Here is a 230686-nt window from a genome sequence, read left to right on the forward strand (position 1 = left end):
TCTGTACGCTGGGTACAACTCCTGAAAAGAGAAGTCTATCTGAGAAAACGTTTGCTGTAAATTAACTACAATTTTATTTATAATTTCCTCTATATCAAAACTCTTACCTGTTTCATTTTTCAATGAACTAGCTTTCGGAAGTCCTTCAAAATTAGTTTGGTTCACATTCAATCCAATACCTATGATACTTTTTTCTATTTTACCACCACGTATGATGTTTTCAATGAGTACGCCTCCAATTTTGTATTTATTCGATAAAATATCATTCGGCCATTTGATGTGTAAATTCGGAACACCTAAAGATTTTAGTGTAGTTACAATGGCAATTGACGTAAGCATGTTCAAAACAAAATATCGTTCCAAATCGAAATTTTCATGTATGTATAACACGCTAAAAGTCAAATTCTTGTAGGGTTCAGCCATCCATTTGGCTCCATACTGCCCGACTCCCTGCGTTTGATTCGGAGTCCAAACAGTCAAAAAATTAGACAATCCCTCTCCCGAATTGACCATTTTTTTCAAGAAAACATTTGTCGAATCTACGGAAGCTAACTTGATAATCTTCATAGTAATACAACCAAAAAAAATCTTTGTAAGGAACTCTTACAAAGATTTTTAAGTAACTTAAAATTTAATTATTATGAGAAAAAGTTTTATTTATACATTACTTTATGTACTGCCTTCACCACATCGTTTGCATTCGGCAACCATTCTTTCAACAAAGCAGGTGAATAAGGGGCGGGAGCATCAGCCGTTGTAATTCTCTGAATAGGAGCGTCTAAGAAATCAAACACATTTTCTTGCACTTGGTAAGTAATTTCTGAAGCCACACTCGCGAAAGGCCAAGCTTCTTCCAAAATCACCAAGCGATTGGTTTTTTTCACAGAATTAAAGATAGCCTCTTTATCCATTGGACGTACGGTACGCAAATCAATAATTTCACATTCAATGCCTTCTTTTGCCAAAATATCGGCTGCAACAAACGCCTCTTTAATAATTTTCCCGAAAGAAACGATAGTTACATCTTTCCCTTCTCGTTTTACATCAGCAACACCTAATGGCAATACATACTCACCTTCAGGAACTTCACCTTTATCGCCATACATTTGCTCTGACTCCATAAAAATCACTGGGTCGTTATCACGGATAGCAGCTTTCAACAAACCTTTGGCATCATAGGGCGTTGAAGGCACAACTACTTTCAGTCCTGGAGTGTTTGCAAACCAATTTTCAAACGCCTGTGAGTGCGTTGCTCCTAATTGTCCTGCAGAAGCCGTTGGCCCACGAAAAACAATCGGGATATTGAATTGACCGCCCGACATCTGGCGCATTTTAGCAGCGTTATTGATAATTTGGTCTATAGCCACCAACGAGAAGTTAAAAGTCATAAACTCCACTATGGGTCTATTTCCATTCATGGCCGCTCCCACGGAAATCCCAGCAAAACCAGCCTCCGCAATTGGAGTATCAATAACACGCTTGGGGCCAAACTCATCTAACATTCCTTTTGATGCTTTATAAGCTCCATTATATTCGGCAACCTCTTCCCCCATTAAGTAAATTGATTCATCGCGACGCATTTCCTCGCTCATCGCCTCACAAATAGCTTCTCTGAATTGTATTGTTCTCATTTTTATATGAATATTTAACCATAGTTGTGAAAGGCACAAAAATACACATATTTATTGAATTTTACATCGATGTTTATTTTTTTTTCGAATTTATATTTTTAATAAAAACGCCAATAATTGACTATCAACGATTTAAATATTTATTCATAATATTACTTTTGACGCTTAAGTCTTCTTTTTTTGAGCACAAAGTTTTCAAGCAGACAAACCTTATTTTCATGTAAAGAGGCACTCTATCAAAATGTGATGATTATCCCAAAAGTTTTATTATTTTTGTCAGCAAAATTAGAACCATTGTAATGAGCAAAAAAATACGGATAGGGAGTCGAGACAGCGAACTTGCTCTGTGGCAAGCACGTTTAGTAGAAAACAAACTAAACGCCTTAAACTATGAAACTGAGATTGTTGCTGTAAAATCAGAGGGAGATTTAATATTAGACAAACCTCTGTATGAAATGGGAATCACAGGTATTTTTACGAAAACCTTAGATATAGCCATGTTAAAAAAGCAGGTCGACATTGCAGTACATAGCATGAAAGATGTGCCGACCGCACTCCCCAAAGGAATTGTACAAAAAGCAGTATTGAAACGTGCTAATGTACATGATATTTTGGTTTTTAAAGAAAATACATTGTTTTTAGAAAATCCCGAAGCTACAATTGCCACGGGCAGTTTACGCCGTAAGGCACAGTGGTTACATCGCTTCCCTACACATGAAGTAGTAAACCTACGCGGAAATGTAAACACTCGATTACAAAAATTGAATGACAACAATTGGAACGGAGCTATTTTTGCTTCTGCAGGATTGGAACGTATTGACAAAAAACCTGAAAATCACGTCGTTTTGGATTGGATGATTCCCGCCCCTGCACAAGGAGCTATGGTGGTAGTTGTCAACGAAGACGATTCTTTTTCATGCGAAGCAGTTGCCAAATTAAATGATCGAGAAACCGATATTTGCACCCACATCGAACGACAATTTTTACGTGTTTTAGAAGGCGGATGTACCGCTCCCATAGGAGCTTTTGCTCATTTTGAAGGAAACAAAATCATGTTTCAAGGAGCGTTGTTTTCATTGGACGGCAAACAAAAAATCAGCGTTTCAAAAGCCATATCAGAAACTGATTTCCACGAATTTGGAAAACAATGCGCTGAAGAAATACTCAGTAAAGGCGGAGCTGAGATAATAAAAACATTACGCTAAAGAACAAGTAGAGCATTACAATCACGGAATATTAAACCTTACAAATGAAAAGATTTTTATATGCTATATGTTGTATGATTTTGATAAGTTGTCAAAATCAAAACAATGACTTACAAGGAATTGAAATCAAAGAAAGACACACGTTTTCTTTGGAGGGAAAAAGTGTCCGAGCTATGGTTCTCTTGGATAAAAATATTGGGTTTGCAGGTTCAGAGGGTGTGTTGGGTTTCATAAACACCCAAAACCTCACGATGGAAAAAACGGATTTTTTAGATGTAGAGTATCGTTCGGTAGCAGCTACAACAAATGATTTTTATATGCTTTCGGTAGGCAGCCCTGCAATGCTTTTCAGCACACAATCGGATGGCTTCAAAAAAATGTATGAAGAAACTCATGAGAAAGCTTTCTACGACAGTATGTTATTCCTTGACAATCAGTTTGGAATTGCGGTTGGTGACCCCACTGATGATTGCATGTCTGTACTCACAACCCACGATGGAGGAAAAACATGGCAAAAAAAATCATGTGATCAAGCTCCAAAATTAGCAGTAGGTGAGGCTTTATTTGCCGCAAGTAATTCCAATATTGCCAATGTGGAGAACCTGCTTTGGGTGATTACCGGAGGGTCAAAGAGTCGTATATTTTCATCGGAAGACAAGGGAGTCACTTGGAAATCAACAAACCTGCCGATTGTACAGGGAACCCCCTCACAGGGAGCCTTTTCGGTAAGTTTTTACGACAAAAATAATGGAATTGTAATGGGAGGAGATTATAAAAATCCAACATTAAAAGCAAAAAGTGGAGCTATTACCACGGACGGCGGAAAAACGTGGCAAGTAATTGACGAAACTTCCTCTCCTGGGTACATAAGTTGTGTGCGATATATCCCAAACAGTGAAGGTAAGGGACTTGTAGCTACTTCATCCAGCAACGGAATTTGGTCGTCAGTCGATAGCGGGAAAACTTGGAAAAAAATATCAGAAAAAGGATATCACAGTCTGTTATTCGTTGATGAAAACACTTTGGTGGCTTCAGGGAATGAAGAAATCACCCTATTCAAGTACAAAAAATATTGAAAATAATTTGGCAGATTAAAAAAAAGTCCGTTAATTTGCACCCTGATTTTAATAGTAAGGACAATACAATAATAATAGAGAAAAATGGCAAGAGTTTGTGAACTAACAGGAAAAAAAGCATTGGTGGGGAATAATGTATCTCACGCAATGAACAAAACAAAACGTAAATTCAACGTAAATTTAAGAACAAAACGTTTTTACATTCCTGAAGAGGATCGTTGGATTACATTGAAAGTGTCAACATCTGCTATCAAAACCATCAACAAAAAAGGGATTTCAGCAGTTTTAAGAGAAGTAGAACGTAACGGATACATTTAATAGTGTGTCGTTTTAACATATAAAACATACAGTACAATGGCTAAAAAAGGTAATAGAATACAGGTAATTATGGAATGTACAGAGCATAAAGAGTCAGGTATGCCAGGTACGTCTCGTTACATTACAACAAAGAATAAGAAAAACACACCTGATAGATTAGAACTTAAAAAATTCAATCCTATCTTGAAAAGGGTAACTGTTCATAAAGAAATTAAATAATAAGGGGTTATGGCAAAGAAAACAGTAGCAACATTACAGGGAAAATCAAAAAAATTAACTAAAGCCATTAAAATGGTAAAATCTCCTAAGACAGGTGCTTACACTTTCGTTGAAAGCGTTATGGCTCCTGAGTTGGTTGACGATTTTTTAAAGAAAAAATAATTATTTTCTCTATTTATCATAATGAAAGCTGTCGTGAGACGGCTTTTTTTATTTTATATATTTGGTCATAATATAATACAGCAAACAAAACAACAGTAGTTCACAAAATTTGAAAACTGTAGGATTTGTAGAAAAAGTAAGTTATCAAGAATATATGTAAAACTAAAATATAATCCTTATTTTTGTCAGCAAAAAATACAGTAAGTAGATTAAAAATGAATGGAGTTGTTTATAAATCAACAGGTAGTTGGTATTCAGTGAAAGCAGAGGACGGTGTATTTTACCAATGTCGTATCAAAGGAAGATTCCGTATTAAAGATATCAAAAACACAAATCCCATCGCGGTTGGCGATAGCGTTAGTTTTGAACTTGAAAAATCGGGTAACGGCGTTATTTTCGACATCCATGAACGAAAAAACTACATCATCCGTAAATCTGTAAACCTGTCTAAACAAACACATATCATCGCATCCAATATTGACATTGCTTTTTTGGTGGTAACCCTAAATAATCCTCCTACTCTCACCGCTTTTATTGACCGATTTTTGGTTACAGCAGAAGCATATAGCATACGTACAATATTGCTATTCAATAAGATAGACACTTACACCCCAGAAGAACTTGACGAAGTAAAATATTTAGCAGCCACTTACCGACAAATAGGCTATGAATGCCTTGGAATTTCGGCAATTACTCATAAAAACATCGACAAACTCAAGGAATTAATGCAAAATAATACCTGTGTGATTTCAGGGCATTCAGGGGTAGGAAAAAGTACACTCATCAATGCCATTGCACCCGAACTAAATTTGAAAACGGCAGCTCTTTCGGTACAATTTCAGCAAGGACAACATACTACCACATTTGCTCAAATGTACGATTTGGATTTTGGAGGAAGAATCATTGACACTCCTGGCATCAAGGGATTTGGAATGGTTGACATTGAAAAAGAAGAACTTACAGATTATTTTCCTGAGTTTTTCAGATTAAAATCGGAATGCAAATTCAATAACTGTTTACATATTGATGAACCTAAATGTGCTGTGAAAACTGCTCTGGAAAAAGACCTAATCTCATGGTCTCGCTACAAAAATTATCTACAGATACTCAAAGGAGAAGAAGAACACTATCGCACTGATGAGGGAGAGGAGGAGTCTTAACACTACCCTTTCTCCTACTCTTCTCTACTAAAAACCTTTTTATATCATACAGCACAACTATCCGAAACTTTTAAAATAAAAGTTGCCTGAGAATGTTGTATATTTGAAAAATTCCCATTTTTTTTCAATTATGACACTCTTCAGGCGAAGCAAAAATACAAATAAACCCGTAATCAGACAAATTTTAGATCTCATTCCTGCGCATATTTTAAGAGCGGAAATCGCTAAACATCAGTCCGATAAGGGAAAGTCTACCTATAAAACTCGCGACCAATTGGTGGCACTAACTTTCGGACAGCTGAATAAATGCTATACGCTATCCGACATAAGTTGCGGATTATCAGTAAGTAGCACTTTCCTAAGCGATCTCCAACTCAAACAAAGTCCCGCAAAATCAACAATGAGTGATGGAAACAAAGTAAGACATTATGCAGTATTTAAAGATTTGTATTCTAGTCTTTTAAAGTATTACAAACACTCTTTAAAAGCCAAACATCAAAGTCATATCATCGATGAAATCCAAAACCACAAAATAAAAATCATTGACAGTACTACCATTAGCCTGTGTTTAAGTCTTTTCAACTGGGCAAAATTTCGGACAGCTAAAGGCGGACTCAAAATTCACACCGTTTGGGACGATCAACTTGGATTGCCTGAAATGGTCAATATCACCGAAGCTAAAACACACGATAGCAAAGGATTACAACAAAATATCTATCCGAAAAACACCATCATTGTTGAGGATAGAGGCTATTTTGATTTTAGTTTGATGCTCGGCAGAATCCATTGCCAAAATACTTTTGTTACGCGAATTAAGTCCAACACGCTCTACCAAAGTTTTGAAGAACGAGACCTGCCTGATGAAAAAGACCACGACATCCTCAAAGATGAAATCATCGTTTTGACCTCAAAAAAGGCGGTAGAAAGTGGTATTGATCAAGAGAAATTACGTTTGGTAACGGTTTATAAGCAAGACGGCAACAAAACCATAGAAATCATCACCAATAATATGGATTGGACGGCGAGAACCATTGCGGATTTGTACAAAAAACGATGGGATATTGAGTTGTTTTTCAAGGCGATGAAGCAAAATTTACAGATAAAAACTTTTCTTGGCACGAGTGAAAATGCGGTGAAATCACAGATTTATGTATCTTTGATTTGCTATCTTCTGTTGGAGTTGATAAAGCGATTTTATAGCGATAAAAAGACGGCATTTAGTAATTTTTGCGAGAAAATAAGGGTGTGTCTTATGCACTATCTGACGCTGAATTATGTTTGCAACGAACTGAAACCTATCGTAAAAAAAGTGAAAAAACCACCTGAAAACACACTCTTTGACAGAGATAATTCCGCACAACAAACAAGTCTGCCCTTATAAATAAAGGGTTGACAAGGAATTTTATGAGTTTTCAAAAAACTTTCGGACGGCTGTGATCATACAGCTATTATTTTGCTTAATTTTCCTAAAAAAAGTTGTGAAGCTTCATTATTTTTGGTAATTTCGGGCAAGATATTCTATCTTTTTAAACGAAAAATATTATTATTTTCACTCATAACAGTGATAATCAGTATAGTAAAATTAGAAAATTATCAAAATACTTGCTACTTTGTTTTCAAAAAGTCAAGACAATTCAATATATAAAAGTTATGGTTTTAAAACGTATCCTATTTTCTGCAACATTTCTTTCAATATTTACATTGACATTTTTATATCTTAGTGACATTTTTTATAGTAGAACGTTAATTAGCCTGTTTATTATTGTTTATCTTGGGATATATTTGTATTTATGGTGGTTTAATAAGAGAAAAGAAATGTATATATCTCTAATAGCAATATTCTATCTATCTTGGTTGGCAACCAGATGAATGTTTCTCTGACTGTCTATTTTCTTATATCATCATACTTTTTACAGCACAGCCAAATTTTCTTATATGTTGGAGTAGACTTATCATAAAAAACTGAAAATAAGTCAGTTATATTTCCAAAAGTCATATCGCAATACCATATTTTAACAATTTATAACACACAGTTCTTCATGTCATTGTGACTATTTGTTTCTATTTTTTAAATAATTCACTATTACTCCTATGCCTTTTTTCTTCCATTTTCCTCATCCTTTCGAACAAGGATGGAAACATTCACTTTAAATTGGTCACACAAAATTATCATATCTCTGTGAGCATCTAATATTGTGGTCTTAAATGAGTAAAAACTATTGAAAATCAAATATTTTTTGATTTCTCAGATACTAACGAGGTAATTTCACTTTGTATAAGGTATTTACATCTGTTTCTTTTAGCGATGTTGCAACCATCATTTTTTCATCGGGGGTTACAGCAAATGAAATAACGGGTATATTGAACTTAAATTGTTCCAATAAATTCCCTTCCCAATCAAACACCATTAGCTCGGGGCGAAACTTATCCATGTGCTTCATCACATTTTCCTTAGTGCTATTCACCCAAAGCACGTAAATAAATGATTCTGTGCTATATACTTCTGCAAAATAAAGCCGTTTATCGTCAGTTTGTTCTATACTAACAGCCCCTTTATGAAGTACTTTCCCTTGAAAATCGTAGATTTTAAACTCTGGTTTATGTTGATAAAATTGTGCTACACGCTGGTTATTTTTATTCACACTCAAAATGGAGGATAGCAAATACGGCTCCTGAATTTCCTCTGGTTTAGGACTTATTTTTTCGCCAAAATCGGTTATTTTTCGATCTTTAAAGTCATATTTATGAATATCTGATTGATTTTCTTTGTATGAATAGGGTAAGAAAATGAAACTATCATTGGAAAGTTTCTTGGCTTTATTGAAAACAGATTCTTCGGAAATTATGTGTTGCTTATCCTTTCCGACTGCGGTAGTATCACCCAACTGATAGGTTACAAAACTTCTCATGTCCAACATAGAAAGCTCATTACCTTCAAGTTCAAAAGATTCTTGAATGACCATGTTCAAATCGTTAGGTCCTTGTCCTATATTTCCAAAAGAATAAAGATATTTTAATTCAGGTGAGAAAACATTAAACATTTGCTCATGAACATTATTGAAAACAATCACATACTTCTCATTGGCAATTACTTTGGAAGGTCGAAACAACTCTTTGGGCGTTTCGACAGATTCCATAATAAGAGGAGACGGAGATTTTGGTTCAATTTCGTTTTTTTGATTACTTGAGCAAGAAAAAAGAGCAAGTGTTACAAAGAGAATAGTATAAAATTTCATATTTAGTATATTTATGGGATACTCCCCGTTTAACCTATATTTTGTACAAATTATTTCGATATTTTATTTTATTGATTCTGTCAAACTCAATAATTATTATTTTAAGTGAAATCCATTAGAATTGTACATATCTAAAAAAGAGTGAATCAACTCTATTACCAAAGATAAAACAAGTCGATTCACCTTTGATGTACCTTACTTTACTTTAATATTATTAAAATGACTTTTGATCAAACCTCTAAGTTAGCCAATGTCAAATCACTAAGCGCTGCGTTACTATTATTCACACTTCTGCCTATTCCGTAGCACACAACCAAAGCTACAACTGCTGTGGCAATTACGCTTAAAAATTTAATTTATAAACTTTCATTCGTGCTTGTTCATCTTCGTTTGAATTATCTACTTCTAAAAGATATGTATCACTTCCAAACAGAGCATACCTATGCGTACCTCTATTTTTACTTTCTTTAATAGCCTTTATGTTTTCAACATTTGGACGTCTAAAATCACACAAATAGTATTTATCAAATCGTTGATCGGCTTCCATTTTCCTTTTTTGAAAATCGATAACATATTTACCTATTTCAGATTTGATATAAAAGTTATCACCCACTTTTAAGAGATTGTCTACAATACTATTCTCAGCCATGTAGGTTAAAACACCTTGTGGGTCTGAGTTAAACATGGAATGTGCATCTTGAACTTTTTTTACAATAAATTCATCATCTTCAAAAAAAGCATCTTTACTTAGAGAAAATGTTTTTAAATCTACATGATAAAGAGATAATTCACTTGGTTTTGTAAAATAAAGATTTCCCCTCTCTACAATCATGTTAGGTTTAGAAGCTACTGATAAAAGGAGTAAATCCTCATCAGTTAGCTCTCCTTGAATAGATTTTATAATTTTATCTTCTTTTAGTGAATAAATTTCAATTATTGCATCTTTCTGTCCATCACTTTTATAAAAACACACACTATTTTCATCTAAAAGTTTAAAGTTTTTTATAGCTTTTCTATAATTAAAATTTTCTCTAACAAACCTTCCTTTTCTGTCATATTCAATTAGTTTAAGAGTACTTGAGCACCAAATATAAATAGACTCATTGTAAATATTTATTAATGTAGGGGTTACATATTCTCCAGGTCCTTGTCCCATTCTATTGAAAACATTTAGCTGTTCCCCCATCACGGTGTACTCTATGATATTATTATCGGCAAGTACAAAAAAAGAAGAGTTGTCATAAAAGCTAAAATCCTTAATGTTACCTACCAAATTAATATTTTCTTGTAGGTTGCATACATGTTCTCTCGTATCCTTTTTTTCTTGTGTAATAACCGTGATTTTCTTATTTTTTTCTTGGCAAGATAGAAGAAGTAGGAGAAATAATGGAATTATGTGTCTCATAAAGTTTTTTTTATGTAATTAATTTCACTTAGCTGTTCGTAACTATTTTATGTTTATCTTTTGCAATCGAAATCTATATGTGAATCAGATTAAAACGCACAATATATTGTTGATTTACACGCTATTGTGCTTTATTAAATTTATTTACTACTACATTTATAGCATCCTCCTGTCGTACAAGTCATTTTTGGAAAAGCAACATTCCCTATTTCTACAGTTACATGCCAAATAGGATCACTAAGTTTTGCTAATCCTCCACAACCCTCTTCATCAGCCAACGCTTCCAAATTAGCTAATGTCAAATCACTAAGTGCTGCGTTACTATTATTCACACCTCTGCTTATTCCGTAGCCCGCAACCAAAGCTACAACTGCTGTGGCAATTACGCCTTTTAAGAATTTGTTTAAGCAAAAGTAAACAACAAAACGAAATAAAACAAAAAAAATGTAAATTTGTTTTGTTATTTTTTTAAGAATACGCTCCATCTTTAGTTTTGCCCGTGCAAGAGTAATTAGATACCCAAATGAACCACGCTTTTCACGCTATATACTATTCGGGTACTACCCCCCAATAACGCGAATCTCCAGAGTTTTCCAAATGGTCTACTCCCATAAATTCACTCCCGTCCGAAGGTTTCTAATTTTCAGATGAGAGTGAATTTACTTTTTAGGTTAAATCTAAGACATAAGTATATAGTTTTTTTTCAAAAATTCTACGCTTTCCATTATCCACATCTCTAAAAAGCATCAATAATTACACGAAATCCATAGTTTATATTGGTATTAAATCATCATATTCAAAACAAAAATGACTGAAAATAAACAAATTAAGTATTTTAATATACTTTTATATTTCAGAATAATTATTAAATCAAAAAAAAACATTAAATTGCAACCCTTTTACGGTGCTTCCTATTTTTTAGGGATATATTTATGAAGATAAAAAAATACATATGGCTGTTTTTGGGTATTTTTATAGTTGTTTCCTGCGATTATTTCGTAAAGGAAAAACCCAAACACGCTATTGCTCGTGTAGGAGATGTATATCTCTATAAAGATGAGATAAAATCCATCATGCCAATAGATTATACTAAGGAAGACAGTATAAACATCGTCCAAAAATACATCAATAGTTGGGCAATAAAGGAATTGATGCTTTCCAATGCTGAACGTAATATTTCTGATGATGAAAAAGCAGATTTTGAACGTTTGGTAAATGATTATAGAGCGGATCTATATCTGAATTCATACAAACAAGGATTGATTAACAGCAGCATCGACACTTTAATCAAGGAGGAAGATTTACAATTTTTCTACGAGGCTAACAAGGAAACTTTTTTACTCAATGAATCTCTGATCAAGTTGCGTTATATACATTTATCATCGGCCGAAAAACAAAAAAGAATATCTGCTTTAGAAGAAAAATTAAAGCGTTTTAACGCCGAAGACCGTCACGAACTGGATTCTATAGGTTTACAATTCAATTCAATATATTTAGGGGATTCGATCTGGGTAAAAACGGAAAGTGTAGTAAAAAAACTTCCTTTTTTAGAGGAAAAATTAAAAGAAAATAGAATTTTCTTCACCAACCATAAAGATTCTACGGGAGTATATCTGGTACAGGTACGCAATGTGCTACGAAAAAACGAACAGGCTCCAATGGAATATGTAAAACCAACATTACGCCAAATCATATTGAATCAGAGAAAATTAGAGTTCGTAAAAGAACTTGAAGCAGACATAATAAATAGAGGAATTAAGAAAAAACAATTTGAAATTATTTATGAATAGAAAAATCATAACCGCTATCGGAATGCTATTTTTTGCATGTGGACTTTTTGCTCAAAATGAAGAAATTACATCTTCTCAAAAGCGAATCAAGGTAGAAGGCGTTGCAGCTGTTGTGGGTGATTATTTGATTTTAGAATCGGACATAGACAAAGCTTTTGCTGAACTACAACAGCAGGAGGTGGACATCAAAAACATCACGCGTTGCGAATTGCTTGGCAAATTAATGGAGGATCGTTTGTTCGCTCACCAAGCTGTACAAGATAGTATTCCTATGACAGATTCCGAGGTTCGTGAATCTGTAAACAAACGTGTTGCCTTTTTGGTAGAACGTATCGGAAGTATGAAAAAACTATTGGAATTTTACAATAAGGACAATGAACAGGATATGCGTGAGGAGTTGTTCAATCTTTTTAAATTGAATATGTTGAGCCAACGCATGAAAGGTGAAGTCGTCAAAAATGTAGAGGTTACGCCAGAAGAAGTGCGTTTGTTTTTTAACGCCATTCCCGAAGAAGAACGTCCTATTTTCGGAACCGAATTGGAAATCGCTCAGATAGTCATCGACCCAGTGGCACCCAAATCCGAAGTGCAAAAAGTGATTGACCGATTGAACGAAATCAAAGCGGATGTGGAGCAAACAGGAAGTAGTTTTTCTATGAAAGCCATTCTCTACTCTCAAGACCGTGGAACAGGAGGAGAAATGCTGACTTTCAACCGAAATTCACCTTATGATAAAACTTTTAAAGATGTAGCATTTACACTGCAAGAAGGAGAAATTTCTAAACCTTTTGAATCAAGCTTTGGATGGCACATCATTGAAATGGTTCGGATTAGAGGGAAAGAAGTGAGCGTTCGCCACATTCTGTTAGTTCCTGATGTCCCAAGAACTGCCTTGGTAGAAGCGAAAGAAAAAATCGAAAAAATTAAAGAACGTATTGACAATAAAGAATTTACGTTTTCCGATGCTGCACGTAACTTTTCCGATGAAAAAGAGACCAAAGGCAATGGTGGACAATTAGTCAATCCTGATGACCTTTCTTCTCGTTTTGAGCTAACCCGTATGGAACCAGTACTTTACAATCGAGTTTCTAAATTAGGCGACAACGAGGTCTCCATCGCTTATTTGGACGAAGATGCCAATGGTAAAAAACGCTACAAAATATACCAAGTAACCAATCGCCATGAGGAGCATAAGGCTGATTTTGTGAAAGATTATGTAAAAATTCAAGACCTCACACTGAAAGAAAAACAGTTGAAAACCATCGCAAAATGGATAAATGAAAAAGTTGAAAAAACACATATCGTTGTAAAGGGAACATATAAGGATTGTAATTTTTCGAACAATTGGTTGAAGAAATAAAACAAAATTTCTGATATGTAACCTTGTTCCGTGATACTAAAATCGTACAGCAAAACCTACAAAATACTAAAAATGCAACTTTTTTATAATGCCAACATTGACGAAGATGACCATAACTTCTATTTTGACAAAGAAGAAAGTCAGCATATTGTCAAAGTATTACGTAAAAAAGAAGGCGATCAACTGTACATTACCAATGGAAAAGGATATTTATTTAAAGGAAAAATAACCCTTGCGACTACCAAACGTTGTGAGGGTAACATTTTGAATGTCAAATATAAAGAAAAACATTTCTACAATCTTCATTTAGTGGTTGCCCCCACAAAAATGAATGAACGCTATGAATGGTTTTTAGAAAAGGCCGTAGAAATTGGCGTAGATGAAATTACACCCGTCATCTGTCAGCATTCCGAACGAACTGTTGTAAAAACAGAACGCCTTGAAAAGATCATTCTCTCGGCAATGAAACAATCATTGCAATTTCACCTACCGAAGCTCAATGAACCAATCAATGCATTGGATTTTTTTCATAGATACAAAGATGAGAAAAGTTCTAAATATATTGCCCATTGTCAAGAAGAGAAAAAAGTATTATTCTCGAAAATACTCCATCCTTTTCCGCAAAAATTAATCGTGCTGATAGGCCCTGAAGGCGATTTTTCTAACGAAGAAATTAAAACAGCATTCAGCACTGGTTTTCAGGCTATTTCATTGGGTGAAAACCGATTACGAACTGAAACAGCAGCTATTGTAGCGTGTAATGTCGTTGCTACAATGGCAACACTTTAAAATAGAAAATCACTAAATAAAAAATAATATGAACTCAAAAATGATTGCTAACGGAATATTAAGAGCTGTGGGAATAATGGTCTTAGTAGTTTTATCTCTTTATGCTCTTTCCCTTTTGAAATCAATTCTGATTTACATAGTCTTAGCATTGATAATCACACTTTTAGGAAAACCATTCGTTTTCTTTTTTCACAGACGACTAAAAATCAGAAGCAAAAGCGTTTGTGTAATCCTAACGATGACCATATTCATCATCTTAAGTTTGGGGGTTTTCAGTTTGTTCATTCCTTTGCTAATTTCACAAGGTAAAAATCTTTCGGGACTTAACATTGACCTACTCCGTACAAATTTGGATAATCTTTTACTGCATTTTTTTAAATTGACAGGAGTGAGCAAGGACGAAGAAGAAACTCTACTCAGCGTATCAGATGCTTTAAATTTCATTGACATTCCAAACCTTATAAACTCGTTTATCTCATTCATAGGAAGTTTTGGCGCAGGACTATTTTCTGTACTTTTTATTACGTTTTTCTTCATGAAAGACAACACTTCACTAATGAAGTCAACGCTGTCGTTATTACCGAATTCGCAAGTAAAAAGAACACGCACATCAATTGTAAAAATCAACAGCTTACTTTCACGCTACTTTGCAGGGCTGATTCTACAACTGACTATTTTGTTTGTTATTTACACCATCGTATTACTTATTTTCGGAGTACAAAACCCTTTCATCATCGCGTTTTTATGTGCTTTATTAAATTTGATACCCTACATCGGGCCTATTATAGCCTTTGTACTAATGGCTTTACTGACGATGAGTAGCAATATCGACAATGATTTTATGTCGGTTACCTTGCCAACTACGATTTATGTTCTGATAGGTTTCCTCATTGGACAGTTCATCGATAATGTGTTCTCACAACCGCTTATTTTTTCTAACTCTGTAAAATCAAGTCCATTAGAAATTTTCTTAATAATTTTGATATGCGGTACACTTTTCGGGGTTATAGGCATGGTAATTGCCATTCCTGCCTACACTGTATTGAAAGTTATCCTGAAAGAATTCTTACCTAACAACAAAATAGTCAAAATTCTTACGAAAAATTTTTAAAGAAAGATACACACGTTTTAATTGGAGAAATAAATCAATTTTCGGCGATATATCGTCAATAGTTTTGATTTGGATACAAAACCAATATAGGCACCTTCTTTCACCACGGGTAAATTCCACGCTCCTGTGTCTTGGAATTTCTGCATGATGTCAGGCATTTTATCTACTCCTAAACAGATGATTGCCGGAGGTTGATGCATGAGATCACCCACTTTTATTTGATCATATAACGCTTGGTTAAACATCATCTGACGTATATCGTCTAAAAGGATAATACCTTCAAAACTCTGATTTTGAGCATTTACCACAGGAAATATATTCCGATTAGATTTTGTAATAGCCTTTTCAATCAATTCTCCCAAGTTCATCTGTGCGGTTACGGGAATAAAGTTTTTCTCAATCACTGCATCAATATCCATCAGAGTGAGTACCTTATGATCCTTATCATGGGTGATTAGGTTTCCTTCTTGTGCCAAACGTTTTGTATAAAGTGAATGCTTTAAATAGTATTTCGACAAGGCAAAGGATACGGAAGCTACAATCATCAATGGTACAAAAAGCGTATGTCCTCCTGTAAGTTCTGCAATGAGAAAAATGGCTGTAAGCGGTGCGTGTAACACCCCTGCCACCAAACCTGCCATCGCTACGAGCGTAAAACTGGCTAACGGAACGGAATGCCCTAAAAACGGTAATTGATTAATGGTTCGTGCTACTAAATTACCCAATATTCCTCCTGTGAAAAGAGCTGGAGCGAACACTCCTCCCACCCCTCCTGCTCCAACGGTAGTTGCCATAGCAACCACTTTGAAGAGAACAAGCCCTAACATTAAAGCAATAATAGACCAAGGATTATCTACCTCCCAATTAAATGCATTTTGCAACACCTCTTTCGGGTTGCCACTAATGAGTTTATTCATAACCTCAAACCCTTCTCCGTAAAGGGGCGGAATGAAAAAAACTACCAATCCTATCATCAACCCACCAAAAAACAAACGTTTGATTAGACTATCAATTTCTTCAAAATAAGCGGTTATTCGTTGAAAAATTGTACAGAAATAAATAGACACTGCTCCAGTCAAAATCCCCAAAACAATGTAATAAGGGACATCTGCCAGAGTAAATTCTCCATCTAAATTAATAGGCATCAGAATTTCATTTCCAAGAAAAAAATAAGATGTAAGCACCGCTAACAATGAAGATGCCATCAGAGGCAAGAGTGACATCAAAGTCAATTCTAAACTAAATACTTCAATAGCAAATACGATAGCTGCCACTGGAGCCTTGAACATTGCAGCCATGGTAGCTGAACAGGCACAGGCTATAAGCAAAGTTCTATCAGATTGGTTTACGTGAAACAATCTGCTCAAATAGGAACTAAATCCAGCTCCTGAAATGACCATAGGGCCTTCCAATCCCACCGAACCTCCGAAACCCACTGTAAAAGGGGCTGTAACGAGACTTCCATATGTATGATAGGTAGGAATAATGCCTTTGAGTTTAGACATGGCGTAAAGGGTATAAGGAATGCCTGGCTCTAAACGTTTTCTAATGACGTACCTCAGTATAAAATACACGATTAAAAAACCTATGGTGGGAAAAACGAAATAAAAAGCTCGGTGATAAGAAGCTACCAATCCATTTTGCAACACAAATTGAATTAAAAGAGTTACTTTTTTTATGAATACAGCAAAAACCCCCGAAACAACACCAATAACAGCACACAAAATGAGAATAAATTGACGATTGGTAAGATTTTTTGCCTTCCAAAATAAAAATCTAACAAATAAACTTCTCTTTTTTAATCCCATTGGTCAGTTAATTAAGTTTCGGTTGCTTAAATCAAAAAACACAAAATACTCATCATCAATAACATAAAGCTCATTTTTTCGATAAGGTAAAGTATTTTTCTGATTGTATAATTTATTATATATTCATTACCTGGTTGACTCTCTTATTTGTAGTGATGTTTTTATAATTTCTGTTCTAAAATTACGGTCTTGATTAGTATTTTCGATACTTTCAACGAGTAATTCCATTGCTTTTTTACCAATTTCGGCTCCATGTTGATCAATAGCAGTAAGTTTCGGATACGAATACTTCGCCAAAGAACCATCGGCAAAAGTAATAATTCCTAATTCTTGCGGAATTTTAATATTTCGATCGTGAGCTTCACGTACTGCCCTAACTGCCAAAAACTCATTATTACACAACAATGCATCAAATTTACATTTGTCAAAAAATTCAGAAATGATTGTATCGGAATGTACATCTTCAACCGCTAAGATTAAACTTTCATCTATCGGAATTTGAGCATCTGAGAGCGCGTTTTTATATCCTTGTGTACGTAAATTTGCTACGCTGATGTAATTAGGAACAGTCAGTAGCCCTATACGATGGTATCCCGCCTGAATTAAATGATTCACAGCCCTGTATGAGGCCATTGCATCATCTACAATTACCTTGTCGCAATAAATATCTTGAGCCACTCGATCAATAAGCACCAAGGAAAGTTCTTGATTTAAAATTTCACGCAAATGATGATAATCCTTTTTAGCTTCACTGCCTTTGGAAAGAGCCACTATAAATCCATCAATACCCGTTTGCATTAATGTTTCGATATTTTTAACCTCTTGCTCAAACAATTCATTTGAAAAACATGTTACAATATTGTAACCTTTCTCTTCAGCTACACTAGCTATACCACTCACAACAGTTGAAAAAAAATCATGTGCAATCTCAGGAATGATTACACCTACCGTTTTAGATTTTTTATTTTTTAAACTCAAAGCTATCGAATTAGGTCGGTAGTTATGTAACTTTGCAAAAGCCTTGATTCTTTCAGTAATCTCTTTACTAATCTCTCCACTGTTGTTAAGAGCCTTAGAAACTGTTGAAATACTAACATTCAATTCTCTGGCGATATCCTTTATACTTATTTTCTTTTTCATTATTCTTTCTATCCAATTTTCCGAGTAAAAATAGGCATATTTTCTCAAAAACCAAAACTTTTATAAAATTTAAAATCCTCGCCGTCCAATGACAGCGAGGATTTATTATTTTGAAAAAAATCAAATCGTGAAAGACCTATCCACCGAAGTCGTCGAAGCGGATATTTTCATCAGGCAGACCGAAGTCTTGTCCCATTTTTTGTACCGCTTTGTTCATCATTGGAGGTCCACAGAAATACAATTCGATGTCTTCTGGTGCATCGTGCTTGCTCAAATATTGGTCGATAACCGCATTGTGAACAAATCCTGTAAATCCGTCTCCTTCAGTATCGTTAATGTCTTTCTTAACTTTCCAATTATCCTCTGGAAGTGGCTCAGACAACACGATGAAGAACTTAAAATTCGGGAACTCACGCTCCAATTCCCAGAAATGCTCCAAGTAGAACAACTCTCGTTTAGAACGTCCTCCGTACCAATACGTTACTTTACGTCCTGTTTTCAACGTTTTGAACAAGTGATATAGGTGCGAACGCATCGGTGCCATACCTGCACCACCTCCTACGTACAACATTTCGGCATTCGATTCGTTGATGAAGAATTCCCCGTAAGGACCAGAAATAACCACTTTATCACCTTTCTTACGAGAGAAAATGTATGATGAAGCCACCCCGGGGTTTACGTTCATCCAGCCGTTTTTAGCTCTGTCCCAAGGTGGAGTCGCAATACGAACGTTCAACATAATTTCACGTCCTTCAGCAGGATACGAAGCCATTGAGTAAGCACGTTCTACGGTTTCGCCATTTTTCATAACCAAAGGCCAAAGGTTGAATTTGTCCCATTCCATTTTGAATTTTTCAGGTTCTCCTGGGTGTTCTGCAGGGTGAGCCGTGATGTCAATATCAGAATATTTAATCTCACAAGGTGGAATTTCAATCTGAATGTATCCCCCCGGTTTGTAGTCCATATCCTCAGGAATTTCAACCACAAATTCTTTGATGAACGAAGCTACGTTGTAGTTACGAACCACGACAGCTTCCCATTTTTTGATACCAAAGATTTCCTCAGGAATTGAAATTTCCATATCTTGTTTTACCTTCACCTGACAAGCCAAACGAGCTCCTTCTTTTAGTTCTTTTTTGGTAAAGTGAGGCGTTTCTGTTGGAAGAGCCTCACCTCCACCCGAAAGCACGTGGCATTCGCATTGGATACAAGACCCTCCGCCCCCACAAGCCGAAGGCAAAAATATTTTCTGATTTCCTAATGTAGAAAGTAACGACCCTCCCGAAGGCACTTCAATCACTTTCTCGCCGTTAATCTTGATTTTTACAGGTCCTGACGGAGCTAACTTCTGCTTTACAACCAGCAAAAGTGCCACCAACAGCAAGGTTATCACCAGCAAGGCGATTACTGTTACTGCTACCGTTACAAATATACTACTTGACAATACCATTACTTAATTTCTTTTGTGTTATTGGCTAATTTTTCAGTTTTATCAACTTTTTGCTCCATCATCGTTTGGGTTTTCTCTTCTTCGGCTTTTTTAGTGCCACCGGTAAGCATACCTCCGAAACTCATAAAGCCGATAGCCATAAGCCCCGTGATGATGAATGTAATTCCCAATCCGCGAAGAGCAGGCGGTACGTTCGAGTAACGGATTTTCTCACGAATGGCAGCAATGGCAACAATCGCCAAAAACCAACCAATTCCCGAAGCCAAACCGTAAGTAGCCGCCAAACCGATAGACGGAATTTCACGAGATTGCATAAAAAGCGAACCTCCCAAAATCGCACAGTTTACAGCAATAAGCGGTAAGAAAATCCCCAAAGAGTTGTACAATGCAGGAGCAAATTTTTCAACAATGATTTCTACTAACTGAACCATTGTAGCCACCGTTGCGATGAACAAAATGTAGGTCAAAAAGCTCAAATCATAGCTTGCATACTCTTCGCCCAACCAAGCCAAAGCTCCTTCTTTGAGCAAATATTCGTTCAGTAGCCAGTTCATCGGAACAGTTACAGCCAATACAAAAATAACCGCCGCTCCTAAACCAACTGCCGTAGATACTTTTTTGGATACCGCAAGGTACGAACACATACCCAAGAAGGTTGCGAACACCATATTATCTACGAATATCGATTTAAAAATCAGTTCAATATATTCCATTTTATAATCTTTATAAAGTTAACCAATTATTCCTCAATTAAGGATTTGTTACGTGTACGCTGAATCCAAATCACGATTCCGTAAGTGATAAGTGCCATTGGAGCAAGTAGCATAAATCCGTTATTTTCGTATCCTAATGCGTACAAACCTGTCTTTTTGATAGGGTCGCCCAACACTTGGATTCCGAAAAGCGTTCCCGAACCTAAAAGTTCACGGAAGAAAGCCACAATCACAAGGGCAATGGCGTAACCTCCTGCGTTTCCGATACCGTCCAAGAATGATTTCCAAGGCGTGTTCCCCAAAGCGAAAGCCTCAAAACGTCCCATAATGATACAGTTCGTGATGATAAGCCCCACGAATACAGAAAGTTGCTTACTTAACTCATACGAAAAGGCTTTCAGCACTTGGTCAACAATGATTACCAACGCCGCAACCACCAACAATTGCACGATAATACGAATTTTACCAGGAATAACGTTTCTGATTAAAGAAATTACCACGTTCCCCACACTGAGTACAAATATTACGGACAATCCCATAACGATAGCCGCTTTAAGCTGTGCCGTGATTGCCAATGCGGAACAAATTCCCAACACTTGCACGGTAATCGGGTTGTTATCCCATAGCGGGTCTGTAACCAATTTTACGTCTTTTTTTGATAGTCCCATAATATTAGTTTTTTAAGTTTTTAATATAATCAACGTACGCACCAACGCCCGTTTTTACCATCTCGTTTACTCCGTTTACGGTAAGCGTTGCCCCTGCAATGGCATCTACCTTGCCGTCTTCTTTGCGTTTGTTCTCAGGGTCGCCATTTGATTTTGAACCCTCTACGCTTTGGAAGTTGCCCGAAGCGTCCAACAAATGCTCTCCGATGAAGTCGTCCATAAAGAAACGCTCTTTGATGTTTGACCCCAACCCGGCAGTTTCTCCTTTGTGGTCGAAGAAAACACCTTGTACGATAAGATTCTTATCCACAGCCACATAGCCCCAGATAGCGTCCCAAAGTCCTTTTCCAAAAACGGGAATGATGTAAAACGTTTTGCCTTCTTTCTCACCTACAAAAAGCGGTAAGCCTTTTTCGGCAGTCCATTTCGGGTCTTCAATCAAATCGGCCTCAACGGCTTGATTTCCTTTTATAAAGTATTGCCCTTTGATGTACTTTTTAAACTCGGCAGTAACCTCGTTGGTCGGAACAAAAGTTACATCACCTTCGCCCAAATTGGTATTCTGATTGCGGTTTACGCCCATTGCGTAAAGTACGTTTTGTTGCTTTTCGAACTTCTTATTCTCGCTGATTCTATCGCTCAACGCCGAAGAAACCCCCGCAAGCAACGCTCCTACGATAATTACCATTATGATGGCAAAAATCACTGTATATGAATTACTTTCAGTTCTGTTTGACATATCTATGCAGTTTTAGCTTTTAGACGTTTTTTTCTTCTTGCCACATTTGCCTGAACCACGTAATGGTCAATGGTTGGAGCAAATACGTTCATTAGCAGGATTGCCAACATCACTCCCTCAGGGTAAGCAGGATTGAAGCAACGAATCATTATCGAGATGAAACCTGCCAAAAATCCGTAAATGTATTTCCCCGTATTAGTTTGCGATGCCGTAACAGGGTCGGTTGCCATAAACACCGTACCGAAAGCAAAACCTCCAACAAGTAAATGTTGCCAAGCCGGTAAGCTCCACAAAGTGAAGAATTTAGTTCCTTCCATTGCAGGTGCAAAAGCATTGAAAATGTATCCCATTGCCAAACCTCCAAGAACCATACTTAACATTATTCTCCAACTTCCTATTTTAGTGAAGATTAAGAACAATCCTGCCAAAATAATCAATAAAGTTGATGTCTCACCGATAGAGCCCGGCGTAAATCCGAAGAACATATCCGATACAGAGAATTTATCTGCAATGTTATGTTGTTGAGCCAAATGCCCAAGAATAGTTTCTCCGGAAATAGCGTCTAAATTTGCTCCGGAAGCGATTTCCTGAGCGCGTTTAGTAGCCCCTTCTACCCAAATTTTGTCGCCACTCATCGAAGTCGGATAAGCGAAGAACAAAAACGCACGGATAGTAAGTGCCGGATTTAGGATATTCATTCCCGTTCCTCCGAAAACTTCTTTCCCGATAATTACCCCGAAAGCCACCGCAACGGCAAGCATCCAAAGTGGTAAATCTACCGGAACGATAAGCGGCACGAGCATTCCCGTTACCAAGTATCCTTCCTCTACTTCGTGTCCGCGAAGGGTGGCGAACACAAATTCAATTCCCAAACCAACGGCGTAGGAAACCGCTACCAACGGAAGCACTTTTATAGCTCCGAAAGAGAAGTTTTGCCACGACCAAAATTCGGGACTAAAAAAAGGTAGCCCTACGGCGTGCGAAAACTCGCCCGTGGCTACATAATGCTGATACCCCACGTTAAAAATCCCGAAAATAAGACACGGAACCAGTGCCATAATCACGGTATTCATCGTACGTTTGAGGTCGTCAGCTGCCTTAATGTGCGTACCGCCGTGGGTCGTTTCATTAGGCAAATAAAGGAACGTATGCAAAGCATTGAACGTCGTTTCCAGCTTCGTTCCTTTATACTTTTCTTTTAACGTATGTAATTTACTTTTTAAGCTCATTTTTAAAAAGAATGATTGTTATATTTTATTATTTTCTGCAAGAGGTAAATCAAAAAAAATTTACGCTCTAACTCTTAATTTCAGTGCATCGTACGCTGTTTTGTCGATACGCATATACTGAATAAGGTTTTTGGTTTCAAATTTGATTTTGCCTTTATCGTCTTGTTGTGCCTTATTATTAATTACCGACACGTAATAAACACCTTCCAAGGCATATAAAACAAAAAAACTATGACTTTGCTTTTTATCAGACAAGGTTAATTCGGAGATTCGCTCATAATCACCTGATTCTAAATCACTTTTAAACGATTCTTGATCTTCAATGTAAGATAACAACGGAAGTTTTTCTTCCTTAAACCATTTGTCAGCAACTTCGCTAAAAGGTCGTTTCGCTTGGTTTTTAGTTCCCAAGAAAGCTGCGTAGAAAATCACTATAATCTCGGCTACCCATACTATCGAAAGAAAAATACCATTAACTGTCGAACCTTTCACTCCCCAAGTTCCTACGGAATTGATTTCGGCTATCAATGAAAACAAATCAGAAGGATTCAGTAACAAATGAAATAATTCTCCAAAATTGACGTTGCTGATTGCCACCCCAATACGATTATTCCCAATAGTATCGGTCGTATTCAATGCCAAATCTGCCCAAACTATCCATTGAGCATAATAAGCTACCAAAGCACCCAATAGAGTAAAGATAACCCCTAAGGCATAGTTACGAACCTTCCCTAATTTGATAACTAAATTTGCAATCACCCCAGCAATAGCAAATCCGAACATAATGGTAATCAACACATTAATATAAACCAACGGAATATACCAAGTTGCGTAAGCGTAGATACCTCCCAACAACGGAAGTACGAACAACGATACCAATAAAAAATAAACAAACGCAACGGGAGAATACTTCCCAGAAGGCTGATAATACTTTGTCATAATGTTTTTCAAATTAAAAATCAAACACCTATCCCAACTCCTGCATCATTAAATCCAAACCTTCACGGATAATCTTCTGATGGGGTTGTTTTGAAACACAAACAAATTCAGTAAGTGCAAAATCTTCAGGAGCAACTTCATACGCACCCAAGTTTTCCAACTCATCTAAATCTTTGTACAAACACGCTTTTAAAAGTTGCATCGGATAGATGTCCAACGGAAAAACTTCTTCGTACATACCCGTCATCACAAAGGCACGATGTTCGCCATTGGTGTTGGTGTTTAGGTTGTATTTTTTCTTCGGATTGAGCCAAGAGAAAGTCATTGCCCTCGTGGTTGAAACTTTATTAAAAATAGGTTTGTTCCAACCAAAGAACTCATAATCATCACCTTCTGGAATTGCCGTAATTTGGTCATCGTAATATCCTAAAAATCCGTCTTCTGACACCTTTTTACCTGTCAATACGTCACCACTGATTACACGCGTCCCACTTGATTTAACATTTCCATTCACTACGCTACTTACCTGAGCTCCTGCCACTACGGAAACGTACTGTGGTTTTTCAACACAAGACCCCGTTAGAGCTAAAGTACGTGTAACGTTGAAATGCCCCGATAAGAAAAGTTCGCCAATAACTACCAAATCTTGCGGAGTCACTACCCAAACCACTTCCCCTTTGTTAATTGGGTCAATTTTAGCAATTTGCGTACTGACATTTCCAGCTGGATGTGGCCCTGATACGTTGTGAAGCACAATGTCTTTGAAGTTACGGAAAGGAGACAAAGAACTGTCTTTAAACACCGAAACGTGTACTTTTCCAGTGGTCAGTTTCGCCAATGCAGAAAGAGCTACTTGCAACTGAACCTCTTTTCCTTTCAAGGCGTAGTCATAGTCGGGAGCAAGCGGATTAGTTTTACAAGCTGAAACAAAGATAGCCTTTGGTTTGTCATCAGGATTGGCAATGACGTCGTAAGGACGCTGTTTGATAAACGGCCAACACCCCGAAGCTAACAAATGCTCTTTGATTTGTTCTGCTGACAACTCTTGTACGTTCTTTTTTCCAAAATCTTTGAACTCTTGTCCGTTGGCCTTGATACGAATTTCCAAAATCCGACGTCTTTCCCCACGAACAATTTCTGTCACCTTACCACTGACTGGCGAAGGGAACAAAATACGCTCATCACTTTTCGAATGAAAAAGAGCCTCGCCTGCTTTCACTTCACTACCCTCTCTTACAATAAGTTTAGGGATGATTCTATGAAAATCATCGGGTTTTATACCATACGTTTTAGCCAGCGGAAGTTGCTTTATTGCCTTATCAGCCTCCCCTTCTAAGCGAATGTCTAACCCTTTTCGAATGCGGATGTCGTTTGACATATCTGTAATAATTGTTAGTTAGTTTTATTAAAATTCGGGTACAAATATACTACTTTATATTTATTTATGTAGTAAAATAGATAGTTTTTTCAGTGTTTTATGCTTCTTATATTTGATTCGTGGATAAACACATGTGGTCATGCTATCCTAAAAAGTTAAATATAACAAAATGTTACTATTTAACTTGTATCTGGGATTTGCCGAACCCTATGTTCCATATCAAGAAGAGACCGTTCAATACATTGAACAGCCTCTCTTACTACCTATTCCACAATAGTCATTTCATCAACAATATGTTTTGCTCCTGCATATTTGTCAATTATCCAAAGTACATAACGAATATCCACATTAATGGTTCGTTGCAATTTAGAATCAAAGATTACATCTCCCGCCATAGCTTCGATATTTCCGTCGAAAGCAAGACCGATAAGCTCCCCTTTCCCGTTCATAACAGGTGAACCTGAGTTACCTCCGGTAATATCATTATCAGTCAAGAAATTAACATGCATTGTTCCATCTTTATCCAAATAGCGACCAAAATCATTTTTATCATACATTTCCACCAATCGTTTTGGCATATCAAATTCTGGATCGTTTGGTTTATATTTTGCTACCATTGACTTAAATGTTGTGTAGTTATTCAACGAAGCATCTGCGTTGCGAGGATCGGCAGGTAGCGATTTAACAGTTCCGTAAGTAAGTCGCAACGTTGAGTTTGCATCTGGATATTGAATACGACTGATACCTGATTTACGCAAACCATCTACATATTTTCTGTATGCCTTACTGTAAGCATCTTCCAACGCGTTTAATTCTTCTGAACTTTCTCGCAACTTGGCTATTAATGATTTAGACAACAAAATCAACGGATCATTTTTAAGTCTTTCTGCATTTGGATTGTCCATAAACTCTTGTACACGTTCTTTACTTGCTACCACACTCACTGAAAAAGCTTCTTCAACAAAGCGGTCGAAATCACCTCGATATTCTCTATTAATTTTTTCAACTTCATCTGCTAAATTTTTGCCTTTCATCGCGTACAACTTCAAGGTTTTTGCTAAAATAGCTTTTTCCGCAGGAATATGCATATTATCATAAACAGCTGAAAGCCTTTCATCTATAGATGCAGCCATTGTAATTCTCGCCATGTGTGGAGCTTCAACTAATTTCCCTAATTGGTTGTTCAACTCGAATGGAAGAACACTAAAGTTAGTGGCACGGAACAGTGTTTGTAAATAATTTCTATCAGCTGAACGCTCATTGGTACGCTCAAAATAGGTTGCAATGGTTTGTAGCACATCTCCGTAAGTGGCTCTATTAGCTTTTTTTCTTGCCCATTTTGCAAATTTTGCTTCGTAAGAACGTTTCACATCAGCAGTCTTGTGGAGAGTTAAAGCCTCAATCATTCCCTGTCTGTTTTTCCAGTAGTTCGCAATTTGAGCATATTTTGAAGCATACATCAAACGAACTGCAGGATCAGCATCCATAAACGGTTTCATACCGTCCATAGCCGCTTTTGAAGATTCAACCCATGCAGGGTAGGCATATTTCACATTTTGATCTACCCAATGCGATGGCACCCAACGGTTAGTACGTCCTGGATAACCTAAAATCATTGCAAAATCATTTTCTTTAACCCCTTTGATACTCACTGCCAAATGTCTTTTGGATTTCATTGGAATGTTATCAGCTGCGTATTCGGCTGCATTTCCATTTTTATCGGTATAGACACGGAATAAAGAAAAATCTCCTGTTTGACGAGGCCATTCCCAGTTATCGGTATCACCCCCAAATTTACCAATACTTTCCTCTGGCGTACCTACCAAACGTACATCTTTAAAATCTTGGTAAACAAAGTAATAGTACTCATTTCCTTGAAAAAACGGACGCACTGAAACCACATATTTTCCATTTTCACTATTTTCTTTAATAATCTTTGCAGTTTCGCGATTCAAAGCTGCTTCTCGATCTTTTTCCGACATTTGATCATTCACCACTGCCAACATACGTTCAGTTACGTTATCCATACGCACAAAAAAACGTACGTAGAGCGAGGAAGGTTTTATGTCGTCTTGGTCACTCTTTGACCAAAAACCATCACGCAAATAGTTGTTTTCGGGAGTAGAAACTTCAGCAATTTGACGATAACCACAGTGGTGATTTGTCAACACCAACCCTCTGGGAGAAATAATACTCGCTGTACACCCTCCGTTAAACTGCACAATAGCATCTTTCAAACTATTGTTATTGATGTCATAAATCTCTTTTGCCGTGAGCTGCAAACCTTTTTTCTGCATATCACGTTGGTTCAAACGTTCAATAAACATCAAAAACCACATCCCTTCATCGGCACGAATCACACTCGGAACGAATGTAAAAGCCGCAACAATTGCTACAATTATTTTCTTCATTTTACTGATAAATTTATATTAAAGGCTTAAAGGTAAATATTATCTGCAAATTAAATCATACTTTAAGATTATTTAACTTTTATCGGAGAGAATTCTTTACAAAATAAACTAATTACTATACAACTTATTGCGTTCCTCCTGAGGCATTTTTTTGTAGGAATACCACGCAAAAACACTTATGACCACTAACAACGCTACTACAAAATAAACCCATTTGGGAATAGGAATAGGATCCCCTGTAGCATAAGAATGAAGCCCTACTAAATAGTAATTCACCCCAAAGGAGGTCATTACGATAGTGGAAAATGCCCACATAGTCACAAGATAATAAACTAACGCATTTCTAAATTTTGGAATGAGTCGCAAATGTACCACCACACTGTACACAATAATCGAAATCAATGCCCAAGTTTCCTTAGGATCCCAAGCCCAATAACGTCCCCAGCTTTCATTTGCCCAGATTCCTCCCAAAAACGTCCCTGCAGTAAGCAAAAATAAACCAATAGTAACTGCCATTTCTTGTACAACAATCATTTCCTGCATGCCTCGCCACCACGTTTTTTTTGGTTGTAACGGCTTGAATATTAACAAAATCATGGACAATAAAGCAATAACAAAGGACAAGCCTAAAGGTGCATAGCTTCCAACAATCACAGTCACATGAATTTTCAGCCAATAGGAATAGAGTACTGGTTTCAATGTGGTAATTTCAGGATTAAGCCAGTCCAAAAAGCTCACTAAAAGCAACGTCCCCGAAAAAAGCAAACCTAAAGGCAAGGTAAACGAGGATTTTCGAACAAAGAGCAATCCAAAAAGCAAAATCCCCCATGAAACAAATAACAACATTTCAAATCCATCGCTCCACGGCGGATGTTTAGCGATATACCAACGTAACCCTAAATCAAAAGTAAATACCACCCAAATAATACAAGCCAAAATAGACCCTACTGTCAGTGTCTTTTGCAACCATTTAGCCGACAGAAATAAACTTAAAATATTAAAAATAAGAAGAACTCCTCCTAATAAAATACATATTCCAAAGAGATAATTCCCTATACGAGTACGAGTGTAAAAAATCTCAGCTTCTACTTCGTTCTTGGTGGGATATACATTTTTTCCTGCTTCTTTTTGATATGTTGCCAAATAAGAAAGAGCCTGATCGGCTTCGGAAAAATCGTTGGTTTGCATTCCTTTTTCTAATCCTGCAATGTAGAAATTATGTATGTTTTTCACAAAATCAGCATCTTGCTCTTCAAATTCTGAAAACTGGTCAGCTGTTAACCATTTATTGTTTTGAGATTTCGTATTAGGATATAGTCGTAAAAAATTACCCGTAAATACATTGTAGAGAATATTAAAACGTTCGTCTACTTTGAGTAATTCCTTCTGACTTTCAGAACGCTGGGCAGGTTTCAACCGATTGGTTTCTTCTACCACATCCTTGAGCAGATACGCACCACTGGCATCTAAGAAATCCGTAAACTGGAGCATTCTTTTTTGATTCACATTCAGAATATTAAATACAATCGCTCCTTTATCAGTATTTATGTTTATAAGTGGCTTTTCAGCAAAAGTTTCCGGACTTTTCTGTAAGGCTATCAAAAATTGTTCTGGCGATATTTCAATTTTTTTACCCTCATGTGTATTGAGGTTCACACTAGTTTTTCCTGTTAACTTTCTGGTAATTTCATAGGCTAAGGTAGTTAACGGCTTCATTCGTCCGTCAAAATCTTGAACAATCAAACGTCCATACTCTTGAGCTTTTTCTTGCGGGATAATATGTTCCTCTAAATAACCTCCGGACTGAGCAAACGAAGGCAACACAAAAAACATGAACAATACAGAATGCAACTTACCTATATCCAATGTTTTTATTTTTTTTAAATTACGATTTAAAAAACTAAAACGACTTCCATAGGCGAATAGTAACCAAAACATTGCAAAGAATAACACCCCGTAGCCTAAATAAGTGATTATAGTTCCTTCACGGTCTTTATTGAGTGACAATAATGTACCTTTTTCATCCTTGTCATAGGACGATTGATAAAATCTATACGACTGATAATCAAGAACATTATTCATAAAAATATTATACGAAAATGACTTATCTCCGTCAATGACCTCAACATAACTCGTATAGCTTTCGGCACTTTCACTTCCTGGATAACGTTTCAAATGAAACTTATTAAGTTTCAAAGCAAAAGGAAGATCTATTTGCTTGGAAGCGTATGTATAAGCGTATCTTTCACCTTGATAATCAAACCATTGCCATTCGGGAATATTTCTAGTAGCTGAAAAATAGCTCTCCGTGATTAATTTTCCTTCATTTCTGACTTCTAACTTAACGACACTTACCTCTTTTTCCGCTTTATCATCCTTACTTAAAGGTTCATAAACCAACTTTTTATTATCATGGATAGCTTCAATCATGAAAGAACCTCCCGACCAACGATAGACCGTATGTGGCATAACATTAGTCCATTGTTGTGGTGAGAAACTGGACATCTGCTGGGATTCCAAATGAATTGTATGCAGTGGAATAGCACTCCACAATTGCCAATTATTTTCGTTCTTTTGTATTTTAAACACATGCTCTTCATCAGATTGAAAAGCTAAAGAATAATTGTCAACCTTCTGGCTCTGTCCAGATTTCATTAAATGATAGCTACTTTCTTCATCTTTGTCCAACATGACAATTTCGAGAAATGACTCCTCCCCATCAACAAATTTTTGGACAGCTTTCGGTAAATACTCCGTAAGAACACATTCGAAGTGGTTATCATTGTCAGCAATTTGCATGGTTTCTTCCGAAAAAAAATATGGAATAGGTTGTGATTTTTTGTAGAAATAGGCATTTTCGGTTTGAAACTGAATATACTTTTCATTGGTAGTATAGGAAGTTACAGTTTGATTTTCACGGATATGCACCATCCCTTCTTTACTAAAATAACGGGTTACACCTGCTCCTATAATGATAAGAATAAACGCCAAATGTAGTAATCCTACAGGAAGTTTACTTTTTGAAAACAGCCTATACCTTTTGATATGAAAAAGAAAATTAATGGATAACCAAATCATTATAAGTTCAAACCACCATGCCTCATAAACGAAAGCTCGAGCTACAAGAGTACCGAAATCATTTTCAACAAAAGTAGCTACTGCCATCGACAACGCTAATAGCAGTAGCAATATAACAGACATCTTTATGGAAACCACGCGTTTCATAAGCTAAAGTTTAAATGACCACAGCAGTACCACTGGCAGTAACCATCAACATTCCTCCGTTATTTCCTAAGGTTTCATAATCCAAGTCTATACCTACAACGGCATTTGCTCCCATAGCCATGGCACGTTGTTGTAATTCAACAAGTGCAGTATTCTTAGCCTCTACGAGTACTTTTTCATAGGTTCTTGAGCGTCCTCCAAAGAAATCAGTCAACCCAGCCATAAAATCCTTTATAGCATTCGCCCCAATTATGGTTTCCCCTGTAACAATACCTTTGTATTCCTTAATAGGCTTACCTTCTAAAGTTGGTGTAGTTGTTAAAATCATTTATGTATATTTTTATGTATAGGCAAATTTAATGATTTTCTTTTTACTTTTCAAATTTTTCAAAAGAGAAAAGCTCCTAGGTTACCAATTCAAGGCCTTTTATCGTACTTACGGTTATCTGCTTTTGTCAACAACATTAGAAGATTGCTTGTAGTCTGAAATAATAAAGGCTGACCTAAAAAGATCAGCCTTTACTATTCTCTAAATTTTACTACCTATAAATGGTGAAGTTTCCTTTAAACTTACGTGGATCTATATCGCTATTAAGCTCTAATAGATACCAGTAATCTCCACTTGGAAGAGGTTTCCCGTTATAGATTCCATCCCATGACTCACCTACTTTAAGGGTTTTTATTTTGCGACCATATCTGTCGAAAATATGCGTTCGAGCATACGGATATTCATCAATATATTTCGGAGTCCATGTATCATTATTTCCATCTCCATCGGGAGTGAAATAATTTGGAATTGTAATGTCATGGAACAACTCTTTGATAGTAGCTGTAACGGTACAACCTACTGCATCATAGATAATCACATCAATCACTTTGTAACGTTTTCCATCTTCGCCAATCTCTTCAGGATCAGTTATTTTTAATTTATACACTCCGTTACCTCCTTGATTTTGTCCGTTGAAGACATAGGTGTACGGATATTGACCATCTTTTCCTGCTACTTGGATAGTGTTGATTTCATCATTTGCTACTCTTTTGACTTCGTCCAACTGCATTAAATTCTCTATCTTCACTGGGTCGCCCAAGGTGTAAGAACACAGTACAACCTGTCCTGTTGCTGCGATCTCATCTCTATGGAAAATAGTCAACACTTGCAAAGGTTGTGTTTGGTCAATTCCATTAGCATTGATTATTGCAACATTTCGTTTTGTGTCAAACCTTGCAAATACACGTTCTGATTTACTTCCTAACTTGTAGCTCAACTTCATTGGATCAACGGTATGCTTGAATTTCACCTCAATCCAAGTTGTGTACTTATTGTCTTGACAGTCGTGTACCTGAGTTGCAGTTGCTTCTAAATTCGGAGTTTCTTCCACTTCAAACTCATAAACTGGTGACATCGTACAGCCTTGTGCATCGGTAATATGTACCTCATATTTACCTTTTGATAAACCTCGAGCTACATTTCCAAGAAATGCCGTATCGGTGCTTATTACTGCCCCTGTAACTGCTTTTACAATACTTACTTCATAAGGAGCTGTTCCTCCATGTACCTCATAATTGATCCAAGCAGTAGCTTCACCATGGCACACCACTAGCTCAGCACTTACCACTTTGAGCGATAGCTCTTCAGGTTCAGTTACATTCAATTCGCCTATTTTCTGATCACAGTTCCAAGCATCCATGACCCATACTTCATACTCACCTGGAGCTAAGTTTTCAAATCGTGGAGATTCTTGAGTAATCACGGTGGCTGTTCCCTGACGTAATTCAAAGAAATAAGTAGGTGAACCTGAACCTCCTGCTACATTTGCGATTTCAATGATTCCGTTGGATGCATCTTTACATGTTACATTCTGAATCACAGTTGCTGTTGCCGTAATAGGTGTTGGATGTACCAAAGTAATGGTTACCGAGTTATCCTGACAACCGCTTCCATTTTTATCTATAACCTGAACAGTGTAGACTTGTGACGAGCCATTTGAAGTTAATCCTGTGAATAAGAATTCTCCTTCATTTGTGATAATATTTCCTCCTATTTGTGGCGACGAAACGTATCCACTCGAACCATGCAAAATCACCTGATATGGAGCTTCACCTCCAGTAACTTTGACTAAAATCTCTCCTTTATTATCCAAGCAAGTTACTCCATATGTTTGAGTAGCTGTAGCCGCTAACGGACGTTCGCTCTGTAAGATTTCAAAAGCTACAGGTTCTGTTGAACATTGATTGCTCAATGCTTTTGCAATCATTTGATAATTTCCTGCTAACAAGTTTGTCACTGTAGTAACAGTTCCTCCTGTGACAGTTCCTGTTACCGTTGAACCTGCTGAACCTGTCACTGGACTGATGACAAATTCAAATCCTGCTGCGGCATGATTTCCATCACCTAAACGCATATCTGAGAAATTCAAAGTTACTGCTCCCGTCGCTTCTCCATAACATTTCACATTGACAATATTTGAAGCAGTAAATAAGAATGAATTCGGTTCATGAACGTCATAAGCTGTTGTAACAAAACAATTGGTTGCTGGATTTGTGACCCTGATAGTGTAATTACCTATTGGCAAACTAAACACCTGTGTTGTAGTTGCTACACTTCGTGTAAACTCCGTAGTTTCTGTTCCATTGGCATTTCGTTTGATTACCTCATAAAGAAGTGTTTCTCCGTTATATACACTTGTTGTTACAGTTACGCTTACTACCTCTTGATTGGTTGTACAATCTATTTCAACAGAACGGGTAGCCGTTACACTCGACAATACCAAAGTTGGTGTTACGGTTACTGCTGGTGTGATTACCTCACAACCATTAGCATCGAATACTTTAACAGTGTAGGTTTGCGTAGCTGCAACATGGTCAGTAAGAGTATAGGTGTACGATGTTGTTCCTTGACTGATAACCTTTATATTGACAGGTGTAATAAAACTTTGCTCATAGAACTCTACTCGTGTGTAGCTCTGTGTTCCTCCACTCACTTTTGACAAATCAAAAGTCAAGGTCGGTAACGATGTTGTATTTCCTACACATTGGTAGCTTTCCATTGTCAAAGCATTTGATGCTAAGACAAGTGGTGCTGGAGTTGTAACTACAACCGTTTTTGTTACCACACATCCATTAGTTGCTACTGCACTAACGATGTATGTCTCTCCTGTTAAAGAACCTGATAAGCCGTCAAACACAGCATAATCAACACCTGAACTTGTAGCTGGTAACACCGTACCTGTCGTTGGATTTTCAATAGTAAATGTATAAGGAGCTAATACACTCGGACTTACTTTCACTCGTGCGGAACCTGTTCCTGTGCTACAAGTTGGGTTAGTTAAGCTCAACACCTCCATCTCTGGAATTTCAGGAAGGTCAATCGAAAAGTTTCTTACCTCCGGACATACCGATGTCTGGCTACGGGTTGCCTCGTCATACAGACGAATAGCATATGAACCTACAAGAACTGCTGGTGAAATAGTCACCGTTACGGTACCTGCCGTTGTTGTTTTCACTCCTGTTATCGGCACAAAAATCTCCGAAGTGGTGTGATTGATAGGATCCAAAACAGTTTCCACCTTATTGATCGTATAAGCATATTTACCTGAACCTCCTGTCAGATTTTTGATAACAATATCAGCCGACACAGCTCCACAGTGAATCAACGGTGTTACCACTTCATATTTCACCTGCGAATACAATTTAATATCCTCTGAGGTTGCACAATCATTAGCATCTTTCAACTCAATGGTATATGTTTGTGTAGAAGGCTGTAAACGTACTGGCAATGATACAGATGTAGCATAAGGAGACACACTCATAGGCATCCAATCTGCAGTAGGCGTTCCTCCAAGTTTCACTCGGTAGTAGTGTTGTCCTGTTCCTACTTTTGTTAGATTTAAACGCACTGAATATGCTGTTTTATCGCTTGTACATGGATTATCCAGAACCACAGACGAAATCTCTGGAGCTTTATCTTCATCTACCGTAACAGAGCGAGTCTTGATACATCCATTATTATCACGTACAAACACATGCCACGTTCCTCTATCTAAACCTGAAACTGTATGTCCATCAGTTGAGTTATTTATAAGCGTTGTCAATGCTGGCGACCCAATTGCTGGTGGAATTCCTAAGGTAGATTCTTTATGATAATAATACTTGTAAGGAGCTACTCCATGACGCGCATCAACCGAGATACTACCTTGCCCTCCTGCCTGACAGTTATCATTGATAATGGACAAATCTTGAATTACTAATTCCGTTGGAGCCTGTGGCACTATGACAGGTTCAGATGCTTTTCTACAATAAGTTCCTCCTCCACCTGTATTTTCTGTGAATACAATATATAACTTACCTGCAGGTAATCCTGTGATAGTTCCTGTCTGAGTGGTTGCTGGTGTTACAGGTCCAGTGATTGTTACTGATCCTACTGCACCAAGCACAAGCTCGTGAGTTGCATAATAATAAACTTGATACTCCAAACTCTTAATCGCAGAATTCATACCTTTGACCTCAAAATCAATTTTTCCATCGTTTGAACCTCTACATGTAGTGGTTGTTGGAGTCAATGTAATACTCAAAGTAGATGATGCTGTTGGCACTTGAGTCACTTCTTCTATCACATAACATTTTGTTGATGAGTCATATACGATAAATCGATATTTAGCCCCTGGTGTCAAACCTGGAATGGTAGCTGTTGTTCCTGAAACAGTTGTTCCCGACACAGTTGTTACATCAGTCACTGTTCCTGCATACCACGTGTTCCCTCCGTCTATCCAAGTTGGCGATGATGGAGGCGTTCCTGAAGGAATTGTCATACCTTGTTTATAGATAGCTACCCAATGAGAACCTGCAGCAATGGAACTTCCTGCCGCACTACTGTAAGCAGACACCTCTAATGATGCCGTATCACACCCTGGTATAGTGGTTGCTTTTGCAACAATTCTATCTGATGTACCAAAAATCTCAAAGGTTTTTGTTGTTACACATCCATTAGCATCGGTAATCGTACCCACATATTCATGTGGAATTAAATTTGGTACAACAATTATGTCTCCTAAGTTCACATTCGACTGATTGTACAATGCTGTACCATGTGGCACATCTTTGTAATGCAATTCGATAGAGAACGGAGCTGTTCCTCCACTCACAAAATTAAATCTAGCCTCTCCATTATTCATTCCTCCTCCTAAAACTCTGTCACAACTAACATCTACTGTTGTTACTGCAACATTTAACTGAGGAGATTGTCCTATAGTAATATTCTGTGAGTCTGAAATACAGCCATTTGCGTCACGCACCGTCAATTGATAGGTAGCTGCTTTCAAATTGATGATGTTACCCACTGCTTGCGTTGTCGTGTTAGTTCCATCGAACAATATCAAATCGTACGGAGCTGTTCCTCCTTGAATGTCGGTCAATGACACGTTAATTCGACCTGTTGCCGAACCATAGCAGGCTGCATCCTCTTTGGTTAAAGTTGTTTTGAACTGAGGACGTGATATTTTCACTTCTTGTTTTGATGCTTTTCTTTCACAAGAACCTACTACCACTTTAAAGTAGTAAATTCCTTCAACATTGGTTGTAAATGTAGCCGTATTTCCTGAAGCTGTTAGAGTGATGCCCGTAGCATTCGTGCTTTGGTAACTTACTCCATCGTTGCTCCACAAGAACTGTTTTGGCTGAGTTGGATTACCTCCTGTAGCGTTCAACACAAAAACAGCATTCGATCCTGTGGCACAAGTCAAGGCTCTTGTTGGTTGTACGTTCAAGGTCAATGGCTCTGGAATATTTACCGTAATGGTTGCTGAACAATTTGCTCCATCAACAACCGTAAAGACATGCACCCCTGGATTCACCTCAACCGTGTAATCCGGTATCGATGATGGAGGAGTGAAATTCACGCCATCTTGACTGTATCGATAGTTTCCATTTCCATCAAGCACTTGAATCGTAACCTCTGCTTTTTCTCCTGGCGACAAGCAAGCATTTGTAGTGCTGGCATCTAAGGTTAATGTTTTTGGAGCATCTACTTTCAAAGTTGAAGTAGTGACACAACCATTTGCATCGGTCAAACGCAACTCGTACGTTCCTGGTGCTAATGCTCTTGCTCCGTCAAACACAGCTACGTTGTTTACCATATTTGCCATGGTTGTAGCTCCTACCGAAGGCACTGCTGCCACAGATTGGTACGGTCTTGCACCTCCCGTAGCCGTAACTTGAATATCCGCATTCATCGGATTACAACTTGCCACTCGAAGCAATTGTGTAGTTATTGAAACGGTTTCTAATGCATTGATGGTATAAGTTAATTCCACCAAACAACTTGGTTCATTCTGTTTTCTGACATACACAGTACCGCTGGTTACTGCTGCTAAATTAGGAATCACAGCCGTATCAACATTGGACACGCTGGTTGCCGTCGGCGTTATTGTTGTCCAATTAGCATTATCAAGCGAATAAACAATATCACTTCCGTTTCTATTTTCAATTCTTAATTTCAGTTTGCCTAGTCCATCACAAGCAGCATCTTCTGCCGAACCTGTAACAGTGAATGCTTTTGCTGCCTCTATCACTACTGATTTTGCATCTGTTCGTGGGTTGCAAACCTTGGTTTCCTGCCAAATCAAAATATCATCAACTGCCACATCACTTCCAACACTGGTTGAAACAGGTTCTTTACTCACAATTTGGAAAATGACCTCAGTGTTTGTTCCTATGTCCGCACTGCTGAATGTAACAGCTCTTGAATGCCATTTCTCATCTGCTAATATCTGTCCTAAACTTATTCGTTTAAGTTCAACTCCTCCTGAGGTCAGTAGAACAAAATCTAAGTTTGGATTAACACCTCCTATATAAGTAGATTTCAGTAAATTATATAATTTCACACTTACCTTAACATCTTGTCCAGCAACAATATCTTTGATGTTTTTAGTATATATAACCCCTAAATTACCTTGGTTAGAGTTAGCATTTACTGCTAAATAGCGACCATTTACAACTCCTGAAGCATCGGTTGGAGTTGTCCACTCGGCTCTTGGCGTCACTTGTTTTGTAATAACATACTGACTATTTTGCAACTCCTCATTAGGTTTGCAAGTCATGTATATAATGGAGTTATTACAAGTATCATTTCCTGTTCCAAAATCTTCTTGGAACAAAACATTAGGGGTGGTCGCAGATGATGATCCCGATTGGTGGTACACATAAACAGAATAGTTTCCTGCATCCAATGTGAACACTCCTGAAGTATTTCGTTCTGTAATTCCTCCGCCTACCACTTCGTACTCATACGTACCCGCAGGAGAGGCAGTCACAGTGAATGTACCTTTACCTAAACAACTGTACATCACGGTGCTAACATTAACTTCTGGAGATGGAATATCTGTTATCGTAACAGGAATTGCAATTTCACATTTAGCACTATCTCTCACATACACATTTCCTGAACCGGATAAATATACAACATTTGAAGTTGTATAGCTACCACCTTCTGACTTATACATATAGCCCGTACCAGTTCCTCCGCTGACGTTATTAATATGAACTTTATATCGTTTTGGTGAATTGGTAGTGTCGCACGATTTGTCTTCCACCACTCCAGCAAAAGCTTTTAACGTATTTTCATCTTCTCCTATTTCAATTGGATTGACATATGTACAAACTCTTGAACCTTGTGTGATAATAACTTCTAGTTCATATTTACCTTGTACAATTCCCTGAGCATAGATTCCAGAAGCGTTCTCAAATGTTTGCACCCGAGTTCCACTTTGTAAACGATGTAATCGTGTGATTATGTCTTGAGGATGTGCTGTTGTAAACGTTACGGAAACAACTCCTGAAGTGTCTCCACAAGCTACGTTTTTCACATTAATAGTATAGTCCGTAATCCCCTCTGGTCTAATCATTTCCCCTGGAGAAACCGTCTCGGCATAGGCTCCATTTGCGTCTTTTACAACGAAAATATATCTTCCCAGCTGAGTAACATGTACATCTTGATCCACTTGCACACTTCCCTCTGGAATGGTAGCGATGAATGCTGTATCAGGAATAGAAGTGTAATCAGGATAACGTTGTACCCCATCTATTTTCCATATAGCGAAGCGATACGGTGCTTTTCCTCCTTGTGCCCCGAAGCGAACTTTTACATTATTACAGTCACTCCATGAAAGCACCGTTGCTGTAGTTGTCAGATTTTTTCGTTCTTCAACTGTTGCTCTCAATGTTGTTGAGCAATTAGCTATACTTCCTGATTTCACTTCAATAGTATAAGTTCCAGGAACTGAAATTCCTCTTACTGTAATGTCATGACCTCCGTTATATTGGTCGTAAGTTATAATATTAGCAGCATTACTACTATCCAGATACGTCTGCCCATTCGGGTCTTTTATCGTATATTGATAAATTACGCCCTCCGTAGCCATCTTCACATTGAAATGTCCAGGCTGATAGTTGGTAATATGCCCCACGGGCTGTACGACCTGTCCCGACAATCCGTTCATGAACACCTCAAAATAATAGTGAGCCTCACAACCATTAGCTGAGGACACCTTCAATCGGTAACGTCCAACAGCATTAATGGTAAATGAACTACCTGTAGCTCCTGAAATAGTTTCCCAACAACTGTCATTATAGTTCTGACATCTGCCATCGTTGGGTGGTGAACAGGTTGCTTTAAAACGTTGCCACTCAAGACTCGAATCACGGAAAGTTACAGTAATAATTTTCGATGACTCATTACACAAAATGAAGTGACTCGTCCAACGTCCATCAGCTCCACAAGTAGCCCCTCCGTTTGCCAATGCTCTGATAGGGTCTGCTGCTGCACTTGAGCTAAACGACTCAAAACGAATGATTTCTTGGCTTGTTACGGTAACAGTTCCAAAAGTAGTATCTGAACATACGGCTGTTTTTTGCACCATATATTCAGCTGCTTCCGTAGCCATGTAAGAATTTCCTGTTACCGAAGGAATTTCTGTACCGTTTTTAAACCATTTATAGGAAATAAACCCTGGTGTTGCTTTCAACATCAATGAGGACCCGACACAGAACAATTCCGAACGAATGTCATTTTGTGTTGAAATTTCAATGGAGTTCATTCCTGTTTTGGTTTGCGTTCCCGTAGGACACGTTTGATTATCTCTTTGATATTCAATTTCATACTTCACACCAAAGATATTCATACAAGGCGTTCCTATTTCCGCATACGTTGCATTCATCGTCAAAGGAATATAGATAGCTCTTTCCCCACTACTGCCTTTTAGTATCTCCTTCGGCAACACAAACGTATACACCCTACCAACATGGGTGTACGTTGGCATTTGGGTTAAAGTGGTCGGTTGATAGGTTGGAACACCTATATTAATATATGGGTTGGCTGAAAAGTCTACCGTCAAAGTGGCAGTAGCCAAATCATCTAAACCTGTATTGTTGTACACTATTTTATATTGGAAACCTTCATTCAATGCTAATTTGCGGTTCAATACATTTCCATTGCCATCAATATAATTGGCTTGGATGTCTAATGCTAAGACATTTGACTTGACCTCCACATTAAAAGTACAAGTACTTGTATTTCCTGAGGTGTCCGTAAACAGATAGGTCACGGTGTGAATTCCTATTGGGAATCTGTCTCCGCTTTGGTGGGTTTGCGTATGCGTAAATCCACAATTATCTGTAGCAGTTACCGTTCCCCAAGTAACGACGGCATCACAAGCATTGGCTGGTGCGTTCACCACAATGGCTGATGCAGGACATCCTGAAATCACGGGTGGCGTGGTGTCAGGAATGAACGCTACCGTTACAGGAGACGTTACGCCCACAGCAACACCACAGATTGAGGTGTCTTTCAAGGTGTACTCTGCCTGAAACTGTGTGTTTGTCATCACCGTTTGCGTGATAGTAGCTCCCGTTCCTATGCTTTCAAGCGAACCATCGGTTTTAATTTTAAACCATTCAACATTGAACAGCACCTCTGAGCCACTAAAAGCGAGCCTCACTACATCTCCGTTACAAGGATTTTGACTCTCTGGAGAGGCTGTGATTCTCGGAGGAGCATATGTATCCGCTTTCACACGAACGTCATAAATACCCTCCGTACACTGATGGCTTACTTTTACGGTATAGTCTCCGTCAGACAAATTTCTAAATATATGACTATCCGCCTCTGAATCAGCGTCATACGTAACAGATGCCACTTCTGTACCATCTTGTTTGTAAAGTGTGAAGGTCAAAGGATAACGAACATCTTCTCTGTTTTGAACATACATAATCGCCATACCCGTACCCGCTGCCGTTCCGCAAGAAGTTCCTATGGCACTCACTTGCAGAGGTTTCGTTCGGGGAAGTTCTAACTCTTTTTCAAGTTCTATTTGTAACACAGAACCTCGGTGAATCTCTTGACCACCAGGGCGTAACGCATTGAGGTATTCAGGAATCAACGTATATCCTGCCACTCCCATAACATTGGTAAGGTTTTCCAGCACGTAGCCTGAACCACTTCTTTTCCACACGGCATGTTTGTCATACGAGAAACTATAGGCTCGCACACGATATTCACCCGCTTCCAATCCTACAAACGTTCCTCTTGGGTCATTCATATCTAAACGTTGAGATGTAATCGGTCCATAAGTTCCATCAGGTCTTTTCTTCTCCAAGACTATCGAAGCCCAAAGCACCGTTCCTCTACGTACGTTACTTCCTATAGCATAATGAATTTCTGAGGCCTCGCAACCCAATACGGGTTTTACGTAATTTTCGCCCAACGTCATTCCTTCCTCAAAATCAATCTCTCTACTATCTGTATTTCCACATTTATCTTTTACTGTGATTCTATACTTCCCCTTAGGGAAATCACCATACATAACGTTGGAGTTTACAACCTCTGCATTAGGAACTATCTTTTTCACAGGAAAAACAATGCTTCGCTGATGTTGCACACCATTGTCAAGAGGTAAAGAAGTATTGAAAGTCATGGTAAACGTAGCTGTACCTGCGGGAGGAACTGAAGGAGTTGCTCCTGGAACAGAAATAGGCTCAATAGTTACCTCCAAAGGATAATTAAAACTTACCGCTGAAATCCATTTTCTGAATGAAACCGTGTTTTCAAACAGCCCCTTACCGACGTAGAGTCCATCGAAAAATTGGCTTATTTGATTGGCTACCGGTTGAAAATTATACATCCTTTTTGGCTCATAACAAGATTGTAAACCTGTTTTTTTATACACGACTTTATAGTGACCATATCCTGTATCTGTCACGTCAACAATGTCGTGACGGTCATTCCATTGAAGAGAAGGTATCACATCATGAGGCATATACAGAGGATGTCCTGCAGGAATCGGGACTTGTGTTTTGCGTTTCCATCCTACTGTAGCATTAAGATTGGGTGTTCCCGTACCTTCCCATTTATAAATCTCAAAGTAGTATCCGTCCTTACCTTGATTGTACAACTCGTCATCTGTCAAAAACAGTGAAAAGTCTTGATACCATTCATACTTGTGATACCCCGCTGGATCGGATGGGTTCGCTGTGTTCGGAAACTCTACTTTTTGGTAGTAAGGTGCTGCGTATAACAATTTGCGACCTTGACATAAGTCATCCAAATGAGAATAGTTAGCAATACCAATAGGTGTTTGATTGGGTGCTGCCGCTACTATCTGCATAGGATCCATTGGGGTCAAGGTAAATTTCTCTCGAATAGGTGTCATACCAATATTGATAGTTACCTCTACCTCATCGCCATCTTCAAACACATAATCTGACACAAAAGAATTATACTCTGCAACAATATTGTAATTAGCACTAAATGAAGAAGTAATGTCGTACTCAGCTTCTTCAATAATATTACCGAGTGCATCTCTTTTGGTACGCTTTACAATAGCTATCCCTGAATTATTTTCACTTATATAGCTATGTATGGGTGCCATATCATTCCTACCGTCTTTTCTCTGTATACGGAAAGAGATTCGGCGTTTACAATCCATATTGGTTTGGATACGGGATTGTCCGTCCATTTTCTCAATTTCAATACAATCCACAGAGGGGTTTATAGGAGGGATACTCACGCGTTCCTTACGAAGTTCACAATTGGGAGTTATTCCTGTCATATCTTGTACATTGACAAACACGTACTGATTTGCTGTCAATGGATGTGTTGCATTTCCTTGTACAGTGACATCTAAGTCTGTATTAGCGTTGGGACGCGTAAACGTCTGTGCAGGCACAAGCACATTTCCTGCATCGTCAGTAATTGACACCTCAAAGTTAGGCCCTTTCCCTGTGTTCCTTACTATGGTAAAAGATACCTTAGCGTCATTAGTATTATTACAAGACGAAGCCGTTACTTTCCATTTTGTCAACTGGGTACTGACGTAGGTCGTAGGTATCGTTACAACTTTAGGTTGGGAACGCACCCAACCATTTTCATTGATAACCGTGATGGTGTACGTTCCTGGTTGCAACGAACCAAAGATATACTCAGAAGTGTCAAACTCTTGCACTCGAGTAGATGGCAACCCTGGAGTGGGTGGCAACTGAATCTCTGCGGTCAGCTGTGCTGGGGCGTAATTCCCCGCCCCCAAATTCACCTTTATCTTGGAATTGGAATAGCAATCACCAGGTTCGGGCGTAACCGTAAAGTCATCTAAATTCTGCGACTTAGCGATACATACTGTGAATAATAAAACAATTGTTAGTAAAAATCTATTCATAAATATGATATAATATTGAAACAATTAAGCACACAAAGTTATATGTAAAATTCAGAATTACAAAAAAAATATTTCTACCAACTGACAATCTTACAAGAAAAAAATTCATAAATTGGACCACAAAACACATTAAATTCACACCTATTTCTGATTTTCATTGAATTAAAAACAATTTTGACACCACAAAAACTGATATTCATCAACAGAAAGCCCTTTCTATTTTTAACGTAGCTGACCTTTTTTTTAACATTCAATCTTTCCTTTTTAACGAAACAGAAAATAGTTTTTTGCTTATTCTAAATTATTTGTATATCTTTGCTGGGAGTCTGCTACATTTCATTAAATTACACCATATTAATATTATATATACATAAAAATATGCCGCAAGAAAATTACCGAGTTTTTAACTCCATCTTAGATAACGATTTCTACAAATTCACGATGCAGTGTGCTGTCGTTAAGCTATTTCCTAACACTAAAGGACGATACAAATTCATCAATCGTGGCAAACATGAATTTCCAGAGGGTTTTGCTCAAGCGATGCAACAATCTGTAAATCAAATGTCTCAATTGAAACTTACCAAAGAAGAAAAGGCTTTTTTGAAAGCATCATGCCCATACCTCAACCCTGCGTACATTGACTTTTTAGAGGGATATAGGTATGACCCTTCAGAAGTAAAAATCACCCAAAACGGTAGCGATTTTCAAATGGAAGTGGAAGGACTTTGGTATCGTACCATTCTTTGGGAAGTGCCTTTGTTGGCAATGGTTAGCGAACTGTACTACAAATTGACGAATGCCACACAATGGAGCGATGGTCAAATCATCGAAAACACCATCGAAAAGGTAAAATTCTACGAGAATTTAGGCGTTGTTTTTGCAGAATTTGGAACACGTCGGCGCCATTCGTACTATGTACATAACTTGGTTATGCAAACGCTTACTAAATCACAAAAATACAACTTTTCAGGTTCAAGTAACGTACATTTGGCTATGAAATACCAAGTGAAACCTATTGGCACACACGCTCATGAATGGTTTATGTTCCATGCCGCTGAATATGGTTACAAAATGTCCAACGCCCTTTCTTTGGAGCATTGGGTAGACGTTTTCCGAGGCGACTTAGGTATTGCTCTTTCAGACACTTACACTACGGATGTATTTTTCAAACAATTCGACAAAAAATTCAGCAAACTCTTTGACGGTGTACGACACGACAGTGGTGACCCTATTGTTTTTGCTGAAAAAACCATTGAACACTACAAAAAATTCGGCATTAATCCTCTGTCGAAATACATTATTTTTTCCGACGGACTCAATCCAGAGAAAGTAAAATCAATCGCTGAAGCATGTAAAGGAAAAATCGGAATTTCATTTGGAATTGGAACAAACTTAACCAATGACGTAGGACTTCGACCGATGAACATCGTAATGAAACTTACGGAAGTATTGACACGTGATAACGAATGGGTATCGACTGTAAAACTATCTGATGAACCTAACAAACATACGGGCGACCCGAGAATGATTGAATTAGCTAAAGAGCTACTTCAAATTAAATAATTAAAAATGAAATCACTATGAAAAATAAGTGGATTTATTTACTGATGGTGCTCGGTGCTACGATGGCATTTACACGTTCATTTTTTAAGGGTTACGAACAGCTTCTGCTCATCGGAGGGATGGCTTTACTGATGTTTGGAATTTACAATATTTCAAGAAAATTGAATTCAAAAACGTCTGATCCCTACCCTATGCCTCAGAAAGAAAAAACCATACCCTACCCTCACTCTAAAATAGAGAGTGAGGTAAAGACCGAAACACAGCAACAACAAGAAAAGAAATAAACGAACAGAATAAGATTAGCTAAAAATTGAATATAGGTGACCACATAGAAGTTTTAGACGATACTATTCGGGGAAAAATCGTTAAAATTAAAGATCAAGAAGCTACAATTTTAACTACTGATGGCTTTGAATTGATATTTCTACTTTCGGAATTGGTAAAAATCAATGAAAACAATATGATTCGCGTACCTATTTCAGATATGAATCATGATTTTCTAGCTAAGAATATCGAAAAAAAGAAAAAAATCATTCCACGGAAAGATAAAAAAATCCCACCAATGGAAGTAGATTTGCACATTCACCAACTCACCAATTCCACCAAAAATATGACTAACCACGACATGCTTACCCTACAACTAGAAACGGCTCGTCGGCAACTGGAATTTGCTATTGAAAAACGTATTCAGAGAGTAGTTTTCATCCATGGTGTGGGCGAAGGTGTTCTACGTACAGAATTGGAATATTTATTAGGAAGATACCCCGTAAAATTCTACGATGCAGAGTATGCAAAATACGGCATTGGAGCTACGGAAGTGTATATTTTTCAAAACGCTAATTAACAATAGCTTAAAACCAAAAACAGATGCTAAATTCATATGACGATATTTTCAAAAACAACAAAAAATGGGTAGAGAAAAAACTGAAGGAAAACCCGAGCTTTTTTAAAGAATTAGCAGAAACTCAAAACCCTGATTATCTGTACATTGGCTGTTCCGACAGTCGTGTTACGGCAGAAGAACTTATGGGGATGAAGCCAGGCGAAGTTTTTGTACATCGAAACGTAGGAAATATCGTTAACAATATTGACATGAATGTAGCTGCTGTAATTCAGTACGCGGTTGAGCATCTGAGAGTTAAACATATTATTGTCTGTGGGCATTATGAATGTGGCGGAGTGAAAGCTGCAATGATTCCACAAAACATGGGATTGCTAAACCCTTGGCTAAGAAACATTCGTGATGTTTATCGTTTACATCAAGTTGAACTGGATCGCATTGATGATGAACAACTTCGCTACGATCGTTTGGTGGAACTCAACGTACAAGAACAGTGCATAAATGTCATCAAAATGGCGTGTGTGCAAGAGCGATATATCATTGAAGAGTATCCAATTGTTCATGGATGGGTTTTTGATCTGAAAAATGGCAATCTAATCGACCTTCAAATTGACTACAAACGGATTATGAAAGACATCCAAAAAATCTATGATTTGACCAATTGCAAATGGATGATGCAACACAAAAAATAATTAAAATACAATATATCAACTAATTAACTCTAATATTTTCCGAGGAACTCCACTATCATTGTTATCATAGTCGGTAATGAAAGAAGCTATTTTCTTTACTTCTTCATGTGCATTTTTCATCGCATAACTGAATTTAGCTTGTGCCATCATTTCAATATCGTTCATCTGATCGCCAAAAACCAAGGTTTCTTCCGGAAGAATTCCCCACATTTTTTGTAAAATAGACACAGCAACCCCTTTATTTACCTCCTTGGCTGTAATGTCAAGCCACATATCTCCTGATATAACTACCTTAAAATCAGATTCATAAATTTTCAATTTAGGATACGAATTTTGTTGTGAACCTTTTTCATCACAAACAGTCACTTTCAATATGTCATCATCTACCATATTAAAATCTGTAACATATTCAATAGCAGGATAGTGAAGGTTAATTTCCTCATAAAGTCGGATATTTTCTGTTTTCACATAAGCCTTTCTTTTACCACAAAGAGCCACCGCAATCCCCTCTAAGGATTCACAAGTTTCTAAAATTGGCTTCAACAAAGTTTTTTCAATTGAATTTTCGTGCAACACTTTATCTTGATATTTAACCAAAGCACCGTTGTCAGAAGCAAAAGCTATCTGTTGTTGAATCGGTGCAAACAACTGCTCTAAACTCTGTATTTGTCGCCCACTTGCCGCACAAAATCGTATATCTTTTTGTTGAATCAATTTAAAAACTTCCCAAAAAAGAGGTGGAATTTCTTTGAATTTATTGACCAAAGTTCCGTCAATGTCAGATACAATTAATTTTATCATCATTTATTTTTTTTTGCAAATATACTATACAAAAGAGATTATTACCAACACTTCGTTAAGAACGAACACAAATTATTGATTTTCAGAAAAATAATGACAATAAAATATTAAAGAAAGGCTTTGTTTTTTTACCCAAGTATATACCTAAGTCAAGAAAGTAGCTCCAAGGATTGACTATTTTTGGTCGGGATACGAAAGGGGGATTGGGACAGAAAAAGAGCATTTCATTTGGACACTTTTCAAACTATCAATAATAAAGAAGGAAAACCATTGTTGATGATAAATGAACAAACGAATCACTCTTTCGTTTTCTTTCTTAAAAACAAAAAAAACGTAAAAAATATTTTCTCCATTAACTCTTTATGAATTCGACATTTTTTCTCATAAAAAAAATAGACATTTCTTTTTTATTTAACACACACTCCGTAAAAACAACAACATAACTAATTGAAATTTAGGAAAACATTTCACTGTTTATTTGTTTTTATAAAAAATATTCTATACGTTTGTAACTGAAAAATCACAACATTAGTCAAGAAACGGACTTACCCTCCAAAAATCGGAAATGTGAAAGTCGAAACCGAATTAAAATAAAAAGTAAACCGAGTTACGAAAATCGAAAGAGTAGAAAAATATTATTAATCAGAAAAATCTGCAAAAACAAAAGGTTTTTCTAAAAACATTTTTTTTAATTTATATTATGCCAATCGTTATACTAACTATATGTGTTGTTTTTATCGTATATACATTATTTGATTTAATCAAGAATGTGCAATTGGATAAAAGACAGAAAGTGACTTTTGCTTTTTTGATTTGTGCGTTTCCTCTATTAGGTTCGTTCATCTATGTATATTCAAAATTTTTATTCATTAAGACGTAAATCAAAAAAGAGAATGGCAGATGCCTTGCTTCCTTATAAAAATTTTGACGCTTGGTAGCTTAACACGCAATTTAGAATTGAAATAAATTACTTTTGGGTATATCAAAAAAAATCATTACCTTTGTACCTAAATTTTAACGTTAAATTCTATCTCAAATGAAAAAAGTATTATTGGTAGCTCTTATGGGGGCATTGGCAGTTTCTTGCGGAAACACAGAAACAAAGAAAAAAGAGGAGTCTTCTGTAACTCACAATCATGAGCATGTAGCTCCTGAAACACCTTCAAATTCTACAGCTAAACATGTTGAAAATGGTACAATTGTTTTGGAAGGTACGGATCAAATGACGTTCAACCTTTCTGAAATTAAGGCAAAAGCAGGAGAAAAGGTTACATTAACCTTAAAACACGTTGGTAAAATGCCTGTAACGGTTATGGGACACAATTTTGTATTGCTAAAACAAGGCACTGACGTGGCGGCTTTTGCAGCTGAAGCATTGAAAGCAAAGGATAGTGACTATGTTCCTGCGGGAAGTGATGCTGTAATTGCACACACAAAAGTAATTGGCGGTGGAGAAGAAACTACTATCACTTTTGACGCTCCTGAAGCTGGAACGTATGATTTCATCTGCTCGTTCCCTGCTCACGCAGCTATGATGAAAGGTAAATTCATTGTTGAATAATTTACTTATTAAATAACACACATTTAGGACGCTGTCCGAAAAGTAAACAATTGCAAGATTCAGCCATTTGATCTGGCTGACCAGGCAAGGTTTTCTTGTTACATTCAAGATACGTTTATATGTTTTTTTAACTTATAAATTCTTCTTTCATGCAAAACAGTAAGGAGTTATTCGTTAAGTGCATATACAGGTATACTGAAAATATCACAACAAGATTATAACTTTTCGGACAGTTTCTTTTATTTGTAAATAACCGATACTATTTTGTCAATTTCCAAAAAAAGTGTACTTTTGGGCATTATTTCCATAAGAGAATAACTTTATGAGTGCCGAAACAATGACAGTAGAAAACAATGTACTTCCGCCAAAAGGCAAACCGAAATGGATTCGTGTGAAACTTCCCACAGGAAAAAAATATACTGAACTTCGAGGGTTAGTTGATAAATACAGTCTTAATACCATCTGTACCTCAGGAAGTTGCCCAAACATGGGAGAATGTTGGGGTGAAGGAACGGCTACGTTTATGATTTTAGGAAATATATGTACACGTTCTTGCGGGTTTTGTGGCGTAAAAACAGGACGTCCTGATTCTTTGGATTGGGAAGAACCAGAAAAAGTGGCACGTTCAATCAAATTGATGAACATAACACATGCCGTTATTACCTCCGTGGATAGAGACGATTTGAAAGATATGGGTAGCATCCTATGGGCAGAGACCGTAAAAGCCATCCGAAGAATGAGTCCAAAAACTACTTTAGAAACCTTAATCCCTGATTTCCAAGGCGTAGAAAAGAATATTGATCGTATCGTAGCCGTAGCTCCCGAAGTAATTTCACACAACATGGAAACAGTTCGACGATTAACACGTGAGGTACGTATTCAAGCAAAATATGACCGCAGTTTGGAGGTACTTAAATATCTTAAAAGCAGTGGAGCTCATCGCACAAAATCTGGAATTATGTTGGGATTAGGCGAAACGGAAGAAGAAGTAATCGAAACGTTACACGATTTGAAAGCAGCAAATGTGGATATAGTTACAATTGGACAATACTTACAACCTTCAAAAAAACATTTACCTGTAAAACAATTTATTACACCTGACCAGTTTGCGAAATTTAAACAAATAGGCGAATCATTAGGTTTCCGTCATGTGGAAAGTGGTGCTTTAGTACGCTCTTCGTACAGAGCTCATAAACATGTTTTATAAGAATCATATAATTAAACTAAGCAGGAAAGAGCTACTGACATCCCTTCAAAAAAATACAAGATATTGTATTTCAAATAATTGAAAAGTTATAAAGAATAGTTTCTTTTTCATCTGGCTATTCTTTTTACACTTACCACACTAGTTAGAAGAGAGAGTAAGCAATACTGAGGAGTAATTCGTTAGAAATATAATCAATGTTCAAAACAATGGTTTTAAGAGTGTTTTTTAAACATACTTTTTTATTAAATCTACGGAAGAACACTATGAATAAACGGTATTACACCCTTGACTTTTGTATTTTTAAAAGAACCTCTTTACAAACTTCTTTTAATCTCAGAACGAAGCTATCTGTATAGAACTAACTTTTCTTTTAAATACGTAAAACAGCTTCTAAGTGATTGATGCATAATAGTTTCCATTGTCTTGAAAATAGGTAAATGTATTAAGTAAAAAACTGATGATATAGCAAGTAGCTAAGCGTAACATGTTATAACAAAAAACTTTGAAATGGCGTTCGTTTGTTGAGTCTAACGATACATCGAAAGCATTGCTCAGCATTTCTTATCTCATTTTTTACAATATGGTTAGATTATATGCTTGGCATTTTTTATTCGTTTTGGATATAAAACAAGGGTTATAGCGAAACTAATACCACTACAACCCTTAGTAAGTTCATAACTCACAATATTTTACACAGTTTTTAAACACAATTCCACCCATTGCGTGAATTATAATCAAGTCTTTATTTGAATAAAATCATTTAAACTTTCGGTAGCCTTGACAGTTGTTTCCGAACTGACAGTAGCTGAAAAATTATCAATGTCAAGATGTTTGACCATTAAGAGCGATTTTCCGGATAATGTAATGTGCATATTTTCAACTTTTGTTGGAGTATCTACTAAGATAGTACTTTTCGTACCTTCAATAGTTATATTTTTATAATCTCTTGTTTTTCGTTCTTGTTGTAATGTGATATGAGATTCGTTCATACATATGTCCAACAAAGCGTTTTCTACGGAAGGGTAGGCATCCAGCGTAAAGTTGCTTTTATCTAATGTTAATGACTGTAAATCAGGGGTGTGAACTTGAAAGAAATAAGTGTATTCCAAGTTTTCTTCTGTTTTTATATTCTCATAAGAAACTATAAGTGTATCCTGATTATGGATAAATTTAGGTCGGGGAGCTGATTTGTCCTGAGGAACGAACGCAAAGGCAGAATCCGAGGATGCGAATGCTAATTGCATGTTGTGATAACTTCCTACAACTTTCAGATGTTTGAAAGGTAGTAACTTTTCAGGAACATAGTCATAAGTGTATTTATTGAATACTTTCGGAGCTTTTTTATTTTCTACATTTTTGAGCAGTGTCAAAAAAATAGGAAATAGCAATAGCGTTACTCCAAGTCCCATAAGAATTTTATTACTGGTTTTCATCTTGTTTAGCTTTTAATTGTTGTTTAAATACTTGAAATTTAGGTTCTAAATCATTTAGTTCTATTCCCAAAGTGTGCAATGTGTTGAAAAAAGTAGGTAATTCATTCTCAAGAAAATCCGCTTGTCGGAAGTTTTTAGCTTGTTGCTTTCCTTCTTTTTCAACGAAGTAGCCAATCCCTCGCTTATCGATGATAATTCCGTTAGTTTTTAGCACTTCGTAACTTCGAGCTACTGTATTGGGGTTTACAGTCAATTGTACTGCTAACTCTCTAACACTCGGTATTTTAGTTTCAGGGAGCCATTCGTCTAACAGAATTTTCTTGCAGACAAACTCTGCTATTTGTAAATAAATGGCTCGTCCAGTATCTCTAATTTCCATAGGCTATCGTATTTCTTTTTCCTTAAATTTAAAATAAGATAATGTGTACAACATAAAAATTCCGATATAGAATAACAAGGTTAATAACAATTTTATATTTTCTGAATTTTTGTGAATAGCATAATAGCCCATTCCTTCATCTGCTTCCACCCCCAATACAGTATCAAAAAAAATACTGCCATATTCTCCTAAAATTGAATTCAAAGCTATCATAAAACAAATCCATAAAAAGAAAGAAAAAGTAGTGAAAAACATGGAAAATTTATTAAAAAACAGTACTCCTGCAAAGAAAATAGACTGTGCCATCAGACAAATAACTGTTCCTATTCCAATAAAATGGCTAAATGAAGGTAGTCCAAAATCTTCTGGAGCATACGTATTTACAAAGTCCAATTTATCCACTATTTGAGCTGAAATATAATACAAAAATCCATACAGGATTGTGAAAAAGATAAAGAACAAAACACAATAGATAAACCATTTAACCAACCATTTCTGAGTTGGAGTAGCAGGAATTAACCATTCGTAAATAGCTGATTTTCTTTTCTTAAAATCCCTAAAAGCGATGTAGGGAGAGATGATAGCCCACACAAATATTGTGACTATATAGGGCATCATAAAAGCCTCTGTAGAGAAAAAGAAATATCCTGTATCTACTGAATTTATCCAACTGACATAACAATAGTAGGATATCACACCTATACTTATGAGTAATGCTACTATTGTAAAAAATATAAAAAACGTACGTTTTTCCGTCCATTCCTTGCGGAGTAATAGTCCAATTTGTTTCATGGGATGTTGTTATTTTGAGTTAAACCATTGATTTATTTGTTCAGAATTAGTAGTTACGGCTTTGTAAAGCAATTCCAAATCCACCCGATTTTCGGTATTCTCATGATTGGGAAGTACCATTACATTGCCAAAGAAATTGGTTTCAGCATAAAAAGCCTTGCTCAGCTCAGCTTTATTTTCTGAAATTTTAAAATTTAGTTTCTCAGAAATCGTTCGTACAGATTGATTGAATAATATTTTTTCATTATCCAATACTATCACGCGGTCGATAAGATTTTCTAAATCTTTAGCTTGATGTGTACTGATGATAAAATAGCGGTCATCATTCATCTGTTCAGCAAGTATTTTTTGAAATTGAGTTTTACCCATAATGTCGAGTCCGTTTGTAGGTTCATCCATCAGTACAATAGCAGTATTCGTTGCTAAGGCAAAGCTAATCAGGACTTTTTTGCGCTGTCCGAGGCTCAGTTTATTAATCTGACTTTCTGAGGGAATTTCAAATCGATTTAAAAATTCAAGGAATTGTACCGTATCAAACTTTGGATAAAAAGGAGCGATGGTTTTTTCATATTGCCGAATCGACATATCAGGCAGATATACTTCATCGGTAATTAGAAAAATTTCCTGTAGGAATTCCGTCTGTCGCTTCTTAGGTTCAAACCCCAACACCTCCACTTTTCCTTTGTGAGGAAACAATAACCCTGTGAGGTTGTACAACAACGTGGTTTTCCCGACCCCATTTTTTCCAAATAATCCACAAATTTGTCCTGCTTCAATCTGCAAGTTCAAATTTTGGAATACAACTTTCTTGTGGAAAGAAAAATCTAAATTTTGAATTCGTATCATACATAAACTGATTTAGTGTTCTACTTAACTAATACACTGCAAAAGTATATTGAAAAAATGAAACCTCCAAATATTTTGAGATTTATTTTAAAATATTTTCAAAACACCTCACCATTGTACCATTCGATAAATAATTGTTTAATTCATTTAAAATATGTATTTTTGTGGGGTTAACTATAAAAAACAGTAATACAATGGCAAACGTAGAAAAAGTAAAATGCCTAATAATTGGCTCAGGTCCAGCGGGATACACTGCGGCAATCTATGCCTCACGTGCCAATATGTCTCCTGTTTTATACCAAGGAGAACAACCTGGAGGACAGCTGACCACTACCAATGAAGTTGAAAATTTTCCTGGATATCCAAAGGGAATTACAGGTCCTGAAATGATGATTGAACTTCAACAACAAGCAGAGCGTTTTGGTGCTGAAATAAGAAACGGATGGGTGACAAAAGTCGATTTTTCGCAAACACCTCATAAAGTTTGGGTAAACGAAACACACGAAATCCACGCTAAGACTGTTATCATCGCTACAGGAGCTTCTGCAAAATATTTAGGTCTGCCTTCCGAACAACATTACTTAAAGATGGGAGGTGGCGTTTCTGCTTGTGCCGTTTGCGATGGATTTTTTTACCGAAAACAACAGGTTGCTATCGTAGGAGCTGGGGATTCGGCATGTGAGGAAGCTTTGTATCTATCTAACATATGTGAAAAAGTAACCATGTTAGTGCGTCGTGATGAGTTTCGTGCGTCGAGAATCATGAAAGAACGTGTGCTAAAAACGCAAAACATAGAAGTGCTTTTCAATACCGAAACAGAAGAAGTTTTAGGTGACGGTCAGGTAGTTACGGGGATTAAAGTTCGTAATAATCAAACGAATGAAATCTCTGAAATACCCGTAACAGGATTTTTCGTTGCAATTGGACATAAGCCAAACACCGATGTTTTCAAGGAGTTTATCACTTTAGATGAAGTGGGTTACATTAAAAATGTGCCAGGAACTTCTGAAACCAACGTAAAAGGAGTTTTCGTAGCAGGAGATGCCGCTGATAGTCGCTATCGTCAAGCTATCACAGCTGCTGGTTCAGGGTGTATGGCAGCTTTAGATGCCGAACGCTACTTAATGACCTTAGAATAAAAATCTCTTCGGATTATTTTCCTGAGACATGGATTTACTTCGGTAAGAGAGTGCAAATTAATTCTTTGATACGAAGTAGGTTATGTAAAAAAAAGCAATACTTAATTGAAATAGAAACTTTGTCAAATTCTTTTTCGTTTTTCAAAATTGAGAAAAAATTGACAAAGTTTTTTAGTGCTTTAATCAGCCTCACCACAGATTTAAAAACCAAAACATGTTTAGCAGAGCAGAAGCAAAAAAACTACGCGAAGAATTTTGGATTTCTTTTGGCAAGTCATTTCCTCGAAAATGGGTGCTTTATGACACTAAAATTAAAGATTTCAGTTTTAAATTCTATTTTGACCAAAAAAAAGCAATGGTAACACTTGATATCGAAGATAACAATTTAGAAAACAGGTGTTTATACTACAATAAAATGCTTTCCCTGAAACAGATTCTTTTAACAGAATATCTGCCTGATGCTATTTTCGAAGAAACTCATATACTTCCTAATCAGAAAGGAATCAGTCGAGTTTACGTCCAAAAATACGGTGTGAATATCCATAACAAGGAAAGTTGGCGTGAGACTATGGAATTTTTGTATCGTACAATGAGTAAATTTGAATCCTTTTGGTTTGAATATGAAGATGTTATTAAAGAGTGATATTGTTTACTTAAAGTATTATAAAACTCGTAACACATTTTCCTTCACCCATCCTATTTTTCCATCTGCCAAACGGATTTTTATCCATTCGTTAAGGGTTTCGATAATTTCTACCTTTGTACCTTCATGCAGAATAAATACTTCTGAGCTATACGCATTGGGTTCAGCAAAAACACGGATGGTTTTCTCGAATAGAATTGCATATTTCTCATTCACATAGTTTTTATAGTGGAAATTTGCTATGAAATAGGTGCCTACAGCAGTTACTATGCAAACAAGAGTAAGTGTGAAAAATATGCGTTTCAAGATTGTTGAAGGGGTGAAAAAGTAAATCAAAAAGCATATTACAAAAGCAAAAACACTCAAAATAGGAAAAATAGCCCATGTACTGAGTGAAAATAATGAAGTAATACGGTTTGATAACTGTGTGTACCACGTTTTGGGTAATGGAGTGATAACATCAACCGTCATTTGGTTGGCGAATACTAGATTGTTACGAGCATCCTCGTTGTCAGGATTGAGCTTAAGAGCTTTTTCGTAGTAGTAAATACTTTTTCCTACTTGATTCAGCTTGTAATGAGCATTTCCTAAGTTGTAGTATAGTTCTGAGGATTCATATCCCGAATCTAAGATACTCATGTACGATTCTATAGCTCCTTTAAAATCGTTCGTGTTGTAACTTTCTGTAGCCTTAGAAAATAACTTTTCATTGTCCTGTGCAAGGCTCGTTCCCAGTCCTAAAATAAAGAAACTAATGTTCAATATATATCGTAATTTCATAGTATTTTTTATGTTATTTCTTTAATATTTTTGTTTTATTCGAACACAATATCTTACTTTATCTGCTTATCAAGCTCAGAGAGTACCTGTACTGATAGCTCATAATCTTTCTCCAATGAAGCGACAGAATGAGCCTGTGAGTAACGGGCTAATTCGCAGTTTTTTAATAAGCTAATAAATGTTTCCAGCGTAGAGGCTTTCACTTGTTTTTCTTGTAGCAGTGAGCTGATTTTTTCCTTACTCATTTCGTAGGTTTCAATTTTCAGTTTAGCTTTCAAATAGTTGTGAAAAGCTCGTTCTAGTGCTTCATAGAACGTATCTTTGTCCGTTATTCTCTGTTTTGCTTCACTTAAATACTTCTTGGCTAAACGGTTTGCTTTACGGATTTTGTTTCCTTCCACATCGCCTTGTCTTTTTTGCTGGAATCGTTGCCAGAATAAAGCTATTGGTATAGCGAGTAGTGGTAAAAACAACCACCAATAATAAGCCGATGTACTGAAAAAAAGAGGCTGATCTATTGGTTGTAAATTTGGATTGAGTTGTAAAAATCGGAACTGATTTCCTAAATTTTGTACGCTTTGTTTTACTATTTCTCCCGTGCTTTGAATTTCTTTGGCAGGAGTTCCTGCAATATCAAGGAGAATATCTTCTGTTTTAACGGTATGATACTTCTGTGTACTTGGGTTAAAGTAGGAAAACGAAGTAGCTCCTACGGGATATTTTCCTCCATATTGAGGCACAATTGTATAAGTTTGCTCTACTGTTCCTCGCATTCCCGAAAGGGTGGTGTTGACGTTGTCCTTTTGCTCAGGGTTGTAGACCTCCAAAGATGAAGGGAAAGTAAGTTTAGGTAAATCAAATAGTTTCAAGTTCCCATTCCCCGAAACTTGTACTTTAATTTGAGTCGATTCTGATGCATTCAGCTCTTTGCGGGTTGCGTTTACCTCAAAAGTAAAATCACCCACAGCTCCTGAAAAATCATCGGGTTTTCCTTCTTCGGGAAGCTCACGAACGTTAAGTACTCTATTCCCAGAGCTAACTCGCTGTACGGATTGTTGCATAATGTTTCTGCCGAAAAAATCGCGTTGTTGCGTAGGTACAGCCAAAACTGCATCCACTGATAGTGGTTCCAAGGTAATTTTTCCTGTTTTTTGTGGATATAGCACCATCTTTTTTATGGTCACACAACGGAAATTTTTCCCTTGGTAGGTGCAATTATCTACCTCATACTGCGACATAGCCATCCGTATTTCTTGACTCCAAAAGTTAGGAAATTTTGGAACATCCACAACTCTTAAATCATTCAATGCAACTTGTCCACCCACATAAAGTTTATAGATTACGCTGATTCCTTCGTTCAGATATGGATTTCCTTTTGAAACTTCTGCTACCAAAAACAAATTGTCTTTAATAAGGTCAGTGGTCGGTTTATCCAACGAAGGTGTTTCTACTGCTTTCGTAACACTTATTTCAACTGGCTTTGTGGTATAGGTCTTTCCTCCAATATCAATACTCGCCCCTTGAATAGTGAATTTTCCCTCAGCAGTAGGTTGCAAGGTATAACTAAATGATTTTGAGAAAGTTCTCACCCCATTCATCCACATATCTGAAACCGATTGCGAAGGCCCCATAACTACTGTGAACCCTTTAAAGTCAGGAGGAGTAAAATTATCTCCATTTTTGTTCATTGTGAAGTCGATACGCAAACGTTCATTTACTCCCAATTTGTCTTTGCTGACCTTGGCAATAAATTCCACTTCTTGAGAGTGTAACACACTGAAAAATAAGCTAATAATAAATAATATGCGATGTTTCATATTTTTTCTTTATTTCTAATTGTATAGATGACAGAACCTTAAATCCAATCAATTCCAACTTATTGATTAGTAGTAAATAGAAGCTATTACCAATCTTTTTCTGATTTGATACGCTCACCTTTTACCTTTTTAGCGTTAATTTTCTCCTGAACTTTCCGATCTTCGTTATTCATAGCCTCTAAAATACGCTCCATCTGCTGAGGTGATAGTGACGCAGGAGTGTTTTTGCCTTCACCCTTATCTTTGTCATTCTTGCCATCTTCAGGATTATTGGGTCTATCTTGGTTGTTGCCTTTATCTTGATTTTTATCTTCTTTATTGTCGTCCTTCTCTTTGTCCTTATTGTTTTTGTTATCTTGATTATCTTTATTCTCCTCCTTTTCGTTTTCTTTGTTATCTTGTTTATTATCCTTATTCTGGTCTTTGTTTTCCTCTTTATTTTGACTGTCTTTGTTCTCGTCGTTTTTGTTTTCGTTGTTATCTTGTTTATTGTCTTTATTATCTTGACTTTGAGGAGGATTTTTCTTCAACATCTCTTTAGCAACAGCTAAGTTATAGCGAGTTTCTTCGTCGTTAGGATTATTTCGTAATGCTTCTTGATATGCCTGTACAGCTTTTTCATATGCCTTTTCTTTCATAAATGTATTCCCTAAGTTGTGGAAGATTTGATGTTTTTCGGCATGACTTACCTCTGCTGAAGTGGACGCATTTTTCAATCGGTAGAAAGCTTCGTCGTAGCTTTTTTGTTTATAGTACATCGTCCCTAAATTGTACTGAGCAATGCCGTTTTCTTTGTTTTCAGCAATTGCATTTCGATATTCAACCTCTGCTTGAATAGGTTTATCGCTGTTGAAAGCCTTGTTTCCCTTTTGAGTATATTTTTCAGACCTATTTTTTGCTTCTTCAAGAGTTTTCTTAGTTTGTTCTTCTCTGTTTTGAGCAAAAGTTATGAAGCCTGTTAATAAAAATACAAATAATAAAATCCGCATCATTCTATTTCTTTTCGTTAAACAAATTGAGTTTTTTTACCCACAGGGTTTTACGTTCAAAAATAAATAAATCGAAGACCAATAGTAACAGAGCTACCGCCAAAAACCATTGGAATTGATCTTGATAATCAACAAATTTTTGAGTTTCAAATTCGGTTTTTTGAGTGCCATCTAAAATGGTTATAAGTTCATCAATCGTTTCTTTTGTATTTTCGCCGTTTATGTATTTTCCGTTGGCATTTTCTGCGATTTCTTTTAGTAGATTCTCGTTCAGTCGAGAGATGACTACCTCGCCATTCTTGTCACGTTTGTAGGACTGAGTTACGTTGCCTTGCTTGATTGGGATAGGGCCTCCTTTTTCAGTTCCTATACCGATGGTGTAGATGCTTACTCCTTGATTAACAGCTTCTTCCGAGACTTCCAAAGCTCCCATTTCATGATCTTCACCATCAGAGACGATTATCAAGATTCGTGCCGTTTCCTGCGTATTGTCGAAATAACTGCATGTCATTCGTATCGCCTCTTGGATTGCCGTCCCTTGTGAGGAAAGCATATCGGTGTCCATACTTTGCAAAAACATTTTGGCAGCGGAATGGTCAGTTGTCAAGGGTAACACCGGATAAGCACTGGCCGCATACGCTACAATTCCTACTCGGTCGCCTTTCAGTTGATTTAGAGTTTCGGACACTAATCGCTTAGCCTTTTCCAATCGATTGGGAGCCACGTCTTCCACTAGCATACTCTTAGAAACATCAATAACAAAAAACACGTCCACACCTTCTCGTTTAACAGTTTCGAGTTTCGTTCCTACTTTTGGATTTGCTAATGCTACCGATAGAGCCACGATTACAACAGAAAGTATTCCTAACTTTAACAACGGTTTAAAGCGTGAACGATCGGGTGCTAAACGTTTTAGTAGATTCTCATCGGAAAATTGTTTTTGTTGTCGTCTCATCCGGATGCGGGAGATAGAAAACAATAAAAATAGTACCCCTACCGATAAAATGAGCCACAAATATATTTTTTCGTCTATGTGTATCATGACACGATTTATTTCTTATCTAATTATTTTACTTTTTAAGTGTTTCGTAACTATTTGGTTTACATGTTTTTTTTCTACGAATAGATATCAAAACCTTATATTTCGTTCCTGAAAATGGAGTGCTTCAATAAAAATTCTAATAGCAATAAAAAGACTCCAATTAGAGCTAAAATTCGAAATTTTTCTTCCACCTTTGTGTATTTGAATTCTTCAATTTCAGTAGTTTCCATTTTATTAATTTCTTCGTAAATCTCTTCCAATTTTTTGTTATTGGTAGCTCTAAAGTATTTCCCCTCAGTAGTTTGAGCTATTTTTTTCATCAGTGGTTCATCAATGTTTACTTGAGTCATTCGGTAAACGAAACTTCCGTCAGCATTTAAAGCATAAGGAGATAGAGCCATTCCATTAGTTCCGATACCAATTGTGTACACCTTTATGCCAAACTCAGCAGCCATTTCAGCAGCGGTTTGTGGGTCTATAAACCCTGTGTTGTTCACTCCATCGGTAAGTAGAATGATGACACGGCTCTTTGCTTTGCTGTCTTTCAACCGGTTTACGGCAGTAGCGAGTCCCATACCAATGGCAGTTCCATCTTCTATTTGTCCGTAAGTAAGAGCATTTATTGCGTTGATTATTACTGATTTATCACTTGTTACAGGTGTCTGAGTGTAACTTTCTCCTGCGTAAACAACCAAACCAATTCTGTCCGAAACTCTATCGCGTACGAACTGCGATGCTACTTTTTTCAATGCTTCAAACCGATTTGGCTTTAAATCTTGTGAAAGCATACTGGACGACACATCAATTGCCATCACGATGTCGATTCCTTCAGTAATCTTGGTTTTAGCAGATTCTGAGCGAGTTTGTGGACGAGCTAATGCTATTATAATCAACGTTATAGCTAATATTCGCAACGCAAATAATAAATGATACCCAAAGGTTGTCCATCCGCTTTTTTGCTTAAAAATGGCGGCTGATGAAAGGGTTAGCGTTGGTCTTGATTTTTTGTATGTATAAACATACCATAAGACTAACAAAGGAATGATTGCCAATAACCAAAAGAAGATTGGATTTGCAAAAGTTATATCTTTAAACATACGTTAATTCTTAAAATCATTTTTCTTACATATTTTTTTGATGATATAAATCAACATTCCATGAGGATTATACCATGTTCTTTTCGAATAAGAGCTATTCCCGTTTGAAATGAATTGAATTTACAATTTTTTCGGCGATTTTATAAGCATTAGGGTCGTCAATATGAGTGATTAATAGTTGCTGTAAAGCTCCATTTTCTGTGAAACTATATAGTTCATAATGAGCCTGAAAAGGCGATTTTGTTTTTTCATTTACTAAAACCATTTTTCCGTAAACTTTCATACCCTTCGCACCTGAGGTTGAAGTATATTCTTCGGTGAATGTCGTAATATTGGTTGCTTTAGCAGCTTCTATTTGCGATAGTATCAAATTGTTGACTAATTCGGGATTTAACTCAGCTTGTTGTCCGTTCGTTTGAGGGTGAAATGTAATAATACTAGTCATTACGTACAATTCTGAATGAATACTTCCAAATTCAAAAAAATGTTGTTTCTTCACAGGCATTCCAACCTCTTGTAAATTAACAATTTGTTTACGTTTTAGAATTTCAGGAGTTGATAGTTCTGTAATCGGCACACCATAGTCACTTGTTACCCATTTTTTTTCATATAATTCTTTGATGTATTGACTGTTATAAAAAAGTTGAGTAATGCTATCGGCATAGAAATAGACTAAACTCCCGATAAGCAATGCCACCGTACAGGCAATCCCTGAAATGACAACAAGTTTCCGTTTTTTGTTTTTGTTCTGAATTTCCGCAACTTTTTCGGACAAGTCTTCTGTCGTTTCTATTACTTCGGGTATGGCTTGTTTAGTTTTAATGATGACCTCTTCAATCATTTTCCGATCGTATTCGGCGGTACTGTCAGCTGGTTTGCTTTTGGCAAATTTTACTAAATCAGCAGTTTGTAGTACTGATTTTAGGTTTTTTACTGTGTCTTCCGAAAGATTCAGACTGCCATTTTCTTGCATTAATTTTATTTTAGAAAGTAACTCATCCGTAGTACTTTCTTTAGCTAAAATATGTACATCGTCTTCCAAATATTCGCGGACAATATCTGTCAATTTTGAGTAATACGCCTTGTGATTCGATTCGATTAGATATTTGGAATTTTGCAATTTTTTCAGATCTTCAATTGCCCTTTCGAAAGGAGGTAACCTCCTTCGCAATTCCTCTTCGGACAATTTTTTCTTATGGAAAAAGAAGTAATATGCTAAAAATCCGATTGTTATAATGATGATGATTCCAAGTAAAACCCACAGATAAACCCTTGATTTTGAAGTTGAATTCACGCCTATGATTGGTTTCACATCAAAAAGAGGTTGTTTGAGCGTGTCTATTGGTATCGAACGTACCTCTACGAGTAAAGAATCAGTGTAAAAATCTTTGGAATTGATAATTATTTTTTGACGTGGAATGGTGTAACTTCCTGAGTCGAATTGCGTTAGAAAATATTCTTTTATGAAGCGATATTTTTCTTGCTTTCGCATTGTGTCAATGGCAGACGAACGCACCATCTCCAGAGGCATAAATGTCTGTCCTTCAGGGAATGAAATAGGTTCTTCAGTTGTAGTTTCTACCGAAATTTTATATCGTATCTGTTCACCTATTTTGATGTTTTTAGTGTCGGTTTCTACCTTAATTTCCTGTGAATTAGCTGAAAATATACTCCAAAACAATCCACAAAAAATGATAAATTTATCTTTCATTTTATCCTCTTCGTTTAAAATAACCTAATAACTTTTGAGTGTAACTCTCATCACATCGGCAACTTACAGTTCCAGCTCCTGACTTTTGTAACAAATTTTCGTAATAAGCAACATTTTCTCTGTAATACTTTTCATACTGCATCCGAGCCGATTTTGAAGCCGTGTTCACCAGTATCAGTTCGCCTGTTTCTGCATCTTTCACAGTGATGTATCCCAAGTTTGGTAAAGTAGTTTCCTTTTGGTCATAAATGCGGATGCCTGTTACATCGTGCTTTTTAGCCGCAATCTGAATAGGTTTTTCGTACCCTTTATCCATAAAGTCAGAAAGTATAAATACGATTGCTTTCTTTTTCAGTACCTGACTTAGAAATTCCAAGGCTTTGGAAATGTTTGTTTTCTTGCTTTTTGGCTGAAATTCAATCAGTTCGCGTATTATTCTCAGTACGTGTGATTTTCCTTTTTTCGGAGGAATGTAAAGTTCTACTGTGTCAGAAAAAAGAATTAATCCTGTTTTATCATTGTTTTGCAAGGCCGAAAACGCTAAAGTTGCAGCTATTTCAGTGATGATTTCGCTTTTGAATTGGTTCATCGTCCCGAAGAGTTCACTACCACTAACATCAACCATTAGCATTAGTGTCAGTTCACGCTCCTCTTCAAAAACTTTTACGAAAGGTTCGTTATAACGAGCAGTTACGTTCCAGTCGATATTGCGGATATCATCACCATATTGGTATGGACGCACCTCCGAGAAAGTCATCCCACGTCCTTTAAACGTAGAATGATATTCCCCTCCGAAGATGTTATCACTCAATCGGCGGGTTTTAATTTCTACTTTTCGTACCTTTTTTAATATTTCTTTTGTGTCCATTTTTTTAGTTAAATACTTTCAAACCAGGCGTTAAACATAGGTTTTATCTGTAAAAATCGCCTAATCAGGTAACTTCCCTTTTAGTATCATTTATAAATCTGAATTTAGAAAATCAGTAAAAACAGTGTTAAAATCTTGTTTTTTAACCAGTTATTTCGTCTATCATTTTGCTACCCTTTGTGTATTTCTGAACTACATAATCCTCACGTAGATTCTTCTTATAAGATATTGCAAAAACTAAAAAAAGACATAAAATATCCTACAGCTACCATTTGCATCTGTTAAAACGTTGATATATTGCATTGATGCTAATCGGTTTTGAATTGATTTTATATCCTTGTATTTCTATTTTTTTCATTTCCCATCTAATAATAAATGAATTCAGGTTCACAAATACGGGTGTAAAATATCTCTCCATTGAAAATACCCCTCTGCCATTAAGTGCAAACCATCATTGGTGTATTTGGCTGCCAATTTATCGGTTCCTTTTTCCACAAAATATGGGTATAGGTCAATGTACATAGCTCCATATTCTTCAGCAATAAGTTTATACCTTTGGTTGATATGCTTTATTACTTCTGGTCTCATATGATTTTTGAATGTGCCGAAATCAGGATTTACAGGCAATAAACTCTGAATATGAATCTTTGTTGTGGGAGATTCTTGTTGTATTTTTTGTACAATTTTCTTCATATTATCGACGATGGTTTTTACCTCAAAACCTCGGGCGATGTCATTCACTCCTATCATCAAAAATATTTTAGCAGGTTTAGCCTTTACGATATAATCTAAACGCTCATAAACTCCTTCGGTCGTATCTGCACTGATACCTCTGTTTTTTACTTTTTTCTCAGGGAATAACTCGCTCCATTCACCTCCGTTAGTTATGCTATTTCCTATGAAAACAATATCTTCTGAGGTTACAGGTAGCTTTTCAAACAAATCTGACCGTTGCTCGTAAAAATGCGAGTGTTTTCGTTCTTGTGTATATCCATTGAGAATAAAAACAGCAAAAAAGGACAAGACGACAAATCGTTTCATAATCAAAAAAGTAATATTTTTAAATGTAAAAACAATAGCTCTAAGGAACTTCTACTGTGTTTACGATTTTGTTGATAATCTCAACGGAAGTAACATTTTCTGCTTCTGCTTCATATGTAATTCCAATACGATGACGCAACACGTCATAAATAACAGCACGTACGTCCTCAGGAATCACATAACCACGTCGTTTGATAAAAGCATGACACTTGGCAGCAGTTGCTAAATTGATACTTCCACGAGGCGAAGCTCCAAATTTTATAAGAGGTTTTAAATCAGCTAAATTATATTTTTCAGGATAGCGTGTGGCAAAAATAATATCCAAAATATATTTTTCAATTTTTTCATCCATATACACTTCACGAACCACTTGCTGAGCTCTGCGAATTTGATCTAAGCTAACTACTTGATTTACTACCTCTTGTTGGCCTGATAAGTTGTTACGCATAATGAATTGCTCTTCATCCAGTTTTGGGTAGTCAATCACAGCTTTGAGCATGAAACGATCCACTTGAGCCTCTGGTAAAGGATATGTACCTTCTTGTTCTACAGGGTTCTGTGTAGCCATTACCATGAAAGGTTTGTCGAGGACAAAAGTATTATCGCCGATAGTAACTTGTTTTTCCTGCATCGCTTCCAGTAGTGCAGATTGCACTTTGGCAGGAGCTCTGTTTATTTCATCCGCAAGAATAAAGTTAGCAAATATAGGCCCCTTTTTGATAGAAAATTCATTTTGCTTGATGTTGTAGGTCATCGTTCCTACCACGTCAGCAGGGAGTAAATCAGGGGTAAACTGAATGCGACTGAAGGATCCATGTACAGCCTTAGCTAAAGTGTTTATTGATAGTGTTTTCGCCAAGCCTGGAACTCCTTCCAAAAGGATATGTCCTTGTCCTAACAATCCGATGAGCAAAGCATCAACCATATGTCGCTGCCCAACGATTACTTTATTCATCTCTCGCGTGAGTGAATCTACAAAAAGGCTTTCATTCTCAATTCGCTCATTAATTTGTCGTATGTCGACAGTAGTATTATTTTCCATATGTTATACCTCGTATTTTGTGCCTCGCAAGGTAGTAAAAATATTTGTCTTAAGTGTTAAAAATCTTATAAAATAATTAGATTTGTAATGATTTAAGAAATTCGTTTCAGTTTTTCTAAGACAAAGAGGTTTTATTTAACATTTTTTATATCTTGTTATCTGCTATGACAGCACTAAATAACGTCTTCTGTATTAACAAGCAGCTGTGTATCAAAACTCACAAAAGTTGATGAAAATCGATTCTCACTAATAGAATATGCGTTAATTTTTTCATTTTTCGTTTTATTTTTTTACATTTGTCGCTTTAAATATGTAAATTATATGATCAAAGTTACACTACCCGACGGTTCAGTTAAAGAGTTTAACAAGGGCATAACGCCTTATGAAGTGGCTCTCAGCATTAGCGAGGGCTTGGCAAGAAACGTGTTGTCAGCAAGTTACGACGGAAAAGTGGTTGAGACTACCACGCCTTTGACCACCGACGGAAGTCTAATTTTATATACCTGGAATGATACTGAAGGAAAGAAAACTTTCTGGCATTCCTCAGCCCACATTTTAGCACAGGCTTTGGAAGAAACATACTCAGATATTAAACTAACGATAGGCCCTGCTATTGATAATGGATTCTATTATGATGTAGACTTCGGACAACATAGTTTTTCTGAAAAAGATATTCCAGAAATTGAGAAAAAAATGCTCGAAATCGCCAAAGGAAAGCATTTATTTTCAATGCGTTCCGTAAGTAAAAAGGAGGCATTGGATTTTTACAAAAACAATCCGTACAAAACAGAATTGATAGAAAATTTAGAGGATGGTTCGATCACTTTCTGTGATCACAGTACCTTTACCGATCTTTGTCGTGGAGGGCATTTGCCTAATACAGGTTTTGTGAAAGCGGTAAAAATATTGAGTATCGCAGGAGCATATTGGCGAGGTGATGAAAAAAACAAACAGCTAACACGTGTTTACGGAATTTCGTTCCCAAAACAGAAAGATTTGACGGAATATTTAGCCCTTTTGGAAGAAGCTAAAAAGCGAGACCACAGAAAGTTAGGTAAAGAATTAGAATTGTTTACCTTTTCAAATAAGGTTGGGCAAGGGCTTCCGTTGTGGTTACCCAAAGGAGCAGCACTTCGTGAGCGTTTAGAACAATTCTTGCGGAAAGCACAAAAACAAGCTGGATACGAGCAGGTTGTGTCTCCACATATCGGACATAAAGATTTGTATGTAACTTCAGGACATTGGGAAAAATATGGCAAAGATAGTTTCCAACCCATTGCAACACCTAACGAAGGTGAAGAGTACCTACTAAAACCGATGAACTGTCCGCATCACTGCGAAATTTATAACTCAAAACCTTGGAGTTATCGTGATTTGCCGAAGCGTTTTGCCGAATTTGGAACGGTGTATCGCTACGAGCAAAGTGGTGAACTTCACGGACTTACTCGTGTGCGTTGCTTCACTCAAGACGATGCTCACATATTCTGTACTCCTGAGCAGTTAGATCAAGAGTTTAAAAACGTGATTGATTTGGTGTTGTATGTATTTGGTTCGCTTGGTTTTGAGAATTTTACAGCGCAAGTTTCGTTGCGTGACCCTGAAAATCCGACTAAATATATAGGTTCCGATGAAAATTGGCAAAAAGCAGAACAGGCTATTATCAACGCTGCCAAAGAAAAAGGATTGAATTATGTGATTGAAACGGGCGAAGCAGCTTTCTACGGCCCTAAGTTGGACTTTATGGTGAAAGATGCTTTGGGAAGAAGTTGGCAGCTCGGGACAATCCAAGTAGATTATAACTTGCCAGAGCGTTTCGATTTGTGGTATAAAGGTTCTGACAATGAATTGCATAGACCTGTTATGATACACCGAGCTCCTTTCGGAAGTATGGAGCGTTTTGTGGCGATTTTGTTGGAGCATACGGCAGGTAATTTCCCACTTTGGTTGATGCCGAATCAAGCTATTATACTTTCCCTTAGCGAGAAATATGAAAATTATGCTCAAAAAGTTTTGAAATTATTAGAAAATTTCGATATTCGCACTTTGGTAGACAATCGTAATGAAACGATTGGTAAAAAAATCCGCGAAGCAGAGACGCAAAAGATACCTTATATGTTAATTGTAGGGGAAAATGAGGAAAAAGAAGCCACAGTTTCTGTAAGAAAACATGGAGGCGAAAGTTTAGGAACACTTTCTGTAGATGCTTTCGTTAAGATTGTTGAAACTGAAATTGGAAAAAGTATAAAGTCGTTTAAATAAGAGAATAGCTTATAGCGAAATAGAAGTAAAACTATTGATATACAGTTGATTATCTGATTTATTTTAGAAACTACACTATCAATACTAGTACATAATCACTTCTGTAGGTGCTAATTTATTATTCTTTGAGTTAAAAATAGTATTAATTAAAAATCAGGAAGATTATTAACAAGAAGGTAAACACTCCAGGTAGAGATGACAAACAACCACACCGAATTAATAACGAGATTCGTGTGCCTGAGGTTCGTTTGGTCGGGGAAAATGTCGAAGTAGGCATATATCCCACTCGCAAAGCATTAGAAATTGCAGATGAATTAGAGTTGGATTTGGTAGAAATCTCGCCAAATGCAACACCTCCTGTTTGTAAAGTAATCGATTACAAAAAATTCCTTTACGAACAGAAAAAACGTGAAAAAGAAATTAAGGCAAAGGCCACAAAAGTAGTTATCAAGGAAATTCGTTTTGGACCTCAAACGGATGAGCACGATTATGAGTTTAAGAAAAAACACGGCGAAAAATTCTTGAAAGAAGGTGCTAAAGTGAAAGCGTATGTTTTCTTCAAAGGACGTTCAATAATTTACAAAGACCAAGGTGAAATTTTGCTATTGCGTCTTGCAACCGACTTGGAAGAGTTCGGAAAAGTGGAACAAATGCCAAAGTTGGAAGGAAAACGCATGACAATGTTCCTTGCACCCTTGCCTAAGAAAAAATAATGTTGTAGTTTTGCACCCGTTTTGCAGAAAACATCAAACAATAAAAACGAAATAATATCGCAAAAATCAAAAGCAAGATGCCAAAAATTAAAACTAAATCAGGGGCTAAAAAACGCTTTCAAGTAACAGGCTCTGGTAAAATTAAAAGAAAGCACGCTTACAAAAGTCACATTTTGACTAAAAAATCGACTAAACGTAAGTTGAAATTAACACACACAACATTGGTTCATCCAAATGATGAAGCAAGTGTGAAAAGACAATTAGGTTTGAAATAATTGTTCTTTTAACATCTGAGTAATTCAAAGGGAAAGACTTTTAGCTCAAAAAGGGAATTAATAACCATGGAGTTAGGTAAAACGAAGTGTCTGAAAATGACCACCTACTACAAAAAATAATTAACATTTATGCCAAGATCAGTAAACGCAGTAGCTCGTAGAGCTCGCAGAAAAAAAATAATGAAGCAAGCCAAAGGTTTCTTTGGTCGTAGAAAAAACGTTTGGACGGTAGCTAAGAATGCTGTTGAGAAAGCAATGCAGTACGCTTACAGAGACCGCCGTAATAAAAAGAGAACATTCCGTGCTTTGTGGATTGTACGTATCAACGCAGGAGCAAGACTTCACGGATTGTCGTACTCTCAATTTATGGGGAAATTGAAAGCAAACAGCATTGAGTTGAATCGTAAAGTTCTTGCCGATTTGGCAATGAACCATCCAGAGGCTTTCAAAGCTATTGTTGAAAAAGTAAAATAAAAAACGTTTAACAAAAGATATTATTTCGTTTTAAAAAGCTGTCCTTAAAGGATGGCTTTTTATTTTGTTTTAACTTTTGAGCATTCAAATGTGAAAATGCTGTTTATGGTCATTTAATCCAAATTCCTATCGCGTAATTTGGGCTAAAAATAGTCAAAAAGTTATTCTGATTTTTTAAAGTGCTTATAAAAGCTCCAAAAAAAATCAGAATAACTTTTTCTTACACAGATTATAGGACATTCCCTTTTTCAAGTTTCTTTGAAAAACAGAAGCAAAAGCTCCTAATTATCGGTGCAGATTTACCCAAAACTAACAACACTTTTTCAATAATAACTTATTATATTTCAGCAATATACCGTATATACAATCCTCTTTCAAAAAGAATCAAAATCTTTTGAATTATGTCTTAAATGTTGATATAAATTACCTCCTTTTTCTTTATCTAATAAATTCGCTCTACACTTACCACAGAGATGTTGTAAGAGTCACAATATCTTACAATCTGTTGTAGAAACCATTGATCTTATCGATACAAGGTAAAGTGTCCCATAAATCGACGGTTATCATCTTGGCGATTTATTTCGATGATGTACCAGTAGTCCCCCGAAGGTACTGGTTTATGGTTATAGTTTCCGTCCCATTCATCAAGAACTCCATTTACAAATTGTAACGTTTTGATTCTTCGTCCGTATCGGTCGTATATATGTACATTTGAATTTGCAAAATTTTCCATATTTCGAGGTTTCCAAGAATCGTTTATTCCATCTCCATCGGGGGTGAAATAGTTCGGAATGGTGATGTCGAAATATTCTTGCTCTATGGTCATCGTTCTAGTACATCCAGCGGAATCTTGAACCATTACTTCAATAATTTTGATTATTTTACCATCTTCAATGCGTTGAGGGTCGTTTATATTCATCACATACACGGAATTTTCCCCTTGTTCTTTTCCATTGAAATAGAAAGTGTACTGAGGAGTTCCTTGTTCTGCAATAACCTCAATGGTATTCAGCCTCATGTCCGTTACTCTTTCCAATGTTAAAGGCAGCACGTTGTAAACCGTAAAAGGATCAGCTGTAATGCTACAACTTTCAGTGAGTCCTATAACAGTATCTTCATAGTACACTGTAATCTGTTGCTTTTTAATGGTTCTGTCAAAGTCATAGATACGTCCAGCAAAACGTGTGGTGTTTGAGAACGTATTTTTTGTAGAAGAACCATTCAGAGTGTAGTACAACTTAGAGAAATCCAGCTCAATAGCAAATCCTACTTCGATATAATCGGAATATTGATTGTCAACACACGTACCCTGTTGTTCAATGTGTCGTATGGTCAAATCGGGAAACTCCACCACCGTGAAAGACACCGTATTTTGCATCAAACATTCGTTGGCATCGGTCATTCGAATCTCGTAGTTTCCTGGACCTATGTTGTTATTTTTAAATTCCAATTCTGTACCAGGACTCACGTTGGAATAGCTTCCCACTTCAACAAAACTGCCTTTGTGGACTACCGAAACTCGATATGGAGCTGTTCCTCCTCCGATAACTTTGACTCTCACATACGCATTTTCTTCTCCGTAGCATACCGAGAATCGAGAACTTCCACGCACAATTTCCACGTTCATTGGAGCTGGCTCATGGATATTTATAGCAGACGTTCTCATGCCACAATTCCACGCATCGATGATTTCAACGAAGTAAGTAGCTTCACCTAAATCTGTGAAAACATTCGAAGTCTGAGGTTCTCGATAAAGTGTATTATCCTTGTAAAGAGCATAATAGTATGTTCCTACTCCAGAACCGCCACTTGCATCAACCGTAATGGTTCCATCATTGCTTCCGATACACGTGATTTGCGTTGCGGACACCGTAGCTGTAACACTACTTGGTAGTAATAACGTCAGGGAAGTTGTTCCAGTAAATACGTTACATCCAACAGCATCTGTCACAGATATAACATAATTATCGGCACTCAATCCTGTGAATAGGGCATACTGAACCACACCCGTTTTAGTGATTGGAGCTCCACCACCAGTTAATGTTACCTCAAACGGAGCTTCTCCTCCTTTGATAGTTACCAACACTTCACCTTTGTTATTGTCGCAGGTAACTCCATAGGTTTCATTGGCTTGAACTTCTATTTTTGGAGGGCTTTGTGGAATTACGATACGAATTGGCAACGTCTCACAATCATTTAGTAATGATTTGGCAGTCACTTCGTACATGCCAGCTTTTAGGTTGATAGCTCCTGTCACGTCTGTGGTTGTTGTGCCTGTGTATACTTCAGTTGAATTTATAACCGAAGTGATGGTATATGTAAATCCATGAACAGCTTGATTACCATTTCCTAAGGCAACATCCACGAAACGTAGAGAGGCACTACCCCAATCGCCGTAACATGTTGGACGTACGATGTTTTCGGCTACTACCTCAAAGGTGTTAGGGTCGTCCACTCGGTGGGTAGATACCAATTCACAACCCGTGGTTAGGTTGATGACCTGAATTTCATAGTTACCCATACCTAAACCTACGAATGTATGCGAAGTTGAAGTGATTGTAGTTTGTGTTACAACCGTTTCTGTATCTATGTTTCTTAAGATATAGTTTAAGTTAGTTCCCAAATAGCTTGGTAACACGGACACTTCAACACCAATCTGTTCATCACGACTACAAGTAATGCTTTGTGTGATAGTTACGGTAATAGCTTCTAAGCTAAATGTAGGAGTCACAGTCACAGGAGTTGTGCTTGACACTGTACATCCGTTTTGATCGGTTATCATCATATAGAATGTCCCTCCGTTCAAATCAGGTAGAGTGTAAGAGTTTCCGTTACCTAAGGCAACGTTAGTTGTAGCGTCGTAGAAAGTTGCCTGATATGGAGGTGTTCCTCCTTTCACTTTTGTCATATCAAAAGTGAGCGTTGCAGGATTCATTCGACCATTACCTGCACAGGCGTATGCACTTGCTGTTAAAGCCTCGTTTTGTAATGATAACGGTTCAGGAGCAGTCAGCGTAATGTATCTTTCTGCATAACAATCGTTGTCATTTGACACTACTCGGATAGTGTAGCGCACCCCTGCTACCGTACCTCTCAAATCTTTGAAATTAGCGGTGTAGTTATCTGCTGTGGTTGGAGCAGTGACCGTAGTAGTTACCATTCCACCTGAGGTCAAATCCTCCATACGGACAATGGCAAAAGTAAACCCTGCGGGATCCGAGTTTGGCATACTCACGATAATTTCGCCTACGTTTGGATCGCAAGTGAGCGGAGTGGCTACCAGAGTTGCATCAGCAATATTTGGTTTTACAGGTTCTTGAATTTGTAAATCCTTGTAAATAGGACATGCAACAGTATTGTTGTCATATACCGCTATGCGATAGTTTCCATATGCAGGATTCAATATGGTGATTGTAGGTGTGTAAGTTCCTGTTAATACTACGGTAGCTGTTTCACTGGCAGTTCCTTTTTCTTCGATTCTTTCCAAGATGTAGAAATAGTTACCAGTACCACCTGTTGGGGTACTCACACCAATTTCTACCGATGGAACGGTTGTTCTACAAGTGGCTACACTGCTTATATTGGCTGTGTACTGAATCAATTCATTTACCACGAAGGTAGTCGTTGAGCTACAGCTATTACCATCGCGTATGGTGATGGTGTAAGAACCAGCCTCTAAGTTCAATGAGAACGCTTTTCCTGAGGCATCCCAAGTGATGTTTTCTGCTGGTTTTACGCCAGAACTTGTCTGAAGTGTATAGAAATGATTTCCAATCCCTAATTGGTTCATGGAGATACGCACAGGAGTTTCTAACGTATTCGGGTCTGTACTACAGAACATTACGTCAGCAGTTCCAATTCGAGGTTCTTCATCTTTCGGTACGAATACGGTGGTACTTTTCGTACAGTCGTAAGCGTCACGCACATAGACCGTCCATGTGGCAGTTCCCTGAGGAATAACTACCGTAGTTGCGTGAGTGTTCAACGGATAGGTAGGTGTCGAACTTCCTGTCACAAAATCATAGTGGTATGGAGCTTTTCCTCCGTTGAAGTTCAAACGAACTAAACCATTGTTGCTACAAGTAGCATTTACCATTGGAGTGGCGGATACTGATAGTTCTATTGTGGCTTTCTCTATAATAAAATCTTTAGAAGCATTTACGCAAGTATCATTTCCTGAACCATCTTTCTCTGTAAATACAATATAATATCTTCCAGCAGGTAAATTATTTATTGTAAAAGGAGTAGTCGCAGGAGCAAATGCCCGTGTAGCTAAAGGTACTATCGTATTACCAATGTAGTTGTATACTTGAGCGTTAATGGAAATTGTTCCTGCCTGCCATCCTGCTACAGAGAACGTTACACTTCCATCGTTAGCACTACTACAAGTTGTAGGCTTGGCAACTCCAATTGTAGAAGTCAAAGTTGAAGCAGTCGGCACAGGGATGGTTGCCCGTTGCGTATAGTAACAGTTTGTACCGCTGTTGTACATTGTAAATGTGTACTCAACCCCCGGAAGCAATCCTGTGAAAGCTCTTTCTACAGACGTAGTGGTTGTTCCGCTAACTGTTTGATTTGTATGTTTATACCATACTATCTGTTGTGTTCCGTAGGTTACGGTTTCAGTAGTTCCTGTAAATAAACGTGGTAGCATATTTTCAATACCAGGTTGGTAAATGGCAAACCAATAACCGTTTGTAGCAGGTTCCAAACCTTCCATAGTATTGAATGCGGTAACATTCACCGTCCCCGTAGTTGCACATGCGGTAGGTGTTGCAACTGCAGTGGTGATAATGAAATTCGCATTTGCAAGTACATCAAAAGGTATGGTAACTTCACAGCCATTATGATCGGTAATAATGGCATTATATTGTCCGAAATCCAATCCATTGAACGTACCTATCGCCGAATGAGAAGCTAAACTTTGTGTGCGAGAGTAACCATTTGAGGTACTTTCAACTTTCACAGTAAACGGAGGCGTTCCTCCTCTGTTGACAGAAACTTGCCATTCCGCTAATTTCAATCCTCCTGTTTTTCTACAACTGATTGGGGTAATTTGAGTCGCTGTTGCTGTCATGGCTTCCACTCCTGGGACGGTTACTGTGGTGGTTACCACACAGCCTCTATCATCAGTAATTTCTACTAGATAACTTCCAATGGCCAAAGCTGTTGGGGTTACCGCTGGTAATATCCGATTTCCTGTGGCATCCAATTTAAACACATTTACAGTATTGGAAGCTGTAGACGAGTAAAAATCACTTGGTTTAACGATGATTGCTCCATTGTTTTGTCCACAGAACGCCTCTTGAGTTAAGATGCTTGGATTCACAAATCGCGGAGGATCATAAATAACCTTTCTTTCTGTTAAAGCATCACAGGCTTCACCATTCGGGAAATAAATTACCATAAAGCGATAGTCTCCTGGTGTAGAAGTGCTGTATGTAGCATTAGAGGTTGCAGAGGCAAAATTTGTATATGTAGCTCCCCCATCATTGCTAACTCTAAATTCTTTCGTAGCTAAAGGATCACCTCCCATAGCAGTCAGCGTAAAGGTTACGGTAGCTCCTGTAGTACAACCTATATATTGATTGTTTTCAGTCACTTGCAAACGCATAGGTGGATAAACGGTAGCTATCACAGTAGCTGAACATCCTGCATTGTCTGTGACGGTAAAGGTATGGTTTCCAACACTTAGTCCTGTAAATAGATACGAATCATCAACAGATGTGTACATATTAGCATCTCCCACACGCTGGAAGCGATAACCTTCATTTCCTTCGGTTACGGAGATATGTACACTTCCGTTTCCGATTCCATCATAACAATAGATGGTTTCAGCAGTAATGGTTAAAGTTTTTTTGTCTTCGATTATCAAAGAAATAGACTCCTCACAGCCATTACCATCACGAACTGTTACAGTGTAAGTTCCTGCTGATATGTTCACAAATTGATTGTTAGAAGTGAAAGCCGTTGGGCCTAATTGATAGTTATACGATGAAGGATTTCCTCCCGTTGCTGTAACAAGGACGGTAGCCCCTGGAATAGCTCCACAAGTGACTTTTTTAACGACTTCAGCCTTTACTACAATAGGAATTGCATCGCCAATAGTGTATGGAGTGAAATCTACCATACAAGAAGGCTGATTGGCGTCTCTAACGAAAATCACACCGTTGGTTGTCACAGGTAAACCTGTAGCTACGAAAGTGTTGTTAGTTGTCGTTAAAGTTACCGTTGTCCAAGAAACTTGACTGCCGATAGCATATTCAATCACGCGTGATGCAGGAGGATTATTGACCTTAATGGTCAAAGTTCCGTCCGAACTTCCTTTACATCTTACGTTAGTTTCAGCTATTTTTTCAATATATAACTGTTTATTCTTTTCGATAGTTATCGGCTTAGAAACCATAGCTTCACAGTGTTGAGTATCTTGCCACACCTCAATATTGTCAATAGCAACATCATTCCCCAAGTTTCCTACCGAGCTATTTGCTTTATTGATGATTACCACTTCTAAGGTATTTTCTTTAATTGTGTTTTTTGGAAAAGTTACCTTATGTGTTTCCCAATTGCCTCCGTGAGGAATGTTTCCATTTCCAACATGCTGACTGCTGAGAACGACCCCTGCGGTGGTTCGTAATTCAGCGTATAGATTTGCGTTTGTTCCTGCATTTAACAGTAGGCTACGTGCGTCAAACTGTATGTGAGCATCGGACACGTTTGGCACAAATCCAGATATACGTTTTTTGTAAATTATCTCGTTGTTTCCGTTACCCATCACTGCCAAATATCTACCACCTGTTGGGTCGGTAGGCGTTGGAGTTACCCAATTGGCATTAGCAGCCACTTGTTGGGTGATGGCATACTCTCCATCGAACAGTGCTTGATTCTCACGGCATGTCAAACTGTTAATATTTGACATACAAACATCATCAGCTCCTGAACCAAAATCTTCTCGGAATAATAGGTTTTTGGAAGCAAAATTGGATAGGGTAACATAACGAACCTCAACCACATGCGTTTTCGGCTCTAATGTTAGCATAAAGGAAGTGCCACTTACGGTTTGATAGTTTTCCGTTGGATTTAAGCGATATTCATAGGAGTTAGTAACAGTAGCACTCATCGTTACTGTAACCACTCCATAGCCATTGTCACAACGGTAGGATATTGGGCTAAACTCAATAGTAGGCACCTCCGCAGGGGCAACTACCACATCAAACCATTGTCTACAACCTTTATTGTCTTTCACATAGACTCGCATTGAGTTACTGATGTAACCAATATTGTCAATGGAATAATTCGCCTCTCCATCGAAACTGTAATAGAACGGAGCTTCCCCGCCACTTACGTTGTTCACAGCGATTTTGTACTGTTTGCTTGTAATTCCTGTTCGGCTATCACAATCTTTGTCGGCAACGATACCGATGAACGCCGTGATAGTAGTTTCAGACGGTTTGATTTCGATAGGCTTGTTGATATACGTACAAGTAGTTCCCGAAATGGTTGCGATAACCTCCGTTTCGTACAAGCCTACAGGTAAATTCAAGAAAGAACCCGTGCTGTTTTGTTGAATAGCTCCACCGTTGCGAGTGTAGTCAGCATTCAAACGATACAATCGGACGGTTCTATTTTGCGGAGAAGGGAAATTTAATAAAATAGACCCTTCATTCGGAGCTGATGCACATTGAATGTGGTTTACATTTAGCTTAAAATTATGTGGAACAGGAGGTTCTATAAGTAAAGGAGGTGTTGAAAGAGCAAAAGCTCCATTACGCTGGTCACCTGCGATAAAAACATACTCTCCTACATGCGTAATATTTGGAATTTCCGCTTCAATAAAAGTTTGATTTTCAGGTAAGGTAGCGATTACCGCATTTTGGAGGGCTAATTCCTCCGAGGCATGTTGCTCAATTCCGTTAATACTCCAAATAGCGAAACGATATGGAGGTTTCCCTCCTTCGGCAGAAAATCGCACACGAGCAGTATTACACTGTGTCCACCCCAAAAAGGATGCTGTCATGGTCATCTCTGTACGCTTATCAATTTTGATGATATCTTCATATTTACATCCCTGAATTTGAGGAGAGGTTACCACTATGCGGTAATTCCCTGCTGTTAAATTCGTGAATTGATAGCTATTTGAGCCTGTGGTTATGTCTCTTTCTAAAGCGTTATCTTTGTAGAGTTTCATATTGTAATTAACACCCGTTGCACTCATTACAACAGAAAAATAACCTTGTGAATAATCCGATTGATGTCCTACTAAATTCGAAGGAATATCTCCTGATAATCCATTGGTTATCACATCAAAATAGTAACTCGTGTTACAGTTAGCATCTTTGATTTTCAATCGATATTTTCCTGCGGAACTGATTGTGAATGAATTATTGCTACTCACATCCTCCCAGCACGATTCATCGGAGTACGGACATCCTTGGAATGGAGCTGGGCAGGAGCCATTGGCTCGTTGCCATATAAAGTTAGTGTTTTGGAAACTCACCGTCAATACTCGTGAATTCGATTCACACAAGAAAAATAAACTCGTCCAAAGTCCGTTGTTCGAACACACCATACCGATATTGTTTGCCAATGCTCTTATTGGGTCAATGGCTACAGCAGGAGCTACTAAATTGACAGTTTCTGAGTTAGTTACCGTTATTCCGCTACAAGTGTTGGTTTTGATAACTTTGTAGATTCCCGCTCCGCTACTTGTTAAAGAGGCGGTGTTAGCTCCAGGAATTGCAACACCATTTTTGTACCACTGATAACTGTCAAAGCCTTCCGTTGAAGTAAGAACAACCTCTTCACCACAGAATAATTCCTGACGCTGACAACTGTCGGTGTTAATTTTGATAGTAGCTGTGTGTGTGCGCATTTGCGGAGCCAAACTACAACCCGCAGGGCCACCTCCAAAAACTACAGAAGTATTTGCTAACAGATGATCCAAGCATGGTTTAATAGCTTGTTCACAACCTCCAGTGATTCTTAATGGAATACGGATTATTCGTTCAGCAGATGCTTGTCGTAAGGTTTCGCCAGGAATGACAAATTGGTAGGTACGACTCGCCGTGTCATAGGTGTATGTAGGCACAAAACTTCCCATTGAGGCTGCTGTTAGCATCGGGCTTCCGTCTAAAGTAACATTGCTGTTTGATGGTAACACTACAGTCATCGTAGCAGTAGTGATGTGCTCACCACCACTGTTTCTGTAGCGAATCTCATATAAGAACGCATCAGAAGTCGGAGATAATTCGGATAAAGGCGTATTACTACCATTCACATAACGAGATGTCAAACTAAGATCCAAAGCGTTCGAAAGTACTGTTACCAAGAAAGTACGGGTGGTTGTGTTTCCTGATAAATCTGTAAAAGTATAGGTAACGGTAGTTACACCCAAAGGAAACTCATCTCCTGGAGTATGCGTACTACTTACTGTTACAGGCGGACAGTTATCCGTGGCCGATACCGTCCATGAAACAGGAGCTAAACATCGTCCCAAAGGTAGCCTTTGTGTGATGTCAGGCATTGGTGCCACAACAGGAGCCTCATCATCATGAGGAATGGTGATTGTACGTCTCAAGGATTTGATTTCTCCTTGATTACAAATTATGGATTGTTTTAAGTTATATTCCACTTCAAAGGTGGTCGTTTTAGTTACAGTAGTTAGGAACACACGTCCGGTATGTAATGCTCCACCCACTCGATTGTCTTGTTCATCTAGCTCGAACCAACGAATATCGTACAGAGATTCAATCCCCGTGAAGTTCAAAATAACATTTGCAGGGGAACAAACATCGGGGCGGTTTACCAGTGGAATCATCCGAGGAGGATAGAAGTTATTTGCTAACACTTCTACATCTTTCGGCACTGAACCACAACGATGTGCCGTAATCACTTTGTATTTCCCTGTTGGAATGTTAGAGAACACATGGGATGTTCCTCCTGACGAATATGTTTGTGACGCTACTACAGCATTCGTTATAGGGTTTATCAACGAATAGGTCAATGGATAGGAAATAACATGAGGATTATTGATGTTTACAGCCACGTATGCTGGTGTGGAAGCATCGCAAGATGAGCTAATAATATCTGGATCAATAATTTCTTGTTCTTTAATTTCAAAATATGCGTAATCTCTAAAATTTTGTGCATACGTGCTACCATGGAAATACGGATTTCCGTTCAACGCCTCTTCTAAGAAAGAATAACCTGAATGAGAACTTTTTGAACCATTGGGAGCTATATAGGTGTAATAATAATTATAAAACTCCACTCGATATTCTCCTGTAGGGATGTTTACAAACGTGTTGGTGTATCCAGAAATACGAGGATGAGTTGTTGTCATAGAAACCCAAGTGACAACTCCTGATGCATTGACTGTTTTTCGCTGTAGTGTTGCTTGCATGTTTCTTGTCAGAGGGTCATTTCGATCAAAGTTATAGGTATAAGTCCCTAATTGACAATCCTTAGTGATTGTTTCCTGATACTTTATTGGAAGACGCCCTGTAACGGTTAATGTTTTCGAAGCTATATTTCCACAAGCATCTGTCACGGTTACTATGTATTCCCCAGGAGGTAGATCACCGATGCTGCGTGTCCCTCCATTGTTTGTAAATTCGATAGGGAATTTTACCGTGCGAGTGTAGGTGTCTGTTTCTAATGGTAATTTAGTTTGGAAAGATACAGAAGTTTGACCATCTGTACGTGCCAAACGCAGTTTCATATTGTTACCATAAAAGTGATTGTAGATATAACCTGTACCCTCATAAATACCAAGACCAGGCTGCAAAACATTTATCGTATTCTCTAATGGAGGTTTAGGAAGGGGAGGGACTTTAATCTCAACTTCTTTTTCTGCGTCAGGGTAACAACCTTCGTGAGCATTCAACCTATACTTCACCTTGTATTTCCCAGCTCCATGGGCTGTTACGTCAATGTGATTATTAGATTTTATGATACCTGTAGTCAAAGGGCCTGTCCAAGTGTTAGTGCCTTCGTCGAATTTATATACATCTACATGGTTCATCAAATCGGTATTATTTTTTACCGCCCATCTTATGTGGAAAGACATTCGTTTATTATTGTCTGTTGGGAACATTAGGTGGTTGTATGTTCTGAATCCATTGTATTTGTTAACATAAATATATAATTTCTCTACAGGTATACAATCTGCAGTTCGAGAGATACTATAAGAAAGATGCGGAACCGCTTGTTGGGTCACTTCTTCAAACTTGAAATGGTCGTCTCGTTCAAAAATAGGCGGTACGGTGGGTATGTTAACTCGTACTCTCACTTTAATTTCATCATTTTCTTCAAAGGTATAATCTGTGTAGTACCACCCCCCTGAAAAGCTGGATGAAAAATCCTTGATAGTTCCTTTGGTCACGTTCTCCACCACAAAAGTACCCGACTGTTTCATCAGGTTGTCAAGTACAGTTCTTTCCGCACCGCTTAAGTTCGAGTAGATGTATCCACCTCCCGTAAGCAAATGAGAACTGTACGTCATTCTGTACTTACAGACTCCAGAAGGGTCTCTCTCAAAACTCTGAGGCTTTACTCCTACCCCTAAGCATTCATAGTTTTGTACTATTGTCCCCGTCATAACCATCGGAATTCGGCGTGTTTCCCCACATTGTACAACATCTCCTGCCAAATCCTCTATTACCAATACTACATTTCCTAACGGGATGGAATTAGAGCCTGACCCTTCGATGCTTATTACATTGCTTCCCGTAGGTCGTGTAAAATCTTCGGGAGCATATAAAACATTTCCGTTAGGATCTTCAACACTCACTCTAAAAGGGCCTGTCCCTCCTGTAGGTATTCTAAATGTGATTTTACCGTTTCTCTGAGTTAAACATGTAGGAGGGGATTGTTTAATCTCCTGAATGTTCATTATCACGTAGGAGCTGGTTACGTTAACTATCTTAGGAGCAGTTTGTGTACCAGAATCCTGATCCATAACTGTTACGGTGTACGTTCCAGCGCGTAAAGCATTAAAGGTGTAGGAAGCAGGAGTTCCGGTCAATTGTTGATATTCAACGTTTCCCGTTCCTTCTGGTGGTGTCAGAACCGCCAAATAGTTTCCTGTACAACCCGCAGGTAATTCTACCTTTAAAGTTGCATCAGAAAAACACGATCCGGGAGTAGGTGTTGCCGTGAAACTATCAATACATGGGGTCTGAGCCTGTGTTACCCAAACAGTGCATAAAAAAACAAATGTTAGCAAAAGATTTTTCATATAGGTTGAATCTTATTAGTTCATGTTTCTATCATCGCTATGCGTAATACAAAAAAATCGAAACATAGCTATGTAGAAAATATTCGATATGCAAATATATATTTTTTAATGGATTTTCTCATAAAAAAACTGCTTTTTAGCGAAAATTTAATGCGTTTATAAATAAACAGTTAAAATTTTCATCTTATTTTTCAATACTTTTGTTTGTTTTCTTTTTTTTTGTAATTTTATGGCTTCAATTTTAATATGTATTTATTATGATAATAGGAATTCCAAAAGAGATTAAAAACAACGAAAATCGTGTTGGAGCCACTCCAAGTGGCGTGAATGAACTTGTAAAATTCGGACATACGGTTTATGTCCAGAAAACGGCGGGTGAAGGCAGTGGATTTTCTGATGAGGAATATGTGGAAGCTGGAGCTAAGTTGTTGCCAACTATAGAGGAGATTTATGCTCAATCGGAAATGATTTACAAAGTGAAAGAACCTATTGCGGTTGAATATGATTTAATACGTGAAAACCAATTGATTTTCACCTATTTCCATTTTGCAGCAGAAGAAGCTCTCACCCATGCTATGATAAAACAAAAAGCTGTATGTTTGGCATACGAAACGGTCACTGAAAACAATACGTTGCCACTACTAACTCCCATGTCCGAAGTGGCAGGACGTATGGCAGCTCAGCAAGGAGCTCGTTTTTTAGAAAAACCTCAAGGAGGACGAGGGGTGCTTATGGGCGGAGTGCCAGGAGTTCATCCAGCTCGTGTACTGGTATTAGGCGGTGGAGTGGTAGGTTATAATGCCGCTATCATAGCCGCAGGATTAGGTGCTAATGTGCTGATAGCGGATATTTCGCTTCCAAGGTTACGTTTGTTGGATTCAATTTTGCCTAAAAATATAAAAACTTTGTTTGCTTCGCAGTATAATATCAAGCAAGAACTGGCTCATTCCGATTTAGTTATTGGAGCAGTGTTGGTTCCTGGAGCAAAAGCACCTTATTTAATAACTCGTGATATGCTCAAATTGATGAAAAAAGGTTCTGTATTGGTGGATGTTGCTATTGACCAAGGTGGATGTTTTGAAACTTCACGAGTAACAACCCACAGCAACCCTGTATATGAAGTTGATGGTATCGTTCACTATTGTGTAGCCAACATACCTGGAGCTGTTCCTTACACTTCTACGTTGGCTCTAACAAACGCTACACTTCCGTATGCTATTGATTTGGCAAACAAAGGATGGAAACGAGCTTGTCAAGACAACCGAGGTTTAGCTGAAGGATTGAATATTATCCAAGGAAAAGTGGTCTATCAAGCAGTAGCAAATACCTTTGGATTAGAGTATACACCAGTAAGTGAATTTCTAAAATAATGCGAGGAGTATAGTGATTGCGTAGCAAGAAACTATCCTCTTGTAAAAATATAGAAGAAAATAGGCTTAAAAAAATAGATCTTTGCAACTTTTAAAAAGTTAATTTATTTTAATTCAGGTTGTTACAGATTAAATTTAACTCGAACGATTTTTTTTGGATAGCCTTAAATAAAAAAGTGAAAAATGAGTTTGAAATTCATTTTTCACTTTTACATATTCACTAATTCGATTAGCGAACTTCTTTAATACGAGCTTTTTTACCTGTAAGTCCTCTGAAGTAGTAGATTCTTGCACGTCTAACTTTACCTCTTTTGTTCACTTCGATTTTTTGAAGAGCAGGTAAATTGAAAGGGAAAATACGCTCTACACCTACTGTTCCAGACATTTTTCTGATAGTAAATGTTTCAGTAGCTCCGCTTCCTTTACGTTGAATCACTACGCCTTTGAAAAACTGTGTACGTTTTTTATCTCCCTCTTTAATTTCATAGTACACTGTGATAGTGTCACCTGATGAAAATTCAGGAAAATCCTTTCTTTCTACAAAATTGTCTTGTACGTACTTTAATAAAGGTTCCATAAAAATTTAAAATATAATTTAGTTATCATTGGGCAACATTCACGTCTTTCGCCAGAGGTTGACCAAATCGGGTGCAAATTTAGATATTATTTTTGAAAATACAAGTTTATTTTACTTCTTTTACTTCCATATTTTCGTATTTAACGATGAAAACACCTTGGTTTTCGTAACCTCCACCTTTGTAAGGGTTGCGTTGATAGGCAAATTTATTTTCTAAGTAGGAAGTTTCGCCCACATGTGATGTTGATTGTTCAAAGTTTCCAGTAACTCCTAATCGCAGTACGGCGTCCATTGTAATGTCAAATCCTCTAATAGCATATCGGTTAGGCAAAACACCATATGTTTTCACATAGCGTTGCGAAAAACTGTCATCTCCGTTGGAGTATTTATTGAAAGTAGGATAGGTGAACTGCAAATCCGACAACTGATTGTTAGAAATGTTATTAGAGTCAAAAACACTTCCTCTATCAATAGTAGCCAAGATAATTTTTGGAGAAATATCGTTCTTTTTAAGAGATAAAGTTCCGTGTAGCACACGCACCGCGTTGGACACATAGCCAATATCATTGGATTGAATCAAAACAAAATTCAGACGGTTGTAATCAATGGCATTAGGAATTGATTTTGCAGTAACTTCAGTAACGATTTTTGCGTTCGGAAAACTACTTGCTAATCGTTCACGAACCGCAGTGTTCTTAGAGTCTGCCAAAATTAAAATGTTTGCATCTGAGTGATTTTCAGAAATGTAAGTAATCATTTTGTTTTGTTGTACCTCATCAGTTGGAAGTGTTTGAAATACGTTTGGATTTAAATCAATATTTCGGTTTGATAGAGGAGCCAATACCGCAACATTGGTAACATGTTTTGTCAGGTCATTAAACGATTTCGCTGAAAAAGGGCCAATAATTAGCTGTGAGTTTAGCAAATTCTCATCGGCGATTATATTTTTCATATTGTTATTTTCACTGTCAAACACATTGACTTTAAACGAATACCCCATTTTTTGTAATGAATCTAAGGCAATCATAGCTCCCGAATAGAAATCCGTTGCCATAGGCGTGGCACGATTGTCTCCTAAGCGTGTACGAAGTGCGGCAGATTTGTTTTCTTCCGAAATATCTGATATTCTGAAAGGAAGCACAAAAGATAACTGACGTACATTTTCTGTCGATGATAGCGATTGCACATTTTGATTCGAATCTGGAAAACTTTTTTCCTCAAAAGAGGTTATTGAATAGCGATATCGATTGTAATTTTCCTTCGGAATCCAAATTTGAGTATCGGCCTTTACACCATCTTTTAATTCAGGATTCAATTTGATAAGTTCTGCCTCTGACAAGCCAAATTTACGTTGCAAACTATAAAAACCCTCAGCTTTTTCTACAGCGTAAGGCACTAAATCCGTTCTATGATTTGGTTTTGAGGCAACACTTTCAACGGCAGGTACCCAAATTTCTTGGCCATCTTTGAGGTTACTTGCCGTAACTCCACGATTCATTTTTTCTAATTCTGCTTGACTGATGTTATGTTCACGAGCGATACGCCACAGGGTTTCTTGAGGTTTTACTACGTATTTTTTTTGTCCTTGCACACCTTTTTCAACAGTCCCAGTAGCTCTACTGAAAATAGGAATTGAGATTAGTTCTCCTTCTTGTAATCCACGCGTATATAAATCAAAATTATACCGTTTGATATCATCGATGGTGATGTTGTACTTTTGAGAAAGCCCGAAGAATGTTTCTTTAGCTTCCACTGTATGCGGTATAAATCCCATTGGGCGTTGTGTACTGTAATATTTTACCTTTCCACTTGGTATAACAATCACCATACCCTTTTTCATACTATCTTTAAGTCCTGGATTTTGCTTAAAAATATCGGATGGTGACACACGATAAGTCTTAGCAATGTGGTCAATACTCTCATTTGCTTTAATTGTATGGGTCTGCTGTTGGGCGAAGATCACTCCAAACAAGAGGAAAAAAACGATAGAGGTAATTTTTTTCATATTTGTATTACACTTTTTTTTAGTAATTGAATGCACAAAGATATTGCATTCATTGAGAACAAACGCAATAAACTCAAAAAATTAATATTTTTTTAACCTCAGCATCAACAGTCTTTACTTTCAATAGAGGAAAGCGATGCGGAGAATCAGTATGAGGTTAGATTCTGACTATTCGTATGGGTGCTCAACATCCAGTTTTTCCAACTGAATGAACACATTAGCAATTTTTTCAGTGATGAACTTAAAATATCGCTCTCCTTTTTCAGCGGTAGCTAATTTAGGGTTACCGACACCTGTGTCGGCAGTGATTTTTGACCATTTGCGTTCTGACCACATCCAACCTTCTGTAAATTCTTTTATTTTATGTTTCTTCTCTTTACCTTCGCCTGCCTCAGACAAAGGAAGTACTAATTCAGGACGCAGGTACATTAGCAAACTGGTTTCCATCTCATCGGCATGGTCGCCAATTTGGTCAAAATAGTTTTTTTTCTCTCCATTTTGAAACCAATTGCACACAGAAATATGCATTTTAGGAAATTTTAGTCCTAATTCTCGTAGAATAGGCTTGAAATCATTACCGCCGTGGCTGTTGAGTACCACTAATTTATGAATGTTCTGGCGGTTGAGGGTTTCGACAATGTCCGAAAGTAAAATCAATTGAGTGCTTGGATTGATATTGATATCTAAGGTAATGTCAGCTTGTCCCGTATTTACTCCGAAAGGTATGGCAGGAAGTACGATGATTCTACAACCTTGTTCCCATGCAATTCGTGCCGATTCAGAAGCAATACATTCCGATTCAATTACATCGGTGGCATAGGGTAAATGGTAGTTGTGGGCTTCGGTAGCTCCCCAAGGTAAAACGGCTATGCTAAAATTAGTTTTTTGGATAGTCTTCCAATTTGTTTCTGCTAAGATATATGGTCTCATTTTGAGTAATTTTGATTTAAGTAGCATGCAAAGTTACAAATAATAAAAATGATTTTGTACTTTTGTAGACTTTATTTAAAAAAACAAAGAATATGGCACGAATTTTAACCGGCATTCAAAGTACAGGAACTCCCCATCTGGGCAATATACTTGGAGCAATTATGCCGGCAATAGAAATGGCTCAAAATCCTGAAAATGAATCTTTTCTTTTTATTGCGGATATGCACTCGCTTACCCAAATTAAGAACGGTCAAGAACTTAAAGCAAACACATATAGCGTAGCGGCTACGTGGTTGGCTTTTGGGTTGGATTATAATAAAATTACGTTCTATAGACAAAGTGATGTGCCTCAAACAGCGGAACTTACGTGGTATTTGAGTTGCTTTTTCCCTTACCAACGTTTGACACTTGCTCACTCATTTAAGGACAAGGCAGATCGTTTGGAAGATGTGAATACGGGGCTTTTTACGTATCCAATGTTAATGGCAGCTGACATCCTTTTGTATGATGCCCAAATTGTACCCGTAGGCAAAGATCAGTTACAACATCTCGAAATCACACGTGATGTGGCTTCGCGTTTCAACCACCAAATGGGCGAAACTTTTGTATTGCCACAGGCTAAAATTGAGGAGCGAATTATGATTATCCCTGGAACAGACGGAGAGAAAATGAGTAAATCACGCAATAATTACATCAATATTTTTCTTCCAGAAAAGCAACTTCGCAAACAGGTGATGAGTATCCAAACCGATAGTATACCGCTTGAAGAACCTAAAAAACCAGATACATGTAAAGTTTTTGCTCTATATAAGCTGTTGGCTTCGGATGAACAGATACAAACTATGCGAAATCTATACGAAGGAGGAAACTATGGTTATGGACAAGCAAAACAGGCTTTGTATGAACTTATTTTAGAAAAATTCTCCGAACCGCGTCAGAAATTTCATTATTATATGGAAAATTTAGATGAATTAGAGAAAATATTACAAGAAGGTGCTTTAAAAGCACAGAAAGTAGCAACAGATGTACTAAAAAGGGTACGTGAAAAAATAGGATATTAAAAAAACAACACTATAGCAGTATGACAGAAATAAAAAATACGATAGAAGCAGCTTGGGAAAACCGAGAGCTTCTTAAAGATGAAAGCGTACAAAACGCTATTCGTAAAGTAGTTGATTTGTTGGATAGTGGAAAGTTGCGTGTGGCAGAACCCACTGAAAACGGGTGGCAGGTAAATGAATGGGTTAAGAAAGCCGTTGTGATGTACTTCCCGATACAGAAAATGGAAACCTTAGAAGCGGGAATTTTTGAGTATCACGACAAAATTCCGTTGAAGAGAGGCTATGAAGAGAAAGGAATCCGTGTAGTTCCTAATGCAGTCGCTCGGCATGGAGCTTATATTTCAAAAGGCGTGATTTTGATGCCAAGCTACGTTAATATAGGTTCATATGTAGATGAAGGCACCATGGTTGATACCTGGGCAACTGTAGGAAGTTGTGCTCAAATTGGGAAAAATGTACATTTGAGCGGAGGTGTTGGTATTGGAGGGGTTTTAGAACCTTTACAAGCGGCTCCTGTGATTATAGAAGATGGTGCTTTCATTGGTTCGCGTTGTATTGTAGTGGAAGGCGTTCGAGTGGAAAAAGAAGCTGTTTTGGGAGCAAACGTGGTACTTACAGCTTCCACAAAAATCATTGATGTAACAGGAGAAACTCCAATAGAATTGAAAGGATATGTTCCAGAGCGTTCGGTGGTTATCCCAGGAAGTTACACTAAAAAATTTGCAGCAGGTGAATTTCAAGTGCCATGTGCATTGATTATCGGAAAACGCAAGGCTTCCACCGACAAAAAAACTTCATTGAATGACGCTTTGAGAGAATATAACGTTTCGGTGTAAACATCTATTTTTTAAACTGTTTAGACTTTACCAAGTTTGATATTTCTTTATATGATATTCATGCTTGGTGAGGTCTAAATTTATTATTGTTCCCCCAATGAATCAAAATATTACTGAAAATATAAATCAAATTCAAGCACGAATTGAAAATGCTTGTCAGAAAGTAGGAAGAAATCCAAAGGAAGTAAAATTGCTTTTGGCAACCAAAACGGTTAATGCAGAGCGGATAAAAACAGCATTGAATGCAGGATATACGCTCATTGCTGAAAACAAAGTGCAAGAGGTCAAAGAGAAATATGATGCTTTGAAGGACATCCCACATACGAGTCATTTTATTGGGCATCTGCAAACTAACAAAATAAAAGAAATTCTAAGATATAATATCCATTGTATTCAATCGCTTGACAGAATTGAACTAGCTCAAAAATTGCAACAGCGATTGGCTTACGAAAATAAAAATATGGATGTTTTCATTCAGGTAAACACATCGAACGAGGCTAGTAAATTTGGAATAGCTCCAGAAAAAGCCATTGCTTTAGTGCAAGAGGTAGCTCAATTTGATCGACTACACATCAAAGGATTGATGACTATAGGTTTATTCAGTGCAAAATCAGAAGAAGTTAGACCATGTTTTCAATTATTAAAGAATTTACAATTAGAAATCAACGGATTGAACATAACAAATGTAGATGTTTCTGAACTTTCAATGGGAATGAGTAATGATTTAGAAATCGCCATTGAGGAAGGAGCAACAATCATCCGAGTTGGAACAGCTATTTTTGGAAAACGTATATATTCAGATAGTTATTACTGGAATGAAAATCATTAACACAATTTTTTTCCAAAGTACAAACAAGAACTTCATCGCTAAGAATATGTATTTACTTTTTTTTGATTTTACGTTTGACACTGATTTTTCGGTTTATCTGCCTAATGCTTATATTGCTCAGCAAAAAGGCAAGGCATGGTATTTTTTTAAAAAAGCTACGGATTCCGTGTTGTTAGGATTACCTGAGTTATCCATAAATTTACAACAAAAAGAGGCTTTGGTCTTAGTTAATAGCTTACAACGAACAGTATTACTGCAAAAATTTGTAAAAAAAGGCAGTTCCTTAGAAATTATTTATAAAAACATCACTCAAAAACAACTTATTCAAAGATATATTGAAGAAAAAACGGATGTTTTATTAGAGATTATTGCCAAAAATGGATTTATAACCACTTTAGAATACAGTAGTAGGGATGAAATTTTTAAAAGACGCATTCAGGTTAGTGAAAAAATCATAAAACCTTTTTTAGAGTTTGAAAAAACAAACTTAGGAATTAACTATCGTTTGTTTTTGTATGACAATGACACTAAGATGATTCCTTCGGAACAAAAAATTGAATTGTTGAACAATCAAAAATCATGGATTGTTATCAATCGAGAGTTAATGCGTGTGAATCATATTAAAGCATTGAACATAAAACCTTTTTTGAATAAAACTGAAGTTCATATTCCTGAGAAAATGGTTCATGAATATTTCGATAAGTTTCTTAAAGAAATTCTTAAGAAAGTAGAAATCAATGCCATAGGGTTCAACGTTTTACAAAAAAATAGTATTCAGTCATCGGAATTGCGTTTAGTCAATGATTTTTTTGAAAATCGCTATAAAATTTCGGTGGGATTCAATTATGGAGGTTATGTTTTTTTCAGTAACCAAGGTCGAATTTCCCATTCTGTTCTGGAAGTAGATGAAAATAACGCCATACAAATCATAACTTATAAAAGAGATACATCGTCTGAAGAAAAAATATATGATTTATTTAGGAAAATAGGTTTTGAAGAGGAAAATGGTTTATTTTTCGTTCAAAAAGAAGGTCTTTATGCGTCAGTATATCATCTTTTGGGACACAGTTCTGCTTTTATTTCTGAGAATATTAATATGAATTCCATAGAAATTGAAGGTAAAAAACTAAATAAAGACAATTTTGAGCTTATTTTTGATAACATATATGCCGAAAATGATTGGTTTGATTTGAAAATCCATGTAAAAAAAGGGAATAATACGTTTCATTTTAAGGAATTAGTCAAAAATATTAAGGAAAATAATCCAGTTTATATATTGCCTGACGGAACTGTTTTTTTAATTCCCGAAGAATGGTTTGCTCGTTACGGGACAATTGTAAAATTTAGTAAAGTGAATGAAGGCAAATTGCAGTTACCTAAAAGTAACTATGCTCTGTTGAACGATACGCCTGAACTACAACCAAAACAGTTGATAAACAATGTAGTATATGTTCCTTCTCCTAATTTGAAAGCTACGCTTCGACCCTATCAAAAGGAAGGTGTGCAATGGCTTTTGGATCATCATTACAACGGCTTGGGAGCGTGTTTGGCGGACGACATGGGTTTAGGAAAAACCTTGCAAACAATCGCTTTGTTGGTTGATATTCACGACCGATTGCCCATGCAGGAAAATACCACTCCAACCGATTTATTTGATTGTGTGCAGCAGAAAGAACCGCTAAAAGCCTTGGTAATTTTACCTTCATCGTTAGTGTTCAACTGGTATGACGAAACTAAACGCTTTGCACCGCATCTGAAATGTACGCAATATGTTGGTAATGAGCGTAAAGGTAAATCTAATCGTTTGCAGAATTACGATGTAATATTCACCAGCTACCCTATTGTGACACGAGACGCTAAGTTATTCCATAAACATGAATTTCGATATGTGATTTTAGATGAAAGTCAACGAATTAAAAACAAAAACTCGCAGATTTTCAAAGCTATTCACGATATCAAAGCTACGCATAAAATTTCACTCAGTGGAACACCTATCGAAAACTCCCTCAGTGACTTATGGTCGCAAATGCAATTCATAAACCCAAATATATTAGGGAGCTTTTCTCAGTTTTCGAAATATTTTAAGCAAGGCATTGAAAAGAAAAAGGATCCCATTGTTTTGGAGGAATTAAAAACAATCATCAGGCCGTTTTTGCTCCGCAGAACAAAAGAGCAAGTATTGGATGATTTGCCTGAACTTACAGAACAAATCACTTATTGTGAGCTTTCCGAGGCTCAAGAAAAATGGTATGAACGTGAAAAATCAGCAGTTCGCAATCAATTACTACAAGTTGATGGACAGATTTCGCAACTGAATGCTTTAAATATGCTCATGCGTTTACGTCAAATTAGTAATCATCCTAAATTGGTGGAGAAAAACAGCGATATACCCTCTGGAAAGTATGAAGAGGTTATTAGTTATATGGAATTAATAGCTAATTCATCACAAAAAGCATTAGTTTTTAGTAGTTTTGTGTCACATTTGGCAATTTTTGAACAATGGTGCATTGAAAATAATCTAAAATATGCGAAATTGACAGGAAGTGTACCAACGGATGAGCGGAAAAAGGAAGTAGAAGCCTTTCAAAATCAACCAGAAGTTACATTCTTTTTCATTTCGCTCAAAGCAGGTGAAGTAGGGTTGAATCTCACTAAAGCCTCTCATGTGTTGCTTTTGGATCCGTGGTGGAATCCTTTTTCCGAAAAACAAGCCATTGCCAGAGCTCATCGTTTAGGGCAAAAAAACAAGGTAAACGTTATTCGTTTTGTATCAAAAAACACCATTGAGGAGAAGATTATTCGTTTGCAGGAGTCGAAAAAGGAATTGTCACAAAACATCGTGGACGATACTGCAATCATCCACGATGTGATGCAACATATTGATGAAATTCTTTAGGTTCATTTGTAAAGTATCTAATTTTCTTTCAGAGTGTTAAAAAACAGCAGACTTCATCCCAACTGTTGGATTTCTTTCTTTTTTTGGTTGTTTTTTAGCTTTGAAAATCAGAAAAAAACAATTTGTCGTCTAAAAGGTATAACTACCCTTTTCTATTTAAAAATTTTGTAGCATTGGAATTCAATTTTTAACACAAAACCCCGATTTTCGGTTTTCGCCGAACTTCGGGGATTCGTTTGTAGCAGATATATAAATTATTTATCTGATATACAGTAGCAGATGCTCTTTTTTTTGAACAGACCTACAGAGGTTTCACCAATTCCAAAAACCAAGTTTTCACTTCGCCTTCCAGGTGTGGAGCGATTTTCTCTTCACAAGTTTTGTGATAAGCATTCAGCCATTGCTTCTCGTCATCAGTCAAAAGTGCAGGATTAATACCAGTTGCCATAAACGGACAAAGAGTTAAGGTTTCAAAGTCACAGAATGTACCAAACTCATTTTTACAGACTTCTCTAACAGCAACTAAATTTTCATGTCGAATCCCATATTTATTTTCTAAGTAAAAACCTGGTTCATTTGAGCAAACCATTCCTGGCAATAGCTCCTGTGGGTTCATATCCTTACGAATGTTTTGAGGGCCTTCATGCACGTTCATAAAACTACCTACACCGTGTCCTGTACCATGTCCATAGTCTTTGTTATTTTTCCAAAGAGCCATACGTGCAAAAGCATCCAGCTGTACACCACGTGTTCCTTTGGGGAATTTCACCAACGAGAGTTGAATCATCCCTTTAAGAGCCAACGTACTATCGTTGATAAACTCTTGCGATACTTTTCCTAACGGTACAGTACGCGTAATATCGGTTGTCCCCTCTAAATACTGTCCTCCAGAATCTACCAAGATACTTCCTTCTGCAAACACCTCTTTGCTACCGGTTTCAGGAGCAGAGTAATGCACTATAGCTCCATTTCCTTGATATCCAACAATGCTTCCAAAACTTTCTCCTACGAAATTTTCTCCAGCCGCTCGAAATTCTCTTAACTTAACCCCTATGCTGTATTCTGTCATTGGTTCTTTACCTACTTGATGTGTGAGCCAATAAAAGAATTTAGCTAAAGCTACACCGTCACGAACCATTACGGTACGGAAACCTTCTAATTCGGTAGCATTTTTTACTGCCTTCATTAAATTTCCAGGAACAGGAGATTGGATAAGCACATTCCCTTGAATTGCCCTGAAAATCGCCTGATTTGTATTTGGTGCAATAAGAATCTGTTTATCTTTTATTTCTGTAAGATATGGAAAGAAATCGGAATAAGCCCTTATCGTTACGTTTGCTTGGGTCAAATGAGCTCTTACCTCATCGGTAACTTTTTGTGTATCAACAAACAAAAAAGCATCTTCATTAGAAAGAACTATATAACCCAGAAATACAGGATTGTACGCTACATCACTCCCTCGGAGATTGAGTGTCCAAGCTACATCATCCAAAGCTGTGATAATATGGAGGTTTGCTTTTTGTTGCTTCATTTTCTCGCGGATAGCTTTCAATTTTTCTGCCACCGTTTGTCCCGCCCATTTGTCAGGATGTACAAAAATTGAATGTAAAGGACTCTTCTCTCGATTTACCCAAACTTTATTTAACAAAGGGTTGTCTTTCAATTCAATATGTTTAGTAGCTAGTGCCTTTTCCAATTTTTCCCAAGCTACATGTGATGTTGCTAATGCATTCACAGCAACTACCGATTTCTCAGGAAGCTCTGAAAGTAACCAATCCGTATAATCAGGTGTACCTTCCACACCTTCTTTAAACAAATCAATACCCGACCCTTCAAGTTCTATAGGAGCTTGTACAAAATAACGAGAATCCGTCCACAAACCTGCTTTATCTTCGGTAATAACCACAAATCCCGCTGACCCTGTAAATCCTGAAATCCACTGACGTTCAAGCCATTCTTTTGGTAAATATTCACTTAAATGTGGATCGGCACTGAATACTACAAACGCATCCACTCCTTCGGTTTGCATTTGTTTTCGTAATAATAATAATTTCTCTGACGTTTTCATCATATATGCTTTTAATTTCATTTTCTGTACCTAATCCACAAATGTAGGATTATTTTAAAAAAAAGACAAGAATTTTTAAAATATTTTAGGTCACAACTATCCGAAATTTTTCAAATAAAAATTTCGGATAGTTGTGTTTTTATACACATAAAAAACTTAAAAGTGCTTACAGAAGTTTAAAAAACAATCTGCCTTGGTTGTTTACTTGGTATGATAATTATGAATTAGGCATTCCCAATACAACTAATGCTATTGACGGTCATTTTGCTGATTTAAAGAATAAATTACGCAGTCATAATGGATTGTCCTTAAAGCGTAAAATGAGGTTTATAGATGAGTTTTTAAAGGCATAGAGACTCTCTAAAAATATTAAAGGGCTACTAATGATAGTAACCCATTGTTTATGGACATTTTCGTCGAGCCTCTTTATTATCCCTGACAGGTTGCTCTCCAGCAGAGCCTGTTTCTGTTTATAAAGATCAGACAAAGAAAATGCTTTTTAAATTCAAATCAAAATTTGGTAAAAAATTAGAGCCTAAAAAATGTCCATTAGAAACAATCATCTAAAAAACAGCCTAATTTTTGTCCATTATACCTAATTTTAGTTTGTGGAAAAAACCAAAATATAAAAAAAAACGGAAACCATCAAAAGCTTCCGTTTATTTTTTGTCGGTCAGCAGTCTTTATTAATATTTGATATACATCCAACTAGCTTTAGTATATTTCCTATTATTTTTATCAGAATATTCAATGATATAATAATACGTTCCTTGTGGTAATTTACTTGAAGGGGCGATAGTTAAGCCTATATTTGAATGCCCTTTAAATACCTTTTCTTTGTTGTTATATCCTTTTATTTCAAAGACTTTTATACCTGAGTAATTATATATTGCGACCTTATTAGTTGGAAAGTCCTCAATTCCTCTAATGTAGAAGAAATCATTCAAACCATCTGCATTCATTGACATTCCATTGTATGGAATAACATCGTTTAAGACTCTAATTGTTACCAGTGCAGTTGCACAACTTCCTAAACCATCACAAATTTTATACTCAAAAGTATCTATACCGACAAATCCTTTGTTTGGTACGTAGATTATCACATCATCGGAAGGATTGTTAAACGCTCCGTTATTGAACAAGCTGACTTTTCCGTTCGTAGGTGAAACTACCACAGACAGAGTTCCTGTTGTTGGTACGTTTTCATCGTTTTTCAATACACGTACTCCCACTGTCATTCCTGTCAGAACTTCATCCTCATCATCATTTGCAATAATATAGGAAATTGGTGTTTGAACTTTCGTAACGATTAGCACTACCGTTGCTGTAGCACAATTTTCAGGAACTGCTCCTATCTCGCATATTTGATATGTAATGGTATATGTTCCTGTGTTTGTGCTTGATGCAACTGTTAGCGTTCCTTCCGATGTTATCGCAACACCACTTCCTCCGTCATTTAGAATTGATGTAGAAACTGTGGAAGAGTTCACTCCAACTCCCCCTAAACTGTCATTAGCATGAACCGTTTCTGTACTCGTAGAACCTACTTCTATCGTAATGGTGTCATTTTGTGCATTGATAACATTTGTTGGTGTTTGAATTTTCGTTACGATCAACGTTACCGTTGCTGTGGCACAATTTTCAGGAACTGCTCCTATCTCGCATATTTGATACATAATGGTATATGTTCCTGTAATTGTGCTTGATGCAACTGTTAGCGTTCCTTCCGATGTTATTGCAACACCACTTCCTCCGTCATTTAGAATTGATGTAGAAACTGTGGAAGAGTTCACTCCAACTCCCCCTAAACTGTCATTAGCGTGAACCGTTTCTGTGCTTGTAGAACCTACTTCTATCGTAATGGTGTCATTTTGTGCATTGATAACATTTGTTGGTGTTTGAATTTTCGTTACGATCAACGTTACCGTTGCTGTGGCACAATTTTCAGGAACTGCTCCTATCTCGCATATTTGATACGTAATGGTATATGTTCCTGTGCTTGTGCTTGATGCAACTGTTAGCGTTCCTTCCGATGTTATTGCAACACCACTTCCTCCGTCATTTAGAATTGATGTAGAAACTGTGGAAGAGTTCACTCCAACTCCCCCTAAACTGTCATTAGCGTGAACCGTTTCTGTGCTTGTAGAACCTACTTCTATCGTAATGGTGTCATTTTCTGCATTGATAACATTTGTTGGTGTTTGAATTTTCGTTACGATCAACGTTACTGTTGCTGTAGCACAATTTTCAGGAACTGCTCCTATCTCGCATATTTGATAAGTAATGGTATATGTTCCTGTGCTTGTGCTTGATGCAACTGTTAGCGTTCCTTCCGATGTTATCGCAACACCACTTCCTCCGTCATTTAGAATTGATGTAGAAACTGTGGAAGAGTTCACTCCAACTCCCCCTAAACTGTCATTAGCATGAACCGTTTCTGTACTCGTAGAACCTACTTCTATCGTAATGGTGTCATTTTCTGCATTGATAACATTTGTTGGTGTTTGAACTTTCGTTACGATCAACGTTACTGTTGCTGTAGCACAATTTTCAGGAACTGCTCCTATCTCGCATATTTGATACGTAATGGTATATGTTCCTGTGCTTGTGCTTGATGCAACTGTTAGCGTTCCTTCCGATGTTATCGCAACGCCACTTCCTGCGTCACTTAGAATTGATGTAGAAACTGTGGAAGAGTTCACTCCAACTCCCCCTAAACTGTCATTAGCATGAACCGTTTCTGTACTCGTAGAACCTACTTCTATCGTAATGGTGTCATTTTCTGCATTGATAACATTTGTTGGTGTTTGAATTTTCGTAACGATTAGCACTACCGTTGCTGTGGCACAATTTTCAGGAACTGCTCCTATCTCGCATATTTGATACGTAATGGTATATGTTCCTGTGCTTGTGCTTGATGCAACTGTTAGCGTTCCTTCCGATGTTATCGCAACACCACTTCCTCCGTCATTTAGAATTGATGTAGAAACTGTGGAAGAGTTCACTCCAACTCCCCCTAAACTGTCATTAGCATGAACCGTTTCTGTACTCGTAGAACCTACTTCTATCGTAATAGTGTCATTTTGTGCATTGATTTCACATATTTTCTGCACAACAAATGTAGTTGTTGCACTGCACACTCCGTTAGAAAGTGTCATTGTGTATGTATTTCCAATAGTAAATCCTGTAATAATCTCTCCTACATGGGTTACAGAAGGATCGTTAAACGTGTAAGTATAGCTTGTGTCATAATTCGTAATTGTCGCTATTCCAGAAGTTACGCAAGTTGCATTTGTAACTTGTATGTTTGCTATTGGTTTCGAAATTACTGTAATGGTTGCTACATTTGCTATTGGCGTCACAACACACCCCTCAGCATTGCTTACTGATGTCAAAGTCAATGTATGTACACCTGTGGCACTTACCGTTACAGAGGTACTTCCTCCGAATAAGTTTACACTCGCTGAAGTGTCGTTTAGTCTATAGTTTACAACAGTATTAGGAGTGCCTATTATTTCAAAATAAGCGGGGGTTCCTTCACATACAATTGTATGAGAAGTATTAACCACTGGTATGATTGGTTGTGTTTTTACAGTTACGCTTACTATATCACTAAAAATATCGTCACAAAAAGGATTTGATATTTTAACATAGTAGTATTTACTTCCTCCTGTACCTGTCGAAGGCGTATATGTTGAAGAGGTTGCTCCTGTAATTAAAGAAACTCCAGTGGTGGTTGCTACTCCATTTTCATACCATTGATATACCTCTGTTCCTATAGAGGAAGATGCTAAAACGGATAAAATGACAGCCTCATTTTCGCATACTACAACCGAATTCGGTTGAGTGGTAACTGTGAGTGTTGAAAAAGACAAGGTTACTGCTCTTGTTTCGGGTTCACATACTGTAGTTTCTACACCATAATGGTATATCTCCGTAGGCTTTAAAACATAATTTTTTGGTAATTTTATCTTTGAGGAGCCTACAATCTGATAGATAGTCCAACTTGCTGTCGCAACTGATATGTTTGGTAGTTTTGATATTAAATCTTCTACTGTTGCTCCTTTACAAACAGTTCTACCCACATTAATAAAGCCGGGGTCTATTGCATGTGGATCATTTATAACAAAGAAAACAGGAGCCCTAATTAACTCACAAGAAGGATCGGTGCCACTCAGATATACCGAATAGTACATTGTAGAGGTAACTACAGCATTAGGTAGTGTAGTTGTAGGAGTTATGGCTGTATTTGAGTCATACCATATAAATACATTATCGGGGGACTCTCTTTTAATTGCCGTACGTACATGTTCCTCTACCTGCTGTAGCGTTAGAGGAGAATTGACACAATAGCTTAATGTTTGAGTTTTTACCCCAACTGCCCTTTGGATGATTAATGTAGCTGTTGTGGAAGTTACTTGTCCACAAGGAGAAGTGTACGTGTAAACAAAGGTAGCTTGATTTCCTACGGTTCTTTGTAATACTCTCAAGTTGATGTTAACTGTCCCTTCAGACTCTTCAGGAACGACGTAGTTTCCGGATTGTTCAGTAATTACCCCCGTGAAAGACTGTAATGAACCGAATAATTTATCTTTAATGTCGTAATTAGTAGGTAGAACTTTACCTTCTGGGGGAGCACATTCCACAACGACTGGCGACACGGTAGAAAAATCTGGAAGAGGATTTTCTACTCCCATGGTGAAAGTATGTGTATAAACCAATGTACATGTAAAAGTTGAAAAGCTCTTAGGCGTAAGGGTCAATACATAATAATTTGGAGTAAAGTCTCCCACCTCTAATGAAGGAATTGATAAGGTCGTCCCTGTGGAAGTAGCTCCTAAACCATCGGAACGTACCCAACTATAATCAAATGATTTGGTCATATCAGGAATAGAAAGCTCTGCTGGAACACCTTGACAATATGGCCCTATCCTATTTGGTGTTATCTCAACAGGAATGATGTTTGCCAATGAACGAGATAGTATTTTCCTATTTCCACACGCATCACTTATGGCAAAGGAGTAGGTAGCCGTAGCGCTTGATTCGTCAATCATGAAAAATCCGTGATTAGTTGGTGTGTAGGTAGTTAATGCTATTCCATTTCTTCTTAGGATTTGATAGGTGTATGGCTCTCTTCCCCCTTCTCCTATAATTTGCACTCCGTAAGAATTGCCTTGACAATGTACAACTCGTACATCTGATATGGTAGGTCTTTGTGAAGCAAAATCATACTCACTAATGATATTATCAGAACATCCCAATTGGTTCAACCCTCTTCGTGCAAAGACTCTAAATTTCGTATAAATACTCGAATATTGTGATAAATCAACTGGAGGAAGATTTTGAATCAAAGGTCTTTCGTTTCCTTTGAATAATATTTCCCCATAAAGATGTCTTTGTGTTCGACTTGGAGGTGGGGCCGGATTTGGATTCTCCCATATCTTCGTTATGGGGTTATATGCCATCAACTCGTACAGTATTTCGTACGAGTCTGGATTGGATGCAGGACGATCTATTTTAAGAGTAGGTCTACAATGAGCGTCAACCTCCCAAGTAACCGTAGGGTAAGGATTCTCCACTGTAGTAATAGTTAGCTCTTTATCTGCTCCACATGAGAAGTTTTCACCACGAATTTTGTAAGTTCCAGGAGGCATATTTCTGAACGTCATAGAGTGTGTTGGAAGATTCGTATGAGGATATGGATACGTTATCACATAAGGGAGTACCATGCCTGTTGGCAAATCACTGTGATTACCTGAATAACTCATAATACGAATTTGTTGTGGAGGATTTTCTTTATCAAATCGTAAACCTATAGTGCCACGTTGCTGTTCACAATCAGCGAGATAAGAATGAAACGAGAAGTAAGCTTCAGGAGAGGTTGTTGTACTGATTACGGTTATGCTTCTCGTAAATGAAAAAACACAACTCGGATTATCATTAAAAATCACACGTACCCGATAATCACCTAATTTCAAAAACTCAGGCGAAACAATTACTAAAGAGTTAGTAACTTTTTCTTTTACATAAGAATTTCCATAAGTGGATGTTTTATAGAAACCAGCATGAATTGGATTAAATTCAGAGGGATAATCTTCCAAAACAACATCAAATGATTCCTTTACTCCTGTAACTTTAACAGCAAGACCCTTATCCTGACATGTTATCTTTGGTTGTTCTAACGATAATCCTTTATCCAAAACTTGTTCACGTGTTTCAACTTTTTTTGTGTTTTTATTCTTGTCAAAAGCAATAGTTCCCCCACAACCTTCTTGAATAATGGTTCGTATATTCCATACTCCCGATTCTTTTGGGATGCCCAATTCAACATGGTCTTTTTTAAAAAACAATTTTCCTTGATTGGATGACAAATCAAAGTCTCCTCCATTGTCAATTATGTCCTGTTTGCTATTGTAAACATGTGTATTGGTGTACACTTGATTTGTTGGTGAGGTATAAACTAAAGTGACTGTAAGAGGGTAAGGTAAATAATCTTCTTGAAGTACTTCATAGTCTGTGGACACTTGAGATGTGAATGACATATCTCTATCACAACCAGCTTTAAAGGTACTAGCTCCAACGACGTAATCAGTGTTTGCATTCGAAAATGAGGGTGGAGATGTTTTTATATAAACGGGGTTATTCCCCACACGGATATCTCCACAGGCGTTTTCAACATCGACTCTATATTCTCCTTCCGAAAGACCTGTAAATACATGCGAAGATTGCTCTGTAATAAAAGATCCATCTGACCAATTTCTTAATCGGTAAATATGGGGAAAAGATTGCGATTCAGTCATGGTTACTGTTATAGTTCCAGCTGCAGGAGCTGCACAATACTGACCTTGTGCAACAAATCTGATATCTTTCTTTTTGTCTTTTATAACAATGACTTTTGGATTTGCTTTTACTACCTGACCAGGAGGAGAAATTCTTTCTGCTTTAAGTTCGTATTTACCAGCGGGTAAATTCTCGATACTATTGGAGGGTAATAAAGTAAAATGAGTGTCTGCTTCGCGTTTATAAAAATATCTATAATTAGTAGCATCAATACCTACACCTACCATATTAAGGTAAATAGCTCCCCCTTCTGTACAATCTTCATGGCGATAACGTACATTCAAAAAACGATTATTAGCAGGTCTTAACTTGACACTGCCAGGAAACACATGCACACAAGTTCCTTTTAATCCTTTGACAGTGAATCTTCTTTCACTCGGGGATGCATTAAATATCCCTACATCAATAGCCATTGCTTTAGCTATAGGGTCGTATGTTGCTGTATAAACATCTCCTGTCACATTGTCTGTCGCAGTAAATACGTAATCCGTAGTGTCATACGTGTTTTCTAAATAAATGATACCCTTGTCTCCTATCGTAACGCGATGGACAGAGGAAGTGTTTAGAAAAATGGATTCAAAATACAACAAATCATTCGCATCACACTGTCCCCAAATTTTGGAAAGAGGGGCAACTAAAAAAAATAGTAAGCCCCATAAAATATTTATTTTTTTCATAGTTGTGTTTTTAGTGATTTAATGTTACACTTATCATAATTTCTATTTTTTATACATTTAATTTTATTGTAGACTGTATCAAAATTCATAAGCAAATTCGGTCATAATTCACCGTCATTTTGTTGTTACATTTAATTCCGTGACTACAAAGGAAGACCTCAAATCAATGGACAAAGCTACAAAAGACAAATCATTTCTCAAAACAAAACTTGTTGAAATTTAAGACATTGCTTAAACTTTAACATATTCAACTTTTTAATTATTATAGTGTTCAATCCAAATTATACGATGGGATTTTTTTATTTGAAATCAATGGGATAATCCCATAATTCTATGAATCAATTTCGACGTTGTTTTGTCAGGGCTATTCGGAGTTTAATTTCATTATCTACTTTTTCAAAATAGGCTCCTATAGCAAATGTCCTACATCGTAATATGTTGATAATGATTTTTGCGTTTTCTCCTGCAAAACAAATATTCTAAATAGACATCAGATTATACGCAATCATCAAAAATATCAAAGCTGCTTCGATTGGAAAAACCTCTTTCAAATTAAAATTCCCTGCTACAAAATCTTGTTTTAATTCCTTAAATTCTGTTCTCTGCATCGCCTCGCTGAAGTATAGCCTCCATAGATCAACCGCTTTTTATTTTTCTTTTTTTCACAAAAGTCCAAAGTTCATCAACTTGTAACGATTTGTATTTGTTTTGTTTGGGTTTGATTTCTCGATTGAAATTTACCAAAACCGAAAGTACTTTTTTGATGCTAACTTTCTCAATTTCAGCAATATCACGAATGCCTACATTTCTTGCCAAAAGCAAGAGAATTTTCGCAGCGATATGCGAAGCCCAACCTTTGTAGGTCAGATTATGGTCGCCGATGAATTGGCGTTTACAGGTTTTGCAAAGATAATTTTGTTTTTTGTTCTTTTTATTCCCATTTTTGACTATCTTTGTGCATTGACAATTGGGGCAGTGGAGTTTAATTGTTATTAGCATTCAACAAAAATACAACTTTACTCCCTGATTGTCAAATTTTTATACCATCATACTTTTTAAAACACGACCAATTTACCAGAATACCTCATTCATTATCAAAAAGCAATTGATGATTATTACAATCAAAACTATCAAGAGGTTTTAGTTAATATTAACAAAACAATTGCGATATCCGACATTGACGATTGGAGACATTTTGCTTTTAAAGCTAATGTATTGGAAGATTTAGGACGATACAATGAAGCCATCGAAAATTATACTAAAGCTATTGATTATGCGAGTGATGATATTCGCATATACGCTCAATACCACCAAATAGGATTTTGTTATATGAGTTTAAACAATCATAAGAAGGCAATTGAATTGAAAAAGAAACATCCAAATTCCCCACTCAATGAAGATTTGGAGGGAATGTATATGGGAGTGATGTTGGGAGTAGAATTTAAGCGTATGTATAACAACAGAGGAAATTCCCTAAAAAACATAGGAAGGCTTCAAGATGCTTTTGAAGATTGCAAGAAGGCATTAGAGTACGATGTCAATTATTCCAACCCATATTTGTTACTTTCTCAAATTTTTTCCCAAGCTGATCAAGAGGATAAAGCACTCATATTTTTGAAAAAATCAGCGGATTTAGGAAATCAAAATGCACAACGAATGTTAAGACAATTAGGCTATTTTTAAAAAACAATGAAAAAATACACAGCTAACTACATACATACTAATTCTAATTTTGTTATCCAAAATTTAAAAGACAGACAAACGGAAGACACAGAACTATATGCTTTTTGTTGTGTTTTGAAAAACATTTTACAAAGAGGTGTCCCCACTTGGATGTCTAAATTTCTACAAGAAAAATTGGGTAAAATTCACGAAAAGGAAAATTTTACAAATTATTTTTTGTATCCAAACTCAGAAAAGGTTGTTTGGCATAGTACAATAAAGGGAGACGAACAAGAAAATATTTTTCCTGCTCGTCGTTTTTATGAAGAAATTATTCTCAAAGAATTTGGGGAATATGCCTTTATTCAATCACTTATTGTGCCCGAAATAGAAATCAATGAAATTTGTGGAGACAACGAAAGCTTTAAAAATCAGCAAGTTGATTTTTATCTTCCACAGGCAAAATTAGTTATCGAAATAGACGGAAAACATCATGAAGAAGAAAGCCAAAAAAAATTAGACACCGAAAGAGACAACTACCTAAAAGGGAAAGGAATTTTAACCATTCGTATTAAAACAGCTGAACTTAAAAACAGAAAATATACAGACAAAATAAACGAGATACTTAATCATTTAGGAAGATATGAAAAATTATTAAATATATACAAGTTAGCATATTCCATTGATATTGAGAATGTTTCAAAAGAAATCCTCAACGAAAAATATCTTCCAACAGCCATTATTCGTTTTCAAATATTGGTATTGGAGTTATTGATGAATGGTCAATTGAAACTTGACACTGATTGGAATTTTAATATTTTCACAGAAGTCAATCTAAATAATTTTGCAGAATTAGCCATTGAAGATATTTTTATTTGGTTCGAGCATTTGTATTTATTAAAAAACAAAAAATCAATTAACAAACCTAAGGTCAATATTCATTTTGCAGAAGAAAAACACGAATTTAAAACCAATTTTATTAATATAAATTTTTCATTGTCAAAAAGATATACGGATGAAAATCTGCTCTATCCTGAAACAATTTTTGTAAGAACGGATTATTTTGATAGGATACGCGATAAAAATTATTTCCAAGTAAGTACTTCTCAACCTATCAACTATGAGGTTACCAAAGATGATGAAAAGACGATTGAGTTTTTTCTGCAAAATATTTTTGATAAACCGAATCTTCGCGAAGGACAATTTCCAATTATTGCCAACGCCCTAAACCGAAAAGACACTATTGGTCTTTTACCAACAGGGGGTGGAAAATCGTTGTGTTATCAACTACCTTGCTTATTGCAACCCAGCATTAATTTTGTAGTTTGTCCCATCAAATCGCTTATGTATGACCAGAAAGAAAATTTAGATAACATACTGATAACTAATACTAATTGGGTTACAAATGATTTAGAACCAGAAAAAAAAAGCAACATAGAACAAAACTTTGAACAAGGAAAATATCTACTCACGTGGATTTCCCCAGAGCGTTTCCAAATACAAAGTTTTAGAGATAAGATTTTAAGTATTAACGCTAAATTTTCAATTGCCTATGCTGTAATCGACGAGGTACATTGCCTTTCGGAATGGGGACATAGTTTTAGACTTTCGTATCTGAATTTGGCAAAAACCATTGACGCACTCAGTCCAAAAGATGAAAACGGAGAAGGAGTAATCAAGTTTTTAGGACTTACCGCCACGGCATCAGTTAATGTATTGAAAGATATAAAAATAGAATTTTCAAGACAAAAAACACGATTAGAAGACGAAAACATAAAATCATTAACAGATTACAGCCGAAAAGAACTTGAATTTCAAGTCATCAAAGATAAAAAGGACAAAGCAGAGGAGTTGAAAACTCTGCTTGAACAATTCAAAAACGAAGATGGCTTCTTAGAAAATGACGAAAGAGCAGGGCTTATTTTTACACCGAATGTAAATGGTTACAAGGGCTGTTATACAGTTTCTAACCATTTATCAACAATATACCCTAACAAAGTGAGTTGGTATGCAGGAAGTATTCCAAATGATAAAACATATCACACGGTAAAAATACCTGAGCAATATGCTCATAATCATCTTGCACTTATTAACGAAATAAAACGGCAGTTGAAAGATTTTGATAATACTTTATCAGAAGAAGAAATTGATACAATTATACGAAATAACGGGGATATCAATCAAATACAAAGCAGAGCAAGTAAAAACAATGGGGTATATCTTCTGTCAATTAAACAGATTCCAAAATTCAGTGAAAAAAAATTCAAAGACCACAAAGACAAGGTTCAAAAAGCATTCAAGCAAAATAAATACTCATTACTTGTTGCTACCAAATCGTTCGGAATGGGAATTGATAAAGATAACACTTTTTACACCATTCATTATGGCATTCCCTCCTCTGTAGAATCGCTTTATCAAGAAGCAGGGCGTGCGGGAAGATGGGCAAAAATTCCTGAAAATGAACATAAAAAAGGAAGGTGTTTTGTTTTATTCTCTCCTGAAACTTTGAGTCCAAGTCAAACAAATAAGGTTATAGATGAACAAGATATAGACTTAAATGATTTACATCAAACGGACACAAATGATTATATTTCAGAAGTTTTTGCACAAAACACAACTATTAAACGCATTAAAGAGATAACAGAAGCTGTAGAGAAGAATGACCAAAAAGATGTTTCGGCACAACTATATTTATTTTTACAAGGGTTAAACGATGTTGATGAAGATTTAAAAGCAGTTTTAGATTTTAAAAATCGTTATTTTGAAAAACATAAAACAAAAACAATCACTTTTTTTGGTACAAAGGGACGAGAAAACCAAGAAAAAATTATTTACCGCTTGTCTCTTTTAGGAATCGTTAAAGATTGGACAAATAATTTTGTAAATCAGTTTGAAGTAACATTTTCATCTGATGAGGATAGTCACATTTTAAAAAGTATTGAAAACTATGTTGGAAAATACGAATTAACCAAAAACATTGCCAATGAAATAGAGAAAACAGAAGGTAGTAGTTTTTTAGAAAAAAGCACAAGGTATCTTTTGCAATGGATTTTTGACCATATTGTTTATAATCGCAAACAATCACTTAAAACATTGTATGACTGGTGTTTAGAATTTAAAGATAGTGCTTCATTTAAAAAACAATTGGATAGTTATTTTGTTTTTAGTGATTTAACTTTTATTCTTCAAGCTCTTGGCGAAAAACCTCTTGATTATAAAAATTGGTTTGATGTTTTTTATTTTGAAGAGGAAACAAATGAGTCAATTAACGGACAATTAAAAAAGAATAAAATATTCATTCCTACACTAAAAGATAAGATGTTACGCAATGATAAGTATAGAAATTTGCGTGATGTCATTAGCCGTTTTTTGGAAAGTTATAAAAATAATATTGGTTTAGATTTTGTGAGTGGTTTGGTTCGTTTAGCTTTAGATGATTTCAAAAATTTGGATGGAAAACCACGTTTTGAAAACGCCCTTAAAATGATTACAACAGAGTTCTCCAAGGAAAATCAACAAGAAATATTAGACAAATTGATGTCCTTAGGAAAACATTTTGAAACACACCAAAAAGAACAAATTTGTATCTCAATTAAAAAATATTTTTCAGAGCAAGTTTTTGTTTCCTTTGCAGACGAATTTCATCTGCCCTATTTATTAGTTGATTTGTATCAACAAAGAATTGAAAAATTAAAGCAAATAAATAATCAGTTATATGAGCAACTTAGAGAAATTTAGCCAAGCACTTGAAAATTTGAATACAGAAGCTCAAAATTTAAAAGAGATAGGTGCAACTTATAAGAAAATAGAATCTTTATGTTCTGAATATAAGGAAATTAATGATAAAGCAACGAAAAATAACGATACTTTGTCTGAAATATTGCACTTGCAAGAGCAGGGGCAAAAAAAGATTTCAGAATCAATGGTAAAAATTGAGCAAGAAAGAATCTTTTTTCAAAAAGAATTTACTCAAACCATACAACGAAGTTTTGAAATCATTACTTCTTCACTTAAAGAAATAGATGATAATCGAAAACTGTACCAAGCAGAACTTACAGAAAGTATTCACAACGATATTGATATTCTTTCTAAAAACAATAAAACCTTATACCAAGATTGGGAAAAAGATGTACGAATAAAATTAGAAAATCACAAGTTTGAAATAAAACAACTTATTGAAAATGAGAGAAATCAAATAAAACAAATTTTTGAAATCGAATTTTCAAAGGCTGTTAAAACACTTTCAGAAACCATACAAAACGAAAGTCAAAGTATTCGTAAAAAACAAAATACAGACAAAAACTTCGTATTGTTTTTCTCTATAGTTATTATCTTACTCTGTGCCTTTATAATCTATAAAGTGATATAATATGCCGTACACCCAAAGCAATCAACCCCAAACTCCCAACGAAGGCAATTCAGAGGCTTTATTTTCATTGGGAAAATACCATTATGAAAAGTATGTCCTTTCATATGGAGCAGAAGATTTCTATACGGCAAAAAAGTATTTGCAAATTTTAGCTGAGCAAAACAATGATGATGCTCAATTTCTGTTGGGAATGCTTTACAAAACAAAAGAGGGTGCTCATAGCAAAGAGGCGATACATTGGTTTTTACAAGCAGAACAAAACGGAGTTAAGGATGCTACTGACGAGCTAAATCAATTTCACTATATCAAAGAAAAAGCTGAAAATGGCTGTCCAGAATCCCTATTCCAATTGGGGGAATACTACGAGTTTCAAGGATTCTATGCCGATGCTGCCGAGTGTTGGGAAAAAGCTGCCCATCAAGGGTGTGTTTTGGCACAAAACAAACTTTATGATTTCCACAAAAGTAATCATAATTACGTAGAATCTGAATATTGGGAAGCAAAACTAGCTCAGAACGAAAAAGATAGACAAATTGAACTGGGAGCATTACACCTTCAACTTGAGAATTATAAAGAGGCTATATATTATCTCAAAAAAATAGCCGTAGGAGAAGGTGAATACGGAGAATATCCTTACCAGTCGTATGATGATTATATTGAAGAGTGGCTTTATGGTTGCCATAGAGAGACGCTTCAAGAAGCTATTTATTGGTTGAGCAGGATAGCGAGAATAAATGAAAATATAAAATCCTATTTAATAAAACTTGATGAAAAGTTCATTTCTTTGCTATACACTGAAAAACACATTTTTTGGTTGGAAAAGTTAGCTAAAAAGGAAAGTATTACGGCTCACGAATATTTGATGCTTCTATATTACGAACAAGGATTGTTTGATCCTGCTTCACATTGGTATGGAAAATCATTTGAAACGGGTAATGAGCAGGAAATAAAGATAATATGGAAAATATATAATTCTCCTTTTAAATATAACTCTTTGTTTTCAGACACAATATCATATTGGGAGGAAAAATTAGCTGAACGAGGCTATGCAGAAGCCCAATACGAAATAGCAAATGACTATTTTGATAAAGGAAATTACGAGAAAGCTATTGAATGGTATGAAAAATCTGCTAAACAGGGGCATTATTGGGCTCAATGCTATCTTGGAGAATTATTATACGAACAAGTAGAAGACTATAACAAAGCTATTTATTGGCTGAATCAAGCCGAACTACAAAAAAAAGACTATGACGACGATGAATCTTTTCTTCAAGTCAATCCTAAATCTTTTAAAAATTTAACCCAAGAATCGTGGCAAATTGTACTACATTGGTATAGAGTTGCTATCGAAAAAGGAGATTATTTGGGGCAACTGCATTTGGGGATTTGCTATAATGAAGGTTTAGGAACTGAGAAAGACCTTGATAAAGCTTTGTTCTGTCTTAAAAAATCAGGAATTAGTAATTAAGTATAGATAGTTCATTGTTTAGTTTAAGCATTAATAATTTTAAGACACTATCCCTCTAAGTGTGTAAGTTAAAAAGTTGGGGTTAAGTTTTGGGAGTATCCCATAATGCAAATGTATCAAATGTTTCACATATGCTTCACACATAAAAAACAGAAAAGGCTTTACATTTCTGTAAAGCCTTGATTTTCTTTGTGGTCCCAGCTGGGCTCGAACCAGCGACCACCTGATTATGAGTCAGGTGCTCTAACCAACTGAGCTATGAGACCTGTCCACTGTAAGACGGTGCAATATTACATCTTTTTTTTTTCTTACGCAAGTAAAGAAAGAGTATTTTTACACCATTGTATTTAAGTCGTTAAATATGAAACCTTTATAACTTCATAATTTTATTAGCAGGTTCATAATACAAAAAATTGTATTTTAAACTACCTCCAAAATAATCGTGTTCATTTCGCAGTGAGGCGTAAACATTCAACTCTTGTCGGAGTGCTTTTTCAGCATCTTCATTGATTTTTAACGGATTTAATGAAGAAAGTAAAGGTCTTAACCGATTAATCAGATTTTGATATTGAGCTGAAGCATATCCCATTTTTTGGTCGTTTTTTACCAAGTGACTTAACACAGCATCTCGGTTTCCATTGAGTTGGTAAATAGTTTCTAAAACATTTATCTCAACGTTATTTAAGCCATTCGCCACCAAAGGAAAACGTTTCAAGTGGAGTTGGATAGCATTAGGCAGTGCTGTTAAGCGAGTTTGTATGTTTTTGGTGTGTTTTTCTAATTGCAGAGGAGAATTGCTACAGTAGAGTTGCCAAATGTAATCAGCATATTCGATATCATCTTGAATTAGCGGATGTCGCTGGGTGTAGGCAAGTTTTATTTTTTCAATAGTTTGGCTGCTTGGAAGTAAATTAACCCATGACACTTGAATATTTTTGCGGTGTTGCTTTATCCATGAAATCACACCTATCATGTTAAACTGACTTTGTAAGTCTTCTGCAAACCATAATACTATTTCATCTTGTGTTTTTTGATTGCATAGGTTTCTATATTCCTTCAAAACGGTTTCAATAAACGATGATTTTTCCGTATTATATTCATTTTTAAAAAAATCATACCGATTTTTCCAAAAATGTTCACTACCTACATCAGTTGTTGTTTTTCCCTCACAAAGCATTTCGTTCCAAGTGATTACTTCCGATTTTGCGTAGGTTTGTTGCAATTTTTCAGAGGTAGATTGGTTGTTAGTAATATGTAGTACTCGTTTCATAATATCATTATTTTAGTTGTACAGACCATCCGCAAACTTACGAAAAAAAATAATATGATATATTTTTATTTTCGAAAAAAAATAATGAAGAGTAATAAAAAAGGCTATCTTTTTCAGTTAGATAGCCTCTTTTAAATACATTAACTCAAGATTCTATTTAATGTTTTACTTGGTTGCATTGCTGCATAAGTTCGTTTTTCATTCGGAGCATAATATCCCTCAATGCTGACAGGATGTCCCTGAACGCTTACTAATTCCTCAACGATTTTTGTCTCATTATCTTTCAACGCTTGTGCTATAGAAGCAAATTCACCTGCCAATTGGTGATCTTTATCTTGATTTGCCAAAGCCTCAGCCCAATACAAAGCTAAATAGAAATGGCTTCCACGGTTATCTAATTGTCCTAATTTTCGTTGAGGTGATTTATTGTTTTCCAACACTTTTTCGGTAGCTTCACCAAGAGCATTGGCTAAAACTGAGGCTTTTGGATTGTTGAAAGTTTCTGCAAGATGCTCTAATGAAACTTCTAATGCCAAAAATTCGCCCAATGAATCCCAACGCAAGTAGTTCTCTTCCAAGAATTGCTCCACATGTTTTGGGGCAGATCCACCAGCTCCTGTTTCAAACAATCCTCCTCCGTTCATCAGAGGTACAATAGAAAGCATTTTGGCACTGGTACCTAACTCTAAGATAGGGAACAAATCAGTTAGGTAATCACGAAGTACATTTCCTGTTACAGAAATGGTGTCTTCCCCTTTCTTTAGGCGTTTTAACGTATAAACCGTAGCTTCTTCTGGTGATAAAATTTGGACATTTAAACCGTTGAGATCATAATTTTTAAGATATTCCTCCACTTTTTTGATAAGTTCATTATCGTGGGCTCTGTTTTTATCCAACCAAAAAACGGCTGGAGTTTGGGTTGCTTTAGCACGTGAAACTGCCAACTTTACCCAATCTTGAATAGGCGCATCTTTCACTTGACACATACGCCAAACATCACCAACTTCTACATTATGAGACAAATAAACCACTCCATCTTCCCCAATAACGTTCACTATTCCCGTCGCAGGGATTTCAAAAGTCTTGTCGTGAGAGCCATACTCTTCCGCTTTTTGAGCCATCAGTCCTACGTTCGGAACAGTCCCCATAGTAGTTGGGTCGAAAGCTCCGTGTTCTTTGCAGAATGCGATTACTTCTTTGTAAACTCCTGCATAAGAGCTATCAGGAATCACCGCCAAGGTGTCTTGAGCTTCGCCTTTGGCATTCCACATTTTTCCTGAATTGCGAATCATTGCGGGCATTGATGCGTCAATAATAACATCGCTTGGCACATGTAAATTGGTAATCCCTTTATCAGAATTTACCATTGCCAAAGCAGGTGCGTTTTCGATAGCCGTTTGAATATCTTTTTCAATAATCTCTCGTTCAGTATTTTCCAAATTCGACAGTTTAGCGATGATATCGCCCCAGCCGTTATTTGCGTCCGCTCCGATTTTTTTTAGAATATTTGCGTGTTTTTCAAAAATATCGGCGAAGAACGTACGCACTGCGTGTCCAAAAATAATAGGGTCAGATACTTTCATCATCGTAGCTTTCATGTGTAATGAAAACAAAATGTTTTTATCTCTTGCCTCTTGTACTTGTTCTTTTAGGAAAGTAAGCAAGGCTTTTTTGCTCATCACTGCTGCGTCAATGATTTCGCCCTTCTGTAAAGATGTTTTTTCTTTCAAGACTATTTTCTCTCCTTCAGCGGTTGTAAGCTCAATTCGTACGTTGTCTACTTTTTCTGTAGTTACCGACTTTTCACTGTGGTAAAAATCGCCTGTGGACATAGTAGCTACTTCGGTCAATGAATCTTTGCTCCAAGCGCCCATAGAATGAGGGTGTTTTTTAGCGTAGTTTTTCACTGCCTTTGGAGCTCTTCGGTCTGAATTTCCTTCTCGAAGCACTGGATTTACGGCACTTCCTTTAATTTTATCGTAACGTGTTTTAATCTGTTTTTCTCCTTCGGTAGTCGGATTTTCGGGGTAGTCAGGCAAATCGTATCCTTTGGATTGTAACTCTTTTATGGCAGCAATCAGCTGAGGTACTGAAGCACTAATGTTTGGTAGTTTAATGATGTTAGCCTCAGGTTGTGTTGCCAATTCTCCTAAAACTTTTAAAGCATCTTCCACCTGTTGTTCTTTGGTCAAAAAATCAGGGAAATTCGCCAGAATACGTCCCGCTAAGGAGATATCTTTCAACTGAAAATCAATATTTGACGAAGTCGTAAATCGTTTGATGATAGGCAATAGAGAATGGGTCGCCAATAACGGAGCTTCATCGGTTTTAGTGTAGATTATTGTTGCTTTTTGAGTCATTACTATATGATTTTTTATTAAGAAACCACAAATGTAACATTTTATTTTTAAAAAAAATAGTATTCCCTTAAAATATTTTAGCACAAATCTCAAAATAGCCACCACCTTCAAAAGAAAGTAATGAGTGCATTTCTCGTTTAAGTACGAAGAAAAACGAAACGGACAAAATTATACTAAACGTATCGAAGTTTTTAATTCACGCACTTTAGGATGTAGTGTCTTTCTTAAAAATCAGTAATAACTCATTGCTTCCTTCAACATTAGGAAGAACCTTTACTGTCGCATATTGTTTGCAATACTCAATAAAACGGAGATTCCTGATGGCGTCCTCTTTTCTTACTTTCATTGTGTTAAACAGAATGATTCCGTTGTTATTCAGCAATGAAATTGTTTGATTGATAAAAGCTTTCGAAAATAGAAAATCAGGCATGTGGTTATCCTGAAAAATATCAACGATAATTAGGTCATAGGTTTGTTTTGCTGTTTTGACAAAATTCTGAGCATCATCAATTACGATGTCTAAACCATCTATATCATTGATTATAAAATACTTATTTGCAATATCAACTACTTCACCATCTAATTCAACCGCTGTCATAGCCCCTTGGTAACCTATTTCATCAATCAGAGTTCTCACAACACTTCCTCCTGCCAGTCCCATTACTAAAATACGTTCCATTTCTCGCACACGTGCGAAACCTATTTTCTTCAAGCCAAATCGCAGAATACGCTGAAGACTTCCATAGGAATAGTTCGTATTCGGTGTATCAAGTATATAGCGACCGTTGTGTAATAACACCTCCAACGACGTACTCACCTGTGAGTCTTGTTTATGTACCGAAATAGGAATAATGTAACTAAGTATTTTCTTTATCATTCGATTCTTTTGAAAGTATTTTTGGCGTGATTCACGATTGCTTTACACAGTTGAGCATCTTTCTCGTCCGTATACTGAATTTCAATAATATAAAAACCTCTTTCACTATTGATTGTATATTTCATAAACGATGTTTTACCGTCTATCATTCCTTCAAGAAAATAGTAATCTTCGTCATGAAATTCTGTATTAGAATACTTTACATTTTCACTTTTCAAATCTTGATCATACGCCTCTTTCAAATTAACCCAATCAGATTCATCATTTATGATAAATGCATGATATCCTCCAAGAAGAATATCTTTTTCAGGATATCCAAGCCGAATTCCATCTAAATGGTTCATTACAACATCCATCTTCGTTGGATATTCAAACTGAAATTCGTAGTCCTGATTCAAATAAGTTTCATATGTAAACTCTGGCTCCCGTGGCTGTTGATTGTTACAACCTATCGAGATAAATATACCTACAAAAAAGATAATTAATTTATTCATATATTCTGATTTTTAATCACTTACAAACAATTTGTTACAAGAATATCAACTTTGTGCCGAATTTGATAAAGTTTCTGTTGTTGGGGTAACACATATTACTTTTATCCAGCCTTTGTTTTGTATCTGCAGAAAGGTTATATCTACTTTAGTCTTATCACAGGCGAGCAGAAAAAGTTTAATGTGCAGTTTTTCAAAAGAAACTACTGAGCGTAGTCCCATCTATACTCTCCTGTACCACTTACCTTCCGTTGGTTTATGTCAAATTTATATTTTTCTAAACATATGATTGGAAATCCATCAGTTAGAAAACCTCTTTTTTCAAATTCTTTTTTTTGTTGTTCTAACTGGTCATTCATTAAATTTTCAGGTATTTCCGTGTTTGATTTCCAGGTTTTTGTAGCTTCTTCCCAATATATTCCGGGAGGGGTTTCCTCTCCGTACAGGTAGATGTAAAACACACCACTTTCCTCTCCTGTTTCAATTCCCCAAACTGAAGATGATGCCTCTAATATTTTCTCTCCTGTTTTAAGATTATAAGCCTTCAAATCACGGGTTCCGCCTGTACCTAAACTGACCAACAAGAAATGATTGTCAACCTTTTCTAATGAGACATATTCGTTATCCGATGCCAATTCAAAAGAGGCTATTCCTTCTTTTTTCGCTTGGATTTTTAATTTGTTAAACATTTCATTTTCATCATCTCGATTGACGATACGACAAAATGAATCTTCAAACTCGACTGTCTCTCCTTGAGACAATTCAGGTAAAGAAACCTCTTTTGGGATTTGTTCCTCGGTCGTATTTTGCTTTTTCGGTGTGGTTTCACAACTCACAATCAATAAACATGTTACAACTATAAAATAAATAAATTTCATTTTTTCAAAATATTTTTATTTGCTTTTTTGATCCCATATTTCAACACAGAAAACAGGCTCTCCAGATTTGTTTATTTTTCTGATAATATTTTATATCAGTCAATAAAATTAGTGTTCATATAATCAATTTGAAAACTATCCCCGTTCTTAACAAGTATCACGTCTGACGAAGTTTTCACCTCCCCATAGTCTATAAAAACATTAAAACTCAAGTCTTTTAAATGTTTTATTTTCAAGTCCTCAAGTTTGTCAACATCTCCATTTCCTGTTCCAAACACATTAAGATCATCTTCTTTCACTGGGTTATAAACACTTGCCCATTTCTTTTTATATTGAGCTCTGGCTTGTTCCAAAGCTTCTTCCGAATCGTAGTTATCCTCTGCCCAAAAACTGTAAAGCTCAATGGCTTCATTGTAAAATTCTAAAAATCGTTTCGTATAGAGTTTATCATCCCCTCCCCATTCAGGAAAACAAAATCCATTCCCGTTAGGACATTGGAATATAGCATACAACCACTTTTCGGCAGCTTCAACCGAAACTTTGTCGTTCTCACTGTTGCTTTTGCAACTCCACAGTAAGGTAATCACTGCGATACTAAGTATTATTTTTATTTTCATAAACTGTAAATTTATTGTTTTACAAAAGTGTCTGCAAATTTTCGTCAACATGAAAGCATTTTCTGACAAAAACACACTCAAGGTGAGATGAAATATCATCATCACCTCGAATATGTTTAAAAACCTAATTTAACATTACAAAGATAATTAATTTTCACTAATGTCTTATGTTTTTCTTGCTCTTATTAAGAGTTTTTTTATACGAAAAAGCCTATAATTGTTTGCTTACAGCTTTAATTCTAACAACTCATCAATTGTTTTTCAAAACAATGTATTTTTGCTCATTTTTCTGTTTATTTGCTGATTTTTCTAGGATTGTGTGTCCCATCAAAAGGAGCTGTAAATTGGTATTTGTTTTGCCATTTTTTTCCGTCGCCTGGCTGTTGTAGATTGTACTGACGCAAATACGTTACGCCTCCTTCGTTAGTCAAAAGTCCCACTAACAAACTCCGATGCGTGATTTCGTATGGATAGTTTGGACTTTTGAATGTTTTCCAATCTTTTTCTAAAAACACAAGTTTGTCTACTTTAAAAGCTCCTTCAAATTGTTTTTTAGCGTCAGCCAAAGCTTTTTGCGTTGTTGCGGGTGTCATATTGTATGTTTTTGGCATATCTATACCTTTTGCCGTATGAGCATCCCAGCCTTTTACTCTTTGTTTTATCTGTTCATATTTGTTTAATACAAATAGATAACTATCATCCTGTACTTTTTTGGGATGCTTCTCAAAATGTTCTTTCATTGTTGTAGCAATTCTGAAACTCATTTTGCAGCTATCGTATTTCCCAGCCTTTTCGAATTTTTCAATATTGTTTAGCATTCCAAAAAAAGCTGCTCCGATGGTGTTAAAAGGTGTTTTGTCATACACCATTTGGTCTAAACGTACCACTTCAAGCCCCATATCTGCTACACGAGCTCTGTGAGAATAAAGTAAAAGAAGAATACCACTATCGGTCACTACCTTTGTATGTTCATTATCTTCATATTTTGCTTCAAAAGTGATGTCTCCATAGCGATGGGCTTCCAATAAAGTTTTACCTGAAACATAGAACGAATAAGGTTTAACGCCCTCAGGATCAGCGTTAAATACAGCGAAGTAAGCGTGTATAACATTGTCATCTTGAAAAGAATAACGTTTTCCTCCTTTGTTGGGCAAATTTACCTCAAATAACTTGGATTGAATACTTTCACGCAATCCTCGATTGTTCAACTGTTGATGTGTATAAATTTCCTGTGAGATCAAGGCTTGCTCACTGTTGGCATCCAGCAGATAAAATTCTTTGAACGCAGGATTGTCATAAGGCTTGTGATATAACCTTTCATCTAACTGTGTATAAGATTTTCTAATCTCTCCGATTGATTTGGTATATCCCTTTTCAACTGTTTTATTGTTGAGTTCAGGATCGTTCTGTGCATTGATTTGTAGCGAAAATACCACAAGCAATCCTAGTGTTGCTTTTAGAATATTTGTTTTCATAGATTCCTGTATTTCAAATTAGTTAAAACTTTAGTTCACTCAGGATTTTACCCTGTCTAAATCACAAAATGCTTTAATCAATTTATGATAAATGTGTTCGATTTTGCATTTCTTCCTTCCCTTTTTGATACGTATTTTGGGGCATTTTTAGCTTATAATTCCTTGTGGAAATTAACAATCACTCTCCAACATTTCTCGTTTTTTCCGATATTAATGTCACCATTTGTAAAAACATTTTTCTCTGTTTTTCCTCGCGGGGTTTTGTTAGCTGTCAAGTAAAGGAACCCTGTTGAGGCGTCACAACGCTGTGGTAAACTATTCATGAAAGCCGTCATATTTTCCCCTTGAATATGATTTCCATAACAAAAGATTGTTTTGAGATTCGTATTTTCACTCACATCCAAGGATTTTAAATTGGTATCACTACAATTTAATTCCTCTAGGTTTGCATTTGCTTTCAGATTCAATTTCTCAATCTGGCTTCCTCGAACGCAAATTCGTTTTAAAACGAGATTTCTGCTCACATCTACCGATCTGATTGGATTAACCCCCATTGACAACTGCTCCAGTTTTAGATTGTTACCCAATTCAAGTGAGGATATGCTATTCTCGGAACAATCCAGTTCTTTTAGATTTACATTTTTTGACAGATCGAGCTCCTTAATATTGTTTTCCGAGCAGTATAATCTTTCCAGTGCAGGATTTTTACTAACCTCCAATCGTTCCACTTTTGCTCGTGGGATGTATAGTGCAGTTACTTCGCCATAAATAGTAACTTCAGGAGCATCTACTTCAAAAATAGTGTACTGTCCAAAAAGTGTCTCGTTAAACTTCTCACCAACATCTTCTCTTTTGTTATTATTCCAATCAATCCAAACAGCATTTTGTTTCGATGTTTCTGCTTCCAAACTGAGGCAAATGCTTTCTCCTTTTTTCTTCTGTGTTACAAAAGTTATTTTATTCGATTTTTCCATCAAGGATTCGTAATCCTCCATCTCATCTGTTGAACAGGCTGCAAATATTAACACAGCCAAGAACATTATCAATTCTCTCGTTTTCATCTCTTCTAAATTTTAATGTTTTATGCTGTTTTACTTTGTTATTTTTTGGTTTTAGTGTTGTCCTTATTTTCAAATAATTTCCTTTGTAGTTTCGTAGCACGAGTTATGTTACCCTCTCGACTACATAACCCTCAACTACGATTTAATATTTGAATATGAAAAAAAATAAGTTTTCTTTAATCTTCTTTGGTAGCTATAGCTGTGCCATCCTCCCGACAGCACAGCCTTAAACTACTACTAACATTTGAATATGAAAAAAAATGATTTAACTTCTAATCTCACAAGTTGCGCTATCCTCCCGACTGCACAACTGCACTTCACTAATTAAGTTCTCTTTTTATATTTTAAAAAACCATGATGTTTTTCTCTAACAGAATAAAGTAATTTTACTTTCTGTTTTCTGGTACAAAGGTAGGGTGAACCTAAAAGAAGTAGTTGTAAAAATCAAACTACTTTTTGTAAAAATGACGCATTAACAATTTCAAAATTTGTATAAATCATATACCTCAAAATATGTTAAACATTTTAAAATGAGTAAAATATAAATACAAAACTATTTGAAAAATGAATCCCTTTTGTTTAGCAGTTAATGTTTTGATGAGAAAAGAATGCTGTATTTGTTGATATTCAAGAATATATAAAGTTCTTCGGATATGCCTTTTGTCTGCTATTTATTTTTTATACATCTGATAATCATATTATTACAAATATTTATCTTTTTTTATCTACAAATTACGATTTGTATAAATCACGCATACACATGCATCTACCTATCTAGTAATCAGATTTTTATGAATACAAATTATTTTTATAGTTAAAATGCATTAGGAGAAGTGTCTTTTTAATGTATATTTTTTTTACAATTGGAAAAAAAAATTTACTTTTGTTGCGATGAAATGCAGTTCAGAAAATGAAATATATAGAAAATAAATTTTTCGGTTTCTTTGTCGTTTTTTCGTTTCTGATTATCTATGGTTGTTCCTCTGAAAAAACACAAGTTGTAGATAATGAGGCGAAAAGCATGTACTTAAAGGAAGCTCAGAAACTTTCTCGGAAAGAAGATTCTCTAAAAATAATGGTTCAGAAATATACTGATGAGAAAAACAATGTCGCTTTGATGATGTTTTACAGACAATTAGGTAAAACCCAGCGTGAAAACACACGCTTTTCTGATGCCATCACCTCGCACCAAACGGGGTTAGAAATTGCCTTGAAACTCAACGACACTCTTGAAATTGTTCAGGCTCTCAATGATTTAAGCACTGATTTCAGACGTATAAGTGCCATGACAGAAGCTGCTAACTACAGTTATGATGCTCTTCATTATATCGAAGCTTTTTCCGATGTTAAAAACAGTGGACGAAAATTGCGAGTAATGACTCTCAACGGTATAGGAAACATTAGTGAACGTTTGGGTTACTCGGATGATGCCGAACGCTATTTTCGAGAGGCTCTTAAAGAAGAAACTGCCTTAGATAGCAAGGTGGGACAGGCCATCAATTATGCCAATCTGGGATCTATTTTCCGAAATCGACAGGAATATGATTCCGCAAAAACTTATTACAACCTCTCATTACAGAAAAATATTGAAGCTAATTCAAAATTGGGCATTGGACTGTGCCATAATCATTTAGGTAATCTTTATGCGGTAGAAAAAAAATACGATTTAGCAGAAAAAGAATATCGAATTGCCTACGATTTGATGGAAAAGTACTCCGATAAATGGCACTGGCTCAATGCTTGTATCGCCTTGGCTAAAATAAATCTAATCACAGGTAAAACAGAACAATATCACGAATATATTTCTTTAGCAGAAAAAACGGCTCAAGAAATCAATTCGACGGGACATTTAGCTGAAATCTATTTACTTAAACACGACTATTCCATCAAACAAGGTAAATATGAAGCTGCTTTGAAACAGTACAAATTCAGTAAATCCATGACCGATAGCATTTTAGGCGTTAAAAACACCAATCATTTTATGGATTTACGGGTAAACTACGAGCGGGAACAAAATTCAAGGCAACTAAAAATCATTGAAGCTGAAAACCAAATCAAGGAGGAGCGAAGAGAGCGAGTTCTTTACTTGATGTGGTTAGCTGCTGTTGTGGGAGCTATTATCATCGGTTTGTTGTACTATGCTTATCGACAACGCACCCGAAGCAACCAAATCTTAAAACAGATTGAACAAACTCGCTCGGATTTCTTTACAAATCTGACCCATGAATTTAGAACTCCATTGACTGTTATTCAAGGACTTAATAGACAATTACAACAACGTAAAGACTTAAGCGAAAAGGAAAAGACACGGTTTATGCTTGCTATCGACCGACAAAGCGAAAATCTACTTAAGTTGGTTAACCAACTTTTAGATATTTCTAAATTGAAAAGTGGTACGGACAATCCGAAATGGGAACGTGGAGACATCATCTCTTACTTGCGTATGACTGCTGAAACTTTCGGATTATTCGCACAAGAAAGAAACGTAAACCTAGTGTTTTATACCGATATTGCAGCTCAAGAGATGGATTTCGTTTCCTTCTATATGGATAAAATCATTAGTAACCTACTGTCAAACGCTATCAAACACACTGAAAACGGCGATAAAATTGAATTTATTGTCTTGAAAGAAAAAAATCCTAATGAAATTATGATTCGTGTGGCAGACAATGGAGATGGTATCCCGAAAGATGAATTAGACCGTATTTTTGAATTATTTTATCAGAGTCCTAACGTAAAAAATAATTCAGGAACGGGTATTGGACTGGCTTTTACAAAAATGCTTGTTGAAAAAATGAAAGGGAAAATTGAAGTAGAAAGTGAATTGGGAAAAGGCTCAACCTTTACCGTTACCTTGCCTTTAAAAAATAAGAAAATGCAAAATCTTCCGATGCTGGTGCTTCCTAAGGCAGACCATATCGTTACAAATACCTCGCAAAATCAAGATAATCATGATGATGACCATGGTAGTGATAGAATTACACCTATGGGCACTGATGTCCCAATTGTTTTAGTGGTTGAAGATAGTAAAGATGTTTCCTTATTTGTAAAATCTTTATTGCAAAGTAATTACAATGTTATTACTGCTAAAAATGGAGCGGAAGGGCTGCTGATGGCTGAAAAATATATTCCCGATATAGTGATTACCGATGTGATGATGCCTGTAAAAAACGGATATGAATTCTGCACTGATATGAAAGACAATGTTTTGTTGAATCATATTCCTATTATTATGCTTACTGCAAAAACCTCAGAGGAAGATCAATTGGAGGGATTGCGTCATGGGGTAGATGCTTATATGCGTAAACCTTTCAGAAGTGAAGAATTATTGATTCGGATTGAAAAAATTTTAGAAAATAGAAAAATATTAAAAGATAAATACTTAAGCGTTATTGAAAGTAGTGGAAATAATATTTCCGAACAAAAAGCAGACAATGATGAGAAGATGAAATTCTTATGCAAGGTGATGGACATCATTAATGCTGAGATTACAAACCCTAATTTCAACGCTACTTTTATTGCTGATAGAATGGCTATGAGCACTTCACAACTAAGTAGAAAACTTAACCAAATTGTTGGAGTTTCAACGGTGTCATATATCTTGCAGGTAAAACTCATAAAGGCTAAAAAAATGTTACAGGACAGTTCCATAAGTTTAGGAGAAGTTTCCGACGCATGTGGATTCTACGATTTGAGCTATTTTTCTCGTACATTCAAAAAAGAATTCGGTATCACGCCAAGTGCATACCAAAAAAATGCATCCATGAAAGGGTTCTTGAATACATAAAAGTTGAAATCAAAAAAAATGTCGTTATTATACCTACAACCCATCGATAGCACCTTAGCTTCAAAAACTTACAAACCACAGCAATTAGGTTCGCAAATAAGAAAACACACCTTCGAATTGGGTGTTCCTGATTTAGATGAAATTAAAGTGGCTTTCTTTAGTGTAGAAACCGCTGAACGAACTTTGCATGAAGTTCGCAAGAGTTTGTATGCTCTTTATAGAGGTAATTGGAATTTTCCGATTGCCGATTTGGGAATTTTGTACGAAGGTCACTCCACTAGCGACACTTATTTTGCAGTTAGAGAGCTGGTAAATTCTCTCATAAAACAAAATATTACCCCTGTTGTTATTGGAGGAAAACGGGATTTGACCTATCCTATTTATCGAAGTTTTGACACTTTAGAGCAAATGGTCAATTTGGTAACTGTAAATCCTACGTTTGACTTTGGGGATAAATATGAATTGTTTTCGGAAACATCTTATTTGAGTAGAATTCTATCCGAAGAACCTATTAATCTATTTGATTTTACAAATTTAGGTTACCAATCGTACTATGTAGCCCAAGAAGAATTAGATTTACTCGAAAAAATGTGTTTCGATACCTATCGTTTGGGAATCATTGTCAACGACCTACCGATGATTGAACCTACCATGCGCGATGCTGACATTGTAAGCATTACGATGAACGCTATACAAGCACGAGATATTGAAAACACTGATGGATTCGTGAATGGTTTTTCCAATCGTGAAATCTGTGCTATTTCTCGATACGCAGGTATCAGTAGTAATGTTCAAGTCTATGGTATATTCGACATCCCCGATACGGGACTTGCTGCCCAATTGACAGGACAAATGTTTTGGTATTTTTGCGAAGGGTTTAACTTCAGAGTCAAGGAGTTACCTTTGGTGAATGACAATAACTATATCAAATACATTGTCCCAGTTGACGACATACAAATTGAATTTTTTAAAAGCGTAGCTACAGGTCGTTGGTGGATGAAAGCAGGAAGCGAAAGTTTTTCAGAACGCAAGCCTCATCTTCCACTGGGATTGATTCCGTGTAATCATAAAGAATATCTTGATGCAACACAAGGCGTTATTCCTGAACGTTGGTGGAAGGCTTATCGGAAATCAATTTAACTTTGTAATATATTTAAAAATGAAAAACAACATATATATCTTAATTGCACTTATCGGATGGACACTGGTAGGCTGTGAGCCTCCTTTTTTTTCGGAAACACAAAGCTTTGTTACTCGTTTTGAAACTTCCAATGGAGAGGAGAGTGCAACCTATGAGGAAGTAATCAATTTTTACAAAAACCTATCTGCAAAATATAGCTCCATCAATCTAAAAACAATGGGGCTAACCGATGCAGGACTACCTCTACACATCGTTACTTACAGCACAGATGCTGAGTTTAATTTTACTAAACTTCAAAAAGATAAAGTTATTATCCTGATAAATAATGGGATACATCCAGGAGAAACCGATGGTATTGATGCTACAATGCTATTGTTTCGCAATTTGGCTGAAAAACAGATAAAAACACCTGAACATGTGGTTGTAGTTGCTATTCCTGTCTACAACATAGGTGGAGCTTTGAACCGAAATTCAACAACCCGTGTGAATCAGAATGGCCCTAAGGAATATGGATTTCGAGGTAACGCTAAAAACTTGGACTTAAATCGTGATTTTGTGAAATCAGATTCTGAAAACGCTCTTTCTTTTGCAAAAATATTCCATTTGATACAACCTGATGTTTTCATTGATAACCACGTTACTAATGGTGCGGACTACCAACATGTACTTACCTATGCCATCTCTCAGCCAAAAAAATTAGGTTCTTTTCTTGGCGGATATATGCAAGATACCCTAATTCCGAATCTATCCGAAAAGTTAATCACACACCAGAATAGTGTGAAGAATGATTCTATTGAAAAGCCTTTTCTACACTTGGCTCCTTACGTAACTGTTTGGAATACAACCCCTGATAATGGATACAGAGAAATGCTCGACACACCTCGTTATTCCACAGGATACACAAGCCTATGGGGTACTATGAGTATACTAATCGAAACCCACATGCTGAAGCCTTACAAACAGCGTGTCGAAGCGAATTATGAGATGATGAAGGCTCTATTGGAATTACTTGAAAATGATTCAAAAAACATCAAACAGCTACGTACTAAACAAAGAGAAATAGCCCTTACAGAAAAATCGTATCCCATTCAATGGCAATTAGATAGTTCACAAGTGTCGTCCATAACATTCTACGGTTATAAAGCGGATACTCTCATCAGTGAAGTTACAGGACTACCACGTTTGCACTATGATCGGAATCAGCCCTATGTGAAAGAAATTCCGTACTATAACCACTATGTACCTACCAAACAGGTGGAGGTACCACAAGCGTACGTTGTTCCTAAAGCATGGACAAATATCATTGATCGGCTCAGGGCTAACAAAGTAAGTATGAATGAAATAAATAGAGACACACTCATGTCGGTTGTTTATTACCGCATTGAAAATTATAAAACTGTAGATACTCCTTTTGAAGGGCATTATCTCCATTTCGATACGGAAGTTTCAAAACACAAAACAGAAATACAACTATCAAAAGGTGATTGGATTATACACTTAGACCAACCAGCGAAACGTTATCTGTTAGAAGTTTTAGAGCCAGAAGCTCCTGATTCATTTTTCAATTGGAACTTCTTTGATGCCATTTTACAGCAGAAAGAACATTTTTCACCCTATTTATTTGAAAAAACCGCCTTAGCTTTTTTAGAAGAACATCCACAACTTCGAGACTCATTGGAATTACTCAAAAAAAACGACCCGAGTTTCGCTAAAAATAGCTACGAACAACTAAATTGGATTTACCGACAAACACCTCATTACGAGAAATCACACCTGCGATACCCAATTTTTAGAGTGGAATAAAGGTGCGCTCTTAAGTCTCCTGTAGATTTGACGCGTACAATTCCGCTCCCCAAAAGATTATCACAAAGGCTATATATATATACGGATGTAAAAATTACTAAATTAACAGTTCACTCCGTTCGAAAATTTTTGATTTTCTCCTCATTAAAATCACTTTCTTTAAAATACCTATTTACATAAGGAATTCCTTTCATCAAAACAATATCCTTAGGCATATTTTGCTGAGTAAAAGACATCGCAGTATTATGTAATGATGAAGATACTGCCGTATCTTCATTTGAAAATAATTGTAATGATTTCTCAGATACAACTGAACAATAAGTTTTCACCCATTCAATTATACTTTCCTCTTGTGATAAATCTGATTTCTCAATATACACATTTAGCAGAGATTGAAAATCCTTAAAGTTTTCTGCATTACCGTACTCATTAAAAAGATTCTGTACGGGGATATATGAGTTTGACAAATTTACCTCCCTTTTTTTTATCTTTGCAGACGGAACGATAGATTCTAAGCTACTCATTTGCTTTTGCATATAGTTGTAAATGATATGCTGAGTATCTGACTTCAATCGTTCTTTTGTATATTCAGGACTAATATTTTGCACAATTAGTAGGATAGCATCTTCATAACTGATAGACGACAACTCTTGTGTTTTTTCTTTACGAACTGCCATATTTGAACTAAATAAGTGCATTCCGGTGAGTGAACGGTATTTTAAAGGTACATAAACTATTTGCCCTATGTTCGTCAGATCGAAACGTACAAAATGTTCGTCGTCGCACGACTGCATATACAATAGTAAATTACGATCGTAGCGAGGTGGTATCTCAAAATAATACCAATTCAAATATTCACGCATTACAAGATTGAGTAATAACTGATAAGAAGGTTTCATATTATTAGTTAATTATATCCAACTTCCTCGCTTTTTGAACAATACTTTTGAGAGTTCGGGCAAATGTATGGCGATGAGATACAAATTCATCACTAAAATTATTATATCGAACCATAAAAAATCCGTAGCATGGCTAATATACCAATGGCAACCCACCATACCGATACACATAGGCAGTAACCAAATCCCCCCAAACAGATAGGTACAACGAGGGATTAGTAATAATCCGCCGACCAACTGTGCGAAACCAATGAGGTATATAAAACCTGTGTTTTCCCAAATGAGATAAAAATCCAGAAAATCACCGCCCAAACCAAAATCAATATACTCTTGCGGATTGATTCGCATGGTTAGTTTTTCCCAACCGTGAGGAATAAATGTATAGGCTAAAAAAGCACGAAACAAATAGCCCAATACCGTCGCAACCCATTTTATTTTTTTCATATCTGTCATAGTTAAATTTAAAAAAATCCGAATTAGGTGAATAACTCGGATTTTAGAAAATCGTTATTTCTGTATTACATTCACGCCCATTAGTCTTCCACTTTCTTTGAGTTGAAACTCTACTTTAGTTTTTCCATTGGTAGGGTCGTAAGAAGAAAGACCTGAAAATCCATCTGTTACATTATTAGAAATAAAGAATATTTTGTCTTTATATAAGAAAGGATTTTGATAGCAAGTATAATTATCCACAGGTATGTCTAATGCTTTCTTCCGCTTGGTTTGAGCGTCTATTTCTGTCCATTGCCAAACATCTGCTCGGTATTTTATCCCGTGTTGTCCTCCGCCGTAATAAGAAACCGCTCTTGATGGAATGGTGGTATATACCTTGCCGTTATGGGCAAAAATACGGTTAAATTCTGCCGGAAATTGATAATCATTGATATCTAAAACAAAAGTAGTATCAAATTGATTTTCACCTTTCTTAATTCTTAGTATTTTAGACGAATACATTTGCGATTGATTTTTCATATCGCCAACGGCTACCATATACAAATCTCCCGTTACGGCATCTATGCTCCATAGTGGGTGGTCTGAAAAAAGTGATAGATGTGTTGTCCCTTGAAATGTGGTTACGCCTTCCAGTTGATGAGTGGAAAGATTATAAACCGCGATTGCCACTTCTTTTCTCTTAGGCACTACTTGCCATAAGCCAGCTTGTCGTTCTCCGATTTGCACATCCATATAGAGTTTGTTGTCTCTTTTCGCTAAAATGAGTTGCCCCACAGCTTCATAAGGTTCTCCTTCCGACAGAGAAGATAAATCAATTTCGCCTGTGCGTTGCATCGTAGCAGGATTAAAGGTTTGAATTTTTAATCCCCCACGAGATAAGTCCCAATAATAGCCTTCGGAATCACTCACAACAAGATAATTTGTTTCATAGGTGTTATTTACCGTAGAAAGCAAGCCCGCATCGGAAATGGTAGCGTTATCTTCTAATCTTAATTTAGAAAGTCCTTTATTTACATAGGCATCCAAACGATAAAGATGATTGCCAAAGGTACGACCACCTGCCGAATAGGCTAACTGATGAAATGGTTTTCCGTCAAGGGATACTTCCCCATTGGGTTTTCCCTGAAAGGTATAGATACCTCCCGACCAGTCTGCTTGACCGTTGTAGATTACCCAAGTGTCCTTACTTTCTCCCGTAGAAGGAGTAGGGGAATCCTCATCATTACGATTACATTGCACAAAAACAATACTTAATAGTGCAACGAAAAACAGTTTTAAAAATTTTTGATTTGTCATAATTACTATATATTTAGAATTTAATTTTAATTAAAATGATACGCTATTTTGAAATAGAAAGCTCTCCCAGGCTTTTGAACCCTAAAATTATCATACAGCTTTTCATTGGTCAAGTTATACACATTAAGGCTCAAACTTACTTGAGGACGATGGAAGAAATAGCTAATTCCTGCATCAACACTTGCCATACCTAATCTATTATCGTTGGGAATAAGTAACTCCGTAGCTACTTTTTGGAGTTTGCCAAACAAGGGCGGCTCTACTTTTCTGCTCATTGCCTTTAAAAAAAAGCGATGCACATAATTGATATGATAATGAAAACTTAGTTTGTCTTCTTTTTTAAAAATATCAAAAAAATGAAATCTTGTATAGTGGTTTCCAAAGAAATACGGAATATTGGGTACGCGTGCACCTTCTAAAAATTTCATTGTCTTTTCAACATTGACCGAACGAATGTCTTGGTAAGTAATATTCACAGCTGTTTCCCATCGGCGAGACGGTCGGTAAGTCAGTTCGTATTCTCCTCCTAATATTCTCGTATTGTGATAATTGATATATCGATTGAATGGAATATCTAGCTGCAAGAAGATAATATCGGATACTTTCCTATAAAATATATTGAAATTACTATTCCATTGATAGTTTTTTGATGTGAAATCAACTATAAAATTGAAGTTGTGGCTGCTTTCAGGTTTTAGTTCTAAATTCTCCTTTATCAGGACGGCATCGCCATAGAGTTCATATTCATCAGGCAATCGAGTGGCGTTTTCGTAAGTCGTTTTTAATAAAAATCGATTTTCTTTTACGCTTATTCCTGCGGTGTAGCCTATATTTTTGCCTTGATGATTGGCTTGCCAAGAAAATCCGTAATTATCTGTACTAAAACCTTTTGCGGAATATTGGTAATGTTTTAGTGCGAATACGGTTTCTATCTTTTTATCCCACCAAAAGGAAGAAAGCCCAATAGCGGCGATGTTTCGTCTGTAATGTGCAGGAAACGCCAATACATCAGAGTTTGTAATGGGTGAAATAGCTCCTAATGGGTCGCTTCCTATTCGTTTTTGTTGATGCCAAGTGTTTCCTAATTCTATTTGGTGTGAATCGGTGAGTTTATAGCTTGTATTTACTCTCCAATGAAACAAATTAAATTTCAGATGCTGTTCATTTCCTCTATGGATTTCTCCTTGTTCGTTCGTTTCAGCCGATACATTCCCTAACCAATCATATCGTTTTTTGCTTATGTCTATCAACTGATTCTTAAAAAGACTATAAACCGTATTGATATTCAGTTTTAATCTTTGGTTTAAAAAAGCATTTTGGTATTGAAGATATTGAGTTATATTTTTTTCCTTAGCGTATGGCTCTCCAAATACTTTTGACATATCGGCACTATGTTGTATTTCTTTATATAGAGAAGAAAATAGCACGCCTACTTTTAGTTTTTCTACCCATTTTTTATTTCTAACCCCAGCATACCACTCTCCGTACATATTTTCAGTAGCATCGTGAAATCTTGGTACATTTATATTTTTGATTGTAGAAGTATTGGAATCATACAATGGAGCTGTGATGGTAAAATTATTCTCAGAAGTAACCAAACTGCTTTGCATACCAAGATAGTAATCTCCTGATTCATTTAATTTTAGAAAACCATTCAGCGTAGTTTTATAAGTACCAAAAGACCCTGCCGTAGCCGTAATATGCAACAGATTTTTTTTAGGGATTTTTGTCAGAAAATTTATTCCTCCTCCCAAGGCATCTGCCGATAATTCAATGGGTAATGTTCCTTTATAGATATTTACTTGCTCCAAAAGTTCAGGGGCAATCATCGACGGGTCAAAGCTATGACCATAGAGTTCTATTGGCATTCCATCTTTAAAAATTCTAACGGCTTTTCCTTGCATACCTCCCAAATTGATTTGCGACAAAGCTCCTACACTGCCATCGGTTCGTAATTTTATTCCTGTAGTTTGGTTAAGAATGGTTCCTATGTTCTCGGCTCTATGTTGGGCGTTTTTTAAATCAATTACTTGCACACTGAACGGGCTTTCTTTCAACTTTTGTTTTTGCGTTTTGGCTTCAACGATAACTTCACTCAGCTCATAACTATACATTGATACACGAATTTCGTTATTGGGCAAAGAACAATCTACGGTAATTGCTTCGCTATGTATAGGCTTATTTTTGTGCCAAATTTCAATATTGTATCGTCCAGATGTTATATTTTCAAAATAAACGATGCCTTTATCATTCGGAACGAATTTTTGCTCTACGAGGCGTAAATGAAGTTCTTTCAAAGGGTAGTTCAGTGAGAAGTCATATACATTGATACTCACAGGACAAGCAAAAACGCTCATAAAAGGAAACAGCGTAAAAAATATAACTTTTAAAAACCTCATTATATTTATTTTATCTAAATAAAACTAATTATATTTGTCGCAAAAGTAAGACGAAAAATGCTTCTTGGGTTGTGAGATACGAATTTTCGGTTGTGAATTTGGGAATTATGGAATATAAATTAAACGAATACAATATTTTAGAATTACTTACGGAATATCCAGCTACTTATTTTTCTATTGGTAGCGGAGGGTATTTTCATCATACTCAAATCAATACTGAAAACTTTACTTTATTTCAAAATCAAATTTTTTCAGGAGAAAAAACGATACATTTGGATGGTGAGTCTTCTGTTCCCAGTTTGGAAATACAAATCAATATAGGCGAAAATGATATACCTTTTTATATCAATCCTTCCCAGCGAAAAATAGCAAAAAAATTGCATTGTAATTTACTGTATATCAATGGAGAAAAAAGCGGAATTTCTTTTCAATCTCAACAAGAATACAAGACCTTTGATGTGCATATGCCTCTTCATAGAATATTTGAATATTATGGGAATAATGCTATCATAGATAATTTTATTAAACGAATTGAAAATCAAGAACCTGCAATGCTTTTCGATGAATATTTACCAATTTCTCACACAGTTTATGAACTTATTAGAGGTATAAAGCAGTGCAATTTGCCAGATTTTTTGAAAAAAGAATATCTGAATATAAAAGTTCAAGAAATTTTTCTAAGTATATTATCCGAATCCGAGCGGAGTTTTGACCCCAATGGCATCAGTTTAAAAGACCAAAAGTTGCTTTTGCAAGTCAAAAATTTAATGGAGCAAAATATTGAAAAACCGCTCACCATCATAGAATTATCAAGATTAGTGGGTATGAATGACAACAAGTTAAAAATACTCTTTAAACGTTATTTCGGTTGCACTATATTTGAATATTTTCAACAATACAGAATGCACAAAGCTAAAATGTATCTCGAACAAAAAGAACTTACAATCAAAGAAATAGCATACCAGTTGGGCTATTCCAACACGGCTAATTTTTCAAATGCTTTCAAACGATTTTGGGGTATTTCCCCAAGTGAAAAATAATTGTCTGTTATAGAACTCCAAAACCAATCAGAATTTTAACTTGTTGATAGTATGGTTATATCTTAAATTCCATTAGCAAGTGTAATTTTTTGAGATTGTTTTTCTCCTCTAATTCTAAAAATTGATTTTGCCTATTTGTACAGAAGTTATATCTTTGTGCTTTTACGTTTAATTTCAAAATTAATAATACTATGAAGAAATACGGTCTTATTGCCTTACTTCCATTCTTTTTTGCATACTTAAATGCCCAAAATACAACTTATTGGCAACAAAAAGTCCATTATGAAATGGAAATTGATGTTGATGCAAAAAACTTTCAATATAAAGGAAAACAAAAACTCACGTATTTCAATAATTCTCCTGACACCTTGCAAGTAGTTTTTTATCATCTCTATTTGAATGCTTTTCAGCCTAATAGCGAAATGGATTTTCGTTTACAGTCAATTGCTGACCCTGACCGTAGGATGGTTAAGAACTTGGGAACTGCGGAAAATCCTGTCTACGAGAGTCGTATCGCTAAATTGAAACCTAACGAAATAGGGTATATTAATGTAAAATCGTTAAAACAAGATGGTATTGCTGTGAAGCATACTACAGAAGGCACAATTTTGAAAGTAAAACTCAACAAGCCAATTCCGCCCAAATCAAAAGGAGTTTTTACAATGGAATTTGACGCTCAAGTTCCTGTTATGATTCGTCGTACGGGGCGTAATAATCCTGATGGAGTAGCCTTATCAATGGCTCAATGGTATCCAAAAATAGTGGCATATGACTATCGTGGTTGGCATCCAACAGAATATATCGGTCGCGAATTTTATGGAGTTTTTGGTGATTTTGATGTGAAAATTACCATTGATAAAAATTATGTACTTGGAGGGAGTGGTACTTTGATAAATGCCGATGAAATTGGTTTTGGTTATGAAAAACAAGGAGTCATTTTACCAAAAACTAAAGGAAGAACCAAAACGTGGCATTTTGTAGCTTCCAACGTACACGATTTCACTTGGGCTGCCGACCCTCAGTTTAAACACGATAAAATTACATTAAACAACGGAAAGACATTTCATTTCTTATACAAAACCGAAGTTGAAAATTGGAAAAAAATACAACCTAAACTGGTAGAAACCTTTGAACTTTTCAATAACCTTGTTGGTAAATATCCATGGGAACGCTACTCTTTTATTCAAGGAGGTGATGGAGGAATGGAATATGCAATGTGTACCCTTTTAGTTGGTGGTGCAAATTACGATGATTTGTTGGGCACTGCCGTTCACGAGTTGGCTCACGCTTGGTTTCAACATGCTATCAACACCGATGAGGGATCATATGCATGGATGGATGAGGGCTTTACATCATTTATTGAAGATTTGGCAATGGCATTAGTTATCAACCCTACCAAAAATGAAACAAATCCATTCGAAGGTTCTTACAAAAGATATTTTCGTTTGATAAAATCAGGATGGGAAGAACCAGCTACTACACATGCCGACCGTTTTCAACGAAACTTCGCCTATTCAGTAATGGCTTATAGCAAAGGAACGCTATTTTTAACTCAATTGGGATATATCATTGGAGAACAAAACCTTATTAAAACGTTACAACAATTTTACAAAGAATATGCTTTAAAAAGCCCACATCCTAACGACTTTGTACGTGTTGCTGAAAAAGTATCGGGTATGCAACTTGGATGGTTTTTAAATGAATTTATCAGCACTACTCACACGGTGGACTATGCCATAGAAAGCGTTAAAGCGAAAGGTAAAAAAACCGAAATTACTTTGCGTCGTATTGGAGCATTACCACTACCTGTTGATTTATTTGTGGTTGATAAAAGTAAAAAAGTAACCTATTGCTACATTCCGTTGCGTATGCAATTTGGGGAAAAATCTAATCCATATCAATATGAGAGAAAGGTATTCCCTGCATGGGGATGGGCAACCCCTACTTACACCTTTGAGATAGATGTGCCGTTTGAAGAACTTCACGGAGTTGAAATCGACCCATCGGAAATGACAATAGATATTAATCGTCAAAACAATTCGTTTACGAATCAATAGAATCATGAATTTTTGTTTCTCAAAAGAGGAAAAGCTCTGTAAATTAGAGCATATTCAAAAATTATTTTCAGAAGGAAAAAGTGTTCAAAGTTTCCCACTTAAATTCTTGTACATCCCTATTGAAAAAAGACGAGAGAACACTCAATTTCAGCTACTTATCAGTGTTCCGAAACGTAATTTTAAAAAAGCTGTAGATCGTAATCGCATCAAACGGCTTATACGCGAAAGCTATCGATTACAAAAACATCAACTAGCTACTTTTACGAATGAAAAATATGCTTTAGCATTTATTTTTACAAGTAAAGACATGCCTACTTATGATTTGATTTTCAACAAAGTAAATAGATGTTTCGAGAAGTTTGCACAAGTCTTGGAAACTCAAACAAAAGATTGCACATTAGAAAAATAAGCCAAATAAAAAGTTTTTTATGAATTTACTTCAAGAATTAAAAAATCGCAGTGGAAACTGTTGTGAATTGTGTGGAGCAACGGAGAATTTACATATTTATGAAGTTCCTCCTGTGGGAGCAGGCGGTGTTGATGGTAGCCTGTTGGCATGCGAAACCTGTAAAACCCAAATTGAAAATCCCGCAATGATGGATACAAACCATTGGCGTTGCCTGAATGACAGTATGTGGAGCGAACATAGAGCCGTAAAGGTAATGGCGTGGAGAATGCTAAATCGTTTAAAATCAAAAGGATGGTCGTTAGATTTATTAAACATGATGTATTTAGACGATGAAGAGTTGGCCTTTGCTAAGGCTTCGGACGACCATTTGGACGAAAGTGAACGTATTATTCATCGTGATAGCAATGGGACAATACTTGAAGCAGGAGATAACGTAGTGTTAATCAAGGATTTGAAAGTAAAAGGTTCGAGTATGGTTGCTAAGCAGGGAACTATCGTTCGGAAAATATCCTTGGATAGAGAAAACGCTCAATACATCGAAGGAAAAGTGGACGGACAACAGATTGTGATTGTTACACAATATGTTAAAAAAGTATAGCCCTTGGGAAATATATAATTCAAACCACATAGAAACATCATTGATTTTATGCTATGTCTCTATGTGGTTTTAAACGTATCGTTAATGAGCCTCTAACCAATTTTTGCCCACTCCCAAGTCAACTACTAAGGGAACGGCGAGCGAAAAGGCATTTTCCATTTCGTATTTGATAGCGGACTTCACGGTTTCCAATTCGTCTAAGGGAACGTCAAACACCAATTCATCATGCACTTGCAAGAGCATTTTGGTTCGAAATTGCTCTTTTTCCAAACGGTTTTGAATACGAATCATCGCAATTTTAATAATATCGGCGGCACTTCCTTGAATTGGAGCATTGATGGCGTTCCGCTCAGCAGCTCCTCTAACCACCTGATTACGTGAATGAATATCTGGCAAATAGCGTCTTCGTCCCAACACTGTCTCAACATAACCATGTTGCTGAGCAAAAAATATTTGTTTGTTGATATACGCTCGTAAATTTGGATATGTAGCATAATAAGTTTCTATGAGTTCCTTACTTTCGGTACGTGAAAGATCTGTTTGGTTGCTAAGTCCAAAGGCAGAAACTCCATAGATAATCCCAAAATTCACGGTTTTAGCATGGCTACGTTGTTCGCGTGTAACGGCTTCAATAGGAACATTAAACACTTTAGCTGCGGTGGAGCGATGAATATCTTCCTTGTTTAAGAATGCTTGAATCATATTTTGCTCTTCACTTAGTGCAGCAATTATCCGTAATTCAATTTGCGAATAATCCGCAGCGAGTAGTACATGTTGTTCATCACGAGGTACAAATGCCCTACGTACTTGCTGTCCTCGTTCAGTACGAATTGGGATGTTTTGTAAATTTGGATTATTACTACTCAATCGTCCAGTAGCTGCAACGCTTTGCATGTAGGTTGTATGGACACGCCCTGTTTTGGGATTTACCTCGTTAGGTAAACTATCTACATAAGTAGACTTTAATTTCTGTAACTGCCTCCATTCTAATATATTAGAAACAATCAAATGTTTATCTGCAAATGCTGAAAGTACCTCTTCGGAAGTGGCATATTGCCCTGTTTTGGTCTTTTTAGGATTTTTAGCAATTTTCAATTTTTCGAACAGAATATCCCCCAATTGCTTGGGAGATGCCAAATTGAACTCCTCCCCTGCTTCAGTAGCAATAGCTTTTTCTAAAGTAGCTATATCGTCGTCCAATCCTGCTGATAACTCTTTGAGAAAATCAGTATCCAAACGAATACCTTCAAGTTCCATTTTCGTAAGAACCTGAATTAAAGGAGCTTCCAAATTATAATATAATTCATCAACCTTCGATGATTTCAACTTTTCTTCAAAAACTTCCTTAAGTTGCCATGTGATGTCAGCATCTTCAACAGCATATTCCTTTTGGTCATGAAGCGACACTTGACGCATCGACAACTGATTCTTACCTTTTTTCCCGATAAGACTTTCTATGGAGACAGGGGTATAGTTCAAATACGTTTCCGCCAATACATCCATATTGTGCCTCATATCTGGATTGATGAGATAATGAGCAATCATAGTATCGAAAATCAATCCTTTAACTTCTATTCCATAATTGTGTAATACTTTAATATCATATTTCAGATTTTGACCTATTTTCGTAATATGCTCATTTTCAAAGAATAGTCGAAAAATTTCGAGTTGTTTGCTCGTTTGTTGTTGATTCTCAGGGAAAGGTACGTAATAACCCTTTCCTGCACTCCATGAGAAAGCAATACCAACCAATTCAGCTTCCAAGCTATCAAGATTCGTGGTTTCTGTGTCAAAACAGACTTCTTTCTGTTGTAATATATTCTGAATAAGAATTTTACATGCCATTGGAGTATCTACCAACTGATAAAAATGTGGTGTGTTTTGTATGTTTTTTCTTTCAGAAATATGCTCAGTTGCAAACAAATTACCTTGCACAACTACAGGGGCTGTTTCCGAAGAAAATAAATCAGACGGAGCTTCGATTTGCTTTGTTGCTGAAGCTGTGGTCTGGTAAGTTTTGATAAGATTCTGAAGCAGTTGTCGGAATTCGAGCTCTTCAAAAATTTTGGTAACAGCCTCCATATCGGGTTGCGACAGTTCAAAATCGGTTTCATCAAATTGCACTGGAACATCCAAAATAATAGTTGCTAATTTTTTGGAAAGCAGTCCTTTTTCTGCATTTTTTTCGATATTTTCACGCAGTTTTCCTTTGAGTTTATCGGTATTAGCGAGTAAGTTTTCCATACTACCAAAGTCAGCAAGAAGTTTCTTTGCGGTTTTCTCACCAACTCCAGGCAATCCTGGTATGTTATCGACGGCATCTCCCATCATTCCTAAAAAATCAATCACCTGATCTGGACGTTCTACCTCAAATTTTTCTCTTACTTGGTCAACACCCCAAATTTCGACATCATTTCCCATCCGAGCAGGGCGATATACGAATATATTCTCAGAAACTAACTGAGCATAATCTTTATCGGGAGTAACCATAAACACCTGATAATCTTGTTTTTCGGCTTGTTTAGCAAGGGTTCCAATAATATCATCGGCTTCATAACCTTCTTTTTCGATGATGGGAATGTGCAAAGCTCTCAAAATCTGTTGAATATAAGGCACTGCTATACGAATAGCCTCAGGGGTTTCATCCCGATTGGCTTTATAGTCCGTAAATAATTCCAACCGGTCGACACTTCCTCCTTTGTCGAATGCCACCGCCAGATGGTCTGGACGCTCTTTTTTTATAACATCAAACAACGAGTTCATAAACCCCAAAATAGCTGAGGTGTTGAGCCCTTTGGAATTGACTCGTGGATTTTTGATAAATGCGTAATATCCTCTGAAAATCAACGCATAAGCATCTAATAGAAATAGTCTTTTTTTTGACATTTTATTGATCTTTTATTAACCGAAACTCTCAATCGGACAAAGGTACACATTTTTGGCGAAATTGTTGGCTCATGACACTTTGCTTTTAAAAGCAATCCGCAAAAAAAATGACAAGCATCATTTCTTTTGAATTTTCACAACCTACTGAAATTCAAAAAAAATATTTCCCACAAAAATACAAAACTCTCAAAGTTCTCCTTCATCAGCGAAGCTGAAATATGTTTTTTCGTTCAGAATGATGTGATCCAACAATTTAATATCCAAACTCTCCCCTGCCATTTTTATTTTCTGGGTAATATGCCTATCGGCTTGGCTGGGTGCTAAATTCCCTGATGGATGATTGTGTACCAAAATTAAAGCTACTGCTCCCCACTCTATGGCAGCTTTGAACAACAGACGCACATCTACCACCGTTTGAGTAATTCCTCCTTTTGAAAGTTGTGTTTTGTGAAGCACACGATTGGCATTATTTAGGAACACTCCCCAAAACTCCTCGTGAGCTAACTCTCCAATAATGGGTTGCATAAGCTGAAAAACATGTTTTGAGGCTTTAATGACTGGCTGTGGTTCGGGTAATTCAGCGCTTCTGCGTCTACCCAATTCTGTAGCTGCGAGAATGGTAATTGCCTTTGCCTCCCCTACTCCTTTAAATTGTTGCAACTGCTTCAATGTCAACTTTCCTAATTGTGTTAAATTATTGTTTACCGATGTCAGAATACGCCTACTCAATTCCAAAGCACTTTCATTCCGACTGCCTGAACCTATCAAAATAGCCAACAATTCGGCATCACTGAGTGCATTTTTACCCTGTGCCATCATTTTTTCACGAGGTTTGTCATCATCCGACCAATTTTTGATAGAAATATGCGTATTTGTTGACATAGCTTTATAGTTTTCAAAAATTCAATGCTAAAAGTAGAAAAAAAAATGTAAATTACAAAATATCAAAAAAATAGATTATTTTTGCAATACATTAGTTGGTGATGGGGCGTATTTTTCTTGCAATATTGGTTGTTGTATTGGGGCTCAGTGCCTGTGGCAGAGGTAAAAAACCTGTCAAAGGCGATGTGCTTCTATTCCCTGAAAACACTCAGGTTATCTATCGAATCAACGACAAGAACAACTTTTTGAGTGCCATCGAAAACAATGAATTTTGGAAAGAAAACAATCCTAAACCATTACGAACTTATGAAACAAAACTAATACAAAGCCTCCCTGCTGACAATAATATTTGGGTTGCTTTTACTGGCTACAAGAATTTTTTCGCAATCGCTAAACAAGAAACTTCTGATACGCTCAGCATCTGGAAAAATGCAAATCAACATGTTCAAAAACAATCACAATTTGGCAAAGAATGGTTCTATACGATAATTGACAATAGACTGATTGTTAGCAATGTTTTTGAAATACACTCCTTCTTTAACACAAATAAAACTAACCCTACTAACAAAACTGAAAGTCAAAGCATTTTAGAAGATTTACAAAGAATCGCTACAACGGCATGTAGTGCAAATCTTTTTATGCAAAATGAACAGGCTAACCAGTTTTTCAGTCCATTTTTTAAGAAAAATATTACCAAAGAATTTGACCATTGGCTGGCGTTGGACTTATTTTTGGAAGAAAACGATATACGTTTCAGCGGAATGGCTATTGTTAAAGACGATTATCAGAACGATGTACTGATACGTTCCTCTCCTTACGAAAATGATTTGACAAAGGTGTTTCCTGCCCAAATTTTGGAAGCCACCTCTTTTTCGTTCAAAGAAGCCGAAAACATCGTCTTGCGAGATTCAATCCACGTGCCTTTCAAAAAAAAACTCAATGGCATAGCTTCTGTGCGTACTATTGATGGATTATTTGTGGTCGCATCGTCCTTTGATGTGGATGAAACCTTATTGCAACTTCCTATTTTAACGGAAGTCACTCAGAGTGATTTTGCCATGTATGAACTTACGGACGACTCCTCCTTGGATTTCTTCAAATCATTTGAACCAAACTTCAAACCTCGATTTGTGAGCGTGTATGATGACTATCTGCTATTCTCAAAATCTAAAGAATTGCTCATCGCAGTTATGGGGGATATCGACCGAAAAAACACACTTTCAACGAACAAATCCTATGAAGTTCTAGAAAAGAACACGGCTTCAACTGCTAACTTAACTTATATCGCTAATCTACGTGACAACAGTGAATTCAATAAAAAATACCCAAAAATTGCTGAAAACTATCGGTGGGCGGTCTTTCAACAAACATCTCAAAATGACTATTGCATACTAAATTTCGCTAGCAAAAAACAAACTCAAAAATCGCTCTCCGAAAAAATCAAAGAACGTTTTCAATTTTCTTTTGACGAAAACATGATTACCCCACCAACGATTTTACTAAATCACAGAACAAAACGTTTAGAAATTGCGGTACAAGATCAGAACTACGACCTTCATTTAATCGGCAATAACGGAAGTTTGTTATGGAAAAAACAATTGGACGGAAAAATCCAAAGCCCCATCTATCAAGTTGATTTGTTCAAAAACGGATTCCTACAGATGGCATTCACCACTGAACATTCCATTTGGGTAGTGGACAGAAATGGCAATAACGTAGCCCCATTTCCCAAAAAGTACAAAGGAAAGATCACCCCAATGGAAGTATTTGACTACGACCGAAATAGGGAATATCGTTTTCTTTTTGCTGAAGGAAAAAATCTGCATATGCTCGACAAAAAAGGTGAGGTAGTAAGCGGATTTCTACGCAAAACCACCAACGCTACTCCACTATTCACACCAAAACACTATCGAGCCAACGATAAAGATTTTTTAGTATATCTGTCTGATGATGGAAAATGTAATATTTTGCATCGAAATGGAGAAATTCGCATCCCAATTCAGGGAAAATATAATTTTTCAAACAACCCTCCGTTGTTTTTTGATAATCGTTTCCTATTTTCAACTCAACGAGGTGAACTGATACGCATCGACCTTAACGGAAATACCATCGTAAATGATCGCGAATGGGTTCGAGAACACTATTTAATTGGAAATCAACACACAACGTCTTTTCTTTCAGGAAATACAATTTCTATAGGAACCACGCGAATTGACATTCCTGATGGACGATATGAACGTCAACGATTATTCCGCATTCGAGGCGTGAACTACGTTTCTGTTACGGATTCTTATCAAAAGAAAGTATACCTTTGGAACGAAAAAGGAGAGTTGATACAGGATTTTCCCCTAATAGGAAACACCCCTATTGCTATTGATGTGGATTTGGATAAATCGATTTGGATTGTCGTTGGAAAAACCAACAAGCAATTGCACGTCTATGAAGTCCGAGATTTAAAATAAATGTAAAAATAAAAACATATGTATCGAATTTTAGCCATTGATTATGGAGTCAAACGTTGTGGCATTGCCGTTACCGACCCTATGCAAATCATAGCCTCAGGATTGACAACCGTTGCTACAAATGAGCTTTTACAATTCTTAAAAAAATACGTAAACGAAGAAAATGTAAGAGAAATAATTGTAGGCAAACCGAAACGGATGAATAACAAAGATTCTGATATTGAAGCTCTTATTCTAAATTTCATAAAAAATTTAACCACGGAATTCCCTGAACTGACTGTTCTCCGTGAAGACGAACGCTTTACCTCAAAGATGGCTTTCCAAACGATGATTGACAGTGGTATGAAAAAAAAACAACGTCAAAATAAGGAACTTATTGATGAAATCAGTGCTACCATTATCTTACAAAGCTACCTAAACAGAAGAAGATAAAACAAAATCAACTATTTAGGATAATAAACATAATGTTTTACCACAGGTCTGGACAAGGCTTCCAAATTCAATTGGTCAGAAGCTTTAATTACGTCAGTAATCTTTCCTTTCTTGGTTAGTATTTGTATCCTTTGGCGTTCCGAATTGTATGCAGTATTACTAACTACTCCTGAGAAAACAAAAAAATCAGCCTCCTCTTTTGAGATATTATAGTGTTGCATTACCTTTTGACGTTGACTCTCCAATTTTTCAGTTTCAAAGGGATAATTTTGCATTTTCACCTTTGGTAAATCCCTATATAAAAGCATTTTACTTAATTTGGACAATACAAAATCTGAATGAAATTGCCATTGTTTCATCGCGGCAATAATGTCTGTATCATCCAGCATAGCAAAGGTGTCTAAAATTTCTTTAGAAAAATAATCTTTGCTAACTCTACATTCTATAAAATATTTGAGCGGAGAGGACATGGACACGGATTCACCGCGTTGTATAAGCTGTTTGACACGCTGCAACACCTTGATTAGCAACTGTTCTGCCACAACACTCGTTTTATGCAAATAAACCTGCCAGTACATCAACCGTCGAGCTACCAAAAATTTCTCTACCGAATAAATCCCTTTTTCTTCAACCATCACTTCATCATTCCGTACATTAAGCATTGAGATGATACGCTCAGGATTGATGTTTCCTTCAGCAACTCCGGTATAAAAACTATCGCGTTTCAAATAGTCCAATCTATCCATATCAAGCTGACTTGCAACAAGTTGATTCATAAACTTACGCGAGTACGTCCCTTGAAAAATTTCAATTGCAAGATCTAATTTTCCTTTAAACTCTCGATTTAATTCTTGCATAAAGAGCAAAGAAATTTCCTCATGTGAAATATTTTCAACAATACTGTGTTCCATGGCATGTGAAAAAGGGCCATGTCCAATGTCATGAAGTAAAATGGCTGCATACAACCCTTGTGCTTCTTTATCAGAAATCTCAACACCTTTATAGCGAAGAGTTTCCACGACTTTTTGCATCAAATGCATACACCCCAAAGCATGTTGAAAACGGGTATGTCTTGCTCCTGGATATACCAAATAAGACAACCCCATTTGTGTAATTCGACGCAACCGTTGGAAATAAGGATGTTCCATCAAATCAAATATAAAAGCATCCGGTATGTGAATAAATCCGTGAACGGGGTCGTTGACAATTTTTAGCTTGTTTCTTTTCACCTGTTGAGTTTAAAAGGCAAATATAATGATTTTCAGTGATATTTTAAAAACTCCATACAATAACAACATGAACATATGCAAACCCTTGATATCAATGATGTGATTTTTTCGTCAAAATAAATCAAGAAGTATGCAAAATTGGGAGTTTATATCAATTAACCAAAATATTGAATATCAAACATATACAAATATAAATTCAATTAATTCATTGAAAAATTGTTTTTTTAAGCATTCTGTATTAACTTTGTACCCACAGAATACGTTGAATGTCTGCAACAGGAAATATATATGATTTGGCTCGATTGCTCGAAGAAAAAGCAATGCAGTTGAAACGTAAGATAGAAGATTTAACATCTGAAAATCAACGATTAAAAGAGCAAACAATCTCTTTGCGCAATGAAAAAGAGATTTTAACAAAAGAAATTATTCTTTGGAAAGAAAAATACGAAGCCATAAAAGTTGCAAACGGTATTCTCGGCAGTAAGGAAGAAAAAACAAAAGCAAAACAACAGATAAACGCTTTAATCAGAGAGATTGACGCTTGTATTGTTCAACTTTCAAAATAGACCCAAACAAAAATGGATGAAATTTTGAAAATTAAAGTTTCAATTGGTGATAGGGTCTATCCGATGAACATCGAACCTCATCAAGAAGAAGGATATCGCAAGGCAGCTAAAGAAATCAACGAGTTGATTCAAAAATTCGAATCAACATATGAGTTGAAAGACAAACAAGATGCTTTGGCGTTGTGTGCCATTGTTTTAGCAACAAATATTGAACAAAAAAAACTCGACGAGAGTCAAATAGATTCTACGGTTAAAGATAAATTGACTTCCATCAACGAATTGATGGATGCCATGCTTTGATTCATATGTTCTTACAAATAGAAAGGAATTACTGCCTACATTGATCATGATTTTTTGGTAAACTCAACATTAAACAAAATAAAAAAGGTAAGTGGAGTTGTTAAAGCGTGCCGTCATCGAACGGATTCTTGACCAGCTCAGTAGCCTTAAACCTGTTCGCGGAGTTTACGCAAAACTCTCAAATCAATGTAGGTTTTTTTATACATAATTTTTTAAAACAAGCAAATGGAAACAGTAATATTAGGAATTGTGGTCGCAGGAATCGTAGGGATTGCCTTAGGATTTGCCATCGCAAAGGTATTGGAGAAAAAAAACGCTTCAAAAATTATCTCAGAAGCTAAAACAGAAGCAAATACTATTTTAAAAGAAGCTAAGAGCGAGGGTGAAAACATCAAAAAAGACAAAATCCTACAAGCAAAAGAAAAATTCCTAGAACTCAAAAGCGAACATGAAAAAGTCATTGCCAGTAAAGACAAAAAAATGGCAGAGACTGAAAAACGTATCCGTGACAAAGAATCACAGGTTTCAAACGAATTAGCTCAAAACAAACGACTTAAGGACGAATTGGAAGAGAAAAACAAAGAAGCCGAACATCGTCTACAATCACTTAACAAAAAACAAGAAGAAATTGAACGTCTACACAAAAGTCAAGTAAAACAATTAGAGGTTATTTCGGGACTTTCTGCTGAGGAGGCAAAAACTCAATTGACAGATTCATTACGAAGTGAGGCTCAGGCTGATGCGATGGCATATATCCAAAGTACTATCGAGGAGGCAAAGTTAACTGCCCGTCAAGAAGCTAAAAAAATCGTCATCAACACCATTCAACGCATTGGAACTGAAGAAGCTATCGACAACTGTGTGTCGGTTTTTAACTTAGAATCGGACGATGTAAAGGGTCGTATAATCGGACGTGAAGGGAGAAACATTCGTGCTTTGGAAGCCGCCACTGGTGTAGAAATCATCGTGGACGACACTCCTGAAGCCATCATCCTATCTTGCTTCGACGCTGTACGAAGAGAAATCGCACGATTGTCACTACATAAATTAGTTACGGACGGACGCATTCACCCTGCTCGTATTGAAGAAGTTGTAGAAAAAACTACCAAACAGATTGAAGAAGAAATTATCGATATTGGTAAACGAACCATAATTGATTTGGGAATTCACGGTTTACATCCAGAGTTAGTAAAATGTGTAGGAAGAATGAAGTATCGTTCTTCTTATGGGCAAAACCTTTTACAACACTCTCGTGAGGTAGCAAAGCTATGTGGTGTAATGGCTGCCGAATTAGGACTAAATGTAAAGTTAGCAAAACGTGCAGGATTACTACACGATATAGGGAAGGTTCCTCAAGTAGAAACCGAGGTTCCTCACGCCATCTTAGGAATGGAATGGGCAGAAAAATACGGCGAAAAACCTGAAGTTTGCAACGCTATTGGGGCTCACCACGACGAAATTGAAATGACTTCCCTATTATCCCCTATCGTTCAGGTGTGTGATGCTATAAGTGGTGCTAGACCAGGGGCTCGTCGTCAGGTATTAGATTCTTACATTCAGCGCTTAAAAGACTTGGAGGATGCAGCGTTCTCTTTCAATGGTGTGAAAAAAGCATATGCTATTCAAGCAGGACGGGAGTTGCGTGTGATTGTAGAAAGTGAAAAAGTGAGTGATGATAAAGCTGCAGAATTATCGTTCAACTTATCTCAGAAAATTCAAACAGACATGACCTATCCGGGACAAGTAAAAATCACCGTTATTCGTGAAACTAGAGCTGTGAACATAGCTAAATAGGAATTGTTGAACGTAATGTTATAAACATATTTACCCGATTGGAGAAACCAATCTAAAAGTATACAGCCCCAAAAGTTAAATATTTTTGGGGCTGTACATTTTAAAAAATGAAAACGTATTGATGGTACTTCCTCATTTATTTTTAAGGTAGCTTTTTCAGTATTTCAAAACACTATAAACCTCGTGATTTCCTAATTTTTGAACACCTTTCAAGAACGTAAGTTCAATGAGGAAATTCAACTGGACAATATTTCCTCCGAGAGTTTCAACGAGTTTTACTGCTGCTTCGGCAGTACCTCCTGTGGCGAGTACGTCATCATGAATTAGAACGTTCTCTCCTTTTTTAATTGAATCTGAATGGATTTCGAGTTGATCCTGACCATACTCTAAATCATAGGTCTGTGCAATAGTTTCGAACGGGAGTTTGCCCGGTTTTCGTACTGGAACAAATCCTGCTTCTAAACGTTGAGCTAAGAGCGTTCCGAAGAAAAATCCACGACTTTCCATTCCGATTACTTTATCAATTTTCTTTCCATCAAGACGCTTCAAAAATAAGTCTAAAACCTGTCTGGTTGCTTGGACATCAGCCAACAGAGGTGTAATATCTTTAAATACGACACCTGGTTTTGGAAAATCGTAAATATCTCTTATTTTACTTTCTAAATACGTAATTTCATCCATCTTTCTTCATTAAAAAGTTTCACGTCCTGAGAAATGAAAGCTACTTTCAATAGCTGCGTTTTCATCACTATCTGATCCATGAATAGCATTTTCAGAAATAGACTTGGCAAATCGCTTACGAATAGTCCCTTCAGCAGCATTTTCGGGATTGGTAGCTCCGATAAGTTTTCGGAAGTCTTCCACAGCGTTATCTTTTTCTAAAATTGCTGCTACGATAGGGCCTCTCGACATAAATACTACCAAATCTTGAAAGAATGGACGCTCTTTATGAATTGCATAAAATAGCTCTGCATCTCGACGAGACAATTGTGTGAATTTCATTGCTTTGATTTTGAATCCCGCTTCTGTAATCTGATTTAAAATTGCTCCAATGTGTCCATTCTCTACAGCATCGGGCTTAATCATTGTAAATGTTCTGTTTGTAGGCATAACTAATTATATTTTAATATTTTAAAAACTATTTGTAAATCAGCAATATAGCATATTTACACACACTTTTTTATTTTCTTGTTCCACAAATATACACATTTTTTTCTAAAAAAACTTGTTTAGTGCACAAAAGTATGTATATTTGCACCGGCAAGTCCTACACGACCAGCTCCTACAAAATCCTCCAGGGTGGGAACACAGCAAAGGTATGTGGTTGTAGCGGTGCGATGTAGGTAGCTTGCCATTTTTTATTGACTCAAAGCCCCCTTTCTTTTTGGATTTGCTCATAAGCTTGTTGCACCTGCTTAAACTTTTCCTCAGCTCCTTTTCTGATAGCTTCGTCTTGTGTAATCACCTTGTCTGGGTGATATTTTTTTGCCATTTCACGATAAGCCTTTTTCACCTCAGCATCAGTAGCATTTCGATTGATTTCAAGAATGGTATACGCATCACGAATACTTTCTTTCTGGCTGCGAACAAACATGGCTTTAATACTTTCAAAATCATGTTGTGAAATCGCAAAATATTGTGCAATCTCTTTAATCTGACGTTCTTCTGAGTCACTAACTATACCATCAGCTTTGGCAATTCCAAAAAGAAAATGTAGAATCTGCAAACGAGTTTCGTAGGGAGTACGAGCTCTTAGAAACATACTAACTCGCTGAGCAGATATTTCACGTCCTTTCACTAACTCGTTGAAGGTTCTGAAAACAGCATTAGCTCGATCTTTCCCATACATTTCAACAAAACGAAGCCTGACAAAATCGAGTTCTGATTGGCTGACCTGCCCATTAGCTTTAATAACTAATGAACATAAAGAAAGTAGGTTAACCTCAAAATCTGCTGGACTTACTGTTCGTTGTTGTCGATAATTTGATTGCGATCCATACTGCCCACTTCCGCCAGAGTTATTTGTAAAACTTTTCAACAAATACCCTAAAAAATATCCAATAATAGCCCCAGGCAATTTAAAAAGTAAGTATCCTAATAAAGAAAGTATCCACTGCATATCAATTATTACAAAAATATTAGTAAAAATAAAACTGCTCAAAAAATCAGTTTGACCCAATTTTTTGAACAGTCTCGTGCATTAAATAAAAAAACTGCTTATTTTTTAAATTTAGCATATTTGCTTTTAAACTTATCGATACGTCCTGCGGTGTCAATAAGTTTTGATTTTCCTGTATAGAAAGGGTGAGATGTTCTTGAAATCTCCAATTTCACTAATGGATACTCAGTTCCTTCAACTTCAATTGTTTCTTTAGTGTCGATAGTAGACTTCGTAATAAAGATTTCTTCATTTGACATATCTTTGAAAGCTACCAATCTGTAAGATTCTGGGTGTATTCCTTTTTTCATCGCAATGTATATTTTTTATCCACTTAATTTTTCAAAGGGCAAAGATAGGTATATTTATTTAATTAGCAATAGTTTCAGTTAAAAAATATTGAATTATTTTAGATTAACGTGTATTTTAGCTCATTCAAAATGCTACATCAATATTATCAAACAATTTAAAATCAGTCCTTTGTTCTGAAATGATATTTTTGAAGACACTACTTCACAAAATAATTTAAACTGATAACCACTCCCAAATGCATACTCTCATGTGTGTTATTAAATTGAATAGCATCCTCAATCGAATTCAATTCAAATCCATAACTTGTTGAATATGAATTAAAATTCTCAAAAAAACCTTGTTGATAATCTTCCTGAAGTTGCTTTTGTGTTGATATAAGTAATTCCTTTAGTTGCTGAACTTCTTCTTTTGTCGGCGTATGCCCATCGGGAGCCGTACCTTTTCGATAGGTTTCTATAAAACTCTCAGGCACTTTGGGTGTTAATCCACTAAGTTTATAGCACAATATTTGCTGAGTTGCAACGCAATGAGCTATATTCCATAAAACATTGTTATTGAATCCATTAGGAATTGTTGCTAAACCCTGCTCTGTCAAACTATCTAAATAGTTCAACAATTTAGCACGAGTAGCCTTATGCAGGTTGAATGTTTGTGATGTTAGTTTCATTTGGAATATTTTTTTGATTTACAAAAGTACGGTTTTCTTACAAAAACAGGAAGGATTTATAGGAAAAACAAAATTGATTTAGCAAGTAAAACCACAAACGAGTTCGGCACAAATCACTGAATTAGGTTCTTGTGTTTTCCTTGAATTTTGTAACACGCTCGTTTGGCAGCGTTTTCTTCTGCTTTTTTCTTAGAAGTGGCTCTTGCTTTAGTCACAGAAAAACCTTCCACATAAATTTTTGACACAAAATACTTTGCTCCTGAGCGGTCTTCTTTATCTTCGTCTGTATCAAAGGAAAAAGTGAGTTTGTGTTTTTGACACCATTCAATGAGTAAACTTTTATGGCTAAGAATCTTATCTTCAAGGTTTTTAATATTTATGTAAGGTTTTATCAATTTCCTTTCAATAAATCTCATACACTCACCGTAACCTTTATCGAGATAGATTGCTCCTATAAGAGCTTCAAACAAATTTCCTGTTATATTGTTCCCTAATTGTTTTGGGGGCAATTTTGTGCGTAAAAAATCTAACAATCGCATTTCTTTACCTAATTCATTCAAATAGCGACGTTCTACGATTTTTGATCGCATTTTTGTCAAATACCCTTCATCTTGTTCAGGAGCATTCTTAAAAATATAGTCTGCGATAACTGCTCCCAAAATAGCATCACCCAAAAACTCCAAACGTTCATAGCTTTTCCGTTTGGTTTTATCATATTGATAAGACGGATGCGTAAAAGCTTCGCTATAAAAGGACAACGTCTTTGGAGGATAGCCTAACAGTGCTTCCATTTTGGCATAAAAAACCCCGTCTTTTTTCTTTTTAAAACGGGTAAAACTTAATATTTTTTTTAGATTTATCAAAATGACTATATTTTTTTGAACAAGACACAAGCGTTATGACCTCCAAAACCAAATGTATTACTCATAGCGACTTTGACATCTCTTTTTTGAGCTTTATTAAATGTAAAGTTGAGTTTAGGATCAATACTTTCATCTGCAGTTTCAAAGTTAATTGTCGGAGGAATTATTCCGTGTTTCACAGCTAAAATAGAAGCGATAGCCTCTACAGCTCCTGCAGCCCCCAATAAGTGCCCTGTCATTGATTTTGTTGAATTTAGATTGATGTTATATGCATGTTCTCCAAAAACATCTAACACAGCCTTTGATTCTGCAACATCTCCAAGAGGAGTTGAAGTACCATGCAGATTTATAGCATCCACTTCTTCTGGTTTCAGCCCAGCATCTCTCAAGCAGTTGAGCATAACGTTCTTAGCCCCTAAACCTTCTGGATGTGGAGCTGTCATGTGATTAGCATCTGCGGAAAGTCCTCCTCCTGCCAATTCACAATAGATGGTTGCCCCACGAGCGATAGCATGTTCATATTCTTCTAAAACGAGAGCTCCTGCACCTTCACCTAACACAAAACCATCTCGGGTTGCATCAAACGGACGAGAGGCTCTTGCATAATCATCATTACGTGTAGAAAGAGCGTGAAGAGCATTAAACCCTCCGATTCCTGGTATAGTAACCGCAGCTTCCGAACCTCCAGAAACAATTACATCGGCATATCCCAAACGAATATAGTTCAAAGCGTCTATAATCGCATTAGCCGATGATGCACAAGCAGATACGGTAGCAAAATTAGGCCCTCTAAATCCATACTTGATAGAAATCATCCCAGGAGCAATGTCTACAATCATCTTAGGAATAAAGAAAGGATTAAAGCGTGGACTTCCATCTCCTTTTCCAAAGTTAAGCATCTCATCCTGAAACGTTTCCAGCCCTCCAATACCTGAACCCCAGATAACTCCTACACGGTCTTTATCAATGGTTTCAAGATCAATTTTTGCATCTTTGATAGCCTCATCAGAAGCTACCATAGCATATTGTGTAAATTTGTCTAATTTTCGTGCTTCTTTTCGGTCGATGAAGTCTTCCACCTTGAAGTTTTTTACCTCACAAGCAAATCTTGTTTTGAATTTTGAAGCGTCAAAATGCGTTATCATGCCAGCACCACTTGTACCCGCAATCAAATTCTCCCAATATTCTTGAGTGGTATTTCCTATTGGGGTCAAAGCTCCTAAGCCTGTTACTACAACACGTCTATTTCTCATACAATTAAACAAATTTAGTTCATTAATAAAAAAAACAGTAAGCCATAAGACTAATACGCTGACTCTAAACTGATTCAGTTATTGGCTTACTGCTTACTGCTCATAGCTCACAACTTAAATTATTGTTTAGCCTCTTCAATATATTTGATAGCTTGACCAACTGTTGCGATGTTTTCTGCTTGGTCATCTGGAATTTGAATATCGAATTCTTTTTCGAATTCCATAATCAACTCCACTGTGTCCAATGAATCAGCTCCTAAATCGTTTGTGAAGCTCGCTTCCGTTACTACTTCGTTCTCGTCTACACCTAACTTATCAACGATAATGGCTTTTACTCTTGATGCAATGTCTGACATAATCTTTATATTTTTAAAATTAAATACCGATGGCAAAAGTAATAAACTTTTTTTAAAAACACTACTTTTATTGGTTAAATATCGATGTTTTTTGTTTTTTTAAATCATAACTCATTGTTAAACAGCATCTACACCTCACCTTTTAACAAAATGACTGTTAGACTTTTATTCCGGCTTAGTGATACTGAACCTCTCTGATAACCATATAACGAGCTATACCGTCCACATATTCGACGCGTTCTATCCAATTCCCTCTTTTGTCATAAGTATAAACATAGGCTACTTCGTCCAACATCAAACCTAACCTATCGTATTTAGTTTGTGTGGTAATATTTCCTGAAGAGTCATACTCAAAGACAACCTTATAAATAAGTCTATCTCCTTGGTAAAGAATCGCCTCGACCATTCTACCTTCTGCGTCATAGGAATAGGTCTCACAGTTATCTGGCTTTGATGAACGAGTACTAACATAACGACAGAGTTTTGAAACTCGCCCTGCATCATCGTACTCGTGTGTATATTTACCACATGTTGACTGTTCTGTTTGTACACAAACTTCTTCTATTTCTTGACCCTTATCGTTATTTTTATAAGCATACACTTCAAAAATAGCACCTTGAGAATTATACCCTCGGAATGCTATTTTATTTCCTTTTTGATCGTATAAATAAACGCTTCTTTTGGACATCTTACCATCTGAACCGTAGGTTTCGCGAGCCGTACGCTTCCTTGTATTACTATACCTATAAACCACCTTGTGATTCAACTTACCTTCTTTATCGTAATACAACGCATCAGTTTTGTACCCTTCTCTATCAAAATTGGTTACAACGTCCCCACGCCAATAATCTGCTTTTTTTCCTTTGTAAATAGTTCCGAAACTATCAACGGCCATGTGCGATGTAACTCGCAATGACCTGACGTTTCCAACTAAACCGATTTCCTTCAACTGACTGGTAGGTTTTCGGGGCGGCACCATCTGTGCAAATGTAAAATCACAGAAAAAACTAAATACAATAAATATGATAACTGCAAATTTTTTCATCTCTTTTTGTTTCTAAAAATTAATCTAAACGTACTGAATCTCATACAAAATTACATAAAACGATTCGTTCAGTAAAATTTTTCTGAATTATTTAACAAAAAAAATGTGATTTCCTTGAAAAAACACCTTTTTCCTTGTTTTCTATAAACCTTTCGTATCTTTTAAAAAATCCAAAAAAACACATCTTAATACTATAAATCAATGAGTTAAATAACACTCTCTAAAAAAACAAATGCTACGCAAGTAAAATTCACGTAGCTTTATATTCTTTAGAATGTTATAATGAAATGCAAAACTTGAATAGAACTTAAAGATGTAATGATTTGTTTAGAAATGATGATAATGCTGAGTAGCAAAAATCAAAAATATCCTCAATAGTATGTGATTTTTCTTTCTGTTAATACCTGCGACATACCGTAGATTTCTTCAATGCGTTCAATCCAATTACCTTGGTTATCATACTTGTACGTAAATTTTTTTTGTCCGTACAATTGCCCTCCATTTCCATAGTAATTCTCTTCAATTACATTATTTTTTTCATCATAGACATATTTCAAAACCACTTTTTTACCTTCCTTATCCTCAATGTAACGTTCTGATAGATTTGATTTTGAATCATATATAAATTCGGATTTCATCAAAAAGTTCTCTTTTGAGTCGAGTAACAATTCATTTATCTTAAGCCCTTTTTCATCGTAACAAGCGATTTGTTTTCCTGTAAAAACACCATTAGCATCGTATCCATTTACATCTTCTTTTTGAGTTTTGGAATTGTAGGTATGTTTCATAATCTCTTGCACTTGTTTCTTTTGATTGAACACATCTACTTGTCGCAAAAGGTTGTTGCTCTCGTAAATGTACACCCAACTTCCTATGATTTTTTCATCGGTTGAGAATTGTTCTCCGGAAACCTTGTATCCTTTGATGTTGTACGAAACCAGGGTGTTAAACCCTGTCATTGGACTACCTTTTTGCATCTTTCCGTTGTCATTAATATACTGATATGTAATGCTTTTTACAGATTTAACTTTCCCTTTTAAATTTTCTTTTTCCCAGTCGGTTATAGGAAACTGAGCATATCCCAATAGCGAAAATAGGAATAATAGAGTAACAATATTATATCTCATACCAAATTAATTACTAATTACTTTAATCGTTTCCTTAACTTCTTGTGCGATGCGACGTGCTTCAACCACATTTTCACTAATGATAGTTACGTGTCCCATTTTCCGAAATGGACGTGTTTCACGCTTTCCATAAATATGAGGCGTAACACCTTCCATTGCCATAATTTTTTCAATATTTTGGTAGACTACCTCTCCCGTATGCCCTTCGGCACCTACTAAATTCACCATAACTCCAGCGAGTTTGCTTTCCGTTTTCCCTAAAGGAAGGTTTAAAATAGCTCTCAAATGCTGCTCAAACTGACTTGTGTAGGCCGCTTCAATACTGTAATGTCCTGAATTGTGAGTTCGAGGAGCTACCTCGTTTACTAAAATATCATCTTCTTGTGTTTGAAACATCTCTACCGCCAACAAGCCAACAATTCCAAAGGCTTCAGCCGTTTTCAAGGCTACTTCACGAGCCTTTTGTGCCACAGTATCGGAAATACGTGCAGGACAAATGACATATTCCACCTGATTAGCTTCAGGATGAAATTCCATTTCAACCACAGGGTAAGTTCGCACCTCTCCTTGTAAATTCCGAGCCACAATCACAGCTAATTCATTTTTGAAAGGAATCATGGTCTCAGCAATACACTCTCCCTTAGGCAAACCTTCTAAATCGGTGACCGAACGGACTATCTTTACTCCGTTGCCGTCGTATCCAAATCGAGTACTTTTCCATACAAACGGAAACCTTATGTGAGAATCTTCAATGGCTTTTTTTAACTCTTCAATTGATGGAAAACGGAAAAAATCGGCTGTAGGGATATTATTTTGAGCATAAAATTGTTTTTGAAAACCTTTATTTTGAATAATCTTTAAACTCCTTGCTGAGGGGTAAACCTTAACTCCTTCTTCTTCCAATTTTTCGAGTGCCTCTACATTTACGTTTTCAATTTCGATGGTAAGTACATCTACCTGTTTCCCGAAATTGTAAACTGTATCAAAATCTAATAAGCTTCCTTGAAAAAAACGATTACACGCCAGACGACTTGGAGCGTCCGAACTGGGGTCTAACACAAAGGTTTTGATATCATATTTTCGTGTTTCTGTGAGCAACATTTTACCCAATTGCCCTCCTCCTAAAATTCCTAAGGTAAAATCTGATGAAAAGTAGTTTGCCATACTGATTATTTATCTGTGAATAAGTTTGTCTCTGCACTCTATACATCTTTTGTTAAGAAAGAAGAGTAAGTTCTAATGAAGTATATATTTACCAAAAAGACTGTGTGAAAAGTTGACTTTGAGCAAATCAAACTCCATACAGCCTTTGATAATAGATATGAATATTTTTTTAAACCGTAATAAAGCTTCCAATAGCAGGTAAAAGCAATTCTTTTCCTTTAGCTTTGAAGCTACGTTTTGCTAACTCGTGATCGATTTTAATGAGATTGAACGTATCGTAATTCACTCCCATAATGGTATTACATTTCACGAAATCAGAAGCCATGATAGCATCTTCTACATCCATAGTAAAATTACCTCCAATTGGAAGAATTGCCAAATCTAATTTGTATCGAACAGGAATAAGTTGCATATCAAAATGTAGAGCTGTATTTCCTGCAATGTAAATGGTTTTATCCATTGTTTTGATAATGAATCCACCTGCACAACCTCCTGCTTTGCCGTTTTGAAAAGTAGACGAATGCAAGGCAGGAACAAATTTTAGCACTCCGAAAGGAAAATTATTTCCCCCTCCCAAATTCAACGGATGACCATCGATACCTCGATCGTAAAAATATTCAACAATCTCAAAATTTGAAATTATTTTTGCGTTAGTACGTTTGGCAATTGCCTCAACATCGGTAGTATGATCTTGATGAGCACTGGTTATCAAAATATAATCGGCCTTGATACTATTGATATCAATATGCTTTGCTAAAGGATTCTCTGAAATAAAAGGATCAACTAACAAATAAGTTTCAGCAATTTTTATTCCAACGCATGAATGTCCGTAATATGTGATTTCCATTTTAAGTAATTATGAAATGTGTTTATAATTATAAATTAGTAAGTAAAAGAGTGGCTAAATTACAAAATTTGTCCGATAAAAAACAAAAGTGACATAAAAAAAGTACTCAAAGCGACCTTTTTTAACTCTTTGTCCAAGTTTTTTAACACTTTGTTGTTCTTAACAGTGATTAAATGCAACGCTAATGGAATGAATACCAACAAATAAACAAGCTGCCAACCTGTCTGCAAATGCAATACAGAAAATACTAACATGCTAAGCATCGCTACTACAACCAAATAATAGTGATAGAATTTAGCCAAGTTACTTCCCATTTTGACTACTAAGGTGTTTTTGCCCATAGCTTTATCGTTTTCATAATCACGCATATTATTGATATTCAACACTGCTACACTGAGTAACCCAACAGATGTAGCTGGTAAAAAAATCTTCCAATCTAATTCGTGCAGATACAAAAAGTATGTCCCAACTACGCTAACCAATCCAAAGAAAATGAAAACGAACAAATCACCGAAACCTCGATACCCATAGGCTGACTTTCCCACCGTATACTTAATAGCTGCCACAACACAAGAAACCCCTAACACAAAGAAAATCAACACATAAACCCAGTTTTCTTTCCCAAAAGCTTCATAAATCAAGGCTATTGCAACAAGCATTGACAACAACGCCGTAACGATGATTAGCCTTTTCATTTGACTTTGGGATATTTTCCCGCTCTGTAGCGCTCGTTGTGGCCCTACACGATTGACATTATCAGTTCCTTTAACTCCATCTCCGTAATCATTAGCGAAATTAGAAAGTATCTGAAAGAGAATCGTAGTGAGAAGTGCCAACAAAAAAATATTCCATTGGAAGTACCCTACACGAAAAGCCAACGCACTACCCATAATAATCCCTGAAACAGAGAGCGGTAACGTTCGCAAACGAGCAGCTTTTAAAATCGTTTTTAGTTCCATCATAATGTAATAGGCCACAAAAGTAGGAATTATCAGACGAATAAAAAAATCACTTAGGTAATTCAGGCGCTCGTTCACGCGTAGGAGACGATGATAAAGTATGCTGAAAAGCGATCATGATTCCATGAACCTACACGGTAATGCTTTTCAGCCGAAATTTGCATATTAGCATTAAAAGGTTCTCCTTTAGTGTGCATCACTCCCAAATACTGTGGAGGCGTATAAACCCCTGTATGCAAACTCGTTTCAGTTGCCGTGGGGACTACCAAACCTCCATTATTTAACCACGAAGAATTATAATCTTCAGTGTAGGAATATGAAAATCCACCTTGTAACGACAATCGGTCGATCCATATTCGATTCAGTTGCCATCGCGAACGGTTACTTAAAGTGATGGCATAATCTTTCTTTTCATTTTTTGCTTGAAAATTAACCTCATTTTCCTTGTCCTTTCTAACTCCATCTAAATTAGTTCGCAAGGTCATTGACAGCGAGTTATGAAAAAAATCATCACGCTCTGTAGTCCATATAGCACTCCCTGTCAATCTGTTAAAACCATTTAAATTATTGACCGGTTGGTTATTCGAGTTTAAGTAATCCAGTGAAAGACTTAGTTTGCCTATCTTGGGGGATAACTGAAAGCCTTTTCCTACCGAAATGGATTGCCCTCCTCCCTGTAATTTAGCATCTATCAAAAAAGGATGAATACCTGCTTTACGCTCAATAATAACCAAGCCCGTAGTGGCATTTCCATATTTAGCATCAGCAATTCCTGTAATAACTTCAATTTTTTCGATATTTGACGTGGGTATCGTTCTCAAATCCAACCCTGAATTAACATTTGATGAATAACTCGTAGTAGCTATTGTCCCTTTATAAGTTTGCATATTTTCATCATTAGAAAGAGGCATATCATCTAATATATAACCCACCCCGAAAGCATTGTTGCCAGTGTTAATTGCCGTTCGCATATTCAACACCTTCGGTGAAGTAAAATTAGAGGCAACTATCCTTTGCCCTGGAAGCTGCTGCAGTACATCAGCTAACGAAAAAGATTGGAATTGACTAATCGCGTATTTGTTGAGTACAATTTTCGAATTTGCTACCCCTTTTTCAGGGATACTTGCCGTTACTACCACATCATCCAATCGTAAGGTTTTATCCTTCAGAACAATTCGTATCGAAGAAGAAGGTGAAGAACCTACCAATGATTCCTCTTCTTTTCCTAACATCTTGAATCTTAATAAATATTCTTGATGAAAAGTAATCGAAAACTTACCTTCTTTATTTGAAGTTGTCCAACGTCCTGATTTTTCATCAACAATGACTACTCCATGTAAAGGCTCATCATGAGTATCAACCACAACCCCAGCAACTTGTTGTGAAAAAACCTGTATGGAAACAAATAGTAATATGTACAAAAACAAAAACTTCATTATTGAACTCTAAATTCGGGGCAAAAATATTATTTTTATTTACTCTAAACAAACTTAAACGTTTTATTTAAAAACAAAAACTCAAAAACAAAAATAAACAACTACATATCAACTAATTAGTAAACACCTTATTTCATACCATAAAAACCAAAATCTAATCTAATCACAAAGCAATAGAGAAAACATTTCAACTTTCAAATGTATTTCTTTTTATTTTTCACTTTTTTTTATACTTTTGTCGGATAAATACAGAGGATTATGTCTTGGTTTAAAAGAACAGCAAAAGGAATACAAACCTCTACTGAGGAAAAAAAAGATACACCAAAAGGATTATGGTACAAGTCTCCGAGCGGAAAAATCGTTGAAACTGAAGAACTTGCTACTAATTATTTCGTAAGTCCTGAGGATGAGTACCACGTACGTATCGGAAGTAAGGAATATTTCCAGATTCTTTTCGATAATAATGAATTCAAAGAATTAGATGCCAACCTATCTTCAAAAGACCCACTGGAATTCGTCGACACGAAATCCTATGCCACCCGCCTAAAAGAGGCTGAACAAAAAACAGGTTTAAAAGACGCTGTACGCACGGCTGTAGGAAATTCTAAAGGAGAGAAATTGGTGGTTGCGTGTATGGATTTTGCCTTTATTGGTGGTTCAATGGGAAGCGTAGTAGGTGAAAAAATTTCTCGTGCTATTGATTATGCCATCAGAAAGAAACTTCCTTTCTTAATGATTTCAAAATCAGGAGGTGCCAGAATGATGGAAGCAGCTCTTTCACTAATGCAGATGGCGAAAACTTCGGTGAAATTAGCTCAGTTAGACGAGGCTAGATTGCCCTACATATCGCTTTGTACCGACCCTACGACAGGGGGGACAACGGCTTCATATGCTATGCTTGGTGACATCAACATCGCTGAGCCTGGTGCTTTGATTGGATTCGCAGGGCCACGCGTGGTAAAAGACACCACAGGTCAAGACCTCCCTGAAGGATTCCAAACCGCCGAATTTGTTTTAGAACACGGATTCTTAGACTTTATTGTAAATCGGAAAAATCTGAAAAACAAAGTAAATCTATACATCGATTTGGTGATGAATCGCCCGCTTCGATAAAAAAACATAACACAACGAGCGATTTTATCAGTCGCTCGTTTTTTTTGCAAAGATATGAAATACCAAACACAGAAAGGAACAGTTTCGGCAAAGGCTCCAAGCAACATTGCCTTAGTCAAATATTGGGGAAAACGCAAAAATCAACTCCCTGCAAACCCGTCGATTAGCTTAACGTTAAACAATAGTTATACGGAAACAACCATTCATTTTGAACAGCTAACCACCCCAACGGATGACTTTCAGTTTGAATTTTTCTTTGAGGACAAGCCTAAACCTACTTTTCACCCTAAAATCACTACGTTTCTTGAACGGATTTATGAATATATGCCTTTTTTAAAGGATTTCCATTTAGAAATTCATTCGAGTAATTCGTTTCCTCATAGTAGTGGCATCGCTTCATCAGCAAGTAGTATGGCAGCTCTTTCGTTATGTTTGATGCAAATGGAAAAATTGCTATACCCTCATTTGGCAGAAGATGAAACCTACTGGCAAAAGGCCTCCGTATTAGCACGTTTAGGCTCTGGAAGTGCTTGTAGAAGCATACAAGGGAAAATCGTAGTATGGGGAAAACATACTGAAATACAGGGAAGTTCGGACAAATACGGGGTTGTGTACCCATATAAAGTTCACGAAATTTTCAATAATTTTCAAGACACTATACTATTGATTGACAAAGGACAAAAACAAGTAAGTAGCTCTCTTGGTCATGACTTGATGCACGATCATCCGTTTGCAGAACGACGCTTTGAACAAGCTCACGAGAACATCAGCAAGTTAATCCCTATTTTTGAAAATGGTGATTTGGACAAATTTATAGAAATCACAGAAAGTGAAGCTCTTACCCTACACGCTATGATGATGACCAGCACTCCTTACTTCATACTAATGAAACCTAATACGTTAGAAGTAATTCAACGCATATGGCGATTCCGAGAAGAGACAAAAACTCCTGTTTGCTTTACACTTGATGCTGGTGCAAACGTACATGTTTTGTATCCAAATTATTGTAAGAATGAAGTGATACAATTTATTCAAAAAGAATTAGTTGTGTATTGTGAAAATAAGCAGTATATTTGCGACCACAATTAAGTCAATGAATAATTAACAAATAGCAACGAAGTAATTACGAATTAGATTAATTTGTACCTTTAAATTCGTAATTAGCTTTGAACCCTAGGACAGCAATTTGAAATTGTTCGTTGTCAATTAAAAAATCATTAATTTAATGAAAAGACCTCTTTTTTACTCGAAAATATTGCTCTTTGGCGAGTATGGAATCATAAAAGATTCCAAAGGATTGGCTATACCGTATAATTTTTATAACGGAGCCTTGAAAACATTCGATGAGGCTGACCCTAACAAACTTGAAGAGGCAAGAAAATCAAACCGAGCGTTAGCTGATTTTTCGGTATATCTGGAACAACTTTCGACCGAAAACCCTGAAATTGTTACTTTTGACATCGCTCAACTGAAAAGCGACATCGCCGAGGGAATGTACTTCGACAGTAGCATCCCACAAGGATATGGCGTGGGAAGTAGTGGTGCGTTGGTAGCTGCTATTTATCATCAATATGCTCATGACAAAATCACTGTTTTGGAGAATTTGACTCGTGAAAAACTTTTGAAACTAAAGACTATTTTCGGTAAAATGGAATCCTTTTTCCACGGCACCTCGTCTGGATTAGATCCTTTGAACAGCTACCTTAGTTTACCGATTTTAATTAAATCAAAAGATCATATTGAACCGACAGGAATTCCCTCTCAAGCAATTAACGGCAAAGGGGCTGTCTTTTTGTTGGATAGTGGAGTTGTAGGAGAAACCGCTCCTATGGTGCGTATTTTCATGGAAAAAATGAAAAATGAAGGCTTTCAAAGTATGCTCAAAACGGAATTTATTGAATACACAAACGCCTGTATTGATGATTTTCTGAAAGGAAACATCAAATCACTATTTAGCAATGTCAAAAAACTTTCAAAAGTGGTGTTAAACAATTTCAAACCGATGATTCCTGCTGAATTTCACACTCTTTGGAAACAAGGTATCGACACTGGAGATTATTTCTTAAAACTTTGTGGATCAGGAGGAGGGGGTTATATGTTAGGTTTTACCGAAGATTTGGAAAAAGCTAAAAAGACTCTCGCTGGACACAAAATAGAGGTGGTCTATCAGTTTTAATAGTAACCATTGGAATTCAATTGCAGCTAGATTTAAAGCATATTCTCTTCTCAGTGAGAAGCTACTTTTGGAAAATTATTAATTTACTGCACATCAGATAAATATATTTTAATATTCATTATCAACAAACCCCGAAATTCGGCAAAAAAGCTGAAAATCGGGGTTTCTACTAAATTGAATGTTTTTTAAGTATCCACACCGCTAAAATACTTCAGATATTGGAAAAACTACTAAAAAAGTTTAAAACACAAGACTTAATCATTTTACAAAAAACATCTAAAAAGTAAAAATCCAACAGTTTTTTTATCTGAACTGCTTGGATTTTTTTGTGTCTAAATTTTAGGTAAAATGAACATTTTAAAAGTATGCCTATTTATCAAATGTTGATAAGTTTGTGCATAAATATTCTAGATTTTAAGATTTATATATCTTTTATTTGCATAGCTTCGTAGTGTGATAATTAAAAATATCATAAATCTATTAATCAAGTAGTTATAGATTTTTTTTGTTATCACAAAACTCAATCGTTTTTTTTGAAAATTTCAGAAATTGAATCACTTCCACTAACTATATTTTGCATCGACTTAACCTTTGAATAATCTCATCTGTAAAACGATTTATTATGTCAAAATTCACAAAATTAACACCCGAACAACTAAAAACGAAATGTAATTTTATTGAGAATTACCTAACATCGCAAAATGCAGCGAGTGGCTCTTTGTTTGATTCTAATGCTAATGTTTCTAACAAAAACATAGCCACGATGGAAGCTGAACTGAATAAAGATATTAATATTCAGGTAAATAGAATGTTGGTTTCACGCAAGATTGCTCAGCTTTTTGGTCAGGATTTAGCCAATGAATACATCAGGCAAATTGAAGAACACGAAATTTATGTACACGACGAAACTAGTCTGAAACCTTATTGTGTGAGCGTTTCGATGTATCCTCTTTTGCTTGACGGATTGTTGAAACTTGGTGGCGAATCCAAAGCTCCGAAGCATTTAGCGAGTTTTTGTGGCTCGTTTGTAAATTTCTTATTTTCAGTATCTTCTCAGTTTGCTGGGGCAGTGGCAACGGTTGAATTTTTGATGTATTTTGACTATTTCGCTCGAAAAGACTACGGAAAAGACTACCTAAAAACGCACACAAAAATAGTAGAAAACGAAATGCAACACGTGGTGTATGCTATCAATCAACCTGCGGCGGCACGTGGTTATCAATCTGTTTTTTGGAATATTTCTTTGTACGACAAACCTTATTTCGATTCGATGTTTGGGAATTTTGTTTTCCCCGACGGCAGTAAACCAATTTATGAATCGTTGGATAAAATCCAAAAATATTTTATGAAATGGTTCAATAATGAACGAAAAAAAGCCATTCTGACTTTTCCTGTGGTTACGGCGGCGATGCTAACCAAGGACAAAAGAGTTCACGATGAAAATTTTGCCAACTTCTGTGCCGAAGAACTTAGTGAAGGAAATGCATTTTTCATCTATCAGTCCGACAATGCCGATTCACTGGCGAGTTGTTGTCGTTTGCGAAATGAAATTTCGGACAATACGTTCAGTTATTCGTTGGGTGCAGGTGGCGTTTCCACAGGAAGTATCAATGTGATTACCATCAATATGAACCGATTGTATCAAAAAGGGCTTTCTTTGGAAAAAATGATTGATAACATTCATAAATATCAAGTTGCGTATCGTGCTATTATTCAGGATTATAAAGATGCTAAAATGCTTCCTGTGTACGATGCAGGATTTATTTCGCTTGACAAACAATTTCTTACCATAGGAATCAACGGAATGGTGGAAGCCGCAGAATTCTTAGGATTAAAAATATCTGATAATGAGGAATATAAATCATTTGTCAATAAAAATTTAAAGCTGATTTACGAAAAGAACAAGGAAGCCAAAGCAAAATACGGCTATATGTTTAATACAGAGTTTGTTCCTGCTGAAAATTTGGGTGTGAAAAATGCCAATTGGGATAAATCTGATGGGCTTTTTGTTCCGAGAGATTGTTACAATTCATATTTTTATGTAGTTGAAGATGAATCTGTTAATATAATAGATAAATTCTTTATGCACGGACACGAATATATCCAATTTTTGGACGGAGGCTCGGCATATCACTGCAATTTGGAAGAATATCCAACCCAAGAGGGATTTTTGAAGCTACTCAATGTAGCTGCGAAAACGGGTTGTAATTATTTCTGTTTCAATGTAAAAGTAACTTATTGTAATAGTTGTGGTTATATCAATAAACACACCACTGACCATTGTGTAAAATGCCATTCCACTGATGTTGATTACGCTACTCGCATCATCGGTTATTTGAAAAAAATAAGTAATTTCTCGAAAGACAGACAAAAGGAAGCCAAAAAAAGATATTATGGCAATACTGCGGTATAGCGAGTATGATATTGTATTACAGGAAGTTCCTAATGAAATTTCGCTTTGTTTCACGATAACAGGTTGTCCGTTAGCTTGTGAGGGGTGCCACTCTGAGCATATCTGGAATCCGAATTTTGGACAGCCTTTAACGCTTAGTTTGTTGGAAAAACTCATTGAAAAGTATGAGGGAACTATCAGTTGTGTGCTTTTTATGGGAGGAGAATGGAATATTGATCAGCTGCTGAAATTTATTACGATTGCAAAAGAAAACAATTTAAAAACAGCACTTTACACGGGATTAAATATCAAGCAGGTAGCTCGAAAATATCCACAATTATTGGAGCGTTTGGATTACATCAAAACGGGCAAATGGATTCCCTCATTAGGCGGACTTGATAGCAAAACCACAAACCAACATCTGTTAGAAATCAAAACAGGAAAAATATTAAACCATTTCTTTTGGAAGGAATGATTATTAGGAAAAATATGAAATAACTTTTTAGATATATTACAGTTGAAACCACATAAGAATATTAGGAGAATTCAACTTGCTAGTTGTAAATAAAAAAGAGGGCTATAACTATAAACACGGTTACTTCGGAAAGTTCTACATTTTCAAATAAAAATCCTTTGTAAGAGAAATATACGCTTCCGTATACTGACCTCGACCTTTTTCAATTACCAATAAATCAGAGGTATACTCCCCCTTGTTTTTGATAAAAGCAATCAAGCTACGTTTCAATTCGCTCTGTTCATTACCTTTGACACGAGTGATTTTCTGAGGAAATAATCCCTTACTTTGAGCTAAACTTATAAATCTTTCTTCTTCCTGAAATGGAATAATGACTGAAAAAACACCTTCATCGCTAAGTAATTGCACTACTCCATCCATAAGAGTCTCGAAAGGTAATGAGTCTTCAAAACGAGCTTTGTTCCTTGCCAACGAATTGGTTCTATAATTTTCGGTATAGAACGGCGGATTTGAAATAATTAGGTCATATGGCTCTTCTCCTTGCATTTCTTCAGCAAATTCTTGAAAGGAAGCAAAATAACAAAAAAGCCTGTCACTCCATGGACTATTTTCAAAATTTTCAGTACATTCAATGAATGAACTTTCATCAATTTCAACAGCATCGATGGTCATTGCATCGGAACGCTGTGCCAACATCAAGGACAAAACTCCTGTCCCTGCACCAATGTCTAATATACGATGTGGAAAATGATCAACAGACACCCATGCCCCTAAAAGTACATTATCTGTACCTATTTTCATGGCACTTTGGGATTGCGAAACTGAAAATTGTTTGAACTTGAAAATCATTTGAATAATGAGTCACGACAATTAAACAAACAAAAACGCCTCCTTATTGATTACTTTTTGAGAAAAGTAATCAATTGAGTTTTCCATTAATTCTGTGATAAGTCCTTTTTTGAAAGGTTGCATCGCATAGTGGATAGGACAAGGAAATTCTTCGGAACAAGCCTTAAGCCCCATAAAACAGTTTGAAAAATTTTCAACATCATCCAAATTTTCAATAATTGTGATCAAAGGAGCTTGTTTTTCATGATCTGTCAACCAAAATCCTCCTTTTGGCCCTTTAGTGGAGCTAATAACTTTCTTTTTAGCCAAAGTTTGCAAGATTTTAGCCAAAAAAGGCGATGGTATATTTAATTTTTTGGAGATTTCCTTAGTTCCTATCTTATTACTCTCTGAGCCATTAATCGCCAAATAAATAACAGCATTAATGGCATACTTACTAGGGTTGGAAAGCATATTTCTTTATCATCTACATTAGCGGACAAAGTTACTACTTTTTATTTGATTTGTAATTATTTTTCGTATTTTTGTCCAATAATAACCTAAAAACGCTTCTTACACATGACACACAAGGCAGGGTTTGTAAACATAATTGGAAATCCAAATGTAGGAAAATCAACTTTAATGAATGCTTTCGTCGGCGAAAAACTTTCCATCATAACCTCCAAAGCTCAAACCACCCGACACCGCATCTTCGGAATTGTTAGTGGCGACAATTTTCAGATAATTTTTTCTGACACTCCAGGAATTATCAAACCTGCTTATGAATTACAACATTCAATGATGGATTTTGTAAAAAGTGCTTTTGAAGATGCTGATGTGTTAATATATATGGTTGAAATTGGTGAAAAAGAACTGAAAGACGAGGCTTTTTTTGAAAAAATAAACCGTATGCAAGTACCCGTGTTGCTTTTGATCAACAAAATAGACAAATCATCACAAGAAACTTTGGAAAACCAAGTAGCTTATTGGAAAGAAAGAGTTCCTAAAGCCGAAATTTTCCCTATTTCTGCCTTGGAAGGCTTTCAAACTGCAGAAGTTTTTAATCGCATTGTAGAATTATTACCCGAATCACCCGCGTTTTTCCCAAAAGATCAACTGACAGACAAACCCGAACGTTTTTTCGTTAATGAAATCATTCGAGAGAAAATATTGATAAACTACAAAAAGGAAATCCCTTATGCAGTAGAAGTAGAAACAGAGTCATTTGTCGATTCAGAACATATTATTCACATTCGAGCCGTGATTATGGTGGAGCGCGAAACCCAAAAAGGAATCATCATTGGACATAAAGGGGAAGCCTTAAAAAAAGTTGGCACACAAGCTCGAGCTGATTTGGAAAAATTTTTCGGCAAACAAATTCATATTCAAATATTTGTGAAAGTGAACAAGGATTGGCGTTCCAACTCTCGACAATTGCGACGCTTCGGATACAGCCAGTAGATTTATATGATATAAAAGAGTAAAAAGCTCCAGCAACTCAAATTATTCAACACTTTTTTACAAACCTTTTATAACATAAAATGTAGCTTACATCATTTTAAAAACTAGCGATTCTCTTTTTTTTGAAATAAATTTATATCTTTGCACAAAAAAGAAACAGTATGTTAGCTAATAGTATATTTTTAGGAATTCCAGGGCCTTGGCAAATTGCAGTGGTTGTTATCCTTATTCTTCTTCTTTTTGGAGGTAAGAAAATACCTGAGTTGATGCGTGGATTAGGAAGTGGCATCAAAGAATTTAAAGATGCAACCAAGGAGCCAAACAAAGATGAAACTAATTCTTCAATAGAGAAAAAGCAGGAGTAATTAATTCTTTGAAGACAGTCTTTTCGCAAAGCATTTTTTGCATAAAATTATCGAAGATAACTATACTATCCGGAAAAATCTTTTTCAGGCTAAATACAGATGCGAATACCGTAAAATCTTGTGGTAAACTAAAACTAAGATGTTTGAGCTAAAGTTTTTCGGATAGTTTCTTTTCAACGATTTCCTACAAAACAATCCATTTTGAATTTATCGAATTCTTCATCGAAAGTCGAGGCTTTCGACCGTTTTTTTTCTCAACGACTTTTGCAGTGGTACAATAGCGAAAAAAGAGATTTGCCGTGGCGACAAACCACAGATCCTTATAAAATATGGCTATCCGAAATCATCCTACAACAGACCCGTGTTGCACAGGGATTGCCTTACTATGAGCGTTTTACAAACCATTTCCCCTCTGTTTTCGACTTAGCAAATGCATCCGAAGAACAGGTACTGAAGCTATGGCAAGGCTTAGGATATTATTCCCGTGCAAAAAACCTACATCACACCGCTAAAACGATTGCTTTTGACCTCAATGGAAATTTCCCTACAACACATAAGGAATTATTGAAACTCAAAGGCATAGGTGATTACACAGCAAGCGCCATTGCATCTATTTGTTTTTCAGAATCTTGCGCTGTTGTTGATGGAAATGTTTATCGAGTTTTAGCCCGTGTTTTTGGCATAGAAACTCCTATCGACACTACCTCAGGTATTATTCAGTTTAAAAAATTGGCTACCAAACTATTAGATCCAAAAAATGCGGGAGTTTACAACCAAGCTATTATGGAATTCGGAGCGATACACTGCAAACCACAACTGCCTATGTGCGAAAGTTGTGTCTTTTCAGACAAATGTGTTGCTAAAAATCAAAGTAAAGTAGAAAGGCTACCCGTAAAAATTGGGAAAACAAAAATACGAAAGCGTTATTTTAACTACATCGTACCTATTGATAATCAGAAGCATACAATATTGAATAAACGTAACAATAAAGATATCTGGCAAGGATTGTATGAATTTCCACTCATAGAAACTGAAAAACCTTACTCGGAAGCAGAAATAAAAGCCGAAATAGATAAGATATTCGACTGTATAACAGATATTTACCTACATAAATACGAAAAGATTCACAAATTATCACATCAGCATATTCACACTCAGTTTTGGATAATCTCCATGGAATATTCATTGAAAAATAGCATTGATAAAGAGGAAGTTAAAAACTATCCTGTATCGGTTTTAACAGCAAATTTCTTGAAAGAATTTTGGTTTTTTAGAAATTAATTGTACTTTTGTCGAAAGCCTCAACACATTTTTTATCTATTCGATTGGACAGAAGCTTGGATTCAAGTGTAGAAAGAAACAAAATAAAGCCCCATCAGCAAGACAAAAATAAAAAAATTATTATCCGTTTTGTGTGTATGAGAAAAAGGAAATAATTTATTGTCTAATTCTTCTAACCAAAAACGATTAGAAAATACAACATAAACCCTTAAAAATTGAATACTATGAGTGCAGGAACATTAAACAAAGTGATGCTTATTGGGCGTTTGGGAGATAAGATAAAATTGACCTATTTTGAAGGAGGTAATTGTGTTGGACGTTTTTCATTAGCTACGAATGAGGAGTATACCAACAAAACAACTAACGAAAAAGTAGTTGAAACAGAATGGCATACAGTGGTGGTTCGTAACAAACAAGCTGAAATTATTGATAAATATACCTCCAAAGGTGATTTGATTTATGTTGAAGGACGGATAAAAACTCGTCAATGGCAAGCCGAAGACGGAACAACTCGTTACACAACCGAAATCTATGCCAACGAATTTACGCTTCTGCCGAACAGCCGAAAGGAAGAAAAATCAGAGAAGAAATCACCTGCGGATGACGTAAATAAAAGTCTGCCTTTTTAAAAACATTGTTTAACTAATATTAAAATTTTGGACTCAGAGCCTCCCCTTACCTTACTTTTGATGCCGTTAATGGCAGTGGAAACTATTGCGTTGCAATTTAGTATACTTGATTGGAATATTATTTTGCAATTTGCTGTTTTTTTAATACTCTTAGGTTGTTCTGCCTTGATTTCAGGGTCTGAAGTGGCACTTTTTTCACTTTCACCAACCGAAGTGAATAGCCTCAACGATGGAAAATCGGCAGTGGGAGGCATTATCGCTCGCTTGGTCGAAAATCCAAAGAAATTGTTGGCTACAATATTGATTTCTAATAATTTAGTAAATATTTCCATCATCTTATTATTCGTAGATTTGGGAGATTTTCTCTTCGGAAGCATTGAGAGCGAAATCCTGCGGATGATTTTAGATGTAGGGGTTGTTACATTTATGATTTTACTCTGTGGGGAAATCGTCCCGAAGATATATGCAAACCGGAATAATATACTTTTTTCCAAAACTGTGGCATATCCAATCTATGTTTTAGACACGCTTTTCACACCACTCAGCATCCCGATGAAAGGATTTACATCTTTGATTCACAATAAATTAGGAAAACAGTCTACACACATATCCGTAGGACAATTATCTCAAGCCTTAGAATTAGCATCGTCTGATGACACAACTAAGGAGGAAAAGAAAATTTTGGAAAGTATTGTTTCATTCGGAAATACGGAAACTCGCCAAGTGATGGTTCCTCGTATTGATATTTTTGCATTGAGTGAAACCCTGACTTTCAAGGAAGTAATCACCGAGATTGTGCGAATGGGCTATTCGCGTATTCCTGTTTACAACGAAAGTCTGGACGATATCACAGGGATTATCTACATCAAGGATTTACTTTCTCATTTGGAAAACGACGATTTCGACTGGCTAACTGTTAAGCGCAAGGCTTTTTTTGTCCCCGAGAACAAAAAGTTAGACGATTTGCTCAGCGAATTTCAGGAGATGAAAATACATTTAGCGGTGGTAGTTGATGAGTATGGTGGCACTTGTGGCATTATTACTTTAGAAGATATCATAGAGGAAATTGTCGGAAACATAAACGATGAGTTTGACGATGAGGATGTTATCTATTCCCAAATTGACAAGGACACCTACGTTTTTGAAGGAAAAACAGTGCTAAAAGATTTCTATCGGATTATGCAACTAACAGATGAAGAGGAACTTATATTTGAGGAAAAAGAAGGAGAAGCAGAAACCTTAGCTGGTTTTTTGTTAGAAATTGCGGGGGATTTCCCTCAGAAAGGCGTTCCTATTGTATTTGAGAACTACCAATTTACTGTTCAGGAATTTGACAAAAAACGTATAAAACAAATCAAAATACACAGAGAGAACAATGCGTAGTTTATTATTTATCACATTGATTTTCACAATATTAAGCTGTGAAGAAACAGCGTTACCAAAACCAAAGGCTGCTCTTCGATTAGAATACCCACAGGCGGAATATAAAAACTATGCTAAGGACTATTGCCCATTTGAATTTGAAACTAACACTTCTGCATTTGTGAAAACTAAGAAGGATGATTCATGCGACTTTGATGTTGAATATCCCGCAATGAAGGCTACTATTTATATATCATATAAGAAAGTAAAAGACAATATTCGCCATTTGTTGCGCGATGCTCAAAAGTTTACATTTGAACACACCATCAAAGCAGACAATATTGCTTCCAATCAATTCGTAAACGATTCTACTCGCGTGTATGGGATGTTTTACCAAGTTTATGGCAATGCAGCTTCACAGGCTCAATTCTACGCCACTGATAGCACCACACATTTCATTTCGGGTTCGGTCTATTTCAAAGTAGTACCTAACTATGATTCAATTCAACCCGCAAGCCATTATTTGGAAAAAGATGTTCGCCGAATTATGGAAACCCTACGATGGAAATAAGACAATATACATGGAAAAATAATAGCATGTGAAAAACACTTCTTTTCAAAATATTTTCACAATTAATAGAAAACAACCTGAATACGCGAGAAAAACAAGATGATAGAGAAAAAAGATATTAGAGCATTAAGCAAAGTAGAGTTACGAGATTTCTTTGTAACCCATGGAGACAAGGCTTTTCGTGGAAATCAGGTATATGAATGGCTATGGAATAAAGGTGTGCACTCCTTTGAGGCTATGACCAATTTACCGAAACAAACTCGTGAAATGCTTGAAAATCATTTTTCGATAAACCATATTCAAGTGGACGTGATGCAACGAAGTGCTGATGGAACTATCAAAAATGCGGTTCGCCTTCACGACGGATTATTGGTAGAATCGGTATTGATTCCTACCGATACTAGAACCACAGCTTGTGTGTCAAGTCAGGTAGGATGTAGTTTGAACTGTAAATTTTGTGCTACAGCCAGACTAAAACGTATGCGTAATCTACAGCCTGACGAAATTTTCGATCAAGTAAAAGTCATTGACAATCAAAGTCGTATATTTTTCAACCGTCCCTTGTCAAATATTGTTTTTATGGGAATGGGCGAACCTCTAATGAACTACAACAACGTGCTATCGGCAATCGAAAAAATCACTTCCGATGAAGGATTAGGAATGTCGCCCAAAAGAATAACGCTTTCGACTTCAGGAATTCCGAAACTAATCCGAAAAATGGCAGACGACGAAGTCAAATTCAAATTAGCGGTATCATTACACTCCGCCATTGACGAAGTACGAACATCCATAATGCCATTTAACGAAAACTTTCCTTTATCAGAACTTCGTGAAGCTTTGGAATATTGGTACCGAAAAACTAAAAACAAAATCACCTACGAATATGTAGTATGGAAAGACATCAACGACAAGAAAAAAGACGTAGATGCTTTGATAAAATTTTGTCGTTTTGCTCCTTCCAAGGTAAATTTAATTGAGTACAACCCAATTGACGATGGCGACTATCAACAAGCGGACAGTTCCGCCATTGACATGTACCAAACTATGTTGGAAAATGCTGGGATTACGGTTACCGTTCGTCGCTCTCGAGGCAAAGATATTGATGCTGCCTGTGGTCAATTAGCTAACAAACGATGAAGTGGTATGGAAAGGTTTTAAATAGTTTGGTTCGAAATAGGCAATATCCTCAAAACAAGCATTTCTATATCTTTCCTCTGCATACGAAATCATATCTTTTGCCTGTGGATACTTATCACTAACAAAAACTGCATTAGGGTGATTACATATGGCAGAAAATTTCATTGCTCCATCTCCCAAAAAGGTAACTTTTCCTTTATTTAACCACTCTTGATAGCTGTTTTCATCAAGTATTTTTGCTTGAGTTGCTTCTAACTCATTGTTATTTTTATCAAAAACAGCACTATACACCTCCATACGTCGAGCATCCAACATAGGAATAACAAACTGACTGTCAGAAATTTGTTTAGCCAACACCTGTAATGTAGGTACAGAAATTAAAGGAACACCCAATGCAAAGCACAAACCTTTAGCAGCTGACACACCAATCCGCAATCCTGTGTAAGAACCCGGACCTCCACTGATAGCAATAGCATCTATTTCTTTCATCGGAAGATTTGCATCAGCAAGTACTTTTTCAATAAAAAGATGTAATGTTTCGGCATGTGTAAACTTACCTTTATTTTCCGATTCTTCGGCAATTGATACCCCATCGCGAGCAACTACTACCGAACAATTAATTCCCGATGTTTCTATACAGAGAATGTTCATTTTTATATTTGATTTTGTATAACAAAATATTTCCTATGTAACAATACTGTTTACAAAGAAATACACTTCGATTTGAATGAGACTGAGCGAAGAGCCTTTTTTTGGAATTTTTAGAAAAACATTAATATTCAACATTTTTACAAATACATTCTTCTTTAAAATAGACCTTTTCGGACAGTCTCTTCTACTATTTTGAATACCTTATGCCAATAGAACTTGTTCGAAATTAATCATTATAAGTTGAAACCTCGCTCAAAAAATCATACAACAAGCGAATACCAACACCTGTCCCACCAGCTTTGAAATAGCGGAAAGGAGCGTTCAAAAACGCAGTTCCTGCGATATCGATATGTACCCAAGGATAATTGGTAAAATGTTCTAAAAACTTCCCAGCTGATGAAGCTCCTCCTTCGGGATTTCCTAAGTTTTTGATATCGGCAATGGGAGATTTTAAATCTTCTCCGAACTCATCCCAAAAAGGAAGTTCTACCAAACGCTCAAATACCTTATCCCCAGATCGTTGTAAACGTTTTTTGATTTCATCGGAAGCATTCCCCATAAAAGCACTACCGTAGTGTCCCGTAACGCGAGCCGCAGCTCCTGTAAGTGTAGCTAAATCAATAACCAATTCTGGGTTCAAACGCTGTGCATAAGTCAAAGCATCCGCTAAAATAAGCCGTCCCTCAGCATCTGTATTCTTAATTTCAACAGTCATTCCGTTCATCATTGTCAACACATCATCGGATACGATAGCATTAGAGTTTATTCGGTTGTCGGTGGCAGGAATTAGCCCTACTACATGCAGTGGCAATTGATTTTTGGCTACGGCACACAACAAGCCTACTACAGCTGCCGCACCCGCCATGTCGGCCTTCATCGTATCCATGTAATTTCCAGGCTTGATGTTATAACCTCCCGTATCATATACTACACCTTTCCCTACAAACACATAAGGTTGTTGATTTTCAGCATTTTTAGGCTTCCATGTAAGAATATTAAAAGTAGGAGGCACTTCACTACCCGCATTCACACCCAATAATCCACCCATCTTCAAATCTTGGATTTCTTGCTTACGGAGTACACTAACCTCAAATCCAAAATGCTTACTGAGAACTTCGATCTCTTCGGATAAACGCGTGGTTGTCAATGCCAAAGGAGGTTCGTTTACCAAATCACGAGCAACTGCAACCGATGCCAACAAATTATTAAACTGAGTAAGTTCGGTTACTGGTAAATCAACGTATACAGATATTTCAGGTTGAGAATCTTCCTTAGTTTTATACTTATTAAACTGGTAGTCAGACAACTGCATTCCTTCCAAAACACACATTGTGAGGTCTTTATCTACTGATGAATGAATATAAACTTCTGTATATTTTTCTTTTTTAAAAGTAGTAAGAAGTTCGTTTCCAAGTTGTCGAGCTTTTTCTCTTTCGGCATTAGTATCTTTCCCTTTTTCAAGTAGCAAAGCAACCACTAAGGGTCGTTCTAATAAAGGGAATGCCACTACTATATTTTGCTGTTTTTCAGTATGTTTTTTCAAATATGTGTGTAAAAAATCAGGCGTTTGCTCTACTTCGGTAGCAATGTAAGCTGTTACATCACCTATTTGCTGATTTTGTGTAGGATATATTTTCATGTGATATTCTGTACAAAAAGAGCGTATCTAAAATACGCTCTGAATGATTATTTATTTTCTTCTGTTGCTTCTTCGCTAAGAGCTTCGGTTTCTGTTTCTTCTAAAAAGCCTTTTTCAAGCAGTAAGTTGTACCATTGGATTACCTTTTTGATATCACTTGCATACACACGATCTTCATCATAGTTCGGAAGTACACTGAAGAAATATTCCTCTAATTCTGCTCCACTTGACTTGTGGGTAACTGGAGTTTTTCCACTATTTTCTTTGTCTTTTATATTTTTAAAAACCTGTGAAAGAGGCACTTCTTCCTCCAATGTGTATATAGCTATTTCTGAAAGTAGGCTCACATTATCGCGAATTCCGATAGAAATTCTCTTCCCGTCCAAAAGTGAAGTTGCTAAAAATCCTGTTCGTGTTTGGGACTCTAAGTGGTACAATCCTGGTTTGCCTGAAATAGCTAATATTTTGTTTAATTCCATTTTTTATATTTTTTTATTAATGATTATCTTCGTTATAGACAATAAAAATTTAAGAACTTATTTTGTGAAATCCTAAGAACTCTGAACTATTTTCTTCTTACATCCGGAAATCGCATACGATAATCGACATTCACTTTACCTTTGCTGATGTCAGTCAATTTCCCTTGTAGGATTCGTTTTTTGAATGCCGACAGCTTATCGGTGAACAACACTCCTTGTATGTGGTCATATTCGTGCTGGATAATTCTCGCTGCCAACCCATCTACCGTAAGAACTTGAGGCTGAAAATTTTCATCTAAATATTCAATAGTTAATCGCTCATGTCGTGACACGTCTCCACGCACCCCTGGAATGCTCAAACAACCTTCGTTAAAACTCCATTTGTCACCTGTTTCCTCAATGATTTTAGCATTGATAAACACCTTACGAAAGTTTTCCAAAAAGGTTTGTTCTTCCTTTGTTAGTTCGTCATCATCAGCAAATGGAGCTGCATCAACCACAAACAAACGAATGGGCAATCCAATCTGTGGTGCCGCTAAACCAACACCCCTACTAGCTTCCATAGTTTGGAACATGTTGGATATCAAATCTTTAAGATTGGGATAGTCTGCAGAAATATCCGTACACATCTTTCGGAGCACAGGATCGCCATAAGCTACAATCGGTAAAACCATAATCTTTCAATGTTATAAGAATGCAAATGTAAACTTTTTCCGTAGAATGACAATTTGTTTGATAAAAAATCGTTATTTTCTGCTTCTATTTTTTTTCGTAATTTCTCTGCAATGGTTCCTATTTGGCAAAAATTAGAGACTCTTTAAACAAAATATGCACACCAAAAATAACACTAAAAGTAGAAATTTTTATAAATTCGACACATTCGATTCCTTATCCGATTCCACTTGATAAGTAAACTTAACCTTCTTATTTTCATTAGGTTTCAGCTGTATTCTCCATTGTAGCTTTCCTTTGGAAGCATCGAAAGTTGCATTATCTGACGACACCAAATGGACCTTAATTTCTTTATTGGTGCTTAACGGAATCTGATCTTCAACTTCAATCTCTACCAACTCACGCTTGTTGTTCTGCATCGTAATTTCATAGGTAAAAGTCTGTACCTTTTTAGAGCTAAAAGATTTATTTTCTGTATTTTGGGACACCAACTTTCGGTCGATACGGATATTTCTATCTTTACCTAAGCTCAACGTTAGTTTTTTGGATGCGTTTTCTGGGTTAATAACTGTTTTCCCTACATACATACCTTCAAAAATCAAATTTGCCTCACCTCGCAACAGATTGTATTTACCATAATCTTGAATCTCTCCTACCAAATAAGCTCCTAAATCATATTTTGGAACCGTATAGTATTTATACGTCGCTGGGATTTCGATTGTTCGCAGTGCAACACTGTGCTTTTTTGCATTGGAAAGAATGGTGTAAGGCAAATCTATATCAAATACGGTATTGAATTGGGTTTCGTTTACCACTACCACATCTTGAAGTGATTTTTCTTCTAACATAATATCTTGTTCAACCACTTCATTTAACTGCTTTGTTTCCATATTTTTAGAAAAAGCAGCCCTTTGTCGAACCATGGGAGCTGGTTGTGCAGGTTTGTCATAATTAATAAACCATGGACTTAACACCGGAGCTGTAGTTTGTTGATTCACATAACCACTAGACAAACTCAACTTAACATTATTCCAATCCACTCCTGTGCTTTGCGACACTCCTGCGTTGTATTTTAGCGTTATCGGAGCATTAATTTTTTCAGAACGAACCTCATAAAAAGGACTCCAACGTGCTTGGTAAGAAATATAATTCAACTGAAAAGGCACTTTTCCTTCCGTTTCGTTCATTACCTGCAGAATGATTTTCCCTCTATTATTGACATTTTGCGAAGAAGCTGTTCCCATTCTAAATTTGAGTAACCCGAGTTTTTTTTGCAATCTGTCACTTTCTTCTGAAAGATCATTGAGTTGTTTTTCAAGTTCAAATCGTTTTGATTTGTGATAGTCCAACAACTTAGAAAGTTCGGCTGTAGTCATATTTTGATTTGTTAACTGTTGGTTCTTATCAAGTATTTCTAATGATTTTTGGACAGATTTTCTCAATAACGCATTTTTTTTGATTTCTTTCTCAGTATTTTGAATACTATCCCAAATGGGACGAGCTGTATCCGACACAAATTGCTGATCATAGCCCACCACAGGTTGATTTGAAAACTGAACAGACAAAATTGTAGCTGTTTTTGCAGATTTTATCTGTATTGAACTCTCATCCAATTGATTAGCAACATTCATAATCACCACTTCTGATGTCCCTTTTGGGAGTGCCAAATTTGCCGATTGCTGAATTTCAGCCCCATTAAAATAGAGTTGAACACGTTCTGCTTTAGCATGCGTAAACACCGTCTGCGCCTTTAACACACTAAATAACAAGGTTATACAACTAAAAAAAACACTCAATATAACTCGTTTCATATTTTTATCTTTTTATGTTTGATATTTATATATGCATTTGGTAATACAATAAACGTGCCTTTTATTATTTTTAGCTCAATTATCTGTCAATCTCCAAAAAAATACTTTTATTTTCAACAAGAAGACGTATCTTTGTTTTTTGAATCAATAATGAATAATACAATGACAAAATTAAGTGTAAACATCAATAAAATCGCAACCCTTCGGAACTCACGTGGAGGAAACGTTCCCAATCTACTAAAAGTAGCTACCGATATTCAAAATTTTGGAGCTGAGGGGATTACGATTCACCCACGCCCTGACGAACGACACATTCGCTATCAGGATGCGATTGATTTATTGGATGTTGTAGTAACTGAATACAACATTGAAGGAAATCCGATTCGGAAGTTTATGGATTTGGTGTTAAAAGTAAAACCTACTCAAGTAACCCTTGTTCCAGATGCTGACGATGCCATTACCTCCAACGCAGGTTGGGATACTATCAAACACCGAGCTTATCTGACGGAAGTAATCACTGAATTTAAACGTAATGGAATTCGTACTTCCCTTTTTGTAGATCCTGTGGAAGCTATAGTAAACGCTGCTGCGGAAACAGGCACTGACCGAGTAGAACTTTACACAGAAGCATATGCTACTGAGTTCGAAAAAGGAAACAAAAATGGTATACAACCATACGTGAAAGCAGCCTTAGAAGCTCAAAAAGTAGGTTTAGGACTCAACGCTGGACATGATTTGAATCTTGAAAACATCCGTTTTTTTAAGGAAAACATTCCAAATCTGCTCGAAGTCTCAATAGGACATGCTCTCATTAGCGAATCTCTCTACTTGGGGTTGGAAAATGTGGTAAATTTATACCTAAATAAGTTAAGCAGATAGTATTCGGAAAAATTTATTTTCAATTAACAAAAAAATGACATTCGACGACATTATCGGATACGAAACCATAAAAAAACACCTGAAAGACAGTGTAGAAGCACAACGTATTCCACACGCACAGCTTTTTGTGGGTAACGAAGGAACAGGAATGTTGCCTATGGCGATTGCCTACGCTTCCCATATTTTATGTAAGGGTGATACTTCCTGTATGACAAAGTGCAACCATCTTTCACATCCCGATATGCATTTTGTTTTTCCGACAGCTACTAACAACAGAGTAAAAAAAGACCCTATAAGTTCGTTATTCTTAGAAGATTGGCGTGTGTTTATAAAGGAGCAACCTTATGGCAGTTTATTTGATTGGTATTCACAGTTGGGCATCGAAAATAAACAAGGGAACATCAGCGTAAATGAAGCCAAGGATATTACCTCAAAGTTAACTCTCAAGGCTTTTGAAGGTGGATTTAAGGTGATGATTATCTGGATGGCTGAAAAAATGAATGTAGAATCGGCCAACAAGTTGCTGAAACTTTTGGAAGAACCTCCACAAAAAACGATTTTTTTGCTCATCACTGAAGATGAATCATCCATATTGGACACGATTCGCTCACGTTGCCAGATTCTGCGATTCCCTCCTTTGAGTGAAAATGCTATAAAACAAGCTCTTATACAGAAAGGGATTACTGAAAGTGATGCCACACGCTATGCTGTCCAGGCTCAAGGAAATTTCAACAAAGCCCTACAACTATCGGAAGAAACCGAAGAAGAGGATGTCTTTGAACGCTGGTTTATCACATGGGTTCGGTCGGCATACAGGGCTAAAGGCAACAAATCAGCCATTCACGGATTGCTTCAATGGAGCGAAGAAATTGCTACAAACGGGCGTGAAAAACAAAAACAATTTTTGTTCTACTGTATTGAGATATTCCGTCAAGCAATGCTGTTGAATTACGGCTCAAAAGAATTAGTCTATGCCGTTTTCAAAGACCCTTCGTTTGAATTACAAAAATTTGCACCTTTCGTTCACGGAAACAACATCGAACAAATTCACCAACAGTTAGAAGAAGCTCTACTGCACGTAGAACGCAACGGTAATGCAAGGATTATCTTTACGGATTTATCCATAAAACTTACTCGATTGTTACATAAAAAACCTTGATTAGTCTAATATGTTTTGGAGTTTATTTTTCATATATCTGTTTTTGATAATCACTTTTGGATATAGTGCTTTTGAAAAAATCGTTAATTTTAAGACTTCGGTAAACTATTACAAAAATTATTTTAAAGGTATTTTCATCTCTGGATGGATATATCCTTTATTGTTAATAATAACTGTAATAGAATCTGTTACAACGTTGTTTCTGTGTATTGGAATATATGAACTTTGGACACTCCCCTATCCTCAATACGGATTTTATGGACTAGTACTAAGTAGCTCTACCCTACTCTGCTTTCTTCTGGGACAACGTCTGGCTAAGGACTATGACGGAGCAAGAGGGATTGCTATCTATTTCATTATTTGCTTAATAGGATTTATTTCTGCTTCATTGTAAGCAATCCTTTTTCCAAAGCCTTTTGTAATAATTGATTTTTTACATAAAGTTCAAAACAGGTTAATTGCCTTTTTATTTTCACAAAACAAGACCTTTAAAAATGATATTCCGATATATATTTTGGTTCATTTGGCGGACATGGTTCTATGTATTAGTAGGAACCTTAACCTTATTATTCGCTCCATTACTTTTGATACTGACTTCGCATCAAAAGTGGTATACTCAGTTCTATTGGGTAGCTCGAAATTTATGGGCAAAACCGATTCTATATGGCATGGGGTTTTACCCACAAATATCACGTTATGAAACACTTGAAAAAGGAAAGAGCTATATGTTGATAGCTAATCACACCAGTATGACTGATATTATGCTTATGTTCGTTTGCAGTAAAAATCCATTCGTTTTTGTCGGGAAGAAAGAATTAGCTAAGATGCCGTTATTTGGATTTTTTTACAAGCGAGTAGCTATTTTGGTCGACAGGTCAAACCTACAAAGCCGTAAACAAGTGTATGATTCGGCCATGGAGCGACTTAATGCAGGATTGAGTATTTGTATTTTTCCTGAAGGAGGAGTTCCTGACGAATCGGTTATGTTGGATAATTTTAAAGACGGGGCTTTTCGTTTAGCAATTGAGTATCAAATTCCCATTGTTCCAATGACTTTTTTCGATAATAAAAAACGATTCCCATTTCGCTTTTTTGCGGGAAGCATGGGGCGTATGCGTGTTAAAATACACCCCTTTGTACACACACAAGGAATGCAGTTTGAAGATAGACACGCCTTGAAAAATGAAATTAGAAGTTTGATTTTGAGTGATTTAGAGCAAGTTTATAATTCAAATTAGAAAATATTTAGTGTTGTTATATTTATAAAAAATTCATTTCTATGTACAAATTTTTTTTAACCTTAATTCTTGCCTCTGGGTTGATGGGAGGACATCAGGCGAGTAATGTGTTTTGCCAAAATAAGAAAGTGCTTCCCCAATCCAAACATCTCTATGACAGTGAGGTACGTAGCTTATCGCTTGCCCAACTACAAACGATTATGATAGACTATATCAATAGTATTAGAAAAAAGCATAAACTTCCTCCTTATACCATTTTTGATCATCCTCTGGCTCAGGAACATTCTAAATATCTGTTTGAGAGTGGTAAGGATAAAGAACTTGATTGGAATGATCATTTTGATGCAGAAGGGAAGTCTATTTTTTGGAGAATGAAAGCTACTAAGATACGTTTTAAGGATGTGGGGGAAAATATTGTCACTGTTCCTCCTGGAGCAACGGTCAGGCAACTTGTAGATGCTTGGATGGGAAGTACTATGGGACATAGAGAGGCACTACTTTCAACAGAATATAAGCAAGTTATTATTGGACATCATCCTGGTTCTAATAATGTTGTACTTGATTTTGTTACATTGTATGAAAAAAAATAATTGCTTTGAGGTTGCTAATTGCTATTTTGCCTCATTGTCAAAGTAAAAGTAGGTAAACTATAAACTAACAAAAACCACATAGTAACATAGAGTTTATTCTATTTTCCTATGTGGTTTTAAGTTGTTGTTAATCAATAAATTATTTGCGGTTGCGATTTCGCTTTTTCAATTCGTGCTGAAACTCATCAAATTGTAAAAGCAGATTATTATTAGCTCTAACTAACGCGTTGGTTTCCAACAGCAGACTGAAATAAAGTTTTGAGTTTTTCGGACTGGTTTCTGAAGTTCGGATACGGTCAATTTGTTTTTGAACCATGTTTGAAACGTGCTTCTTCAATTCCACTCCTTTTCCTAATACATTATGCAGATTTGTATAGTCTTCGCTACGGAAAACCGTTACCTCCCCTTTGAACAATTCTTCCATACTTTCTGAAACACCCTTCAAATCTCTCAATTGATTGAATTTAAGGTTTTTATGGTTATTATTCACATGCTCATAACTGTGTGAAGCAATCGTACTTAGCGAATATGCCATATCTTGGAGATTATCCATAATCATAATATAAAACTTACTCGAAACCACGGAACTATCGTCTAATGACTTTATGAAATAGTAGATATTTCCTTTCAGCTCGTCGATTTCCTTTTCTATTTTTTTTGCGTTTTTCTTATTTTTAGTCAGTTTACCTAAGTCTTGCGTACCTAAATTATTGATAATTTTACCGTAAAGTTCGTTCACACGCTCAATAGTTCCTGAAATATATTCTGAACTTTCTTTAGCAATAGCGTTGATGGTTACTAAGTCATTATATTCAAAATGACGCTTTTTGTTTTTCTCTTTCTCTTTATTTTTAAAAGCGATAGCACTTCGAAGCAATAAAAATCCAACTAAAAGCACCATACCAATAAGTCCAATCACATCACCATAATACAGAACAAATGCTACTACGAACGCGGACAAAAAGGCTGCACCTGCCGTTAAGAACCAACCTCCTACAACATTGAACACACCTGCCACACGATATACTGCACTCTCGCGTCCCCATGCACGGTCAGCTAACGAGGAACCCATGGCTACCATAAAAGTAACATAGGTTGTCGAGAGTGGTAATTTTAACGATGTCCCTAAGGCTATCAAACTACTTGCAACCACCAAATTAGTAGAAGCACGTACCAAGTCGAATGCCGGAGCATCTTTGTCTTTGATTTTCGGGTCTTCTTCAGGTTTTTGGAAACGCTCGTCAATTTTTTGAGCTACTGCTCGAGGAATAACATATCCAATCACATTGGCTATAAAAACCGATATTCGCACCACAAAACGAGAAAGCATATTGGACGAAAAACGCTCCTGCCCTTCACTTTGGCGAGAGAGATTGACACCTGTTTCAATCACATTACGTGCTTTTTTGGAAAACCAAAGAGTCAAAACCATAATCGTTCCAGCCAAAATCAATAAAAGTGTTGGAGTTTGAGCCTTCCCTGAAAGAGCTTCCATGGTGAATTGATCGGGTTCTAAACCAGAAGATTGCCACATCTCAAACGATTGCCATGCAGCAATAGGCACCCCTATAAAGTTCACCAAGTCATTTCCTGCGAAAGCCATCGATAAACCAAAAGTTCCAACGATGATAACTATCTTAAAGATATTGACACGCAATTGAATGAATATCTGGGAAAGTATGGTAAAGATTACCAAACACAAGATAAGAATCAGCTTGATATTCTCATCTAACCACTCAAGTGTGTCGGAAGAAATGAATGAAACACCTTTTAGTCCTTTAAAAATGATGAAGTAAGTCAATGCCGTAAGCGAAAGGCCTCCAAAAAGACCTCCCGTAATATGGATATTTCGCTCATATCGGAATGAAAATACTAACCTTGCCAAATACTGTACAATTGTTCCTACCGTAAAGGCAATTAGAACGGACAAGAAAATACTGTATATGATTTGCCCTGCCTTTTGAGTATTGATATATTCGAGTACAGCGGAGATGCTTTGGTCGTTATTATAGGTTTTGATGATTCCCACACAGACAGCAGCTCCTAACAATTCAAATACAATGGAAACAGTAGTCGATGTAGGTAATCCCAAGGAGTTAAACAAATCCAAAAGGAGCACGTCAGCAAGCATTACAGTCATAAAAATAACCATAATTTCACTGAAATAGAACTCTGTCGGGTCAAAAATTCCACTCCGAGCTATTTCCATCATTCCACTGGAAAAAATCGCACCAATGGCAACCCCTAAACTTGCAACAATCATTATCGTACGCAAGGTTACAGCTCGTGAACCTACTGCCGAATTCAAGAAATTTACTGCATCGTTACTCACTCCAACTACCAAATCCAAGATAGCCAGTGAGAACAGCACAAACAACATGAAAATATACACTTGTTCCATATTCAAATACTATTTTTATGGAGCAAAATTCTGCATAATCTCAAAAAAATATGTTACCTAATTGTTAAGAAATCGGTAAGATTTTGGTTGTAATATAAGCTCTAAGAAAGTAAAAATAATCTACAGTTTCAAATAGAGTTTTTTCTTGGGATAATTAATCACAGCCTTACCTTTTTTAAGTATGTCTGCACCAATAATCCCATGAACAGGTTCAGCATTATGATGTATCAATGCGGCATTTACATGCGTAAGGTCAAACAAAACTAATGGCGTTCTTTTCATCTCCCATGTGCCAATTTTTAAGTGATTCCTAACGGAAAGTAAAGTTTCTATATCACTTGAACCTGCTCCAGTGGCTTTGATTTCAGAGAGTTTCGTATCCAAATCAAAATATACGATATGTTCCATCCCTACACAAGTGTTCGATGCTCCTGTATCTAAAATGAAACGTCCTTCGATTCCATTAATCTTTGCTGACAACTGAAAATGTTGGGTGGGAGTAATCAGCAAAGGGATAACGACATATCGCTGTGAAATAAGTAATTGTTGTAAGGTCATGCTATAAATTTTGGGCGAATTTACATTTTTTGAGCTCACTTTCCAAAAATATATACAGCCGACAACGATTGCTTATAGGAATAATTCGTACCTTTGCCTTATTGTTAAAATACACAAAAACTATGTATCCATTAAGAAGAAATAGAAGGTTACGCACCACCGAAGCTATTCGCAGTTTGGTTCGCGAAACCATTTTATCCCCCAATGATTTTATTGTTCCATTATTTGTTGTAGAAGGTAAAGGCATTAAAGAGGAGATTGCTTCCATGCCCAATTACTTCCGTTATAGCTTAGATTTGTTGGAGCAGGAAGTGAAAGAACTTTGGAACTTAGGGCTGAAATCCGTATTGTTATTTGTAAAAGTACCTGATAACATGAAGGATAACTCTGGAAAGGAAGCCGTAAATCCCAATGGATTGATGCAACGAGCCATTAAAACTGTAAAAAATATAGTGCCTGAGATGGTAGTTATGACGGATGTTGCTCTTGATCCATATTCAGTGTACGGACATGATGGCATCATCGAAAACGGACGCATTGCCAACGATTCTACAGTAGAAATTCTTTGTGGAATGAGCCTTTCACACGCAAAAGCGGGAGCTGATTTTGTTGCTCCAAGCGATATGATGGACGGACGTATCCTAAACATCCGTGAGACGCTCGAAAATGAAGGATTTACCGATGTGGGAATTATGTCATATTCAGCAAAATATGCTTCCTCTTTCTACGGGCCTTTTCGAGATGCTTTAGATAGCGCCCCTGTAGATGCTCAAAACATACCAAAAGACAAAAAAACGTATCAAATGGACTATCACAACCGATTGGAAGCCATTCGGGAAACTCGTATGGACATAGAAGAAGGAGCTGATATTGTGATGGTTAAACCCGGATTATGCTATTTAGATATTGTTCGAGAAGTAAAAAACATGTCCGAAGTTCCTGTGGCTGTCTATCAAGTATCAGGCGAATATGCAATGATAAAAGCAGCTTCCGAAAAAGGATGGCTGAATCATGACGCTGTAATGTTGGAACAAACCGTATCTATCAAACGTGCGGGAGCAGACCTCATCGCATCTTATTTTGCAAAAGACGTGGCGAAACTGATAGGAAAGTAATTTCCTATCGGTTTATCATCTGCCAAAGAGTATCTTTCAGGTTTTGAATGCCTTTACCTGAAACGGAGGAAATAAACAAGAACGGAACCCCCTCTAAAGCAGATTTTATTTCATTTTCTATCGCCAAAGTCAATTCATCATCCAACATATCTGATTTTGAAATGGCTATCAGGCGGTCTTTATCCAACAACTCGGGGTTGTATTCTTTCAGTTCGTTGAGCAGAATATTGTATTCCTCTATGATATCCTTGCTATCGGCGGGGATTAAAAACAATAATGTAGAATTTCGTTCAATATGGCGTAAAAAATAATGACCTAACCCCTTTCCTTCGGCGGCTCCTTCAATGATTCCGGGAATATCAGCTACCACAAACGACTGAAAATCACGATGTTCAACAATCCCCAAATTAGGTTTTAGGGTCGTGAACGGATAGTCGCCGATTTTGGGTTTCGCCGAAGTTATAACCGAAAGTAAAGTTGATTTCCCTGCGTTAGGAAATCCTACAAAACCTACATCAGCCAACACTTTGAGTTCCAATAATAATTCTCGTTCCTCTCCTGGGATACCTGGTTGAGCATAACGAGGCGTTTGATTGGTAGCACTTCTGAAATGCCAATTTCCGAGACCGCCTTTACCTCCTCGTAGGGCGATAACTTCCTGTTTGTCTTCAGTAATTTCAAAAAGGATTTCTTCCGTAACGGCATCTTTGACGATAGTTCCCAACGGCACTTCTAAATAAACATCTTGTCCATCGGCTCCCGTACTACGACTCGCACCTCCACTTTCTCCGTGTCCTGCACGAAAATGTTTCTGGAATTTGAAGTGAATCAACGTCCAAAGGTTTTTGTTTCCACGGACGATAACATGTCCTCCTCTACCTCCATCGCCTCCATCAGGGCCTCCTTTAGCCACAAATTTCTCTCGGTGCAGATGCATAGACCCCTTACCTCCGTTGCCAGATGTTGCAAATACTTTAACGTAATCCGTGAAATTTCCTTCGGTCATAATCGTATGAAATAAATTTAGGGAACAAAAATACAGTATTTTTTTTGATTTTTCGTTCTTGTGCTAAAGTTCTTGTGGTTATCTGCTTTCTACTACAAAAGTAATTAAATGCCACAAATATCTATAAAACAACAAAACATTACTTTTTTAAAATGCTAAAAATAAAGCATATATACATTTGGGTTTTCTATACAATTATTGCAAATATTTCTGTTGAATTCATCATTTGTTTTCATATTTGTACTTTTGTGTTGAAACATAGTAAACGAAAGCTTGGTATGTGAAACCAAAAATTATCTCCACAAGTTCGGCGAATTTCATTCCAAGGCTATAGATACTTCACTAAAAATCAATTCTCACATACTCCGCTGTGCGGACTTTGTCTACAATGCCTATAGAAAACACAAAAAACATTGAAAATAGAAGTCTAATAAATAAAAAAGATATGTGGTTAAATGCTGAACTCGGTATTTCTCTTGCTTCCACACAGGTTAGTAATCACGAAAATCAACAAAGCTATTACGCTCAAAACACGAACATGCTATTTTAACCTCTCTACTACTTTCTGCTAAGTTTAGAATACATCCTCAAAACGAAACGTATTTTTGAGTCGTACACCAATTTCAGTACGCTGTACCGTACATAGCTGATGATGAGCATCATGTTCCAAAAATAAATAATATTCCTTCTCTGCAGCTTCTCGCAAAAACTTATCTTTTTCTTCGAGGGTAAGTAAGGGACGTGTGTCGTAGCCCATCACATAAGGCAAGGGAATATGCCCCACCGTAGGCAACAAATCTGCAACGAACACAATCGTTTTTCCCTTGTAGTGAATGTATGGCAACATTTGTTTTTCGGTATGTCCATCCACAAATAAGATTCCAAAACCTAATTCCGATTGTTCTAAAAACGTATTCCCTTTGGGATCAATGAAATACAACTGTCCGCTTTCCTGCATCGGTAAAATATTTTCTTTCAAGAAAGATGCTTTTTCACGTGCATTGGGTTGGGTTGCCCATCGCCAATGACTTTCGTTTGTCCAAAAACGTGCATTTTTAAATGCAGGTTCGTAGCCTGTACGCTCTTTATTCCATTGGATAGAACCTCCACAATGATCAAAATGCAAATGGGTCATAAACACATCGGTAATATCATCCCGATGAAAACCAGCTTTTTTTAGGGAATCATCCAAATTAGTATCTCCCCAAAGTGCGTAATAGCCAAAAAACTTGTCCGACTGCTTGTTCCCCATGCCTGTATCGATGAGAATCAATCGGTTATTATCTTCAATAAGCATACATCGAGCTGATAAATCAATTTGATTGTTTGCATCGGCAGGATTAGTTTTCTGCCAAATCGACTTGGGAACAACGCCAAACATCGCTCCACCATCCAGTTTAAAGTTCACTGTATCAATAGGATATATTTTCATAACAAGTGTGTTTCAATTTCGCTAATTATCGCCATTAGGTTCGTTAATAGTCTCTATAATGATTTCTTCTGCTTGAGAAGGCTCCTCCATAGGTTGAGTTATTATCTCAGGCTCTTCCTCAGAGGCATCGGTCGTAGCTCCTCTATATGTTTCTACAAAATCTTTGAGAGAAACACCTTCAACAAGGACGTCTTTCAAAACTACCTCTCCTTTGTAGATTGCTACTTGCGCATAGGCTTTGAGGTTCTCATCATTTAAAATTTGTTCTGCTCGTAGTGATTTCTCTTCGTTCATATAGTAACGATTGAAGGGGAAATCAACGGTAATTTGTCCATATTCATCAACATGTAAAACCTTTGTTTTGAAATAATTAGCTCTTTCCGTTGGTTCTTGTTCTGAAATTTCGGACAAATAAGCAATACCTGCATAACGATCCACAGTAACAAACGCTTCCTGCCCTACCTTAAAAGAAGGAATACTATCAAAACCATATGCTTGTACTTTATTGTCCCTAAACCCTAAAACGACATATTTCCCTCGAAAAGCATCATGAGGATCAACAGGCTCTGTTTCAAACAAATACACCTGATTCTGACGGATAATATTTTCTCTGTTCCAAATCATTACCGATGGCACTAACCACTGAAAAAGAACCATAAGCCCAAAAGCTATGAATAAGATATAGTTACGCATTTTTTCGTATTTTTCTAATAATTAAATAATTAACTACAAAGAAACTCATCCCTAAGATAACGAATACAATTCCTTTTAACAGGAAAGGAATGTAAGCATCAAAGAATCGCTGTCCGATAGCGTATGTGAGTACTATCAATCCAAAATTAATCAGTAAAAACCGATGTGATTTGACACCTTTAATCAAATACCAAATCCCGAAACCAAGCCCCAATAGATCAAACATATAGGGAATGGAAAGCCAATAAGCCTGTGCTACTATCAATATCGGAAACACCTCCAACCAATCAAATTCCTCTTTTTTGACCCAATACTTTTTGTAAGCATACAACAATTGTAAACCAAAAAACAGAACAGCTATAAACTGAAAATCAGACCAGAAGCCGTAGGAGTAGTAAGGGAAAAACAATAAAAAAACAATTCCTAGAATGGCTGTGAGTTTATAAGCATTGTAATATATGCTGCTTTGAATATATTTACCCACATAAATAAACATCCATAAAAGAATGATTATCAAAGCAAACACATACTGTTCCCTAGCATTAGCAAATATGGAGATAAGTAAGGTTATCACAAAAAACCAGTGAAAAACAGCCGTATAGTTATTTTTAGCTTCAGTTTTAAAAAGACGATAGTAAAAAGGAATAATTGCAATTACCAACCCGGTTTGCATAAGGAGGTAGTAATTATCGGTTTGGTCATAGTTAAATGCGTTCTGTGTACTGATAGCATAAGCGGACACTCCAAACATGTAAAACAACGCTACCGATTTGGATTTCATCACATAGACCAAAGGAAGCCCCAGTAAAATCCAAGTGAATATAAAATTGCTGATATTATTTTCGGGCAGGTTATAAATTTGATGCACCATTGCTATACACAGTCCTACGGAAAGAGCCGTAAAAATCGCAAAACTCTCGTAAATCCATGTTTTTTGCGGTCTAAACAACACCCAAAAACAGGCTGACTGACCGACGATCAAAGGCGTAAAAGCTACAATGGTTTTGACTCCCCGCGAAAGATAATCCCAGTTATGAGCCAAGATTAGAATAAGTCCCAACCCAATGAGAACCGCTCCCAAGATACCGAAAATAACCAAAAAACTATTAGTGGTATTTGGTTTTCTTTGGTGTAAGTATGCACGTATATTTTGAGCTACTTCGGAGGTAATGACCCCCGCTTCTTGCAACTCGTCCAGTTCATTTAAGATTTTCATAAAGATTGTTTTTGACAAAAATAATAATTTTATTGGAAAATACACTTTTTTTACACAGAAGTTATCTTAATCAAACTCAATTCACACGATTTTTTTTTGATTTTAACAAACATTTCACTATCTTCGCCCATCCAAAATAAATATTATGACTCAATACGCTATACAGACCAAAGCACTAAATTTCGGGTTTTCAAAATCAAAGAAAATAATTGACAATCTGTCGATTAACGTTCCTAAGGGGAGTATTTACGGATTTTTAGGCCCTAATGGAGCAGGAAAATCGACTACAATGCGGTTGCTCACGGGTATACTCCCCGATGATAGCAACAGTATCGAAATTTTTGGTCAATCGCTTCAAAATCAATTGCCTTACATATTTGAAAATGTGGGTTGTTTGGTGGAAAGTCCTGCTTTGTATTTGCACCTTTCGGGGTATGACAATCTGCGTTACATCGCTTTGATGCGAAATGTAGCAGAAGAAAGCATTGAAAAATACTTAGAAATTGTGGATTTACAACGGAGTAAGCACATGAAAGCCAAAAGATATTCCCTCGGAATGAAGCAAAGACTTGCTATTGCGATGGCACTGTTGAACAATCCTTCGTTATTACTGTTGGACGAACCCGTGAATGGGCTTGACCCTAACGGCATGCTCGAAATCAGAAATTTGTTGATAAAACTCAATAAAGAATTCGGCACAACAATCTTTGTTTCAAGTCATTTACTTTCTGAAATTGAGAAAATGTGTACACACGTGGGCATCATCTCGCATGGAAAATTACAATTCGAAGGCACTATGAAAGAACTTTCAGACAGATACAGCGATTGTAAAGTACAAATCTTTTTACGAAATCTTTCAGAACTATCCGATAAGATTAAAGAGCAATTCCCAGAGGCTACGTTCACTGGCGACAAAGCTATTTTTACACTTGCTAACAAAGAGGCTATCCCTGAGTTGGTTAAACAATTAGTACAACTCGGAGCCGAAATTTACGAACTCAAACCTCAGGAAGGTTTGGAAGAGTCTTTTATGCTATTAACTAAATAATTTCACAACCATGTCATTTCTAAGCGATTATAAAACAACTTTCCGAGCTGAAAATATAAAAAGAAAAGGAACAGCCACTTTTTTGATGGCAACTATTTTCGGGGCATTTATCCCTGTGGTGATTTTTGTGTTTTCTCTTACGAGAAAGGAAAATCCCCCAGTTACTATCCCATATAATTATTTTGAAGACATCACCGCCGGAGCTTCGGAAGGGCTAACATCTTTATTTCTTCCACTACTCATTGTGTTGACTTGTGCTAAAATCACACAAATTGACCACCGAAACGGAGGATGGCAACTGATGGAAACTCTGCCTATTTCTAAAATAGCTACATATTCTTCAAAGTTGACAATTGTACTGATTAGCAATTTAATATGTATTCTATCCTTTGTAGTTTGCGCCATATTGTTTGCCTGGATTACTTATCTATTCGGAAAAATACCTGAGGGCGTGGAAATAAACATCCCGTGGGGATTCTTTTTTCAATTTACTGTAAGAATGTTTGTAGCAACTTTGTTTTTCACAATATTACAATTCGTCCTATCAACCTTGTTTTCAAGCTTTATAATTTCCATACTGATTGGAGTGGCATTAGTGATAGGAACAGGAATCCTACGAGATTTTGATATTGAAAAAGTTTGGAATCCGATAACCATATTAGCAAAAACATCTAAAAATGCCTACGGAAGTGACTTGAATCATTGGTTGCTTTACACCGAAAAATTGAGTTTGATAGCCTTTATCACTCTCTTTATTGTCGGATTTATCTGGTTCAAAAGCAAATCCTTAAAACGTGTTTTTACTAAAAAAACGAGTGCGATAGCAACCATTTCAGCTTTGGTTATAGGTTGTCTGACAATTTACTACCTATTAACTCCCAACTATTTGCCTAAACATCACCGAACTGTAATCGCGGGAGAATTTGACAGTGATGAAAACATCTCTAAACTGATTTTAAGTGAAAGTTTTATGCGAGATACCATAGCAGAAATCCCTGTAAAGGACAATAAATTTCACTATATAATTTCCGAAGATTTACCTTTGAAACAATATACACTATTGGTTCCGATGAAAGAGAATAATGCACAAATTCATTTCCCTTTCCAAACCAACGATAGTATTTTCTTTAAGCATAAAATTGCGAAGAACAATATTAAAATAATTGAGTTCCTCATATAATTTCATATATTTGCAGTTCATAAAATCAGGTAGTTATGGAAATTTTTAACGGTCAAAATCTTTTAGAGTTCACTGAACGCTTCAAAACCGACTTAGATTGTGAAGAATATTTAGCTCATTGGAAGTGGGAAAAAGGCTTTGTTTGTCGTAAATGTGGGCATACAAAAAGCCAAATCCGCAAGGATTTTTCAAGAACTTGTAACATTTGTTCTGATACAGAAAGCCCTACGGCAGGAACACTTTTTCACAAAGTAAAATTCGGGCTTCGTAAGGCTTTTTTTATTTGTTTTGAGATGTGTGCAACCACTAAAAACCTATCAGCTTTACAAATGTCTGTTCGTTATGGAATTACCGAAAATACGGCTCGATTGTTTATGCACAAAGTTCGTGAAGCAATGAAATCCAATGAATTACATAAAATGAATGGTCAAGTTCAAGTGGACGAGTTTACTGTGGGAGGGAAAGAAGATGGCAAACAAGGTAGGAGTTACGATTCAAAGAAAAAAAAGATTGTTTGTGCCATAGAACTAACTGATGATGGGAAGGTTAAACGATTCTATGCTAATAAAATAGAAGATTATTCTGCCAAATCATTACGGACAATTTTTGATAAACATATTGATAAATCCGCCCAAGTGACCACTGATGATTGGAAAGGTTACAGACCTATTAAAGATTTCAATATCAAACAAATACCGAGTAATAAAGGGAAGAATTTTCCTATTTTACATACCATAATACACCAAGTAAAAAGTTGGTTGAGAACGATTTATTGTCGAGTTTCAGATTTCAATATGGATAGATATTTGGCTGAATTTTCATACCGAATTAACCGTTCTCAATCGAAAGATAATATATTCAATAATCTCATCAAACGAATGATTGAGAAGAAACCTGTTCATCACCGGAATTTGATATGTAGTTAAGTGTGGAGCTCAAAAAATAATTTCAATAAAAGGAAACCAATTAGCTGATTTACAATATAACTCAGAAAAAGTTTACGATAAATTATGGACGTTGGAATATTGGGCCGAGCGAAATAATCAACCTTTAAATAAAATAGACCGATTTGTCGAAGAAGCGTACAGTGTTTGGACAAACAGAATGAACACAACCAACAGCTTCCGAACAAAAGATAATTATGCCCTCAGCGACGATTTATTGTTGATTCACAAGAAATTATTCACGCTGAAAATTTTAAATTATTGGAGAGCTTTTGAGGAAAAAATAAAACATTCAAGACCTGATATTGTAGAAAATCTCCCTAAGGAAATTCAAGAAATCAAAGAATTTATTTCTTTTACGGATCATAGCCTATTGGATTTCCCTGAATATTTACAATATATTTTGAATGAACTCACTAAAAAAGACACCACAGAAATTGCTCTGCAAACCAAACAGTTAAATGCTATCGCAACGCTTAACGATCCTATTTTCAAAGACCAATTGTTATTCTATACGTTGAATGAATCATTACAAAGCTCATTCGATACTAACGAAAGAAGCGAATTGATACAAAACTATGCTTCACAGATTGAAAACACAAAAATCAGAAACCGAATTAAGACTATCTACCGTCAGGGAGAAAAAGTTTCTCGAGGCAGTCAGTCCTTTGATTTTGAAGCTGAAAACTTAGAAAACAAGACCGTTCGTTTATCCGATTTCAAAGGGAAATACGTAGTCATAGACGTATGGGCTACGTGGTGTGGTCCATGTAAATATGATTATCCATATTTTGAAAAGTACGCTCTAAAATACAAGAGCAACCCGAATTTTGTATTCGTTGGAATGAATGCCGACAGCAAACGTGAAGCCTGGTTGCAAGATGTTCAAAACAAATCAAAGTCCATTGTACAACTACGTCCGTTTGATTCTGAGATGAACGCATTTAAAGAGAATTATAATATTACCAAATATCCAACTTATATCCTCTTGGACAAAGATGGGAAATTCATTTCCGCACAAATGCCACGACCTACTGAAGACCATTTTGAGCAAATGCTAAAGGATTTAGAAAAACAAAATTAAGTTTTGTGTATCGGAAACTTAAACTCAAAAACTAAGTTTAACCTCCTTGTGTAGTAATTATTTGTTTTACAACACCATATTATAAAACCGAGCTATAGCAAGGAGGTTAATCGTTCTTGAAATTTTTCTGCATAATATGCAATCACATTCCGATCAAAATAGGGCTCTTCGTTAATGCGTCCGAGAAAAGAAAGTTGTGTTTTTTGGAGTATAACTTCCTCTGTTGGCATATTTTCCTCACCATTGAAAATAATCCCAAACACAGATAGCCCTCTGTTTTTCAGAGCTTCATAAGTTAAAAGAGTGTGATTAATACTTCCCAAATAGTGTCGAGAAACGATGATGATTTTATCGGTCGGAAGTATCAAATCGGCAATCGTTTGGGTATCATTCAAAGGAACTAACAGTCCTCCCGCTCCTTCAATAACAAGATGATTCTCAGTATTTGGGCGATTTATCTGTGTCAAATCAATAGAAACTCCATCTATTTCCGCTGCTAAATGCGGACTTGCAGGAGTGTTTAATCCATAAGCATTTTTATGAAAAACAGAGGTTTGATTGGTTACTAATCGTTGTACTTTATGGGTATCAGAATTGTCTAAATCCCCTGCTTGGATAGGTTTCCAATAATCCGCCTGTAATGCTTCTGTCAAAATAGCTGAAGCTATTGTTTTACCAACATCTGTAGAAATTCCTGTGATAAAAAAGGTCATACGATTGTTTTTTTTGCAAAAGTAATAAAATTTGATTTAACAATATGCAAGACATAATTTGGAATTAAATCACGAAAAATCCTGCCTTCGTAATTCGTAATTTATAATTCGTAATTTATAATTCGTAATTAATTATTTAGGTCGTGTTGTAAAAAGTATGATGGAAGTTCTGATTGTCAGGCTGAGCGAAGTCGAAGCCTTATCATTACAGGGCTTCGACTTCGCTCAGCCTGACAGAAATGTCCTCTTTTTTTAAGGTATCATACTTTTTACATCACTTCCATTATTTATTTCTTGAAAGTAGGAAAAGTATTGTCATTTAAAGAGATAAACTTATATTTGCAGTTCGTAAACAAATGAATTGGACACAATGAGAAAAATCATCATATTACTGATAATCAATACACTTCCGATTATAGCACGAGGACAATATACGGATATTATCAATTCCAACCAACCTGGAAACTCACAAAGTGCGTACGCTGTTGGAAGAAAAGTACTCCAATTTGAAGGTGGGCTGTGGTTTGAACAGCGAAATCATAAGTATACCTACACGGACATGACTTTAGTAGGATTGAACTACTCGGCTCGTTACGGAGTATTAAGCGATAAGTTTGAAGCAGTACTAAACGGAACATTAGCATACGACCATACGCACTACCACTATCTGGGGAGCCAACGTTCCAACAACATCGGTTTCATCAACAACACCATAGGAGCTAAATACCTGATTTACAACCCTTATTTTGATGAGAAACCAAACTTATACAGCTGGAAAGCCAACAACAAATTCCAATGGAAACGCTTAATTCCCGCTGTAGGAGTGTATGCAGGAATGAACTTTTTCCCAAACAAAAGGTTTTATTACGACAATATCCCGACACTTTCGCCTAAAGCTGTGGTTTCGCTTCAGAGCCACCCGATGCCCAGAGTCGTATTAGTTGCAAACCTAATAGCCAATCGGTTTTTGGATAGCAACCGAGAATTGGGTTACATCGCTACTTTAACCCACAATATTGATAATGGCCGATTTAGCATCTTTTTAGAATCCGAAGGTATTCAAAGTCATTACTATAGCGACCATATCCTACGTTTGGGCGGAGCATATCTATTCACCAAAGACATCCAAGTGAATGTAGATTTGGGAGCAAGTTGGAAGGATACACCAAGTCGATACATGGGATTGGTTGGTTTTTCATATCGAATTGACAAACATTTAGATGTCATCAAAAAAGAAATTTTAAAAGGCAATGAAGAGGAGTTTAAACCCACAAAAATAAAAAGAAAGAAAAAATGGCTACTATTCTAATTAAAGAGTTATCATCAAAAAAAGAACTTACGGATTTTGTTAAATTTCCTTTTTCCTTGTACAAAAATAATCCTTATTGGGTTCCTCCTATCATCAATGATGAGGTAACGTCATTCGACAAAACTAAAAATCCAGTATTTGAAAACGCAGATGCGTTTTTCTATGCAGCGTACGACGCTCAACAAAAGATGGTCGGACGTGTAGTAGCTATTGTCAACAAACACGATTTGCGACAAGGAGTGCAAAAAATTCGTTTTGGATGGTTGGATATGATTGATAACATAGAGGTTACCAAAGCTCTGCTGAACAAAGTTGCCGAAAAAGGAAGAGAGTACAACCTCCAATATATGGAAGGGCCTATGGGATTTTCAAACATGGACAAGGTAGGGGTGTTAACAGAAGGTTATGACCATATTGCCAATATGATGACATGGTATGCCTATCCTTATTACAAACAACATCTGGAACAAATGGGCTTGGTAAAAGAAAAAGGATATATTGAAACCTACTTCACCTTAGACAGTGTAAACCCAGAGGTGTTCAATAAAACAGCAAATGCTATCAAGAAACGCTACGGAGTCCGGTTGGTTGAAGCCAATACGAAAAACGAAATCCTAAAATACGTTGATGCGATGTTCGATTTGTTTAATGAGAGCTACGCATCGCTATCATCATTCGTACCTATCACTGAAAAACAACGAGAGCATTTCAAGAAGAAGTACATTCCCTTTATCAATCCCGAATACATCCGTTTCATCGAGGACAACCAAGGAAAAATGGTATGTTTCGCTATCGTACTACCTTCATTTTCAAAAGGATTACAAAAGGCTCAAGGGAAACTTTTCCCTTTTGGATTTTGGCATCTACTTCAAGCAAAAAGAAAACACGACATGGTCGATTTCTACTTGATTGGGGTATCTCCAGAATATCAAAGCAAAGGAATTCCATCGTTGTTATTCGATTACTATTACCCTATTTTTAAGAAAAATGGCATTAAGAAGTGCATTATCACTCCCGAATTAGAAGATAATATTGCTATCCAACAACTTTGGAAGAATTTTAACCCTGTAATTTTTGCAAAAAGAGCAACATATAAGAAAAATATCTAATCTTAAGTTATTAAAACATGATTCACGAAAAAAATCATTAAATTATTGAATCTTTGAATCTTTGAATCTTTGAATAGTATAACAAATTTTATAAAAAAGAATGAACTATCTATTACCCTTTCTATCGATTGTATTAGGTTTTGCAATCGTACTTATTTTCAAACCTAAAAATCAACGCAATATCAAATTACTATTAGCTTTCAGTGGTGCTTTTCTGTTAGCTATGACCATATTTACCTTAATGCCCGAAGTATATCATTCATTGGCACACGACCACGACCATGATCATCACGGCGAAATAGGCAAACAGTTAGGCATTTGGATTGTTATAGGAATTTTACTGCAAATTGTATTAGAGTTTTTCTCCAAAGGAGCTGAACACGGACATACACATCACCCGCATAAGGATTTAAAGAACGCCTTCCCTTGGACGTTATTTATCAGCTTAAGCATTCACTCAATTTTAGAAGGATTCCCTTTGCACCATCATCATCATATGGCATATGGGATTTTTGTTCATCACTTGCCAATTGCGATGGTATTGACAATTTTCTTTCTAGATTCAGGTATTGGATTTAAACGTACGTTTGTTTTTCTAACCCTTTTTGCTCTGATGACTCCCTTCGGAACGTTCTTAGCAGAATACATACCTCAACTAGGTCATTACCATGTAGAAATATCAGCCATCGTTATAGGAATTTTCTTACACATTTCGTCTGTCATTCTATTTGAAGCATCTGAAAACCATAAGTTCAATCATATTAAATTGATTACCATAATCTTAGGTTTTGCAACTGCTTATTTTGTTTAGGCTTGATAACAGAACCTACTAAAACACAGCCACATTCTTTACATAAGAGATTTCCTTGTCCTGTGGCTGTTTTTGTTATTGTCCAACACCTAAGCGTAGTGAAAGAGATAGATATATAAAACATTCTTTCACAGGACTATAGCTCCATTTTAGAGGTTATTCATTCTTATTTATTGACACCCTTAAACTCAATTAAAAACACTCCACAAGAATAGACACAAAAAAAGAGGATTTTTAATCCCCTTTTATAAAAGCAACTAACTCATTGCCATTGATGTCATAAAACGTTAAATTAAGTCCGTCGAGTTTGTAGGAAGCTACCTTGCCAATGGCTTCGTTATACTGCCGAGCGATTTCCATTTCGGAACATAATTTGGCAGTCATACCGATATCTCCAAAAACGATTTTTTCTTCAGTAAGCTCCTCAATCTGACCAAAATAACTATTACAACTATCACTTCCGCTGATACTCATTTCAGTAAGATTGATTTCCAACAACGGAACGCTTTCTTTCTTTTCGATAGTTTTTCCACCGATGCGGACAGCTCCCCAAATATCGTGCAGACGCTCATTTACTTGTTGTTTAGGGCTGAAAATCAACTTTTCTTTACCTGAAGCATCGAACAAAACTAATTTTCCGTCGTTTATTTTGAAAGTACGTACTTCGGACAATGCAGTGAAATACGCCGTTTCGATATTGTCTTCCATACACATTTTTTTGGTCGCTCCCACTTTGCCAAACTGAATTTTATCTTGGCTAAGCTCGGTAATCGCTCCGAAATAGTTGTTGCAACCACCAATTCCGTTTATTTTTTTCTCTTGCAAATGAAGTTCCAAATTGGGCTTTAATGATTGCGTAACTTGGTTTCCGTTAAGTTTTTCCAACATCCAATTTCCGCCAAGTTCAAAAGTCATATCTTTTTGTTTTTCAATCTCTTTTATCATCGTGTATTTTATTGAAGAAGCATCGGCAGGAACATTTTTGCTATCCAATTGTGTTTCTTTTACTTGTATTTTCTTGAAAAATCCTTCCTCGAAAACGAAATTCTCAATCGGAGCGTAAAAATATTCCCACTGAGCCTTATTAAGGTCTTCTTTTTTAGAAACTTGCAAGCATTGTGCTTTTCCTGCTCCTGCATTGCAATCTGCTTTTGCCGAATTCACCCAATAAATCTGTTCTTTTGAAGTGGAACACGCCGAAATGACTCCACCAATTGCCAAAAAAAGAATATATTTTAGCTTCATATCTTAATAATTTAAAAATTCGGTTAGGATTACCACAAAAAGCATTCCATTTTCGCACAAAATATGTTTTTTTCTGTTTCTACTTAGGAAGTAAATTCGAGAACTTTTTTCAACTTTTAATCATAAAAAAAGACACATTATATTGTGTCTTTGTGTATTTTAGGTTCTGTTATTCTGTCGTGATAAAAATAGTAAATTGAGTTCATTATTTATTTTCATACATTGTTATTTTCCTTTGATGGAAAGAACCAAAAGTGCGAGCCGCACGGGCATTAAAAAATAAGCAGTTGGCTTCCGACAAATTTTCCAAACTTGCTTCCTACGGTCGCTTCGAACAATGGAAAATTTCCCACATACTAAGCTCCAAGTTTTCGCTTACTTTGCTTTATTCGTTGATTTTCTTAACGCCAAATCTCCAATGCCGATGAAAAGTGGTCAAAATACTGAAAAATCAGTGTTTAATCATTAAAAATATATGCAATTAAGAACTAAACTCAAAATAGTAATTCCAAATAATTTTTGGAGCTTCGACTCCGCTCAGCAAGACAAACTCCGTGTCAGTCTGAGCGAAGTCGAAGACTTTTATCTTCGTAATTTTAAATTTAAAATTGTGTAAGTGTCTTCGTTACTTCTTCGTTACTTCTTCGTTGTTTCTTCGTTACTTCTTCGTTACTTCTTCGTTACTTCTTCGTTACTTCTTCGTTACTTCTTCGTTGTTTCTTCGTTCATTTATGATGATTTTTTTGTAGAAATCAATCACACTTCGACTTCGCTCAGTGTGACAAACCATAATTCAAATTTTCTGTGATAACCAATAAGCACTTTGACTTCGCTCAGTATGACATTGTAAAATCGAAAGTCAATTACTTTAAGACTTGTGTTTTTTCTGTGACATTAGCAGGAATATCGGAAGCCTGAATGATTATTTTATCTCCTGAGAGGTCGGGATTTTGTGCGGTGGCGATATAAATCCAATCGATACCTTGTAAAACGGCTTCGCCCTCCTCAACCAACGAACCATCTGCATTTTGGATAATTACCTTTACAGAAACGACCTTAAAATCATCTGTGGCTCGAATAACAATCGTTTCTCCTGCATTGCCTTTGTAGTTTGAGACATTGATACTTTCGATTTTAGGCGCATTGAGCAGGTCGGCAACGGCTACATTGTAGGCTTTTTTGCCCTCTTTTTCGTACATTGCCTTCTGATTGTCATCTGCAAGGACAGCCTTTCCGTAGAGTACCGCCTGTTGGAACTTGGCTTGTTGTTGTTTTTGCTTTTCGGAATCTTCTCCTTTGCGTTTTTTGGGAGCTTTGGAAACAATGGTTTTCCCGTTTCGTTGCGAGAAGACTAAAATATCTCCCACTTTTCCACTCAATCCGTGGGTTACGATGTTGTTCTTTGATTGTGCCATTTTTTTATGATTTTAGTTTTAATAATATGTTTAAAAGTTCATTGAATAAAAATTGCTTTTCACTGAGCTTTCCAAAAAAACGCTTGTCAAACTCTTCCACTTCAAAAATTGCTTTTTTGATGGAGTCCACACCTTTATTTGTAATTTCCACTACCTTAGCCCGTGTGTCGGTTTGGTGTTCTTTTCGTATTATGAAAGTTTTCTTTTCTAAATTTCTAACTATTTGAGATGTTGTCATTGGATCAATCTGTGTGAAATTTGACAATGAAATCTGTGTAGCTTCTTCTTTTTTCAAAGAGAACCAGTAAATACTTGCCAAAATCATAAATTGCGGATGTGTTAAACTTAAAGGTTGTAGTATTTTCTTAATTTCTCTTTGCCACAAATTCGTTACTTGTAAAAGCAGAAGACCAGAGCTGTCTTCGGGTGTTAATTGAAAAATTCTTTTCATTTTCTGACTACAAGGTTATAATTGTTTAGCGTGTTTGATTTGATTTTCAATATCTTTTGGAAGATTTTTTACAATATCATTGGCTACAAGTTTTATCCAAAGTTTTGATAACAATCCTTTTACGCTCATTGTTATGGTGATTTTTAGTCCATTGGGAGTTTCTTCGTACAAATGTTCTCCGTACATTTTTGCCAGAGGAAATCGGGTTAAGTCAGTGAATTTCCTAAAAGGTTCTAATTCTATAATTTCCATTTTCACTTTGGGAGCTTTTTTAGGTTTTAGGATGAAGAAACTTCCCACTTTCAATTCGCCCAACAATTTTGAGTATTTTATGGAAGTCTTCCAGCGATTCCAATTATCAATATCTGTAAACAATTGCCAGATTTGCTCTTTTTTAATTTCTTGGGTAACTACCGAATACGATTTTGTCCACATAATTTTATGTTAGTTAAAATTCGGGACAAAGATAATAATAAATATGTATATAATAAGTATATTTATAATAATATTTTTATTTAAGGAGTCAATAAAATTGATATTATTATCTTAGATTTAAAATTAGATTTATGGTCAAAACTATTAAAAGCAGAAGAAATTGATGATAATTATTTGATTTTCAAAACTAAAAATTTCCCACTCAATCCGTGAGTTACGATGTTGTTCTTTGATTGTGCCATAATTGTAATACTTTAGAATTATTGAAAGTCATTGAGTTTTTTCATTGCTTCAACAAGTGAATCGTGTATGTAAGTCATATCCGAATCAGGTTCTAATGCCCATACAGCATCGGTTTCTTCGGTGTTTTCTTCTGAAATCCAATCGGATTCGTCATATTCCGACAACTCAAAAAGCCACCATAAATTGCCTTGCGGGTCGATGAAGCGAGCTAATTTCCCTCCATAAAAATCGGTAGGCTGGGTAACAATAGTGGCTCCGAGTGATTCGGCGGTTGCGAGTTTTCTATCTATATCATTCACATAGACTTGCAATAGAGAGGGCGTATGTTTCCAACCTTCTTTTCGGTCGAAAATAATAATCGTAGTATCGCCAATGGTTATACTACTGTTGAAAATCTTTCCGTCGGATTGGCTGATTGCCAAAGCGTTTTTATCTTCTTGAGCATCAAAAACTTTCTCCAAAAACGAAATTAAAGCACGGGTATCTTGTGTGGAAATGAGGGCGTTTACAGTGTGGCTTCCTTTCGGTACATTTACTTTTTCAGTCATTTTTATGTAAATTTAAATTAGAGGCAAAGCTACCCCGAATTTGTGTGCTGAAATTGTACCGAAACGACATTTTTAGTTATTTTAATATATATATCCCTGCTCTTTTAATTCTGCTAGTACATCATCTCCTTGAATTAAAGATTTTAGAAAATCTTTCTTTGTGATTTTTGTTTTAGGATTCCCCATATCTTTTCGTACAGAAATCACAAGTTCGGAAAAGGCATTTAAAGCTTCTTTACTTTGAGCTTTCTTTTCCCAAAGAAAAAATTTATTTACAACATCGTCACTACCAAAAATTAAAATATCTTTCTTTATTTCAATCATTTTGTCGATTAATTTCTCATTACTGGTAGACTGCCCCTTTTTTACTTGTTTGAGAATATCAAAGAAAACAGTTAACAACCTGACATAGACATCGTATTTCCTAACTGAAAGTTGCTTTTCAATTTCGACTCGTTTTTCTTTTTCATGTTTGTATAACCAACCAAGTCCTCCTAGTAAAAATAATAGTACCGGCAAAAAAATCTGAATAATTTCAATTTTCATATTATGTCAATTTATAAGTTTAGAGTATATTTTATAGATATGCTTTTTGAAAATAAAAAACACTTTCTACTTACTATAAATATAAAAATCTTTCGGGCTTCTTCCTGTAAACTCTTTAAAATCTCGGTTAAAATGCGCCTGATCGTAGTAGCCGAATCGGTAGGCGATTTCGGTAAGGTTTTCTTTATTTTTGGTGCTTTGTAAATATCTAAACACTTGTTCAAATCGTTTGATTTTGGTGTATTTTCGCAAAGAGAAACCTGTAAACTCCTTAAAATTTCGTTCAAATTGCCGTTGAGAAAGGCAAATATCTTTAGTAGAAATATCGGGGCTTAGGAAATTGGTTTTTGATAACCATTTTTCGATAGATTGATATTTCATAGGCAAGTCAGTTGCTTTTTGCATCAAAAAGTTTGAAAAAAGGCTTACAGCTTCAGTCAATGTTTTGGAATTGAGCATTTTTTCTGTAAGTAGTTTGCCCTCATAACTGAACAAATCCTGCAAAGAGATGCGTTGCCCTCTCAATACTGTTACGGGGATATTGTGAGTCAACAGAAAAACAGACGGACGCACCCGAACCCCAAAAAGTTTGGCTTTGGGAAAAACAGCCTCATAATTATCAAATACTGTTTTTTGACCGAAAATCATTCCACTTTCGGATAATTCTTCCCGGTTTTGAGTGTTTTTCATCGTCCCTTCGCAAAAGAAAACCAAATCGGTAAGCGTGGATGCAGGCGAAAAATACCGAAAATATTCATCGGTCTCCGCTACCCAAAAATACTCTATATATTTCCGTAAAAATGCGTTGGGTTTAATGATTTGATATTTTGTAGCCACCATCAAAGATTGTTTCCCACAAAAGTACAATGTTTTTCAAAATACAATAAAATTATTCACAAAACACCCCAATTATAGAACGTTTTTTTAAGTCAGTCTATGGGTTACGATGTTGTTCTTTGATTGTGCCATTTTTTAATTAAGAGAGTAATTCATCATCAAAAAATCCTCTTCAAAGCCTAATTTTAGATAAAGATTTCTGCCCATAGCGGAGGATTGTAGAGTCATCGTTTCACATTGTCGGTCAATAGATTGATTGATAAGCACGGTCATTACCTCTTCCGCGAAGCCTAATTTCCTAAACTCAGGAAGTATGCCCAAAGAATGAACACCTATTATATTTTCGGTTGGGTATGTAAGCACCGTTCCTACAATATCTTTCTGAAAATAAAGGATATAAAAAGGAATTTTCGCACTCGATTGGTAGATGCTTTCGGCGGATATCTTATAGCCGAAACTCTTTAAAAATAAGTCCGACCAAAGTTGGGATTGCTCTTTATCTTGCACAAGTTGAAAATGCAATCGCCTTTCAATGGGAAGTTTTTCTTTTAAAGTGAAAGACATTCCGTATTGCTCGGATTTTTTCATAAATCCGTTGCGGAGCAATTGTTCTTCTTCGGGAAAATGTAAATCATCGGTAAAAAGACTAAAACGCAGAGGTTCTTTATTTTGCAGTGCAATGGTTTTAATCTTTTGTATGGTTTCTGTGGTCAATTTGGTAGGATATTGGTTCAGCCAAATTCTATTAGGATACTCCGAATTAGGGACTTTTGCCATTGAAATTGTATCAAATTGATGATATTCTCCTGCATCATCACTTACGGTTTTCCAAAGCGAAAAGAGATTTTGAGTGTTTTGAAGTATTTTTTTCATTTTGAATAAATTAAAAGAATTCCTACAATCATTACCACTACGCCTATGCTTTTTTTCAAGGTAATGGGGTCAGCAGGTAGATTGAGCCAACCGAAATGCCCTGCGATAACCGAGAAAACTAATTGTCCACAAAGTCCCAATACGATAACTTTGGTAATGCCTATTTTAGGAATGGTAACAAAGTAAAGCATCAGTCCTGCGATGCTGAAAAATCCACCTGCCAACCATAAATACCAAGGGATTTCCCTAAAACTTTCTTTGTTGGGAAGGTCTTTTGTAAACAGCAATAGCACAAATAGTAACGAAAACACTACCGAACTTATCGCAGAAACGAAAGTAGTAAAAATCGGTTTTTTGAGTAGCACTGTCAATTGAGAATTAAATGCTGCTTGAATCGCTAAGCAAACGCCTCCCATAAAAGCCAATATAAATAGTAATTTTGTATTCATACGGCAAAATTAGGAGGGGTTCGGCTGAAAACGCTTTACATATGTTGAGAAAGAATATTTTTATAGAATTTCTTTTCTGATTCTGCTAAGTTGGGTTGGGGTAATGCCCAAATGTGAAGCGATATGTTTGAGCGGTACGCGACGGTCTATGTTAGGGTATTTTTCAAGCAGATTTTTGTAGCGGAAAATAGCATCTTGCATCACGATAGCGATTTCCCGTTGTTCTTTGTCGATTACCCAATTTTTCTCTAAATAGGCGATGTAGAAATTTTTAATTTCTTCATTCTGTGAAATAAGTCGCTTAAATTCTGAGAAATCAACTTTTATTACAAGACTATTTTCAAGAGATTGAATCACAAATTCAGAAGGCTTTTGGGTAATTGCTGAAACCATAGAACCTGCAAATTCGTTTTCAAAAAAGATGTTTTTATTGTATGTACTTCCGTTTTTATCTATAAAATAGGCTATCAAAATTCCTTGGCAAACAAAGTACAAATCCTTGCAGGTTTTTCCGTAATCCAATAGAATTTCATTACGAGACAATGCAATACAATCAATATGAGCTTTGAGAAGTTCAAAAGTAGCCTCCGATAGTGAAAAGTATTCATTCACCTTATTTCTAAATTGATTTATAAGCAATTGGCAATCAATCATATTAAATCAGAATATTTTTCACCAAAAATACATCGATTTTTGTATTTTTCAAGAAGCTGTGAAAAAAAGAAACAGATTTTTACATATTTCGTGGGTTACGATGTTGTTCTTTGATTGTGCTATTTATATATATTTTTAACATTATTGTAAATTCTTCTTAAAAAATGTTTCCAGCTTATCAAACGGAATCACTCCTGCCTGATTGTCGTAAAAGTCGGTGTGCTTGGCGTTGGGAACAATAAACAACTCCTTGTTTTTGCTTCCTACGGATTGGTAGGCATCTTCGCTCATATAGCGGGAATGAGCGTTTTCTCCCGCAACGATAAGGGTCGGGACATCTATTTCGTGAGCATACGACAGCAATGGAAAATTTAGAAACGAAAGCAGTGTAGTGGCTGTCCAAACCTGATTGGAAACCGAACGCTCGTGGAAACCTCTCGGAGTTTTATAAAACTCAATATAATCGTTCAGGAACTGAGGAACTTTATCGGAAGGAGCGTCTGACATCGGATAGCCAGGAGCAGGCATTCCCGTTTCGGCATCCGTCCAACGAAGCGCATTGAGCGAACGCTTCATTTCTAGACGCATTTCGGGTGTGTTACTGTCGAAATATCCTTTGCCGAAAACGCGGGACATATCGTACATTACCATCGTTGCCACCGCTTTTATTCGCGTGTCGATAGCCGTAGCGTTCAGAGCAAATCCGCCCCAACCGCAGATACCGATAATCCCTGTTTTTTCTCTGTCCACAAAGGGTTGCAGCCCCAAACAATCGACCGCAGCCGAAAAATCTTCGGTGTTGATGTCGGGCGACGCCACATTGCGAGGTTCGCCACCGCTTTCGCCCGTATAAGAAGGGTCAAAAGCCAAGGTTACAAAGCCTTTTTCCGCCATCGTTTGGGCGTAAAATCCGGAGGCTTGTTCCTTTACCGCTCCGAATCCTCCACAAACGGCAAGAGCTGCAAGTTTCTTGCCTTCGCTGTTTTTCGGAAAATACAAATCGCCGACAAGGGTTATGCCGTAGCGGTTTCTGAACGTTACTTTTTGATGTTCTACTTTATCGCTTTTCGGGAAAATTTTGTCCCAACAGGTAGCACCGGAGTGCATTTTTTTGTTTGTGTTCATATTGTTGAAAATATTTATTAATGATTTTAATTTATGTATTATATTTTTTTGTAATGCAATTGCACAAGTCCTGTGTCGTAAGGGGTTACGCTGATGAGTTTTAGTGGCTGTTCGGGTCTGTTGTCGTTAAACAATTTTGTGCCGTTGCCCACCAATATCGGAATGACGGAAATGATGAGTTCGTCCAATAAATCGCCCTTCAAAAGTTCATTCACGATTTGAGCCCCACCGTCGCAATAGATGTTTTGGCGACTTTCTTTTTTCAATTTGCCGATGAGCAGTGATATATCTCCCGTATAAAAATGAATGTTCCCTGCGGAAAGTCTTTCGGTTTTCGTCAGTACATAAACCGTTTTTTCCTTATGCGGAAATTCCCCTACCGCATTCACTACCCAATCGTATGTTTTTCGTCCGATAATCAGCGTATCTACCGTTGATATAAAACGCTCAAAACCATAATCTTCTCCTTCTTTTTCCACGATGGATAAGAAACTTAAATCGTCATTGGGCTTGGCGATATACCCGTCCAAACTCATTGAGATATACAGAATTACTTTACTCATATATTATATTGTATATTGGTTATTTCTGTTTTTGATGTAACCATAAAATCAATCGGTTTGACAGAATTTCGCTTTTCGTATTTTTCTTAAATACAAGCCTATCCCTAAATAAATCATCAGCGGAATAATACCGAAAGTTGGCGAAATCAATAATGTTTTATCAGGCGAAACAACGGCAAAACCTTCGGAAATCAGCGGATTGAGAGCGTCTTCCATCGTGTGCATCAAAACCACCACCCAAAGCGAACGCGACAAGAAAAAGACTTCGGTGTACATAATCGTCCAAACGCCCACCACCACAAAGCCGTAGACGAAAAGCCACACTCCGCCGTAAGGGAAAAATTGAGCTAAATAGTCTTCTTCCAAAAACACCATATAATAAGGGGCGTGCCAAGTCTGCCACACCAGTGCCACCACTAAATAAATCAACCATTCGTTTTTGGTGAGTTGCTCCATTTTTACGGTCAGATAGCCCCGCCAAACCGATTCTTCAAAGATATTTTTGATAAATTCGGGCAAAAAAGCAGCTGCAAGAATGGATAAATATGTCGAAAAACTAAATTTGCTCACATCTGCCCAACCCAGCATTTGCCCTATGCAAAGCGTTATACCGATAACCAACGGATAAACTGCAAAGGCAAACAGATACCAACAGGCGTTTTGTTTGAAATTCGGTTTCAGGGGAAGGTCTTTCCAGCCGTCGCCACCGAAAAGGCGAAGCAAAAGCATACACAGAAGTGGCGTAGCGATAAAAATCAACGCTCCGAGCGATTCCAAATTCGAGGGCTGACCGAGCAACTTATCCACCCCAACGCCTACCCAACCGCAGGTGATTGCCACCAAGCTGAATAGGGTAACATTTCTGAAAGTTTTTGATTTGGTGTTCATATTGTTAAAGGTTTACATTGTTTTTTGAATGAAATTTCATTTTAGGTATAGAAATGATATTATTTTAAAATATCCAAAATTTTCTCCTCATCATAGACAAACATTCCAACTGCGACCAGTGAAGCTATACCGTGAGCCAACATCCACGATTTAGCGATAATGTTCTTTACGCCTTCGTCGGATAATTGTCGGTATTCTTCTGAATTTTTCATTATGTTTACTATTTGCTGACTTTCCGGAAAAATATCTGTAAGTTTTATATTCATAATATTATCCATATAGAAAGCCTTAAATAAAGCAGGTTCTGTATGAGCCATTTGCACATATCCCAATCCTAAATCAAGGAAAGAGTTTCCTGTTTTTGAATAGCCCAACATTGTGTTTTGTAAGTGAATAAGAGCTTTTTGGCAGACTTCGGCTTTGAGGTCGTCCATATTTTTGTATGTCCAATAAATGGGCTGTGTGGAACAACCAATTTGCTTGGCAATGTTTCGGGCAGAAAGCACCCCAAACCCTTCTTTTCGAACCATTTCAAAGGCAGTTTCAATGATAATTTCTTTCGTTATTGTCGTTGTTTTAGGCATAATATTATTTTATAACATATATTATATAACTATTGTTATATTTTATTGCAAAGGTAATATGTTTTTTTGAACAGACAAATTTTAAAAGAAAAAGGAACGAAAATTTCGTTCCTTTAACCTTGAAATCTTATAAGTTATGTTATCTCTAAACCAAAAAACGCCCCGATTGGAGCGTTTTTATATCTTTTTTGATTATCATTCAGGTTCTGTGTAGGTTACTATATCAATACCGATGTCGTTGGGGTCTTTGATAGCGAAATGGTGGTCGCCCCCCATAATACTCTGAAAAGAATAGGCAAACAAGCCATATACAGGGAAAAATATAAACAAACTGATGCGTGCAGAAAACGCCACCATAAACACACCTGAATGTACCATTATAAACTCAAATGCCATTAAAAGACTGAATTTAAACACTTTATCAGCGTCCAAAGGCGTGGCGGAAAACCACAAACTTCCGTAATAAAATGCCATCAGCACCAAATTCAAAAATCCAAAATACTCAAAAGGTTTGTCCCAACGCTCTATCACACTGATTTTTGAGTTTTCTTTTTTGGTTGTTTTTCGTTTCATTTTTCACTAAAAATTGATGCAAAAATAGCGGAAATTTCTCTTCGTTTTTAACAAATTACGAAAAACAAGGGAGAAATATACCCCCTTGCATTAACCATTTAGCATTGAGAATTATCCCTCCCACTCTTCTGGTTCGTGTTCGTTTACCCACCAACAGTTGAAAAACGCTGTTTTATGTCTTGTTGTGCGTCATAGGTGTTACTTCGTAAGGGCAAAAATACTAATTCCTTTGAAACGAATACGATAATCTGATAAAAACAGAAAGTGCATAACCCACAAACCTATCCTTTTTGGGGAATAATGTAAACCATATCTTTGCTCTGTTTTCTTTTTGCAAAGACAGTAAAAACATTCGGAAATACAAATGTTTCTAGTTGTATCTTGTTGATTTATTGATATATAAAAGAATTATGGATAAAAAAATAAAACGATATACGAATATTATATGTGTAGAATAAACGAAATTGCGTATATTTGCGTGTTACCTGCAAGCGTAAAGACAGACCGTGCAACCCTGACAGTAACGGTCAGACAAACAAGAGAAGCGTAAACCATTTTGACAGATAAACAAAGACATACAGACCATATTACAAACGGACAAGAACTAAGCCGACACACCTTGCCGACCCTTCTGTATTTTTTCTTTTCCCTACCGCACATTTTTTTATTCAATTTTTTGCCACCGCACAATGGCACATTGGCTTTTGCCCCGACACACAAAAGCCCACGCTTCGGCAAAATCCAAAGAGCCATTTTTTCCCAACGCTTTTTTAACTTTGCATTTATAAACATCTATATAGAGAACACTATGCTATCAACAGAGAAAACATTATCAGAAGTAATAGAAATACTAAGACAACGTGGTTATACAGAAGACTTTAACTTGTTGGAAGAAAACATATCTTACAAAAAAGGAGGCGAAAAAGTTGATTTGAACGACATCGTTATTGACAAAATATATCGTTTTACAGGACAAAACGACTTGGAAGACGAAGCCATTTTATACGCAATGACAAATCAAAAAGACGGAGCTAAAGGCGTATTTGTCAATGGGTATGGAACTTACACAGACTCAGGGGCAAACGCTGTTATCAGTAAGATAACCGTTAATGAAAATGATAATGACGATTGGACAATAAAATAATGAATTATACTAACTTTGCAGCGTGAAATATTTCTCCTTCATATTAGCCCTTTATGTTTTGTTGCTGACAGCAGCACCAAACTTGGTGGAGGACAATTGTTTTCAGGAGCAAACAACCGAACAATCACAAGACAATCAAAGTGACAAAGATTGTAGCGATTGTTGTTCACCATTTATGAGTTGCAATACCTGTTTGGGTTTTACTTTTCCAATAGCAAAATTTTCAATACACTCTATCCTCACTTATTCAGACAAAAAAGTTTCTATTTACAAGGAAAATACAACGTCTGACTTTTTCTCTTCCATTTGGAAACCGCCCAAGATTAGTTAATGTTTCCGTGCCTTCGGCACAATAACAAATTGCGGTGCTACGCACCGCCAATTCTTATTTTTCAAACATTAATAATCATTTAGGCAATGAAGTTTAAAATCATTTTGCTACTAATGGTAGCATTCAACATAAATACCGTATTCGGACAGAATACATTTAAAGCGGTCATAAAAGACAGCGAAACAAAAGAACCGTTAATCGGTGCGACAGCTATTTTATCAGAAACGGCAACAGGAGCAACCGCAGACATTAACGGAATGATAACCTTAACCAATATCCCAAACGGAAAGCAGATAATTGAATTTCGTTACATCGGTTATGAAACAAGAAAAGACACGTTTGATTTTCCGTTGACAACATCAAACCTGATAGAGATTTTTCTCAAATCAAATGCAAACGAATTGGACGAAATTGTGATTTCATCTACCCGAAGTTCCAGAACCATAAAGGACATTCCGACAAGAATTGAATTTATTGGAGGGGAAGAATTAGAAGAAAAAGGCAATATGAAAGCAGGGGATATTCGTATGCTTTTAAGTGAAAGCACAGGCATACAAACGCAGCAAACTTCCGCAACATCTGCCAATGCTTCTATTCGTATTCAGGGACTTGACGGACGATATACTCAAATTCTTAAAGACGGATTTCCACTATATGCAGGAGCAGCAAGCGGTTTAGGACTTTTGCAAACGCCACCGCTTGACTTAAAGCAAGTAGAAATTATTAAAGGTTCTTCATCTACACTTTACGGAGGAGGAGCGATAGCAGGATTGGTAAACCTTATTTCCAAAACACCGACAGATGAAAAAGAATTACGTTTTCATTTAAACGGAAGTTCGGGCAGAGGTTTTGACATTAACGGTTTTTACGGACAGCGATTTAACAAAATTGGAACAACAATATTTGCAGCACACAACCGCAATTGGGCTTACAACCCTGCCAATATTGATTTTACAGCAATTCCAAAATTTGACAGGTATGTTTTCAATCCCAAGTTATTTGTTTATTTCAGCGACAAAACAAAACTGAATGTTGGAATAAACACAGCTATTGAAAACCGTATCGGTGGCGACATACATTTTATACAAGGAAAAGGAGACACTATCCACAGCTATTTTGAAGAAAACAAAACACAACGCTATTCCACGCAATTGTCTTTTGACCATAAATTTAATGACAAAAGTTTCTTCAATTTTAAAAACAGCGTAAGTTATTTTAACAGGATAATCAATATTCCGAATTATAGCTTTGACGGCACACAAACAGCCACATTCAGCGAAGCAAGCTATACCAATGTTCGGGAAAAAACAGAATGGGTTGCAGGTGTAAATCTTTGGTCGGATAACTTTCAGGAAAAGCAGACAGACACTTTTCCGTTGAGAAATTACGACCAAATTACTTTTGGTGCATTTGCTCAAAATTCGTGGAAAGCAACCAAGTGGCTCAATCTTGAAACAGGTTTCAGAGCCGACTATGTTATTGATTATGGTATTGCCTTGCTGCCAAGAGTTTCAGCATTATTCAAAATAACCGACAAATTTTCTTCACGGCTTGGCGGTGGCTTTGGCTATAAAACGCCAACCATATTTACAGAGGAAAGCGAACGCATACAATACCAAAATGTAATGCCCATTGATAAAAACATCAACAAATTGGAACGCAGTTACGGAGGAAATTTTGATTTTAATTATCGCACCGTATTTGGCGAAAAAGTAACGTTCAGTATCAACCAACTTTTTTTCTATACCTATTTGAATAACCCTTTGTTGCTTGAATCTCAAACAGGCGGATTATACCAATTTATCAATTCGACAGGACACATTGATACAAGAGGAACGGAAACCAATATCAAAATCGGGTATGATGATTTTAAATTGTTTTTGGGTTATACATTTACCGATACCCGCTTGCATCAAAACGGAATTTTGACAAATACACCGCTTACGCCAAAGCACAGGATAAATTCAGTTTTAATGTATGAAGTAGAGGACAAATGGAAAGTAGGTTTGGAAGCGTATTATTTCAGTCCTCAAAAATTGAGTGACGGTGCAACAGGAAAACAATATGTGCTTTGTGGTTTTATGGTTGAAAAGCTATGGGAGAAATTTTCGGTTTACATCAACTTTGAAAATTTCCTTGACGCAAGGCAAACCCGATTTGACACTATTTATACAGGCACAGTAACTAATCCTGTTTTCAGGGACATTTACGCACCGCTTGACGGATTTTTAATCAATGGTGGTATCAAACTAAAATTGTAGCAATTATGCAAAAGACAATATTTAACATTACAAAAATGGATTGCCCAAGCGAGGAGCAATTAATACGGATGAAACTGCAAAAATTTGATGAAATAAAATCATTGGACTTTGACATTCCGAACCGAAAATTAGCAGTTCATCATAACGGAAAACCAGAGCCAATACACTTAGCATTAAATACACTGAACCTTGATACTTCTTTGGTTTCAACAGAAGAAAGCAGAGTAGAAATTGAAACGGACACAAGCAATAAACAACGGAAATTGTTGTGGACGGTTCTTATCATCAATTTTCTGTTTTTCGGATTGGAAATGCTGTTAGGAATTTTTTCCAACTCAATGGGATTAGTGGCAGACAGTTTGGATATGCTCGCAGACAGTATTGTTTACGGATTGGCATTATTTGCGGTGGGTGGAACAATAACGAGAAAAAACAATATCGCAAAATTTGCAGGATATTTTCAAATACTTCTTGCTGTAATTGGTTTTGTAGAAGTAGTCAGACGATTTATAGGAGTTGAGAAAATGCCTGATTTTCAAACAATGATTATCGTTTCTGTTTTGGCTCTTATCGCTAATGTGATTTGTCTTTACTTATTACAAAAAGGTAAAAGCAAAGAGGCTCATATGCAAGCAAGTATGATTTTCACTTCCAATGACGTAATTATTAATTCGGGTGTTATCGTTGCAGGACTTTTGGTTAATTGGCTTAGTTCAGGTTATCCCGACTTGATTATTGGAGCAATCGTTTTTATAATTGTTGCAAGAGGAGCATACAGAATATTACAATTAGCGAAGTAAAAAGCCAACGCACACAAGCACACACATTTTGCAGCCGCTACAAGCCGACACGCAAACCAAAGCTGCAAAAAGAGTGTGCTTGTTCCCTAAAAAAATTGAATAAAAAATTTCCTGCCCTTCTGAAAAGAAAAAATACCCGAACGCACAACCCGACAGCGACACTTGGACGACATACAGACAAATGGTTTACTAAGACGGTGGACAGAACGCCAGCAGCTAACAGCGGTTTGGCGTAATGGGGGGCGGACGTTCTTCGTATGACAGTTTTTCGTAAATTTGAACTTTCGGCTTCGTATGAAGTTTTGTGCTGAAAAGCCCCCACTACGCCAAGCCGCGAATCGTTATGTGTAATTTCACCAAAACACCGTCCAAATGAAGGAAAAGTTAAACGAATTATTTGAGTACAACTATCATTTTAATAAAAAAATGGATTGAGTTTCTGACGGAAAATTTCCAAGAAGTTCCTGAAAAATCTTTGAGACTTATAAATCATCTGATTAAAGCTCAACAAATATGGAACATCAGAATTGACAATGAAATTGAATTTGGAGTTTGGCAAATTAACGAATGGAATAAAATCTCGAAGATAAATGATGAAAATTATACAAAAACCTTGAAAATAATTCGTGAAAATAATCTTGAAAATATAATTGAATATCAAAATTCAAAAGGACAAAAATTTACAAATAAAATTGAAGATGTTTTATTCCATATCATAAACCATTCGACTTATCACCGTGCTCAAATTGCGGTCGACATTAAAAATTATGGAATAGAACCGATTAACACAGATTATATTTTTTATTTGAGTTCCTCATATAATTTCATATATTTGCAGTTCATAAAATCAGGTAGTTATGGAAATTTTTAACGGTCAAAATCTTTTAGAGTTCACTGAACGCTTCAAAACCGACTTAGATTGTGAAGAATATTTAGCTCATTGGAAGTGGGAAAAAGGCTTTGTTTGTCGTAAATGTGGGCATACAAAAAGCCAAATCCGCAAGGATTTTTCAAGAACTTGTAACATTTGTTCTGATACGGAAAGCCCTACGGCAGGAACACTTTTTCACAAAGTAAAATTCGGGCTTCGTAAGGCTTTTTTTATTTGTTTTGAGATGTGTGCAACCACTAAAAACCTATCAGCTTTACAAATGTCTGTTCGTTATGGAATTACCGAAAATACGGCTCGATTGTTTATGCACAAAGTTCGTGAAGCAATGAAATCCAATGAATTACATAAAATGAATGGTCAAGTTCAAGTGGACGAGTTTACTGTGGGAGGGAAAGAAGATGGCAAACAAGGTAGGAGTTACGATTCAAAGAAAAAAAAGATTGTTTGTGCCATAGAACTAACTGATGATGGGAAGGTTAAACGATTCTATGCTAATAAAATAGAAGATTATTCTGCCAAATCATTACGGACAATTTTTGATAAACATATTGATAAATCCGCCCAAGTGACCACTGATGATTGGAAAGGTTACAGACCTATTAAAGATTTCAATATCAAACAAATACCGAGTAATAAAGGGAAGAATTTCCCTATTTTACATACCATAATACACCAAGTAAAAAGTTGGTTGAGAACGATTTATTGTCGAGTTTCAGATTTCAATATGGATAGATATTTGGCTGAATTTTCATACCGAATTAACCGTTCTCAATCGAAAGATAATATATTCAATAATCTCATCAAACGAATGATTGAGAAGAAACCTGTTCATCACCGGAATTTGATATGTAGTTAAGTGTGGAACTCAATTTTTTATAAAAGAAAGATTGAAGAATAAAGAAACTGCCCACTAACATCGTATTGGCGAAATGGCTGTTTAAGGGAAAAATTGAAAGTTTACCTTCGGGGAGACTTCGTATTCTCCTTTTTTGTTGTAGCAACCATCCAATTGAAACAAATACGATAATCACATAAAAAACAGAAAGTCCGTTAAAAAAATCCCCGTCTGAAAACAAAATACGACTTATCCAAAAATTCTTCAAATTTTACTGATATAATTCAGCAAATCAAAAGGGAATTTTTACATCTCCCCCTTGAAAGGGTCATTAGATAAGACATACAAAATCTATAAAATACAAATGATGAAATATCATAAAATAATTTCATTTCTCAAACATCAAAGAAATCCATCTCATACTGAAAAACTTCGAACGGAACTTCCTCATTATATGCCTTATAGATTTCTGACTTCAGGATTTTTCCATTGGAGTCAAAGATGTTTTTTTGTATGGTAGCATCGTCTTCATTAATTGCTGATTTCCATCGGTATAGACAACAAAAGCCGTACTTGTCATATTCATAAAACACCGAACCGTGATGAGTTTTATCCGAATAAAAATATTTTATCGAGATGAGCCTGCCACTTTCATCGTAAAAGGACTCCGAATATCCGCTCAGGCGGTCGTTTTGGTGTTCGTGATAGCAAAAAATTTCTTGTCCTTTTTCGTTGAACTTTCGTGTGACTTTGGCGTAAAATTCTTCATTTTGCAAAGTTAAAATTTCAGAATTATTGTTGTTTTCATCATAAGTAAAAATTTGTTTTAGTTCTAAATTTCCGTCTGAATCATAATAAAGAGCCTGTATTTTTTTGCCATACGCATCAAATGTTACTTTTTTGTATTCGTAAGGTTCAAAATATTGATAATGAAAAATCCACTCCACAACTCCATTTCTATTTAGAAAAAACTCCTTTATGGAATATAAATTTTCTCTTCCTTCAATCACTGAATAACAATTGATTTTCAAATATTTGACATTTTGATGTGTCATTATTTGATAATATTCTGGGCTAAAAAAAGCACTTTCTTCCAGTATGATAAGCAACGTTTGATTTTGTTTTTTCATCGTGTTTTTTTAGGAAAGACAAACTTAATAATAAATTTTATTATTGTTTTGGACTTGGACAATATACCTTTGGTTGTTTTAAGCTACGAAGCGTATCTCCCAAACGTTATTCTACTTCATCAATAGTAATACCTCCTTTTTGACGACTGACCTTTAAACTTTCTTGAAAAATGCAAAATCTTATCAAATGCCTCACTTCATCTTTCGGATTAAACTCAAATCAAAAAGAGCTAAAAAGCTGAAATACAGAGTTCCCAATGCAATCGCTGTATGAGGAAAATCTAAAAAAAGTCCACCGTGTTTTTTGGCATCTAAGTAACTTTGGGATTTGCGAAATCCTTCATCTAAGGCAAATTCTGGGACAATATTTTGCCCAAAAGCGACAAACATCGCAAGAAAAAAATACAGCATTACTGCGACGACAGATTGAGCCATTACTCTTTGTTGTACAGCTTCACTGGTGTTAAAAAATGCAAAACGCATTCGGTTAAACACGGTAACGCAATAAAGCGTAGTAATCGTCCAATCCGAAAACCCCATAATACTCTGAAAAGAATAGGCAAACAAGCCATATACAGGGAAAAATATAAACAAACTGATGCGTGCAGAAAACGCCACCATAAACACACCTGAATGTACCATTATAAACTCAAATGCCATTAAAAGACTGAATTTAAACACTTTATCAGCGTCCAAAGGCGTGGCGGAAAACCACAAACTTCCGTAATAAAATGCCATCAGCACCAAATTCAAAAATCCAAAATACTCAAAAGGTTTGTCCCAACGCTCTATCACACTGATTTTTGAGTTTTCTTTTTTGGTTGTTTTTCGTTTCATTTTTCACTAAAAATTGATGCAAAAATAGCGGAAATTTCTCTTCGTTTTTAACAAATTACGAAAAACAAGGGAGAAATATACCCCCTTGCATTAACCATTTAGCATTGAGAATTATCCCTCCCACTCTTCTGGTTCGTGTTCGTTTACCCACCAACGGAAACCGCTAATACCTTTTATTTTCAATCGCTCAATGATTTCTGCTGTATGGTGTTGGGTATGCCGGATGCAGTTCAGATGCAATTCAAAACGCGAAACTGGATACCATTCATATCCCGAATCCGCTTCAAAAGGCAGAGCTTCAATCCGTTGTAGCAAGTTTTCATTCAGCTCATCAATAAACGAAAACAATTCTTCTTTGGTATGAAATCCCTCTACCACCACACCTGCATCAGGATTTTCCCATTCTTGCGAACCTCCAAGGCTCTCTGCCCCTCTGATGGCTTTTTCAAAGGGTACAAAACTGGCGTCATTTGCCCCTAAATAATATTGTATTGCGGCAATGCAATGATAGGCAATTTGCCAATTCGGATTGTTGTACTCATCCGTATTCCATTGGTCTTCAGGAACTTTTTCCAAAGTTTTACGTAGCATTCCAAGGCTTGCTTTATACTGCGAAACCAAAATCTCTGCGATTTTTTTGTTGTTCATTTTATTCTGATTTTTAGGTTGTTACTATTTTGTTGTGGGCTACATATCAAGACCGTAGCCTTTTGAAAAAGGAATTTTTACTGTTTCGTTGGCAAAAATACGATGGTGTTGAACAACCAATTTGCTTGGCAATGTTTCGGGCAGAAAGCACAGCAAACCCTTCTTTTCGAACCATTTCAAAGGCATTTTCAATAATAATTTCTTTTGTTATTGTCGTTGTTTTAGGCATAATATTATTTTATAACACACATTATATAACTATTGTTATATTTTATTGCAAGGGTAATATGTTTTTTTGAATGAACAATATTTTAAATGAAAAAAGAGCGAAATTTTCTTCCTTTAATCACAAAAAAAGAAGCCGTCTTTTTCGGACAGCTTCTCTCCTCTTTTTTATCAGTCATCCAGTAGTACTAGAAAGTCCTACTGAACTAAAAAACTATGAAAGTCCTGTAATGATTCCATTGTCGTCTATGTCCATACCTTCTGCCGCAGGAACGCTTGGTAGCCCTGGCATACGCATTGTATCGCCCAAAATAGGAATCACAAATCCTGCCCCTGAAGCAAATTCAAACTCCCGAACCGTAACCTCGAAATCCGTTGGACGTGCTAATTTCTTATCATTATCACTCAATGATTTCGGAGTTTTTACCATACAAACAGGCATTTTGTCGAAGCCTAATTTGTTAATATTATTGAGTTGCGTACGTGCCTTTGAAGTAAAATTCACGCTTTTAGCTCCATAAATTTCGGTTGCAATTTTAACAATTTTATCTTCAATGGAAATCGCATGGTCGTAAAGCGGTTTAAATTTACTTTCACCACTTTCTACAATCTCCACTACCGCTTGTGCCAGTTCTTTTGCCCCATTACCTCCTTCAGCAAATCCTTTACAAACAATTGCTTTCACTCCTTTTTGTTCACACACTTGTCTGATGAATTGAATTTCTTCATCACTGTCATTAGGGAAGAAATTAATTGCTACAACAGCTTTCAATCCAAATTTTTGCACGTTTTCAATGTGCTTTTCTAAGTTTCCGATACCTTTTTTTACTTTTTCAAGACTTGCTGTGGTATATTCTTCTTTCATTGCTCCTCCATGATGGCGTAACGCCCTAACAGTTGCAACAATAACAGCTGCATCAGGAGCAAGTTCAGCAGACACACATTTGATATTCATGAATTTCTCTGCTCCTAAATCAGCTCCAAAACCAGCTTCCGTTATAGTATATTCAGCTAAGGACATTCCCATTTTGGTAGCTAATACTGTATTGGTTCCTTGAGCAATACTTGCGAAAGGTCCTCCATGCAAAATGGCAGGATTATTTTCTAAAGTTTGCACTAAATTAGGTTTTATCGCATCTTTCAACAGTAATGCCATAGCTCCTACTACTTTCAAATCACGAGCAAAAACAGGTGTGCCATCGAATTTTTTACCGATGTAGATGTTTCCAATACGCTTCTTTAAATCCGAAAAACTTTCTGACAAACAAAGGATTGCCATTATTTCAGAGGCAGGAGTGATGTTAAACCCATCTTCACGAGGCACTCCGTTGGCACTACCTCCCAAGCCGATGACAACCTGACGTAATGCACGGTCGTTCATATCCATCACACGCTTCCAAACAACTGTACGTGGATCAATACCAATGGAATGTGTTTTACTTTGTATATTATTATCAATCACTGCTGAAAGCAAATTATTTGCTTTTTCAATTGCTGAAAAGTCGCCTGTGAAATGCAGATTGATATCCTCCATTGGCACTACTTGTGAATATCCTCCTCCTGCGGCACCTCCTTTAATTCCAAAAACAGGCCCTAAAGAAGGTTCACGAAGCACTGCAATGGCTTTTTTACCGATTTTGTTCAACCCTTCAGTAAGACCGATGCTAGTAGTAGTTTTCCCTTCACCTGCAGGTGTTGGAGTGATAGCCGTTACTAACACTAATTTATTCTTCTTAAGTTTTTCATTATCAATTAGATGTAGAGGCAACTTAGCCTTGTACTTTCCGTACAGTTCCAAGTCATCTTCACTAACATTTAATTTTTTGGCAACTTCTTTAATAGGAAGCATTTTTGCATTTTGTGCAATTTCTAAATCCGTTGGAAAACTCATAATATATAGCTATTTATTTGGTTAAAAATAATATGAAATTAATGAGTTCCAAAGGTACGAAATTATTTTTGATAATCAAGAATACAAATAGCAGATGATTTTCTTAAGGAAAAGATTTTAGTTTTTATATGGGATTCATGAGTATTTTTTTATCTTTGTCGCCAATTTTACATCTATAATAAAATCAATACATTCTATGGAAATTTTGTTGATTGCTGTGTTTTTTATCGGCTATTTTTTTATCACTATTGAGCATCAGGTGAAGATTGACAAAACCATCTCAGCTCTAGGGATGGCATCGATTTGTTGGGCTATTTTAAAAATGGGAGGACTCACTGTCTATGAAATCGAAGATCAAGCCCTTCACGCTATTAACCCTACAAACAACGACTTAGCTATTGACAACATTTTGTTACATCATTTGGGAAAAATAGCTGAAATTCTCTTTTTTCTTATCGGAGCAATGACTATCGTTGAGGTAATTGATATGCACCGAGGCTTTGAAATTATAAAAAAAATCATCAAAACACGTAGAAAAAAACGCTTACTTTGGATTGTCGGGATTATCGCTTTTTTCCTTTCCGCATTGATTGATAATTTGACAACAGTCATCGTTTTGGTTACAATTATGCGTAAATTAGTACCATTCAAAACTGAACGCATTTGGTACATTTCACTCATTGTGATTGCTGCTAATGCAGGAGGAGCATGGTCACCTATAGGAGATGTAACTACGACGATGCTTTGGATGGCAAATAAAGTGACTGCAGCTAAACTCACAGAATATGTGTTACTTCCCTCTATTATATGCTTTGTTGTCCCTTTTGCTATCGCATCATTCTTACCCGTTTTCCAAGGGCGATTGGACATTCCGCGGTCTGACAAGACACAGGCTTTTAAAAGTAGTACTCCAGTGTTGATTATTGGTTTTGCGTCCATTATTTTTGTACCTGTATTCAAATCCGTTACGGGTCTACCTCCTTACATCGGGATGCTTTTTGCTTTAGCAACCATGTGGTTTTTCTCCGAGCTGTTGAAACCTATTAAAGAATTAAATGAAGATGCAGCTGTTTCATTTTCAACACACAGAGCTTTGTCGCGTATTGAAATATCAAGTATTTTATTTTTCTTAGGTATTTTATTGGGAGTTGCCGCTTTGGAATCCGTGGGTGTTTTATTCAACTTTGCAAATGTATTAAACGAAGCGGTTCCAAATCAGAATATTGTAGTGGCTCTTCTTGGAATGGGATCATCGGTGATTGACAACGTACCGTTAGTAGCAGCAAGTATTGGGATGTTCCAAGAGCCTGTGGATAGTGCTTTGTGGCATTTTATTGCTTTTGCAGCTGGAACTGGAGGAAGTTTACTCATAATCGGATCGGCGGCAGGAGTGGCTGCTATGGGAATGGAAAAAATAGACTTTTTTTGGTACTTGAAAAACATCCTGTGGTTGGCTTTCTTAGGTTTTATTGCTGGGTTTTTATCCCTCATCGTGTTAGAGAGTTTTCATGTGTTCGAATAAAATCCGACTAAAGAAGTAAATATACACCATCCGGAAAGTTTTGTTTGTTCATCACGATTAGTGTGTCACTTTCGAAGAATACGAAGTATTTCAGTGCCGAATCTGTCTAAAACAAAACTTTTCGGATTTTTATCACAAAACTAATAAATTACACCCCCTAATATCTGAATTATCGAACCTTCCCAACACTTCAAAATCTGTGTCAGAAAGGCGTCTGCCTAAATCCTGTGTAGCAATAAAACTACACGATTGTAAATTTGCTAAATCAATTACATTAATCCCACCCGTTTTTTTATTAGGTTGAAAAGAAAGAGCATCGTTAGTATCTCGAATTAAAATCTTCATCCAAGGTACGGTTTTAAAAATGCCATTCCCGCAGGAATAACCTTGTGAAAGTAATTCCGTCATACCATATTCTGAATGAATAGCTTGAACACCAAATCCATTACATAAAATATGATGTAATTCCTCCCTTATCAACTCTTTACGACGCCCTTTCATACCTCCCGTTTCCATAATGATGGTATTTTTTAATGAAAACGAATGTTTTTCGACCATATCCAGTAGTGCAAAGGATACTCCGATGAGTAATATTTTTTTTCCTGCCTCATCCAATGCTTTTAGCAGGTTAGCTAAAGATTGTAACTCATTCAAATAGAAACCACTGTTAGAATTGTTTGATTGCTGAATTAAATCTTCTACCATGTAAATGAGAGAAGAACCAGTTCGTTCTAAGTACGAAGGAAGCAAAGCCAAAATCACATACTCGGATGGATTGCCATAAAACAACTCAAACCCCTTTCGGAAACTTTTTTCGTAAACGCTCATTTTTTTTACATAATGTTTTGATGTTAGCATCCCTGTGGTGCCACTACTTGTAAAAATCTGTTGTTCAGAATCTTGTCCGCAAAAAACACGATGTGATTTAAAAAACTCTATCGGCAAGAAAGGAATTTCAAATAGAGAGCGTACATTTTTAGGTGTTTTTTTTAAATAGGTGCAAAAATCTTGATATACTAAGTTGTGATTAAACTGATATTCAAAGACTTCCAAGCTTATATTTTCGAAATCTATCTCGTTATTGATAGAAAAAATACGATCTTCTAAGGACATTTTGTGATGCACGATTGTTTTACAAAACGCGAAGTTACGAAAAAAAATGTAGAAAATAATGGATAAACATTTTTGTATTCTTTATGTTTTTTGCTAACTTTGATACCATAAAACTCAAAACTTTAAAGACATGGCTAAAACGTATCAAACAATGGGTGAATTCATCATCCAAAATCAAAAAGATTTTCAATATTCTACAGGAGAGTTGACTCGACTTTTGAGTTCCATCCGCTTGGCTTCAAAAGTTGTGAATCGTGAGGTGAACAAAGCAGGTTTGGTGGAGGATATTTTGGGCGACATGGGTGAGGAAAATATACAAGGCGAAGTACAAAAAAAACTAGATGTATTTGCCAACGAAATTTTTATCAAAGCCTTAACACAGCGTGAAGTAGTTTGTGGAATTGCTTCGGAAGAAAACGAATTTTTTATTTCAGTAGAACCCTCTCAAAACAGCCATTTGAGTAAATATGTAGTGCTGATTGACCCTCTTGATGGCTCCAGTAACTCTGATGTGAACGTAACTGTCGGAACGATATTTTCTATTTATCGTCGTGTGACTCCTGAAGGTACGCCTGTGCAGTTGGAAGATTTTTTGCAACCTGGAAATAGACAAGTAGCCGCAGGTTATATCATTTATGGACTTTCTACAATGATGGTGTACACAACTGGTAGAGGAGTTAATGGTTTTACACTCGATCCTTCCATCGGAACGTACTACCTTTCGCATCCAAATATGCAATTCCCTAAAGATGGATCTATTTATTCCATTAATGAAGGGAACTATGTACATTTTCCTCAGGGAGTTAAAGACTATATAAAATATTGTCAAGAATTGGAAGGTGACCGACCTTATACATCTCGTTACATAGGTTCGTTAGTTTCTGACTTTCACAGAAACATGCTTAAAGGTGGAATCTATATCTATCCGTCGGGAACACGTACTCCTCACGGAAAATTGCGATTACTTTACGAATGTAACCCTATCGCTTTCCTTACCGAACAAGCAGGAGGCAAAGCTTCCGATGGGTATCGACGCATTATGGACATTCAAGCAGACCACTTACATCAGCGAGTGCCATTTTTTTGTGGCTCAGTGAATATGGTTGAAAAAGCCGAAGAATTTATGGCGAAATATCCGAGAGAATGATTTAATTTTGGGGTTAATAAGTTAGATATTTCTTTCAAACAGAACTTATTCGGAGAAAATCCGTACTTTTGCTCCTCAAAATATATCAAAAATGGACGCTACAACCTTATTTTATCTAATACTGGCTATATTTATTGCCGAACATTTGTTAGACGAATGGATTTCAACACTAAATGCTCGAAAATTTAGAGATCCGATTCCAGAGGTGTTAGCAGATGTTTATGACACTGAATCATACGAAAAATCGCAAAACTACAAGTTTGAGGGACATCGTTTTTCAACCTTTTCCTCGTGGTTGTCGTTCGCTCTGACTTTGGTGGTTTTGAGTCTTGATGGTTTCGCCTTTTTAGATGGTTTTATAGGTCAATATTTTGAAAATGAAATAGTTATTTCTTTATTGTTTTTCGGAATACTGATGCTGATTAGCAACTTAATAGCTTTGCCATTTGAGTATTATGCTACCTTTGTTATTGAAGAAAAGTATGGCTTTAATAAAAGCACACGTACCTTATTTTTTACGGACTTTTTGAAGGGACAGGCTCTGACTCTATTTATTGGCGGAGGGATATTGGCTTTAGTGGTGTGGTTTTACCTTTGGGTGGGTACATATTTTTGGATTTATACTTGGTTGTTAGTCAGTGGTTTTTCGGTAGCGATGGCGTTTCTATATACTCGATTGATTGTCCCATTGTTCAACAAACAGACCCCCTTGGAGGCAGGTGAATTGCGTGATGCCATTGAAGAATATGCAAAAAAGGTTGGTTTTCAGCTGAAAAACATCTATGTGATTGACGGTTCAAAACGTTCGACCAAAGCAAATGCTTATTTCTCAGGGTTCGGAAAGACAAAACAAATCACTCTTTACGACACTCTCATCAAAGACCTTACTACAGATGAAATTGTTGCTGTTTTAGCTCATGAAGTTGGACATTACAAACATAAACACATTCTTTTCAATATATTAGAATCGACAATTCTAACAGGGATAACGCTCTACGTGTTGTCTTTAGCTATTGAAAATTCTATTTTTTCGGAAGCTTTAGGAGTGCAAACGCATAGTTTCCATATCGGTTTGTTAGCTTTTGGATTGCTTTACAGTCCTATTTCAACGGTTACGAGTTTGATTTCTAACTACATATCTCGAAAATTCGAATATCAAGCAGATGAATACGCCAAAACGACTATGGGTACGGCAGAGCACTTGGTCACTGCTTTGAAAAAATTGTCTCGTAACAGCCTTAGTAATCTGACTCCACATTCATGGAACGTGTTTTTAAATTATTCACATCCAACACTTTATCAACGCGTAATTCATTTACAAAAAGAAATGTAAAGACACTATATACTTTTCAATGATTCCCAAAACTGCATTTGATTGCTTGAACGGATGCTGAATTGATATTACATTTTACAGCAGATTTGATTGTATATCGCTAAAACTTGCGTATTTTTGCGTACTAAAATTAATCAAATAATGGCAAAAATACGAATCACCAAAAAGTTTGACTTTGAAGCTGGACATGCTCTTTATGGCTATGATGGCAAATGTAAAAACCTGCATGGACATAGCTACAAACTCCACGTTACTGTTATTGGAGAACCTATTACTAATCCATCCGATGTGAAATTTGGAATGGTTATTGACTTTGGCGATTTGAAAAAAATTGTAAAACGAGAGATTATCGATGTATTTGATCACGCCATGGTTTTTAATGGAAATTCTCCTCATTTAACTCTTGCTCAAGAACTTATAGATAAAGAACACCATATAATAACTGTAGATTATCAACCTACAAGTGAAAATTTGGTTGTCGATTTTGCAGAACGTATCAAAAAACATTTGCCAAGTAATGTTACGCTGTTTTCGTTGCGTTTACAGGAAACGGAGAGTTCGTATGCTGAATGGTTTGCTAACGACAATTTGTAAAATTTCTTCGCTATGGAAATCTCATTAGCAGGTGATAAAAAAATATACTTTGCATCGGATAATCACTTAGGAGCACCTAATTTTGTAGCAAGTCGTCCACGTGAAAAACGTTTCGTCCAATGGCTTGACCGAATCAAAACCGATGCAGGAGCTATCTTTCTCTTGGGAGACCTTTTTGATTTTTGGTTTGAATATGAAACAGTGGTCCCAAAGGGATTCGTCCGTACTTTAGGGAAATTAGCCGAGTTAAGTGATAGTGGCATTCCTATTTATTTTTTCGTGGGCAATCATGACCTTTGGATGGAGGATTATTTTCAAAATGAATTAGGAATACCTGTCTTTCACAAACCTTTAAGTTTTACCGCCAATGGGAAACGTTTTTTTGTAGGACATGGTGATGGATTGGGACCTGGAGACAAGGGATTCAAACGTATGAAAAAAGTGTTCACGAATCCTGTTGCCAAGTGGTTTTTCCGATGGTTACACCCTGATTTTGGAGTGCGATTAGCTCAGCATATGTCTGTTAAAAATAAATTAATTTCGGGGAATGAAGATGTCAAATTTTTAGGAGAAGACAGAGAATGGCTGGTGTTATACTGCAAACGTAAATTAGAAACCCAACACTACGACTATTTTCTTTTCGGACATCGCCACTTACCTATGCAAATTCATCTTAATGATAAAGCAACTTACGTCAACACAGGTGATTGGATTCATTACTTCACTTATGCTGTATTTGATGGAAATAGTTTGCGTTTGGAAAAATGGGATGAGTAATTCTCGCTAAGATTGATTCTGGACTGAAGAACGATTTATCTGATTTGTTTGGTTCTTAAGTTTTCAATATTTCGTAGAATCACACATCTGAGCGTCTTACGATATAATCAGATTCAACTTTTCCTTTTTATGTTGATAACTAATCTTTGTGCTAATTTACTTTAATCAAGTATTTATTTAAACTCATCTTTTGACTGCGGGAACTGGAATCCTATTGACACATAGATTTTTACTCAAAAAAACTGAGGCTGTCCAAAAAGTCAAATTTTAGCAATTTCACAAAACTTAATCCATTGAAAATAAGTATTTTATTTTTAATATTTTGCTAAAAACAACCCTTTTCGGACAGCTTCAAGTCTTATATGTGAGAAATTATTTCTTTCGGAGTTCTCGTTCTTGTGCATCAACCACGGCCAAAGTTGCTAAATTGACCATTTCATCAACGCTTGAGCCCAAAGTAGTTACGTGAATCGGTTTACTAAGACCTAAAACGATAGGCCCAACGGTATCCAACTGTTGTATTTCTTTCAGCATTTTATAAACAATATTAGCTGACTCCAAGTTTGGGAATATCAATACGTTAGCTCCTTTTCCATTGTTTAGTTTTGAAAAGGGGAACGATTTAGCTAACTTCTCTGGATTGATAGCAAAATCGGCCTGAATTTCTCCATCAACAACTAAATCGGGGTGATTTTTATGTAAATAAGCTACTGCCTCACGTACTTTTTGTGTACTTTTTGAACTGGCAGATCCGAAATTTGAATAAGAAAGCATAGCGATTGAAGGCTCTATACCAAACATTTTCACAGCCTTTGCAGTCATTAAAGTGATATTGGCCAAGTCTTCAGCGGAAGGATCAACATTAATAGTTGCATCAGAAATAAACAAAGGCCCTTGTTGAGTCATCATAATACTGGTTGCAGCAATGCGTTTCACTCCTTCCTCTTTCTCTACAAGTTCTAAAATTGGACGAATAGCCGATGGATACGATCGAGAATAGCCCGTTATCATTGCGTCGGCCTCTCCTGTATTGACCATCATTGCACCAAAGTAGTTGCGTTCACGCATTAATCGTTCTGCACTAACCAAAGTAACGCCACGTCGCTGATGTTTTTGCCAATAGACTTCTGAAAAGGCCTCTCTCCTTGATTTTTCAGTATCTGTTTTAGGGTCAATAATCATTACATCAGCAGTAAAGCCAACTTCTTCTTTGAGTTCGGTAATGATTTCTTTTCTTCCTAAAAGAATCGGAATTCCAATGCCGTCTTCACACAACCGTTGGGCAGTTTTCAACACCTCAATATGGTCGGCTTCAGGAAATACCACTCGTTTTGGATTTCGTTTGGCTCGGTCTTGTAATAATCTGATTTCCTTACTACCTTTACCTGAACGTTCGATAAGTTCCTCACGATAAGCATCCCAGTCCGTAATTGGTTTTAGTGCCACTCCTGATTCGATTGCTGCTTTAGCCACCGCTGGTGGAATTTCGTAAATCAATCGATAATCGAAAGGCTTAGGAATGATATAGTTACGTCCAAAAGAAAGGTTTTCATTGCCATAAACTAGCGATACTTGATCGGGAACCGTTTTCTTTGCCATATCTGCCAGAGCATGAACAGCCGCCAATTTCATTTCCTCGTTGATTTTGGTGGCACGTACGTCCAAAGCCCCTCTGAAAATAAACGGAAATCCTAACACATTATTCACTTGGTTGGGAAAGTCAGAGCGTCCCGTTGCCATCAGAATGTCTTGACGCGTATTCACTGCTAATTGATAGTCAATTTCAGGAACAGGATTCGCCATGGCAAATACAATAGGATCTTTTGCCATTGACAACAACATTTCTGGACTCACTACATTTCCTTTTGATAATCCGATAAATACGTCTGAATCTTTCATTGCTTCTTCCAAGGTGTGGATATTTCTATCCGTAGCAAATTCTGCCTTTTGCTCTGTCAGATTAGGACTATCCTTACGGATAACACCTTTACTGTCACACATCACAATGTTTTTAGGATTTGCTCCTAAAGCAATGTAAAGTCTGGTACACGAAATGGCTGCTGCTCCCGCTCCATTGACTACAATCTTTACTTGATGGATATCTTTTTTAACAATTTCTAAAGCGTTTTTTAAGGCTGCTGCAGATATGATAGCTGTTCCATGTTGGTCGTCGTGCATCACCGGAATATCGAGTTCCTCTTTCAGTCGGCGTTCAATTTCGAAAGCCTCAGGAGCTTTAATATCCTCCAAATTAATACCTCCAAACGTAGGGGCAATGGCTTTGACCGTTTCCACGAATTTGTCAATATCAGTAGCATCTACTTCTATGTCAAATACATCAATGTCAGCAAAAATCTTGAATAACAAACCTTTACCTTCCATTACAGGTTTGGAGGCCTCAGGGCCAATGTCCCCCAGACCTAACACAGCAGTTCCATTGGAAATCACGGCAACTAAATTACTTTTTGAAGTATATTTATATACGTTTTGTTTATCCTTAGCAATTTCCAAACAAGGTTCTGCTACACCTGGGGAATATGCTAATGACAAATCATGTTGCGAAGCATATTTTTTAGTAGGTACAATGGCTATTTTTCCAGGTTTGGGGAACTGATGATAGTCCAACGCCTCTTGTTTTTTTCTGTTATCTTTCATGTTTATGTTATAATAATAAATCAATAAAACTATCCGCAAAAGTAGAATGTTTTCAAATAATAAGCAATAATTTTTAGGAAAATATGAATTAGACGGTAAAATTCAACTTTTTTTAATTTTAAAAAATGTATCTTTGTAATCAAATAATAAAGTCCCTGTAAAATCCATGTTATGAAGTTTATGTTTACATCCCTGATTTGCTTATTAACTTTTTATTCCTATGCTATTTCGGGTGTTAACCACTTACTACCTAAGCCTCAGCTAATAGAGATTAACAATTCATCTTTTTCTTTGCATAAAGTACGACTTTCTACACCCGTTTTGCAAACACAGTGGCAAAATTTCATCAAACAAATGAGAGGAACTATATCCGATAAGGCTAACAAACTCATTGAAGTAAAGCTTGTCAATGATATCCCTCAAGCTAGAGTCAACAAAGAAGAGGCTTATACATTATCGATCTCCAAAGACAAAATACTAATCGAATCGACCACGGAAAAAGGGGTGTACTGGGCTATGCAAACTCTACGGCAACTGGCAACAAATAAAGGAAATACAACTGAATTTCAAGGTTGCTATATACTAGATTTCCCTGCTTTTCGTTTTCGTGGATTTATGCAAGACGTAGGGCGAACTTTTATCTCTTTGGAAGAATTAAAAAAAGAAATTTCCATACTTTCACAATACAAAATCAACGTTTTCCACTGGCACCTAACTGAGAACCAAGGGTGGCGATTAGAAAGTAAAAAACACCCCATTCTAAACCATCTTTCCAGCTATGAGCGTTCGCACGGGCAGTTTTACACTCTTGATGAAGCTAAAGAATTGGTTGAATTTTGCAAACAACACAATATGATACTGATCCCTGAAATTGACATGCCTGGGCATAGTTTGGCCTTTCGTAAAGCATTTAACCACGATATGCAATCAGAAGAAGGTATGAAAATTTTGAAAGAACTTTTGGATGAAATGCTACCTTATTTCGATGTGCCGTACTTTCACATTGGCACAGATGAGGTGGAATTCACAAATCCAAACTTTGTTCCCAACATGGTGCAATTCATTCGTGAACGAGGTAAAAAAGTAATCTCATGGAATCCTGGTTGGAACTACAAAGTAGGCAATATTGACATGACTCAATTGTGGAGCTACCGTGGAAAAGTACAAAAAGACATCCCTGCGATTGACTCTCGATTTCACTATCTCAATCACTTCGATGCTTTTGGTGATATAATCGCTTTGTACAACAGCCGTATTCTAAACGTTACCCAAGGAAGTGACAACTACGCAGGATGTATACTTGCTGTATGGAACGATCGCTTTATTCCTAATGAACGGGAAATACTGATTCAAAACAATTTTTACCCATCAATGTTAGCCTTGGCAGAACGCTCCTGGTTAGGCGGTGGCACAGAATATTTTGACAACAAAGGTACAATCCTATCATCAAAAAAAGATCTCAATTTCATAGCCTTTGCAGATTTCGAACGCCGAATGCTGTGGCATAAAAATAACTATTTTAACAACCTACCCTTTGCTTACGTAAAACAAACCCACATGGAATGGACCATCACAGATCCTTTCCCAAACGAAGGTGATTTAACAAGGTCTTTTCCTCCTGAAAAAGAACTGTCGAATAGCTATACCCATCAAGGCAAAACCTATTACACACAAAAAACAATCGGCGGAGGCATCTACTTAAGACATGTTTGGGGAAAAATCGTAAAGTCATTGTACGAAAATCCTCTACCCAATCATACGGCATATGCCTATACGCACGTATACTCTCCTAAAAGACAAAAAGTGGGACTTTGGATAAGCACTCAGAATTACAGTAGGTCAGAAAAAGATTTACCTCCACCACAAGGAAAATGGGACTACAAAGAAAGTCGTGTTTGGATAAACAATTCTGAAATACACCCACCTAATTGGCAGTCATCACACACCCAAAAATCTAATGAAACGCCATTGACAAACGAGAATTTTGAGGTACGCCCTCCTATTCCCGTAATCCTTAAGAAAGGTTGGAACAAGATACTATTGAAACTCCCTATCGGGCATTTCTCAACTCCAGAAGTTCGTTTAGTGAAATGGCATTTTAATTTTGCTTTCGTGAGCTTGGACGGTAAAAACGAAATACAACAGCTCAGGTTCGACGCTGACAGAAAAACGCAATAACTATAATAATAAACAGAGCATACAAAACTAAAAAAACAGACACACAGAGTCGGAAATATGAAATACCTTTTAAC

General features: G+C 36.4%; 185 protein-coding genes, 1 tRNA gene, 2 other RNA genes and 1 pseudogene (1 of these 189 cut by a window edge). 83 read left to right on the forward strand and 106 right to left on the reverse strand.

Translation table 11 applies throughout. The features are described 5' to 3' along the window. A protein-coding gene (locus ACF3OB_RS04015) for a biotin--[acetyl-CoA-carboxylase] ligase (protein WP_042347530.1) crosses the window boundary here: on the reverse strand, positions 1–567 show its 5' portion. 162 nt of this gene lie to the left of the window's left edge; the window shows 567 of its 729 coding nt (coding positions 1–567); its start codon is at positions 565–567; its stop codon lies beyond the left edge, outside the window. An 86-nt stretch (positions 568–653) separates the two neighbouring features. Next, entirely contained in the window at positions 654–1631 is a 978-nt protein-coding gene (locus tag ACF3OB_RS04020; protein WP_042007884.1) for a pyruvate dehydrogenase complex E1 component subunit beta, read from the reverse strand. Positions 1632–1930: 299 nt separating this feature from the next. On the opposite strand from ACF3OB_RS04020, the gene hemC reads away from it, so the two are divergent. From hemC to ACF3OB_RS04055, 7 genes are all read left to right on the forward strand, one after another. Next, entirely contained in the window at positions 1931–2836 is a 906-nt protein-coding gene (hemC, locus tag ACF3OB_RS04025; RefSeq protein ID WP_042347532.1) for a hydroxymethylbilane synthase, read from the forward strand. Positions 2837–2880: 44 nt separating this feature from the next. Continuing rightward, a complete protein-coding gene (locus tag ACF3OB_RS04030) occupies positions 2881–3912 on the forward strand; it encodes a VPS10 domain-containing protein (protein ID WP_392448459.1) in 1032 nt (343 codons plus the stop codon). Between the two features lie 84 nt (positions 3913–3996). Next, on the forward strand, positions 3997–4230 hold the full coding sequence (gene rpmB, locus ACF3OB_RS04035; RefSeq protein WP_042007881.1) for a 50S ribosomal protein L28: 234 nt from the start codon (positions 3997–3999) through the stop codon (positions 4228–4230). Positions 4231–4266: 36 nt separating this feature from the next. After that, on the forward strand, positions 4267–4449 hold the full coding sequence (gene rpmG, locus ACF3OB_RS04040; RefSeq protein ID WP_042007879.1) for a 50S ribosomal protein L33: 183 nt from the start codon (positions 4267–4269) through the stop codon (positions 4447–4449). Positions 4450–4458: 9 nt separating this feature from the next. Then, on the forward strand, positions 4459–4611 hold the full coding sequence (locus ACF3OB_RS04045; RefSeq protein ID WP_064504531.1) for a DUF4295 domain-containing protein: 153 nt from the start codon (positions 4459–4461) through the stop codon (positions 4609–4611). 215 nt (positions 4612–4826) lie between these two features. Further along, a complete protein-coding gene (rsgA, locus tag ACF3OB_RS04050) occupies positions 4827–5771 on the forward strand; it encodes a ribosome small subunit-dependent GTPase A (protein ID WP_042007877.1) in 945 nt (314 codons plus the stop codon). Between the two features lie 130 nt (positions 5772–5901). Then, positions 5902–7152, forward strand: a complete 1251-nt coding sequence (locus ACF3OB_RS04055) for an IS4 family transposase (protein WP_392448461.1) — start codon at positions 5902–5904, stop codon at positions 7150–7152. A gap of 871 nt (positions 7153–8023) precedes the next feature. Here the strand turns inward: ACF3OB_RS04055 and ACF3OB_RS04060 are convergent. The 3 genes from ACF3OB_RS04060 to ACF3OB_RS04070 all read right to left on the reverse strand — a co-directional run bounded on the left by ACF3OB_RS04060 (position 8024) and on the right by ACF3OB_RS04070 (position 10897). Next, positions 8024–9007: a BF3164 family lipoprotein gene (locus tag ACF3OB_RS04060; protein WP_095912349.1), complete on the reverse strand. Its 984-nt coding sequence runs from the start codon at positions 9005–9007 to the stop codon at positions 8024–8026. 343 nt (positions 9008–9350) lie between these two features. Then, positions 9351–10412, reverse strand: coding sequence for a 6-bladed beta-propeller (locus ACF3OB_RS04065; protein ID WP_392448462.1), 1062 nt, complete (start codon positions 10410–10412; stop codon positions 9351–9353). A gap of 140 nt (positions 10413–10552) precedes the next feature. Beyond that, positions 10553–10897, reverse strand: coding sequence for an NVEALA domain-containing protein (locus tag ACF3OB_RS04070; protein ID WP_095894062.1), 345 nt, complete (start codon positions 10895–10897; stop codon positions 10553–10555). A 447-nt stretch (positions 10898–11344) separates the two neighbouring features. Here ACF3OB_RS04070 and ACF3OB_RS04075 point away from each other — a divergent pair, with 447 nt between their 5' ends. The 4 genes from ACF3OB_RS04075 (at position 11345) to ACF3OB_RS04090 (ending at position 15462) form a co-directional block, all read left to right on the forward strand. Continuing rightward, positions 11345–12202 (forward strand): peptidyl-prolyl cis-trans isomerase, encoded by an 858-nt coding sequence (locus ACF3OB_RS04075; RefSeq protein ID WP_198540561.1) that lies wholly within the window; start codon positions 11345–11347, stop codon positions 12200–12202. Then, positions 12195–13562: a peptidylprolyl isomerase gene (locus ACF3OB_RS04080; protein ID WP_042343446.1), complete on the forward strand. Its 1368-nt coding sequence runs from the start codon at positions 12195–12197 to the stop codon at positions 13560–13562. The genes ACF3OB_RS04075 and ACF3OB_RS04080 overlap by 8 nt, the downstream gene beginning before the upstream one ends. 72 nt (positions 13563–13634) lie before the next feature. Beyond that, positions 13635–14351, forward strand: a complete 717-nt coding sequence (locus ACF3OB_RS04085; protein WP_392448464.1) for a 16S rRNA (uracil(1498)-N(3))-methyltransferase — start codon at positions 13635–13637, stop codon at positions 14349–14351. A gap of 28 nt (positions 14352–14379) precedes the next feature. After that, a complete protein-coding gene (locus ACF3OB_RS04090; protein ID WP_042007866.1) occupies positions 14380–15462 on the forward strand; it encodes an AI-2E family transporter in 1083 nt (360 codons plus the stop codon). 17 nt (positions 15463–15479) lie between these two features. On the opposite strand, the gene ACF3OB_RS04095 is transcribed toward ACF3OB_RS04090, so the two are convergent. The 13 genes from ACF3OB_RS04095 to ACF3OB_RS04155 all read right to left on the reverse strand — a co-directional run bounded on the left by ACF3OB_RS04095 (position 15480) and on the right by ACF3OB_RS04155 (position 43863). Next, entirely contained in the window at positions 15480–17270 is a 1791-nt protein-coding gene (locus tag ACF3OB_RS04095) for a chloride channel protein (RefSeq protein WP_042343451.1), read from the reverse strand. Positions 17271–17396: 126 nt separating this feature from the next. Further along, entirely contained in the window at positions 17397–18410 is a 1014-nt protein-coding gene (locus ACF3OB_RS04100; protein WP_095894059.1) for a LacI family DNA-binding transcriptional regulator, read from the reverse strand. Positions 18411–18546: 136 nt separating this feature from the next. Then, positions 18547–19860, reverse strand: a complete 1314-nt coding sequence (gene nqrF / locus ACF3OB_RS04105) for an NADH:ubiquinone reductase (Na(+)-transporting) subunit F (RefSeq protein WP_013997001.1) — start codon at positions 19858–19860, stop codon at positions 18547–18549. Then, on the reverse strand, positions 19860–20573 hold the full coding sequence (nqrE, locus tag ACF3OB_RS04110; RefSeq protein WP_392448467.1) for an NADH:ubiquinone reductase (Na(+)-transporting) subunit E: 714 nt from the start codon (positions 20571–20573) through the stop codon (positions 19860–19862). Before nqrE ends, nqrF begins: the two co-directional genes overlap by 1 nt. Positions 20574–20599: 26 nt before the next feature. Continuing rightward, positions 20600–21241, reverse strand: a complete 642-nt coding sequence (locus tag ACF3OB_RS04115; protein WP_095896900.1) for an NADH:ubiquinone reductase (Na(+)-transporting) subunit D — start codon at positions 21239–21241, stop codon at positions 20600–20602. A 4-nt stretch (positions 21242–21245) separates the two neighbouring features. Next, positions 21246–21980, reverse strand: coding sequence for a Na(+)-translocating NADH-quinone reductase subunit C (locus tag ACF3OB_RS04120; protein ID WP_095894054.1), 735 nt, complete (start codon positions 21978–21980; stop codon positions 21246–21248). 2 nt (positions 21981–21982) lie between these two features. After that, positions 21983–23209 (reverse strand): NADH:ubiquinone reductase (Na(+)-transporting) subunit B, encoded by a 1227-nt coding sequence (locus tag ACF3OB_RS04125; protein WP_392448469.1) that lies wholly within the window; start codon positions 23207–23209, stop codon positions 21983–21985. Between the two features lie 60 nt (positions 23210–23269). Then, a complete protein-coding gene (locus ACF3OB_RS04130; RefSeq protein WP_041913559.1) occupies positions 23270–24148 on the reverse strand; it encodes a hypothetical protein in 879 nt (292 codons plus the stop codon). Between the two features lie 28 nt (positions 24149–24176). After that, a complete protein-coding gene (locus ACF3OB_RS04135; RefSeq protein WP_212895630.1) occupies positions 24177–25526 on the reverse strand; it encodes a Na(+)-translocating NADH-quinone reductase subunit A in 1350 nt (449 codons plus the stop codon). Between the two features lie 263 nt (positions 25527–25789). Further along, complete coding sequence (locus ACF3OB_RS04140) at positions 25790–27937, reverse strand: S46 family peptidase (RefSeq protein ID WP_095912340.1); 2148 nt, start codon at positions 27935–27937, stop codon at positions 25790–25792. 108 nt (positions 27938–28045) lie between these two features. Beyond that, a complete protein-coding gene (gene ccsA, locus ACF3OB_RS04145) occupies positions 28046–31162 on the reverse strand; it encodes a cytochrome c biogenesis protein CcsA (protein ID WP_392448471.1) in 3117 nt (1038 codons plus the stop codon). 10 nt (positions 31163–31172) lie between these two features. Then, positions 31173–31490, reverse strand: a complete 318-nt coding sequence (locus tag ACF3OB_RS04150; protein WP_042007852.1) for a heavy metal-binding domain-containing protein — start codon at positions 31488–31490, stop codon at positions 31173–31175. A gap of 211 nt (positions 31491–31701) precedes the next feature. Next, the gene (locus ACF3OB_RS04155; RefSeq protein WP_392448474.1) at positions 31702–43863 is read right to left on the reverse strand and encodes a T9SS type B sorting domain-containing protein; all 12162 of its coding nucleotides are present in this window, start codon (positions 43861–43863) and stop codon (positions 31702–31704) included. Positions 43864–44241: 378 nt separating this feature from the next. On the opposite strand from ACF3OB_RS04155, the gene pncB reads away from it, so the two are divergent. From pncB to ACF3OB_RS04175, 4 genes are read left to right on the forward strand one after another with little or no spacing between them, the layout of a single operon-like run. Continuing rightward, entirely contained in the window at positions 44242–45426 is a 1185-nt protein-coding gene (gene pncB / locus ACF3OB_RS04160; protein ID WP_119652065.1) for a nicotinate phosphoribosyltransferase, read from the forward strand. A 17-nt stretch (positions 45427–45443) separates the two neighbouring features. Next, the gene (locus ACF3OB_RS04165) at positions 45444–45710 is read left to right on the forward strand and encodes a hypothetical protein (RefSeq protein ID WP_052461557.1); all 267 of its coding nucleotides are present in this window, start codon (positions 45444–45446) and stop codon (positions 45708–45710) included. Positions 45711–45736: 26 nt separating this feature from the next. Then, on the forward strand, positions 45737–46270 hold the full coding sequence (locus tag ACF3OB_RS04170; protein ID WP_042344986.1) for a Smr/MutS family protein: 534 nt from the start codon (positions 45737–45739) through the stop codon (positions 46268–46270). 23 nt (positions 46271–46293) lie between these two features. Continuing rightward, a complete protein-coding gene (locus tag ACF3OB_RS04175; RefSeq protein ID WP_042008600.1) occupies positions 46294–46959 on the forward strand; it encodes a carbonic anhydrase in 666 nt (221 codons plus the stop codon). A 15-nt stretch (positions 46960–46974) separates the two neighbouring features. Here ACF3OB_RS04175 and ACF3OB_RS04180 read toward each other — a convergent pair whose 3' ends face one another. Beyond that, positions 46975–47760, reverse strand: coding sequence for an HAD family hydrolase (locus ACF3OB_RS04180; RefSeq protein ID WP_392448476.1), 786 nt, complete (start codon positions 47758–47760; stop codon positions 46975–46977). Positions 47761–48796: 1036 nt separating this feature from the next. Here ACF3OB_RS04180 and azu point away from each other — a divergent pair. Both azu and lipA read left to right on the forward strand, forming a co-directional pair. Continuing rightward, positions 48797–49321, forward strand: coding sequence for an azurin (gene azu / locus ACF3OB_RS04185; RefSeq protein WP_042008605.1), 525 nt, complete (start codon positions 48797–48799; stop codon positions 49319–49321). A 322-nt stretch (positions 49322–49643) separates the two neighbouring features. After that, positions 49644–50528 (forward strand): lipoyl synthase, encoded by an 885-nt coding sequence (lipA, locus tag ACF3OB_RS04190; RefSeq protein WP_042008607.1) that lies wholly within the window; start codon positions 49644–49646, stop codon positions 50526–50528. A 734-nt stretch (positions 50529–51262) separates the two neighbouring features. On the opposite strand, the gene ACF3OB_RS04195 is transcribed toward lipA, so the two are convergent. From ACF3OB_RS04195 to ACF3OB_RS04210, 4 genes are read right to left on the reverse strand one after another with little or no spacing between them, the layout of a single operon-like run. Beyond that, positions 51263–51961, reverse strand: a complete 699-nt coding sequence (locus ACF3OB_RS04195) for a hypothetical protein (RefSeq protein WP_212895892.1) — start codon at positions 51959–51961, stop codon at positions 51263–51265. After that, on the reverse strand, positions 51948–52340 hold the full coding sequence (locus tag ACF3OB_RS04200; RefSeq protein WP_042008612.1) for a GntR family transcriptional regulator: 393 nt from the start codon (positions 52338–52340) through the stop codon (positions 51948–51950). Before ACF3OB_RS04200 ends, ACF3OB_RS04195 begins: the two co-directional genes overlap by 14 nt. A gap of 3 nt (positions 52341–52343) precedes the next feature. Further along, entirely contained in the window at positions 52344–53132 is a 789-nt protein-coding gene (locus ACF3OB_RS04205) for a hypothetical protein (RefSeq protein WP_095912335.1), read from the reverse strand. A gap of 9 nt (positions 53133–53141) precedes the next feature. Next, positions 53142–53978, reverse strand: coding sequence for an ATP-binding cassette domain-containing protein (locus ACF3OB_RS04210; RefSeq protein ID WP_172916966.1), 837 nt, complete (start codon positions 53976–53978; stop codon positions 53142–53144). Positions 53979–54172: 194 nt separating this feature from the next. Between ACF3OB_RS04210 and trxB the strand changes: the two genes are divergently transcribed. Together trxB and ACF3OB_RS04220 are read left to right on the forward strand one after the other, a co-directional pair. Beyond that, positions 54173–55117: a thioredoxin-disulfide reductase gene (trxB, locus tag ACF3OB_RS04215; RefSeq protein WP_042344994.1), complete on the forward strand. Its 945-nt coding sequence runs from the start codon at positions 54173–54175 to the stop codon at positions 55115–55117. 214 nt (positions 55118–55331) lie between these two features. Then, complete coding sequence (locus ACF3OB_RS04220; RefSeq protein ID WP_172919359.1) at positions 55332–55760, forward strand: DUF4268 domain-containing protein; 429 nt, start codon at positions 55332–55334, stop codon at positions 55758–55760. Between the two features lie 18 nt (positions 55761–55778). Here the strand turns inward: ACF3OB_RS04220 and ACF3OB_RS04225 are convergent, their stop codons facing one another. The 9 genes from ACF3OB_RS04225 to ACF3OB_RS04265 form a co-directional block, all read right to left on the reverse strand. Continuing rightward, on the reverse strand, positions 55779–56552 hold the full coding sequence (locus ACF3OB_RS04225; protein ID WP_042008624.1) for a tetratricopeptide repeat protein: 774 nt from the start codon (positions 56550–56552) through the stop codon (positions 55779–55781). Between the two features lie 41 nt (positions 56553–56593). Beyond that, complete coding sequence (locus ACF3OB_RS04230) at positions 56594–58357, reverse strand: BatD family protein (protein ID WP_392448480.1); 1764 nt, start codon at positions 58355–58357, stop codon at positions 56594–56596. A gap of 86 nt (positions 58358–58443) precedes the next feature. Beyond that, positions 58444–59349, reverse strand: a complete 906-nt coding sequence (locus ACF3OB_RS04235; protein ID WP_042008628.1) for a tetratricopeptide repeat protein — start codon at positions 59347–59349, stop codon at positions 58444–58446. A gap of 1 nt (position 59350) precedes the next feature. Further along, entirely contained in the window at positions 59351–60388 is a 1038-nt protein-coding gene (locus ACF3OB_RS04240; protein ID WP_042008631.1) for a vWA domain-containing protein, read from the reverse strand. A 95-nt stretch (positions 60389–60483) separates the two neighbouring features. Next, positions 60484–61485, reverse strand: coding sequence for a VWA domain-containing protein (locus tag ACF3OB_RS04245; RefSeq protein WP_042008633.1), 1002 nt, complete (start codon positions 61483–61485; stop codon positions 60484–60486). Between the two features lie 94 nt (positions 61486–61579). Next, entirely contained in the window at positions 61580–63196 is a 1617-nt protein-coding gene (locus tag ACF3OB_RS04250; RefSeq protein ID WP_392448483.1) for a hypothetical protein, read from the reverse strand. A 1-nt stretch (position 63197) separates the two neighbouring features. Continuing rightward, entirely contained in the window at positions 63198–64064 is an 867-nt protein-coding gene (locus tag ACF3OB_RS04255; protein WP_042008638.1) for a DUF58 domain-containing protein, read from the reverse strand. A 387-nt stretch (positions 64065–64451) separates the two neighbouring features. Continuing rightward, positions 64452–65105: an SGNH/GDSL hydrolase family protein gene (locus tag ACF3OB_RS04260; protein WP_119652076.1), complete on the reverse strand. Its 654-nt coding sequence runs from the start codon at positions 65103–65105 to the stop codon at positions 64452–64454. 40 nt (positions 65106–65145) lie between these two features. Then, on the reverse strand, positions 65146–66147 hold the full coding sequence (locus ACF3OB_RS04265; RefSeq protein WP_042008642.1) for a MoxR family ATPase: 1002 nt from the start codon (positions 66145–66147) through the stop codon (positions 65146–65148). A gap of 321 nt (positions 66148–66468) precedes the next feature. Between ACF3OB_RS04265 and thrS the strand changes: the two genes are divergently transcribed. The 4 genes from thrS to rplT all read left to right on the forward strand — a co-directional run bounded on the left by thrS (position 66469) and on the right by rplT (position 69868). Beyond that, a complete protein-coding gene (thrS, locus tag ACF3OB_RS04270) occupies positions 66469–68406 on the forward strand; it encodes a threonine--tRNA ligase (RefSeq protein WP_392448485.1) in 1938 nt (645 codons plus the stop codon). 215 nt (positions 68407–68621) lie between these two features. Beyond that, positions 68622–69119, forward strand: coding sequence for a translation initiation factor IF-3 (infC, locus tag ACF3OB_RS04275; protein WP_212895895.1), 498 nt, complete (start codon positions 68622–68624; stop codon positions 69117–69119). A gap of 77 nt (positions 69120–69196) precedes the next feature. Then, positions 69197–69394, forward strand: coding sequence for a 50S ribosomal protein L35 (rpmI, locus tag ACF3OB_RS04280; protein ID WP_042008648.1), 198 nt, complete (start codon positions 69197–69199; stop codon positions 69392–69394). Between the two features lie 129 nt (positions 69395–69523). Beyond that, the gene (gene rplT, locus ACF3OB_RS04285; RefSeq protein WP_042008651.1) at positions 69524–69868 is read left to right on the forward strand and encodes a 50S ribosomal protein L20; all 345 of its coding nucleotides are present in this window, start codon (positions 69524–69526) and stop codon (positions 69866–69868) included. Between the two features lie 523 nt (positions 69869–70391). Here rplT and ACF3OB_RS04290 read toward each other — a convergent pair. Next, a complete protein-coding gene (locus ACF3OB_RS04290; RefSeq protein ID WP_392448489.1) occupies positions 70392–82106 on the reverse strand; it encodes a T9SS type B sorting domain-containing protein in 11715 nt (3904 codons plus the stop codon). Between the two features lie 257 nt (positions 82107–82363). Between ACF3OB_RS04290 and ald the strand changes: the two genes are divergently transcribed. Further along, entirely contained in the window at positions 82364–83476 is a 1113-nt protein-coding gene (gene ald, locus ACF3OB_RS04295; protein ID WP_392448492.1) for an alanine dehydrogenase, read from the forward strand. Positions 83477–83705: 229 nt separating this feature from the next. Here ald and rplS read toward each other — a convergent pair whose 3' ends face one another. The 3 genes from rplS to ACF3OB_RS04310 all read right to left on the reverse strand — a co-directional run bounded on the left by rplS (position 83706) and on the right by ACF3OB_RS04310 (position 86988). Then, entirely contained in the window at positions 83706–84053 is a 348-nt protein-coding gene (gene rplS / locus ACF3OB_RS04300; protein ID WP_042006040.1) for a 50S ribosomal protein L19, read from the reverse strand. A 106-nt stretch (positions 84054–84159) separates the two neighbouring features. Beyond that, positions 84160–86058, reverse strand: coding sequence for a LysM peptidoglycan-binding domain-containing protein (locus ACF3OB_RS04305; protein WP_212895883.1), 1899 nt, complete (start codon positions 86056–86058; stop codon positions 84160–84162). A 168-nt stretch (positions 86059–86226) separates the two neighbouring features. Then, positions 86227–86988 (reverse strand): creatininase family protein, encoded by a 762-nt coding sequence (locus ACF3OB_RS04310; protein ID WP_042006038.1) that lies wholly within the window; start codon positions 86986–86988, stop codon positions 86227–86229. 92 nt (positions 86989–87080) lie between these two features. On the opposite strand from ACF3OB_RS04310, the gene trpS reads away from it, so the two are divergent. The 4 genes from trpS to ACF3OB_RS04330 all read left to right on the forward strand — a co-directional run bounded on the left by trpS (position 87081) and on the right by ACF3OB_RS04330 (position 92610). After that, positions 87081–88049, forward strand: a complete 969-nt coding sequence (gene trpS / locus ACF3OB_RS04315) for a tryptophan--tRNA ligase (RefSeq protein ID WP_042347725.1) — start codon at positions 87081–87083, stop codon at positions 88047–88049. A gap of 20 nt (positions 88050–88069) precedes the next feature. Then, on the forward strand, positions 88070–88885 hold the full coding sequence (locus tag ACF3OB_RS04320) for a 2,3,4,5-tetrahydropyridine-2,6-dicarboxylate N-succinyltransferase (RefSeq protein ID WP_042006035.1): 816 nt from the start codon (positions 88070–88072) through the stop codon (positions 88883–88885). 97 nt (positions 88886–88982) lie between these two features. Beyond that, on the forward strand, positions 88983–89714 hold the full coding sequence (locus tag ACF3OB_RS04325) for a YggS family pyridoxal phosphate-dependent enzyme (protein WP_095912325.1): 732 nt from the start codon (positions 88983–88985) through the stop codon (positions 89712–89714). A 46-nt stretch (positions 89715–89760) separates the two neighbouring features. Further along, positions 89761–92610 (forward strand): SNF2-related protein, encoded by a 2850-nt coding sequence (locus ACF3OB_RS04330; protein ID WP_392448496.1) that lies wholly within the window; start codon positions 89761–89763, stop codon positions 92608–92610. 301 nt (positions 92611–92911) lie between these two features. On the opposite strand, the gene ACF3OB_RS04335 is transcribed toward ACF3OB_RS04330, so the two are convergent. Then, positions 92912–94678, reverse strand: a complete 1767-nt coding sequence (locus tag ACF3OB_RS04335) for an aminopeptidase P family protein (RefSeq protein WP_172914003.1) — start codon at positions 94676–94678, stop codon at positions 92912–92914. A 131-nt stretch (positions 94679–94809) separates the two neighbouring features. On the opposite strand from ACF3OB_RS04335, the gene ACF3OB_RS04340 reads away from it, so the two are divergent. Then, complete coding sequence (locus ACF3OB_RS04340) at positions 94810–95031, forward strand: hypothetical protein (protein WP_232751806.1); 222 nt, start codon at positions 94810–94812, stop codon at positions 95029–95031. Between the two features lie 333 nt (positions 95032–95364). On the opposite strand, the gene ACF3OB_RS04345 is transcribed toward ACF3OB_RS04340, so the two are convergent. The 3 genes from ACF3OB_RS04345 to ACF3OB_RS04355 all read right to left on the reverse strand — a co-directional run bounded on the left by ACF3OB_RS04345 (position 95365) and on the right by ACF3OB_RS04355 (position 103194). After that, on the reverse strand, positions 95365–102195 hold the full coding sequence (locus tag ACF3OB_RS04345; RefSeq protein ID WP_392448498.1) for a gliding motility-associated C-terminal domain-containing protein: 6831 nt from the start codon (positions 102193–102195) through the stop codon (positions 95365–95367). A gap of 479 nt (positions 102196–102674) precedes the next feature. Beyond that, the gene (locus ACF3OB_RS04350) at positions 102675–102803 is read right to left on the reverse strand and encodes a hypothetical protein (RefSeq protein ID WP_392448500.1); all 129 of its coding nucleotides are present in this window, start codon (positions 102801–102803) and stop codon (positions 102675–102677) included. Positions 102804–102831: 28 nt separating this feature from the next. Further along, positions 102832–103194 (reverse strand): IS1 family transposase, encoded by a 363-nt coding sequence (locus ACF3OB_RS04355; protein WP_392448502.1) that lies wholly within the window; start codon positions 103192–103194, stop codon positions 102832–102834. 216 nt (positions 103195–103410) lie between these two features. Between ACF3OB_RS04355 and ACF3OB_RS04360 the strand changes: the two genes are divergently transcribed. The 4 genes from ACF3OB_RS04360 to ACF3OB_RS04375 are packed head-to-tail and all read left to right on the forward strand — an operon-like array spanning position 103411 to position 109694. After that, a complete protein-coding gene (locus ACF3OB_RS04360) occupies positions 103411–103878 on the forward strand; it encodes a tetratricopeptide repeat protein (protein ID WP_111966940.1) in 468 nt (155 codons plus the stop codon). A 6-nt stretch (positions 103879–103884) separates the two neighbouring features. Continuing rightward, positions 103885–107595 carry a DEAD/DEAH box helicase gene (locus tag ACF3OB_RS04365; RefSeq protein ID WP_392448504.1) on the forward strand — a complete coding sequence of 1237 codons (3711 nt, stop codon included), beginning with the start codon at positions 103885–103887 and terminating at the stop codon, positions 107593–107595. Continuing rightward, the gene (locus tag ACF3OB_RS04370) at positions 107573–108226 is read left to right on the forward strand and encodes a hypothetical protein (protein WP_095894026.1); all 654 of its coding nucleotides are present in this window, start codon (positions 107573–107575) and stop codon (positions 108224–108226) included. The genes ACF3OB_RS04365 and ACF3OB_RS04370 overlap by 23 nt, the downstream gene beginning before the upstream one ends. Position 108227: 1 nt before the next feature. Continuing rightward, a complete protein-coding gene (locus ACF3OB_RS04375) occupies positions 108228–109694 on the forward strand; it encodes a tetratricopeptide repeat protein (RefSeq protein WP_095894025.1) in 1467 nt (488 codons plus the stop codon). Positions 109695–109886: 192 nt separating this feature from the next. Here the strand turns inward: ACF3OB_RS04375 and ACF3OB_RS04380 are convergent. From ACF3OB_RS04380 to ACF3OB_RS04420, 9 genes are all read right to left on the reverse strand, one after another. After that, positions 109887–109960, reverse strand: a tRNA-Ile gene (locus ACF3OB_RS04380). A 104-nt stretch (positions 109961–110064) separates the two neighbouring features. Further along, positions 110065–110964, reverse strand: a complete 900-nt coding sequence (locus tag ACF3OB_RS04385) for a DUF1835 domain-containing protein (RefSeq protein WP_095894024.1) — start codon at positions 110962–110964, stop codon at positions 110065–110067. A gap of 140 nt (positions 110965–111104) precedes the next feature. Further along, positions 111105–113324, reverse strand: coding sequence for an NADP-dependent isocitrate dehydrogenase (locus ACF3OB_RS04390; protein WP_392448508.1), 2220 nt, complete (start codon positions 113322–113324; stop codon positions 111105–111107). Between the two features lie 205 nt (positions 113325–113529). After that, complete coding sequence (locus ACF3OB_RS04395; RefSeq protein ID WP_172917644.1) at positions 113530–114201, reverse strand: spermidine synthase; 672 nt, start codon at positions 114199–114201, stop codon at positions 113530–113532. Continuing rightward, a complete protein-coding gene (locus ACF3OB_RS04400) occupies positions 114198–114695 on the reverse strand; it encodes a hypothetical protein (RefSeq protein ID WP_095894021.1) in 498 nt (165 codons plus the stop codon). The genes ACF3OB_RS04395 and ACF3OB_RS04400 overlap by 4 nt, the downstream gene beginning before the upstream one ends. A 200-nt stretch (positions 114696–114895) precedes the next feature. After that, positions 114896–115570 (reverse strand): hypothetical protein, encoded by a 675-nt coding sequence (locus tag ACF3OB_RS04405; RefSeq protein ID WP_172914510.1) that lies wholly within the window; start codon positions 115568–115570, stop codon positions 114896–114898. Positions 115571–115665: 95 nt separating this feature from the next. Further along, on the reverse strand, positions 115666–116187 hold the full coding sequence (locus tag ACF3OB_RS04410) for a hypothetical protein (protein WP_042006092.1): 522 nt from the start codon (positions 116185–116187) through the stop codon (positions 115666–115668). A 293-nt stretch (positions 116188–116480) separates the two neighbouring features. After that, positions 116481–117662 (reverse strand): hypothetical protein, encoded by a 1182-nt coding sequence (locus ACF3OB_RS04415; protein WP_095894019.1) that lies wholly within the window; start codon positions 117660–117662, stop codon positions 116481–116483. Between the two features lie 152 nt (positions 117663–117814). Further along, on the reverse strand, positions 117815–118723 hold the full coding sequence (locus tag ACF3OB_RS04420) for a leucine-rich repeat domain-containing protein (RefSeq protein WP_392448511.1): 909 nt from the start codon (positions 118721–118723) through the stop codon (positions 117815–117817). A 910-nt stretch (positions 118724–119633) separates the two neighbouring features. On the opposite strand from ACF3OB_RS04420, the gene ACF3OB_RS04425 reads away from it, so the two are divergent. The 3 genes from ACF3OB_RS04425 to ACF3OB_RS04435 are packed head-to-tail and all read left to right on the forward strand — an operon-like array spanning position 119634 to position 125454. Continuing rightward, positions 119634–122510: an ATP-binding protein gene (locus ACF3OB_RS04425; protein ID WP_392448513.1), complete on the forward strand. Its 2877-nt coding sequence runs from the start codon at positions 119634–119636 to the stop codon at positions 122508–122510. An 18-nt stretch (positions 122511–122528) separates the two neighbouring features. Further along, the gene (locus ACF3OB_RS04430) at positions 122529–123650 is read left to right on the forward strand and encodes a formimidoylglutamase (RefSeq protein ID WP_042006101.1); all 1122 of its coding nucleotides are present in this window, start codon (positions 122529–122531) and stop codon (positions 123648–123650) included. Positions 123651–123669: 19 nt separating this feature from the next. Further along, a complete protein-coding gene (locus tag ACF3OB_RS04435; RefSeq protein ID WP_095912316.1) occupies positions 123670–125454 on the forward strand; it encodes a M14 family metallopeptidase in 1785 nt (594 codons plus the stop codon). Between the two features lie 110 nt (positions 125455–125564). On the opposite strand, the gene ACF3OB_RS04440 is transcribed toward ACF3OB_RS04435, so the two are convergent. The 4 genes from ACF3OB_RS04440 to ACF3OB_RS04455 form a co-directional block, all read right to left on the reverse strand. After that, positions 125565–126353, reverse strand: a complete 789-nt coding sequence (locus ACF3OB_RS04440) for a hypothetical protein (RefSeq protein WP_095894015.1) — start codon at positions 126351–126353, stop codon at positions 125565–125567. Positions 126354–126365: 12 nt separating this feature from the next. Next, positions 126366–126797: a DoxX family membrane protein gene (locus ACF3OB_RS04445; RefSeq protein WP_157909020.1), complete on the reverse strand. Its 432-nt coding sequence runs from the start codon at positions 126795–126797 to the stop codon at positions 126366–126368. Positions 126798–126860: 63 nt separating this feature from the next. Then, a complete protein-coding gene (locus tag ACF3OB_RS04450; RefSeq protein WP_095894013.1) occupies positions 126861–128102 on the reverse strand; it encodes a hypothetical protein in 1242 nt (413 codons plus the stop codon). A 26-nt stretch (positions 128103–128128) separates the two neighbouring features. Then, on the reverse strand, positions 128129–130501 hold the full coding sequence (locus ACF3OB_RS04455; protein ID WP_172917649.1) for a TonB-dependent receptor: 2373 nt from the start codon (positions 130499–130501) through the stop codon (positions 128129–128131). Between the two features lie 71 nt (positions 130502–130572). Between ACF3OB_RS04455 and ACF3OB_RS04460 the strand changes: the two genes are divergently transcribed. From ACF3OB_RS04460 to ACF3OB_RS04475, 4 genes are all read left to right on the forward strand, one after another. Beyond that, on the forward strand, positions 130573–131541 hold the full coding sequence (locus ACF3OB_RS04460; RefSeq protein WP_392448516.1) for a helix-turn-helix domain-containing protein: 969 nt from the start codon (positions 130573–130575) through the stop codon (positions 131539–131541). A gap of 191 nt (positions 131542–131732) precedes the next feature. Continuing rightward, positions 131733–133598 (forward strand): M1 family metallopeptidase, encoded by a 1866-nt coding sequence (locus ACF3OB_RS04465; RefSeq protein WP_392448517.1) that lies wholly within the window; start codon positions 131733–131735, stop codon positions 133596–133598. Positions 133599–133602: 4 nt separating this feature from the next. Then, positions 133603–134007 carry a ribonuclease P protein component gene (rnpA, locus tag ACF3OB_RS04470; RefSeq protein WP_042006106.1) on the forward strand — a complete coding sequence of 135 codons (405 nt, stop codon included), beginning with the start codon at positions 133603–133605 and terminating at the stop codon, positions 134005–134007. A gap of 19 nt (positions 134008–134026) precedes the next feature. Further along, positions 134027–134605 (forward strand): PhnA domain-containing protein, encoded by a 579-nt coding sequence (locus tag ACF3OB_RS04475; protein WP_392448519.1) that lies wholly within the window; start codon positions 134027–134029, stop codon positions 134603–134605. An 81-nt stretch (positions 134606–134686) separates the two neighbouring features. Here the strand turns inward: ACF3OB_RS04475 and polA are convergent, their stop codons facing one another. Together polA and radC are read right to left on the reverse strand one after the other, a co-directional pair. Beyond that, complete coding sequence (gene polA / locus ACF3OB_RS04480) at positions 134687–137491, reverse strand: DNA polymerase I (RefSeq protein ID WP_392448521.1); 2805 nt, start codon at positions 137489–137491, stop codon at positions 134687–134689. Between the two features lie 186 nt (positions 137492–137677). Beyond that, positions 137678–138355 carry a RadC family protein gene (radC, locus tag ACF3OB_RS04485; RefSeq protein WP_042006140.1) on the reverse strand — a complete coding sequence of 226 codons (678 nt, stop codon included), beginning with the start codon at positions 138353–138355 and terminating at the stop codon, positions 137678–137680. A gap of 119 nt (positions 138356–138474) precedes the next feature. Between radC and ACF3OB_RS04490 the strand changes: the two genes are divergently transcribed. Continuing rightward, positions 138475–140835: a hypothetical protein gene (locus ACF3OB_RS04490; protein WP_392448523.1), complete on the forward strand. Its 2361-nt coding sequence runs from the start codon at positions 138475–138477 to the stop codon at positions 140833–140835. Between the two features lie 18 nt (positions 140836–140853). Beyond that, a complete protein-coding gene (ruvX, locus tag ACF3OB_RS04495) occupies positions 140854–141267 on the forward strand; it encodes a Holliday junction resolvase RuvX (protein ID WP_392448524.1) in 414 nt (137 codons plus the stop codon). Between the two features lie 11 nt (positions 141268–141278). Here the strand turns inward: ruvX and ACF3OB_RS04500 are convergent, their stop codons facing one another. Next, positions 141279–142496, reverse strand: coding sequence for an HD domain-containing protein (locus ACF3OB_RS04500; RefSeq protein ID WP_232751804.1), 1218 nt, complete (start codon positions 142494–142496; stop codon positions 141279–141281). Positions 142497–142762: 266 nt separating this feature from the next. Here ACF3OB_RS04500 and ACF3OB_RS04505 point away from each other — a divergent pair, with 266 nt between their 5' ends. The 4 genes from ACF3OB_RS04505 (at position 142763) to rny (ending at position 145156) form a co-directional block, all read left to right on the forward strand. Then, complete coding sequence (locus tag ACF3OB_RS04505; protein ID WP_042006116.1) at positions 142763–143062, forward strand: hypothetical protein; 300 nt, start codon at positions 142763–142765, stop codon at positions 143060–143062. Positions 143063–143074: 12 nt separating this feature from the next. Next, positions 143075–143362 (forward strand): cell division protein ZapA, encoded by a 288-nt coding sequence (locus tag ACF3OB_RS04510; protein ID WP_042006118.1) that lies wholly within the window; start codon positions 143075–143077, stop codon positions 143360–143362. 61 nt (positions 143363–143423) lie between these two features. Next, positions 143424–143529: non-coding RNA, 6S RNA (gene ssrS, locus ACF3OB_RS04515), on the forward strand. Between the two features lie 58 nt (positions 143530–143587). Beyond that, positions 143588–145156, forward strand: coding sequence for a ribonuclease Y (gene rny, locus ACF3OB_RS04520; RefSeq protein ID WP_095894006.1), 1569 nt, complete (start codon positions 143588–143590; stop codon positions 145154–145156). 156 nt (positions 145157–145312) lie between these two features. Here rny and ACF3OB_RS04525 read toward each other — a convergent pair whose 3' ends face one another. Next, complete coding sequence (locus ACF3OB_RS04525; protein WP_392448527.1) at positions 145313–145837, reverse strand: adenine phosphoribosyltransferase; 525 nt, start codon at positions 145835–145837, stop codon at positions 145313–145315. Between the two features lie 9 nt (positions 145838–145846). Continuing rightward, a complete protein-coding gene (locus ACF3OB_RS04530; protein WP_042006125.1) occupies positions 145847–146266 on the reverse strand; it encodes a nucleoside-diphosphate kinase in 420 nt (139 codons plus the stop codon). Positions 146267–146414: 148 nt separating this feature from the next. Here ACF3OB_RS04530 and ffs point away from each other — a divergent pair. Then, an RNA gene (gene ffs / locus ACF3OB_RS04535) (signal recognition particle sRNA small type) lies at positions 146415–146513 on the forward strand. 9 nt (positions 146514–146522) lie between these two features. On the opposite strand, the gene ACF3OB_RS04540 is transcribed toward ffs, so the two are convergent. The 12 genes from ACF3OB_RS04540 to ACF3OB_RS04595 form a co-directional block, all read right to left on the reverse strand. Then, the gene (locus ACF3OB_RS04540) at positions 146523–147275 is read right to left on the reverse strand and encodes a TerB family tellurite resistance protein (protein ID WP_042006142.1); all 753 of its coding nucleotides are present in this window, start codon (positions 147273–147275) and stop codon (positions 146523–146525) included. A gap of 98 nt (positions 147276–147373) precedes the next feature. Next, entirely contained in the window at positions 147374–147625 is a 252-nt protein-coding gene (locus ACF3OB_RS04545; protein WP_042006127.1) for a type B 50S ribosomal protein L31, read from the reverse strand. Between the two features lie 197 nt (positions 147626–147822). Further along, entirely contained in the window at positions 147823–148293 is a 471-nt protein-coding gene (locus tag ACF3OB_RS04550; RefSeq protein ID WP_042344205.1) for a DinB family protein, read from the reverse strand. A 113-nt stretch (positions 148294–148406) separates the two neighbouring features. Continuing rightward, complete coding sequence (rnc, locus tag ACF3OB_RS04555; protein ID WP_042006144.1) at positions 148407–149156, reverse strand: ribonuclease III; 750 nt, start codon at positions 149154–149156, stop codon at positions 148407–148409. 5 nt (positions 149157–149161) lie between these two features. Further along, positions 149162–150409: a beta-ketoacyl-ACP synthase II gene (fabF, locus tag ACF3OB_RS04560; protein ID WP_095912304.1), complete on the reverse strand. Its 1248-nt coding sequence runs from the start codon at positions 150407–150409 to the stop codon at positions 149162–149164. A gap of 119 nt (positions 150410–150528) precedes the next feature. Then, entirely contained in the window at positions 150529–150765 is a 237-nt protein-coding gene (locus ACF3OB_RS04565; RefSeq protein ID WP_042006133.1) for an acyl carrier protein, read from the reverse strand. Positions 150766–150940: 175 nt separating this feature from the next. Beyond that, positions 150941–151810: a sugar-binding protein gene (locus ACF3OB_RS04570; RefSeq protein WP_095912303.1), complete on the reverse strand. Its 870-nt coding sequence runs from the start codon at positions 151808–151810 to the stop codon at positions 150941–150943. 371 nt (positions 151811–152181) lie between these two features. Beyond that, entirely contained in the window at positions 152182–152937 is a 756-nt protein-coding gene (locus tag ACF3OB_RS04575) for a hypothetical protein (RefSeq protein ID WP_172914526.1), read from the reverse strand. Between the two features lie 6 nt (positions 152938–152943). After that, the gene (locus ACF3OB_RS04580; RefSeq protein ID WP_392448529.1) at positions 152944–154101 is read right to left on the reverse strand and encodes a 5-(carboxyamino)imidazole ribonucleotide synthase; all 1158 of its coding nucleotides are present in this window, start codon (positions 154099–154101) and stop codon (positions 152944–152946) included. Positions 154102–154270: 169 nt separating this feature from the next. Beyond that, positions 154271–154948 (reverse strand): metal-dependent hydrolase, encoded by a 678-nt coding sequence (locus ACF3OB_RS04585; RefSeq protein ID WP_392448530.1) that lies wholly within the window; start codon positions 154946–154948, stop codon positions 154271–154273. Between the two features lie 59 nt (positions 154949–155007). Beyond that, on the reverse strand, positions 155008–155907 hold the full coding sequence (locus tag ACF3OB_RS04590) for a 1,4-dihydroxy-2-naphthoate polyprenyltransferase (RefSeq protein ID WP_392448750.1): 900 nt from the start codon (positions 155905–155907) through the stop codon (positions 155008–155010). A 74-nt stretch (positions 155908–155981) separates the two neighbouring features. Beyond that, entirely contained in the window at positions 155982–157343 is a 1362-nt protein-coding gene (locus ACF3OB_RS04595; protein ID WP_392448532.1) for a carboxypeptidase-like regulatory domain-containing protein, read from the reverse strand. Positions 157344–157601: 258 nt separating this feature from the next. Between ACF3OB_RS04595 and accD the strand changes: the two genes are divergently transcribed. The 5 genes from accD (at position 157602) to nrdG (ending at position 163499) form a co-directional block, all read left to right on the forward strand. Next, the gene (gene accD / locus ACF3OB_RS04600; protein ID WP_042343920.1) at positions 157602–158456 is read left to right on the forward strand and encodes an acetyl-CoA carboxylase, carboxyltransferase subunit beta; all 855 of its coding nucleotides are present in this window, start codon (positions 157602–157604) and stop codon (positions 158454–158456) included. Between the two features lie 54 nt (positions 158457–158510). After that, positions 158511–159545 (forward strand): diphosphomevalonate/mevalonate 3,5-bisphosphate decarboxylase family protein, encoded by a 1035-nt coding sequence (locus ACF3OB_RS04605; RefSeq protein WP_095912300.1) that lies wholly within the window; start codon positions 158511–158513, stop codon positions 159543–159545. Between the two features lie 136 nt (positions 159546–159681). Continuing rightward, positions 159682–160632 carry a mevalonate kinase gene (locus tag ACF3OB_RS04610; protein WP_042007810.1) on the forward strand — a complete coding sequence of 317 codons (951 nt, stop codon included), beginning with the start codon at positions 159682–159684 and terminating at the stop codon, positions 160630–160632. A gap of 622 nt (positions 160633–161254) precedes the next feature. Beyond that, positions 161255–163045: an anaerobic ribonucleoside-triphosphate reductase gene (nrdD, locus tag ACF3OB_RS04615; protein ID WP_172917790.1), complete on the forward strand. Its 1791-nt coding sequence runs from the start codon at positions 161255–161257 to the stop codon at positions 163043–163045. Next, complete coding sequence (nrdG, locus tag ACF3OB_RS04620) at positions 163026–163499, forward strand: anaerobic ribonucleoside-triphosphate reductase activating protein (protein ID WP_095912298.1); 474 nt, start codon at positions 163026–163028, stop codon at positions 163497–163499. Before nrdD ends, nrdG begins: the two co-directional genes overlap by 20 nt. A gap of 135 nt (positions 163500–163634) precedes the next feature. Here nrdG and ACF3OB_RS04625 read toward each other — a convergent pair whose 3' ends face one another. Beyond that, positions 163635–164348, reverse strand: coding sequence for a tRNA1(Val) (adenine(37)-N6)-methyltransferase (locus ACF3OB_RS04625; RefSeq protein WP_392448535.1), 714 nt, complete (start codon positions 164346–164348; stop codon positions 163635–163637). 21 nt (positions 164349–164369) lie between these two features. After that, positions 164370–164801, reverse strand: a complete 432-nt coding sequence (locus tag ACF3OB_RS04630) for an Rrf2 family transcriptional regulator (protein ID WP_172917788.1) — start codon at positions 164799–164801, stop codon at positions 164370–164372. 105 nt (positions 164802–164906) lie between these two features. Here ACF3OB_RS04630 and era point away from each other — a divergent pair, with 105 nt between their 5' ends. The 7 genes from era (at position 164907) to rlmN (ending at position 171133) form a co-directional block, all read left to right on the forward strand. Continuing rightward, complete coding sequence (gene era, locus ACF3OB_RS04635; protein WP_042343926.1) at positions 164907–165788, forward strand: GTPase Era; 882 nt, start codon at positions 164907–164909, stop codon at positions 165786–165788. Between the two features lie 161 nt (positions 165789–165949). Next, the gene (locus ACF3OB_RS04640; protein WP_042007804.1) at positions 165950–166153 is read left to right on the forward strand and encodes a twin-arginine translocase TatA/TatE family subunit; all 204 of its coding nucleotides are present in this window, start codon (positions 165950–165952) and stop codon (positions 166151–166153) included. A gap of 201 nt (positions 166154–166354) precedes the next feature. Then, the gene (gene mutY / locus ACF3OB_RS04645; protein WP_172914707.1) at positions 166355–167434 is read left to right on the forward strand and encodes an A/G-specific adenine glycosylase; all 1080 of its coding nucleotides are present in this window, start codon (positions 166355–166357) and stop codon (positions 167432–167434) included. A 224-nt stretch (positions 167435–167658) separates the two neighbouring features. Then, the gene (locus ACF3OB_RS04650) at positions 167659–168063 is read left to right on the forward strand and encodes a single-stranded DNA-binding protein (RefSeq protein WP_392448536.1); all 405 of its coding nucleotides are present in this window, start codon (positions 167659–167661) and stop codon (positions 168061–168063) included. A 60-nt stretch (positions 168064–168123) separates the two neighbouring features. After that, the gene (gene gldE, locus ACF3OB_RS04655; protein WP_392448537.1) at positions 168124–169446 is read left to right on the forward strand and encodes a gliding motility-associated protein GldE; all 1323 of its coding nucleotides are present in this window, start codon (positions 168124–168126) and stop codon (positions 169444–169446) included. Continuing rightward, a complete protein-coding gene (gldD, locus tag ACF3OB_RS04660; RefSeq protein ID WP_392448539.1) occupies positions 169439–169996 on the forward strand; it encodes a gliding motility lipoprotein GldD in 558 nt (185 codons plus the stop codon). Before gldE ends, gldD begins: the two co-directional genes overlap by 8 nt. Before the next feature lie 99 nt (positions 169997–170095). Further along, the gene (gene rlmN, locus ACF3OB_RS04665; protein ID WP_042007798.1) at positions 170096–171133 is read left to right on the forward strand and encodes a 23S rRNA (adenine(2503)-C(2))-methyltransferase RlmN; all 1038 of its coding nucleotides are present in this window, start codon (positions 170096–170098) and stop codon (positions 171131–171133) included. Here the strand turns inward: rlmN and tsaB are convergent. From tsaB to ACF3OB_RS04690, 5 genes are all read right to left on the reverse strand, one after another. Beyond that, positions 171116–171784, reverse strand: coding sequence for a tRNA (adenosine(37)-N6)-threonylcarbamoyltransferase complex dimerization subunit type 1 TsaB (gene tsaB, locus ACF3OB_RS04670; protein ID WP_392419614.1), 669 nt, complete (start codon positions 171782–171784; stop codon positions 171116–171118). The genes rlmN and tsaB overlap by 18 nt on opposite strands. A gap of 226 nt (positions 171785–172010) precedes the next feature. Continuing rightward, positions 172011–173423 (reverse strand): M17 family metallopeptidase, encoded by a 1413-nt coding sequence (locus tag ACF3OB_RS04675; RefSeq protein WP_172914711.1) that lies wholly within the window; start codon positions 173421–173423, stop codon positions 172011–172013. 47 nt (positions 173424–173470) lie between these two features. Then, entirely contained in the window at positions 173471–173902 is a 432-nt protein-coding gene (locus ACF3OB_RS04680; RefSeq protein ID WP_042007792.1) for a DUF5606 domain-containing protein, read from the reverse strand. 86 nt (positions 173903–173988) lie between these two features. After that, positions 173989–174576, reverse strand: a complete 588-nt coding sequence (def, locus tag ACF3OB_RS04685; RefSeq protein ID WP_042007790.1) for a peptide deformylase — start codon at positions 174574–174576, stop codon at positions 173989–173991. Positions 174577–174765: 189 nt separating this feature from the next. Continuing rightward, positions 174766–176385 (reverse strand): DUF4139 domain-containing protein, encoded by a 1620-nt coding sequence (locus tag ACF3OB_RS04690; protein ID WP_392448542.1) that lies wholly within the window; start codon positions 176383–176385, stop codon positions 174766–174768. Between the two features lie 162 nt (positions 176386–176547). On the opposite strand from ACF3OB_RS04690, the gene ACF3OB_RS04695 reads away from it, so the two are divergent. The 5 genes from ACF3OB_RS04695 (at position 176548) to ACF3OB_RS04715 (ending at position 180251) form a co-directional block, all read left to right on the forward strand. Further along, positions 176548–177264: a pyridoxine 5'-phosphate synthase gene (locus ACF3OB_RS04695; protein ID WP_392448544.1), complete on the forward strand. Its 717-nt coding sequence runs from the start codon at positions 176548–176550 to the stop codon at positions 177262–177264. Between the two features lie 34 nt (positions 177265–177298). Continuing rightward, on the forward strand, positions 177299–178423 hold the full coding sequence (locus ACF3OB_RS04700; RefSeq protein WP_172919606.1) for a DNA polymerase III subunit delta': 1125 nt from the start codon (positions 177299–177301) through the stop codon (positions 178421–178423). Between the two features lie 10 nt (positions 178424–178433). Next, a complete protein-coding gene (locus ACF3OB_RS04705; RefSeq protein ID WP_095893988.1) occupies positions 178434–178817 on the forward strand; it encodes a hypothetical protein in 384 nt (127 codons plus the stop codon). A gap of 100 nt (positions 178818–178917) precedes the next feature. Further along, the gene (locus ACF3OB_RS04710) at positions 178918–179661 is read left to right on the forward strand and encodes a 1-acyl-sn-glycerol-3-phosphate acyltransferase (protein ID WP_042343937.1); all 744 of its coding nucleotides are present in this window, start codon (positions 178918–178920) and stop codon (positions 179659–179661) included. Between the two features lie 41 nt (positions 179662–179702). Then, positions 179703–180251, forward strand: coding sequence for a CAP domain-containing protein (locus ACF3OB_RS04715; protein ID WP_392448547.1), 549 nt, complete (start codon positions 179703–179705; stop codon positions 180249–180251). Between the two features lie 139 nt (positions 180252–180390). On the opposite strand, the gene ACF3OB_RS04720 is transcribed toward ACF3OB_RS04715, so the two are convergent. Together ACF3OB_RS04720 and ACF3OB_RS04725 are read right to left on the reverse strand one after the other, a co-directional pair. Then, complete coding sequence (locus ACF3OB_RS04720; protein ID WP_392448549.1) at positions 180391–182652, reverse strand: inorganic phosphate transporter; 2262 nt, start codon at positions 182650–182652, stop codon at positions 180391–180393. A gap of 120 nt (positions 182653–182772) precedes the next feature. After that, a complete protein-coding gene (locus ACF3OB_RS04725) occupies positions 182773–183210 on the reverse strand; it encodes a retropepsin-like aspartic protease (protein WP_042344875.1) in 438 nt (145 codons plus the stop codon). Between the two features lie 122 nt (positions 183211–183332). On the opposite strand from ACF3OB_RS04725, the gene hemB reads away from it, so the two are divergent. After that, positions 183333–184325 carry a porphobilinogen synthase gene (hemB, locus tag ACF3OB_RS04730; protein WP_392448551.1) on the forward strand — a complete coding sequence of 331 codons (993 nt, stop codon included), beginning with the start codon at positions 183333–183335 and terminating at the stop codon, positions 184323–184325. A 4-nt stretch (positions 184326–184329) separates the two neighbouring features. On the opposite strand, the gene obgE is transcribed toward hemB, so the two are convergent. The 4 genes from obgE to ACF3OB_RS04750 all read right to left on the reverse strand — a co-directional run bounded on the left by obgE (position 184330) and on the right by ACF3OB_RS04750 (position 188672). Beyond that, positions 184330–185331: a GTPase ObgE gene (gene obgE / locus ACF3OB_RS04735; RefSeq protein ID WP_119652115.1), complete on the reverse strand. Its 1002-nt coding sequence runs from the start codon at positions 185329–185331 to the stop codon at positions 184330–184332. A 574-nt stretch (positions 185332–185905) separates the two neighbouring features. Next, positions 185906–186763: an MBL fold metallo-hydrolase gene (locus tag ACF3OB_RS04740; RefSeq protein WP_392448554.1), complete on the reverse strand. Its 858-nt coding sequence runs from the start codon at positions 186761–186763 to the stop codon at positions 185906–185908. Positions 186764–186784: 21 nt separating this feature from the next. After that, positions 186785–187456 (reverse strand): GDYXXLXY domain-containing protein, encoded by a 672-nt coding sequence (locus tag ACF3OB_RS04745; RefSeq protein WP_095912288.1) that lies wholly within the window; start codon positions 187454–187456, stop codon positions 186785–186787. Then, complete coding sequence (locus tag ACF3OB_RS04750; protein WP_392448556.1) at positions 187449–188672, reverse strand: DUF2157 domain-containing protein; 1224 nt, start codon at positions 188670–188672, stop codon at positions 187449–187451. Before ACF3OB_RS04750 ends, ACF3OB_RS04745 begins: the two co-directional genes overlap by 8 nt. A gap of 145 nt (positions 188673–188817) precedes the next feature. Here ACF3OB_RS04750 and ACF3OB_RS04755 point away from each other — a divergent pair, with 145 nt between their 5' ends. The 4 genes from ACF3OB_RS04755 to ACF3OB_RS04770 all read left to right on the forward strand — a co-directional run bounded on the left by ACF3OB_RS04755 (position 188818) and on the right by ACF3OB_RS04770 (position 192928). Beyond that, on the forward strand, positions 188818–189720 hold the full coding sequence (locus ACF3OB_RS04755) for an ABC transporter ATP-binding protein (protein ID WP_392448558.1): 903 nt from the start codon (positions 188818–188820) through the stop codon (positions 189718–189720). 10 nt (positions 189721–189730) lie between these two features. Beyond that, complete coding sequence (locus tag ACF3OB_RS04760; protein WP_392448560.1) at positions 189731–190900, forward strand: ABC transporter permease; 1170 nt, start codon at positions 189731–189733, stop codon at positions 190898–190900. A gap of 35 nt (positions 190901–190935) precedes the next feature. Then, entirely contained in the window at positions 190936–191826 is an 891-nt protein-coding gene (locus tag ACF3OB_RS04765) for an IS1595 family transposase (RefSeq protein WP_095894058.1), read from the forward strand. 91 nt (positions 191827–191917) lie between these two features. Further along, complete coding sequence (locus ACF3OB_RS04770; protein WP_392448562.1) at positions 191918–192928, forward strand: TlpA family protein disulfide reductase; 1011 nt, start codon at positions 191918–191920, stop codon at positions 192926–192928. A 92-nt stretch (positions 192929–193020) separates the two neighbouring features. On the opposite strand, the gene bioD is transcribed toward ACF3OB_RS04770, so the two are convergent. Next, positions 193021–193641, reverse strand: a complete 621-nt coding sequence (gene bioD, locus ACF3OB_RS04775) for a dethiobiotin synthase (RefSeq protein WP_042346309.1) — start codon at positions 193639–193641, stop codon at positions 193021–193023. Between the two features lie 370 nt (positions 193642–194011). Between bioD and ACF3OB_RS04780 the strand changes: the two genes are divergently transcribed. From ACF3OB_RS04780 to ACF3OB_RS04790, 3 genes are all read left to right on the forward strand, one after another. Next, positions 194012–194950, forward strand: coding sequence for a transporter (locus ACF3OB_RS04780; RefSeq protein WP_172919598.1), 939 nt, complete (start codon positions 194012–194014; stop codon positions 194948–194950). Beyond that, positions 194935–196059, forward strand: a complete 1125-nt coding sequence (locus tag ACF3OB_RS04785) for a GNAT family N-acetyltransferase (protein WP_095893977.1) — start codon at positions 194935–194937, stop codon at positions 196057–196059. The genes ACF3OB_RS04780 and ACF3OB_RS04785 overlap by 16 nt, the downstream gene beginning before the upstream one ends. 100 nt (positions 196060–196159) lie before the next feature. Beyond that, complete coding sequence (locus ACF3OB_RS04790; RefSeq protein ID WP_042009793.1) at positions 196160–196870, forward strand: ZIP family metal transporter; 711 nt, start codon at positions 196160–196162, stop codon at positions 196868–196870. Between the two features lie 234 nt (positions 196871–197104). Here ACF3OB_RS04790 and ACF3OB_RS04795 read toward each other — a convergent pair whose 3' ends face one another. The 15 genes from ACF3OB_RS04795 to ACF3OB_RS04865 all read right to left on the reverse strand — a co-directional run bounded on the left by ACF3OB_RS04795 (position 197105) and on the right by ACF3OB_RS04865 (position 208299). Next, complete coding sequence (locus tag ACF3OB_RS04795) at positions 197105–198115, reverse strand: META domain-containing protein (RefSeq protein ID WP_392448564.1); 1011 nt, start codon at positions 198113–198115, stop codon at positions 197105–197107. Between the two features lie 863 nt (positions 198116–198978). After that, a complete protein-coding gene (locus tag ACF3OB_RS04800; RefSeq protein ID WP_392448566.1) occupies positions 198979–199530 on the reverse strand; it encodes a hypothetical protein in 552 nt (183 codons plus the stop codon). Between the two features lie 4 nt (positions 199531–199534). Continuing rightward, complete coding sequence (locus ACF3OB_RS04805; RefSeq protein ID WP_392448568.1) at positions 199535–199981, reverse strand: MarR family winged helix-turn-helix transcriptional regulator; 447 nt, start codon at positions 199979–199981, stop codon at positions 199535–199537. 15 nt (positions 199982–199996) lie between these two features. Then, a complete protein-coding gene (locus tag ACF3OB_RS04810; protein WP_392448570.1) occupies positions 199997–200416 on the reverse strand; it encodes an SRPBCC family protein in 420 nt (139 codons plus the stop codon). A gap of 260 nt (positions 200417–200676) precedes the next feature. Further along, positions 200677–201207, reverse strand: a complete 531-nt coding sequence (locus ACF3OB_RS04815; protein WP_095896591.1) for a VOC family protein — start codon at positions 201205–201207, stop codon at positions 200677–200679. A gap of 81 nt (positions 201208–201288) precedes the next feature. Then, a complete protein-coding gene (locus ACF3OB_RS04820; RefSeq protein WP_212900546.1) occupies positions 201289–201753 on the reverse strand; it encodes a hypothetical protein in 465 nt (154 codons plus the stop codon). 66 nt (positions 201754–201819) lie between these two features. Then, a complete protein-coding gene (locus ACF3OB_RS04825; RefSeq protein ID WP_392448573.1) occupies positions 201820–202590 on the reverse strand; it encodes a helix-turn-helix domain-containing protein in 771 nt (256 codons plus the stop codon). A gap of 135 nt (positions 202591–202725) precedes the next feature. Then, positions 202726–203463, reverse strand: coding sequence for a GNAT family N-acetyltransferase (locus ACF3OB_RS04830; protein ID WP_392448575.1), 738 nt, complete (start codon positions 203461–203463; stop codon positions 202726–202728). Next, on the reverse strand, positions 203460–203912 hold the full coding sequence (locus tag ACF3OB_RS04835) for a DMT family transporter (RefSeq protein ID WP_392448577.1): 453 nt from the start codon (positions 203910–203912) through the stop codon (positions 203460–203462). The genes ACF3OB_RS04830 and ACF3OB_RS04835 overlap by 4 nt, the downstream gene beginning before the upstream one ends. A gap of 60 nt (positions 203913–203972) precedes the next feature. Then, complete coding sequence (locus ACF3OB_RS04840; protein WP_392448579.1) at positions 203973–204566, reverse strand: Crp/Fnr family transcriptional regulator; 594 nt, start codon at positions 204564–204566, stop codon at positions 203973–203975. Positions 204567–204707: 141 nt separating this feature from the next. Then, positions 204708–205691 carry an alpha/beta hydrolase gene (locus tag ACF3OB_RS04845; RefSeq protein ID WP_392448581.1) on the reverse strand — a complete coding sequence of 328 codons (984 nt, stop codon included), beginning with the start codon at positions 205689–205691 and terminating at the stop codon, positions 204708–204710. Between the two features lie 38 nt (positions 205692–205729). Then, a complete protein-coding gene (locus tag ACF3OB_RS04850) occupies positions 205730–206254 on the reverse strand; it encodes a dihydrofolate reductase family protein (RefSeq protein WP_392448583.1) in 525 nt (174 codons plus the stop codon). Between the two features lie 48 nt (positions 206255–206302). Continuing rightward, positions 206303–207142, reverse strand: coding sequence for a type II CAAX prenyl endopeptidase Rce1 family protein (locus tag ACF3OB_RS04855; protein ID WP_392448585.1), 840 nt, complete (start codon positions 207140–207142; stop codon positions 206303–206305). A 59-nt stretch (positions 207143–207201) separates the two neighbouring features. Then, positions 207202–207726, reverse strand: coding sequence for a TetR/AcrR family transcriptional regulator (locus ACF3OB_RS04860; protein WP_002688889.1), 525 nt, complete (start codon positions 207724–207726; stop codon positions 207202–207204). Positions 207727–207921: 195 nt separating this feature from the next. Then, positions 207922–208299 (reverse strand): hypothetical protein, encoded by a 378-nt coding sequence (locus tag ACF3OB_RS04865; RefSeq protein WP_172914608.1) that lies wholly within the window; start codon positions 208297–208299, stop codon positions 207922–207924. Between the two features lie 556 nt (positions 208300–208855). Here ACF3OB_RS04865 and ACF3OB_RS04870 point away from each other — a divergent pair. From ACF3OB_RS04870 to ACF3OB_RS04890, 5 genes are all read left to right on the forward strand, one after another. Continuing rightward, positions 208856–209443: a hypothetical protein gene (locus ACF3OB_RS04870; RefSeq protein WP_231550020.1), complete on the forward strand. Its 588-nt coding sequence runs from the start codon at positions 208856–208858 to the stop codon at positions 209441–209443. A gap of 417 nt (positions 209444–209860) precedes the next feature. Continuing rightward, positions 209861–212035: a TonB-dependent receptor gene (locus ACF3OB_RS04875; RefSeq protein ID WP_095893907.1), complete on the forward strand. Its 2175-nt coding sequence runs from the start codon at positions 209861–209863 to the stop codon at positions 212033–212035. Between the two features lie 5 nt (positions 212036–212040). Beyond that, the gene (locus ACF3OB_RS04880) at positions 212041–212835 is read left to right on the forward strand and encodes a cation transporter (protein ID WP_095893906.1); all 795 of its coding nucleotides are present in this window, start codon (positions 212041–212043) and stop codon (positions 212833–212835) included. Positions 212836–213232: 397 nt separating this feature from the next. Beyond that, positions 213233–213706 carry a DinB family protein gene (locus ACF3OB_RS04885; protein ID WP_392448588.1) on the forward strand — a complete coding sequence of 158 codons (474 nt, stop codon included), beginning with the start codon at positions 213233–213235 and terminating at the stop codon, positions 213704–213706. After that, on the forward strand, positions 213693–214583 hold the full coding sequence (locus ACF3OB_RS04890; RefSeq protein WP_095894058.1) for an IS1595 family transposase: 891 nt from the start codon (positions 213693–213695) through the stop codon (positions 214581–214583). Before ACF3OB_RS04885 ends, ACF3OB_RS04890 begins: the two co-directional genes overlap by 14 nt. A 374-nt stretch (positions 214584–214957) precedes the next feature. Here the strand turns inward: ACF3OB_RS04890 and ACF3OB_RS04895 are convergent, their stop codons facing one another. The 5 genes and pseudogenes from ACF3OB_RS04895 to ACF3OB_RS04915 all read right to left on the reverse strand — a co-directional run bounded on the left by ACF3OB_RS04895 (position 214958) and on the right by ACF3OB_RS04915 (position 219293). Continuing rightward, entirely contained in the window at positions 214958–215692 is a 735-nt protein-coding gene (locus ACF3OB_RS04895; RefSeq protein WP_392448590.1) for a hypothetical protein, read from the reverse strand. 192 nt (positions 215693–215884) lie between these two features. After that, positions 215885–216529: a hypothetical protein gene (locus ACF3OB_RS04900; RefSeq protein WP_095896583.1), complete on the reverse strand. Its 645-nt coding sequence runs from the start codon at positions 216527–216529 to the stop codon at positions 215885–215887. 111 nt (positions 216530–216640) lie between these two features. Further along, positions 216641–217177 (reverse strand): DinB family protein, encoded by a 537-nt coding sequence (locus ACF3OB_RS04905; RefSeq protein WP_392448592.1) that lies wholly within the window; start codon positions 217175–217177, stop codon positions 216641–216643. Positions 217178–217259: 82 nt separating this feature from the next. After that, positions 217260–217406: pseudogene (locus tag ACF3OB_RS04910) on the reverse strand (TetR/AcrR family transcriptional regulator); the annotation flags it as partial. 210 nt (positions 217407–217616) lie between these two features. Continuing rightward, positions 217617–219293: a formate--tetrahydrofolate ligase gene (locus ACF3OB_RS04915; RefSeq protein ID WP_172917748.1), complete on the reverse strand. Its 1677-nt coding sequence runs from the start codon at positions 219291–219293 to the stop codon at positions 217617–217619. Positions 219294–219489: 196 nt separating this feature from the next. Here ACF3OB_RS04915 and nhaD point away from each other — a divergent pair, with 196 nt between their 5' ends. Continuing rightward, entirely contained in the window at positions 219490–220815 is a 1326-nt protein-coding gene (gene nhaD, locus ACF3OB_RS04920) for a sodium:proton antiporter NhaD (RefSeq protein ID WP_095912269.1), read from the forward strand. Between the two features lie 132 nt (positions 220816–220947). Here the strand turns inward: nhaD and ACF3OB_RS04925 are convergent, their stop codons facing one another. Beyond that, a complete protein-coding gene (locus tag ACF3OB_RS04925) occupies positions 220948–221928 on the reverse strand; it encodes an acyl transferase (RefSeq protein ID WP_392448595.1) in 981 nt (326 codons plus the stop codon). A gap of 130 nt (positions 221929–222058) precedes the next feature. On the opposite strand from ACF3OB_RS04925, the gene fbp reads away from it, so the two are divergent. From fbp to ACF3OB_RS04945, 4 genes are all read left to right on the forward strand, one after another. Next, positions 222059–223075, forward strand: coding sequence for a class 1 fructose-bisphosphatase (gene fbp / locus ACF3OB_RS04930; RefSeq protein WP_042005879.1), 1017 nt, complete (start codon positions 222059–222061; stop codon positions 223073–223075). A gap of 91 nt (positions 223076–223166) precedes the next feature. Beyond that, positions 223167–224408: a M48 family metallopeptidase gene (locus ACF3OB_RS04935; RefSeq protein ID WP_392448596.1), complete on the forward strand. Its 1242-nt coding sequence runs from the start codon at positions 223167–223169 to the stop codon at positions 224406–224408. A gap of 141 nt (positions 224409–224549) precedes the next feature. Further along, a complete protein-coding gene (locus ACF3OB_RS04940) occupies positions 224550–225002 on the forward strand; it encodes a 6-carboxytetrahydropterin synthase (protein ID WP_042005881.1) in 453 nt (150 codons plus the stop codon). A 12-nt stretch (positions 225003–225014) separates the two neighbouring features. After that, positions 225015–225779: a UDP-2,3-diacylglucosamine diphosphatase gene (locus ACF3OB_RS04945; RefSeq protein ID WP_172914604.1), complete on the forward strand. Its 765-nt coding sequence runs from the start codon at positions 225015–225017 to the stop codon at positions 225777–225779. A 372-nt stretch (positions 225780–226151) separates the two neighbouring features. On the opposite strand, the gene ACF3OB_RS04950 is transcribed toward ACF3OB_RS04945, so the two are convergent. Next, positions 226152–228434: an NADP-dependent malic enzyme gene (locus ACF3OB_RS04950; protein ID WP_172919670.1), complete on the reverse strand. Its 2283-nt coding sequence runs from the start codon at positions 228432–228434 to the stop codon at positions 226152–226154. A 171-nt stretch (positions 228435–228605) separates the two neighbouring features. On the opposite strand from ACF3OB_RS04950, the gene ACF3OB_RS04955 reads away from it, so the two are divergent. Next, positions 228606–230612 carry a family 20 glycosylhydrolase gene (locus ACF3OB_RS04955; RefSeq protein ID WP_392448599.1) on the forward strand — a complete coding sequence of 669 codons (2007 nt, stop codon included), beginning with the start codon at positions 228606–228608 and terminating at the stop codon, positions 230610–230612. Positions 230613–230686: the final 74 nt, after the last annotated feature.

This window comes from Capnocytophaga canis (genome assembly GCF_043187445.1).
Lineage (GTDB): Bacteria > Bacteroidota > Bacteroidia > Flavobacteriales > Flavobacteriaceae > Capnocytophaga > Capnocytophaga canis.

What these genes read in the sequence shown, in the direction of transcription:
- pncB (WP_119652065.1), top strand. Translation starts at nt 44,242, where the DNA reads ATGCCGCAAGAAAATTACCGAGTTTTTAACTCCATCTTAGATAACGAT.
- ACF3OB_RS04255 (WP_042008638.1), bottom strand. Translation starts at nt 64,064, where the DNA reads ATGGACACAAAAGAAATATTAAAAAAGGTACGAAAAGTAGAAATTAAA.
- ACF3OB_RS04765 (WP_095894058.1), top strand. Translation starts at nt 190,936, where the DNA reads ATGGAAATTTTTAACGGTCAAAATCTTTTAGAGTTCACTGAACGCTTC.
- ACF3OB_RS04790 (WP_042009793.1), top strand. Translation starts at nt 196,160, where the DNA reads ATGAACTATCTATTACCCTTTCTATCGATTGTATTAGGTTTTGCAATC.
- rny (WP_095894006.1), top strand. Translation starts at nt 143,588, where the DNA reads ATGGAAACAGTAATATTAGGAATTGTGGTCGCAGGAATCGTAGGGATT.
- ACF3OB_RS04800 (WP_392448566.1), bottom strand. Translation starts at nt 199,530, where the DNA reads ATGGCACAATCAAAGAACAACATCGTAACCCACGGATTGAGTGGAAAA.
- rplS (WP_042006040.1), bottom strand. Translation starts at nt 84,053, where the DNA reads ATGGAACCTTTATTAAAGTACGTACAAGACAATTTTGTAGAAAGAAAG.
- ACF3OB_RS04390 (WP_392448508.1), bottom strand. Translation starts at nt 113,324, where the DNA reads ATGACTCAAAAAGCAACAATAATCTACACTAAAACCGATGAAGCTCCG.
- ACF3OB_RS04175 (WP_042008600.1), top strand. Translation starts at nt 46,294, where the DNA reads ATGCTAAATTCATATGACGATATTTTCAAAAACAACAAAAAATGGGTA.
- ACF3OB_RS04950 (WP_172919670.1), bottom strand. Translation starts at nt 228,434, where the DNA reads ATGAAAGATAACAGAAAAAAACAAGAGGCGTTGGACTATCATCAGTTC.
- ACF3OB_RS04850 (WP_392448583.1), bottom strand. Translation starts at nt 206,254, where the DNA reads ATGAGTAAAGTAATTCTGTATATCTCAATGAGTTTGGACGGGTATATC.
- ACF3OB_RS04235 (WP_042008628.1), bottom strand. Translation starts at nt 59,349, where the DNA reads ATGATGCGGATTTTATTATTTGTATTTTTATTAACAGGCTTCATAACT.
- ACF3OB_RS04405 (WP_172914510.1), bottom strand. Translation starts at nt 115,570, where the DNA reads ATGAAATTTATTTATTTTATAGTTGTAACATGTTTATTGATTGTGAGT.
- ACF3OB_RS04065 (WP_392448462.1), bottom strand. Translation starts at nt 10,412, where the DNA reads ATGAGACACATAATTCCATTATTTCTCCTACTTCTTCTATCTTGCCAA.
- hemC (WP_042347532.1), top strand. Translation starts at nt 1,931, where the DNA reads ATGAGCAAAAAAATACGGATAGGGAGTCGAGACAGCGAACTTGCTCTG.
- rplT (WP_042008651.1), top strand. Translation starts at nt 69,524, where the DNA reads ATGCCAAGATCAGTAAACGCAGTAGCTCGTAGAGCTCGCAGAAAAAAA.
- ACF3OB_RS04080 (WP_042343446.1), top strand. Translation starts at nt 12,195, where the DNA reads ATGAATAGAAAAATCATAACCGCTATCGGAATGCTATTTTTTGCATGT.
- ACF3OB_RS04830 (WP_392448575.1), bottom strand. Translation starts at nt 203,463, where the DNA reads ATGAAAAAAATACTTCAAAACACTCAAAATCTCTTTTCGCTTTGGAAA.
- ACF3OB_RS04525 (WP_392448527.1), bottom strand. Translation starts at nt 145,837, where the DNA reads ATGGATGAAATTACGTATTTAGAAAGTAAAATAAGAGATATTTACGAT.
- ACF3OB_RS04075 (WP_198540561.1), top strand. Translation starts at nt 11,345, where the DNA reads ATGAAGATAAAAAAATACATATGGCTGTTTTTGGGTATTTTTATAGTT.
- ACF3OB_RS04915 (WP_172917748.1), bottom strand. Translation starts at nt 219,293, where the DNA reads ATGAGTTTTCCAACGGATTTAGAAATTGCACAAAATGCAAAAATGCTT.
- ACF3OB_RS04650 (WP_392448536.1), top strand. Translation starts at nt 167,659, where the DNA reads ATGAGTGCAGGAACATTAAACAAAGTGATGCTTATTGGGCGTTTGGGA.
- rpmB (WP_042007881.1), top strand. Translation starts at nt 3,997, where the DNA reads ATGGCAAGAGTTTGTGAACTAACAGGAAAAAAAGCATTGGTGGGGAAT.
- era (WP_042343926.1), top strand. Translation starts at nt 164,907, where the DNA reads ATGACACACAAGGCAGGGTTTGTAAACATAATTGGAAATCCAAATGTA.
- ACF3OB_RS04815 (WP_095896591.1), bottom strand. Translation starts at nt 201,207, where the DNA reads ATGACTGAAAAAGTAAATGTACCGAAAGGAAGCCACACTGTAAACGCC.
- ACF3OB_RS04430 (WP_042006101.1), top strand. Translation starts at nt 122,529, where the DNA reads ATGTCGTTATTATACCTACAACCCATCGATAGCACCTTAGCTTCAAAA.
- rpmG (WP_042007879.1), top strand. Translation starts at nt 4,267, where the DNA reads ATGGCTAAAAAAGGTAATAGAATACAGGTAATTATGGAATGTACAGAG.
- lipA (WP_042008607.1), top strand. Translation starts at nt 49,644, where the DNA reads ATGAGTGCCGAAACAATGACAGTAGAAAACAATGTACTTCCGCCAAAA.
- trxB (WP_042344994.1), top strand. Translation starts at nt 54,173, where the DNA reads ATGGCAAACGTAGAAAAAGTAAAATGCCTAATAATTGGCTCAGGTCCA.
- ACF3OB_RS04720 (WP_392448549.1), bottom strand. Translation starts at nt 182,652, where the DNA reads ATGGAACAAGTGTATATTTTCATGTTGTTTGTGCTGTTCTCACTGGCT.
- ACF3OB_RS04240 (WP_042008631.1), bottom strand. Translation starts at nt 60,388, where the DNA reads ATGATACACATAGACGAAAAAATATATTTGTGGCTCATTTTATCGGTA.
- ACF3OB_RS04200 (WP_042008612.1), bottom strand. Translation starts at nt 52,340, where the DNA reads ATGGAAATTAGAGATACTGGACGAGCCATTTATTTACAAATAGCAGAG.
- hemB (WP_392448551.1), top strand. Translation starts at nt 183,333, where the DNA reads ATGTATCCATTAAGAAGAAATAGAAGGTTACGCACCACCGAAGCTATT.
- ACF3OB_RS04165 (WP_052461557.1), top strand. Translation starts at nt 45,444, where the DNA reads ATGAAAAATAAGTGGATTTATTTACTGATGGTGCTCGGTGCTACGATG.
- nhaD (WP_095912269.1), top strand. Translation starts at nt 219,490, where the DNA reads ATGGAAATTTTGTTGATTGCTGTGTTTTTTATCGGCTATTTTTTTATC.
- ccsA (WP_392448471.1), bottom strand. Translation starts at nt 31,162, where the DNA reads ATGAAACGCGTGGTTTCCATAAAGATGTCTGTTATATTGCTACTGCTA.
- trpS (WP_042347725.1), top strand. Translation starts at nt 87,081, where the DNA reads ATGGCACGAATTTTAACCGGCATTCAAAGTACAGGAACTCCCCATCTG.
- ACF3OB_RS04810 (WP_392448570.1), bottom strand. Translation starts at nt 200,416, where the DNA reads ATGTGGACAAAATCGTATTCGGTAGTTACCCAAGAAATTAAAAAAGAG.
- ACF3OB_RS04625 (WP_392448535.1), bottom strand. Translation starts at nt 164,348, where the DNA reads ATGATTTTCAAGTTCAAACAATTTTCAGTTTCGCAATCCCAAAGTGCC.
- ACF3OB_RS04795 (WP_392448564.1), bottom strand. Translation starts at nt 198,115, where the DNA reads ATGAAGCTAAAATATATTCTTTTTTTGGCAATTGGTGGAGTCATTTCG.
- fbp (WP_042005879.1), top strand. Translation starts at nt 222,059, where the DNA reads ATGGCTAAAACGTATCAAACAATGGGTGAATTCATCATCCAAAATCAA.
- ACF3OB_RS04130 (WP_041913559.1), bottom strand. Translation starts at nt 24,148, where the DNA reads ATGACAAAGTATTATCAGCCTTCTGGGAAGTATTCTCCCGTTGCGTTT.
- ACF3OB_RS04455 (WP_172917649.1), bottom strand. Translation starts at nt 130,501, where the DNA reads ATGAGGTTTTTAAAAGTTATATTTTTTACGCTGTTTCCTTTTATGAGC.
- ald (WP_392448492.1), top strand. Translation starts at nt 82,364, where the DNA reads ATGATAATAGGAATTCCAAAAGAGATTAAAAACAACGAAAATCGTGTT.
- ACF3OB_RS04710 (WP_042343937.1), top strand. Translation starts at nt 178,918, where the DNA reads ATGATATTCCGATATATATTTTGGTTCATTTGGCGGACATGGTTCTAT.
- ACF3OB_RS04845 (WP_392448581.1), bottom strand. Translation starts at nt 205,691, where the DNA reads ATGAACACAAACAAAAAAATGCACTCCGGTGCTACCTGTTGGGACAAA.
- ACF3OB_RS04310 (WP_042006038.1), bottom strand. Translation starts at nt 86,988, where the DNA reads ATGAGACCATATATCTTAGCAGAAACAAATTGGAAGACTATCCAAAAA.
- ACF3OB_RS04090 (WP_042007866.1), top strand. Translation starts at nt 14,380, where the DNA reads ATGAACTCAAAAATGATTGCTAACGGAATATTAAGAGCTGTGGGAATA.
- ACF3OB_RS04690 (WP_392448542.1), bottom strand. Translation starts at nt 176,385, where the DNA reads ATGAAACGAGTTATATTGAGTGTTTTTTTTAGTTGTATAACCTTGTTA.
- ACF3OB_RS04250 (WP_392448483.1), bottom strand. Translation starts at nt 63,196, where the DNA reads ATGAAAGATAAATTTATCATTTTTTGTGGATTGTTTTGGAGTATATTT.
- ACF3OB_RS04675 (WP_172914711.1), bottom strand. Translation starts at nt 173,423, where the DNA reads ATGAAAATATATCCTACACAAAATCAGCAAATAGGTGATGTAACAGCT.
- ACF3OB_RS04135 (WP_212895630.1), bottom strand. Translation starts at nt 25,526, where the DNA reads ATGTCAAACGACATCCGCATTCGAAAAGGGTTAGACATTCGCTTAGAA.
- ACF3OB_RS04395 (WP_172917644.1), bottom strand. Translation starts at nt 114,201, where the DNA reads ATGATAAAGAAAATACTTAGTTACATTATTCCTATTTCGGTACATAAA.
- ACF3OB_RS04530 (WP_042006125.1), bottom strand. Translation starts at nt 146,266, where the DNA reads ATGCCTACAAACAGAACATTTACAATGATTAAGCCCGATGCTGTAGAG.
- ACF3OB_RS04510 (WP_042006118.1), top strand. Translation starts at nt 143,075, where the DNA reads ATGGATGAAATTTTGAAAATTAAAGTTTCAATTGGTGATAGGGTCTAT.
- rnpA (WP_042006106.1), top strand. Translation starts at nt 133,603, where the DNA reads ATGAATTTTTGTTTCTCAAAAGAGGAAAAGCTCTGTAAATTAGAGCAT.
- rsgA (WP_042007877.1), top strand. Translation starts at nt 4,827, where the DNA reads ATGAATGGAGTTGTTTATAAATCAACAGGTAGTTGGTATTCAGTGAAA.
- ACF3OB_RS04905 (WP_392448592.1), bottom strand. Translation starts at nt 217,177, where the DNA reads ATGAACAACAAAAAAATCGCAGAGATTTTGGTTTCGCAGTATAAAGCA.
- ACF3OB_RS04070 (WP_095894062.1), bottom strand. Translation starts at nt 10,897, where the DNA reads ATGGAGCGTATTCTTAAAAAAATAACAAAACAAATTTACATTTTTTTT.
- ACF3OB_RS04580 (WP_392448529.1), bottom strand. Translation starts at nt 154,101, where the DNA reads ATGGCAAACTACTTTTCATCAGATTTTACCTTAGGAATTTTAGGAGGA.
- ACF3OB_RS04365 (WP_392448504.1), top strand. Translation starts at nt 103,885, where the DNA reads ATGAAAAAATACACAGCTAACTACATACATACTAATTCTAATTTTGTT.
- ACF3OB_RS04715 (WP_392448547.1), top strand. Translation starts at nt 179,703, where the DNA reads ATGTACAAATTTTTTTTAACCTTAATTCTTGCCTCTGGGTTGATGGGA.
- ACF3OB_RS04230 (WP_392448480.1), bottom strand. Translation starts at nt 58,357, where the DNA reads ATGAAACATCGCATATTATTTATTATTAGCTTATTTTTCAGTGTGTTA.
- thrS (WP_392448485.1), top strand. Translation starts at nt 66,469, where the DNA reads ATGATCAAAGTTACACTACCCGACGGTTCAGTTAAAGAGTTTAACAAG.
- ACF3OB_RS04150 (WP_042007852.1), bottom strand. Translation starts at nt 31,490, where the DNA reads ATGATTTTAACAACTACACCAACTTTAGAAGGTAAGCCTATTAAGGAA.
- polA (WP_392448521.1), bottom strand. Translation starts at nt 137,491, where the DNA reads ATGTCAAAAAAAAGACTATTTCTATTAGATGCTTATGCGTTGATTTTC.
- fabF (WP_095912304.1), bottom strand. Translation starts at nt 150,409, where the DNA reads ATGAGAAATAGACGTGTTGTAGTAACAGGCTTAGGAGCTTTGACCCCA.
- gldE (WP_392448537.1), top strand. Translation starts at nt 168,124, where the DNA reads ATGCCGTTAATGGCAGTGGAAACTATTGCGTTGCAATTTAGTATACTT.
- ACF3OB_RS04330 (WP_392448496.1), top strand. Translation starts at nt 89,761, where the DNA reads ATGTATTTACTTTTTTTTGATTTTACGTTTGACACTGATTTTTCGGTT.
- nrdG (WP_095912298.1), top strand. Translation starts at nt 163,026, where the DNA reads ATGGCAATACTGCGGTATAGCGAGTATGATATTGTATTACAGGAAGTT.
- nqrE (WP_392448467.1), bottom strand. Translation starts at nt 20,573, where the DNA reads ATGGAATATATTGAACTGATTTTTAAATCGATATTCGTAGATAATATG.
- ACF3OB_RS04120 (WP_095894054.1), bottom strand. Translation starts at nt 21,980, where the DNA reads ATGTCAAACAGAACTGAAAGTAATTCATATACAGTGATTTTTGCCATC.
- gldD (WP_392448539.1), top strand. Translation starts at nt 169,439, where the DNA reads ATGCGTAGTTTATTATTTATCACATTGATTTTCACAATATTAAGCTGT.
- ACF3OB_RS04475 (WP_392448519.1), top strand. Translation starts at nt 134,027, where the DNA reads ATGAATTTACTTCAAGAATTAAAAAATCGCAGTGGAAACTGTTGTGAA.
- ACF3OB_RS04265 (WP_042008642.1), bottom strand. Translation starts at nt 66,147, where the DNA reads ATGGAAAATAATACTACTGTCGACATACGACAAATTAATGAGCGAATT.
- ACF3OB_RS04890 (WP_095894058.1), top strand. Translation starts at nt 213,693, where the DNA reads ATGGAAATTTTTAACGGTCAAAATCTTTTAGAGTTCACTGAACGCTTC.
- ACF3OB_RS04610 (WP_042007810.1), top strand. Translation starts at nt 159,682, where the DNA reads ATGAAAAGACCTCTTTTTTACTCGAAAATATTGCTCTTTGGCGAGTAT.
- ACF3OB_RS04370 (WP_095894026.1), top strand. Translation starts at nt 107,573, where the DNA reads ATGAGCAACTTAGAGAAATTTAGCCAAGCACTTGAAAATTTGAATACA.
- ACF3OB_RS04835 (WP_392448577.1), bottom strand. Translation starts at nt 203,912, where the DNA reads ATGAATACAAAATTACTATTTATATTGGCTTTTATGGGAGGCGTTTGC.
- ACF3OB_RS04935 (WP_392448596.1), top strand. Translation starts at nt 223,167, where the DNA reads ATGGACGCTACAACCTTATTTTATCTAATACTGGCTATATTTATTGCC.
- ACF3OB_RS04415 (WP_095894019.1), bottom strand. Translation starts at nt 117,662, where the DNA reads ATGAAAACAAATATTCTAAAAGCAACACTAGGATTGCTTGTGGTATTT.
- ACF3OB_RS04575 (WP_172914526.1), bottom strand. Translation starts at nt 152,937, where the DNA reads ATGAGATATAATATTGTTACTCTATTATTCCTATTTTCGCTATTGGGA.
- ACF3OB_RS04220 (WP_172919359.1), top strand. Translation starts at nt 55,332, where the DNA reads ATGTTTAGCAGAGCAGAAGCAAAAAAACTACGCGAAGAATTTTGGATT.
- ACF3OB_RS04095 (WP_042343451.1), bottom strand. Translation starts at nt 17,270, where the DNA reads ATGGGATTAAAAAAGAGAAGTTTATTTGTTAGATTTTTATTTTGGAAG.
- ACF3OB_RS04895 (WP_392448590.1), bottom strand. Translation starts at nt 215,692, where the DNA reads ATGAAAAAACAAAATCAAACGTTGCTTATCATACTGGAAGAAAGTGCT.
- ACF3OB_RS04585 (WP_392448530.1), bottom strand. Translation starts at nt 154,948, where the DNA reads ATGGAAATCACATATTACGGACATTCATGCGTTGGAATAAAAATTGCT.
- ACF3OB_RS04705 (WP_095893988.1), top strand. Translation starts at nt 178,434, where the DNA reads ATGTTTTGGAGTTTATTTTTCATATATCTGTTTTTGATAATCACTTTT.
- ACF3OB_RS04030 (WP_392448459.1), top strand. Translation starts at nt 2,881, where the DNA reads ATGAAAAGATTTTTATATGCTATATGTTGTATGATTTTGATAAGTTGT.
- ACF3OB_RS04760 (WP_392448560.1), top strand. Translation starts at nt 189,731, where the DNA reads ATGTCATTTCTAAGCGATTATAAAACAACTTTCCGAGCTGAAAATATA.
- rpmI (WP_042008648.1), top strand. Translation starts at nt 69,197, where the DNA reads ATGCCAAAAATTAAAACTAAATCAGGGGCTAAAAAACGCTTTCAAGTA.
- ACF3OB_RS04385 (WP_095894024.1), bottom strand. Translation starts at nt 110,964, where the DNA reads ATGAAACGAGTACTACATATTACTAACAACCAATCTACCTCTGAAAAA.
- ACF3OB_RS04440 (WP_095894015.1), bottom strand. Translation starts at nt 126,353, where the DNA reads ATGAAACCTTCTTATCAGTTATTACTCAATCTTGTAATGCGTGAATAT.
- ACF3OB_RS04820 (WP_212900546.1), bottom strand. Translation starts at nt 201,753, where the DNA reads ATGAAAATTGAAATTATTCAGATTTTTTTGCCGGTACTATTATTTTTA.
- ACF3OB_RS04375 (WP_095894025.1), top strand. Translation starts at nt 108,228, where the DNA reads ATGCCGTACACCCAAAGCAATCAACCCCAAACTCCCAACGAAGGCAAT.
- ACF3OB_RS04755 (WP_392448558.1), top strand. Translation starts at nt 188,818, where the DNA reads ATGACTCAATACGCTATACAGACCAAAGCACTAAATTTCGGGTTTTCA.
- ACF3OB_RS04245 (WP_042008633.1), bottom strand. Translation starts at nt 61,485, where the DNA reads ATGTTTAAAGATATAACTTTTGCAAATCCAATCTTCTTTTGGTTATTG.
- ACF3OB_RS04350 (WP_392448500.1), bottom strand. Translation starts at nt 102,803, where the DNA reads ATGCAGAGAACAGAATTTAAGGAATTAAAACAAGATTTTGTAGCAGGG.
- tsaB (WP_392419614.1), bottom strand. Translation starts at nt 171,784, where the DNA reads ATGAACATTCTCTGTATAGAAACATCGGGAATTAATTGTTCGGTAGTA.
- ACF3OB_RS04875 (WP_095893907.1), top strand. Translation starts at nt 209,861, where the DNA reads ATGAAGTTTAAAATCATTTTGCTACTAATGGTAGCATTCAACATAAAT.
- ACF3OB_RS04205 (WP_095912335.1), bottom strand. Translation starts at nt 53,132, where the DNA reads ATGAAACAAATTGGACTATTACTCCGCAAGGAATGGACGGAAAAACGT.
- ACF3OB_RS04700 (WP_172919606.1), top strand. Translation starts at nt 177,299, where the DNA reads ATGACATTCGACGACATTATCGGATACGAAACCATAAAAAAACACCTG.
- ACF3OB_RS04945 (WP_172914604.1), top strand. Translation starts at nt 225,015, where the DNA reads ATGGAAATCTCATTAGCAGGTGATAAAAAAATATACTTTGCATCGGAT.
- ACF3OB_RS04595 (WP_392448532.1), bottom strand. Translation starts at nt 157,343, where the DNA reads ATGAAGTTTTTGTTTTTGTACATATTACTATTTGTTTCCATACAGGTT.
- ACF3OB_RS04725 (WP_042344875.1), bottom strand. Translation starts at nt 183,210, where the DNA reads ATGACCTTACAACAATTACTTATTTCACAGCGATATGTCGTTATCCCT.
- ACF3OB_RS04085 (WP_392448464.1), top strand. Translation starts at nt 13,635, where the DNA reads ATGCAACTTTTTTATAATGCCAACATTGACGAAGATGACCATAACTTC.
- ACF3OB_RS04195 (WP_212895892.1), bottom strand. Translation starts at nt 51,961, where the DNA reads ATGAAAACCAGTAATAAAATTCTTATGGGACTTGGAGTAACGCTATTG.
- ACF3OB_RS04180 (WP_392448476.1), bottom strand. Translation starts at nt 47,760, where the DNA reads ATGATAAAATTAATTGTATCTGACATTGACGGAACTTTGGTCAATAAA.
- ACF3OB_RS04780 (WP_172919598.1), top strand. Translation starts at nt 194,012, where the DNA reads ATGAGAAAAATCATCATATTACTGATAATCAATACACTTCCGATTATA.
- ACF3OB_RS04550 (WP_042344205.1), bottom strand. Translation starts at nt 148,293, where the DNA reads ATGAAACTAACATCACAAACATTCAACCTGCATAAGGCTACTCGTGCT.
- ACF3OB_RS04210 (WP_172916966.1), bottom strand. Translation starts at nt 53,978, where the DNA reads ATGATACGAATTCAAAATTTAGATTTTTCTTTCCACAAGAAAGTTGTA.
- ACF3OB_RS04115 (WP_095896900.1), bottom strand. Translation starts at nt 21,241, where the DNA reads ATGGGACTATCAAAAAAAGACGTAAAATTGGTTACAGACCCGCTATGG.
- azu (WP_042008605.1), top strand. Translation starts at nt 48,797, where the DNA reads ATGAAAAAAGTATTATTGGTAGCTCTTATGGGGGCATTGGCAGTTTCT.
- ACF3OB_RS04420 (WP_392448511.1), bottom strand. Translation starts at nt 118,723, where the DNA reads ATGAAAACGAGAGAATTGATAATGTTCTTGGCTGTGTTAATATTTGCA.
- ACF3OB_RS04335 (WP_172914003.1), bottom strand. Translation starts at nt 94,678, where the DNA reads ATGAAAACGTCAGAGAAATTATTATTATTACGAAAACAAATGCAAACC.
- ACF3OB_RS04305 (WP_212895883.1), bottom strand. Translation starts at nt 86,058, where the DNA reads ATGAAAAAAATTACCTCTATCGTTTTTTTCCTCTTGTTTGGAGTGATC.
- ACF3OB_RS04260 (WP_119652076.1), bottom strand. Translation starts at nt 65,105, where the DNA reads ATGAAACGATTTGTCGTCTTGTCCTTTTTTGCTGTTTTTATTCTCAAT.
- ACF3OB_RS04785 (WP_095893977.1), top strand. Translation starts at nt 194,935, where the DNA reads ATGGCTACTATTCTAATTAAAGAGTTATCATCAAAAAAAGAACTTACG.
- ACF3OB_RS04435 (WP_095912316.1), top strand. Translation starts at nt 123,670, where the DNA reads ATGAAAAACAACATATATATCTTAATTGCACTTATCGGATGGACACTG.
- ACF3OB_RS04400 (WP_095894021.1), bottom strand. Translation starts at nt 114,695, where the DNA reads ATGAATAAATTAATTATCTTTTTTGTAGGTATATTTATCTCGATAGGT.
- ACF3OB_RS04490 (WP_392448523.1), top strand. Translation starts at nt 138,475, where the DNA reads ATGGGGCGTATTTTTCTTGCAATATTGGTTGTTGTATTGGGGCTCAGT.
- ACF3OB_RS04605 (WP_095912300.1), top strand. Translation starts at nt 158,511, where the DNA reads ATGAAATACCAAACACAGAAAGGAACAGTTTCGGCAAAGGCTCCAAGC.
- ACF3OB_RS04855 (WP_392448585.1), bottom strand. Translation starts at nt 207,142, where the DNA reads ATGAACACCAAATCAAAAACTTTCAGAAATGTTACCCTATTCAGCTTG.
- ACF3OB_RS04740 (WP_392448554.1), bottom strand. Translation starts at nt 186,763, where the DNA reads ATGAAAATATATCCTATTGATACAGTGAACTTTAAACTGGATGGTGGA.
- ACF3OB_RS04745 (WP_095912288.1), bottom strand. Translation starts at nt 187,456, where the DNA reads ATGCGTAACTATATCTTATTCATAGCTTTTGGGCTTATGGTTCTTTTT.
- nrdD (WP_172917790.1), top strand. Translation starts at nt 161,255, where the DNA reads ATGTCAAAATTCACAAAATTAACACCCGAACAACTAAAAACGAAATGT.
- ACF3OB_RS04565 (WP_042006133.1), bottom strand. Translation starts at nt 150,765, where the DNA reads ATGTCAGACATTGCATCAAGAGTAAAAGCCATTATCGTTGATAAGTTA.
- ACF3OB_RS04590 (WP_392448750.1), bottom strand. Translation starts at nt 155,907, where the DNA reads ATGGAACTAAAAACGATTTTAAAAGCTGCTCGTTTGCGAACGTTACCG.
- ACF3OB_RS04320 (WP_042006035.1), top strand. Translation starts at nt 88,070, where the DNA reads ATGACAGAAATAAAAAATACGATAGAAGCAGCTTGGGAAAACCGAGAG.
- ACF3OB_RS04345 (WP_392448498.1), bottom strand. Translation starts at nt 102,195, where the DNA reads ATGAAAAAAATAAATATTTTATGGGGCTTACTATTTTTTTTAGTTGCC.
- obgE (WP_119652115.1), bottom strand. Translation starts at nt 185,331, where the DNA reads ATGACCGAAGGAAATTTCACGGATTACGTTAAAGTATTTGCAACATCT.
- def (WP_042007790.1), bottom strand. Translation starts at nt 174,576, where the DNA reads ATGGTTTTACCGATTGTAGCTTATGGCGATCCTGTGCTCCGAAAGATG.
- ACF3OB_RS04695 (WP_392448544.1), top strand. Translation starts at nt 176,548, where the DNA reads ATGACAAAATTAAGTGTAAACATCAATAAAATCGCAACCCTTCGGAAC.
- ACF3OB_RS04100 (WP_095894059.1), bottom strand. Translation starts at nt 18,410, where the DNA reads ATGAAAAAGAAAATAAGTATAAAGGATATCGCCAGAGAATTGAATGTT.
- ACF3OB_RS04060 (WP_095912349.1), bottom strand. Translation starts at nt 9,007, where the DNA reads ATGAAATTTTATACTATTCTCTTTGTAACACTTGCTCTTTTTTCTTGC.
- ACF3OB_RS04020 (WP_042007884.1), bottom strand. Translation starts at nt 1,631, where the DNA reads ATGAGAACAATACAATTCAGAGAAGCTATTTGTGAGGCGATGAGCGAG.
- ACF3OB_RS04840 (WP_392448579.1), bottom strand. Translation starts at nt 204,566, where the DNA reads ATGATTGATTGCCAATTGCTTATAAATCAATTTAGAAATAAGGTGAAT.
- ruvX (WP_392448524.1), top strand. Translation starts at nt 140,854, where the DNA reads ATGTATCGAATTTTAGCCATTGATTATGGAGTCAAACGTTGTGGCATT.
- nqrF (WP_013997001.1), bottom strand. Translation starts at nt 19,860, where the DNA reads ATGGTATTGTCAAGTAGTATATTTGTAACGGTAGCAGTAACAGTAATC.
- ACF3OB_RS04125 (WP_392448469.1), bottom strand. Translation starts at nt 23,209, where the DNA reads ATGAGCTTAAAAAGTAAATTACATACGTTAAAAGAAAAGTATAAAGGA.
- ACF3OB_RS04425 (WP_392448513.1), top strand. Translation starts at nt 119,634, where the DNA reads ATGAAATATATAGAAAATAAATTTTTCGGTTTCTTTGTCGTTTTTTCG.
- ACF3OB_RS04140 (WP_095912340.1), bottom strand. Translation starts at nt 27,937, where the DNA reads ATGAAGAAAATAATTGTAGCAATTGTTGCGGCTTTTACATTCGTTCCG.
- ACF3OB_RS04465 (WP_392448517.1), top strand. Translation starts at nt 131,733, where the DNA reads ATGAAGAAATACGGTCTTATTGCCTTACTTCCATTCTTTTTTGCATAC.
- ACF3OB_RS04505 (WP_042006116.1), top strand. Translation starts at nt 142,763, where the DNA reads ATGTCTGCAACAGGAAATATATATGATTTGGCTCGATTGCTCGAAGAA.
- ACF3OB_RS04925 (WP_392448595.1), bottom strand. Translation starts at nt 221,928, where the DNA reads ATGTCCTTAGAAGATCGTATTTTTTCTATCAATAACGAGATAGATTTC.
- ACF3OB_RS04445 (WP_157909020.1), bottom strand. Translation starts at nt 126,797, where the DNA reads ATGAAAAAAATAAAATGGGTTGCGACGGTATTGGGCTATTTGTTTCGT.
- ACF3OB_RS04900 (WP_095896583.1), bottom strand. Translation starts at nt 216,529, where the DNA reads ATGAAACGAAAAACAACCAAAAAAGAAAACTCAAAAATCAGTGTGATA.
- bioD (WP_042346309.1), bottom strand. Translation starts at nt 193,641, where the DNA reads ATGACCTTTTTTATCACAGGAATTTCTACAGATGTTGGTAAAACAATA.
- ACF3OB_RS04860 (WP_002688889.1), bottom strand. Translation starts at nt 207,726, where the DNA reads ATGCCTAAAACAACGACAATAACGAAAGAAATTATCATTGAAACTGCC.
- ACF3OB_RS04545 (WP_042006127.1), bottom strand. Translation starts at nt 147,625, where the DNA reads ATGAAAAAAGGAATACACCCAGAATCTTACAGATTGGTAGCTTTCAAA.
- ACF3OB_RS04955 (WP_392448599.1), top strand. Translation starts at nt 228,606, where the DNA reads ATGAAGTTTATGTTTACATCCCTGATTTGCTTATTAACTTTTTATTCC.
- ACF3OB_RS04045 (WP_064504531.1), top strand. Translation starts at nt 4,459, where the DNA reads ATGGCAAAGAAAACAGTAGCAACATTACAGGGAAAATCAAAAAAATTA.
- ACF3OB_RS04055 (WP_392448461.1), top strand. Translation starts at nt 5,902, where the DNA reads ATGACACTCTTCAGGCGAAGCAAAAATACAAATAAACCCGTAATCAGA.
- ACF3OB_RS04680 (WP_042007792.1), bottom strand. Translation starts at nt 173,902, where the DNA reads ATGGAATTAAACAAAATATTAGCTATTTCAGGCAAACCAGGATTGTAC.
- ACF3OB_RS04940 (WP_042005881.1), top strand. Translation starts at nt 224,550, where the DNA reads ATGGCAAAAATACGAATCACCAAAAAGTTTGACTTTGAAGCTGGACAT.
- rlmN (WP_042007798.1), top strand. Translation starts at nt 170,096, where the DNA reads ATGATAGAGAAAAAAGATATTAGAGCATTAAGCAAAGTAGAGTTACGA.
- ACF3OB_RS04155 (WP_392448474.1), bottom strand. Translation starts at nt 43,863, where the DNA reads ATGAATAGATTTTTACTAACAATTGTTTTATTATTCACAGTATGTATC.
- ACF3OB_RS04410 (WP_042006092.1), bottom strand. Translation starts at nt 116,187, where the DNA reads ATGAAAATAAAAATAATACTTAGTATCGCAGTGATTACCTTACTGTGG.
- ACF3OB_RS04805 (WP_392448568.1), bottom strand. Translation starts at nt 199,981, where the DNA reads ATGAAAAGAATTTTTCAATTAACACCCGAAGACAGCTCTGGTCTTCTG.
- ACF3OB_RS04450 (WP_095894013.1), bottom strand. Translation starts at nt 128,102, where the DNA reads ATGACAAATCAAAAATTTTTAAAACTGTTTTTCGTTGCACTATTAAGT.
- ACF3OB_RS04880 (WP_095893906.1), top strand. Translation starts at nt 212,041, where the DNA reads ATGCAAAAGACAATATTTAACATTACAAAAATGGATTGCCCAAGCGAG.
- ACF3OB_RS04355 (WP_392448502.1), bottom strand. Translation starts at nt 103,194, where the DNA reads ATGCTAATAACAATTAAACTCCACTGCCCCAATTGTCAATGCACAAAG.
- ACF3OB_RS04290 (WP_392448489.1), bottom strand. Translation starts at nt 82,106, where the DNA reads ATGAAAAATCTTTTGCTAACATTTGTTTTTTTATGCACTGTTTGGGTA.
- ACF3OB_RS04630 (WP_172917788.1), bottom strand. Translation starts at nt 164,801, where the DNA reads ATGCTTTCCAACCCTAGTAAGTATGCCATTAATGCTGTTATTTATTTG.
- accD (WP_042343920.1), top strand. Translation starts at nt 157,602, where the DNA reads ATGTCTTGGTTTAAAAGAACAGCAAAAGGAATACAAACCTCTACTGAG.
- ACF3OB_RS04540 (WP_042006142.1), bottom strand. Translation starts at nt 147,275, where the DNA reads ATGCAGTGGATACTTTCTTTATTAGGATACTTACTTTTTAAATTGCCT.
- ACF3OB_RS04750 (WP_392448556.1), bottom strand. Translation starts at nt 188,672, where the DNA reads ATGAAAATCTTAAATGAACTGGACGAGTTGCAAGAAGCGGGGGTCATT.
- ACF3OB_RS04865 (WP_172914608.1), bottom strand. Translation starts at nt 208,299, where the DNA reads ATGAAACGAAAAACAACCAAAAAAGAAAACTCAAAAATCAGTGTGATA.
- ACF3OB_RS04325 (WP_095912325.1), top strand. Translation starts at nt 88,983, where the DNA reads ATGAATCAAAATATTACTGAAAATATAAATCAAATTCAAGCACGAATT.
- ACF3OB_RS04570 (WP_095912303.1), bottom strand. Translation starts at nt 151,810, where the DNA reads ATGAAAAAATTTGCAGTTATCATATTTATTGTATTTAGTTTTTTCTGT.
- ACF3OB_RS04640 (WP_042007804.1), top strand. Translation starts at nt 165,950, where the DNA reads ATGTTAGCTAATAGTATATTTTTAGGAATTCCAGGGCCTTGGCAAATT.